The organism is Arenibacter arenosicollis, from assembly GCF_014397245.1.
Lineage (GTDB): Bacteria > Bacteroidota > Bacteroidia > Flavobacteriales > Flavobacteriaceae > Arenibacter > Arenibacter arenosicollis.
Window position 1 is genome coordinate 1 of sequence record NZ_JACLHY010000009.1, and the last position, 199,582, is coordinate 199,582.

A 199,582-nucleotide genomic window follows, 5' to 3' on the forward strand; every position below is an offset into this window, starting at 1 on the left:
AATTTTCTGTTCCATAGTTGTTGTTTCTTTCCAAGGCATGATAATTTGATTTTGATCTCAAATTATAACCTAAAAAAGTGTAAACTATGTGACTTTAACTTTGTAAAGGATGTCCCTTTAACGTACCTGCTTGCAGCTAACGGTTGAGCTATGAACAGTACGGGAGCAAACTAGCGTTTGCTTTCCACCACGCACATAGCGAAATCTTTTGGTTTTGATTTGTTTTTTCTTGTCTAGAGCAAAATCCCAAAGATTTTGCGGACTTCCTAAATATACGCAAACCTTTCGATTAAGCCCGCAGCCCGTATTGTTTATAGGTTTTGTTGTAAAACGTTATTTCCCTTTGAAGAACTCAACTTGAAATTCGTGTTCGCCCCAAAATACTTTTAATACAATAGATTTTTCTCGATTTGCAAGAATTTGATATTTATACTTATCTCCAGGAGTACTCAATTCCTTTTTTAAAGGGTCATTACTTTCTTTAAATTCTAATTCAAAATTGCATTCATCTTGCCAATTTATGTTCAATAAAGAGTAAGTCCGTCCGTTATCCATCCTTTCTAGAAACATATTCTTAGAAATTGTTACATGAGTTGTGTCAGGAACGATATTTGTCTTATTAGTGAGATAATAAAAATCTCCTGATTTTAAATCATCACAAGTCAAATTGGCCTGTTTTACTATTTTCTCTTTTTCTTCTTTATCTTGATTAGAAAATATTCCAATGGCGTAATCGCAATTCTTTAACATTCTGACTCCAACCTTATTTCCAAGGTCTTCGGTATCTATATCCGAAAATGCTTCAACTTTATAGACTTCTTTTAATTCCTTCATGTTTTTTACAAGGAGCTCCTCAAAACAGGGTTCCATTCCAGAAGGGCCTTGTACTTTTTCCCTTTCTAAACATTTACATAGTTTCCGAGAAAATTTATCGTAAACATCTTGTGATGAACAAGATATAGGAGTTAAATAGATTATAACAACTATTAGGAGGTGTTTGAAAGTATGGTTCATTATAATTTTTTACAACAATTGGATAGCATCATTGATGATATAATACTTATAGCAAACTATAATTCAACAAGGCCGCATCCAGATACTTTTAAGCATACTATAAATCCTATAAATCAATTAAAATTTTCGCTGATGTAAAGTGGGGGGATTACTACATCCAATGTTTTGTTTCTAACCTTCTAAGTTAATAAATATTGGTTTTGGAATTCGCTTAATCGATGAAATACAGTATTATCTGTTGTATTACCATTATTTCTTACTCCATATATTTATGTTAAGTGTAAAATTTTTATTATTTCATGATTGGTGGTGCAAATAATCTTATAGAGTAGAAGTAGACCTATTTTAATAGATTGGAATAATCTTCGGGTAAGGCTGCATCAATATTGCGTAGATATTTGTCAAGGGCATCCATGCTAGTATGCCCGGTAATGAGCATTAACTTAGTTTTGGCATCAAAAGGGGTGGTTGCCTTGACAAACTCCCTATATAATTTGGAGATAAATGTATGTCTAAAACTATAAAGTCCGTAGTCAATACCTAGACCAAGGTGGTCCTTTACCTTTTTGAATCTTTTGGTAAAATAGTTTCTTTTGTCATTGTCAGCGACCTTCCATTCCCCTCCGAGGCCATAGGGTGTAAACAAATAATGCTCTTTATTCTTCTTTGTCAAGTCCGGTATCTGGGCAAGCATAATTTCTGGTATAATCTTGATCTTTACAGGACTATTTTTGGCTTTTACGTATATCTTCCTGTCATTAAGGTCTAAATCTCCAATTTTCAGCCTACATACCTCAATAGGGCGTAAAAGGTTATAACAGACAAACTGTACAAAGAGTAATAAAAGGGTGTCATTTTTTTCAAGGTAGTCAGTAATGTCTTTTTGTATTTGGGGTGTGTAAGATTTATTTCTTTTTGGAACGGCTTTAAGGATGTTTATTTTTTTTATGAAATTATTTTCTATCAATTCATTGTCCTCCAACGCTTGAAAAAATGAACTTAAGTCAGTTCTAACATTGTTTCGGTTTCTTGCACTGGTCCTTGTCAAGGTTTCATTTAAATAACCTATAACGTCCTTTTTGGTAATACTGGTGATTGAATCATTTTCAGAATACAATTCAGACATGGCCTTTTTAAAAGCATTGATCCTACTACGGTATTTGGAAAAGGAGTTTTGGTTAAGAACCTGTTTTTTGGTTTCTAATGCAATGCCAAAGGCTTCTTTAATGCTAACCATATTATTTTGAACCGACTCCTTTTCTTTCGGTGCCTTCGATTTTTCAGTTATTAAATGAGCCTTTTCAACTGTTTTTGTATTGCTTGTTGATCGCTTACCATTTAATAATCTGCCGTTCAAGAAATCCTCTTCTAGGTCGGAATTATCTTTGTAAGGGTTAAAACCCGCTTCGAGCAGTATCAAAAGATTTCTTTGGATTATTTTTAGAAAGGTTAATCGCTCCTTTTTTGTCTTTAGCCTATTGGCACCTCCTTTTATCTGTGGTCGTTTTTTGAGCCTGCCCGTTTTTGGGTCTCTAAAGGAAAAATAAACGAACCAATCTTTGTCCAGGGCTTGTTGTTGCTCCTTTTTGGTTAGGGAAGACCACCTATTTACATCAACACCTCCGGTGTATATTTTGGGTTCGGAATAGTTCAATTTCATTCTAAAAACGTTTGCGTTTTCGTTTACGGTAGACAAAAGTACTGAAATAGAAGGCATAAAAAAACGGATTGGCAGTAACCAATCCGTTGATTTGTATAAACTTAAGTTTTGTAGCGAGAACGAGAGTTGAACTCGTGACCTCCGGGTTATGAATCCGACGCTCTAACCAACTGAGCTACCTCGCCGTGCCGTTTTAAACGGGTGCAAATATAAAGTTAATTTTTGGTCCTTTCCAAATTAGATCGCTAAAAATATTATCTCGGTTTTATTTTTTTATCATTTATAAATATATATATTGTCCACCATAAACACTATTAAGAATGAGCGATAAAATTAAATATGAAGTTGAATTTGTAATTCAATCTTCGCCACAACTACTATATCAATATATATCTACCCCCTCAGGGCTTTCGGAATGGTTCGCGGACAACGTAAATTCCAGAGGTGAAATGTTCAATTTTATTTGGGACGGCTCCGAAGAGCAAGCAAAATTATTAAAACGCAAGAGCGATGAATTTGTAAAATTTACCTGGGTAGCGGAAGAAGATGATAGTTTTTTTGAAATGCGTATCATCGTAGATGAAATAACCAAAGATGTGTCCCTGTTTATTACAGATTTTGCGGATGAGGATGAAGTGGACGAATCTAAAATGCTATGGGAGAACCAAGTATCCAGTTTAAAACAAGTTTTGGGTTCTGCTTAAGGCATTAAGGGAATAAAACGTACCTTTGGCCTTGATTTTTTCAAGGCTTTTTTTATGGTTAATTTTAACGGAAACCTACTTTCTAAGAATACATTTTACCTTAATCACGAAAATAGGGGGCTCCGTTATGGTGATGCCCTTTTTGAGTCCATTAGGGTAGTTAATGGTAAAATTTTCTTTTGGGAAGATCATTACCTCCGCCTTATGGCGTCCATGCGGATTTTAAGAATGGAGATTCCTATGAATTTTACCATGGAATTTTTGGAGGAACAGATAATGGCAGCCGTAAAAGCCAATGCACTATTGGAAAAACCGGCCAGAGTCCGATTCACCGTTTTTAGAAATAATGGTGGACTATATCTGCCCCAAACCAATGACGTATCCTACATAATAGAGACCAGTGTATTGGACTCCCCGTTCTATACCCTAAATAATGAAACCTACGAAGTAGAGCTTTTTAAAGATTTTTATGTAAATCCGGATATGCTTTCCACCTTAAAGACCAACAATAAGGCTATCAATGTGGTAGGGAGCATTTATGCTGCCGAAAATGGTTATCAGAATTGTCTGTTGCTCAACAATGAAAAAAAGGTGGTAGAGGCTTTAAATGGAAATCTATTTTTGGTAAAGGACCAGCTTATCAAGACCCCTTCATTAAAGGATGGTTGTTTAAACGGAATTGTGCGAAAGAAATTGATCGGAATTTTAGGTGCGTTGGATAACTATAATTTTGAGGAAGCCTTTATTTCGCCCTTCGAGTTGCAAAAAGCGGACGAATTGTTCATTACCAACGCCATTAGAGGTATTCAACCCATTACGAAATATAGGAAAAAGGAGTACGGCAATAAAGTGGCTTCCGATCTTTTGGGCAAGCTTAATGCGGCCGCAAGGCTCAATTGAACATTCTTAGTTTAGACTGGGGTTTTCCGGGGCATTGGACCAAATAACATAATTTCCGCCCAATTCCATCATTTTTTCCTTCCAAAAAGCATTGGACGATTTTTGTATGATATCACTTTCATAGACATTCTTGACTACCACCCACGACTTGGAAGTTAATTCCTCATCCAATTGAAGTGAGGACCAACCTGAATATCCCAGAAAGAATCTTATATCATTTTCAGAAATAATTTTATTATTGATAAGATCTACAATAGACCCAAAATCTCCGCCCCAGTATATACCGTCGGAAATTTCAATACTATTTACGATTAATTCTGGTACCTTATGGATAAAATAAAGATTGTCCTGTTCCACCGGACCACCATTGTAAACTTGAAAAGGAATATCTATTTCGGTAACCAGGTCGTTTATATTGTAATCCAAAGGTTTGTTCAGGATAAAACCAACAGATCCCTCCTCGTTATGTTCCGCCAACAAGACAATAGACCTGTTAAAGGAAACATCACCAGATAGGGTAGGCTCAGCAATAAGTAGTTTGCCTTTTCTTGGCTTTTCAGCAACCATATAATTTGTTCTTGTATCTCTAAAATATAACAAATCTGTTAATCTGAAAAGCGTTTGTACAAAAAAAGCACTTCCCGATAGAGAAGTGCTTTCAATGTATAATAAATTATGACTAGTTTACTGCACCGCTCAAATCAGCACCTGCCTTAAACTTCACTACATTTTTAGCTGCAATTTGGATAGTTTTCCCAGTTGATGGGTTTCTACCTTCTCTTGCATTTCTTTTAGATACAGACCAAGATCCGAAACCTACTAGAGATACTCTACCACCTTTTTTTAGAGAACCTTCAACGTTTCCTAGGAAAGATTCCAATGCCTTTTTAGCTGCGGCTTTAGTAATGCCAGCATCAGCTGCCATTGCATCGATTAATTCTGTTTTGTTCATAATTTCGATAAATTAAGTGTTATTAATTATAATTAAATACTTCAACAAATTTATACGGATTTGCCATTAACGCAAGTAAAATAAGGGGAAATCCGCATTTTTGTTGATAACTTGAAACGTTTGTTGATAAAGTAGGACGTTTTTTACGTTTCACCGTACCCCCAATGAACATGGGGGTTTACCCAACATAGGCGTTTTCTGTTAATTTTAGTCCATTTAGCACCTCTTTGGTGGCCATTTTTCTTTTACCTGGCAATTGAATTTCCAGTAAATTAATGTAGCCTCCCATTACGGCTACCTTTAGTTCTTTTTTTGTGGCTACAACGCTCCCAACCTTTAATTGATGTGGTTCCAAATCCATTTTGGTAAAATATATCTTTAGGAACAATTCTTCTTCCCCATTGTACAAGGTAGTCCAGGCAGTAGGATAGGGGCTAAGCCCTCTAATAAAATTGAAAATTGTGGAGATATTCTGTTGCCAATCTATTTCACAGGTCTCCTTATGAAGTTTGTGTGCCTCCTTTAATGGGGCATCTTCCTGCTGTTTGTAGGGTACTATTTCCTTACGTTCTATTTTATTTATGGTTTCCAAAACCAGATCGGCCCCTAGATACATTAACTTGTCGTGTAAGCTGCCTGCCGTTTCGGTATCGGAAATGGATGTTTTCTTTTGAAGCAAAATTTCTCCAGTATCGATCTTGTCATCAATAAAGAAGGTGGTCACTCCAGTTTCCTTCTCTCCATTTATAATGGCCCAATTAATTGGGGCCGCCCCACGGTATTGGGGCAGGAGGGAAGCATGAAGATTAAAAGTCCCAAGACGAGGCATATCCCATACTACTTTGGGCAACATCCTAAAAGCTACCACAATCTGTAGGTCTGGCTGCAATCCTTCCAATTCCTTAATAAAATCGGGGTCCTTTAAGTTGGTAGGTTGTAAGACGTTAAGATGGTGTTCCTTGGCATAGGCCTTAACGGCAGATTCATGCAGTTTTCTTCCCCGGCCAGCAGGTTTGTCCGGGGCTGTAATAACGCCAGCAATATTACAGTCACTCTTTACGAGTTTGTCCAAAATGGCCACGGCAAAATCCGGGGTACCCATAAACACTATTCGTGATTTGTTCATCTTTCGATTATTTCGTACTGATTTATCGTATTTACTTTTATTCTCCTATCTTCCAATAGTCTTTGTATTGCCAAAATAACAGAACTTTCCTTATAGGTCAATAATTTTATCAATCCTCTGGAATTTACTTTTTTTACCATTAAGATTTGTAATATATCCTGTTCTATGATTCTTATAATATCATTGCCCACGGGATTTTTTTTGATGCAGACATCGCATTTTCCACAGTTCTCTTCGTTGGTTTCACCAAAATAATTTAATAGTTGCCTATTTCTACATAGGGTATTGTTCTTAATGTAGCCTAAAATACTTTCTACATTGTCTTTTTTTACTTGCTGAATTTGTTTGATTTTCTTTGCGAAGATATTGATAGTCCGTTCATCCTCCCTAGGAACCAAAAAGGTAATTTCCAGATCGCTGTGCTGGGCGTGATATTCAATTATTTCATCTTTTTCCAATTGTTCCAAGACCTCGATCACCTCATTTTCAGTTTTATTGGCTTTTCGCCCGATCAATAGGGGATTGATTTTTGTATCAAAATCAAAAATTCCGCCATAGGTTCTCAGTATAGTTTGAATGGTGGGTGCGGATTTCTCATTTTTTTCCAGGTAAGCAAATATATTGTGCTTTGAAGCTATCATACGGATAGTCGTCTTTTGTGAGAATGCTTCGGTTAGGGTTATGACCGAATTTTGGTCTAACAACCTTAATCCATTATACGTTAATGTAGTATTAAGTTTATAGGTGTCACAAAAGGTATTAAATGGCAATTGAAAGGTTTCACCACTTCCTTCCCCGAAAGGTATCTGAAAATAGTTGGCGAGTTTTCGGTATAATAGTTTTAGAAAGTCAACATCTGGCAACACCCCTAAAAATTGCTTTCGCACCTGTGTTTCATCGGTTTGGTTGGTAATTAGTACAGCATTCGCCGGATTCCCATCCCTACCGGCCCTTCCAGCTTCCTGGAAATAATTTTCCATACTATCGGGAATTTGATAATGTACCACTAGGCCAACATCTGGCTTGTCTATGCCCATTCCAAAGGCGTTGGTGGCCACCATAATCTTCACTTTGTTTTCCAACCACTGATTTAACCTAATATCCTTGTCCTTTTTGGAAATGCCGCCATGAAAAAAAGTGGCCGTATGTCCTTGTTGGGTTAGGTAATAGGCCAATTCCATCGTCATTTTTCTGCTCCGAACATATACTATGGCACTTCCATTGGTTTGGGCGCATAATTCTTTAAGACGGTATTTTTTGTCCTCCTCCCAACATACGCTAAAGGTAATATTGTTTCTGGAAAAGGAATCTTTTACCACTAAGGGCTGTTCCAGGTTTAAATTTAGGCATATGTCCTTTACTACCATTCCTGTTGCCGTGGCCGTTAAGGCGATCATAGATGCGCTGGGTGCCAATTCTTTAAGGATGTGGCACTCCAAATAGGCAGGTCTAAAATCGTTTCCCCATTGGGAGATACAATGGGCCTCGTCAATGGCGATCAGGTTTACGTTCATCTGCCGAATGCGCTCCTGGATCAATTCTTGTTGCAGTCTTTCCGGTGAGAGGTAAAGGAATTTATAGTTGCCGTACAGGCAGTTGTCCAATAAGTTGTTTACTTCATCAAACGAAATGCCTCCGGTAAGGGCAATGGCCTTTATTCCCAGTTTCTTAAGGGTCTCTACTTGGTTCCTTATCAAAGCGATTAAAGGGGACACTACAATGCAAATACCTTCACGGGCCAATGCGGGTATCTGATAGCACAAAGATTTTCCGCCTCCAGTAGGAAGCAAGGCAAGAACATCCTGCCCATTCAATACGGCGCTTATAATTTCTTCCTGTGAATTTTTAAAATCCGGAAAGCCCCAATATTTCTGTAATATATCCTTAGGGTGCTGCTGCACTATAGATTTTTTATTTTATTGAGTATAAAGGTAACCCTTCCTTCCACGGTTTCCTTGGGAACATTTATAATTTTGTAGCCATAATCTGTATAGGCTTTTTCCAAGAAAGTGTGGATACGCAGGGCTTCTTCGAAGTTTTCATAACGTTCATTGTCAGACTCGTGTATTTCTTTCCAAGGTGGTAATAAAAATACGTGGTCATACCTATAATTCTTACAGCTTTCCACAAAATGGTCGCCATAAGCTTGTCCAAAACAATCCATATATGCCACCACATCAGGAATGCCACGATCAAAAAACACCAAGGGATTACTTACCTCCTCGGCTGCTTTGAACTGTTTTATCCTGCCCTCAATAATTCGCTCACTAAAAAGCAATGGGTCTGAAATAAATAGCTGGGGAATACCTTGTTGCCTTGCTTTCAGTGTAATTTCCCGTGATATCTCATTAAAACATAAAAAGCCTTCCTTTTCAATTTTTTCTATGATGGAGGTCTTTCCGGTACTGGGCCCACCCGTGATAACAATTTTTTCGATATTCAAATAATGTCCTTTAAGGTTGTGCAATAACTTGCATAAAATGGTGGTGCAAAGTAATGAAATACCCCTAAGATTAAAAAATTGCCAATGATACTTTATATATTTGCAAAAACATTGGTATGAATCAAGATAAATCAGATGACTTTTATACTAGATTAAAGGAACAGTTGGCTGAAACCAGTAAATGGCCTTCCAATTATTTGTACAAATTTATTGTGCCTACCGACGCTGAAAAGATTAAGCAGATCCAGGATATTTTTGATAATACAGGAGCCGTAATCGAATCCAAACAATCCAAAAATGCCAAATATACCAGCTTGTCCATTACGGTGAATCTTAAAAATCCGGACGAAGTAATTCGTAAATACAAGGAAGTAGGGGAGGTAAAAGGGGTTATATCGCTCTAAAATAGTATTTCTAGCATAATTTTGTTAATTTGCAGACGTTATAAGAATACTTCCTTATCATAAATCAATAGCAATAAATATTTCAAATTGAATTTAGTAGAAAACTTAGAATACAATACTGAGCGATCAAAGCTCATTATACCAGAATATGGCCGTCATTTCCAAAAAATGGTGGATCATGCAATTTCCATTGAGGACGATGCGGAACGTAACCGTGTGGCACAGGCCATAATTAGTGTTATGGGCAATATTCAACCACATTTGAGGGATGTGCCCGATTTTCAACATAAATTATGGGACCAATTGTTTATCATGTCCGATTTTAAATTGAACGTGGACTCACCATTCCCGATCACTTCTCAGGAAACCTTGCAAAAGCGTCCTGATCCTTTGGAATATCCCCAAAACTTTCCAAAATATAGATTTTATGGTAACAACATTAAACGTATGATCGATGTGGCCGTTAAATGGGAAAAGGGAGATATGCGGGATGGATTGGAATATGCAATTGCCAATCATATGAAAAAGTGTTACCTAAATTGGAATAAGGACACCGTTGACGACAAAGCTATATTCAAGCATCTATATGAGTTGAGCGATGGACAAATAGACCTTGCCAAGGAGGGTGAAAACCTGACCGAAAGTGGGCAGTTCCTTAAGAATCGTGTCGCAAAAACTCCAAGGACCAATACTGGTAAAAAAACGCAAAGAAATCAAAACCGCGGTAAAAAACGGTACTAATCTTCTCAAACTTTAATGGGAACATTTAAAATAGAAGGCGGTCATCAATTACATGGTGAAATAACACCGCAAGGGGCAAAGAATGAAGCATTACAAATACTCTGTGCCGTACTACTTACTTCAGAAAAAGTGTCTATTACCAATATCCCGGATATTGTAGACGTAAACAAACTAATATCCTTGTTGGAGGATTTGGGGGTTAAAATTCAAAAGAAAGCTCAAGGGTCATATACTTTTATGGCGGATGACATTAATTTGGAATACCTGCAGTCCACACAATTTAAAGAGGATGGTAGAGGCTTAAGAGGCTCTATTATGCTCGTGGGGCCATTATTGGCACGTTTTGGTAAAGGATACATTCCTAAACCTGGGGGCGATAAAATTGGGCGTAGACGTTTGGATACCCATTTTGAAGGTTTTATAAAATTGGGGGCCAAATTCCGATACAATAAGGAGGAGCACTTTTATGGGGTCGAAGCCAAAAAGCTCAAGGGTACCTATATGCTACTGGATGAAGCTTCGGTTACCGGAACGGCCAACATAGTTATGGCAGCTGTTTTAGCGGATGGAAAGACTACCGTTTACAATGCGGCTTGTGAACCTTATTTACAGCAACTATGTAAGATGCTGAATAGAATGGGAGCTAAAATTACCGGTATAGGATCCAATTTATTGGAAATTGAGGGTGTTGATAGCCTTGGAGGTACAGAGCACAGGATGTTGCCGGACATGATCGAGATTGGTAGTTGGATCGGATTGGCGGCTATGACCAGAAGTCATTTAACGATCAAGGATGTTAGTTGGGACGACTTGGGGCAGATTCCCACAGTTTTTAGAAAACTGGGTATACAATTGGAACGCAAGGGAGACGATATCGTTATTCCGGAACATAAGGATGGCTACGAGATTCAAAATTATATAGACGGTTCCATTTTAACGGTGGCCGATGCTCCATGGCCTGGACTTACTCCGGATTTATTGAGTATTATCCTTGTGATGGCGACCCAGGCGAAAGGTGAAGTATTAATTCATCAAAAAATGTTCGAAAGTCGTTTGTTCTTTGTAGATAAATTAATTGATATGGGTGCTAAGATTATTCTTTGCGACCCCCATAGGGCTACGGTTATAGGACATAACTTTAAATCCAGTCTAAAAGCTACTACCATGGTGTCTCCGGACATTAGGGCAGGAGTTTCTTTGCTGATAGCAGCCTTGTCTGCCAAAGGCACCTCTACTATACACAATATAGAACAGATCGATCGAGGTTACGAAAATATTGATACGCGTTTGCGTGCCATTGGAGCCAAGATTACAAGAGTTTAACCGAGGTTATAACTTTGGTTTATAAAAAAGGACCTTCTAATCGATGGTCCTTTTATTATTTTATGCCGTGGATTATTTATGTTTATTGACTTACAAACCCACTTATTTTCTCACCGATACTTAATAGGTCACTAACTTCTTCTGATGTAAAATCATAGGGAACAGGTTTGGCTATTCCCAAGGTTCCGTATAATTTTCCATTGAGTAACATGGGAACCGCAATGGAACCCTCTACTTTTGTTTCTTTGGCAGCAGGGCGAGCCACCCCGGAATCATCGGTTTGTAGGTTGCACATTTCAACCGGTTCACGACGTTCCGCTGCTATACCTGCCATTCCTTTTCCTATGGGAATCGCCGAAAGTTTGGGTACCAAAAAAGGAGGAATACCTTGGTGGGCCTGGACCTTTAATAAGGAAGTTTGCTCATCTAAAAAATGGATTGTACCCGTTGTACAATCAAAACCGGAAATTATAGTAGCAAGCACTTCTTGCCAATTAACCTTCTCTTTATTTATGAAGGCATCGATTATAGTGTTCCGTTGTGCATTTTCCTTATTCATATTCTTTTTAGGGTTTATTCATTTTTACCCAAATTTAATAAATCTTACTTAACTGTGGTTTTGTTTTATTAATAGTGTTTTGCGTTATTGATTTCTATCCAATAACCTTCTGGATCTTGTAGGTATATCTGTCGCACTCCATCCGAACGTAGCGTAACGGCACCTTTTTTACCCGGCCAATCTTCAAATTCTATGTTATTATTTTTTAAATGGTCTATAAAAGTTTCCAGGTTGGGTGTGGACAAACAAAGGTGCATGGATTTATGTTTTTTCATGACCACAGTATCTTTATGGATCAAATGAAGCTGCGAATTGCCCTGGACTAAAAACCAACGAAATCCAGGGGCTTGGTCCGGATGTGGTATTTCCTTTAATTTGAGAATATGGGCATAGAAATCTGCCGTTGTATCCAGATTGTTGACGATCAACGAAGAATGGTCTATCTGGAAATCAAAGCTTTGTGCCTGGCTTTGCAAGCTAAAAAAAGCGAGGATCAGAAATAGTGACTTATACATCTTTAATAGGTTTTAATTTTTTAGTGATGGTAATTGGTCTTTTAGATAAACAGGTTAATAGTGAAATACAAAAATTTACAGGAAAGAAAGGTACTTAAAAATGTTTCAAATAATAAATGCTATGCTATTTTAGATATAATTATTACCGTATTATCATTTTTTCCATCACCACGTAGTCGATTTTGTGTTTTATAAAAACGGTATTGGTGCTTTTAAAACCAAATTTTAAATAAAAATCTTTTTTGTCCACACGCGCATTGCACCATATTTTGTTGACTTTTTTACCTTCTGCGTAAGTAATAAGGTGGGAGAGGAGTCGGCCGCCATAACCCTTGCCCTGCTCTAAATTGGTAGTTGCAAGTTTGCGGAACTGAGCCTCCTTATTTTCTATAAATAATGAAACTACGGAAATTAGGGTGTTATTTACAAAGAGGCCAAAATGGATTCCCTGTTCATCGTTGGGTAGGATTATGTAATCGATCGGCATGTTTGGCCACATAACAGCATGCCTTAAAGGGTAGGTATCTTTCGCTGAAATAAGCCTTATAAATTCAGTCATTACTGGCCAGTAAACCTTTAACTATTAAATATTGTGCTGCGGCGTAGGTGCCCATTACCAACAGGTGGGACAAAGGTATTACAAATAGAAACTTATTGATGGCCAAAATACTGTCCGACGCAATAAAGAAAAGGGAACCAATGAAGACTAATTTAAAACTTGGGAAATTCACCTGATCTTTTCTGCTATAGGCTGTAATGGACAGAGTGAGAATACCTAGGATATAAATAATCACCGGAATTTTTAAAGCACCCAAATTTTCCTGTAAAATTAAATAAAGGGTAGTGCCATAGGCAAAGAGCAATCCAGAAACCAATCGTAATTCTTTTTTAAATAGTTTTTTGCCTTGTGTAAAGAATACCAAGGCATAACTGATATGCGCTAATAGAAAAGCCATTAGGCCAAGTATAAAATACAAAGTTGCAAGATGATCATAGAGCAATAGAATGTCTCCCAATAATGAAAAACAGAGCGCCAATAGTGTATAGCTATAAATCTTTTTGGGTAAATGGCTTCCCTTTATTCCAAAAAACAATATTAAGGAAATTAATAATAACGGTTTGGTAAACTGCCTCATCTCCTGAAAGTGCATCGATCCCGTGACTAGATCCAAGAGCACCAAAAGAATAAATATGCCTAAAAATGTATTTGGCTTTAATATCATTTAAAAAAAACGACGGGAGTTAAGTTTGGGAAGGATATATTTTCCTTTTTCTAATCACAATGAAGCAAAGGACCAATTGTATTACTACGGCAATGGCATTGGTTAGCCAAAGGGCCACGGTATTAAACCGAATTCCGTAAAAGCACCAAAATAGATAAATAAATACCCATCCAAAAATAAAGCCGTTGGAGAGGCTGCTAGGACCTTTGTAACGGAATTCCTTATATACCTGTATGGCAATTACCAGACAGGCGCTTAGACCAGCTGCAATTCCTATACTTTCAAAAATGTTTTCTGGGATACTGTGTATAATATTCATGTACTAAAAGCTTAATTCCAGTTTATTTAAGTGTTGGTTATGTCACCTTATTTAAAGGTCATTCCGTTCTATACTTGATCATAATCTCTTTGAACAATTCGCTTGTGGATGGTGGGGTATAAGAGATGGCGTTGGCACCTGCTTCAATTGTTCTCAATATATCCTCCTCATTATGACCTCCCGTAGCCAATATGGCAATATCAGGGTCTATATCCCTGATGCGCTTAACGATATCGGCAGTTTTACTGGCCCCTGAAACATTAAAAATGTCCACTCCAGCGGCAATCCGCCCTTTAATATCATCTTTTTCGGAGACAATGGTAATGGTCACGGGAATATCAATTTTTGCTTTGAGTCGCGCTATTAGTTCATTGGGCGTGGGCTTGTTCAGAACAACCCCCAGTGCGCCTTGAAATTCGGCATGTAATGCCAGTTCCACCGATCTTTTACCCGTGGTAATTCCACCACCAACGCCACAAAAGATAGGTTTGTCAGCGGCCAAAATTAATGAATGGGAAATTAAGGGCTGAGGGGTGAAAGGATACACGGCTATGATGGCATTGGCATTGGTGTTTCTAATAATGGCAACATCCGTACTAAACAAAAAGGATTTCAACAATTGGCCAAAAACCCTTATGCCAGAACAATTGTTGATTATGTCCGGTACCTCCACAATATTCTTTCTAAGCTTACTACCAAAAGAGGGCACCTTTATCATAACTCATCAATGAATTAGGTTCAACAGAAATAGCAAGAAAGATGGTAAATATTCCTTTATCTTGACCAGATTAAAGATAGTCTTTTTTTTAATCGGTTAGGAGGGGAGAAGCAACCCACATGTAATTTAGTTCATGCCACCCGGCACTATAATTTTATTCCTCTTGTGGTGAATGAAATTCCTTGTTGTCCTGTAGTGGAAATCATAACGGCTTCAAAAATAGGTTCGTGATTATCGGCTTTTACGGCCCAATCAAAAACAAAGTTCGCTCCCGTACCACCATATTTATCATCTTGATCGATAACAATTTCTATGGTTTCCAAAGGCTTTAGAAATATAGGTTTGTTAAAATAGGTGCGTATAAGATCTCCTTTAGTATTATAATATTCAGCTTTAAGTATATAGATAGTATCCGTATTGCTTACATTCCTCATACTTGCCGTTGCCGTTAAATGATGTAAGGTTTTTTCGGTGCCATCATATATGGAAGAATATATTGAAAGATACGAACTACCCTTAATAAGGCTATCGTTGGCAGGAAGTGCCATGGATTTCCTTTCCCAATTAATGGGGTCTAAATGACTTAATTTTTTTTCCTCAGTACAACTAAGTACCATAACAAGGGCGCATAAAGCAATGCCTATTTTATTTCCTGTAAAATGTAGACTGTTGTAAAATATATTAATCATTCTTTTACGCTTCTTTTTGCACATTACTGTATTAAATATGGTACAATTACCCATTGATATTCATAGAAACTTCCATAACTGCGCATAAATATACTCTATAAATAGCTAATCATACATTTTATAGAAGCTACTAACTATAACTTCTTTAACTCTCGTTGTTCATATAAAACGATAGAGCTCCAGACGGACATTTTAAAATCTGGGATTTCAATTCTTCAGTAGAGGCGTTTTCTGGCTTTATCCATGGTTTCCCTTTGGGATCATAAACTTGCGGCAAGGTTTTGACACATATTCCGGAGTGTATGCATTTTGAAGGTTTCCAGACTACCGTAATTTCACCATTGGTATATTCCTTAAAATTATCTTTTTGTTCCATAGTTATGCAATATTAATTCCTTTTAAGACTAATTTTTTCCATTCGGGGTGCCGTTTAATGTAAGCAGCGACAAACGGACACATAGGGACTAGGGTTAGCCCCTTCGTTTCTATATCCTCTAAGACCTGTTTAACCAAGGAAGAGGCCACCCCTTTACCTTCCAATTCCTTGGGAACCTCCGTATGGGTAAGATAAATTTTATCTTTTGCCTTTATGTATTCAATTTTTGCAATAACACCATCAATATGATATTCATATTGCTTGGCCTCCGTATTATCTATCAATTTGTAGTCCATAAGTATCTTGATTTAGCGTTATAAATAATGTAATAATCCTACTTCCAATATAAACATTACTCTTCCAAATAGCCAAATTTGCCCAAGTTGTAATCTTTTATGGCCTGTGCTATTTCTTCACGCGTATTCATAACAAATGGCCCTTGAGCGGCAATGGGTTCGTTTAGGGGTTCTCCACTTAGAATCAGTACCGTTGATTTTTTTGTGGCCTCGATGCTAAAATCCTCTCCTTCATTTTCGAAGAGTACAAAATGATTTTCTGCTACGGTCTGTGATCCATTTATATTAATTTCCCCATCTACCACCAACAATGCAGTATTGTAAGTACTTGGAAAAGTAAATTCTGCTTTGGCACCTGTTTCAAGCCGGGCATTGAACATGTTTACCGGTGAAAATGTGGACGCTGCTCCTTTAATATCTTTATACTTCCCTGCAATGACCTCAATAACACCTTTGTTATCTGCCAATTGATATTTATTTATCTCCGAATTTGTAATTCCCTGATATTTTGGGACAGTCATTTTGTCCTTGGCGGGAAGATTCACCCACAATTGCGCCATTTGAAAATAGCCGCCTTCCTTGCTGAAATTTTCTTCATGGTACTCTTTATGAAGTATCCCCGAAGCGGCGGTCATCCATTGTACATCACCTACGCCAATTACTCCACTGTTGCCTGAACTATCGTGATGGGCCACCTTACCTTGGTAAGCTATTGTAACCGTTTCAAAACCCCGATGCGGATGTACACTTACGCCCCTAGGCTTATCTGTAGGAGGGAAGTAAAAAGGGGAATTGTAATCTAGAAGAATGAAGGGATCCATTCTTTGCATATCCAACCTATATCCGCTTGGGATAAAATTATGTACTCTAAATCCGTCACCAACATAGTGGGGCTCTCTTGGAGCAACCACTATTTCTATATTTTTTGTTTTCATCTTTATCTAAACATTATTTACATTACAATATTACAAGAACCTTGTTTCCTGTGCATTGATGTATGATAAGAAGGATATTAGTTTGGTCTAAAGTTTTTATGCGCCAATTCTTTGCGTACCCTACTAAGGCTTTCTGGGGTAATGCCCAAATAGGAAGCTATCATCCATTGGGGGACCCTTAGGGTTAGATCAGGGTATAATGTTATAAAATTCATATACCTGGTTTCGGCACTGGCACTTAATAAAAGATTAATCCTTTTTTGTTGATGTCGGATATGGTTCTGAAGCGCAATTTGATTAAAGTGTCTAAAGGAGGAACTTATTTCACTGGCTTCATTTATAAAATCGGAACTTATTAAAACTACATTGGTATCCTCAATGGCATCGATAAACAAATCTGAAGGCTCATTAAAAAAAGCGCTACTTCGATCAGAAACGATCCAATTTTCCGAACCAAATTGTATAATATGCTCCTTGCCGGAGTTGTCTACCGTATACGAACGCAGGAGCCCCTTTTCAACAAAAAAGGAATGGCGACAAATTTCTCCAGGACGCAGTAATGTTTCCCCTTTTTCAATATTTTTTAATTTTACTTTCTTAATTAACAGTTGAAATTCCGGTTCGGGTATGTTCGCCTTGGCTTTTAAATACTTTGTAAAATTTTGCATGTGAAGATTTATTGGGAATTTTTGTTTTTATAATACTGATATGATGACTTTATCAATTCCGATAGGACGTCCAATTCTATATTGGACAATCGTTTTATATAAAGACAGGACTTACCTGTTTTATGTGTACCCAATTGTTCCAAAAGTTGCTGTTGTTTGGAAAAACCAGTCATGATATAAATTGAGAAATTGCCCTTTCTAGGAGAAAATCCGGTCATGGGCATATCTCCCTCCCTCCCAGAATCATATTTATAGTGATAACTGCCAAAACCTATAATACTCTCGCCCCACATCACTGCGGTTTCATTGGTTATGCCTTTAAATAAGTCCAATAATATATATGCATCTTTGCGTTTTTCCTCGCTATCAATGGAGTTTAAAAACGAAATAACGGATTTGTTATTAGGCAGGGTTTTGTTTTCTGACATTTCCCGGAAATTAAAGCTTTTTAAATTTACTAAAAAAAAGGAGTACTATTGGGTTGGATGCTCTACATTATTAATTTCTTGAATTATATAATTTACTTGGGCCAATATTCGCATAGGACTTCCAGATTAGTCTTTTAATATGTAAATTAGCATATAAATAATAAACACGTATTAACATGAAAAAAATAACATTTTTAGTATTAATGATTGCTGTCTCTTTTGGAGTACAGGCACAGATCAACACACCGCAACCGAGTCCATCCTCGACACTTATTCAGAAAGTTGGATTAACCGATGTTACCGTTGAATATTCTCGGCCATCTATGCGGGGTAGAACTATATTTGGAGATTTGGTTCCTTATGATAAATTATGGAGGACAGGGGCCAATGCAAGAACCAAAATTACCTTTAGTGAAAATGTAAAAGTTGGTAATCAAGAGCTTAAAGCTGGTTCTTATGCCATTTTCACCAAACCGGGAGCTACTTCCTGGGAGGTTATCTTTTATACCGATGCCGATGGCGGAGGAACACCGGCAACTTGGGACGAAAGCAAAGTTGCTGCTAAAACAATGGCTCAAGTGCAAAATTTACCATTTCAGGTTGAAACTTTTACGATTTCTATCGACGGTCTTTCTGATAACGCCGCCACTTTAGGCATGTATTGGTCAGATGTATATGTAGGGGTAAAGTTTGATGTCCCTACGGATAAAGCCGTTACAAGTGCCATAGAGAAGGTAATGAAAGGTCCGGATGCCAATGATTATTATGCAGCTGCTGTATATTATATGAATTCTGGTAAGGATATCAATAAAGCCAAGGAATGGATGGATAAAGCCATGAGCATGACTGAGAAACCTGCTTTTTGGCAATTAAGGCAACAATCGCTTATTTACGCCAAGGCCGGTGACAAAAAACAAGCTATTGAAACTGCTAAAAAATCCTTGGCTGCGGCCGAAGCTGCAGGTAACGCAGATTATGTAAAAATGAACAAAGACTCCCTAAAAGAGTGGGGGGCTAAGTAGTATTCAAATTCAATATTAAAAAAGCTCACTGAAAAGTGAGCTTTTTTTGTTTCATTCCGTAGGTTAATTTCTATGGTTTTCTGATGTAGGATTCCAATGACCATAGGACTGTCTATTAAACTTTGTATAGACAATCAATATTTGCTCGCTGCTTCCATAATTTTCCATAAGGAATTATTCAAACCCTTTTGGTCCTTGATTTCTAGTAGTGAAGCTGAATCATTGCGGTATAATGCTAAAATCAACTTGGCAATTTGACTATTGCCTGCATTTGTATTTGAAATTTGACTAACCAACGATTCCAATTCTGCCTCTTTCCCCAATTTTTTAAGGGATAAGAGTTCAAATAGGTCATTTGGTGATACAGTACTTTTTTTACTTGTATTCGCATGGGAAATAACATGGGTTAAATACTCTTTACTGCGGTCCGGACCATTGAGGGAGGCATAACTATAGGCCAGTAAATAATCCTGTATTCTTTCATCAGGATTATAAGGTTTTCCCACTCCAAGATTTTCGGGCCATTCTTTTGAAGATTCCACAAGTGATATCGCCTTTTTATAATTCTTGCTTTTAATATTTTCCAGTGCCAATAGGATGTGGGCCTGATTATAAATGTGTTTGCTTTCTGAGGCATGCTCAAAGGGTAATATATTTATGTCTTTTAAGACTTCTATTGTTTTTCCATAATGGCCGGTCAACAAGGAAGCCTTTGCATAAATTAAACCGAGATTGGCATTTTTTGGAAATTTGGAAAATGATTTTTTGGCCAATTTAAATGCGAGTTCATTTTTATCGTTATTTAAGTAAAATTGAACCAATTCCTCCCTTAGTTTCCAATCGGAGTCATTTATTTGTAGGGCCCTTAAGTAATCTTTTTCGTTATTGGTATAATCGTCATTTTCGAACATTCTTGCCCTAAAGCGATAAAATATGTCCGAACTTGGTTCGGTTCCACAATTTTTCAAAAGCTGTAATCCCAATTCTTTTTGACCGACGGCAATGTAATTCTGGGCCAAGTAATATTTTAATTTCCAATTCCCGCTTTTAGACATTGCCCACTGCAATACGGGGATAGTTTCAGGTCTGTATGGAAAAACAAAATCGATAGGTGATTCTATACTTTTGGTCAAATACTTATTACTTAAATCATTATCGAGGTCCCTATTTAGGTATGCTGTCCATAGACCGCTTTTTACATTGTTTTTGGATAGTTTTAATACCTCCCTTGCTTCCAGGTCCAATCCTATACTGTTATAATATATGGCCAGTTCCAATAAAGATTCGTCAGGGAATTCATTATTAATTTGGGCGGGCTTTTCAATAGGAAGGTTACCAATTGCAAACTGAGATTCAACCAAGGCAAAATGATTTAATGGATCTATTTTCAATAACTCAGCATTCTCTTTTTCAAACTCACTGATCTTTTTATTTTTCCGTTGAACCAGCAATTTAATTTTCCGAGCATTTAGGTTATAGGTGTTAAAGTCCAATGCTTTATTGGCATATTGCTCCGCTTTATCCAAGTTCTGAAGCAAGAAATATATCTCGGACATTTGAGCATAGGAAACTGATTTATATTTCATGCTTCTTGCTGCCCATCCAAAAGATTCCAAAGCATTTATAAAATCCTTTTTGGAACGATATATAATTCCTGCCAAGTAATTGGCTTCAACCTCATAGGTATCTTGCGTTAATACTCTATTAGCATATTTCAATGCATTGTCATAGTTGGTATTACGGTAATCCAATTCCGCTAATTTCAGCAATCCATCCTGATGGGAGGGTTCTAGCTCTACCAACTCATTTAATTTTTTAGCTGCAAGATTGTAGTCCCTGAACTTTAGGGCCTCCCAACCTTCCTGATATAATTTTTGACTAGCAGAAACCTCCTGCTTTTCATCATCAACAAAAGGCCTTTTTATTAAGGTGCCTTCACCATTGGAGGTGTAATAAAGCTTCTTATCTCCTAAATTAACCGTTATTTCCCCTGATTCGGATACCGGAATTTCCACGGAAAAAAGTTCCATGGGCCTTAAACTAAGATCTTGTGAAAAAATCTCTTTACCATTGATTGATACTTGTAATTTATCTTTCAGGAATTGCAGTGCATTAATTCCTAAGTAAATGCTGTTTTCCAATTCCTTAACATTGAGCACTCCGTGCTCATTGCCATCGACCATTCCTCCAATTTCCTTAAAGGGGAACCAGATTTCTCGCCAACGGTCCATGACATATGGCTCAAAATTGGCTTGGGAAATAGGATTGGTTTCCCCTGGGGAATACTGATTGAAAAGACGTCCTGCCTGAAATTCCATGTACTGCCCATCGGTATCTGTAAGTAGATCCTCCCAAATGCCCCCAGACCTTGCCATTGACCATAACCAGAGTTTTTGTCCGGGCATTTCTTCGTAGGGTGCCCAATGTCCAAAACCAAATTTGCTTTTGTGATAATACCCTCCAAAAAAGTCTTTATAATCGCCTACTACATGTTCGGAGATATCCTTATCGAAATTATTGTTTCTATATAATGATAGATCGCGGCCCTTATCATCTATTGGCCATGGTTTGGCAGCCCCACCGTGTTCCAAAAATTGATTACCTGGATATATGAATTCCAAGTCGTCCGTGACCACAGCCGCAGCCGTCATCCAATTGTAATAAGCTTGATTAATTGGGGAACCATTATACCATGAAGCATTGGTCTCAAAATATGCCTTGTCTTTCTCGAGTCTAATTTCTACCCTCCAATCGGTACGAGAGGGTAAATCCGAGCTACCTACCACACAGCTAACACTGCCATCCTCATTGGTCTGTACAGTATAATCCACTGGGGTAGCCGTAGATGGATGATGACCAATGATGCCGAAATTGAATTCAATTCCGCCGGAGGTCCAAGGTCCCCGCATTGAAATATTCCGGAACTTGACCACTTCATTTTTATAAAGAAATTCTTCGCCAGTACTTTTCTCTATAGCTCCCCAAACTTTTCCACCTATTTCGGGTAGTACAAAGACTTTTATAAATTCATTCTCAAGAGTTACTACTTTCCAGTCTTTCTTCTTAGAAACATGTTCATAACTTTCAAATTTGAAATAGGGAAAAATTTTGGTATTATCCGTAAGGATGGGCACTGGATTTGGATTACTGAAGTTATACGTATCCAAGGACATTATTTCTTCCTTTATGGTAACGGACCCCGATTGGGCCCACATACCGAGACATAATCCCAGTGCAATTATTAGGTTGATACTCCTTGCTTTCACTTTTCTATTATTTAGTTGATTTAATTTTATACATTGCAATGCCTTCGTTATTTCTTACGAACAAAACTACTTCGGTTTTATCTGCCAAGCTTATTTTGGTGATATCCCTTATTTCTCCGTCTATATTTAAACCGCTTTCCATTACGCCGGCCGGTTTAAAACTTCCTTTGCCATCTCCAAAAAAGACTATACCCTTGTTGGCATCATACCTTCCAAATTTGACCCTTGTTCCAAAGAAATTGCCTCCCACAATTATATCTTCATTTCCATCATTATTAATGTCATCTGTTAGAATCCCATAAATGGGTGAAAATTGTGTTTGAACGGGCAGTGGAACTAGTTTAAATTTACCATTCCCTAGGTTTTCCATATAGCTGGTGTCAAAGTTTTTGGCGCTCAAAACCATTGCATCCTTTAATTTCTCTGCACTAAAAACATCCGTAATTTTTGCTGAGGCATAATCGGAATAATTTAAATATTTACCTTTCAGCCCACTTAATTGACCTACCATATCATCTTTTGAAAAAACAGGGAATTCTTCCCCCATATTGTAAGAACTCATTATGGGGTCTAGGGAACCATTGCTATCAAAATCTTTGGTATATAATCTAACCGGTTCGGCTATTGAGGTTTTTAATTGAGAATTTCTACCGAAGTTTCCAATAATATAATCCATATCACCGTCCTTGTCAAAATCCCCTTGTTCAATACTGTTCCACCATCCTTCAGAATCTTTTAAACCGTTATTGTCTAAAAGTTCCACCAATTTGCCTTCTACGTTTTTGAAGGTTCTAATGCCTATCCATTCACCAACTATAATAAGGTCATTAATTTTATCGTTGTCAAAATCGGTCCATAAGGCATCTGTAACCATTCCAGGATATTCAAGGTCCTTATTAACTGTAGTGGTGATGTCCTTGAACATTCCCTTTCCATTATTCTCCAAAATATAACTTCTCGGCGAAGTTGGATATTTACCAGGCACCAATCTACCTCCCACAAAAAGATCTAAATCCCCGTCCCCGTCAATATCGGAAGCCTTTACAGTAGAACTGCTTGTAAGCATTTTCGGTAATGCCGCGGTTTTTTTGGAAAAGTTGCCCCTGCCATCATTAATGTATAGTCTATCCTGCAATTCTATAGAGTCTTCGTTGAAGTCATTGCCTCCACTTACCACATATAGGTCCATATCATTGTCGTTATCCGCATCAAAAAAGAGGCATCCAATGTCTTCTGAATCTTTATCAGTTTTAAATAATTTTTCATTTACAGACAAAAACTTCCCTGATCCTGTTTGTACAAACATTTTTCCTTCACTCCCTTTTGCCCCGCCAACAAATATATCTTCCAAGCCATCATTATTTATGTCGGCTTTGGTAATTTTTGGTCCTTGGGTGGATAGTTTATGGGGTAGCAACTGTTCCCTCTTAAAATCGTTAAAATCATTTTCCAAATGAAGGTAGGGGATAATGCTGTCCACGGTTATATTGGAAAAATAGGTTTTTCCAACTATTGCTTCGGAATTATTCTCTACCAAAGCGGCATCCTTCTGATTTAGTGTAATTGTTTGATCGGCTTTTACATCGGTCATAACCTGAACCTTACCATTCGGCCAAATAATTTTCACCTTATCAACTGTCTCAACAGCCCCTAGTCCAAAAATCAAATTAAAATCTACGGAAGATTGAAATCCTCTAGTTGGCATCAATTCTTGCATAAGTATTTCATTTCCAATATTCAATATAACTTTTGAGCCAATCCCAAATGTATTTTTTCCTTCGCCTGTAAAATTGAATTTTAGGTGGTGGTTGGTGTTATGCAAATTACTATTGTTTCTGTAAACGAATGGATACTCGTCTACATTATTGACCACAAGGTCTAGATCACCGTCGTTATCAAGATCAGCGTAAACAGCACCATTGGAGAGCGATTTCTGATTAAGGCCCCATTGCTCGTTAACTTTGGAAAAAGTAAGGTCGCCGTTATTGTGATAAGTATAATTTTCTTCAATGGTAGCTGGCATGTTTTCCAATAAATCGGTAATGGCCGTCTCAACCCCTGTTTTATTTTGATTAATTCTGTCCTGTACGGCATAATTCAAAAAATCCATATTGGTGTAATCCCGTTTTACCCCGTTGGTTATAAATAGATCCTTATAGCCGTCATTGTCCAAATCTGTAAAAAGGGAAGCCCAACTCCAGTCGGTGTTGGAAACCCCGGCGAATTGACCAATTTCTGAAAATGATTGGCCTTGATTGTTCAAATGCATCATATTTCTCATGGTCTGATAGTAAAATCCAGATTTTTCCAAGAAACTATTTTTGTCATAATTGTCTGGACCCGAGACCATTTTTAATCGGTAGTTATTCTCTGGAAGCATGTCCAAAGTCATAATTTCCGGATACCCATCATTATTGATATCGGCTACATCGGATCCCATAGAGAAATGGGAGGTGTGCCCAATATATTTTTCCAGACTTTCGGTAAAAGTGCCGTCATGGTTATTGATGTATAAATAATCCTGTTCCTTAAAATCATTTGAAATATAAATATCTGGCCAGTTGTCATTATTTACATCCGATACCGCAATACCGAGACCAAATCCTAAAACATTGGAAACAAGCCCGGCATCATCGCTTACGTTAACAAACTTTCCATTATCGTTCCTATAAAGTCGGTCTTCATAGGCCGGGTTTCTTTGGCGCTTAAGGTTATTTGATATTTGTCTAAAACTGGAATATTCCTGTGAGGAATGATTAACCACATATAAATCAAGATCTCCGTCCTTGTCATAATCAAAAAAAGCACCTTGCGTGGAATAACCAGCATCGTTAATGCCGTATTCTGCTGCCTTCTCGGTAAAGGTTAAATCACCGTTATTTATAAAAAGTAAATTCTTTCTTTTAAAATCGTCTTTGGCTGCTGATCTACACACATAAATATCCAAATATCCATCTCCATTAACATCAGCCATGGTAGTTCCTGTGTTCCATAAACCTTCGGCGAAAACCCCAGCCTTTTCCGCAATCTCTTCAAATTCAAAATTTCCTTTATTTATGTATAGCCTACTGCCCACCATGCTTGCGGTAAAGTAGAGGTCGGGAAGACCATCATTATTAAGGTCGCCTACAGAAACGCCTCCGCCATTATAGATATAACCATAGGTTAATATATTAAATTCTTCGGTTTCCTTTAAAATAGGTTTAAAAGTGATTCCCGTTTTATTGCTGGGCATCAGGGAGAACATTTTGCTTTCATCTACCTGCTGACAAGAAAAGAATACTGTTGTTGTGAGAAGCAGGCATATTTTGGTGATTGTATTACTCATATGAATTTGGAATTTAGCAACAATGGCTAGATTTCATGTGTTAGTTTTAAGAGATATAAACCTAAGGCAACAAGGCCAAATTAAAGAAGGTAAGTTAAACAATTAAGGGGACTCGTCAATATAAATGGATAGGTTTAAAATGAAAATTTAGGTCTTTATCCAAAATTTTTATGCTTGGTAAAAATCATTATGTAATAAAAAAACCTGTGATTTTAAAATCACAGGTTTTTAGTTTGTTCACTAATAAATTAGATGTTTGAATATCAAAAGTTTGGTCCGCCTGTATCCCACCATAGTCTTGTTCCTATTTCATCTGGTCCACCAAGTTTGGCTGTTGCATCTGCAACACCTGCAGCGTTACCTTCACGTTCGGAATTAACAAATGGCATTCTTTTTATAGCCTCTCCATCAGGAATTACTCCCCAATCCGCATTACTGCTATTTTGGTATACTGGAGGTAGTTTTGGATACCCAGTTCTTCTATAATCCACCCATGCTTCCATTTCATTGGTATAGGCCGCAATCCATTTTTGGGTAATAATTTTCTCCAATTTCACCTCGTTACTTGCCCCTTCATCCCAAGCAACAGTAGTGGTGATCTGATTAACGAAATCGTTAACCGCACCAGTTGCCACAGGGTCATTGTAGTCTATAGGTAGACTAGTGTTGTCCGCCAAATAGGCATCTACACCACCTGCTCCCCATAATTCAAAGGAAGCTCTAACTCCTGCCTCATAATGTGCTTGTGCAGCTCCAGGTCCACCAGCACCAGTCCAATTACGTAGTGCAGCCTCAGCCAATATAAAATGAACCTCATCAGCACTCATTACCTTACGTTTGGTAACTTTTGCCGGATCATTAAAATCAATATCAATGGTAGAGAAGCTTAAACGGTCATCCTTCGCAACCAACTCAGCACCATTACGAATACCTTTATAAGGCCAATCTGGGTGATCTGTAACTAAAGACATATCGGAAACAGGATCAAAGAATTTTTCAATTCGGCTATCTTGATATCCTATCAAAATAGATTCCATTGTAGCACTCATTCGAGTATCTCCCCATTCGAAACATATTTGGGCTGGGTGAAATTTAGAACCGTAAAGTGAAATATTAAAGTTGTCGGCATTGGTCAAAATTAAACCAGCAGAATCGGCCATAGCTTTTTCACCTTCGGCCTTGGCCATAGCTGGAGCAACTTTGGAGATACGCATGGCCAATTGTAATCTTAAGGAGTTTGCATATCTAGCCCATTTACTTACATTACCACCATAACTGGCATCAAAATTATTTAGTCCAACATAATCCGAATTAGCTTTAAATTCAGCTATTATCCTGTCCAAATCACTGAAGAAAGCAGTATACAAAGTTTCCTCGCTATCATATAAGGCACTTCCAGTTGATCCGTAGTTGGTATACAAAATTGGGCCATAGTAGGTAGTAACCCTTGACATAGAAACAATTCTAATTAAATTGGCCCATTCCACAAAGACGCTATAGCCATCTGCTTCGGCTATATCGATTACTTGTTTCGCAGGAGCCATAACATTGTTGTATTCCCTTGCCCAATATCCATTCCAACGTATATAGTAGGTCGTGTTGTTAACACCACCAACAAATGGAGTAGGAGTGGCCAAATGCTGAGCGAAGGTAACATTGGTTAAATTATGATCAACCTGGTTACCAAATATTTGGCTCAACATGGAAGAATAGAACGCACCAACGTGGTTGAAATCCTGCTTTAATGATTCGCCGGAAATTTGATACGGGTCAGTGTTCGTTTCTTCAAAATCGTTGGTACATGCACTAAAGGCAATAACCATTGTAATTAGATATATTAACTTTTTCATCTTTTATAAATTAGAATGTTACTTTTAGATTAAATCCATAAGTTCCTGTAGAAGGAAGATTAAAGTTATCCAATCCCTGAGCATTTTGATTGGTACTCATTGCTAATTCTGGATCAAACGGTGCATCCTTGCTGATAAAGAATAAGTTGTTCCCAATAAAGGATAATGAGGCCGCTGATATGGGCAGTCCTAATTTGGACACATCAATATTATAACCCAAAGAAAGTTGGCTCAATCTAATATTGGTACGGTCATAAACATATGCCTCACCAACTCCGTTTCTATCACCAATAGCTCTAAACCAAGTTTCCGCAGCGACCGTAGTAATTGCAGCTCCAGAAGTCTGGTCAACACCGTTAACAGTCACACCACCAGCATCCCTGGCATCTGCAGTTCTTTGTGAAACCCCAGCACCATCTAACATGGATTCTGTTTGGCTAAATACTTTACCACCAAATTTACCATTTATTTGCATACCAAGTGTAAATCTCTTGTAACTAAAATTGTTGTTCCAACCTAAAGTCCAATCAGGATCCAAATTACCTACAAGCTCCGTTGTAGGAGTTCTCAATGGTTTTCCTGCATCGAAAAGGATTCGCCCTTGGTCGTCCCTTAAAAATTTAAGAACATAAAGATCATTGAAGGCTCCACCTTCAACAAGCTTGGATTGGTAACCTTCAGAAGAACCTAAGTTAATTACCTTGTCATCATCTGGTCCTATATCTACAATTTCGTTGGTGTTTTTGGTAAAGTTGAAAGCTGTTACCCACTGTAGATCCTCTGTTTTAACTGGTGTTGCACTAAGCGTAATTTCCACACCTTTATTAGTGATTTCACCTGCATTGATAAATTTAGTGGTAAAACCTCCTTCAGATTCAGACTGCAATAATGGCACTTGAATAAACTGATCTGTACTGGTCAAACTATAATATGTAAAGTCTAAACCTAAACGATTTTGAAAAAATCTCCAATCAAAACCAAATTCCAAACTGGTGATGATTTCAGGTTTTGCATCCAAAAATGGCTTTACCGTATTTCTGTTAACTCCACCGTTACTACTAACCGTATTTTGTGGATTAATTCTGTTAAAGGGTACTTCGTTACCTACTTGGGTATAAGAAGCCCTTAATTTTCCAAAACTTATTGCTTCAGGCATAGTAAACATTTCACTAACTAAAGCAGTTACACCTACTGATGGGTAAAAGTAGGAGTCATTTCCGGTAAGTGCCAAAGTTGAGGCCCAGTCATTTCTTCCAGAAAGATCAAGGAACAACATTTCTTTATAACCAAATTGAAGGTTGGCAAAAGCACCTTGTTTAATTACAGAACCGTCGAATGTAGAATTTACCTGTACATTGGTGGGTAAGTTTTGAAAATTAAACTCATTTGGATAAAGTAAACCTATCGTACCGGTATTTACACTTACACCATCGCCGTAAATTGTTTTCTGATAACTAGCTCCCAATACGCCATTTAAGCTGAAATTATCACTTAAATCGGTGTCATAGCTAAGTATAGCATCGGTATAGACCAATTGATCATCATATTTTCTGTAATCCCAAGCACCTTTAGGGTGTACGTTAGTGGAATTGGATGTTGCAGCGTGCTGCTGTTCAAACTCCTTTACAGCATAATCATAGTTACCCCTAACCTGTAATTTAAGTTTTTCGGTAATATCGTAAGCCACATTTAAACTACCAATAACCCTTTTACTTTCATCGATTCTTGGCTCCTTATTTATTATCCAAAAAGGATTGGACTGGTGGTGATCCACAACAAACCAGTTCTGTTGATATAAGTTTCTATCAGTATTGAAAGTTTCATAATTATTCTGAAAATCATAAAAATTCCTGTTTCTCGGAAACATATAAAGACCAGTTAGTGGATTTAAGTAATATCCTGCTGGTAGTCTATTTTCAGTCTCCTCAAGAGCCAAAATAACGTTTGAAGTAACAGTAACTTTATCATTGAACATCTTGGTAGATTGTTTAAATGTAAAGTTGTTTTTCTGATACTTGTTTTTTGGTGTAATTCCTGAAGCCGAAATATTGGCATAAGAGAAATAGGCAGTTGTCTTGTCGGTACCACCACTTATTGTCACCGAATTGTTAAAGTTATGTCCTGTTTGGAAAAATTCCTCGACATATTCACTAGCATAATCGCCAGGAGTTGTAGACCAACTTTCTTTGGCATTACCGTTTGCACCATATTTAAATTGCAAATCTGGTAATTCCTGAAAATGCTCAAAGGTATAACCAGAGTTTAGGCTTACCGTAGTTTTTCCTGAAGAACCTTGCTTGGTTGTAATTACTACAACCCCATTGGCACCTTGACTACCGTAAAGTACAGCAGCATTGGAACCTTTTAAGATACTGATACTCTCAATATCATCAGGGTTAATAGCAGATAGACCGTCACCGGCATCAACTCCACCCCACATACCTGGTTGGCCTCCTTTGTTGTTCGCCATAGGAATACCATCAATTACGAATAATGGTGAGCTATCACCACTTAGGGATTTGTTACCCCTTAGTACAATCTTGGTAGAACCACCTGCACCAGAGCTACTCTTTTTAATTTCAACCCCTGCGGCTTTACCTGAAATACTGTTCATAAAGTTAGGGTCTCTTGTTGCTGTCAACTCATCTGCCTTTACTGTTTGCTGGGCATAGGTCAACGTTTTTTCCTCCCTTTTAATACCTAACGCTGTTACAACAACTTCACCAAGTTGTTCAGCATCTTCTTGCATGGATACATTTATTGTATTTGATGCACCTACTGTAACCGATTGCGTCTTCATTCCAAGAAATGAAAATACCAATACATTACCGCTTGCCGCTTCAATGGAATAATTTCCATCAAAATCCGTCTGAGAGCCCGTAGTAGTCCCTTGTACCAAAACGTTTACACCTGGTAAAGGGGAACCGTCCGAAGCATCGGTGACCGTTCCTGTCACCGTTTTAGTTTGTGCCAATAAAGGGTAAGTCCCCAATACCAGTACAAAAAATAATAGCAATTTTTTGATCATAATAAAGTTGTTTGAGTTAATAAATTAGTTGTTTGTTAAAAATTAGTTATTGTTTGTTAATAATAAGTTAAGAGTGAAATTAACCTTTTTTTTTAAACTAACAAATAGTATTCGTGTTAATGTGTTCGAACACATTAAATAAAACCTTAATTTTTTTAAGGTTTATGTGATGATTATCCTACTTAAATGTAGTACTGCGCGTTTTCAGAAGTAACAATATCGATAGGTAGGAATTCCTGGGTAGGCAAGCCCTTGCCAAAAAGAAAATGTTCGGCCATGTAGCTAACGCCCAGAAAAGCTTGTCGATGTGGTTTTTGATGAATTAAAAAATTGATAGCACCTTCTTTTAGGTACTTCATGTTCGGTTTTAATAGATCGTACCCGATTACAATCCTTTCCCTTTTTTCAAGCTCTTGAAAAGCTTCGATTAATATGTATGCCTTGGAATTGGTAACAAAGAATGCATTAATGGATTTATTACTTTTAAGGAAGTCAGATACATCCTGATTAAAACGCCGCTTTTCTGCAGAATTGAATTCTTTGGAAAGTACAAGGTGCTTACTGCCTGATTTTTCCTTAAAGAATTCTTTGAACCCATTTTCTTTTTGTTGCATATGAGGCTCTTTGTTGATATGGATAATTGCAATTTCATCATTTTCCCCAATAACTTTATCCATTAGACTTGCTGCTACCCTTCCACTTTGTTTTAGGTCCTGACCTATAAAGATTTGTTCTTTGAAGCTATTTATGTGGTTATTGAACAATACCACTGAAATTTTATTTTCGCAACACTGTTTTAAAACCTCATGTGATTCATTGTCAAAAATAGGTGCCATTAGGAGTACATCTGGCTGTGAAATGATGGCTTGCCGTGACTCTTCCAAAAAAGAAGATCTATCATTTGGGTCATAAAAATATTTCTTGACCATTACGCCAAAAGGCATAAATTGATTGGAGGCTTCTATAATACCCTCATTGGCAGGAATCCAATAAGGATCCTTACGTGGGTCCGGAAGTAGGACATGTATATTATAGGTTTTATTTATTTTTAGGTTTCTTGCTATGGGATTGGGTCTATAATCAATCTCCTTGAGGACTTTGTCTACTTTCTCAAAAGCTTTTTTGGAAACCTTGCCCCGTTTATGTAATACCCTATCCACTGTTCCCTTGGAAACGCCTGCCATATGGGCAATGTCCTTTATCGTATATTTTTCTTTGAGTGTCATAATAGATGAAAGGGGGGAAGGATATTTAACATTACAAGTGAACTTTAACTATTTGTTAACATTAAATATAGAAATAATCTCACTAATCTACCTAAAAATTTTTGGCACTTACTTAAATTTCGGTTTAAGGTTACTTTATTTGAATCAATTCGAAAATAAAATCAAGTATAACTGTGATACCGATTTCTTGTAGCGGGATATTACGTGGCGAACTAATTTAATTGGTATTATTAAGCTTCTATAGGTGGATTCTTTAGAAGACGATCAAATCCTTCCAATATCGTTGCCAAAACTATAATTAGGCAACATCCGAAGGCATTTAACCATAAATATGACATCCAATCGTAGCTCCAACCAATAATTACAATGCATTGGGTAATTAAGGCGGCTACAAAAACAGCATTACCTTTTATAAATTTGAAAAAGAAGGCTATTAAAAAGATACCAAGAACGTTCCCATAGAATATGGAACCTATAATGTTTACCAATTGGATTAGATTATCAAAAAGGTTCGCCACACAGGCTATGGAAATAGCAATTACTCCCCACAACAAGGTAAACAACTTAGAAACTTTGACATAATGCGCCTGGGTAAATTCTCCTTTTTTGTTTCTTTTATATAGATCCAAGGAAGTAACGGTTCCTAGGGCATTTAATTCCGACGCGGTAGAGGACATTGCCGCCGATAGAATTACAGCCAATAAAAGTCCAATTAGCCCTTTTGGTAAAAAATTTAATATAAAATGGATAAACACATAATCTTTGTCATTGGTCTCCACACTGTCATTAGCCATAGAAATTAAAGCCTGTGCAGCCTTTCTGTTTTCTTTGTCCTTATTGTTAATACTTACAATGTTTTGCTTTGCATCTTCAATGGCATCGTACTCCTTGAGGTCTAGTGCACCTGAAAATTTGTTTTGGGCCATTCTTTTTTCGCCTTCCAATAACAAGTGTTCTTCTTCCAATATCTTGTAATCCTCTGCATACGAAGATTCCATTATGGCATTGGTAGCAGCCGGATTGAAGTTTAATGGCGCATGGTTGAACTGAAAAAATATAAATACCATTACACCTACCAATAAAATAAAGAATTGCATAGGTATTTTCAGTAACCCATTGAAAATTAGTCCTAATTGACTTTCCCTCACCGTTTTACCTGAAAGATATCTTTGTACCTGACTTTGGTCCGTTCCAAAATAGGCCAGAGCAAGAAATAGTCCTCCAGTAATTCCGCTCCAAAAGGTATAGCGGCTTGTGGTGTTGACACTAAAGTCCAAAATATTCAATTTATCGCTGGCGCCTGCAATTTTAAGGGCTTTGCTGAAAGTAATGTCTTCAGGCAAATAACCAAGAATAAAGAAGAATGCGATGAACATCCCTGTCATTATAATAAACATTTGTTGCTTATGGGTAACACTCACAGCTTTGGTTCCACCGGAAACGGTATAAATTATTACTAGAATACCTATTAAGATATTTAGGGTTCTTAAGTCCCACCCCAAAACGGCAGAGAGAATAATAGAAGGTGCGAAAATGGTAATCCCGGCGGCAAGTCCACGTTGGGTCAAAAATAATAAGGCTGCCAGAGTTCTGGTTTTTAAATCGAATCGGTTTTCTAAGAACTCATATGCCGTGTAAACATTAAGCCTGTGATAAATAGGTACAAATACTATACATATAATTATCATGGCCAAGGGTAGGCCAAAATAAAATTGCACAAAGCCCATTCCATCATGGAAAGCCTGACCAGGCGTAGATAAGAATGTAATGGCACTGGCCTGTGTGGCCATTACGGAGAGACCTATGGTCCACCATTTGGCATCGTGACCACCAAGGACATAATCTTTAACATCTTTACTGCCCTTAGTTTTCCACACACCGTAGCCAACAATAAATAAAAGGGTTCCGCTAAGTATGATCCAGTCTATTGTAGCCATATTAACGGTTTCCGGTCATTATTAAATAAAAAACAATAATGTAGATAATATTAAGAGCTAATACTACTGTATATTCCTTTTTCCAATCAAATTTTTCGAACATAAATATTCTTGTTATTTGTTGTTATTTCTGGCTTTCCTGTTTCAAGGATAGTAAATTGGCAAAAAGCCTATATGCACCCGTTACTCCGGCAGGTAACTCCCTAAAAAAACTTAATCCCGTATAAATATAGTTTCCCTTACCGTACGGTGCAACTAAAAGACTGCCATTTAATGCCGATTCTCCCTCATCGCTCATAGAAAGTATAGGCGTGAATTCTTTGGACCATTGATCTGGGAAATAAAGACCGCGTTCCTGAACCCACCCATTAAAATCGTTTTGGGTTATTTTATTGGGGTAATTGACAACAGCATGGCTATTGGCGAGGATTTTAACGTTGGAGGTTTCATCGGTCACCCTATCACGGGAAAGGGAGATTGGGTAGGGGGCAAGGTTGTCCATGTCCAACCCATTTCTTCCTGCAGTATTATACTGAATAATTAAATTACCGCCTTCCTTTACATAATCCAATAAATAGCGTTGCTTAAACTTCAATTCCTCCACTACGTTGTAAGCTCTTATACCAACCACAATAGCATCAAATTTATTCAAGGAACCGGCCTGTATGGAAATAGGATCAATTTTCACTACTTTATAACCTATTTGTTCCAAACTCTCTGGAATTTCATCTCCGGCACCTACTATATAACCAATATTTTCTCCGGTCTTGTTAATATTAAGTCTTACCACCTTGGTTTCTGATGGCAATAACACAGATTGTTTTGGAATATGGTCGTAGCTAATTTCGATCAGCTCTTTGGAGATTTCCTTACCGTTTATTTTAATAATTGGTGAAATGAAATTTTCATCTTCATATGACGGAGGAGTTACTAGAAAATGCAACGTTTGTTGATCTCCGTTTTTCTCTATTTCAAAGGACTTAATTTCTTGATCCACCTTCCAGCCTTTACCAAAACACAATTGCAACTCCCCTTTTACATTGTCCTTTAAGGCCTTTATAGTTACCGGAATTTCTTTGGGTTCGGAAGTTGCAAAAATGACGACTTTGTCTTTAAAATTGGCTGTCGCCTCAGGCAAAATCTCAAAAGGCTGATATATCTCTCCTTTTTCCGGTTTGGAATATTTGTATACTACAGACTTTTTAATTTTAATGGGAAATCCGTTGAATTCAATTTCAATGGTAACTTCAAAGGCATTGGGAGTCTCAGGTTTGCCAATTAAATTTTGGTCCGTTACTTTATACATACCCATCGTTCCTTTATTATTTAACCAATAAGGACTAGTGTAGCTTGTATTGGCCGGAACTTCCAGGTCAATTTTTATCAATTCCTTTTTATTTTCCTTTAGAATTATGTTCTTGACTAACTGATTATCATTCGTAAGGGAAACAGTTTTAAGGTTGATGTTGGCCGAGCTTCTGTTTAAAGCCTCAATATTTACGCTTATATGGCTTCCTGGGTAAGTATGTGATTCTGTTGTGGTAGCTTCCAAATAAAGACCACAAACGGATTGGATAATGTCTTCCAGCTCCTTTTTCTTGATGGTCTTCCAATGTTCGTCATTTATCTTCAATAAGGCCTTATATGCTTCAATAAGCTTGGATAAATGTTTTGAGGGTTGGGTAAAATCAAAATTCTGCTCTATCTCAAGTAAAATTTTACCAACGGCTTCACCTCCCTCAACTCTGGACCAAGTGGTATTTATTCCGTCGAAAATATTGGATTTGTCCTTGGGAAGGTCGCCTTTTAATAACTCTATATACTCATTTTCACTCCCACGAGTGGTCAGCCTACCAAAGCCTTGGCACAAGTGCTGACTGCTAGCTAGTGATGCAATTTCGTTATTGGAAACACCCCTCAAAGGATAATACACCCCAACATCCAGACCTATCATCTTGGATTTGTCCGCTTTTTGAAATTTATCCTCACTGCCATAAAACCACCAAGATGTATTAAAAAAAAGTCTTTTAGGTTGCCAAACATCAGTGGTCGTTAGTTGTTCCGGAAAAATATTAGGATTGTTGGCCAAATCGAAAGCCTCATAACTCAGCATGGCAGAGGAGGTGTGATGGCCATGGGTAGAACCTGGAGATCTATGGTCGAATCTATTAATAATGACGTCTGGTTTATAATTACGTATAATCCATATAACATCGCTCAATACAGCCTCCTTGTTCCAGATTTTAAGGGTTTCCTTAGGGTGCTTGGAGTACCCAAAATCATTTGCCCTTGAAAAAAATTGTTCACCGCCATCAATACGCCTAGCTGCCAATAATTCCTGTGTACGTAAAACACCCAGCAATTCACGTAATTCGGATCCTATTAAGTTTTGTCCGCCGTCTCCACGTGTTAATGATAAATAAGCAGTTTTAGCCTTTACCTCATTCGAAAGATATGATATGAGTCTGGTATTTTCATCATCAGGATGCGCGGCAATGTAAAGGGCAGTACCTAAGAAATTTAATTTTTGAATGTCATGATAAATATCCGAAGAAGTATTTTTTCTAGGTGCTTGTGCGAAAATAGGATTACAAGAAAGCAGTATTCCTAAAAAGAATACCCAATGAAGGCGCATATAGTTTTGTTTTAGTTGGTCCTCAAATATAGAAATATATAATCCGAGATGATAATATTTACAACTTCTTTAACAACTTATAGGGCATCACTATTTTCCAACGAATCTTCGTAGGTTTCCGCTAGGACAATTGCCTTCTGAAGCATCATGTTGTTAGGGTAGGTCAATAATTCGCCATTGGCCTTTCTGAGATGGACATGAAATGCCCTGATATCCTCTATATAATAAACCTCTTCAGGCAATTCAATCTCTTTGTCCATTATTTTTATTTTATCCCCAATCCTAAAAGGAAAAGAAAAAAACAGGATAACCCCTGCTGTAATATTGCTCAATATAGACCACTGTGCGAAAAGGGCGACACCGATTACCGCAAAGGCCGAGGAAAAAACTAGACCAATATCCTTCATCTCTACTCCCCAAATCAAGATTAAGGCAACTATTCCAAAGGAAGTTAGGCCTACTGTGGAATACTTTATTATCAAACGCGTACGGACCTTGTTTATATCACTAATTTTTCCAACTTTCCTTATAGCTTTTGCACCTAGATACTTTAATATCAGAAAGACCAACAAACATATGCCCGTGCCCACCAGTTCATCTTGGTAATCTAAAAAAAATGTTTCCATAAATATTATAATCCTAAACTGTCGCGCAAAAATACATCACTATTTCTGTTTTCCTGCCAATAAGCCCTTTTTAATGTTTTTATTTTAGTTGCCGTGGTAGTAAGTGTTTGGGAATCGGGACCAAATCCACTTTTGTAAGTTTCGGACCAATTTTCTATAGTATAGGGGAAGGATTTTTCAAATGTTATGGCCAATATCCTGTCCAATTCCGGATAGGTAATTTTATAGGTATGGAGATTGCCTTCGGTACTTAATTCCGCATTGGCAGTATAGGACTTTAATTCTTTGTGCGCAAGGCGTAAATATTCCAATGAAGGTATAATTGTTATGTTGCCTTGAGGTAGATTGTTGGGATTTATCCTTATTTTATTCCAAATTTCGTTCTCTAAATCGGTTTTATCCACGGTTAAGGTTTGGTCTCCCTCGCTCTCAAAATAAGAAAAGGAGTTTACCTCAAATTTGTCCCTATTGTTCAGCTGGGTAAATACCTGGCCACACCATTCCTGTACCGAAGAGGTGAGTTTAATGGCATGTTGGTTATCCGATACCGGATAAAAACTACTATTCATAATAGAGTAGGGGTAGATACCGGTTAAGAATTTTTTGGTGCTATTCAACTTAAGGACAGATACATTATCAGGATGTGATTTATCGGCCTTTACTTGCTTGCCCGCCAAAAATGGTTCTGTTACGTATATTAAAACGGCATTCCCGTCCCTAAGTTCACCATAGCGGGCCTGTTCCAATTTAAAGGAAGTGATTTCCGCTTTTCCGGCATACCAGTAACTTTTAAATTCTTCCGATAACTGATTTTTTATCGGTTTGGCATTGGACATTTTTACGTCGTTGGCTATAAGCGAAATGTTTTCGTTATTTTTTGAATTTTCCTTGCAAGCACTAAAAATTAATAAAAGAAACAGGACAGATAAAAAATGGAATTTTAAAGGACGTTGCATAATACTTAAATTTTTATAAAATTATTCAAAATAACCTAGCCGACCATGGCCATTAACGTTTTGTAAACCAATTGAGTGGGCAAACCTACCACATTGGTATAGGAGCCCTGAATTTCTTCAATTCCTATAAGCCCTATCCAATCTTGAATGCCATAACCGCCAGCCTTATCAAAAGGATTATTGTTCTTTATATAGTACCAAATTTCTTCCTCGGTCAATTCCCCAAACTTTACAAGGGTGCAATGGTTTACGGTTCTTTGCTGGTCATTAGTGGTAAAGCAAACCGAGGTAATTACTTTATGCCAATCATTGGAAAGTGTTTTTAACATGCTAAAGGCTTCATCTTCGTCTGCTGGTTTTGCCAAGGATTTATTGTTATGCCATACCACGGTATCCGAAGTTATGAGTATATCCTTGTTTCCCAACTTATTTTTATACCCGCTAGCCTTCAATTCTGCCAGATAATCTGAAATTGCGGCTCCCTCTAAATGGTTGGGATAAGTTTCCTCAATATCAATTATATGTACTCTAAAATCTATTCCCATTTCCCTCAAGAACTCTTGTCTTCGAGGAGAAGCCGAGGCTAATATTACCTGGTATTCTTTTAGTCTGGTTTGAGGCATAGCGTTAATCGTTTACGGCGCTGAAATTTTCGGCCCAATGCCCCCTAACTTTCAGTACCTGTTCAATAACATCCCTAACACAACCATCACCACCGTGTTTATGGGAGATGTATTTGGCCATTGCCTTTACCTCCGGAACGGCATTTTGCGGACAACAGGGTATGCCAGCCAGTCTCATTGGGGGAATATCAGGGATGTCATCACCCATGTACAGTACATGCTGTGGATTTATATTGTAGATATCCAAATATTCATCAAAAGGGTCTATTTTATGGTGGGCGCCCATATGGATATCGGTAACTCCCAACCCTCTTAAACGCAATCTAACCCCTTCATTGGTTCCGCCCGAAATAATACATACATTATAGCCCTGTTGTATGGCCACCTTGACGGCGTAACCATCCTGTACGTTCATAGTTCTCAGCATTTCCCCATCAGTCGTAATAATTATTTTGCCATCTGTGAATACACCGTCTACGTCAAATACAAAGGTGGTAATGTCTTGTAACAGTTCCTTATAACTTCTGTCCATATTTTTCTTTTATAGATTTGCTTAACAAGCTGTAAATATCCTGATAATTTTTATTTTTAAGCTGATTTAAATGGGATTCCATGGTCTTTACATCATTTCTTTTGGCCGGTCCGGTTTGAGCTTCAATCGGTGGCAAATAGTCCAGTTTTTCTACAGTTTCTTTTATCAAAGGGGCTAAAATGCTAAACGGTAAATCATTGTCAGCACATATTTCACCGGCAATGGCAAATAGATGATTGGTGAAATTATTGGCAAAAACAGCCGCTAAATGAATGGATTTTCTTTGATTTGATGATATTTCATGAACTTGAAAAGAGACCAGTTGAGCCAACTCTTGCAATGATTTTAAGTCCACTTTATTTTCGGCTTCAATACAGATGGGAACCTTTTTAAAATCTATTGGTTTTCCCTCACTAAAACTTTGAAGTGGATAGAATACCCCTCTTCTTGATTTATGGCCAAGAGCAGCAATAGGTACGTTTCCAGAAGTATGTGCCACTACACCCTTTTTACCGGTCAGAAATTGTGCTACTTCGGCTACCGCGTCATCACTTACCGCTATGAGTAATATATCGGCATCTACAATTTTTGAAAAATCCGTACTCGTGGCGACCTTATCTTTAAAATAGGAAAGTTTATGCTTATTCCGACCAAGGACCTGTAGCACATTTATTTCATTAATATCCCGAAAGACATCGAATAAATGCTTGGCAACATTGCCAGTTCCCAATATTACAATTGATATCATAGTCAAAAGTAAATATTATATCAAAATTTTAGGGATTTGGACCATAAGTTTTTTGAAGGATATACTTTTTAAAAATCCAATTGAGGTTCTCAAAGGCAATTAATTTGCTGAGATCATCAAAATTTTTAGGTTTAGTTCAAATTCATTGGGTTAAGGCTTTACATTCCAAATTAGGTTTATAATGTTTACCTTTTATAATGTTTACCTATAGTTCCTTTTGATAATGAAATCAGTGGATATAATTTGTAACACAATTACCAACAATACATCATATATTAAATTGAAGGTGTTTTTGACTACTTTGATCAATATATTTTATCCAAATAATAGGTAAAAGTGTAATGTTGTTTCCTATTTGCCCAATGTTAAAATGCCCTAGGGAAAACAAGCTTTAAAGTAAAACTGAATTTTCTTCAATTTTTATAAATGCAAATACTCAATTAACAAAAGATTTAATATTTAAACCCTTATAAAAATGTATTTTTGCATGTTTAAATCAAACCTTTCTTGCCAAAATGATTGAATTTCTTAAAAAGATATTTTTTTCCACACGTTTAACCGCCGTCTTATTTATTGTTTTTGCCACTGCCATGGCCTTCGGTACTTTTATTGAAAGCTGGTATAGCACCGAAACCGCAAGAATCTGGATATATAATGCCACCTGGTTCGAGGCAATTATGGTATTTTTTGTCATCAACTTTGTTGGTAATATTTCACGATATAACTTATTAAGAAAGGAAAAATGGGCGGTTTTAATGCTACATCTCTCATGGATTTTGATCATCCTAGGTGCCTTTGTCACAAGATATATAAGTTTTGAAGGCATGATGCCTATTCGTGAAGGCAGCACGGAAAACGTTTTTTATTCGGACAAAACTTACCTGACCGTTTTTGTGGACGGGGAAATAAACAACGAGCCCAAACGCAAAATTTTGGAAGATGATATTTTGGTAACCTCGGAAGCCATAAAATCCAATTTACCATGGAATTCCGATTTTAACGGACAGCCCTTTAGCATATCCTATGTGGGATTTATAGAAGGAGCCAAAGAGGGATTGATCGAAGATGGGAGCGGAAAGGAATATCTTAAAATTGTTGAAGCTGGGGATGGGCAGCGCCATGACCATTATTTGGAAAGTGGGGAAGTAACCAGTATTCATAATGTGCTATTTTCCTTGAATAAGATGACGGAGGGGGCAATAAATATTATTGAATCGGATGGTGATTATCATATAAAATCCCCTTTCGAAGGACAATACATGAGAATGGCCGATCAGTTTCAAGGCACTTTGGTTAAGGATAGCCTTCAACCATTTCAATTAAGATCTTTATATACCACTGCTGGGATGCAATTCGTAGTTCCGGAACCAATTATCAAAGGTTCCTATGGTGTAATTGAAATTCCGGAAAACGAAAAAACCCAAAATGATCAAGATGCTTTAATAGTGGATATTACGGCTAACGGGGAAACAGTACGTAAAAAATTATTGGGAGCTAAGGGCATATCCAATTTTTCAGGAGAGTTTAATGTGGGAGGGCTAGACTTCAATCTATCCTACGGCTCCAAGGTGTATACATTACCTTTTGGTATTAAACTAAATGATTTTATAGCAGAAAAGCATCCAGGAACGGAAAATAGCTACGCTTCCTTTATGAGTAAGGTTACCATAGAGGACGACCGGCCTTTTGATTATGACATATACATGAACCATATTTTGGACCACAAGGGGTATCGTTTTTTTCAGGCTAGTTTTCATCCGGATGAAAAAGGTACCGTATTGTCCGTAAACCATGATTTTTGGGGTACATGGATAACTTATATTGGCTATTTCTTATTATATGCCGGGCTTATGGGCATTATGTTTTTTGGCAAGACTAGATTTAAGGATTTGGGTGCTACTCTAGAAAAGCTAAAGAACAAAAGAACTAAGTTGGCTATGCTATTTGTTCTAGGTGCTAGTTTAAATATGATGGCACAGGAAAATGTGGAGGCAGATAGTCATGCACACGATAATACCCCCACTGCCAAACAGGTAGATTCTTTATTGCACGCTATCACCCCTTCCAAGGAGCATGCTGCAAAGTTTGGCAAGTTGGTGATTCAGGATGCCGGAGGGCGTATGAAACCCATAAATACATTTTCCTCCGAACTGTTAAGAAAACTTAGTCTAAAGGAGAAGTATACGGATTTTAATTCTGACCAAGTATTTCTATCTATGATGTTGAATCCAACGGCCTGGTATTATGCTGAATTCATAGCCTTGGACAAGAAAGGGCAAAATGACAGTATTCGTAAGATCATAGGCCTGGAACATGGTAGAAAATTTGCAAAGGCTACAGATTTCTTTGATGAAAAAGGTCAGTACAAATTAGCCGAGTATCTTCAAGAGGCTTATGCTACCAACACCCCAAATCAATTTCAAAAGGATTTTAAAAGTCTGGACGAACGTTTGGTACTATTGAATAGGGCATTGGCAGGTGAAATAGTTAAAATTTTCCCATTGCTTAATGATGACAATAACAAATGGATCTCTGCAGTGGAATATAGGGGAGGGCAATTCCAGGTTTCCGATTCCCTATATGCCAATTTCATAAAAAATGCAGTTCCCTTCTACTTAATGAGCTTGGAGAAAGCAGTAAAAACGGGCGACTATTCAGAAGCCGATAAATTGTTGGCCGCGTTTAAAAAGAATCAAGAAAATCACGGTAGTGAAGTGTTGCCTTCGGAAAACAAAATTAAAGCGGAAGTTTTCTACAATAAGGCAGATATATACAATAAACTTTACAAGTATTACGCCCTAGTAGGTTTATTGATGTTTGTTCTCCTTGTATTTCAGATTATTAAGGACAGGAAAGCGCTTAGATTTAGTATAGCTGGCATAAAGACCTTAATTTATGTGTTTTTTATTCTACATACCCTTGGATTGGTAATGCGATGGTACATTTCGGGACATGCGCCATGGAGCGATGCCTATGAAAGTATCCTGTACGTTTCCTGGGCCACTCTTGGCATGGGACTCCTTTTCAGTAAGAAGAGCGATATGACCGTGGCGGCAGCTACTTTTGTGACCGCTATGTTGTTATGGATTGCCCATCAGAGTTGGGTAGACCCTTCTATCGCCAATCTTGTGCCGGTGCTGGATAGTTATTGGTTGATGATACATGTGGCGGTAATCGTTGGTAGTTATGGTCCCCTTACTGTGGGGATGATCTTGGGAGTGGTGAGTCTACTCCTGATAATTATGACCACCGAAAAGAATAAGAAAAGAATGGAACATAACATTAAGGAGCTCACCATAATTAATGAGTTATCCTTAACTGTAGGTTTGGTAATGCTGACCATTGGTAACTTCTTGGGCGGGCAATGGGCCAATGAGAGTTGGGGCCGTTATTGGGGATGGGATCCAAAGGAAACTTGGGCCTTGATTTCCATAATGATCTATGCTTTTGTGATCCATACAAGATTGATTCCTGGTTTACGCGGTAAATGGTTGTTCAATTTGTTGAGTGTCGTTGCTTTCGGTAGTATAATGATGACCTATTTTGGAGTTAATTTCTATCTGGTTGGTCTGCATAGTTATGCCAGTGGGGCTCAGGTTATAACCCCGACCTTTATTTATTATACGGTATTGGGTGTAATGGTTTTGGGAGCTGTAAGTTATTGGCGAAACAAAAAATATTATACCAAGTAAACTAAATGATTTCCACTTAAATTTTTCAATTTTAGGAATAAAGCCAAAACCAAATAGTAGAAAATGAAAGAGGTTGACCTATATAGTGACGGATATTATAGTGCCTGATCGAGGCAATTCATGTATAACCTATTTTTGTAACTTTATGCACCATTATTCATTATCAATATAAATCGATAGAATGAAAGAGCAAAAAAAGGGACTTAATACCATCTGCACGCATGTTGGTCAGTTAGAGGACAAGGAATTTAAAGGGGCCATTTCCCCATTGTATATGGGTACGGCATATGCTTTTGAAGATATAGACGTTAAACGTTATCCAAGATATTTCAACACACCCAATCAAGTGGCCTTGGCTAAAAAGATAGCTGCTTTGGAACATGCAGAGGCGGCTTTGATTTTTGGTAGTGGTATGGCCGCTATAAGCACCTCGTTAATGGCATTTCTAAAGGCTGGGGATCATATAGTGCTGCAAAAGATTATTTATGGTGGCACATATAATCTCGTGGTAGAGGAATTTGAAAAATTTGGGATATCGTACTCTTTTACCGATGGTTTTAAGGCTGAGGACTTTGAGGCAAAAATTCAGGAAAACACTAAGGTAATTTATATCGAGACCCCATCCAACCCATTATTGAATATTACAGATTTGAAGGCAGTGGCCGACCTTTCAAAAAAACATGGTATTGTTTCCATGATCGATAATACTTTTGCCAGCCCTGTGAATCAAAATCCTATAGATTTTGGTATAGATATAGTAATCCATAGTGCTACAAAATATATGGGTGGACATTCAGATATATGTGCGGGAGCTGTTGCTTCAACGGAAGAGTATATGCAACGCATCTTTCACTTAGCTAAAAATCTAGGTGGTAGTCTGAGCGATTACACGGTTTGGTTACTGGAAAGAAGTATAAAAACTATGGGGATAAGGGTCAAGGCCCAAAACGGGAATGCACAACGTATGGCAGATTACCTATACAATCATAAAGACATTGCGGCGGTATACTATCCAGGCTTGCCCTCACATCCTGACCACGACATTGCCAAGAAGCAGATGAAGGGCTTTGGAGGCATGCTGTCATTTGAGTTAAATACTGATTTCAATTCCTCTAAATTTCAAAAGTCCTTAAAATTAATAAAACCAGCCATGAGTTTGGCCGGGGTAGAAAGTACTGTGCTTTCCCCAACCTTAACTTCACATTCCCTTTTGAGCGCTGAAGAGCGAAAACGACAAGGAATTGCCGATGGTTTAATACGTTTTTCCGTTGGCATTGAAGAAGCAGAGGATTTAATTGCAGATATTGAGCAGGCTTTGGAAATGGTAAGGAAGGAAAAAGAATTGGCCGTTTAGATTCACAATCAGCTTTATATTCAGAGGTAACATACATTTGATAAAAGAGAAGCTTTCTGGGAGATAATTTGAAAGCTTTCAAGAACAAAGTAGACATACATTAAATGAAATTAGACATATTAGTATTTGGTGCGCATCCTGACGATGCTGAATTGGGGGCAGGGGCAACTATAGCCAAGGAAGTAGCCAACGGCAAAAAAGTGGGTATAGTAGATTTGACCCGGGGTGAATTGGGCACACGCGGTTCTGCCGAAATTAGGGATAAGGAAGCCGCAATGGCTGCTGATATTTTAGGAGTATTGGTCCGTGAAAATTTGGAATTTGCTGACGGATTTTTCACCAACGACAAAAAGCATCAGTTGGAAATAATAAAAATAATTAGGAAGTATAGGCCCGAAACGGTATTGTGCAATGCCATTGATGACAGGCATATTGATCATGCCAAAGGTAGCAAACTGGTAAGTGATGCATGTTTTTTGAGCGGACTAATTAAAATAGATACTAAGATTGATGGAGAGGAACTATGGCAAGAAGCTTGGAGACCAAAACTCGTACATCATTATATACAATGGAAAAATCTTGAACCTGATTTTGTGGTAGATGTGTCGGAATTTATTGATACAAAGGTTAAGGCCATTATGGCCTATAGTTCTCAATTCTACGACCCGAAAAGCAAGGAGCCGGAAACACCTATCAGCAGCAAGAACTTTATAGATAGTGTTGTTTATAGATCACGGGACCTGGGAAGGATGGTAGGGATAGCTTATGCGGAAGGTTTTACTACAGAGCGATTTGTAGCCATTAAAGACCTTGACAGTCTAATTTAGGCCGATTTTTGAAAGTGTTTTTTGCCCTTGGGAACGGTAAAATAAAACGTTGAGCCTACATTAAGTTCACTCTTTATCCAAAGGTTACCCCCGTTTTTGATTACCATTTCACTGCAAAGGGATAAGCCTAGACCTGTTCCTTTTTCATTATTGGTACCGTAAGTGGTAATATTGCTGTTTTTTGAAAGTATTTGATCCTGAACAGTTTCGTCTATGCCAATACCTGTATCCTTGACAAAAACCTCTAAAAATTCATGCCTGTCTACATAACCAATTGTAATGTGTCCGTTGTTAGGCGTAAATTTTAGGGCATTGCTTAAAAGATTTCTAATAACTATATCAATTTGATTTTCATCGGACCAAATTATGGCCTTATTGACTATTAAATTGTCCATTGTAATCATTTTGGTAAACGCCAATTCACTGAGCAGATTAATATTGTTCTCAACAAGGGAGTTTAGGTCTACATTGGTAGGGTCTGTAGTAGCTTCCCGCATCTGCGATTGTCCCCAGGTAAGAAGATTGTTCAAGGTAAAGGAAATACTGTTTACATCGTTCTTTAATTTGGGAATAAACTCCTTGAATTCATATTCTTTTATATCACCACTGTTAAGTAATTTCAATAAGCCCTCTAGAGCTCCAATAGGACCACGAAGATCATGTGCAATTATGGAAAAAAGTTTGTTTTTGGTATTATTGGTTTCCCATAACTCGGACTCTCTTTGTTCTAGATCCAGTTTTTGTATTTCGAGTTCCTTGTTCAGTTTTTTTAAGATTTTTTGTCCCCTAATAACTAAAAAGGCTATTGCGCTCATAATTATAACAAATAGAATTGCAATATAAATGTAAAGGCGCTGTTTGGCCAAAGCTTTTTCATTTTTAATCATCAATGCTTCCTGCTGATTCTTATGGCTGATTTCTGTTTTCAACATCGTCATACTCATCTTGTTCTCATCCCTAGATAAGGTATCGGATATATGTCTAAAAATTTCATGATATTTTAGGGCCGCCGCGTAATTCTCCTGGTTCTTATATACTTTATAAAGTGTGTTGGAACATTTTTTAATACCCTCCATCGATTTTATAGTGGAGGAGATTTCAAAGGCCATTAATGCATACTTGTGTGAAATACTGTCCTTTTCCAGTCCAAAATGGGCTTCTGCCATACCATTGTACAGGTCAATTATTCCACGGTCGTCCTGAAGATTTTCATGTAGTAAACTACTTTTATCATACCAGTACAAAGCCCTCGTAAATTGCTTCTGTTTTAAATACACTTTACCCTTTACTTCATAGGCGAAAGCTAGCCAATCCCAAGCTTCATTTTTTTCGAAAATATTAATACTTCGATTAAGCTTAAACAAGGCATTTTGATAGTCTCCTGTTTCGGCATAAATGGAAGCTACATTGCTCATGGTGTGGGCAGAGTTTATATCATTTCCAATTAGATTATTTATTTTTTCTACCTTATTGTAAAAATAAAGAGCTTGTTCATAATCCTTTTGAGTAGCATACAAATCGGCTACATTTTCATAAAGAATCGACTCCATTTTTCTATTGTCATGGGCTTGTGCAAGTTTTATATTCTCCAAATAGCCCAACAAAGCGGTTGAATAATTACCACTATAGACGTTTTCATTGGCCAATTCATTGCCAATTCTTAAGGTTAAATTATAATTATTATCCTTTTTGGCATTAACCAAGGCCATTTCATAATTATCTATTGCAATGGTGTGTTCACCAATATCCGAATAGTAGGTTCCCAAGTTGAATAAGGCCCCACTTACTCCTTTAAAGTATTCTATATTACTACTTAATTTTTGCGCTTCGCTGGAAAGCAATAAGAGACTATCAGGATTTAAGAATCTTAGCTTCGCACCAAGATCGATGAGTAGTCCAATGTAAATGGTATCTTTATTAACCTGTTTCTTCTGACTACGTAAAGTTGTTATTTTTTGTCTCAATTCCCTAGTGGAGGTTTCCTGGGCAGAGTTGACTCCACAAAGGAAAAGGAGAATCCAGAACACGGTTAATTTTACTTTAATCTCCCGTGAACTTATATTTAATGCTTTAAAAGACATTTATCCTAGTTTAACTGGTGCTAAAAATATCTTTCAAATAAAAAATAAGCTAATAAATGTTGTGAAAACCCCAATTTTTGTGTGTTTTATCCCATATAACGTGTATTTTATCGATAAAAGTGGGGTGGTTTATAGGTATAATTCTAAAGTTGAGCATTTTACATTTTGTTATAAAATAAGCTGAAATTTATTTTGTACGATAGAACTAAAGATTTATCTTTGCCACCGTTTACAAATGGTGGTTGTAGCTCAGCTGGTTAGAGCATCGGTTTGTGGTACCGAGGGTCGCCGGTTCGAACCCGGTCTTCCACCCAAAAACAATACCCTGTCAGAAATGACAGGGTTTTTTTGTGCTTTTAATCCAATGTAGTGTGGTATTAAGTGGTTTAGTGGAATATCTAGTTTTTTGGAATCAATATCAAAAGTTGGACCTTAAATATATCGGTTTCCAAAACACTCGGATTTATTATATTTACGAAATATAGATTTATAATTAATTGTTGTAAATGATTGGTTATAGGTAATTGGAAATTTTTTATGTCATATAGATTAGTGTTACTTTTTTTAGTTCTGACCACTTGGTTATACTCACAGGAGAACAGGATCGATTGGGCGCCTGGTCACACATTTAATATTGAAGATTTTCAGGGATCAAAAACGGCAATTAGTGAGGATATTGATAAAGTGTTTGTTCAATCTGGTGTTATGCTGGATTTTGCCTTTCAAATGTCCAATATAGAATTCATGTTCACGAAGAACTTCAACTCCAAAGTGAGTTGTACCTTTCAAAAGGATGCAGCAGTAATAATGGCAGCAGACAGTTTGGAGGCGGAAAGATTGATAGCTCTTGTTGAATTTGACTTTGATCTCTCAGAGCTTTACGCTAGAGAAATTAGAAAGGAATTATTTGAAAACAAAAAAACCTTTTCCGATGCAACATTTTTCCAGCCTTATTTTGACAAAATGGTTGCTGAACGAAATAAAATTAGTTCTAGGGTCTATTTAGAAACGGATTTTGGAAATAAAGCTACAGAATTAAATAATGAACATGAAGTTGTAAAAAGTGAACTTCTGGCACTTTCTGATTTCTGCAAGGAGTGCAAGCCTCCGAAAAACCGTAATAAATCCAATTAACCAAGCACGACAGCAGCTCTTAACTTATATAATTCCAAATATTTTTATATTTCACCAATTGTGTATAGGCATGAAGTATTATAGGGTGCTTTTGTAAACTAATATCTTCCTTTAAAATTTTAAGGGCATGGTATCTTGCCGTTTTTAGAATATCATTATCCTTAATAATATCCGCAATCTTTAGGTTTAGAACGCCACTTTGTTGGGTTCCCATTAAATCCCCGGGTCCCCTAAGCTTTAAATCCACCTCGGCAATTTGAAATCCATCATTGGTACCCACCATGGTTTCCAATCTAGTTTTAGAATCGGAAGAGAGTTTGTGTCCGGTCATTAAAATGCAAAAACTCTGATCGGCTCCACGACCAACGCGGCCCCTTAATTGGTGGAGCTGCGATAACCCAAATCGCTCTGCGCTTTCAATGATCATAACGGAGGCGTTGGGAACATTAACACCTACCTCTATTACCGTTGTGGCTACCATAATATGGGTTTCTCCCTTAACAAATCGCTCCATTTCATAGTCTTTGTCAGCAGGTTTCATTTTACCATGTACAATGGAAATTTGAAAATCGGGCATGGGGAAATCCCTTGCTATGCTCTCGTAACCGTCCATTAGGTCCTTATAGTCCAAAGCTTCCGATTCTTGGATTAAAGGATAGACCACATAGACTTGCCTTCCCTTTTTTATCTCATCCCTTATAAACTGAAATACTTTTAAGCGGTTGGAATCGAATCGATGGACTGTTTTAATGGGTTTTCTGCCTGGGGGCAGTTCATCAATGGTGGAAATATCCAAATCTCCGTATAGACTCATGGCCAAAGTCCTTGGAATAGGGGTGGCGGTCATAACCAAAATATGGGGAGGAATATCGTTCTTATGCCATAGCTTGGCGCGTTGGGCTACACCAAATCTATGCTGCTCATCCACAATGGCCAAGCCTAAATTCTTATACGCCACCTTATCTTCCAACAGGGCATGGGTGCCAATTAAAATGTTGAGCTCTCCATTTTCCAATTGCTCATGGATTATTTTGCGGGCCGATTTTTTTACAGACCCTGTAAGTAGAGCTATGTTAACGCCGATACTTCCAAGTAGGTCCTTTATACCCATAAAATGTTGGTTGGCCAGTATTTCCGTTGGGGCCATTAGACAGGCCTGGTAACCATTGTCTATAGCCAACAGCATTGTCATTAGTGCCACAATAGTTTTGCCAGACCCCACATCTCCCTGTAGTAATCTGTTCATTTGTGCATTACTCCCTAAATCGGCCCTGATCTCTTTTATTACCCTTTTCTGGGCATTGGTAAGTTCAAAGGGCAGGTGGTGTTCATAAAATGTTTTGAAAAGGGTTCCAACTTGATCAAAATTATACCCTTTTATTTTTTGCTTATGTAACAAATTCTTGGATATGAGCTGCAATTGTATGTAAAACAATTCCTCAAACTTAAGTCGAAACTGTGCCTTGGCCAATAGCTCTTGATTTCTTGGAAAATGAATATTAAAAAGTGCTTCACTTTTAGAGACGAGCTTTAATTCACTTATCAGGCTAGGGGATAAGGATTCAGCAAACCTGCCCTTGGTCTCCATGAATAATTGCTGAATAAGTTTGTTGGTTACTCTATTGGTAATACCCTTGTTGGCCAGTTTTTCAGTTGAAGGGTAAACAGGTTGCATACTTATTTTTAGTCCTTTTTCATGTTCTACCAGTAGTTCCATTTCTGGATGGGGCATGGAATAGGTACCACTGAACCAATTAACCTTTCCGAAAATGACATAGGGAGTATTTAATTTCAGATTTTCCCTGATCCATTTTTGGCCACGAAACCAAACAAGTTCCATTTCGCCAGTATCATCCATGAATTTGGCTACCAACCGCTTTCCTCTTTTTTGTTCAACCGTTTTAATGTTTACAATCTTGCCGATGATCTGTACATCGGAACTGGTTCTTTGCAGCTGGTTAATTTTATAATACTGTGTTTTATCTATATAGCGATTGGGGAATAGATTTATTAAGTCCTGGTAAGTTTGTATACCTAGCTCCGACTGTAAGGTTTCTGCACGGTTGGGACCAACGCCTTTTAGGTATGCAATAGGCGTCTGTAGTACATTGGAATTCATCGGGATACACTTAATTATTATTAGTAATCCTATAGTTAACTCCTGTCGGTTAACCTTTGACGACTAAAATTTGATGATGTTTTTTTTTCAATAGACTAAAATAGGGGTTCCTTAATACAACTGCAATAATCTAAAATGCTAAATTTGAAAAAGAGATTTCATAACTTCAAAACAAGGCTCCAATCTGAATTAGAATAATTGTTATATCCTATCCATTGAATGGTTCCCTAAATCAATCACAATTAAACTTTGAAAATATATATCTTTAAACGGATGAAATATATCTTACTTCTATTACTAATATACTTCTATATTCCAATCAATGCCCAGCATCAGGACAAGGTAGATTTTATCCGCGGAAATGTTGATATAAGTATAGATCCGAAACAAGAAACCATTACCGGAACTGTGACCTATCAATTAACGGCCCTTCAAAAAGTAGATTCGGTTTTTCTGGACGCCCAAAATATACAATTAATTGAGACTCGGCTCAACAACAAAAAGGTTAAGATTACCAATAGCGGTAAGAATATTATCGTTCATAAAACATTTAAAGCCAATAAATCTTATACCCTGAAAATAAAATACGTTGCCATCCCCAAACAAACCGTTTATTTTTTGGGTTGGTCCGATGATATACTGGGCAATGAGCAGGTCTGGACCCAAGGCCAGGGCAAATATACAAGTCACTGGCTTCCCAGTTTTGATGATATGACCGAAAAGGTAGAATTTGATTTGGACATTACCTTTGATAAGAACTATGTGGTAATTGCCAATGGGGACTTATTAGGGACCAAAGACTTGGACGGATTAAAAAAATGGAGGTTTAATATGGAAAAGCCTATGAGTAGTTATTTACTGGCGTTTTCAATAGGTGACTACCATAAAAAACAGATTTTATCCAATAGGGGAGTACCCATAGACCTATATCATTACCCCAGTGACAGCTCTTTGGTAGAACCAACTTATAGATTTACCAAAGATATATTTGACTTCTTGGAAAAGGAAATTGGGGTTGACTATCCTTGGCAAAATTACAAGGAGATTCCTGTCCGTGATTTTCTTTACGCGGGTATGGAAAATACTGGAACAACCATTTTTTCAGATACCTATGTAATGGATTCCATTGCCTTTAAGGATAGAAATTATGTGAATGTAAATGCCCATGAAATGGCACACCAGTGGTTTGGTGATTTGGTTACCGAAGTTGATGGCTCTAGTCATTGGCTCCATGAAGGTTTTGCCACCTATTATGCGCTGTTGGCCGAGAGAGAGCTCTTTGGTAAAGAATATTATTATTGGAAATTATACGAATCGGCAATCCAATTACAGGAGTTGACCAATAAGGATGGGGGAGAAACCCTTATTGATCCAAAGGCCAGTAGCCTTACTTTTTATGAAAAGGGAGCATGGGCATTACATATGTTGAGGGAACAATTGGGGGAAGAAAATTTTAGAAAAGGAATCCAACAATATTTAAAAACGTTCGAATTTAGAAATGCAACTGTGGATGACTTTATTAAGGAAATGGAGTTGGTTAGTGATACTGATTTAGGTGTGTTCCGGAATCGATGGTTAGAGGATAAGGAATTTCCTTTTAGCGAGGCCAAAACAAGCTTGGTTCGTGAATCGGAGGATTTAAGGAATTTCTTTAGCCTGCAAAGGGAAGTAATGACAAGTAGTACAGACAATGAATCCATTATAAAAAGGTATTGGGGAAGCACAAAATCCGACCAATTAAAATCCCAAATAATCAAAATCTATTTTAAATCCATGTCCGAAAATTTTTTAAGTGAGGTACTAGGGAGCAATAATGTTATGGTCCGTCAAGCCATAGCAATTTCAGTGGGTCAAATCCCCTTGGGGCTAAAATCTGAATTTGAATCCCTTTTGGAAGATGAAAGTTATGTAACCAAAGAGGCGATGCTGTACAAGCTATGGATAAATTATCCGAGCGATAGGGCCAATTATTTGGACAAGACCAAAAACGTTATAGGTTTTTCCAATAGAAACATTCGATTATTGTGGCTTACCTTGGCTTTGCTCACCAAAGATTATGAACCCAATAACACCAATGACTATTACGTGGAACTAAGTGGATACACCTCCCCAATGTACACCTATGAAGTACGCCAGGTGGCTTTTCAGTTTTTGGAGGAATTGATTGGTTTTTCAGATGAGAATTTGTTGGATTTAATAAATGGAACCCAACACCATACATGGCAATTTAGGAAGTATTCACGCACATTATTGGACCAACTTTTGGAAAAAAAGGAATACAGAGAACGAATTGACAGGTTGAAAGTAAAATTAAATGAGGTGGAATTGCGTTATATTAGCAACAAACTGATTTCGGAATGAGAGCTTTGGTTATTTCTGGTGGTGGTAGTAAAGGCGCATTTGCCGGTGGTGTGGCCCAATACTTGATGCAAGAAATGAACCACAAGTACGATTTATTTTTAGGTACTTCCACAGGAAGTCTTTTAATATCCCATCTTGCGCTTCAAAAAATCGAAAAAATTAGAGAGGTATATACTTCCGTAAGTCAAGATGATATTTTTAGTAATTGCCCCTTTGTGATAAAAAAGAAATATGGTATAGAGACCATTGGTATCCATCATATAAATGTGATGAAAAATTTTTTTAGGGGGAGTAAGACTTTTGGGGAAAGTAATAATCTATTGGAATTAATCAAAAATACCATTTCCATAGAGGAATTTGAACATTTGAAAAAGGGACCGTTGGATATTGCGGTAACCGTTTCCAATTTATCTTTAAACCAGGTTGAATATAAATCTATAAACAATTGTACCTATGAGGAGTTTTGTGAATGGATTTGGATTTCCTGTAATTACACCCCATTTATGACCTTGGTTAAGAAAAACGGATGTGAATATGCTGATGGGGGACTTGGCAGCATGGTTCCCATAGAAGAGGCCATACGAAGAGGAGCTAAAGTTGTAGATGCTATAATATTGCAAACCGAGGTTACACAATTAAACAGAATGCCTTCCAAAAATGTGTTTTCATTACTTACAAGTATGTTCGCTTTTATGTTGGATAGAATAGAACAACAAAATATCAGGATCGGTAAGTATGTGGCCAACCATAATAACGCTATCATTAACTTCTATTACACACCAACCGTACTCACTACCAACTCTCTCATATTTGAAAAGGAGAAAATGACCGTATGGTGGGAAAGTGGATATAATTTTGCCAAACATAAAAATTCAGAAACCAACCAAATAGAGACCGCAATTCTATGAAAGCACTCGTAATAAGTGGGGGAGGTAGTAAGGGAGCCTTTGCTGGTGGAGTAGCCCAATACCTTATGGAGGTTGAAAAAAGGGAATATGATATACTGGTGGGTACTTCTACAGGCAGTCTTTTAATTCCACAACTGGCCTTAAATAAAATTGGTAAGCTATATGATATTTATACCAATGTAAATCAGCGCTCCATTTTTAGTCTTAATCCCTTTGTAGTTCGAAAAAAGGGCGATCGCGAATATGTGTCCATAAATTTCTTGAACACTTTTCTCCAATTTATGAAGAGCAAGCGTACTTTTGGAGAAAGCAAGGCTTTAAGGCGGACGATAAGAAAGAATTTTACGGTAAAGGAATTCCAGGAGTTAAAAAATGGCCGGAAAGATATTGTTGTGACCGTTTCCAACCTATCTAAAAACAGGGTAGAATATAAATCCATTAAGGATTTTTCTTATGATGAATTCTGTGATTGGATTTGGATTTCTTGTAACTATATCCCCTTTATGTCCTTGGTTAAAAAGGACGGATTTGAATATGGTGATGGGGGCTTGGGCTGTGTAGTTCCTATTAGGGAGGCAATAAGAAGGGGAGCAACGGAGATTGATGCCATTATTTTGGAATCTGAAAATATGGACCATAATAGGGTCCTTGGTAAAAATCCATTTTCCTTAATGTTGAGTATTTACGGGTTTGTCTTGGACCAGATCGAATACCATGATATTTCGGAAGGAGTATTGGCCGCAAAACATAAAGGAGTGCAATTAAACTTATATTACACTCCAACTAAACTTACGGAAAACTCCTTGATTTTTAATAAAAAACTTATGTCCCAATGGTGGCAACAAGGTTATAAATATGCACAGGAAAAGTTTTCCAGTGTTTCCTAATTAATTTATTTTACCAAAGTTCCCCAATTTCTTTTTTAACATAGGCCAAAGCTGTGGCGGAAGGCGATTGCTTCTCCATGGTTTCATTTAAAATGTCTTCACGTAGTTTATCCGCTGTATCGGACTCGCTCATACCTGCTTTCCTTATCATTTGGATGGTAGCGCTTTTTGCGGCCTTAATTATATTCCAACATTCATCGGTCATATAGATCTGTTGGGATAAATTATGCTCAAATTCATTTTCAATACTCTTGATCAATAAATTTTCGTAATCATTTTTGTTGCTGCTTTTTGGCCCTACACGTACCACCAAACTTGGAATGGCAATTCGTTCCAAAAACAAGGCCAATCTTTCATAGGCCTGAAGTCTAATGGGCAAGGTATTTTTTTGAGTGTCTTTGTGCAATAGGTACCGCCTTCTACCTTCTTCGTTTCTTGTGTGCAATCTAAAAAAATAAAAGGCAACCATTCCGGTTACTATTGCAGGTAATAAATAGGCAAAAAGTTGAAAAATTTCCTCTCCAGTCATTTTGTATTGGTGTTTTTTGGTTTGTAGAATGTTAAACGGCTTATTCCTTCAAAAATTATGGATGGTTATAAATTTTTCCGAGATACATTTATTTATTGGACAGTTGGGGAACAAGCAAAAAAAAAGCGCTTGGTAGCGCTTTTCAAATTGATAAATCTATTTCATATTCTCCTTGACCATTTTATAGAACTCATAAAATTTTGGTTGCACTATAATCTCTGTGGCCGTTTCAATGCTGTATAACCCTAATTCCGATTTACCGGTGGCAACGATTCGTTTGGGCTCTATTTGATATTTACTTTCCAAGATCCTGGCTATAGCAGCAGCCTGCTGTGTACCAATTTCCCAGTTGTTCGACTTATTATCCTTGGATTCCACTAAATTACTGTTACTAACAATTTGAATATCCATCGTTGGATTGGCTTTTAAAACGCTTCCAATTTTTGCGATAATTGCTTCCGCCTTGTCCTGTACTTTATAATTCTTGGTGTTTTCCCCAAATATATAACTGTTGTCCATCACCACTGCAATGGCGCCATTGCTCACTGTTATCTTGGGATCACTACCTAAAGTTTGCTTAAATTGAGTAAATACAGCTAGGGTAATTGAATCACGGCGGCTCAATTCATCATTGATCACTCTTAATTGCGCCTCCTTTTTAACTAAACTTTCTAGCGTGCTGTTAATATGATCGGATCTCTTGTTGGATGCTTCAGTAAAGCTATTCAAGTTCTTCAATAAGTTGCCATTGGTTTCCTTAAGTTCATTTACCTGTGCTTCGTATGATTCTACTTTAGCCGACGCAATCCTTTCCTCCCGCCTACATTCCGATAGTGCCGTTTCAGCTTCCCTTACTTGAGTCCTAAGATTATCCACTTCCAGAATTAGGTCTTTTTTGCTTTGTGCTTGGGTAATGGTAATGTACATTAATAAAATTAGGGTCGTAAAAATTTTTCTTCTCATGGATAAAATTTATTTATTTGAATGTTTGGTATTTTTGAATTAATTGATTTTCTGCAAGATTATGAAATTTACTTTCGCGGGCAAATTTAAGATTTAAATTAATTGGGTACCCTCTTATTTTCCATATAATCTTTTCCTCCCAAATAAGGAAAGTTATAATAATCTTGAAGGTTCGTAAATGGTACCAGCTCCTTATTATACCCGGATGTAGAAGATAAGTATTTGTTTAAGTCATTGTCATCAACATTCACCTAGATATCCTCCATGGTAAACAGACAGGGATGTTATTCTGATCTTCTTCAAGTTTTTACTGGTTCAAAAAGTCCAAACTCATTTCTGTGAGGGCCTTAACCCCAAGTATCATTCCATTTTCATCTATAGTGAAGTCCGGTGTATGATGAGGAAAGGATTTAGTGCTTCCAGGGGTCATTCCGCCTAAAAAAAAGAAGAATCCGGGCACTTCATTCTGAAAATATGAGAAATCTTCACCTCCAGTGACCGCTTTTTGTAATTGTACATTGTCCTTACCAGCAACCCTATTGAGGGTAGGAAGCATTTTAACTACCAAGTTGGGGTCATTGTAGGTTATGTCCGTATTACTTTTTATATCAATCGTGGCCGAACCCCCGTACACTTTAGCAATTGCCGGTACCATTTCCTTCATTCGCTCTGTAATAAGTTTTTGCATGTCATAGTCCAAAGTTCTAATAGTTCCAATCATTTCTGCACTTTCAGGAATTATATTAAAACGTACCCCACTCGTAATCTTGCCAACACTAATTACCGCTGCTTCATTGGTAAGGTCAACTTCCCTGCTAATTATAGTCTGAAGCCCATCTATAATTTTGGCACTGATTAGAATGGGATCTATGCCCTTCCAGGGTTGGGACCCATGGGTTTGTTTTCCCTCAACCTGAATAACGAATCGCTGTACGGCAGCCATTAATCCCTCAGATTTATAGCGAATAACGCCTACGGGGGTGGCCGAGTTGATATGCAGTCCAAAAATGGCATCTACGTCGGGGTTTTTAAGTACCCCTTCCTTAACCATCAATAAGGCTCCACCCTCCTCACCAGGTGGAGGGCCTTCTTCTGCAGGTTGAAAAATGAACTTGACCGTTCCTTTGATTTTATCTTTGTTTTTAGCGAGTATTTCTGCCACACCCATAAGGATAGCAGTATGGGTATCATGCCCACAGGCATGCATAACACCTGTTTCTTGCCCAAGAAATTCAGAGGTCACTGTAGATTTAAACGGAAGATCGTTTCTTTCTGTTACAGGCAAGGCATCAATATCCGCCCTCAAAGCAATTACCTTACCCTTTTTATTTCCTTTTAGGATACCTACCACCCCAGTTTTGGCAACTCCAGTTTGAACCTCTGTTCCCAAAGATTTTAAATGTGTTGCTATTTTTTCAGCTGTTTTAAACTCCCTGTTCGATAATTCTGGATTTTGATGAAAATCCCTCCTCCAATCAATTACCTTTTGTTCAATGCCCTTGAATTCCTTTTCAAGATTATATTTTTGGGCTGTGGAATTTACACACCATAAAAATAAGGAGAGGATCAAATAATATTTCATAGTACTAAATGGGATTTAAAATTTTATCAGCCAAAGGTTGTTCATCATAGCCATTAATCAATGTATTCAATAATTTTGTGGTTATGGTGGCTTTTAGGAATTATTACATAAAAAACTTCTTTTCTTTAAATGTGGATTTAAGGATAAATATATTCAAAATAGAACTATTTGGAGGATCCATTCATCATAAATATTAAAGTTGATTTTTTGATAAGGCTAATTATGGCTAAATTCACCGATTGTAAGGACCTTAATATCAATACACATTTTGGAGAAGTATATCAATGAATTAAATGAGGCTCAGAAGGCTCCTGTTTTACACAAGGACGGCCCTCTAATGGTGATTGCAGGGGCAGGTTCAGGTAAAACAAGGGTATTGACCTATCGTATCGCCTATTTGATGAGCCTTGGAGTGGATTCCTTTAATATTTTGGCTTTGACTTTTACCAATAAGGCAGCTAGGGAAATGAAGAAGCGTATTGCCGATATTGTTGGTACTTCCGAAGCCAAAAACTTGTGGATGGGGACTTTTCATTCCGTTTTTGCCAAGCTTTTAAGGTTTGATGGTGATAAGTTGGGTTACCCTGCCAATTTTACTATTTATGACACCCAAGATTCACAACGTCTTATTTCCGCCATTATAAAGGAGATGGGATTGGATAAGGATATTTACAAGTATAAGCAGGTACAAAATAGAATTTCCTCCTATAAGAACAGTCTAATCACCGTTAAGGCCTATTATAACAATTCCGATTTGGTAGAGGCAGATGCCATGGCCAAGCGTCCAAGGATGGGCGAAATTTATCAGAACTATGTAGATAGGTGTTTTAAGGCCGGGGCAATGGATTTTGATGATTTACTGTTAAGGACCAATGAGTTGTTGACACGTTTTCCAGAAGTTTTGGCCAAATATCAGGACAGGTTTAGATATATCCTTGTGGATGAGTACCAAGATACCAACCATTCCCAATATTTGATAGTAAAAGCACTATCGGACAGATTTCAGAATATCTGTGTAGTAGGGGACGATGCCCAGAGTATATATTCATTTAGAGGGGCAAACATTAGTAATATCCTTAACTTCCAAAAGGATTATGACAATGTAGGGATGTACCGCTTGGAACAGAATTATAGGTCCACCAGGAATATTGTGAATGCCGCAAACTCCATTATTGCCAAGAATACCAATCAATTGGAAAAGGTCGTATGGACTTCCAATGACGAAGGACCTTTGATCAAGGTGCACCGGAGTCCAACGGATGCCGAAGAAGGCCGGTTTGTTTCTGGGACTATTTTCGAAGAAAAAATGCAAAACCAGATGCCCAATGGTAATTTCGCGGTATTGTATAGGACCAATTCCCAATCGAGGGCTATTGAGGATGCCCTAAGGAAACGTGATATACCATATCGAATTTATGGGGGACTTTCCTTTTATCAGCGGAAGGAAATAAAAGACGTTCTGTCTTATTTGAGATTGGTCATTAATCCAAAAGATGAAGAGGCGCTTAAGCGTATTATAAATTTTCCTGCACGTGGTATAGGGCAGAGCACTATGGATAAGCTTACCGTTGCCGCAAATCACTACAACCGTTCTATTTTTGAGGTTATGGACAACCTGGACAGAATAGATCTAAAGATTAATTCTGGAACTAAAAGAAAATTGGGCGACTTTGTAGCCATGATAAAGAGCTTTCAGATTATGAATGAAAGTGCCGATGCCTTTACTTTGGCAGAACACGTAGCCAAAAAATCGGGAGTATTGTTGGAATTCAAAAAGGATGGCACTCCGGAGGGAATTGGGAAGATGGAGAATATTGAGGAGCTGTTGAACGGTATTAAGGATTTTGTTGAAGGGCAAAAGGAATTGGCAGATGCCAAAGGGGACATTGGCGAATTTTTGGAAGATGTGGCCTTGGCAACGGACCTTGACAAGGATACTGGGGATGATGACCGAGTGGCTTTAATGACGATTCACTTGGCGAAAGGGTTGGAATTTCCATATGTATTCATCGTAGGGATGGAGGAAGATCTTTTCCCCTCTGCCATGAGTATGAATACCAGAAGTGAATTGGAAGAGGAAAGGCGATTGTTTTATGTTGCATTGACACGGGCGGAAAAACAAGCATATTTAACTTATACCCAGAACAGATATCGTTGGGGCAAGCTCGTAGATGCAGAGCCCAGTAGATTTATTGAGGAAATTGATGAAAAATATGTCGAAAATCTTACTCCAGTGGTGAGATCCAGATATACACCATTGATCGATGTTGATATTTTTGGCGATGTTGATAAAAGTAAATTAAGGCAGAACAAACCTACACATGGTACTCCACCAAGTGGAATAAAACCCAATGAAAATCAATTACGGAAGTTACGTAAACTAAAACCGGAACTTAGTACCCCTGTTGGAAATACCAACTCGGTGGATCCCAATTTAACGGAGGGTTCGCTAGTAAACCATACCAGATTTGGTAGGGGACAAGTGATTAAGATTGAAGGGGTCGGCAATGATAAAAAAGCGGAAATTAAATTTGACAAGGGAGACATAAAGAAACTTTTGCTCAGGTTTGCCAAGTTGGAAGTGCTCTAAACAATAGTTAAACAGAGAGTTTTTTATTAAGAAGGTCGACTACAAGTTCTCTTGAATAAAAGCTTTTAATTTTATGGATGTATCCAAAAGATCCAACCCTACCCAACCATGACCGCCATTGGGGTATAGGGTAAACTGGTGTGTTACGTTATATTCCTCCAATCTATCCCTTAATCCAATGCCTTGGGAATTGGGAATTAACGGGTCCTGAGCGCCATAAAACAATATGGTCGCGGGTGAAGTGGAGGTTACTTGGTATAAAGGACTTACCTCCTCCAAAACATCTGGGTCATTCCGAAATTGATCTAAAAGAATCCTTAATTCTTGGTTCGTGCTATTTATATATGCCTCGTCCAAAAGATTAGTAGGCCCTACAATACTACATACCATCTTTACCTGCTTTTTGGTGTCATGCGAGTAGCTCCATAAGAGGGAAAGATGCGCACCGGCACTAGCACCAATAAATCCTATCTCGGTAGATATTTTAAATTCCTGAGCCCTATTACGTAATTCGCTTACTACAAGGTCTATGTCATTAATTTGCATGGGATAAGGAGGATTATCGGCGTCTGCTAACCTATAGTTCATGTTAATCACTGCTATTTCCGGTAATTGCTCTCTGATAAAATCCTTAAAAGCGTCCATTTCAGATTTATCACCAGCGTTCCATCCACCACCATGTATCAAAATCAGCACTTTAGTGTCCATGGACCTGTTTTGTGGAAGATAAATGTCATATTTTTGACGCGATTCGGAACCGTATTCCAAATTGATTATATTTTTTGCTTCCAAGGATGTAATATCCGGTGTCATTGTATCTTCCGTACAAGAGCTGGTAATAATAAAGAGGAAGCTAAGAAGTAGGATAGACGCTAACTTGTGCATATAATATTATTTCTTAAATTGATAACGTTTATTTTGATCCTTTAATATGGCAGAATTAATAAAAATATATCCTGAAAATCCAAATCCCAAGGAAATTAAGAGGGTAGTGGATGTATTGAGGAAAGGTGGCTTAATCATTTACCCTACGGATACCGTCTACGGATTGGGTTGCGATATTACCAATACCAGGGCGTTGGAAAAAATTGCACGGATCAAGGGAGTAAAATTGGCCAAGGCCAATTGGTCCTTCATTTGTGCCGATCTAAGTAATCTTTCCGATTATGTTAGACAAATTGATACTTCTACCTTTAAAATACTTAAGCGGGCCTTACCTGGACCTTATACTTTTATTCTTCCAGGCAATAATAATCTGCCCAAAGAATTTAAAAAGAAAAAAACCGTTGGGATACGTATCCCTGATAATTCCATAGCTAGGACATTGGTTGAAGCCTTGGGTAATCCAATAGTTTCTACCTCCATTCGCGATGAGGATGAGCTGTTGGAATATACTACCGACCCTGAATTGATCTTTGAGAAATGGGAAAACCTTGTAGATATTGTTATAGATGGTGGATATGGTGATAATGTTGCTTCTACGGTAATAGACCTTTCAGAGGACGAGCCCATAATTGTTAGGGAAGGTAAGGGAAGTATAGATATATTTTAGTATTAAGTACTGTTTCTCAATCACGATTTATTCCATAAAAAAAGCGACCAAATTGGTCGCTTTTAATATTATATATGAAATGGTCCTTAGTTTATTTTAGGATCTTTCATTCCTTCTTCGATCATGCTGTAGAATTGATCGATTTTTGGAAGAACAACAATACGGGTTCTTCTGTTTTTAGCTTTATCTGTTGGAGATAAAGGAATATATTCTCCTCTACCTGCAGCAGTCATACGCTTAGGATCAACACCGTAATCTTTTTGTAAGATACGAACAACAGAAGTAGCACGTTTAACACTTAAATCCCAGTTGTCATATAAAACTCCACTGTTGTAAGGATCAGTATCGGTATGACCTTCTACCATAAATTCGAAATCTGGTTTGTTATTAACAACTTGTGCAACCTTGCCCAAAACTTCTTTGGCTCTATTGGTTACGTTGAAGCTACCACTTCTAAACAAAAGTTTGTCAGAAATAGAAACGAATACAACACCTTTTTCTACACTGATTTCGATATCCTCATCATCCAAGTTTCCAAGAACACCTTTTAAACTTTGAACTAAAGATAAGTTTACAGAATCCCTTCTTGTAATAGCATCATTTAGCTTTCTTATAGTAAGATCTTTTTCTTTTAAGCTTTCCAAGGATTTCTCCAAGTTATCGGCACCTTTACTTGTAAGAGTAGTAAGGTTGCCCATATTGTTGATTAAGTCCTGATTATTTGCTTTTAGGAAGGCATTCTGATCTTCCAATGTTTGCATTTTCGAAGTAGCAGCAGCTTTATCTTCCAAACAGGTGTTTAATTTAACTGTCGCGGAATTTAATAAATCTTGTGCTTCTTTCGCTTTGTTTTCCATATCCGCATATTTTTTCTGCGATACACATGAAGACAACAAAAGGGTAATACCTAAACAGCCTAAAATGATTTTTCTCATAGTTATGATAATAGAATTAATAATTTAAAAGTTTCGAATTATTTAATGTAGGCAAAATTATATAAAACGCAATATTTTGCGAGACCAATTTAGTTAATCTTTTACTAAAATGTTAAATTTTTTTACATGATTTATATAATAAGACCAAACAATGGATTTTGTTGCGTAGTAATTCTTTGTAAAACAGGCCTTTTCACGCTTTTTAAAAATGTTTATGAAATTTTTATAAAAACTGAAATGGGCCCTTAATACTGCCCAGCAATGCTTATATCTCCCCTGAAATATAAAATTGATTCCTGCTAAACCATCCAAAACCAATCGCAAGAGTATTATTGGAAATGCTTTTTTTGAAGGAAGATTTTTTACTATGGAATAAAGTGAGTTTCTAAAGTTAAGAAAAGTCTTTTTTGGATTCATGCTACTTAGTGTCGAGCCACCCAAATGATACACCTCCGAACCGCCAACGTAAAATACTCCGTGTCCCTTGTTCTTTGCCCTCCAGCATAAATCTATTTCCTCTTGATGGGCAAAATAATCTTCGTCAAAACCTTTTAGTTCCTCAAATACTTCTCTCTTTATAAATAAACATGCCCCGGTGGCCCAAAATATTTCCTTTACATCATTGTATTGACCATTATCCGCTTCCAATTCATTAAAAATTCGTCCCCTACAAAAAGGATAGCCATACTTATCTATAAATCCTCCCGCTGCCCCAGCGTATTCAAAAAAGGTCTTATTCTTATAATCCAATATTTTTGGTTGGATTATAGCAGCTGAGGGGTTCCCTTTAAATTCTTTTATTATGGGTAACAACCAATCTTTGGTAACTTCCACATCAGAATTCAACAAGCAATATATATCGGCATTAACTTTGGGCAAAGCATCATTGTACCCTTTGGCGTAACCTCCATTGCTTAAATTCTGGATTATGTTTATCTGGGGGTAGTTCTTTTTCAAAAAGGCAATTGAACCATCCGTGGAGGCATTATCGACAACATAGAGCTCTGCCTCTTGGGAGAACGCGGCTACAGATGGAAGAAACTTTTCCAAAAGCCCTTCACCGTTCCAATTAAGTATAACAACTGCTATTTTCAACATTTCTATATTGCCCAATTAAACAAGGCAATTATTCTAATTAGATAGTAATGGATTAAGTTGGCAATTTAAAGAAATATTCGATAAATGACTATGAATATATGGATAACTGCAAGCCACTCCCTTTTATTTTTAAGATGTTCCTATGAGCTTTTTAAGGCGTCACCTTAGGACTGATAGGATGGAATATCCTTAAGAAAACTATATTGTTCATTTTCGAAATCCATTTTGCAAAAAAAATGATTCATCCCATTGGTGACCATTAAATATTTCGCTTTGAGCTGGAGGTTATACCTAGCAATTTGGTCAAAAACTTGCTGTGTTATTTTAATATCGGGAGATTTGCATTCCACAAGAATTTCGATACTCCCGTTAGGATTAAAGACAACCACATCGTACCTTTTTTTTAAATTATTAATAAGTAGTTGCTTTTCAACGTTGATATGGGCCTGTGGATAGTTTTTGTCTGAAATTAGATTGTGCACCACGTGTTGGCGTACCCATTCTTCGGGCTGAAGAACCACAAATTTTTTGCGTATGACATCAAAAATATAGATTTTATTTTCCCTATTTTTGAATCGAAAGGGATATGAGGGATAGTTTAAAGGTTGCATTGTGCAAAGTTGATGAATTTTTTTAGATGGAAGAGGTAAAACAAATTGTAAGCAGTATAAAAAATGGAAATATTGCACCTATATATTTTCTAACAGGGGAGGAACCTTACTATATTGATAAGATTGCGGAGTATATTGAAAAAAATGTGCTTACGGAGGAAGAGCGTGGATTTAATCAGGTGATACTATACGGCAAGGAAATTTCCATTGAGGACATCGTTGGCAATGCAAAGAGGTACCCCATGATGGCAGAGCGCCAAGTAGTCATTGTAAAGGAGGCGCAACATTTATCCCGTTCCATAGAAAATTTAGTTTCCTATTCCGATCAACCACAACCTTCTACGGTATTGGTGTTATGTTATAAATATAATAAGCTGGATAAGCGTAAAAAATTATATAAATCCATCAAAAAATCCGGGATTATATTTGAAAGTAAAAAGCTTTATGAAAATCAGGTTGCGGATTGGATTAAAAAATCCTTGCATTCCAGGGGGTACGGAATAACTTTCAAGGCGGCCAATTTATTGGTTGAATTTCTAGGGACCGATTTAGGTAAGATAGACAAAGAACTGGAGAAATTGTCGTTGGTGGTCCCTAAAGGAATTGAAATTACACCTGAAGCTATTGAGGCCAATATTGGTATAAGCAAGGACTACAATAATTTTGAGCTTAAAAAAGCCATAGTGGAACGCGATGTTCTAAAAGCCACTAGAATTGTCAGTTATTTTGCCCAAAATCCTAAGGACAATCCTTTTGTTTTGACCATTACCCTTTTGTATTCTTTTTTTATCCAAGTGCTCACCTATCATGGCCTAAAAGATCATTCTCCCAAAAGTGTTTCCAGTGCCTTGGGCATTAGGCCTTATTTCGTTACTGAAATCCAGGCCGCAGCCAAGAACTATCCCATGAGGCGGGTCAGTGAAATTATTTCCAATCTAAGGGAATTGGATGTCAAGGGAAAAGGGGTTGGATCTAATATGGCCCAAGAGGATCTCCTTAAAGAATTATTGTTCAAAATTTTCTAAATTAATTCAATACTGCTAGAAACAATAGTTGTTAATGGAAATAAGTCAAATAAGCCATCGAACTTTATTGATTCCAAGGCATACGCACTTATCCAAGTCAATGTTTGGGAAACCAAACGTGGCAGGGATTGTTATAAACCTCATTTAAAGTTCTGAATAGTAGACCGATTTATTTTTTATCCAAACTATATTTTCCAGGACCAAGTAATAGGATAGAGGTAAAGGTTATTAAAAATAGAATAGCTTTTTCCTTTACATTAAATGGATCGGATCCGTGTACGATAAATGTCGCTACCAACATGGTGATTATAGTGGGTACAGTAGCCCAACGTGTTTTAAATCCTATAATAACCAAAATAGGGAATACAAATTCACCTAAAACGGCGAGAAATAGGGAAGGTGCAGCACCTATGCCAATGGGATCGCCAAATTCAAAATTACCTCCAATGAGTTTTTGAAATTTTGGGAGTCCATGGGTAATCATTAAAACTGCGGAGGAAACGCGTAGAAGTAGTAGGCCTAGGTCTTTCATTCGGGGGTGTATAAATAAATTAATAGATTTAGAGCGGGTTAAAAGTAAACATTAGTTTTTTAAAATTTTAATAAATTAAAAAAAGAATTGCGTTATAGAGCAGGTAAAAAACATTGTCACCCATAGCTAATACTATCTAAGCTTGGGAAAATCCATAGGGTTGGATTCGTGCATTATAGAATATACTTTCTCAAAGATATCCTCCAAATTTGGTTTGGAAAAATAGTCTCCATCTGTAGCATAAGCCGGTCTATGAGGCTTTGCCGTAAGTGTTTGGGGAGCACTGTCCAAATATTTGTAAGCTCCTTGTTTTTCAATAATTTCATGTATTAAATAGGCGGAGCAGCCACCAGGTACATCTTCGTCTATAACCAACAACCTACTTGTTTTTTTAACGCTCTTGCATAAATCCTTGCGTAGGTCAAAAGGCAACAAACTTTGGGCATCCACTACTTCCGCATCTATACCTACTTCTTTGAGTTCATTAGCTGCTTGCATTACAATTCTAAGGGTAGAGCCATAGGATAACAAGGTAATATCCTCTCCTGGTCTTACCACTTCAACCACTCCAATTGGGGTACACAGTTCACCTAGGTTATTTGGCATGGGTTCCTTTAGACGATAACCGTTTAAACTTTCGATCAATAGGGCAGGTTCGTTTCCTTTCATAAGGGTATTGTAAAACCCAGCGGCCTTGGTCATATTTCTGGGCACCAAAATATACATCCCGCGCAACAGATGAATTAATCCACCCATTTGCGACCCTGAATGCCATATTCCTTCCAATCTGTGACCACGGGTCCTCACAATCAAAGGAGCTCTCTGTTTACCAACTGTCCTGTATAAAAGTGTAGCCAAATCATCGGTCAAGGTAAATAGGGCATAAAAAATATAATCCAAATATTGAATTTCAGCAATGGGTCGCAAACCTCTCATTGCCATTCCTATTCCTTGCCCAATTATACTAGCCTCCCTAATTCCCACATCGGCAACCCGAAGTTCTCCATATTTCTTTTGCAGTCCTTCCAATCCCTGATTTACGTCTCCAATAGCCCCACTGTCCTCTCCAAAAATTAGGGCTTGGGAGTACCTTTCAAAAAGCAAATCAAAATTATCCCTTAGAATTACCCTGCCATCTACTTCTTCGGGTTCTGTATTATATGAAGGTCTCACTTCTGGAACACTCAAAGCATTGTTGCTCTGTTCGTTGTAAAGGTAGGTGCTGAACTTGGCTTGGGATTCCTCTAAAAAATTATTGGTCCAAGCTGCCAAAAGATCTTTCTCTTTACTGCTTTCCCCCAATAAATAACGCAGCGCTTTTCTAGCCTTGGAAGCCATATCCTTTTTTATGGGTTCTTCGATGGCTATTAAATCGTTTTTGATTTTAGTAATAAAATTTTTATTGATACTGGAGTTGGCAGCATTGTCCAATAAGTTCACCAATATTTTTTTCTGCTGTTTATGGGGAGCCAAAAACTCTTCCCATGCTTCCTTACGCGCACTGCGTACATGTCTTTTTATATTCTTTTCAAGAGTTTTTAAATCCTCTTCGGTAGCGATCCTATTCTCCAGTATCCATTCCCTATAACGCTTATTGCAATCATTATCCTTTTCCCATTGCAAACGTTCCTCACTTTTGTAACGTTCATGTGAACCTGAGGTGGAATGACCCTGAGGCTGTGTGAGTTCGGTAATATGGATAATTACAGGTACATGTTCATCCCTCGCAATGTCCGAGGCATTTTCATAAGCGTGGATCAGGGCGGTATAATCCCAGCCCTTTACTTTCAAAATTTCATAGCCCGCATTCTTTTGGTCACGCTGAAAACCAGCTAAAATCTTGGATATATCTTCTTTGGTAGTCTGATGTTTGGCATGAACGGAGATACCGTAATTATCATCCCAAATGCTAATTACCATGGGTACTTGTAATACCCCGGCAGCATTTATGGTTTCGAAAAAAACCCCTTCACTGGTACTGGCATTGCCTATGGTTCCCCATGCCACTTCATTGCCGTTATCCGAAAATTTTGAACTATTTTGTACTTTAACGTTTCTATAGATTTTAGAGGCTTGTGCCAAGCCTAATAATCTTGGCATTTGTCCGGCCGTACAAGAGATATCGGCACTACTGTTCTTTTGTTTGGTGAGGTCTCGCCAGCTTCCGTCTTCATTTAAACTAAAAGTAGTAAAATGTCCTCCCATTTGCCTACCCGCACTCATGGTTTCTTTAGTTATATCGGTGGTAGCGTATAAACCATGGAAAAATTCCTTTGGTGAAAGTAAATCCAGGGCCATCATAAAAGTTTGATCTCTATAATAACCACTTCTGAAATCCCCATCCCTGAAAGATCTGGCCATAGCCAATTGAGGGAGTTCCTTACCATCGCCAAAAATTCCGAATTTCGCTTTTCCCGTCAGAACTTCCCGTCTTCCCAGTAGGCTACATTCCCTGCTTGTGACAGCAATTTCATAGTCTTTCAATATCTGTAATTGAAAATCGTCAAATGAAATATCGTTGCTTGCTTCGGAATCTATATTCATTTCGGAGTTTATGGTTTCTCGCAAAAATATCAAATCATTATGGTTTTTGCAACCAATGGAGGAGGATAATAATTAATAATTCTTTAAAGAAAACAGAAGTGAGTTTTTAAATATTATGAATATCATAATAATTTAACTTTGTTATAAGAATTTATCAATATTTTAAAACCATTTTCTAGTAAATAGTCCGGTTAAGGTCCGAGGACTAAAGGTTATAACAAATCTAATTTTTTGATCATATTGAGGTTGTGATATCTCCCAACCATTGTTGGAGTACAAAGGAAGATAAAGTTCAAAATAATCCGTTAACAGATTTAGTCGTATCCCAGAGTCGTAAACCACTCTTTCTTTCGTTCCTTTATTTTTAACCACACCTAAATCCCCGTATAGTTCTATCCAACGCCAAATATTTACACTGGTATTAACGGTTGCCATCCAATCATTGGCAAAAGGGTTTTCCAATTTGGATTTAAAACCACCTTCAGCAACAATAATTTGCTGACTGTAGATTCCGGATCCTTCCGATCTACCTAAGTAATCATAATCAAAAAGGTAATCCGTAGGTCGGTCAAGGGCAAAACTAAAAAAATCCGTGTTCCCCGCGGTTTCATTTCTTATAAACTTACCAGCGAAAAAACGTAAGTTAAATTGCCTATTGTTTTCAAAAAGTTTACGGTATTCCAATTCGTAGGCAAGCTTGGTAAATTTATTGGAATACTGTGCATCCACAGACCAGGATAGGTAATTAATTATGTTGTTCGTGGTGTTGTAATATTTTGCGTTGAGAACATTATAGTCCGGATCTGTTTCCAGGCCCAAAGTTTGTAGATTTGGATCAATGTCCCTAAAGACACTTATGGATCTAAGAATTAATGCTTCTCTTTTATTCAGTAAAAGGTTACTGGGTTTCCAACCAAAACCTATAGACGGACTTAAGGTGCTGTAACGCGAATTTTCCTGAAAATGGGAGGTAGATCCCCTAAGTGAATAATTGGTAACATATAAACCACTAGTTCCGTGATAATGCCGAAAATTAAATTTACCATATCCAACGAATGTCTTTTCGTTAGGTGCATATGTGGGCGCTATATCAAAAACAAAAGGCCTTTCCAATAAGGTTTTGTTGTGCAACCTCATACCTGGTGAGAGTCCATCGTATTTGTTGAACCCCAACACCGGAACATAAAAAACTTGGTTGTAATACGGATCTTCGGCATCCTTAAAAAATTGAAATTTCAATTTTTTGTTACTGGAAAAGAAACCGTTCAGTGATTTCCAATTATCCCGCTGGTTGAATTCTGGTATGGTCTGATCATAATTCAACACCAAACGGTCCTCACCGCTCTTTGGAATGGTGAAAGTCTGTTCTTCGGCAATATTTCTGAACCAATAACTAGAAACAACTGTGTCATTTTTTATCCCGAATAGGGAAATAGGGACATTAGTGCCTTCTTTATTTTTTAAAGTAACAACTAACGAATCCTCCAGTTTTTGTACTTTTTTTATTTTGAAATCAATTTTACTGGTAGTAGACACATATTCATCAAAAAACCAATTAATATCCTTATCGGAGTTTTCCACGACAATAAATTTAAAATCTGCCGCAGTAGATGGTTTTAATCTGTAGTTTATGTAGAACTCCTTCACACTACGATCTACATGTTCTTTACCTGTATAATCCGCCAAATAGGCCAGACCCAATCCGGCCTTGTACCTGTTAGCAATTTTTTGATTGAACTTTATTAGCGAATCGTTGGGTGTGGTCAAGGATTGATCAACATTTCTTCTAGCCGATAGCATATGAAGCAAAGGATACTGTTCGTTAAAATTCATTTTGGCCAAATGAAAACTACGTATACCCCAAATGCTGGATAATTTGCCCAACAATTTTTGATCTGGATAGTATTCTTCAACAAAACCAATCATTAGATAGTTCAAAATGGCATCGGTAACCCATTTTTCATTTCTTGTATCAAGAAACATGGTTTCCTTAATAAAACTATTGAGAGCGGTTTTTAGAAATTTCATTTCAAATTGAAACTGCTCCTCATAAGGTCGTATAAACCTAGGAAGTTGATTTATGCCATATAAGGGGTCCTTATTATAGTCCAACTCACTTACCAATAAATGCTTATGTGGAAAGTCGCCCAAGTTTTCGTAGATATACTTAGATACTCTGTTAATTGAAATCCCTGAAGAAATTTCATCGTATCTAGGAGACCTTAGGTCGGTCAAAATTGTAAGTTCGGGAGTTACATGTTTTACAAAATTTTTGGTTGGACTTATTATTATTTCACCACTTTTTTGTTGCGTTCCCTGAAAATAAATATGTTGAAGATTGCCTGCAATGTTTTTACTTAATTCATGAAAATTTGAAACTGCATTTAAATTTTCCGGAATAACGAGTTCTATGGACGTGTTGGCCATATCCGTATAAAGATCTTCCAAATTCTTGTTGGAGTACAAATGCCAACTCCCATCATATACTGCCGGTGTAAGATACCAGTCCTTAAGATAATAGCCACCTCTATTATTATATCCGTAGGTAGTAAATTTGTCGGAAGGTAATTTTACTTTATAAGTAATAAATATTTTTGTCGATGCATGGGGTAGCAGGGGACGGTTAAGGATAATTTTAATAATATCCTTACCAGGAGCATACCCCCAATCCAATCCTCGATAGTCGTCATCAACGGTACTTACTATTTTAGTATTACCCCTCTCTTCATCTTTTGCAAGATGAAGGCCTTTTTTAAATTCTTCAGCAAATCTTTTGGCCAATGCCGTATTTTTATTGGCATAGGCATTTGCCCAATCATTAAGATAAATAAGATTTAAGGTATCCTGGGATTTATTTACATACTCAATTTCTTGTTGAATAGTAAATTCATTAATTTCCTTATTTAATGTTGCTATAACTTTATTGGTATGTTGTGCTATACAAAGACCATTGATAAACAAAATTATCAAGAAAAAAATAGGTTTCGTAATATATACCAACTGCTTCAAATCTTTAAATTTAAAAATTTGGACTTAATATATTGCCTTTGTAAAAGGCATCGATTATGTCTACAACTTCTTGTTCCGTGTCAACAATCTGGATCAAATCCAAATCTTTTGGACTGATGTTTCCGACTGTGAGCATTGAATTTTTCACCCAATCCATCAATCCACCCCAAAACTCGGTACCTACCAAAATGATAGGGAACTGTTCTATTTTGTTTGTCTGTATAAGGGTTATGGCTTCAAAAAGTTCATCCAACGTGCCAAAACCGCCCGGCATTACCACAAAACCTTGGGAATATTTTACGAACATAACTTTGCGCACAAAGAAATAATCAAAATCCAAACTTTTATCACCGTCTATATAAGGATTGTCATGTTGCTCAAAGGGAAGATCAATATTCAATCCAACAGAGGTGCCACCTGCTAAATGTGCCCCTCGATTACCGGCTTCCATAATTCCAGGGCCACCACCGGTAATAATTCCATAACCGGCCTCGGAAATGCTTTTGGCAACGCTTACCGCCAATTCATAGAATTTGTCTCCTGGTTTTGTACGTGCCGACCCAAAGATGGAAACACATGGGCCAATAGCGCTCATTTTTTCAAATCCATTCACAAATTCGCCCATAATCTTAAATAGGGCCCAGGAATCATTGGTTTTTATCTCATTCCATCCTTTATGATGTTGTTCTTTTCTCATGTTATAATTTTACCCATAATCAATTTTAGACTATTACCTACATTGCATATAAAATGCTATTTTGAAGAAAATAGTATACTAAATGGACTATTAATTTCACAAACCTAATTCTTTTCTTAGAAATATTGAGGTATAACTCTTTTTATCCAGGGCCACTTCTTCAGGAGTACCTTTCGCAACTACCATACCACCATTTCGCCCACCTTCGTAACCAATGTCTATAATATGGTCCATCATTTTAATAACGTCGATATTGTGTTCGATTACGAGAACCGTATTACCTTTATTTACAAGTTTATTAAGCACGATCATTAATACCCTGATATCCTCAAAATGCAGGCCAGTAGTTGGTTCGTCCAAAATATAAAAGGTATTTCCGGTGTCTCTTTTAGATAGTTCGGTAGCCAATTTTATTCGTTGTGCCTCTCCTCCTGAAAGGGTGGTAGACTGTTGACCCAAGGAAATATATCCAAGGCCTACATCTTGTATAGTCTTTAATTTGCGATAAATTTTAGGGATATTCTCAAAGAACGCTACAGATTCATTTATAGTCATTTCCAGTACATCTGCAATGGATTTGCCCTTATATCTAATCTCTAGTGTTTCCCTATTAAAACGTTTCCCGTTGCAGGTCTCACAGTCGACATATACATCGGGCAAAAAATTCATCTCAATAACCCTTAGACCCCCACCTTGGCAGGTTTCACAACGGCCACCAGTTACATTGAAGCTAAAACGGCCGGGTTTATACCCTCTAATTGCCGCTTCCTGTGTCTTGGCAAAAAGCGACCTGATTTCGCTAAAAACACCGGTGTAGGTTGCCGGATTTGACCTTGGTGTTCTTCCAATAGGAGATTGATTAATGTCTATTACCTTGTCTATATTCTCCAGTCCCTTAATTTTTTTGTAGGGCATTGGTTTTTTAACACCATTAAAATAAAAGGCATTTAATATAGGATATAGGGTCTCATTGATCAAGGTAGATTTTCCGCTGCCGGAAACCCCGGTGACCCCAATCATTTTTCCCAAAGGAAAACTTACTGAGACATTCTTTAAATTATTACCGGTACAACCAGTTAATTCAAGGGTTTTCCCATTCCCTTCCCTGCGTTTTTTGGGAACCTCAATTTTCAATTTCCCTGAAATATAATCGGCAGTCAGGGTATGATGGTTTTTCAGGGCATCCGGTGTTCCTTCCGATATAATTTCCCCTCCGTGTTTCCCCGCTTTAGGTCCAATGTCTATGACATGGTCTGCACGCTCTATCATGTCACGGTCATGTTCCACAACAATTACCGAATTTCCGAGGTCCCTAAGCGATTCCAAGGATTTTATTAAACGTTCATTATCCCGTTGGTGCAAACCTATACTAGGTTCATCCAGGATATATAGAACACCTACCAGTTGGGATCCAATTTGTGTGGCCAACCTTATGCGCTGTGCTTCTCCTCCCGAAAGGGATTTACTATTTCTATTTAAGGACAGATAATCCAAGCCTACATCCAATAAAAATTGAATCCTTGTTTTTATCTCCTTTATAATTTCCTCGGCAATTTTTAATTGGTTGCCTTCCAATTTTTTTTCCAGACCGCTAAAGAAATCGGCCAAATCCGTAATATCCAGATTAGAGAGGTCGGCAATATTTTTATTGGCGATCTTAAAGTATAGGGACTCTTGTTTTAATCTGGTTCCATCGCAGGTTGGACATTCAATTTTGTCCATATATTCCTTTGCCCATCGTTTGATTGAAGTAGAATTGGCCTCGTGGAATTGACTCTTTATAAAGTTGGATATTCCTTCGTAATCTATTTTATACAGACGTTTTACCCCTAAGGTTTTGGAGTCAACCTCAAAACTTTCCTTACCGCCGTATAATAAAATCTGAATAGCTTCATCAGGAATTTGGGAAACAGGGGAAGTAATTTCAAAATTATACCGTTGGGCTATAGTTTCAATCTGTTTAAAGGCCCAAGAATTTTTATATTCTCCCAAGGGGGCAATGCCTCCTCCCTTGATAGATAACTTTTTGTTCGGAAAAATTTTATTCTCATTAACCTCATAGACATGCCCCAGCCCGTTACAATCCGGACACATGCCTTTGGGTGAATTAAAGGAAAAAGTATTGGGTTCCGGGGAAGGATATGAAATTCCGGTTGTGGGACACATCAAATCCCTACTAAAATAGCGGGGAACCTCGGTTCCTTCTTCCAAAATCATCAATACATTTTCGCCACTGTACATTGCCGTATTAATAGTTTCAGAAATACGTTTGTCCAATTCGGAACTCTCCTCAATTTTAAGTCGGTCTATAACAATCTCGATATCATGGGTCTTGTAACGGTCGACTTTCATACCTTTTACAATATCCTTTATTTCCCCATCTATCCTTACCTTAACAAATCCTTGTTTGGCAATCTGCTCAAAAAGTTCCCTGTAGTGTCCTTTTCTGGATTTGATAATCGGCGCCAGTACATTGATCTTTTTACCTTTGTAAGAGGATATGATCAATTCCTTTATTTGAGCATCATCATAACTAACCATCTTTTCCCCAGTATTGTAACTGTAGGCATCACTTGCCCTTGCAAATAAAAGTCTAAGGAAATCGTAAATTTCGGTAATAGTTCCAACTGTTGACCGGGGCGATTTTGAAGTGGTTTTTTGCTCAATGGCAATTACTGGCGATAGTCCGTCAATTTTGTCAACATCGGGTCGCTCCAATCCACCCAAAAACTGTCGGGCATATGCCGAGAAAGTTTCAATATATCTCCTTTGCCCTTCTGCATAAATAGTATCAAAGGCCAGGGATGATTTTCCGCTTCCAGACAATCCGGTAATAACAACCAGCTTTTCGCGTGGTATGGTAACATCTATATTTTTTAGGTTGTGCACACGAGCGCCTCTAACCTCTATATTCTCTTCGTACTTAATCATTTTCATTAGCAATGTGCGAAGTTACGACTTTGAAGCCTAAAAATGAAGTTGGTGCTATTTAGTTTTTTGTAGATTAAAACCTTAGCTATAAATTAGCGTTTTTAACTTTAAATTATTTTTAAATGCAACTTTTAGGAATAGGTTCACGAATCGACCACAGCGAATTTGGAAAAGGAGTGGTTACCAATGTTACCTCCAAACATTATTGAGTTACTTTTATGGATAATGGACTGGAAACTATTGATTTGGGTTCTGATTTTGAGGTCATAGAGGCAGTTGAGGATGAAGTGGATACCATAAGTTTTTCCGAGGTAGAACAATCGCTGATCTCAATATTAAAAAGATGGAGTGATGCCAGTGCCATAACCCCAATTGCGGATAAGTGGAAGGGTGGGAGTTTGGTTCTAAAACCTGGGGATACCAATTTGACGGACAAAGAAATTCCAATGGATACTTTTTTTCACAAAATTGTTATGGTCAGAGATCGAATAAGAGTGATGGAACAGAAAATAAACAGTAGTAATAATTTGGACGATCAGGAAAAGGTAGATTTACAACAATACATTACTCGTATTTATGGAAGCTTAACCACATTCAATGTGCTTTTTAAAAGTCAGAGCGATAATTTTGTGGGCGAAAAAACCAAGTAAACCAGCTTGGGAATAGGTTCTTAAATTTAATTAAGCCCATTTCCTATACAAAAGATTAAATTTTAAAATACGGAAAACAGATTTATAATTTCAATTAGCAGAAAACCTAGTCAGATAAATATTTATACTGCAGCCCTTTCATTTATATACCCCATCTGCGGTTTATTGGTATATTGTGAATGTAATTTATTGTTTATAAGATATTTTAAGGTAGTCTGGGATATTACTTCTTTGTTATGATATGCCGATAGCTCCAAGGAGATAATTTCAACAGTGTACAGGTTATAGTATATGGCATATTTTCTTTTTCGGTCATAAATGATAAATTCTTGACCCTTGAATTTGGTGCGAAAGTGTTTTGAAATTAAAGGCAGTACATCAAAACCGGGAGATACATCGGAAAAAAGGATTTGGTCTTTTGATATTGTAAAATTTGCAATGGCCTCAATTCTATGTTTTTCCCTCGCCACCATTCTTGATTGTTGTTGAATTTTTAATATAATTTCCGCAATATCGTCTATGCGTTCCTCATCAGGATTGGCATACATGGAACGTATATATTGGTATAGAAGTAGTTCAACACCCTTGGATTCACTTAAAAAGGCGAAGTATATTGACTTTATAGCTGCATTGCTTTTGTTTTGTATACTATTCCAAACACGCCTTGCCTTATCCATTTGAGTGAAAACGGTTATAGCCTCGGAAAACAAACCTTTTTGGTTTTCTGTGTTCCTTTGAATATTGGTTACTTCAATTTTCTCCTCAAAAACTTTGAAAACTGTGGTTAAGAACCCGTTGAAGCTACCATCGTAAATTAAAATTTTAGGATTTTCCATAATTAATCGAATAAACTGAGTTGCACACTAAATTCCTTTGTTAATCGTCTTCTTTCCTTTTTTACGGAATGACTTCTGATAGCGTTATGAACCTTATAGGATGGATTGTTGGAATAGTGATTATCCTCCATCCCGGAATGGGCCAGTATGTTTAATTTTTGATGTATGTCTTCCAGAGTCATTTCTTTGTATTTGTAATTATTCCAAATATATGGATTATTTCCTAATTATGGAAATAGTCCAATAAATATTTTGGATATATTCCAAATTCCGTATATTTGAGCCTATAGGAAGTTAAATGTTCAACATATTTGAATATGCCTATTGTAATTTTATCAATTTAAAACCTGGAGAATGAACGAGGATATGGAAATTGTAACAAAGCGTTTTACAGATCTACGCAGGGAGTTGGGATATACCCAATCCGATTTTGCCAACCTGCTTGGCATTTCAAATACCACTGCGGATATAGAAAGAGGGCGTACAAAATTGTCTGGAAAAGTAGTGGTGGAACTGCTTAAGCAATTTAAGATCAATCCACTTTGGTTATTTGGAGAAAGTAACCAAAAGCACCTATCGGTTACTAATATTAGTGTTATACCAAAGGTAGTTACCGTAAATTCATCCGATAACGAAAACATGGTATTGGTGAATGCAAAAGCGGCAGCCGGTTATCCACAAAATATACAGGATACCAGTTGGTACAGACAACTACCGGCATTTGATATTCCATTGCCAGAGTTTAGAAACGCAACTTATCGCGGTTTTCAGATTGAAGGGGACAGTATGTTGCCCAATTTAAAGCCAGGTGAGTGGGTATTGGCCAAGGCAGTGGAAGGTCTACAGGAAATTAGTCCCAATAAGATTTACGTAGTGGTCCTACAGGACGCAGTGTTGGTGAAAAAAATAGAAAAATCTCCAAATCCTTCCGTTATTTCATTAATTTCTTTAAATGAAAACTACCCTCCATATTCTGTAAATACGGAGGACATACAAGAGCTTTGGCAGGTTAGTAGTAAAATAACTTTTGGTGTTGATGCCACCTCTGAGAAAGGATTACTAAGACAACTTCAAGAATCTATGGAGGAGCTGAAAAATCAATTAAAAAAGGTCAACGATTAAGAGGGGGGTCCTGGAATGAAATTATTTAGAATTATATAGAATATTGTATGTAGTCTAAATAGGATTTAGATCTTGGAATTGTAAGGCTTTACTTATTTTAATTTTATCCGATGAAATGTTCAATATATCCGATGAAATACACGATTTTCTGCAATTTATTACTTTCACAACAACATATAGGTATTACACAACAAAATTCTAAAAATTCCAATGTTACAACATATTTTTGATCTGATCAAGAGTCCCAAATCTTATCATTACATATATAAAAAGGCTGTGCAATTATATTGTATCGCCTTTTTTATTTTTGAATCCCACATATTGCAGGCAAAAACAGGAGAGCTGAAATATTGGTTAACTTGCCCACTTAAACCTAGAATTGGGTAGTGTTGGTGATAGGGCCGCAAATATGATGGTTTATGAGACTATTCGGGGAACAACAATAAGCCCGATTTAACGTTTGTAATATTGTGTACCATTATACCAAAGGCCATAAATAATAATAAAAATACTAAAGACTAATTAGAGAATTTTAGACAACAATTGAACAATGGCGAAGTCTTTTAAAAAAATATTTGTTTCATTATTGATTTGTTCAGTGAGTTTTTGGTATCTACCAGCCCAAGATTCAGTTGCCAAGCCCAATCATTTTCAAGAGTTTCAAAATAAACAGGGCGTGCAGGAGAGATTCGATTATTTCTTTGGTACCACAAATCGCTATTCGGAAAATTCAGCCTATGACTGGCAGGCAACTGTAAATGTTTATCACAACAATGCACAAAAAGTCCAGGATACATTAAGCATAAGGAAATATGAGCTTATGCAATCCCAGCTTTATTATGATATAGGGGACTTTAGCAAAAGTGTGGCCATTGCAAACCAATTATACAAGAAAATTGAAAATTTGGATATGGAATCCAAAAAGATTCTATTGGATCTAATAGACAACAACTATGCTAAATTGGGACTATATGATCGCCAATTTGAAATTAGAAATGAAAAAAAGAACTTAGGTCTTACGGACAAGGTTATTTTTTATGATATCTACTCCAACCTTGGACTTCATAGAAAGGCTATGGATGACTATATCAAGGATAAGTTAAAAACTATTCGCGAGGACGACTATTATGGCCAGGCCCAATATCAGAGCAACGTTGGAAACTATCTACTATTGGATATGTCCATACCTACTGCCTTAACTTATTATAAGAAGGCCAAAGGCTTTATTGATGTTTATCTAAATGACATAAGCAGGGAGAAAACCGAACAGGAAATAAGTAATGGCAATTTATTAAAGGGAATCATTGAGGGAAATATTGGTAAATGTCATGCCCTCCTAAAGGAATATGATATTGCCATTCCATATTTGGAAAATTCCGTAACCTTGATCAACGAGTTCAACAAAGGCAAATTCTCTTCAGAAATGGTAGAGAATACCTTGGAATTGGCAGATTGCTATCTACAGAAAGAAGATTACGAAAAAGCTAAGGAGTATCTTTTGAATGGATTAGATCCCGTAAAAATTGAAAATATTCTTAGAAAGAATAGATTATTGGCTTCATACTATGACCGAATAGGGGATTTTAAAAATTCTGTTGAATATTTAAAGAGAAACGTAAGGATTAGAGATTCATTAAATAGGAATGAATCCTCTATGAAAAAGCAACAGTTGGCGGCTGTTGCAGGGCAGGAAATAGAATACTCCAAAAAGATGATGGAGCAGCAGAAGAAGGATTTGGAGCAATCCCGTAGCGACTTACAGGCCAAAGAGGAAAGAATCAACATTGTTTTTATTTCCTTGATTTTTACCCTTCTGGGATTTGCAGGCCTTGTATTTGCTTATTTAAAAAGTATTAAGAACCAGCGATTGATAGCCGAGCAAAAGAGGATTATTGAGGCATCCTTGGTGGAAAAGGATTCACTTTTAAAAGAAATACACCATAGGGTAAAAAATAACCTACAGATGGTTTCCAGCTTACTTAGTTTACAAACAAAAAATACCCGAAGCAAGGCCGCCATAGAGGCCCTTGAAGAAGGGAAGAGTAGGGTAAAGGCCATGGCGTTGATCCATCAAAAATTGTATCAGAATGATGATCTCTCGGTCATAGAAATGCAAGGTTATATAGAAAGCCTTATCAACAGTGTACAATCGGTTTACAAAAAAGGTGGCCATAATATAAATATTGCCATAGATGCCGAAGGCGTGGAATTGGATATTGACAGGGCCATTCCTTTTGGGCTTATTTTAAACGAATTGGTTTCCAATTCATTTAAGTATGCCTTCCCGGACGATGATGAAAATGGAAAAATTTATATCCATTTAAGGAAAACTGGGACTCAAGAAGGGTATTTTGAGTATACCGATAATGGCATAGGATTACCGGAAGATACAGACGACAGGGCCAATTCCTCTATGGGAATCAGGCTAATGAATCGTCTGGTAAATCAACTTCAATCTACATTAAATATTGATAAAACTTCAGAAGGAGTTCGTTTTTGGTTCAATTTTAAATAAATTTGAATTAAAACAGTTCAACTTATGCAAATTACTTTTCTAGGTCACGCTTCCCTGCTAATTACAACTGCAGGCAAAAGAATATTGGTAGACCCCTTTATTACCGGGAATGAAAAAGCTTCTGGGAAAATTGATATAAAAAATTTAAAACCCGATTATATCCTGGTTACCCATGCCCATCAAGATCATATTTTGGATGTAGAGGAAATTGGGAAAATGAATAATGCCACGGTAGTGAGCAATTTTGAAATTGCAACCTATTATGAAAATAAAGGACTCAAAGCCCATCCCATGAATCATGGAGGCAGTTGGAAATTTGATTTTGGGACCCTGAAATATGTAAATGCCATTCATACCTCTTCCTTTCCTGATGGATCTTACGGGGGTCAACCTGGCGGATTTGTTTTATCTTCTGAAGGTAAACATGTCTATATTGCGGGAGATACGGCATTGACTATGGATATGAAGCTTATCCCAATGTCTTTTAAATTAGACCTCGCAATATTACCAGTTGGGGATAATTTTACCATGGGGGTGGACGATGCCATTAAAGCCTCCGATTTTGTTGAGTGCTCTAAGGTTTTGGGCTACCATTACGATACCTTCGGGTATATAGTAATAGATCATAAAGAATCCATTCAAAAATTTTCCAAGCTTGGGAAGGATTTAATATTGTTGGAAATAGGGGAGTCTTTAGAAGTTTAACTATCTCACTTTATTTCGTAGTACCACCTTGTGTAGCAGTATAGGGAAAAATCTTTTTAAATAGATACCCATCACTTCCTTCCGACCAATGTAAACTTCGAATTTTTCGTTTTCAATAGCCTTCACCATCTTTTTGGCAAAGACCTGGGGAGATAACCCATTTCTTGTGGCAGTATCATTGTCTACTTGGGGAGTGCCATCTGCAGTAAGGGCATTTATCGCTACATTGGTATTTACAAAACCGGGACACACTAAGGTAACCTTTAGGTTGTCCTTTTCGTGTTCCATACGTAGGACATCGAAAAAACCATGAAGAGCGTGTTTCGCCCCGCAATATCCTGAACGATAAGGAGATCCAAACTTTCCCATTAAACTGGTTACAGTAACAAAGTGGCCGTTTTTTTGGGACACAAAATGAGGAAGGATTGCTTTGGTAAGGGCGATGGTGCCCATATAATTTACGTCCATTAATTTCTTATATACTTCCAAATCCGTTTCCATAATTAAGGAACGTTGGCTAATACCTGCATTATTTATCAATATGTCTATTCGTCCATAGAAAGACAAAGCTTCATTTACCATTTCAGACATTTTATCCAGAGCTGCCAGATCTAGTGGGAGTATGGAGATATAATCCTTGTTTGGGCAACGATTCTTTACTAGTTGTAGATCTTTTAATTTTCTGGAAGAAATAACCAGTTTATAGCCCTTCATTTAAGTTCATAGGTCAGTGCTTCACCAATGCCAGAGGAAGCTCCCGTTATCCAAACCATTTTGTTGACTTTTGTCGTCATTTTTTTCAGTTTAAGAAAAAAAGATAACTAAATTTGATTTTATATTTCATGAAAGCGACCTACAAAAAATACATTTTAGAATTTAAACGTCCCAGCGGTACTTCCAGGGGTATAATGACCCATAAAGAAACCTTCTTTATTATTTTGGAAAAGGATCAAAAATTCGGAATTGGGGAATGCGGTATTTTAAGGGGGCTAAGTGTTGATGATGTCCCAGACTATGAAGAAAGGCTAAAATGGACCTGCCATAATATCCATTTGGGGAAAGAAAGACTATGGAACGCTTTAATGGATTACCCGAGTATTCAGTTTGGGGTGGAGCAAGCTTTTTTATCCCTAAATTCCAAAGATCCATTTTTACTTTATCCTTCAGAATTCACGGAAAACAATCGGCCCATAGCAATCAACGGACTGATTTGGATGGGAGATGAACATTTTATGCATCAACAAATCCAACAAAAGTTGGAGGAAGGCTTCAAATGCTTAAAATTAAAAATTGGAGCAATAGATTTTGAGAAAGAAACAGCCCTTTTAGAATCCATTCGAAATAAATACAGCGAAAAGGAAATTGAACTAAGGGTCGATGCCAATGGCGCTTTTCTTGCCTCGGAGGCCATGGATAAACTGGAACGCCTTTCTCAATTTGATCTACACTCCATAGAGCAGCCTATAAAGGCTGGGAAGCCCGATGAAATGAGAAAATTGTGCTCAAATACGCCCATTCCAATTGCTTTGGACGAGGAGCTTATTGGAGTAACACATGTAACGGAAAAGGAGAATCTGCTACAAACTATAAAACCAGAATATATAATCCTAAAACCAAGTTTAATCGGTGGATTCAAGGGAAGCTTGGAGTGGATTGAAATAGCAGAAGAACGCAATATAAAATGGTGGGTTACCAGTGCATTGGAAAGTAATATTGGTCTTAACGCCATTGCCCAGTGGACCTATACATTAAATAATAACTTACCTCAGGGACTGGGTACCGGAGGTTTGTACAACAATAATTTTGACAGTCCGTTAACCGTGGAGAATGGCACTTTAAAGTACGCAAATAACAAGGTTTGGGAAACTAATTTAATACAGAGCATATATGTATATTGAACAAGGATATAAAGGAAATCACGAATCTTGGAGGTATTTGGTAGGAATTGTGATCATATTTATTGGATGGCAACTTTTAGGTTCAATTCCATTGCTTGGGGTCATCATTGTGAAGTCTCTTGGAGGAGAAACCTTTCCTACGGATGTCACTGGGATGTCCAAAATGGTAGGAAGCAACCTATTTCTATTTTTAATGTTGATTTCTTTTGTTTTTGGTCTTTTGGCAACCTTTCTTACCGTTAAATTTGTACATCGCCAAACCATAGTTTCCCTTACCACCAGCAGAAATAGGATAGATTGGAAAAGAGTTTTCTTTGCTTTCGGGCTTTGGGGATTGATTACTATTTTAATAACTGGAGTGGACATTTATATGTCCCCTGAGGATTATGTTTTCAATTTTAATGCGAAACCCTTTATTATTTTGTGCCTTATCTCAGTGTTTTTGATTCCACTCCAAACAAGTTTTGAAGAATATTTTATGCGCGGATATCTCATGCAGGGCATAGGGTTAATGGCAGGTAAAAGATGGGTGCCATTGGTAATCACCTCAATGATTTTTGGATTGTTGCATCTTTTTAATCCTGAGGTTGAAAAATTGGGGTACGGAATAATGGTCTATTATATTGGTACTGGATTTTTTCTTGGAATATTAACGCTAATGGACGAAGGATTGGAATTGGCCATAGGTTTCCATGCGGCCAATAATTTATTGACGGCCCTCTTAGTAACCGCAGATTGGACTGCCTTTCAGACCGAATCCCTTTATCGGGATATATCGGAACCTAAGTTGGGCTGGGATGTTTTTTTACCAGTTTTGGTAATATATCCCATTTTATTGATTGTATTTTCCAAAAAATATGGCTGGACCGATTGGAAGGAGCGGCTTGCTGGTGATGTGCAAAGTATTGAAACGGTACAACTAGTTGAAGAAAGTGAGTCCAATCTATAAAAATATCCATCCTAAATCCAAATTCAACGGAATCCATTACGATTTTGTGGATTTAAAGGAATTGGCATACAGCCTGGTTAAGGAAGGACAGGAGTATGAAGTTGCAGTAGGCAATTTTCTTATGGACTGGCTGGATGATTCAGATTCCGTTCAAGTTAAAACTTCAGGCTCTACTGGCGTTCCGAAAATAATTTCCTTGAAAAAGGAGCATATGGTCAACTCCGCACTTGCCACAGGAACATTTTTTAATTTGGGACCTGGGGCAAAAGCCCTTAACTGTTTGTCCTCATATTTTATTGCTGGTAAAATGATGTTGGTCCGGGGCATGGTTCTAGGGTGGGAAATGGACTTTGTTGAACCTTCCACCCATCCACTGGAATTGAACTCCCAGCATTATGATTTTGTGGCCATGGTACCTATGCAGGTCCAAAATTCAATATCTTATTTAGACCAAATCGGTACTTTAATAATAGGAGGTGCACCCATTTCATCTGAACTTAAAATAAGTTTAAGTAATGTAAACACCAGGGTTTTCGAAACTTATGGAATGACCGAAACCATTACTCATATAGCGGTAAAGGAGTTTGCCAATGATTCTAATACCAACAATTTTAAAGCATTGCCAAATGTTGTTTTCACAAAAGATGAAAGGGATTGTCTAGTAATTGAAGCTCCTAAAGTTTCGGACGATATTATAGTTACCAATGATGTGGTAAACCTTATGTCTTCTTCAGAATTCCAGTGGCTGGGCAGGTATGACAACGTCATTAATTCCGGGGGGATAAAAATAATTCCAGAGCAGTTGGAATTAAAGTTGTCGTCGTTAATAAATACAAGGTTTTTTGTCTCTGGACTCCCTGACGCCCAATTGGGCCAGAAAATGGTTTTGGTCGTCGAAGGAAATGTTGATGAGGAGCAATTACATGTGAATATCAAATCCCTAAACTCAATTTCTAAATTTGAAATTCCTAAAGAAATATTTAACGTACCAAAGTTCTTGGAGACGGGCAATGGAAAGGTAAATAGAACCGAAACTTTATTCAAATATAAGATATAGAGGATCAGGGTTTTAAATTAAAATAATTACCTAAATTCAAGAATTGAATATTACTTTCAATTTAAAAAGATTACCAGATGGTCAGGGTTTTAATCGCTATCATATTTTTTGGAGTTTTCTTTATAGGCACCTCTCAGGAAACTAAGATTACCATCAGCGGTAAGGTCACACATTTGGGCCAACCTTTGCCCAATGCCAATGTGGTCATCAAAGGTACCGCGAGTGGAACAAAAACGGATGCCAAAGGAAAATACAGTATCGAAGTGTATTCTGGAAATATACTGGCATTTTCCTATTTGGGAATGCAAACTATTGAAGTAACTGTTGATGATTATAACAATGTATTGGATATAAAGCTATCACAACATATAGAGGAATTGGATGAAGTTGTAGTAAAAAAGAGAAAGCGTAAAAGTCAATAAGAACTACTGGTAGATTACCCCACCAACACTAACTTAATTAAGTCCTCATGGGGAATTATGGACAAGGACCGGACTTCATATTCGATGCGGGTCATTGATGGTAAAAATCTAATGCCAGCAGGGACAGATTTTTTGGATGCCCTACTTGTATGGGTTCCTAACATGGTAATTGACAGGGTAACTAACCCCTTGGACCCTCGTGTTTATCTGCCGCAATATGCAAGTACAAAAGGCTCAGTCATTTTTGATGTTGACGGCTTTGTATATGAACAGGCCCCGACATTTATTTCAGTTCATGATATTGAACGTGTTGCGGTACTTACCCGTAACGGTGCATTTTCTAGATATGGTCCTAGAGGTGCTGGCGGAGTCATTATTATAAATACCAAGGAGCAGACCCGCATAGATGAACTAGGGGTAGAGAAAATCTACAATAATTCTGGATTAAGGGATAGTATTTATGATCAGTTGGCAGTAAAACGGGCATATTCTCCAGAAATTCCTGAGTATATTTTAGAATATTCGTTGGCCGATTCGGAAGAAAAAGCCTATCGATTATTTAAAAATCAAAAAACAAGGTTTAGCAACTCTCCCTATTATTTACTCGACATTTCCGAATATTTCAGGACCACTTGGGGCAATACCAAAAAATGCTTAGCAATTCTGGATACTATGGCACATCAATTTGCCCATGATGCCATGGCGCTAAAGGCATTGGCCTACAGGTATGAAAAATTAAGATTTTCGGAAAATGCCTTACAGCAATACTTGAAAGTGTTGAAGCTTAGGCCTAGGGATGCCCAGTCGCACAGGGATGTGGCTAATGCCTATGAAGATATAGGGAATTACCAAAAGGCATTACATATTTATACCCGTTATGAGCTTGCTGTTAACGACTTAGACTCTGTTCCCTTTGACAGATGCAGTACGGATGAGCTTATGAACACAGAACGGATGAATATAATAAACTTGTATAGGGAGAAGTTTATATTGGAAAGTGAGGTGGTGAAGGACAATTCTGAAAATCCAAAGACCAGGGTAGTTATAGAATGGAACAATAATGCAGCCGAATTTGAATTACAATTTATTGATCCTGAAAAGTATTATGATAGTTGGGAATATACTATTGAATCTAAGGAAGCCCAATTGTCCGCAGAAATTTTAAAAGGATACTCTAGTAAACAATTCTTTTTGGACGACGAACTAAAAGGGGAATGGGTGGTTAATATTTCTTACTTCGGAAACGGAACGCAAGACCCAACATACCTAAAAGTAACTACATTTTTTGATTATGGCACTTCGGCCCAAAGAAAGTCGATGAAAGTTTTTAAACTTACCCATACTAATGATGATGTATACCTGTTTACCATCAATACGGAGTTAAAATTATTTATTGAATAAGAATAAAAGGTACTAGGTTAGCCATAAAACAAAACATTGTCACATTAATTAATTGGTAAATTCAAACCATTCCTAAACCTGAATCACCCCCAAATTAAAAGGCTTTTTAATAGGAGCATGGTTGGCTGCCGCTATGCCCATGGAAATATATTTCCGAGTGTCCAAAGGATCTATTACAGCGTCCGTCCATAAACGGGAGGCAGCATAATAGGGCGATATTTGGTTGTCATATCGCTGTTTTATTTTATTAAAAAGTTCGTTTTCTTGAGCCTCCGTTATCTTTTCTCCTTTTTTCTTTAGCGAAGCTGTTTCTATCTGAAGTAATACTTTGGCGGCAGAATTACCGCTCATTACTGCTAATTCGGCACTGGGCCAAGCCACAATCAATCTTGGGTCATACGCTTTTCCGCACATGGCATAATTTCCAGCCCCATAACTATTGCCTATAATAATGGTGAATTTAGGAACAACCGAATTACTCACTGCATTGACCATTTTTGCACCGTCCTTTATAATTCCCCCATGCTCACTTTTACTACCCACCATAAATCCGGTAACGTCCTGTAAAAATACCAGAGGGATTTTCTTTTGGTTGCAATTGGCAATAAATCGGGTGGCCTTATCCGCAGAATCGGAATATATGACACCACCAAATTGCATTTCCCCATTTTTGGTTTTTACCACCTTGCGTTGATTTGCTACAATGCCCACAGCCCAACCGTCTATACGGGCGTATCCTGTAAGTATTGTTTTTCCATAGCCTTCCTTGTATTGTTCAAATTCGGAATTATCAACCAATCGCTTTATAATTTCCAACATATCGTATTGCTCCGTTCTTGATTTTGGGAGAATGCCATAGATGTCATCTTCCTTTTCCTTAGGTTTAATTGGAGTTATTCTATTGTACCCTGCCTTGTCATAGTCTCCTATTTTATCAACAATTTTCTTTATAGTATCCAAAGCATCTTTATCGTCTTTCGCCTTATAATCCGTAACCCCACTAATTTCACAATGAGTTGTTGCTCCCCCTAAGGTTTCATTGTCGATTAACTCCCCAATGGCAGCTTTTACCAGATAGCTACCAGCTAAAAAAATGCTTCCTGTCTTGTCCACTATCAATGCCTCATCGCTCATGATAGGGAGATAGGCCCCACCTGCAACACAACTGCCCATAACAGCGGAAATTTGAGTAATCCCCATGCTGCTCATAATGGCGTTGTTTCTAAATATTCTTCCAAAGTGTTCCTTGTCCGGGAAAATTTCGTCCTGCATGGGAAGGTATACCCCGGCACTATCTACCAGGTATATTATGGGCAAGCGGTTTTCCATGGCAATTTCCTGTGCCCTTAGGTTTTTTTTTGCAGTAATCGGAAACCAGGCACCAGCCTTAACGGTAGCATCATTGGCCACAACGATACATTGTTTGCCCTTTACATAGCCAATTTTTATAACCACGCCTCCAGACGGACATCCACCATGGGCTTCATACATTCCATCACCTACAAATGCCCCAATTTCTATAGCATCCCTTCCCTTGTCCAATAGATAATCAATACGCTCACGGGCACTTAATTTGCCTTGGGCATGTTGTTTTTCAATTCGACTTTTTCCACCACCAAGTTTTACCTTGGCAAGTCTATTTTTTAAATCTGATAGTAGTAATTTATTGTGGTCTTCGTTTTTGTTGAAGTTGATGTCCATGTTACGCTGGCTTTCTTTTGCGCAATAAAGATAAGGAGTTATATTTATTAACTTTAATTAAATCATATTCAAAATGGGACAAAAAGTGAGATGGGGAATTATTGGCTTGGGCAATATTGCCCGTAATTTTGTTAAGGACCTTGCCTTGGTAAATGAAGCTCAAATATATGCCGTCGCCTCTAGAGATATGGGCAAGGCCCAAGCATTTTCTAAGGAATACCAAGTGCCCAATGCTTTTGGGAGCTATAAAGAACTTTTCGATTGCAAGGAAGTTGATGTAGTCTATATTGCCACACCACACACCTTGCACTCAGAACTTACTATTATGGCCATGGATAACGGTAAACACGTGTTATGTGAAAAACCCATGGGTGTAAATAGGGTAGAGGTCCAAAAAATGATAGCGGCTGCGCAACGCAACAAAGTATTTTTAATGGAGGCCTTATGGAGTAGATTTAATCCTGCCATTAAAAAGGTAAAGGAGACGGTAGACTCTGGTGAAATAGGTTCATTGGCCTATTTACATGCAGATTTTGCCTTTTATGCCCTGGATAGGGATTTTGAAGGAAGGGTGTTGAATCCGAAACTTGCTGGAGGATCTTTATTGGACATCGGAATTTATCCTATTTTTTTAAGCTATTTGCTTCTTGGTAACCCGGATCAAATTTTATCTACTTCCAATTTTCACGCCAATGGTGCCGAAATACAGACTTCAATAATCTTTAAATACCCCAAGGCCCAGGCCATTTTATATTCTGGCTTTACCAGTAGATCCGAAATGAAAGCAGAAATTTCCGGGGAAAAAGGCACCATATATATTCCTGGCAGATGGCATGAGGCCCAAGGATTTACCATTGACAGAAATAATGAAAACGAAGAGATTAAGCTACCAACCACTGGAAGGGGGTATTACTATGAAATTAATGAGGTGCATGCCTGTCTTAGCCAAGGTAAATTAGAAAGTGATCTTTGGAGCCATCAAAACAGTTTGGATTTAATAACCATAATGGACACGGTGAGAAAGCAAAATGGAATAGTATTTCCTTTCGAGGAATAAAAGGTATTAAACCCCAAGGGAAAATCTGAACCCCTATTAGGAAACAATCCATGGGTAGTGGTATTAAACTAGAAACCCCGCTAAACAGGCGGGATTCGTTCGACTATCGCATTTCAATGAGCCTGCGGCTTCTGAAATACGTGTTTCACGAATAAAGTTTTTTGTATGATGATAAATTCTTGTAAAATTTACGATATTTGAGGCTCTACAAACCAAACCGATTAAAACATGGGAATGAATAAGAATACAGTGCTTGCTTGGGCAACCTTTATAATGATAATTGTAGGTCTTTCGCTAATTGCGTTGGGCGCTTTTAGATATGATGATGTAGCCGGATGGGGATTTGCCTCAGTTGGAATAGGTTTCTTCGCAATTGCTTGGGTTTTTAATGCATTAAAAGGAAGGGTATAGGGTACTATAATGGGTTAAGGTTAATCTTAAGAATAGAACAGAATACTGAAAACCCATATTGACTGACCCAACACTTCAAAATAAAATAATCAAAATTAATAATACATATATAATATGTCGGACGATAAGAAAGTGATTTTCTCCATGTCCGGGGTTACCAAAACGTACAAAACTGCCAATACCCCGGTATTAAAGAATATTTATTTAAGCTTCTTTTATGGAGCAAAGATCGGAATTCTAGGTCTTAATGGTTCCGGTAAATCTACCTTGCTAAAAATAATAGCCGGTGTGGATAAGAACTTCCAGGGAGATGTAGTTTTTTCTCCAGGGTATAAGGTTGGATATCTGGAGCAGGAACCACAATTGGATGAAAATAAAACAGTGCTGGAAGTAGTCAAGGAAGGAGTTGCCGAAACCGTTGCCATTTTGGATGAGTACAATAAGATAAATGATATGTTCGGGCTTCCCGAAGTATATGAGGATGCAGATAAGATGCAAAAACTCATGGACAAGCAAGCGGAACTACAAGACAAAATAGACGCCAGCAATGCTTGGGAGCTGGACACCAAATTGGAAATAGCAATGGATGCCTTACGCACACCAGACCCCGATAAAAAAATTGGAATACTTTCCGGCGGTGAAAGGAGACGTGTTGCGCTTTGCCGATTATTGTTGCAAGAACCTGAAATTCTTTTGTTGGATGAGCCAACGAACCATTTGGATGCAGAATCCGTTCATTGGTTGGAGCATCATCTAGCGGAGTATAAAGGAACCGTTATTGCCGTAACCCACGATAGATATTTCTTGGATAATGTGGCCGGATGGATATTGGAATTGGACAGGGGAGAAGGTATTCCGTGGAAAGGGAACTACTCTAGCTGGTTAGATCAAAAATCCAAGCGTATGGCCCAAGAAAGCAAAACAGCCTCCAAAAGACAAAAAATATTGGAGCGAGAGTTGGATTGGGTTAGACAAGGGGCAAAGGGCAGACAGACCAAACAAAAGGCCCGTTTGCAGAACTACGATAAATTAATGAGCCAGGACCAAAAACAACTGGATGAGAAACTGGAGATCTATATCCCAAACGGACCTCGATTGGGAACCAATGTTATTGAAGCCAATGGAGTAAGTAAGGCCTACGGGGATAAATTACTTTATGAAGATTTGAACTTTAAATTGCCACAAGCGGGCATAGTAGGTATAATTGGCCCCAACGGGGCAGGTAAAACCACCATTTTCCGTATGATAATGGGCGAGGAAAAACCGGACAAGGGCGAATTTGTGGTTGGAGACACAGCAAAAATTGCCTATGTAGATCAGAGTCATTCCAATATAGACCCTGAAAAAACTATCTGGCAGAATTTTAGTGATGAGCAGGAATTGATCATGATGGGAGGCAGACAGGTAAATTCCAGAGCCTATTTAAGTAGATTCAATTTTTCTGGTAGTGAGCAGAACAAGAAAGTGGATATGCTTTCCGGTGGTGAGCGTAACCGTTTGCATTTGGCCATGACCTTAAAAGAGGAAGGTAACGTACTACTTTTAGATGAGCCAACAAACGATTTGGATGTAAATACCTTAAGGGCCTTGGAAGAAGGTCTCGAAAATTTTGCCGGATGTGCGGTAGTTATTTCCCACGACAGATGGTTCCTGGATAGGGTTTGCACCCATATTTTATCGTTTGAAGGGGATTCCCAAGTATACTTCTTTGAAGGTTCTTTCTCTGAATACGAAGAAAATAAAAAGAAACGTTTAGGGGGCGATTTAATACCTAAGCGACTAAAATACAAGAAGTTAATACGTTAGTTCAGAGGATTACTAATAAAAACGCTGTTTCTATAATCGAGATGATTAAGAAACAGCGTTTTATGTTTTAAAAGGTTCTGGATTTTATGTTAACCAATATGGTTTTTCAGAACATCCATTAATAATCTTCCTTAGGATACCAATCCAATTGTACTACTTCAATATTGGAATCCTTTTCATTTACCAATTTTTTAAACTTAACAACGTCTCCAACATCTGGCTTACCCCTATAATGATAAGGATATACTTGTTTTGGCTTAAACTCAGCTACGGCATCCGCTGCACTTTCAACGGTCATTGTATAAGGAAGGTTCATACAGACAAAGGCCTTATCTATATTTTGTAGAGCGCGCATTTCAGGAATATCCTCGGTATCGCCGGAAAAATATATACGTTGATCATTTTTACTGAGCACATACCCATTGCCTCTTCCCTTGGTATGAAAATCTTTAGCTTCTTCACGTAGATTGTACATGGGTATCGCTTCGATATTAATTCCATAACGTTCTTTTGAGTCCCCATTATTCAGAATGTCCAGTTGTGGAGTAAATTCGGCTGGAATCTTATCGGCTACTGCTTGTGGTACAATTATTTTGGCCTTACCGGTATTTAAAGCCTGCAGTGTTTCCAAGCTAAAATGGTCACCATGAATGTCGGTAATCAATATAAGGTCTGGCTCCTCGACATTGGCAAAGGCATCCTTGCCTCCAACAGGATCAACGTAAATGATTGTACCATCCCAATCCAAAACTGCCGTGGCGTGTTCTATTGGTGTAATATTAAGACCTGAAGCCGTGTTTTCGGCCACAAGATTAACAACTTCCTCCATTACTGGAGCTGACTTGGATTTTTCCTTGCATCCCAGTGACAAAAAACCTGTTAGGGAAACCAAGGCAATAATATAATTTGAATACCGCATGATTAGAATATTTTAATTTATTAATAGTTCCATTTTAATGTCACTCCTGGCGTAGGGTAGATTTTTTTCAATTTCAACCTCTATAAAGCCATGTTTCTTATAAATATAGAGGGCATTTTCCAACTTGGTATTGGAGTACAAAATTAATTTCTTCCATCTCTTTTGTTTCGCAAGGTCAATAGCAAAACCTAGAAGTGTCTGACCAATTTTTAACCCCTGATAATTTGGATCTACCGCCATTTTACCCAATTCATATTCATTGGGGCCCATTTTTAGCAATGCAAAACAACCCACTAAATCATCATTGTACTGGGCAAAATAAATATATCCGCCCTTATCTATTATGTTGGCCTCACAATTTTCCAAAAGAATGGCGTCTTTTGGTTCAACATAAAAATATTTTTCCAACCATGCTACATTAAGTTCCTTAAACCTTTTGGCATAGCTGGATTTAAAGGGGACTATTTTTAAATCCATATCAGCAAAATCACCAAATTCCTAAGGTTAAGGTAAGAATTTTGGATTCTTTGTGATAAAATTTATTTTTTTTTAACTAAAAAAATCTAAAATCCAAACTTGATCGTATATAGAGTGTTACAAACAAATAATTTTAAGGCTAAAAAAAATTAAATAATTAATAATTACAATTATGACTGAAACAAAAAGTAATAATGGATTGAAGGTTATAGCAGGTTTATTAGGTGTTATTTTACTTGGTGTAATCATTTACACAGTAAGTTTATATCAAGATAAACAAAAGAACACTGCATTACTTACAAAAGAAAAAGAATTGGTTGTTGAAGACCTGACCAGTTTAAAATCAGAATACGACAAAGCTATCTTGGAAAGTAATGCTACCAACGAAGAATTGGTTTCTGCTAGAGATAACATTGCAAAATACATTGATTCTGTTAAGACTATGAAATCTGATATTGCAAGTCTTTATCGTTACAGAAAGCAAGTAGGTATTTTAACAAAAGAAAGAGAGCAATTAATAAGAAAAGTAGATTCTTTAACCAGATCTAATACTTTCTTGGCAATGCAAAGGGACAGTACTTATGTTGAATTGGAAAAACAAACAGTTTTCAACGATTCATTGGTAGTACAGAACACTCAGTTGGCAGATGTAGTTTCAAAAGGGTCAGCTTTAAATCTATCTAAATTTTCTGTTGACGCGGTTAAAGAAAGAACTAGTGGTAAACTGGTATCTACTTCTAGAGCTAAGGCTACTGACAAATTAAAAGTTTGTTTTACTGTAGCTGATAACGTAATTGCACAAGCTGGTGACAGACAATTCTTTATTGAAGTTTTAGATCCACAAGGAAATGTACTTGGAGAAAGTTTCTCTAAAACAAGTGATTCTGGAGCTTCTGTAACTTACAGTAAAGGAACCGATTTCTACTATGAGAACCGTTCTTTGGATGTATGTGATTTCATTGACAAGCCAGCTGGAGAATTCCAAAAAGGGAATTATATGGTAAATGTCTATGACAATGGTTTAAAATTATTGGGAACTTCCAAGTTTCAATTGAAATAATAGTAACACTACCCATTTAACTAAAAGGCCAATCCGTATGGATTGGCCTTTTTTATTCTAGAGGGGTGAATACCCCGAGACTTGTCTCGTTAGTAAGTGGCTAAAGTTTGAAAACGTGTTCCTTTAAAATGCTCCGTGGGCTTGCCCCGGAGAAATTTACTCGTGAGACCCGTATTTCAAAAGCCCCAAATTGGAATGCGATAGTCGAACTAACCCCGCCGATAAGGCGGGGTTTCTTGTTTAATTACCCCAATCCTTGGATCGGGACCTTAAATGGGGAGCAGTGATTGGCTTGGGATTTAATTCCCTTTATCAATTAACTAATCCAGCTAAAACAGCGGGATATATAGGTCTGATACCAGGCAACTCGCTTCGAGGATTTTTACTTATTTACTTCTGGCATTAATCCAAGGTACCTACCATATCTTCAGGTTTTACCCACTCATCGTATTCCTCTGCGCTAACATATCCCAAATTTATAGCCTCCTCCTTTAAAGTAGTCCCATTTTTATGGGCAGTATTCGCTATTTCCGCAGCCTTATAATAACCAATCTTTGTGTTTAATGCAGTAACTAACATTAAGGAGTTATTTAGAAGTTGCTTTATTACATCGTGGTTTGGTTCTATACCAACGGCACAATTCTCGTCGAAACTAACACAGGCATCGCCAATCAATTGTGCAGACTGTAAAATATTCGCCGCCATCATGGGTTTAAAAACATTCAGTTCATAATGGCCCTGTGTTCCACCTACACTTATGGCAACGTCGTTCCCCATTACTTGTGCACACACCATGGTCAAGGCTTCACATTGGGTAGGATTTACTTTTCCTGGCATAATGGAACTACCTGGTTCGTTCGCCGGAATAATAATTTCTCCAATGCCTGATCTTGGACCTGATGCCATCATTCTAATGTCATTGGCTATTTTATTAAGTGCTACAGCCAACTGTTTTAAAGCACCGTGGCTTTCTACAATGGCATCATGGGCCGCCAAGGCCTCGAATTTGTTCTCGGCTGTTTTAAAAGGTAGCCCGGTAAATCTGGCTATATATTGTGAAACCAACACATCATAGCCCTTAGGAGCATTCAAGCCAGTTCCTACCGCCGTACCGCCAAGTGCCAACTCACTTAAGTGATCTAAAGTGTTGTTCAAAGCTTTCAATCCATGGTCCAATTGGGAAACATAACCCGAAATTTCCTGTCCCAAGGTTAGGGGAGTGGCATCCATTAAATGCGTACGTCCAATTTTTACAACCTTGGCAAATTCTTTTGCCTTTTTATCCAAGGTGTTTCTTAGTTGTGTAACGCCCGGAATAGTAACTTCAATAATTTTTTTATAGGCAGCAATATGCATCCCAGTGGGGAAGGTATCATTGGACGACTGGGATTTGTTCACATCGTCATTGGGCTGAATGGTTTTTTCACCTTCACCGATTTTCTTTCCGGCAAGCTCATGGGCTCTATTGGCAATAACCTCATTTACGTTCATATTACTTTGTGTTCCCGAACCGGTCTGCCAAATCACCAAAGGAAATTGGTCATCGTGGTTTCCTTCTAAAATCTCATCACAAACCTGAGCAATACGGTCTCTTTTTTCTTCGGAAAGTACGCCTAATTCATGGTTGGCGTAGGCCGCCGCTTTTTTTAAATAGGCAAATCCATAAACTATATCCAATGGCATTGAAGCCGCTGGACCAATTTTGAAATTATTTCTTGAGCGTTCGGTCTGCGCTCCCCAGTATTTGTTGGACGGCACTTTAACCTCGCCCATGGTATCCTTTTCTATACGGTATTCCATAATTTAAATTGAGTTTATTGATAATTACAAATTTACGTTTATCTACTTAAGTAATAAAATATCCAAATTAGTTTATCGAGTGTACGCTACTTCTTCAGGACAATATGCAGCCATTAAATATCTGCACAGTCCTTAAATAATACAGGGCAGTGACGTACTATTTTTGATCCAAAAATTTTGACTTTAATTCAGCAGTGGGAATCATGCACGCTTCTTTTTTGCCATACCAGTGATATCTGTTTCTAGCCACATAGTCATATACCCAATTCCTAATCTTTTCCGGAATCCATTCCAATACGCTAGTCAATCCCCAAGCACCCCCAAAAGATTGCGCAATTTTTAGTGCAGCTGTAGATTTGGTATAGTAGGCCACTCCTGGTTCTATAAGAATAATTGAATCAACCACAGAAGTGTCTATTCCACGTTCTTGGGCTAATTTTTGCCCAATTTCGCTTTGTAAGGCAGCAAACTTAAAATCGTTACGGGTATCGTGTTTAATTACGTATTGCACGGACCTATTGCAGAGGTTACAAACCCCGTCAAATAGAATTATTTTTTTGTTTTCAATCATTTCAGTAGAGGTGCGACCCCTTTTTTTATTTTTTTCTTTCTACCAATTCCAGTTGGTCTACTCCCACATTGGTGGTAAAAATGCCATAGTTGACAATGGCCTTGTTCTTTTCCAAACTATCTATACTGCCTACAGCCTTTCCGTCTATTAAACGAACACGATCGCCCACTGTAAATATGGGGCGTGGTTTGTTTTTCTCCTTTACTTCGGCCTTCTTCTTTTCTACTTTTTTCTTTTCGCGGATTACCTCTACCTTTTTAATGACCTCTTGCTCAACTTTGGCTTTTCTTGCCTTTTGAACCTTAACTTCCTTTACAGTTTGTTTTTTGCGCTTACTGTTTTCTGTTTCAACAATACGTATTAATTCGGAAACCAAAATACGCTTCTTATTATCCTGAAAATATTTTTCTGCAGCCGTATTTACCTTGTTCCCCAAATAGATCATCCTTTGGTTGTGGTCATATAGTTCCTGATAATTTTCCAATTTGGATTTGATCTTGGAATTTAGGTCTTCCAGTTTTTGGGCTTCGGTTCTAGCCTTGGATTCTTCCTCCTGTAGCCTGGAACCGGTTTTCTCCATTTTACTGCGTTCCTTTTGAAGCTTCGCAATAGTGGCATCAAAACGGACCTTACCGCGTTCTATTTTCTTTTTAGCCTTGTTTATGAGGCTATAGGGAATACCATTCTTCTGTGCCACTTCAAAGGTAAAGGAACTACCGGCCTGTCCCAAGACCAATTGATACGTAGGTTCCAACGATTTTCCATCGAATAGCATATTGGCATTGGTAACATGCGGCAATTCGTTGGCCAAGAGTTTAAGATTGGCATAATGGGTAGTTATTACACCATAGGCACCTCGTTCGTAAAAGACCTCCAAAAAAGTCTCGGCCAGGGCACCACCCAATTCTGGGTCACTCCCGGTTCCAAATTCGTCGATTAGAAATAGGGTCTTATCGTTGCACTTCCGCAAGAAATAATTCATGTTCTTTAACCGGTAACTATAGGTACTGAGATGGTTCTCTATAGATTGGTTGTCACCGATATCGGTAAGTACATTGTCGAACAAACAAACCTTGGATCGCTCATGAACCGGAATTAATAAACCGCTTTGGAACATTACCTGTAATAGGCCTATGGTTTTTAAAGTAATACTCTTACCTCCTGCATTAGGTCCTGATATGACGATAATTCTGTTTTCTGGATGGAGGCCTATGGTTTGTGGATACGTTTTCTCCTTTTTGTATTTATTGCTCAAATACAGCAAAGGGTGGTAGGCATCTCTAAGGTAAAGCTCTCTGTTATCACTTATTTCGGGCAGTAGCGCATCCATTTCCAAGGCATATTTAGCCTTAGAAGCGGTTATATCCATATGTACCAGAAAATCCTGGTAGGAGTACAGGTCAGGGCTAAAAGGCCGTATCCTATTTGTTAAATCGTTCAGTATTTTTTGAATCTCTTCCCTTTCCTCGAATTCCAGGTTACTTAGTTCCCTACTGTACCTAAGAGTGGCTTCTGGTTCAATGTAAACAATACTACCGGTTTTGGAGGTTCCCATCACGGCCCCTTTGACCTTTTTCCTATACATGCTCTTAACGGCAAGTACCCGTCTATTGTCTACCACCGACTCCCTAATTTCATCCAACAGTTCGGAAGCGTGATAGGTGTTGAGGGCGCTGGCAAAGCTTTGATTTATCTTACCCTTGACTACTCCCATTTGAGAGCGAATGTTTTGTAGGTTGGATGAGGCATTGTCCTTTATTTCTCCAAACTTATCCAAAACGCCCTCTATATGCCGAGGAATTTCTGTGTTGAGGGAAATAGATTCCGTAACCTCAAAAAGTAAGGGATAGTATTCCTTGAATTTTATAAAAAACTTTATGTGTGTTGCAACTGTTGTACAAAGGGCACCAATTTTCTTAAAACCACCTACTTCCAAGGTGGTATTCTCAATTTTCAGGAGCTTTAGTTCAGAGTTTATGGCATCAAAATTATGGTTGGGTATCCTATTGTCATTGGAGTAGGAGGCCAGATACTCTGAAGTTTGCCCCAAAACCTTCAAAAGTTCAGTTTTAGACGCTATTGGCTCCAAACTTAGGACCTGTTCCTTTCCGAGTTCTGTGGTACAACGCCCAGCCAATTGCTGGAGTACGGTGTTGAATTCTAAATCTTGAAGCGTTTTTGAACCTATATTATTCATCTATTGTGATTTCCTTACCATAACATTTTATAACCTTCAAAGGTAAGGAATAGGAGTAATATGGGAGGTCAGTAGAACCATGTATTTACACGTAAAGTCTACCTTTTTTAGGGTAATTAGTTGTGCTGACCACGTAAAAAGTTGATGAATGTTGGTCCATGGAACAATATTTTTGGCACAGTATGTGTTTTATAGCTAGACTATTTCAATAGTTTTTAATAAAAACCATAAAAGACCTACCTATGAAAAACCTTAAATTAATCTTCGGATATATTGGTATTGGCATTTTATTGATGTCATGTAGTGCCACCAATAATTTAACCATGGGAGCTACTGAACCAGCTATTGTTCATATTCCAAATGATATTCAGAGAATTGGTATTATCAATAGAAGTTTACCTTCCGAGGGAAATAAACAACTTGATAAAATAGATCAAATATTGTCCGCCGAAGGCCTTAATTTGGATAAAAAAGGGGCAGAGGCAGCTATTACCGCCCTATCTGATGAATTAATAAGATCTGGAAGGTTTGAAGAAATATTAATTTTGGATAACGAAACAGAAATCCGAAAAGGACTGGATGTCTTTCCGGCTAGCCTGTCATGGGATGCTATAGAAGAAATTTGCGAAGCCAACGGTGTTGACGCCATCTTTTCGCTTGCATTTTACGATACCGATACCCAAGTATCCTATAAACCCTCTATGATGCAACTTCCCAACAGTTTGGGAATAAAAGTGGCGGTGCCAGCGCATGAAGTCACTTTAAACACTTTCATAAAAAATGGGTGGCGAATCTATAACCCCCAGACTAGGGAAATTGTGGACGAATTCATGTACACAGATCATCTTGTCTCAACGGGAAAGGGGATTAATCCTATCAAGGCAATAGAGGCCGTAGCCCGTAGAAATGAAACTGTTGAAGAATTCAGTAAAAATATTGGTTATGCCTATGGATCTAGGATATCCCCATACAAACATAGGATCAGCAGGGATTACTTTGTACGTGGTACCGACAATTTCGTTGTGGCCAAAAGAAGGGCACAAACTGGAGACTGGCAAGGTGCTGCCCAGCTGTGGGAAAAAGAGTTGGATAATAGAAAAGCCAAAATTGCCGGCAGGGCCTGTTATAATATGGCCATAATAAATGAAATTAATGGCGACTTGAACGCTGCAATGGATTGGGCTTCAAAATCCTATGCTGATTATGATAATAAGGATGCCCTTAGGTATTTGAATATCCTAAAGTATAGGCTCTCCCAGAATGAAGTCTTGGAGCAACAAGCGTCTAGATAAGCACATCTACCTTAGAATAGGTGTACATTTTGTTGGAATAATCCAACAAAAGAGTCCAGTATCCAGAAAATGGGAACTGGACTCTTTTTGCTTTTGGACAATGCTATCAACTACTTTATAGAATTGACGGCCTTGTTTGGAAGAGTACTAAACGCATTGCATAAATGGAGGTATTTATCCAGTTTAAAGATTAAATAGCCCCTAAATACAATGTTTTTGGGGCTATTGGACAATATTTTGCCTATAAAATGAGTTTTAGGAAGGTTATGTTAATACGCTTAATCCTTTTATCAATTCAACTTCATTTAAATAGCATGAGCAAGTTTTCTATTAGGTTTTTTGCCTCAGGCCTACTAATGATAATTATAAGTTGTAGCCCAACCAAGCAAATCGTTCTTCAGACGATTGAGCCCTCACCTGTAAATATTTCAAAAAAAATTAAGAAGATAGGCATCATCAATAGGAGCATTCTGCCAGATGTAGAAGAGGATGAAACTGGTCTTAACAGAATGGTGTCAGCTGAGGAACAATGGCTTGCCGAGCAGGGCAGGGATGCCGCTCTTACAGGGTTATTCAACGAACTTTTAAAGGATAACCGATTCCAATCTATTAAAATGCTCGATTCCGTGCAGGAAGGGCTATTGAATTTTGACACTGGAAATGATTCCATCTCCTGGGCTTCCATTGAACAAATTTGCCAGGCCCACAATGTGGATGCCATATTTTCCATGTCCTATTTTGATGCGGAGACCACAGTTTCGGTAAAGAAAACATCCATGATGCAACCTAACCTTATGAGAGTTAAGGTAAAGGTACCGGCTCAGGAGATTACCTTGGAAACACTTATAGAAAATGGCTGGAAAATTTATTATCCAAATAAGAATGAAATCATTGATGAATTTGTTTTTAATGGCCAGGTGGTCTCCAAGGGCAAAGGCACCAACCGTATAGAGGCTTATAGAGCCATAGAGGGGCGAAAGGACACCTTGGTTGAGCAGAGTAAGTCAACGGGCAGCAATTACGGCCAACGATTATTACCCTATGAAAACAATGTAGAGAGATCGTATTTTACACGAGGTAACGATAACCTGGACCTAGCTGGCAAGCTAATAGAAAATGGAGATTTAGAGGGAGCATCAGTATTGTGGGAAAAGGATGTAGAGAATTCCAATCCCCGAATTGCAGGAAGGGCCTGTTATAACATGGCAGTCATTAACGAGATCAATGGCGACTTAAAATCGGCCATGGAATGGGCAACAAAATCACATACGGATTATGACAATAAGGAAGCCCTCGAATATTTGGACGTACTTAAGAATAGGTTGACCCAAAACCAAATCTTGGAACAACAGGTTTCAAGATAACGGTATTTTTCAAGTTGCCTAACTGGTCAATCTAAAATCCAGTGGTTATAAATAGGTAAGGGATTGTTTACCTCGCTTAGAAAGATTGCATGGTAACCAACTTATTATAAACTCCATCTTTGGCCAAGAGCTGAGCATGAGATCCCTGTTCCACAATCTCTCCCTTCTGTAAAACCACTATAGTATCGGCATTTTGTATGGTGGAAAGCCTATGGGCAATTACTATTGAAGTTCTATTCTGCATCATTTTCTCCAAGGCATCCTGAACCAATCTTTCACTCTCGGTATCCAAAGCGGAAGTGGCCTCATCCAAAATCATTATAGGCGGATTTTTAAGAACGGCCCTGGCAATGGACAAGCGTTGTTTTTGTCCTCCGCTCAATTTATTCCCGCTATCACCTATGTTGGTGTCGTAACCAAGGGGCAGCTCTGAAATAAAATCGTGGGCATTGGCTATTTTGGCCGCAGCAATTATTTCTTCCTCTGTTGCATTCTCCTTGCCCAAACCAATATTGTTTTTAACGGTATCATTAAAAAGAATGGAATCCTGCGTAACCAGCCCCATTAGGCTGCGTAGCGATTTTTTGCTAAAATCCCTTATATCTATACCATCTATTGCGATATCACCTTCATTTACATCATAAAAGCGGGTCATTAAATTAGCTATTGTGCTTTTCCCACTTCCAGATTGTCCAACAAGGGCTACGGTCTTACCTTTAGGAACCTTTAAATTAAAATTTTTTAAGACGTACTCATCCTCATACTTAAAGGAAACGTTTTTAATTTCTATTCCTTGATCAAATGTAGATTTTGAAATGGCATCCTTCTTTTCTACGATAGGATTATCCGTTTCCAAAATTTCCAGTACTCGTTCGGCTGCTGAATTACCCTTTTTTACCCCAAAGGAAGCCTTACTAATGGCTTTGGCCGGGGTAAGGATGTTGTATGCCAGCCCCATGTATGCAATAAATGAGGATGCATCCAAAGTCTTATCTATCAGAACCATTTTTCCTCCGAACCAAAGTAAGACGCCAATGACCAATATCCCTAAAAATTCGCCAGTTGGTGAAGCAAGATTTTGTCTGTTCAACAACTTGTTGGAAAAGTGGAAAAACCTATTGGTGGAATTTGAAAAAGTTTTATAAAATCTAGATTCGGAATTGAAGGCCTTTATAACCCTTAAACCGCCCAGGGTTTCTTCCACAATGGATAAAAACTCCCCCTGTTCCCTTTGTACGCGATCCGATTTCTTTTTCAGGGATTTTCCAATTCTGGAAATAATCATTCCTGCTATCGGAATAAAAATAAACACGAAGAGGGTAAGCTTTGTACTTATCCCAAACATGATCAAAATAGTAAACAGGATGGTAAGGGGTTCTCTAACTATCAGTTCCAAAATGGATAGGAATGAATGTTGGATTTCCAATACATCGGAGGTAATACGGGCAATAACATCGCCCTTTCTCTTTTCAGAATAATAGGAAATAGGCAAGTCCACTATTTTGGCATACATCTTATTTCTAATGTCCTTTAATACCCCATTTCTTAAAAAGGTAATGAAATACATGGCCAGGTAATTAAAGAAATTCTTTAAAAGAAAAAGAATCAATACTAGGCCAATCACCAAGACCAAACCTCGCATTTCATCATCGCCGGAATATAGGTTGACACGATAATTGATATAATCCTGCAGATAATCCTTAAGTTCCCCAAAGCCTTCATAGACCGGTTCTACCAAAATCTTTTTTTCCGGTTTAAAAAGCACATCCAACATGGGAATTAAAGCGGCAAAAGAAAGGGCACTGAAAAGGGCGTATAGAATATTAAAAAAAATGTTTAAAAATCCGTATTTACGGTATGGTTTCGCAAAGCGAAGAATTTTCTTAAAATACTCCATTAACCTATATTCAACTCTTTAAGGATTCTTTCAATTTTAGCATCGAGTTCAGCATCTACTTTTTTATAATCGGATGCCTTCTTCAATTGGGTATTGATACTAAAGTAAAATTTAATTTTGGGTTCCGTACCACTGGGTCTGGCTGCCATTTTGGTACCATCTTCGGTAATGTATATCAATACATTGGATTTTGGGATATCTATTGGGGATACTTTACCTGTAATTACATTTTTAGAAGTTGCCGTATTGTAATCCTCTACAACAACCACTTTTGAGCCATCAATGGTTTCAACGGGATTATCCTTGAAATCGATCATCATCTGTTTAATTTCCTCAGCGCCCGACATTCCTTTCTTGGTCAAGGAAATTAATTTTTCCTTAAAGAACCCGTAATCCACATAGCAATCTATTAAATCTTTGTAGAAAGAACTGCCATTAGCCTTGGCGTTGGCCCCAATCTCACATGCCAATAGGGTAGCGGTAACCGCATCCTTGTCGCGCACAAAATCACCTACCATAAAACCAAAACTTTCCTCACCCCCTCCAATAAAAGGCTGGTTTGGAAAATCCTTGATCATTTTAGCAATCCACTTAAATCCTGTTAGGGCAGTTTTACATTCCACTCCATAGGCCTTGGCCAGCGAGTCCATCATTGGTGTAGAAACTATGGTGGAGGCAATAAACTCCTTCCCTGAAATACCTTTTTTCTTTCTTTGCTCCAATAAGAACTTGGTCATCATGATCATGGATTGGTTACCATTTAGAATTTCCATTTCTCCTTCCAAATTGCGGACGGCCACTCCTAGTCGGTCACTATCAGGATCGGTACCAATAACCATGTCCGCTCCAATTTCCTCGGCTTTTTTAATAGCCATGGATAGGGCTTCCGGTTCTTCGGGGTTAGGGGAGACTACAGTTGGAAAATTACCATCGGGTTTGGCTTGCTCCTCAATTATGGTAACATTTTTATACCCTGCCCGTTTCAATACTTCGGGGATTACAGTAATGGATGTGCCGTGTAAGGAGGTAAATACAATTTTAAAGTTGTCCTTGCCCTTGGCATTGAAGTTTCCATTTTTAACGGATGCTTCAATAAATGCTTCGTCAACCTCCTTGTCTATTAATTCTATTAAACTTTCATCTGCATTGAATTTTATATCTTCAAATGAAAGGCTATTTATTTCGCTTACAATAGCGCCGTCCTCAGGTGGTACTATTTGTCCACCGTCCGTCCAATATACTTTATAGCCATTGTATTCCGGCGGATTATGTGAAGCTGTTAAAACAATACCGGCGTGGCAATTAAGGTATTTTACGGCAAAGGATAGTTCAGGGGTGGTCCTCAATTCTGAAAAAAGGAACACCTTTATACCATTGGCAGCAAAAACTTGGGCAACTGTCCTGGCCAAAGTGTCACTATTATGCCTGCAATCATAGGCGATGACCACTTTAACCTGTTCATCCTTATAAACCTGGTTAAGGTAGTTACTAAGGCCTTGGGTACTTTTCCCCAAGGTATATTTATTGATCCTATTGGTACCGGCACCCATAATTCCGCGCATACCTCCCGTCCCAAATTCAAGGTTCTTATAAAAGCGGTCTTTTAACTCTTCGGTATTGTTGTCAATTAACTTTTGAATCTCGTTTTTGGTCTTGTCGTCGAAAAAATCGGTCAACCAGCTTTTGGCATTTTTTAGTATGGCTTCCATAGTCGTTTGGTATTATATGTTCTTAAAAATACAAAGAATATTTGTTTATTTTTCGGTAAGATTTATCTCTTCTGTGATATTGTAGCGGGTTTCATTATTTCTGGACCGTACCATAATTTCTCCTAAAAAGCCGGCAAGGAAAAGTTGTGTTCCTATTACCATGGCTATCAGTGATATATAAAATTGAGGTCGTTCGGTTATTAGCCTTCCGAAGGGGTTGATAAAAACTTTATCGATACCCAAATAAAGTGCAAATCCAAATCCAATGGTAAACATCAATACTCCCAAAGCACCAAAAAGATGCATGGGACGTTTGCCAAACTTGGAAACGAACCAGATGGTAATTAAATCCAAAAAACCATTAATGAAGCGGTCCATACCAAATTTGGTTTTTCCATATTTCCTGGCTTGATGTTGAACTATCTTTTCGTCAATTTTGTGAAATCCGGCACTTTTGGCCAATACTGGAATATAGCGGTGCATTTCCCCGGAAACTTCAATGGTCTTTATAACCTCTTTTTTATAGGCTTTTAGGCCACAATTAAAATCGTGCAGCCGTACCCCTGAAGTTTTACGGGCGGCCCAATTAAATAGTTTGGAGGGGAGATTTTTGGAAATGATGGAGTCATATCTTTTTTTCTTCCAACCGGAGATAAGATCAAAGCCTTCATTAGCGATCATTTGGTATAATTCCGGGATTTCCTCTGGATTGTCCTGAAGGTCTGCATCCATAGTTATGACCACATCGCCTTGAGCGGCCTTAAAACCGGCATGTAAGGCTTGGGATTTCCCAAAATTCTTTAAGAAGCGTATTCCTTTTACATTAGGATTGGTCTTGCCCAAATTAGTGATAATGTCCCAAGAAGAATCTGTACTTCCATCATCGATAAAAAGTATTTCATATAAAAAATGATTGGATTGCATTACGCGTACAATCCAATCATGCAGTTCTGTTAACGATTCTTCTTCGTTGAGTAAAGGAATTATTATAGATATATTCATTCGGTACTAATGGAAAATCTTTTCAAAAGTACAAATTACTGAATAGTTTCTTGCTTTTTTAAAATTAATGCGGGAATAAGTGATAATAAAAGACTTGCCACTACGCTATAAATTAGTCCGAATACTATTTGCATTGAGGGCGTTGTGAATTTTTTACCCATTTCCATTTGAGCATCAATTTGTTCAGGAGTCATTTTAGTAGTTTCCATAAGCATCCCTTTTTGATACTCCATGGCCTTGTTCATCATTTCTGGATCAATAACTCCGGCCAAGATCTGATTGAAGATAATGCCAATGATACCGGCAACTAGGCCAATACCGATACCAATTTTCAAGCCTTCACCAAAGGACATAAAACCGCTGTTGTCTTTTTTGAACTGCATCATACCTATAACGATTACGGCAATGGTTATAAGAAGGCTTACACCCATGACCAATGGGCCACCTTGGTAATGCATATCCAACGAGTATAACATCAATATAAATACAACACTAATGGCACCGAGGATAAGTCCATAAGTTAAAGCGTATTTACCTGTTTTTGGTTTGGTTTCTTCCATGTTGATTAAAGTTTTAATGATTTTTTCAGATTAGTTGTGAAGTTGTTAAATTTGTTACATTTAAAGTTAGATAATTTTTATTTTTCTTTTTTAAGATTTTAAGTTGTTGTTTTCAGAAAAATATTTAAATTTGCACCTCGAAATTAAGCAGGAACAAACGTTTTTACAATGAAAAAAGATATACATCCAGAGAATTATAGATTGGTAGCCTTTAAGGACATGTCCAATGAAGAGGTTTTCCTTACTAAATCCACAGCTGATACCAAAGAAACTTTAGATGTTGATGGAGTTGAATACCCATTAGTAAAATTGGAGATTTCAAGAACTTCACATCCATTCTATACCGGTAAGGCCAAATTTTTGGATACTGCAGGTCGTATCGATAAATTTAAGAGCAAGTACGAGAAGTTTAAAAAATAATATTTTCTTTACAAAAGAGTTATTAAGTCACGCAACTGCGTGACTTTTTTTGTTTTAATTTAGTTGTATGAATTATATTCTTTTTGATGGTACGGTAAGAAAGGCCTTATTGCCTTTTACCTTTACCAGGCCGGTTGCAGATATTAGGATCGGGATTTTGACCATTAGGGAAAAATGGGAAAAATACCTTGGTAATACTATCACCACTATAACGGAGGATTATCTTTCTGAAAGATTTCCAATGGTGGAGATGGAGGAGAACGTTCTTATTAATGCTTCCTTTTTGCCCAATGCCGAATTGGTAGATCTGGTAGCAAATTTAAGATCCAAGGAAGCTGTATTTTATGGAGAGGAGGTTATCGCCTTTTATTCCGAAGAGACTCAAGAGGAGGTAGATTTTTCCACCTATACCCATATAGAATTTAAAGGACCCATATTGCGGATTCAAAATACTTGGGATATTTTCTCTAAAAATGGTGAAGCCCTACAGGCAGATTTTGACCTCTTGACCGAAGGCAGGAAAAGCGCCTCCATTTCCCAGACCAATAGTTTGGTAAACCCCGAAAATATATTTTTGGAGGAAGGGGCAAGCGTGGAGTACAGTATTCTAAACGCTTCCGAAGGACCTATATATCTTGGTAAGAATTCCGAGGTATGGGAAGGTAACCTAATTAGGGGAGGTTTTGCACTTTGCGAAAAAGCCGTCGTAAAAATGGGTGCCAGAATTTATGGCCCAACTACTGTTGGCCCCTATAGCAAGGTCTGTGGAGAAATCTCTAATTCGGTTCTTATAGGATACTCCAGTAAAGGCCATGAAGGTTACCTTGGCAATTCGGTACTTGGAGAATGGTGCAACATTGGCGCTGACTCCAATAATTCAAATTTAAAGAACAATTATGCCAAAGTTCGCCTGTGGAATTACGATACAGAGAAATTTGAACAGACTGGATTACAATTCTGCGGCCTAATGATGGGAGACCACAGCAAGACGGCCATAAACACCATGTTTAATACTGGAACGGTAATAGGTGTAAACTGCAATATTTATGTGCCCGGCTTCCCTAGGAATTTTGTCCCCAGTTTTAGTTGGGGTGGTGCCACGGGATTCACTACCTATCAGCCCAACAAGGCTTTTGAGGCCGCTAAAGTAATGATGGCGCGTAGGGGAGTGGAATTCAATGAAATGGACGCTAAGATCCTTAACCACGTTTTTGAGGAAACCAAGCGCTGGCGTAAAGAATAACCATATCCCATTAAATTTTCCAAACCATTTGTATTGACTAAATGGCTGCCTAATTATTTGGTATATTTGCAGTCATTATAGATTAGGTGTAATAGAAACTGAATTTTATTCAGAGAAAGAAAGATAATGATGAAAAAAAAGGTCGCTTTCTATACTTTGGGCTGCAAGCTCAATTTTTCGGAAACTTCAACTATAGCGCGGGATTTGGTAGAAGAAGGTTTTGAACGTGTAGATTTTTCTGAAAATGCGGATATGTATGTCATCAACACTTGTTCCGTTACTGAAAATGCCGACAAGCGATTTAAGTCGATCGTTAAGCAAGCACAAAAAAGCAATCCAAACGCTTTTGTAGCCGCAATTGGCTGCTATGCACAACTTAAACCCGAAGAACTGGCAGCGGTAGACGGCGTTGATCTTGTTTTGGGAGCAACCGAGAAATTCAAAATCGCAGATTATGTCAATGACCTTTCCAAGAACGATTTTGGACAAGTGCATTCCTGTGAAATTGAAGAGGCCGACTTTTATGTAGGTAGTTATGCGATTGGGGATCGCACCAGGGCGTTTTTAAAAGTACAGGATGGTTGCGATTACAAATGTACCTATTGCACTATTCCTTTGGCCAGGGGAATTTCCAGGAGCGATACCCTGCTGAACGTCTTAACGAATGCCGCGGAAATCTCCGCAAAGGGCATCAAAGAAATTGTACTTACAGGAGTTAATATTGGCGATTATGGAAAAGGGGAATTTGGCAACAAAAAACATGAACATACTTTTTTAGATCTGGTAAAAGCATTGGATAAGGTAGAGGGAATTCACCGTTTACGGATTTCATCCATAGAACCAAATTTATTAAAAAATGAAACCATAGATTTTGTGGCGCAGAGCAATTCTTTTGTACCCCATTTTCATATTCCACTTCAGAGCGGTAGTGATGCCATTCTAAAATTAATGAGCAGAAGATATTTGACCCAATTATACGTTGATAGGGTAAAAAGAATTAAAGAGGTTATGCCACACGCCTGTATAGGTGTGGATGTAATAGTTGGATTTCCAGGAGAAACGGAGGAACATTTTTTGCAGACCTATAACTTTTTAAATGAGTTGGATATTTCCTATCTGCACGTATTTACCTATTCCGAAAGGGATAATACCAAGGCAGTGGAACTAAATGGTGTAGTGCCCAAAAAAGTCAGAAATAAGAGAAGTAAGATGTTACGGGGGCTTTCAGTGAAAAAAAGAAGGGCTTTTTATGAGGGACAACTGGGTTCCAGAAGAACGGTATTGTACGAAGCTGAAAACAAGGAAGGTTACATACACGGTTTTACTGAAAATTATGTAAAAATAAAGGCACCTTGGAATCCTGGCTTGGTAAATACATTGCAAGAGGTGAATCTTACAGAAATTGATGATGACGGATTGGTAAGATGTACTGAAGTGGAAAGTATGGCATCGGTCTAGCCAAACCTTTCATACATGTTTATTATTTTTGATAAGACTTAAAATCCACAAGAATAAAAATAAAAAACCTCTCGATTGTGAGAGGTTTTTTAATGACGGTTATATTCTTATCCCAACGGGAAGCATTTCCTTATATTGTCGATTTTTTCTCAAGAAACCTGCTATTTGAGGGCTAGTAGGTACGACTCTTAAATTTTGTTCTTGGATATGGCTCAAAACACTTTTAATAAAATCTTCTTTAAAACCTTCCTTTGTTATTTCCTCAGGTATAACAAGTTTGGTTAAAAAAACTTTACGCTCTTGGGAAGAATACTCAATTTTGGCCAAGTGGCCGTCAACCCTGGCTTCAAATTGTCTCAAGAAGCCATTGTCCTTAATTTCTACTTCATTCATATAGTTTGATTTTAAATAATGACTAATTTTGGATCATAACGTTCTCAAATTATAATCTAGGCTTGTAAATTAAGCAAATACTAAGTGGGGACAAAAAAGCCAAGAAAACAAAGTTAGCTAAAAAAAAGCAAATATCCTATTTAAATAGCATGCTCAAAAACCAAATGGTCCAAAATAAAAAACACGTATATTTCATGCCCGGCATGGCAGCCAATCCTTCCATTTTTGATAAAATAGAATTGCCGTCCGGGACCTTTGAAAAGCATTGTTTGGATTGGGTAATTCCCGACAAGAATATATCCTTGGAAGATTACGCGTTAAAAATGTGCAGTTATATAAAACATGAAAATGCTATTCTAATAGGAGTGTCCTTTGGTGGAATTCTAGTTCAGGAAATGGCAAAACATATTAAAGTAGAGAAAGTCATCATTATTTCGAGTGTTAAAAGTAAATCGGAACTACCCAAGAGAATGATTTTTGCCAAGTACACCAAAGTGCATAAACTGTTGCCTACCGGACTAGTAAATAATATGGAATTATTGGCAAAATATGCCTTTGGAGAAACCGTACCCAAGCGCTTGGCGCTTTATGAACAGTATTTATCTATCCGCGATAAATATTACCTGGACTGGTCTATAGATACTATCGTGAATTGGAAACAAACCCAGTACCAGGAGAATATTGTACATATTCACGGTGAGAAGGATCCCGTCTTCCCCATTGGTCACATCAAAGATTGTATCACGGTTAAAAATGGGACTCATACGATGATAATTCACCGATCAAAATGGTTTAATGAACACTTACCAACAATTATTTTGCAATAAGGCAGTTCTATTTAATATCTTTGAGGTAGAACTGGGTACGGGGTATGGATTACCAAAGTGGCAGAATGGCCTTACCCAATGTAGTACGACTTAAAAAAATAGTAATAAATTATAAAATTTAAAAAATGAAAATTATAAAGAATATTTTAATGATTTTGGGAGTTTTTTTCGTGGGAAGTACCTTAATATTTGCTGTACAAAACCAGTATAAGGAAACCGCCATGGTGATAGAAAATCCCAAACCTGAGAATAATGACGGAGGGGATGTGGGCTACCGCATTACAGCAATTGAGATACCTGAGGATTTAAATTTCGCCGGTGAAGCGGTACCTTTTGAGGATCCAGAGATTATGGAACGTGTTGATCGCGAGTTTTTGGTGAATACCTATTGGCAATCCAATGCCCTATTGTTAATGAAGAGAGCCAATAAGTTCTTCCCCATTATAGAACCTATATTGGTTAAGAATGGCATTCCGGACGATTTTAAATATTTGGCCTTGGCAGAAAGTGGACTTCAAAATGTAGTTTCTCCTGCGGGCGCAACAGGTTTTTGGCAGATAATGAGCGCTACCGGTAAAGAATACGGTTTGGAAATTAACGGCAACGTGGATGAAAGATATCACATTGAAAAATCGACAGAGGTAGCTTGTAGGTATTTAAAAAGATCAAAAGATAAATTTGGTAGTTGGACCTTGGCCGCTGCAGCATACAACGCCGGAGCAGGGGGAATTCAAAAGTATATGGGTATTCAGAAAGCGGATGGCTACTACGATCTTCTTTTAGGGGAAGAAACAGGTCGTTATGTATTTCGAATTTTGGCAATTAAAGAAATACTATCAAATCCTGAGAAATACGGATTCCATCTTGAAAAAGAGGATATGTATACCGCTGTTCCAACTTTTAATGTTGAAATTAATGAACCGGTGAGCAATTTTGCCGATTTCGCTAATCAATATGAAATAAACTACAAGATTTTAAAGAGGCACAATCCATGGTTGAGGGAGCCACATCTAAATAACTCTTCTAAAAAGAAATATACTATAGAAATTCCAAATAAAGGCTACTACAAGATTTCCAAATAATGGCAACTTATGTAAGGGATAATATTTGGTCCATTCTCATTGGAATCAATTACATTCTGGTGATTATTTTATCGGTGTTCATTGTTTTAAAAAACAGAAACCCTGTTAAAACTTTATCCTACGTATTTGCACTTATCGTCTTCCCATTTTTAGGCCTCTTGGGTTATTATTTTTTTGGCCAGGACTACAGAAAGGATAAGATATTCGACAAAAAATACATAAATGATAATAGTCGACTCAAGCGCTGGCAGAAAAAATTTAGTCTTAATAGTGCGGAGAGAGAAGATTTGGAGGAAGTTTTCGGGGAAGGGATCGCCAAGATTTACCGTTTATTAAGGAATAATGATAAGGCAGTTCTTACTTTTGATAATGAGGTAGATATCCTAATTAATGGGGAGGCAAAGTTTAAATTATTACGAGAGGATCTGAATAATGCTAAGCATCATATCCACTTGGAATATTTTGTGCTTTTTGATAATGGACTTGGGACCCAAATTATAGATATACTTTGCAAGAAGGCCGAAGAAGGGGTGATTGTAAGATTGATTTATGATGATGTAGGCAGTAATATCTCTACTAAAAATAAGAAAAAATTAACCAAGAGCGGTGTTCAACATTTTGCGTTCATGCCTGTTCTATTTTCCAATTCTACCAGCAAATTAAATTATAGGGATCATAGGAAGATTGTTGTAATCGATGGTGATATAGGTTATGTTGGAGGAATTAATCTGGATCAAAAATATGACAACAGCTTCCAAAATGATCGATATTGGAGGGATACACATCTCCGTATAACGGGAGGGGCCGTTGGAGCCTTGCAATCCTCATTCATACTAAGTTGGAATTTTGCCGCAAAAGAAGAGTTGGATATTGAGGAAATATTATTACCGAAACATAAAGCTGAGCCCAAGAAGCCTGTTGCCATACAGATCGCTGCCAGTGGTCCCGATAGTGATTGGGCAAATATTATGGAGGCGATGTTTTGTGCCATTAATACAGCCAAGAAAAGTATACTGATCACTACTCCCTATTTTATGCCCAATGCTGCTATTTTAACAGCATTGACCACAGCTGCCAGGAGTGGGGTGGAAGTTAAAGTGATTATACCTTATGAATCGGATTCCTGGGCAGCACAATATGCCTCTGACTCCTATATAGAAGAATGTCTAAATTCTGGAATAATTATTTTTAGATATTGCAAGGGTTTTATTCATGCCAAAACCTTCGTTATAGATGAGATGTTTTCCAGTATAGGTACTGCTAATTTGGATTATCGTAGTTTTTCACTAAACTTCGAGATAAATGCATTAATCTATAACAAGACGGTAAACGAACAAATGCGAAAACAATTTGAACTGGATATTGCCGATTGTGAGGAAGTTACATTAGACCGGTGGATAAACCGCGGAATTGGTCGTAAACTAAAGGAATCCTTTAGTAGGTTATGGGCTCCCTTATTATAAATTATATATATTCCCTATTCCTAAGTTCTGAACGTCTAGGCTCTTGTAACAGGAAAAATCAAAGGTAATACTACTGTTTTAAAAAAGCTCTATGGAAAAATCATGGACAAGGCCTTAGATTTTTTTCATCTGCTGTTGCATCATCTTTATCTGTTCTGCCAGCATATTTTGTTTGTCCAACTTTTTGGCCTCGTTCAATAGCATGGTCGCTTCTCTTTTTCTACGTTTCTGCATTGCAATACCGGCAAGGCTTAATTTGGCCATCGCCACATCATAATCCATATTAAGGCCAAATTTCAATGCTTTTTTAAAGTATTTTTCGGCTTGGGTAAGATTTGTCTGTGAAAAAATAATACCGTTTAAGTAATTGTAATACCCATTTTGCTTTTGGGTAAGGGCAGCATCCGGATTTTTTATTTTATCGAGCCATTTTTTGGTACCCTCCAAATCTTGCTTACGCATTCTTAAGAACGCCAATAAAATAATTTCATTCCTAAAATATAGAAATATAAAAATAGAGGAGAGGAGAATCAAGGAAATCCCATTTCCGATATTACCTTCTATAAATTGATATACTGCATAAGCTATAATCAGAGCAGCTATGACTATTTTTAAATTTTTATTGAACATATTACTATTTAATTAATTGGTATGTAATTTTAGATTTTATAGTGGTTGGAATCTTTTCTCCGCCCATTTGTGTCATTGTGGACATCCCACTCGTTAGGCTTTCTACTACCATATTTATAATAAAACCGGAATTAGTGTCGGCGGTGACCGTCGTGGTCTGTGTCCCGCTTAGTTTCATACTGGTATTGGCATCCGTTATATCCATTAATACCTTGGCCTTTCCACTAATCTTCGTCTTGTTGTCTACAATACTCTTAAGAGTCCAGGTATTGGTGGTCTTCAATTTACCATCATACGCGTTCTCCCATTTGTCATTTATATTGACTTTTTTATCAGGATAAATAAATGTCATCTGCTTGTAACTATTGGATAAAGCTTCCGATCCAAACTCATTTTCCAAGGATTTTTTCATCATATTGATAGCGAATTCATCTTCCAACCCCGAGGCCCTCGCCATTTTCGCTACCAGACTATCACCGCCCTGTACTTTCAATATATTACCATTCTTTGCCAAAACTATTTTCACTGGATTGTTCAAAATAGTATTGAATATTTTGGACTGCATGTCTTCTTCCTTGACCACTTTCGCCTTCACATTCATTAACTCGCCTTGAATACTGGAGGTCATTTTAAGGTTTAAATCCTTGAAAGTCAAAGTTACCTCATAACCATTATTGACCTCACCAAGCACTTTAAATTCCAAAATTCCATCAATATGATTCGTAATTTCATGGGCCGCGCCATCCAATTCCTGTGTGATTATTTGTTCGGCATCCTGTTTGATCTTAAAAACGTCTCCCTTTTTTAAGTGATATTGTAATGTGGTTTGTCCAAAAACACCCGTATTACAAAGGATGCAAACCATTAAAAATAAAAAGCGCTTCATGTTAAACTATCATTCTGGTTAAGCCGATGCAAAAGTAATAAAATCCTGTGGGCCTTAGGGTGGGCAATCCTAAAAAAATATTTTTTTAATTTGATTTGCCAATGAAAAAACTCTTTGTATATTTGCAGCCGGATTTTGCTGTCTATGAAGCAAAATTTAAACATTGTCAAAAGAAATTTAAGCATACTATAAAAAATACGCTACGATGAGCAAAAGAACATTTCAACCATCAAAAAGGAAGAGAAAAAACAAACATGGTTTTAGAGAACGTATGGCTACTGCCAATGGTAGAAAAGTTCTAGCTAGAAGAAGAGCTAAAGGAAGAAAGAAACTATCTGTATCCTCGGAGCTGAAGCACAAAAAATAATGATAGAATTGTTTTTTTAAAATAACAAGGTGTTACTTTTTCCGAAGTAGCACCTTTTTTTTGTCCAATTCCCTTTTTTCATATTTATAAATAACTATTAAAATGCCCAAAAGAAAAGATTTAAATTCTATTTTAATTATTGGTTCCGGCCCTATCGTTATTGGTCAAGCTTGTGAGTTCGATTATTCAGGCACACAGGCATTAAGATCATTAAGAGAAGACGGCATAGAAACCATACTTATCAACAGTAATCCAGCTACGATCATGACCGACCCAACCATGGCGGATCATGTTTATTTAAAACCTTTGACTACAAAATCTATAAGGGAGATTTTGGAAAAACATCCCAATATAGATGCGGTTTTACCTACTATGGGTGGTCAAACTGCATTAAATCTTTGTATAGAAGCGGATACTAAAGGAATTTGGGAAGATTACGGAGTAAAGATAATAGGTGTAGATATTGATGCCATAAATATAACTGAAGACAGGGAGAAATTCCGTGAGCTGATGCTTAAAATTGGCATAGGCATGGCACCCCAAGCAACTGCCACCTCCTTTCTTAAAGGGAAGGAAATTGCCCAGGAGTTTGGATTTCCATTGGTAATACGAGCTTCCTATACCCTTGGTGGTGCAGGAGCATCAATAGTCTATAAACCAGAGGATTTTGATGAACTTCTAAGTCTTGGACTTGAAATTTCCCCAATTCACGAGGTTATGATAGACAAGGCCTTAATGGGCTGGAAAGAATACGAATTGGAATTGTTAAGGGATAAGAATGACAATGTGGTCATTATTTGTACCATTGAAAATATGGACCCCATGGGAATCCATACAGGAGACTCCATCACTGTAGCACCTGCAATGACCCTATCTGATAAAACCTTTCAGAAAATGCGTGATATGGCAATTCATATGATGCGCAGTATCGGGGATTTTGCCGGTGGATGTAACGTTCAGTTTGCGGTAAGTCCAGATGAGAAAGAAGACATTATTGCTATTGAAATAAATCCTAGGGTTTCCAGATCTTCAGCTTTGGCATCCAAAGCCACTGGTTATCCTATCGCTAAGATAGCCGCTAAACTTGCTATTGGGTATAACCTAAATGAGCTGAGTAATCAAATTACAAAATCCACTTCAGCTTTATTTGAACCTACGTTGGATTATGTTATCGTAAAAATACCACGTTGGAATTTTGATAAATTTGAAGGTTCGGACAGAACTTTGGGACTTCAAATGAAATCGGTAGGAGAGGTAATGGGCATTGGACGTTCTTTTCAAGAAGCCCTGCACAAAGCTACCCAGTCTTTGGAAATAAAGAGAAACGGTCTTGGAGCAGATGGCAAAGGGTACACTAATTATGATGAAATCATTAGCAAACTTACCATCCCAAGCTGGGACCGAGTTTTTGTAATCTATGATGCCATACAATTGGGGATACCTTTGAGCAGAATCCATGAGATCACCAAAATAGATATGTGGTTCTTAAAGCAATACGAAGAGCTTTATCAACTGGAAAAAGAAATTTCCAACTATAACATAGAAACACTTTCCAAAGATCTTTTGTTGGAAGCCAAGCAAAAAGGCTTTGCCGATAGGCAAATAGCCCATATGCTGGATTGCTACGAGAGTGAAGTATACAACAAACGTGTAGCCCTAAATATTAATAGAATTTACAAGTTGGTTGATACCTGTGCGGCCGAGTTTAAGGCAATGACCCCTTATTATTACTCTACTTTTGAAGCGGAAATAGAAACTCCGGACGGAAAAAGATATGTGGAGAACGATAGTATTGTAACCGATAAGAAAAAGATTGTAGTCTTAGGTTCTGGGCCCAACCGAATTGGACAGGGTATAGAATTTGACTATTGCTGTGTACACGGTGTGTTGGCCGCTTCCGAATGCGGTTATGAGACCATCATGATCAATTGTAATCCCGAAACGGTATCCACGGATTTTGATATCTCTGACAAACTTTATTTTGAGCCGGTCTTTTGGGAACACATCTATGATATTATAAGGCATGAAAAGCCAGAGGGCGTTATTGTTCAACTTGGAGGTCAAACGGCACTTAAGTTGGCAGAAAAGCTTGATAAATACGGAATAAAAATAATCGGCACCAGTTTCAAGGCATTGGATTTGGCTGAGGACCGAGGAAGTTTCTCAAACTTATTATTGGAAAATAACATTCCTTTCCCACAGTTTGGTGTAGCCGAAACGGCTGATGAAGCATTGGCACTTTCAGATGAGCTGGACTTTCCTTTGTTGGTTAGACCTTCCTATGTACTGGGAGGACAGGGAATGAAGATTGTAATCAATAAAGAGGAGTTGGAAGCACATGTTGTAGACCTTTTAAGAAAAATACCCAACAATAAATTGTTGTTAGATCATTATCTGGATGGCGCCATAGAAGCGGAAGCTGATGCCATTTGTGACGGGGAAGATGTATACATCATCGGAATTATGGAGCATATAGAACCATGTGGAATCCACTCCGGTGATTCAAACGCTACCTTGCCGCCTTTTAATTTGGGTGAATTTGTAATGCAGCAGATAAAGGACCACACCAAGAAAATTGCCTTGGCACTTAACACGGTAGGGTTGATCAATATTCAATTTGCAATCAAAGATGATATCGTTTATATCATAGAGGCTAACCCTAGAGCATCCAGAACAGTACCTTTTATCGCGAAAGCCTACAAGGAGCCGTATGTAAATTATGCGACCAAGGTGATGCTGGGCGAGAAAAAAGTAAAAGATTTTAACTTTAATCCTCAGTTGGAAGGTTTTGCCATAAAACAACCTGTATTTTCCTTTAATAAATTCCCGAACGTAAATAAGAATTTAGGACCGGAAATGAAGAGTACCGGGGAGAGCATTTTGTTTATAGACAGTCTTAAGGACGACGAATTTTACAATTTGTACTCTAGACGTAAGATGTACTTGAGCAAGTAAACTTGGAATTTACGAATCTCAAGGAAATTATATTTCCTCTTTAATATAAAAACTCCTTTTTCCAATACTGACGGAAAAAGGAGTTTTTTTTTGGGTGATTATGATTATTGTCGCCGAGATGATATTATTATGATGTTAAATTCAAAAATTTCAAAATGAAGCCAAGTCTGCTTTAGGCTATATTTCCATTTTAGATAGCTATTCTGCAAATATATTTAGAGCTACTTCTCCACCCACAACAGGTAAGCTTATAGAAGTTTTATCCAAATCCACCGATAATTCGGTACCCGGATCAGGCCAGAGCGTGAATTCCTTGTCACTAGAGAAGACCATAAGACCAATTTGCTGGCCTTTGGGTATAATCTGGTCGTCTGGCATTAGTTCAAAGCTTAGATCGTAGAATTGCCCAGCTGCCAATGGTTCACTCTGGGTAAGGGATCTATGGTTTTGGGGGTCTGCCCAACCCCGGGTAATAATATTATCCGTTATTTTAGCATCGTGCCGGTCGTTCCAAGGCAAGGAAACCAACCATACCGATAAATTGGCGGCAGCTTTATTACTAGAAACAGAAATACTTATTTTCGGAGATCCGGAAATATGGATATCCTTTGATAAAACAGGTGTAACATATAGCAAACGATGGTTTGTGTTTTCAGCTTGGGCCAAAGTAGCTCCAGAAAACGAAAAATTATCCTCCAAGGTTTCCACACCTTGCCCTACCGTTTTTTCTGTACTTAATTCGCCTTTCTCGGGGGCACCTTTTTTCAAATATAAAGTTACGGGAGCTGCTTCAGGATTAGGATAATCCGTATATGGCGTTGGGCTTTTTTTATCATCTTTTTCACGAACGATCCACGCTTTGGCATCTTCTTCAACTCCATTTTCAACACCGTGCAAATACCGCGTAAACCATCTGTTCATCATGGTCAAAGGTGGTTCTCCTCCATGACCGTTCTGGTGATAATAGATTTGAGCGGGCAGGCCTTTGGCTTTGGCCGCTTTATAAATTCGATAACTATGTTCCGACATTACGTTCCAATCATTGAATCCGTGCGCCATTAATAAGGCAGCCTTCATGGGGCCTATATCATTTAAATAGTCCCGTCCTGCCCAAAAATCATTGTAATCACCTGTTATCCTATCCATACCATTTTTCATTTCGGTATCCCTAACAACCCTATTGCTATATGACCGTTTGGATTCATCACCACTATGGATATAATCATAGAGTACATCTATATCCTCACCCAAATACCCTCCCGGGGAACGAACAAGGCCATTGGATCTATAATAATGATAATAAGAAGTGTTAGGAGCAATAGGAATAATGGCTTCCAAACCTTTAACCCCAGTTGTGGCGGCCGCCAGGGGTATAGTTCCGTTATACGAAGTGCCGGTCATACCTACTTTACCAGTAGACCAGTAAGCCCTTACCTTTTCATTCCCATAAGGTTCCGTGTATCCTTTTGCCCTGCCACATAACCAATCTATAACCGCTTTAGGCGCCAAGGATTCATTGTCTCCACCAACAGTAGGAGAACCTTGGGACAGCCCTGTTCCTGGGGAAGAGGAATGTACCACGATATACCCGCGGGGTACCCATGTTTGGATATGGGAATTGGAAATAATAGGCCTTTCTCCAGTCCGTACTACCTCGGGGTGTAAACGCTCCCCAGCACTGGCCCCGAGTTCGTGCCTTACATTCCAGAAACTATCTTGCAAATTAGGGGCAACGCCGGAAAAATAAGGACTGCTTATATAAATTATAGGTAATTTAAGCCCTTCGGTTTCAGTTTGGTTAGGCCTGGTTACCGAAACATGCATTCTGTCCTTTTTGCCATCCCCGTCGGTATCAAATTCAGTTTCAACCCAGAGGTCATGTGTTATCCATTTTGTTTCGTCACTAAAACCGGGAATTACCTGAGCCTCACCATTCTCAAAAATAGGAACGGATTTTTTTTCCAATAAAGCTTCACTTTTCTGAGCGGTGACGAGGGAAAGAAATCCAAATAAAAATGTAAATAAAAATGTGATTTTGTTTCTTATCATAATCGATTATAAATTAATATATAGAATTGGGTTTATATTAAAAGCGAGTATTTGCCGTTGTTTCCCAACCAATTTAATCTTCACCCTAACTAAGTTCCTACTTCCAAGAACTAAATAGGAAAGTTTAATCCCAATAAGGAATAATAGGTTGGTATGTTGGGTACTTTGGACCAAAGTATTTGATAATTTTATTGGAAAGGAGTTCTGAACCCACATGTAAACTGGCAATAAACAGAAATTTTATTGGGCGAATATAACTATAAAAGGCTGGACAAGGATTGCAATAAGTTAGCCAATATGTATGATTTTATTACTTCCTATTGATTGTATAAGCGAATTGAAAATAGAATGCTATGTCATGTAAGGTCTACCTTAATCACCTTAAACTACTTCACTCATTAATAACCTTGGCAATAATGGGCCAGATATTATTGGCTACAATCTTTTGTCCCTCAGCAGTGGGATGTATGCCATCTGCCTGATTCAGTTCTGGATTTCCTGCCACATCCTCCAGAAGAAATGGGATTAGACCAATATCATACTTTTGCGCAAGTGAAGGAAATATATCCTTGAATTCTGTGGTGTATTCCTGCCCCATATTGGGAGGAATTTGCATTCCCGCTAAAATAATGGTCGTATTTGGATTTTTCTGATGCACTACATCTATAATTTCCTCTAAATTCTTGCGCGTTTCTTCCAGTGGAATACCACGAAGACCATCATTGGCGCCGAGTTCCAATACAAATATGTCTATATCCCCATTTAGCACCCAGCTAATTCTATTTTTGCCACTTGCAGTAGTTTCACCACTTAAACCGGCATTTATCACCTTAAAAGGCAACTGTAAAGAATCAATTTTTGCCTGGATCAAAGCTGGAAACGCCTCATTGGGGTCGAGCCCCATACCAGCTGTAAGGCTGTTTCCAAAAAACAATATCACCTTTTTTTCAGTTTTGGTATCAAATATGCTTTCAGAACCATTATTCTCCTTTTTTTCAGAATCGGGATTCTTGGTGCCCAAATTCCCGCAAGAGGCGCAAAAAATAAATAATAAATAAGAAAATCTTAACAAGGTTCGCATGGGATATTGGATTAAAATCAAAATCATTTCTGTATTTTGCCTACTTCAGAAAAACCACGAAATAGACATTATATGGCAAAGATATTAAACGTGAACAATTTAGGGAAAATCTATAGTAGTGGTTCCAAAAAACTTACTGTATTGCAGGAAATTACCTTTGATGTGGAAGAGAGGGATTCTTTTTCCATTGTAGGGCCTTCTGGCAGCGGAAAAACCACCTTATTAGGTCTATGTGCAGGTTTGGACCAACCGGATTCTGGCACGGTGACCTTATGCGGTACCGAGCTGGGAAGTTTAAACGAAGATGAAAGAGCCATACTTCGGAATAGACATGTCGGTTTTGTTTTTCAGGATTTCCAACTACTGCCAACACTTACTGCTTTAGAAAATGTTGCTATTCCACTGGAATTAAGGGGTGATAAAAATGCGATGAAGAACGGGATGGAACTACTGGACAAGGTAGGTTTGCAAAATCGTTTTCATCATTATCCCTCACAACTCTCTGGTGGCGAGCAACAGCGTGTTGCCTTGGCCAGGGCATTTTCCAATAATCCATCTATCCTATTTGCGGATGAACCTACTGGTAATTTAGACGCAGAAACAGGGGAAAAGGTAATACAATTACTTTTCCAGCTCAATGCAGATGCCGGCACTACCTTGGTAATTGTAACCCATGATTTGGAATTGGCGGCCAAAACCCAACACATTTTAAGGTTAAAAGGAGGTAAGATTATTGCCAACCAGAAAACAACAGCCTTGTGAAAAATAATACCAGCACTACGAAGGCCGGGTTTCAGTGGCTCCTAAAAATGGCATGGCGAGATGGAAAAGCCAGCAGGAGAAAACTACTACTTTTTATGGCCTCTATCATTATGGGGATTGCAGCAGTTGTCTCTATACAGTCCTTTGGTGATAACCTTAAAAAAAATATTTCGGAACAATCCAAATCCTTAATGGGAGCCGATTTTATAGTGGATAGTAGAAATCCTCCCAACGAAAGGGTAGAAGGAATATTGGACTCCCTTGGGGGACCTGATGCCAAAGAAATTAATTTTCCCTCCATGGCAGCTTTCCCAAAATCGGGAACTTCTAAATTGGTACAAGTTCGCGGTATTGAAGGAGGATTTCCGTTTTATGGTGTTTTGGAGACGGTACCGGTATCAGCAGCGAATAACTATCAGCAAGAGGGAGCCGCTTTGGTGGATGCCACAGTTATGCTACAATATAACCTACAGCCTGGGGATAGTATTAAAGTTGGTGAAGTAACCTTTCCTATTGCGGGTTCTTTAAGATCCATACCGGGGAGTTCCGGGCTGTTCAGTTCTATAGCTCCTCCCGTAGTAATTCCGTATAGGTTTATCCAGGAAACAGGATTGATCCAAAAGGGAAGTAGGTTGGACTATGAATTTTATTTTGTCCAGCCCGATGCAAATCTAGAAAAATTGGAAAAATATTTGGATCCGCTCTTAGATGCCGAAGGGGCAGATTTGGACACCCATACTTCTACCAGTGCCAACCTGGGACGGAGATATGGTAATTTTGGAAAATTCCTTAATCTAGTCGCTTTTATTGCCCTCCTTTTAGGCTGTATTGGGATTGCAAGTGCTATCAACATTTACATAAAGGAAAAATTACGATCGGTAGCCGTTTTAAAATGTATAGGGGCAACCAAAAGACAAACTTTTTTAATTTATTTATTACAAATTGGAGCGCTAGGGTTGATAGGTGGAATTATTGGTACCATAGTTGGCTTAATATTACAGCAGGTGTTTCCTATATTTCTAGGGGATCTACTACCTGTGGATGTGCAAATATCCCTGGCGCCAAAAGCTATAGCCATGGGTCTTTTGTTAGGTCTCTTTATGTCTATTTTGTTTGCCCTTTACCCCTTAATGAGTACCCTATATGTTTCACCGCTTCAGGCTTTAAGGGTACAGGAAGTGGACCGGTCAAGATCTAAGAGAGGACTGGCGTTGGTCTCATTGGGAATTTTGGGCTTTTTATTTCTTTTCTCCTATTGGTTATTAAAGGATTGGAGATATTCCGTGTCGTTTGTGGCTGGAATTTTGATAACCTTCGTTATACTGGCAGGTCTGTCCGCATTGGCAATGAAAACCATAAAGAAATACTTTCCAACTTCCTGGAATTTTACTGCCCGTCATAGTTTATTGAACCTTTTTAGACCCCAGAACCAAACCCTCACATTGGTGTTGGCAATTGGTATAGGAACATTTCTAATCAGCACCCTATATTTTACCAAAGATTTTTTGTTGGCCAAGACGGCTATGGGAACAGACCCCAATAGTCCAAATATGATTCTTTTGGACATCCAAACAGAACAGAAAGAGGCTGTAGCCAATACCATTCTCCGGGATGGATATCCGGTATTGACCAATATCCCGATTATTACCATGAGGGTAAATAGCATACAGGGGAAGGGGGTAAACGATATCAGAAAGGATACCACTTCTACCATAAATTCTTGGATCTTAAACCATGAGTTTAGGGTAACCTATAGGGATAGCCTAATTGCATCCGAGAAATTGGAATCTGGCGAATGGGTTTCCAAGGTAACTTCTAAGGAAAAAATACCTATTTCCATTAGCGACAACTTTGCGAGGGATGCCAAGGTAGGGGTTGGGGACGAATTGACCTTTAATGTACAAGGTGTAATCATGAATACTGTTGTTGCCAATATAAGAACGGTGGATTGGGGACGTATGCAACTAAATTTCTCCATTGTTTTTCCTTTGGGCATTTTGGAAGAGGCTCCTCAATTTACAGTTCTTACGACCAGGGTAGCCGATGAAAATGCGTCGGCATCTCTTCAGAAGGAATTGGTAAAAGAATTTCCCAATGTATCCATCCTGGATATAAGACAAATACTGGTTGTTATAGAAAACTTATTAAACAAGATTTCTTGGATCATTAATTTTATGGCCTTTTTTAGTATCCTTACGGGGATAATTGTGCTTTTGGGTGCAGTAAGGACCAGTAAATATCAGCGGATACGTGAAAGTGTACTTCTAAGGACTATTGGAGCCAAGAGCAAACAAATATTGAAAATAGTGGCCTTGGAGTATCTGTACTTAGGTATTTTAGGAGGTTTATCTGGAATTCTACTATCTTTAATAAGTAGCCAATTGTTGGCTATGTTCGTATTCGAATCCCCTTTTACACCATCCTTATTTCCATTTTTGGTGCTGTTCCCTGGAATTACCGTGCTTGTTTTGCTAATTGGTCTGGGGAATAGCATAGGCGTTATAAAAAGTCCACCTTTGGAAGTTTTACGGAAGGAGGGAAGGTAGGCCGTACAGCACTATTAATTAATTTATTTTGTTTAACGTTAAAGAATAAAGGCTAGTCCAGTAATAGGAATATTACTTACAACCCTTACGACTGCAGATAAAGGGCACGTGCCTTCTGCAGGTCCGTTTTATAATTTTGTTCAATGGTCAAAAAATATTCAAGTTGCCATTTCTGGGTTTTTTGAGCGGTTTTGTTGTCGGGTTGTGACCAAGGAGGGTAAACACGAAAACCACGTTTGCCCGACTTTTTACCGTGGGATATAATTCCTTTTTCCATCAGGAGGTTTTTTGGAAAAACAAATTGGCCTAAGTGTGATTCCTCTCGTGAGGTGATTACAATAAGGTCTATTTCTTCAGAATCTTCCAATGGTATTGTTTCCCCGTTTACATTTCTTTTCCACAGGGTAACGAATTGCCCAATTTTTTTTGGAGTGATTTTACTTCTTCTCGCTTTTATAATGAGAGCGTTCAAATTAAAAGTGGAGGCCTCATATTCTTTGCTTTCCTTGTCCAGAACCAGGTTTGATGTTTTTAAGCCACATGGAACATAGACTTCTTCAACAATAAGGGTAAAATCTGTATTTACTGTATTCTTCATTTCTACAAATCTACCCAAAAGGCAAATATCCAGGTGCTAATTTGTGAGTATTAAATAGTGTTATCGGCCAATTTAAGCCTTTCCGCTTCCCAACCGTGATCTATATATTCCCAGGAAAAATCATTACCACTTACCTTAATTTTTACAAAACCTTCTTTGGTATTATGCCTTCTCCCTTTCCATCCGTTTCCAGCAATGGAGCCACCAGTTAAAAAATGAAATCGGTCATTGACGAATCCGTATTCCTTCCAGTGAATATGCCCTTGTAGAACCAATTTCAGATTATGGTTTTCCATTATTTTAAAAACATCCGAAGCATTATTGGCCGTTCTACTTCCCTCACCTCCATTTAATTGTGAATAGGTACATATCATGGGAATGTGTGTGGTGATAACAATGGGCGTAGATTTGTCCACTTTTTCAATATCCTGCTTCAACCACTCCAATTGCTCTAGATGAAAGTAACCTTTATATCTTTTGTTGTCCGTTACGTCCAAAGAATTTAAGGTAATAAAATGCCATCCTTTATGGTCAAAAGAGTAGTAGGTCTTCCCGAAATGCCTTTCCCACATTCCATATTTATAATCGGGATGATCTTCAGATTCCGGGCTTTCTTCATAGATAGCGAACAAGTCGTGATTTCCAATACAGTTATAAACAGGCATTTTAAATCCTTTGCTCATGTCTTTGTACAACGAAAAAAGCGATTCGCTTTGTTCGTAATTCCCGCGCATGGTATCATAGACAAGATCTCCGCCTGTTATTACAAAATCAGGATTCAATTCATTCACCTTATCTATGGCCATTTGAAATCCTTTTGGCGCATTCATTTCGGGTTTTATATGGATATCCGTTAAGAAAGCAAATTCAAAAGAATCCTCATTTTCTACTTCTACTACCTTATCTTTTGACGGTTGACAGGAAATCTGGGTGAAGGGAATAGCCACCGCAGCCAACCCCGATTGAAGCAAAAATTTCCTTCTACTATCCATTTTATTCTTCTTTTCCTCCATGATTTACTCCTTTATTAATTCATTTTGGTTAATTATCCATATTTCGGATACCTGAGCTCCCCGTTCTCCCTCACCACAGGTCCATTCCAGCTCCAGAACACCATCCTGTAATGCAGCAGTTGGAATTTTAAATTCATAAATAGGTTGAACTCCGGTCGTGATAAAGTCGTGCACAAGTGTATTCTCCGCCGTCAATTTTATTTTTGAACGGAAACGACCTGTATATGCCACTTTAATGACATAGGAACCATTGGGGTCCAAATCATTATAGATCATCTTCAGTGGCTCATCATATAAGCTGGTTACTTGGTTCATCCAAGATAATGGTGTTGTATGTCCGTCAAATCCTATGGCCGTAATTTCATGTACCCATTCCTCTCCTTTTAGACCAACCCCAAAACTGACCCTTGGCGATTTCAAACCTCCTGGGTCCTCTGCATAACTTTTATTGGAGACTACCCGGTTCCAACTCCTAGGTGTTCCAAAATTGTCATAATACCCTCCAGGACCGGGATTGTTACGCTCCAATAATTGGTTTATAGCTACCAATTTTTCAGATTCGCTTCCATTTTTTTCAATGATTGCGAGTTGATCTATCAACCACATGCCATCATTCAACGGAACATCTATATTATCTATAAAATTACCACGTCCACCTGCTGCGAAATGTTTTTCTACCGTCAATTGGGCACCAATACTTTCAAACAAATCATCGGCCAAGGCAAGGCATCTATTTTTCCATTCGGACATAACGGGTTCCTTTTTTGCCTTATATAAAATATCCTTGGCATCAACTATAGCGTTGATTGGACCTATAGCTTTGGCTGTTGACAATATTTCTCGAGCGTGTTGTTCCAATTCGGTCTCATAAATCAATCTTCTATATTGGTAAGCATCAAAATAGGCTCTTATAAGTCCCATTTGAAATCGGAAATTTCCTAAGACCTCCTTGGAAGCCTGTTTTTCCATATCCTGCCACTGTTGCAAGCTTGTAATTACACCAGCGTTATTAAGTAGGGGGCCTCGTAAATTATTTTCCAAAGCCATTAATCCCTGGGATACGGTTTCGGTATATTTGGGTCCTATAAAATAACGTGCATAATCGCGCAAGGTTTCCATAACCGGGGTTTCTGGATCCCAATCCTGATCGCTCCAGATTATTTTATTGACATCATCGTTGGTTCCTTCAGAATAACTAATACTTCCCTGTGCATATTGGTCAAAGGCATTATGAATTATTTTTTGGTCTTGCGGCCGTGGGTTGATAGATTCTCGTCCCAAGGTTATGGCATAAGCCAAATCCCAGTGTGGAATTGGGTATTGACTGCTTAAATTATGGGTGATATCGGGATATCGCCTTATAGGAATACCTGGATTAATTCGATCCGTAATTTCTTTTATGGGAGTTTTTATCCATGGACCGAAGACAACCCCTCCAAGCCAAGAGTACTCTTTGTTTATATGTCCATAAAAGGCATCGAACCAGGCTTTGGTAGGTCTAAAAACCTGTGGGGAAACCCATATTTTGGCATTAGGATGATATTCATGCAACACATCTGCTTCTATCTTCAGCCAATTGAACAATTCATCCGGCTCCAAATCCCCGGGATCTCCCCCTGGAACAAATAGTGCATCCAAACGGGGAATGGCTTTAAATACTTGGCGTCGTTCCTCAATTTCCACTTTTAAGGAATCTGGATCGGTATAGTCCGAACCCATATTGGGATACCACATCCAAACATCCATGCCATAGCGATCACATATCTTTGATTGTTCCGCAATCATTTCAATGGCAGGAATTTTCATATGAACATTTGTGAAATCATCATCGGTACGTGGAGGCATTATTTCAATGCTATTGGCATCGAAAATGGCCATATCACGGATGTAGTCGTCGAATTGCTGAACAGAAAATGCATCATAAGCATTGGTTTTGGGTCTATAACCCATTTGGTGGCCCCGGATAGAAAATTTAGGGGTAGACGAAATGTTTACATCGTTAGGCAGCAAAATCTGTCCCGGATACATTTCCAATTTCCTCAAAAGTTTTCCAATTCCATATAATACTCCCCTCGAGTCATGGCCTACAACCAGGACCACGTTATCTTTGGGCAGCATTGCTATTTTATATCCTTCCTTATTAGTTACGGGCATGGTTCCCAAAAGTTGTTGATACTCAATTGGGAATTTATTTAATCCCCCTTCAAGTCCAATGACCATACGGTTTTGTGAATGTTTTGGAAATTTATTTTCCCTGCTCAATACAATTCCACTCCTTTTTTCTATTTCATCCTTTAGTACGGATATGGCGTTGATAACCAGAGGATCTTTTTTCTCGAGACAAATAATTTTAGATTTACTCATGTCTATCTTTTGCCCAAAGAAAGAAGACGGAAAAAGCCCGATAAAACAAAGTGAAAGTAAAAATTGTTTAAAGCTTATATTCATATAAAATAGATTAATTCCCTCATAATGAATTGATTTAATATTGGCGTTTATAATTGGTCATATTGCTAATTCGTTATCATCTGATAGATTCTGGGCATCTCCCACGGCACCTTTTATAGTATTCATATCCTCGGAGAGTTTTTGACTAAAAAGTCGCAGGTCGGAACTGTGCAATACAATGTTAGCCCCTTCCTTAATCCATTTAATCTGAAAATTTGGATGGGCGGGAAAATGTATTCCGGCAGCAATTCCTTTTCTCCTTGCCTTATGAATGATCTCCTTAACCGTGCTTTCAAAATCGGGATGATCATATTGTTCCGGTAAACCCATATTTATGGAAAGATCATGGGGTCCTATCACTATCCCATCCAATCCGGGAACACTAAGAAGTTCCTCCAAACGCTCCACGGCAATAGTACTTTCAATGTTTATTAAACACAAACTATCCTGGTTAAACTGCTCTAGATAGGTCTTCATTTCAACAGATAGCTCTTCCTTCCCCGCAAGTACATTTTGTAATCGCTCTCCTTTCAACGGCCTGTACTTGGTTGCTCCCACCATTTGTTGTATTTGAGATACACTCTCAATATAGGGCGCCAAGACTCCTACCGCACCAGCATCCTTTGCCATACACGCCGCATAAGGGTCAGGACTGGGAATACGGACTATTGGGGACAAACCATGAGCAGTATACACCTGACATAGAAAAGTGAGTTCCGTTCTGTCCATAGGAATATGTTCCGTATCCAAAAAAACAAAATCCAATCCGCTGCCCTTTACAACCTTGGACCAAATAGGGGAGGTCGAAATAATACAGGTCCCGTAGATATTTTGGTTATCGCGTAATTTCTGCTTAAGGTTGTTTGGCATTGGTTATAATTTAGTGTTTGCTTGAAATGAAAATATTATTATTTATTTACCACATTAACGGGCTTGCCTTTTAAAAAAGCTTCCAAATTTTCTAAAGCAGTATTTAACAATCTACTTCTAGACTCTTTTGGAGCCCAAGCGATGTGAGGTGTTATTATACAGTTTTCGGCTTTTAGCAACTCATTGTCCTTGTCGATGGGTTCTTTGGAAACCACATCTACCGCAGCGCCGGAAATCTTGCCTGAATCCAAAGCCTCTTTTAGATCTTTTTCCACTATTAATTGTCCCCTTGAGGTATTTATGAGCATGACCCCATCCTTCATTTTGGAAATGTTGCCAGCATTAATAATACCCTCGGTTTCCGGGGTAAGAGGGCAGTGTAAACTTATTACATCCGAGTTGGCAAAAAGTTCATCCATATCCACCTGTTTACAGTTACTGGTCTCCAGTTCAGGCTTCTTACTGCTTCCTGCCGTCAAAATATTCATACCAAATGCTTGGGCCAATTTGGCGGTAGCTTGCCCAATTCTCCCAAAACCAATAATTCCCATAGTTTTTCCGTCCAATTCGATGAGAGGGTAGTTCCAGAAGCAAAAGTCCTTGCTTTTAGACCATTCCCCCTGTTTTACGGCACGATTGTGTTCCCCTACATGATGACACATTTCCAAGAGTAGGGCCATTGTCATTTGTGCCACGGCTGTGGTTCCGTAGCTGGGGACGTTGGTCACTACAATGCCCAATTCTTTGGCAGTATCAACATCAACTACATTGAACCCTGTGGCCAAAACACCTATATATTTTAGGGATGGTACTTTTTTCAATATTTCTTTGGGCAGAGGCGTCTTGTTGGTAAAAACGATTTCAGCGCTGCCTATGGTTTCAATAATTTTATCATTGTCATATTCAGTTCTGTCGTACACCGTAAGTTCACCAAAGTCCTTTAATTTCTCCCAACTCAAATCTCCTGGGTTTAAAGTATATCCGTCTAGAATAACTATTTTCATATTCAATATTTTATTTTCTTTTAAATGGATTAATATAACTGCACAAAACCGAAATCAAGGTCGCTTTTAAAGATATTATATCCAATGGAATTAGTCTTGTATTTCACCAAGGAACTAAATTTATTTATTAAATTTACACATTAAATAAATGCATATAATTATCTGGTTTATCAGTAGTTACAATATTATAATTAAAAATATAATTTTATTTGAGTACAGCACTTATCCAGACAAGGAAACTATAACACCTCTACTAAAAATTAGAAATTAAAAATCAATTTCAGCTTTGTTTGCATGTCTTTTTAGTCTCATTTTTTTCCTCATTAATTCAAAAAAAACTGATTCGATCCTTATTGGAGCACAAGGTGCTTCTTACAAATATAGCTTATATCACAGGCGCTATATAACCTATATTTTACCGAATACAGATTAAATATTGACCATCAAAACATTAATATACATAATACATCCACCCCACATGCTATTACTTTAGGTGGATATTTTGCATAATCCATGAAGAAGTTTCAATTATCATTGGGAGTTAGATGAATTGAACAAAGTCAATTTTTTAATTTATTAGAAAATTCTCAAGTATATCGCAAAGTAATAGGGAGTTTAGAGGATTTGACTATTTAATTTAATCTGTTTTTATGATATTAGAGAAATATTTATAACCATATAATCAATTCAAAATCCAATTTTTCCATGAAAAAGTTACTCATTTACATGTTTTTGGCGGTTATGCCGATATACGCTTTTGGTCAGGACCCAAAGTATAAGACGTTGGATAATGTGTATTACTACGATTCCCAGACTGTTGACCAAACGGACTATATGAAACAGAAGTGTCTAGTGGATATCTATTACCCGGAAAGCAAGGCAAAGGTACCCGTAGTGATTTGGTTTCATGGAGGAGGGTTAACCGGTGGTAAAAAGGAAATTCCATCTGCCTTAAAAAATAAAGGATTCTGTGTGATAGGAGTAGGATATAGGCTTTCTCCCAAGGTAAAGGCCGAAACCTGTATTGCGGATGCTACTGCGGCAATAGCTTGGGTCTTTAAAAATATAGACCGTTATAATGGCGACCCGAATCAGATTATTGTTTCTGGCCATTCGGCAGGAGGATATTTGGCCTTGATGTCTGTCATGGACAAAAGTTGGCTAAAGAAATACAATATTGATTCGGATAAGGTAGCTGGACTGGTTCCCTTTAGTGGTCATACCATAACACATTTCACTATAAGAAAAGAACAAGGTATCCCAGGAGAGCAACCCATTATAGACAAGTGGGCACCATTATTCCATGTACGTAAAAATGCGCCACCAACTTTATTGATCACCGGGGACCGTGAAAAAGAAATGCTAGGGCGTTATGAAGAGAATGCCTATTTCTATCGGATGATGAAAGTTGTGGGACACCCAAATATTACTCAATATGAAATGGACGGCTATGGACACAATATGACCGAACCGGCCTTTCCCTTGTTGGTTGATTTTGTAAGCTTAAAATCGAAGGTGAACTAGAAGGATTTAGTAATTCCAGAATTTTGAGCAATGATTATAAAGAATACAAACTTTGTAATGGTCAATATATAATATGTATTGGGTGAAATTTAGGTTATAAAACGCTTGCTTAATACGCTATATTTGTAAAGAGCGTGACAAATGTTTATAAAACATTAAATACAAGATATAATGAATATTGTAATTGCGCCTGACTCTTTTAAGGAATGTTTATCTGCCATGGAAGTGGCGGCCAACATTGCCATAGGGGTACGAAAAGTAATGCCGGCTGCCATAATCCATGAAATCCCGATTTCCGATGGTGGCGAAGGGGTGTTGGAGGCAATTATGGCAGGTGCTGGAGGAACAAGAGTGTCAGTTTCTGTATTGGACCCCCTTAAGAGGCAAATAAAGGCCGAATACGGCATTTTAAACGATAACAAGACTGCAGTAATCGAGATGGCCAAAGCTTCTGGTTTGGAATTGCTGAAGGAAGTTGAAAAGAATCCATTGACTACATCCACCTATGGAACAGGACAATTAATTAAGGATGCACTGGAAAAAGGATGTAATAAAATTATAGTAGGCATAGGAGGTAGTGCCACCAATGATGGAGGAGCGGGTATGATAAGGGCTCTAGGGGCCAAATTTTTGAATGATAAGGGGAAAGAGATCAATGAAGGCGGAGGTAGTTTAAACGAATTACACACCATAGATTTATCCAATTTTGATAATAAAATTCAACATTGTGAGGTTGTCGTTGCTTGTGATGTTTCCAATCCATTAACTGGTATAAACGGTGCTTCCATGGTATATGGAGGGCAAAAAGGTGGAAATAAGGAAGATTTGAAATTACTAGATCGTAACCTTGCCCATTATGCCAAAATAATTAAGACTACAGTGGGATTTGATATTTCTGACACTCCAGGTGCCGGGGCAGCCGGAGGGACTGGTGCTGGGCTAATGGCTTTTTTAGGAGGTAGCCTGGTAAATGGGATAGGATTAATATTGGAAACGCTAAAAATCGAGGAATATATAAAGCAGGCCGATGTGGTGTTTACCGGCGAAGGTAAAATTGATGAACAAACCTTACATGGCAAAACGATATCCGGGATTGCGAAGATGGCAAAAAAACACAATGTACCGGTAATCGTTATTACTGGAAAAATTGGGGATAACATAGACGGGATTTACAACATTGGAGTAAGCGCTGTGTATTCCATTGTAAATCAGCCAATGGAATTAAAGGAAGCCATTCGGCAGGCCCCAAAACTTATACAGGATTGTGCCAAAAATATAATGTCTACCATAATTTGTTTCAATTAAGCTTTTAGCCATATTTAGTAGGAATAGGAATGAGTATAACACCAAATAAACAATTGTCAAAAGAAGGAAGTATTGTAATGGTGGGATGCTTCGATACCAAGGGAGAAGATTTTTGTTATCTATATACCTGCTTGGTACAGCAAGGAGCTAGTGTAATTACGATAAATACTGGCGTAATGGGCTCTACCGATTTGTTTCCAGTACATTTTGAGGCCGAAAAAGTGGCTATAAGAGGTGGAGCTTCCCTAACTAGCCTGCGTAAAATAAACGATCGTGGTAAGGCTATTGAAGTTATGGGAAATGGGTCGGCAGGTATAATTGCAGATCTTTTTTTTCAGAATAAAGTGAAAGCCATCATAGGTATGGGAGGCGGTGGCGGTACATTCATTGCTCTTAAAGCCATGCAAACTTTGCCTTTTGGTATTCCCAAATTATGTATCAGCACTTTGGCAACGAAAGACCTATCCGCACATATTGGGATTAAGGATATTACCTTAATGCCTTCAATCGTGGATGTAGCCGGACTGAATAGTATAAGTAGAGTAGTAATGCGCCAAGGGGCGGCTGCCATTGTTGGAATGATGCAGGCCTCGGTCTCAAATAACGAAAGACAAGGCCGATCCATTGCCATTAGCGTTTTTGGCAATACTACAGCATGTGTGGACAAATGTTCGGAGTTATTAAAGAATAAAGGCTATGAGGTTTTGGCATTCCATTCCGTTGGGGTCGGTGGCAAGACCATGGAAGGATTAACCTTGGATGGTCACTTTGATGCTATATTGGACATTACTACTACCGAACTGGCCGATGAACTTTGTGGGGGAATATGCAGTGCTGGACCAGACCGAATGACAGCCGCGTCAAAAATGGGATTACCACAAGTTATAGTCCCAGGGTGTTTGGATATGGTAAACTTTGGACCTTTGGATACACTTCCGAAAAAATATAAGGACCGACAATTATTCAGTTGGGCACCAGATGTAACCCTTATGCGCACAAACGAAGAAGAGAACAGAATTCTTGGAAGGACTATGGCCGAAAAACTGAATAAATCCAAGGCTCCCGTGACCGTTTTATTTCCCAAGGGAGGGTTATCCAAAATTGGAGGAATCGGAGAGGTTTTTCACAATCCTAAAATAGATCAGGAATTGTTTCATTCCCTTAAAAAGTATCTAAATGAAAATATTAAAGTTATAGAGGTTGACTCTAATATCAATACTGAGAATTTCGCGGTTGAGTCCGTAAAATGCCTGTTGGAAATAATCAAAAACTAGCATTGGTGAAAATTTCAATGAAGTGCAACAAATAAAAATTCAACAATAATCAACTAATCAAAAGAAAAATTATGCCGAATCCATGGACAGGGAAAGGAAACCCCTACACAAAACAAGAAGTTAAAGATAGGTTACAAGCAGTTGTAAATCAAAAAAAGGCAATTATTGCTGCTGGTGCAGGTACAGGAATCAGTGCTAAATTTATTGAAAAAGGAGGGGCTGATTTAATCATTATTTATAACTCGGGTAGGTTTAGAATGTCCGGTCACGGTTCAACTGCCGGTATGATGGCCTATGGCGATGCCAATGCGGTAGCTATGGAAATAGGGGAGTTTGAGGTTTTACCCGTAGTGGAGGAGGTTCCTGTAATTTGTGGAGTTCACGGTAGCGACCCAAGGAGACGAATGTGGCACTTTTTGGGAAAAGTGAAGGATATGGGATTCTCCGGTGTGAATAATTTTCCAACCCATTCCATTATAGATGGTCATTTTAGAAGGGTACTGGAAGAAACGGGAATGAGTTTTCAAAAAGAAGTAGATATGGTGGATTTAGCCACCAAAATGGACTTGTTCTCCGTGGTATATGTGGGTAAACCAGAAGAGGCTATCCAAATGGCCGATGTGGGAGCCGATGCCATAATTGCCCATGTGGGTACAACTGTCGGCGGATCTATTGGGGTTACCAATGCTTCGGCATCTATGGATGATGCCCTGGAACGCACACAACGCATTGTTGATGCCGTGAAAAAATCGAATCCAGACACCTTTCTTCTTGCCCATGGAGGGCCGATCAATACACCAGCCGACGTAAAATATGTTTTGGAACATTGTAAAGGCCTGCACGGTTTTGTGGGGGCCTCATCCTTGGAACGAATGGGTATAGAACAATCCTTGACCAATTTAACCAAGGAGTTTAAAGCATTAACCCTTTAGTTCAATGATGGAAAGGAATTGGAAATTTGTAAAGAAAAAGGATTTAATGTTCGAAAAGGCCTTAGGGCGGGTACATCATTGGCATTATCATCCCGAAATTATAAAGCAGGCCGACTCCTATATGGTAAAAGTGGTCATGCCAGAAGGAGGGGGACATAATTTTCACGTTCATCCAGAAATGCACGAAATTCTTTACGTACTTAAAGGTACGGCCGAACAATGGATAGAGGATGAGATGCAGATTTTGGAGGAGGGCGACTCTGTCTATATCGGGGCCAATGTTGCCCATGGTACTTTTAATGCCGGGAAAGGGGAATTGGAGTTTTTGGCCATCCTGTCACCCCCAGAAGGTTGGGAAGCAGGAACGGTGGACGTAAGTGAAAATGCACCCTATTCAGAATATCGTCCACGAATCTGATCGGGTAATATATTCCCATTATCAAAAAACCATCAATTTATTAATTGGCCATAGCAAGTAATTAAATTAAAACGAACAAAATGAAAAATATAACTGCTTACCTTTCCTTACTGATCTGTGGAATGGTTCTTTTATCTGGCTGCTCTGGAGAAAAATCTCCCCCACCTCCGTTGACCTATACCGGCGAGAACCCTAAGGTCCAGAACCCTCTAAGTCCCGAAGATTCCCAGAAACACATTCAACTTCCTGATGGTTTTAGCGCTAAATTATTTGCAGCGGAACCCAATATAATAAATCCCATAGCCTTTACTTGGGATGAAAGAGGGAGACTTTGGGTGGTGCAGTCCAAGGATTATCCACATGGTCTTAGCAATGATGTTGGGGGTGATAGGATCACTATCTGTGAAGACACTAATGGAGATGGCAAGGCAGATACCTTTACGGATTTCGCCACCGAGCAAAAGTTAACGACCGGAATTACACTGGTAAAGGGCGGTGCCATTGCTGCCCAAGCGCCCAATATGGTTTTTCTGGAAGATACCGATGGAGACGACAAAATGGACAAAAGCACTGTATTGTTCGAAGGTTTCGGAACATTTGACACCCATGCGGGACCATCCAATTTACGCTATGGATTGGACAATATGATTTGGGGATCTGTAGGATATTCCGGATTTGAAAATCAGTTTCAGGGAAAGCCTGTTGAATTTAAAATGGGAGTCTACAAATTTGCCAAGGACGGCTCTTATTTTGAACCCGTGGGTCAATTCAACAACAATACCTGGGGACTTGGTTTTAACGAGAATTTTGAAATATTTGGATCGACCGCCAATAATAACCATTGTTGTTATGTGGGTATACCGTTAAAACATTACGATTATTTAAATAAACTGCCTTCATGGGCAATCAATGCCGATTTTATTCAAGGACACTATGAAATTACTCCGGTAGATACTATACCACTGCAACAGGTAGATGTTCGTGGAGGATATACTGCAGCCGCGGGTGCTAATTTTTATACAGCAAGAAATTATCCAGAGGCCTATCAAAATCAAATGTATGTTTCAGAACCTACCGGACATTTGGTACACATAGCAAAAATCGTCAAGTATGGGGCAGGGTATAAGGAGGTTGATGGCAGCAATATTTTTGCCAGTACTGATGCCTGGACCGCTCCAGTTTTTGCTGAAACAGGACCAGATGGAAATATTTGGGTCGCGGATTGGTACAATCCAGTAATTCAACATAACCCGGATAAGCGTGGGATGGACAATCAAATTTGGAATGCTGATAAAGGTGAAGGGAATGCCCATAAAAATCAGTTACGTGATTATGGACATGGTAGAATATATATAATTACCCATGAAGATGGTGATGATTCAGATATCACCTCCTTAAATTCCGATGATGATAAAAAGCTTTTGAAGGCTTTGCAAAGCGATAATATGTTTTGGAGAGTTACCGCACAGCGCTTAATCGTGGAGAATAAAAAAGTTTCCCTTATTCCCGAATTGATCAAATTGGCTGGGAACAATGATAATATTGATAAAAGTGGTCTAAATGCCAGTGCATTGCATGCTTTGTGGACCTTGAACGGCTTGGGCGCACTTAACGGTACCAATGCCCTTGCCAAGGAAGTGGTTGTTAATGCGTTGACCAATAGTTCCTATGCCGTTAAACGTGCGGCATTGGCTTTGATGCCTTTAACGAAGGAAAGTAGTGAAAGTCTGGCGCAATCGGGGCTCTTAAATAGTTCCGATCCGCAGATCAAGCTAGCTGCAGTTTTAAAGGCTGGACAATTGCCAGAATCAAATGGCTTGTATGCTGAAATAGAAAAAATTTCCCAAGACGATTCCAGTACTTCGGATAAATGGATCAATGCCGCACTGAAGATTTATTATAGGGAATCCAACTTTGAGGAAGTGGAACCGTCCTCTGTAGTTATGCTCGTACCCTCCGCAGAAGAGAAAAAGTCCATTTGGAATTATACCAATGAAAAACCTTCCGAAAACTGGATGAAATTAGAATTCAATGATTCGGGCTGGAAGAAGGGAACTGCTAAATTTGGAGGGGATAATATGAAGCATGTGAACACAAAATGGAGCAGTTCCGATATCTGGATGCGACAAGAAGTGGTTATTACTGATGAAATTATTGAACCAGTGATTAAAATTGCACATGATGACGATTATGAAATTTATGTCAATGGACAACTTTTGATAGCGGAAGCGGGATCCAGTGAGTCGTATAAATACATAAAGCTGGATAGTGAAAAGGGTCAATTATTTAAAAAAGGGAAAAATCTTATTGCTGTTCACTGCGTAAATACAGGAGGTAATCAACACATTGATATGGGTATAGGCAAAGTCGGTAAAATAAAGGCCGATGTCACCTTTATGCTCAATACCGTTAACCAGGAAATGGCTTATGATAAGACAACCCTTCATGCCACGGCCGGTCAGACAGTAGAAATAGTTCTGAAAAACAAAGATCAGATGTCGCATAATTTGGTGGTAATACAACCGGGAAGTTTGGACAGTTTTGGGGCTATGGTAGATGGTTTTCTAAAAAATCCGGAAGCAGAAAAAATGGGATATGTTCCTAAATCAAGATACGTATTGGGAGCAACGGATATGTTGACACCGGGTGTTACAGGATCTGTAGTGTTTAAACTTCCAGACACTCCAGGTATTTACCCCTATGTCTGCACTTTTCCAGGACATTGGCGTATGATGCAAGGAGTAATTGTTGTAACCGCTCCTGGATCCTATATTTCTGAAAACAAGGAAGCCCAAAAAATTTCCGTTATGGGCGGCGGTAGTTCCCATGATTTTCTCAATTTTTTTGGCATTGCAGATGGTAAGATCCTTAGTGCTGGCGGTAAGAACACCGTAATATACACAGAGAATCCAATGGAATTGGGAACTCTTGTTCCAAACACGGATATACTTTTATTAAGTAACAACAAACCATTGGACAGAAATACCAGAAATGCTATTATGTCAAGGGTTAATGAGGGCAAGATGAATATGCTTATCTACCATCCGAGTATTTGGTACAATTGGAAGGATTGGCCGGAATATAACAAAACATTGGTAGGTGGAGGATCTAGGTCCCATGAGGATCTTCAAGAATTTGAAGTTAGGGTGCTAAAGCCTGATCATCCCATTATGAAAGGAGTACCTGCCAAATTTAAGATCGTTGACGAATTATACCGATTGGAAAAGGACCCAGATGCTGAAATAGAAGTATTGGCAGTAGGCAGAGGCTTAAAATCAGGGAAAGAATATCCTGCTGTTTGGATCGTAAAACATCCAACCGCAAAAATTGTTGGCAATACTTTAGGGCATGACGAAAGAGCCCACGGATTAAAGGCCTACCAGACCATATTAAAAAATAGTGCAGATTGGGTAGCCAAGAAGTAAACGAAATTTATTAAAAGACAGCGAAATTTTCAAGCTTAAAGGCATATAGAGAGTGCCTATTACATTGGAGCACAAGTAAAGTTAATTTTAAAACTAAATTTATTCATAAGAACGCTTATTTTTGAAGAAACCTATAGTAGTTTCGCAAAATGAATTTAACGATTGAAAATATACTCCTTGTCGGTTCAATTCTTCTTTTTATAAGTATAGTTGTTGGAAAGACTTCATATAAGTTTGGGGTTCCCACTTTATTGCTCTTTTTGGCCATTGGAATGCTCGCAGGTTCTGAAGGTATAGGGGGAATCCGATTCAACGACCCCAAAATTGCACAATTTATTGGAATCGTATCGCTTAATTTTATACTATTCTCAGGGGGTTTGGATACCAATTGGAGTACGGTGAAACCCATTTTACGCGAAGGACTTGTATTAAGCACATTGGGAGTCTTATTTACCGCCTTATCCATTGGTTGCTTTGTATGGTGGATCACCGATTTTACCATTTACGAAAGTATGCTGTTGGGTTCCATTGTTTCTTCGACAGATGCTGCCGCTGTTTTTTCAATCTTGCGATCAAAAAGTCTGGCCTTAAAAACTAACCTGAGACCGACTTTGGAATTGGAAAGTGGTAGTAATGACCCCATGGCCTATGTCCTGACGCTCGCTTTTTTAACCTTGGTAGTTCACCAGGATCAAAGTGTTTTCTCCATAATACCTTTGTTTTTGCAACAGATGATTTTAGGGGGAGCAGCGGGTTTTGGATTTGGAAAACTTAGTAAATATGTGATAAATAAGATTAAGCTCGACTTTGAGGGACTCTATCCAGTATTGGTTATTGCCCTCATGTTTGTAACATTTTCGGCCACTGACTTCGTTGGTGGCAATGGTTTTCTAGCCATCTATATCTGCGCCGTGTATCTAGGCAATCAAGATTTGATACATAAAAAAACCATTTTAAAAATGTTCGATGGTTTAGCCTGGTTGATGGAAATTGTTCTGTTCCTTACATTAGGATTGTTGGTGTTTCCATCTCAAATTATCCCGGTAATGGGTGTGGGTTTACTTATTTCAATATTCCTTATAATAGTAGCACGGCCAATAAGTGTATTTCTAAGTCTCATTTTTTTCAGGATGAAAATGAGAAGACGTTTTTATATTTCATGGGTTGGATTACGTGGGGCCGTCCCAATTGTGTTTGCCACTTATCCACTTTTGGCGGGAATAGACAAAGCAAACATGATTTTTAATATTGTTTTCTTTATCTCGGTAACTTCTATTTTAATTCAGGGAACCACACTCTCCGTCGTGGCTAAATGGTTAGGTGTTGCTATTCCGGAAAAGGCCAAAAAGTTATCTCCGACAGATTTGCTATTTTCAGAAGATCCAAAGACAATAATGAGAGAGATTTCCATAAGTTCGGAATGCTTTGCTACGAACAAAAAAATAGTTGAATTGGGCTTTCCCAAAAACGCAATAATTGCAATGATAAAAAGGGGTGACAAATTTATTACCCCGAGCGGCTCAACTAAAATTGAAAGTGATGACACCTTAATAGTCCTTGCGGATCGATTGGAAATAATAGACGAAGTATATAAGACGCTCAAAATAAATAATCCCAGCCAATAAAATTTGGGTTTAATCTTATTTATGAAGATTGTATAAAAACTTTAACCTGCTGCCTAATACGGGGGCATTTGATATAAAAATACTTTTACCGCGAAATTTTAAATACAAATTTCCTTTAACTGTCTACCTCATTTTTACCAGCACCCAATTGTTATTAGAAGGGCTTGATGTCTAATTTCACACACTTATGTGATTGTGGTATCCTGATATCCGTATTTACTTTGTAGAAAAATATAGGATATGAAAACATTAATATACAGGGCGAAAACAACCACCGAATCGAGAAGGAATGCAGAAGGTACACATCAGGTAAATAGCAAAAGAATCCTTTGGTCAGAATCACGGAGATATATCTCCTAAAAGAGGTTCTGCCATAGGTGCAGGCTATTGGGGGGAAACCCTTGTGTTAAAGATGTACCCCCAACATATTACGACTTCTGATTATTTTTTAAGTGATTTTAAGGAATTATTTCCTTTTGTCCATTAATGGATTGGGATAATTATCGGATTGATCTTCAATGGTCTCATCCAAACAGACAAAGTCTTTTTCCAAAAGTAAAAATAGTTCCTTACCATTTCCAAGTGAAATTGCATTCTGAAACCCAACACGATCGCTAGTTGCCCAATCTTTTTTATCCTGCTCTGGCAGGTACAGGGTAATAGTATCATTTTTAAAAATGGCATCCAGGTTGGAGATTTGATCATGACTCCGCAACTCATAGTTGAAGATTTGGTCCTTAAACTCCGTTCGCTCCGCAACATAACCTTCAATGCAAAAGGTTTCAACTTCTGTCTTGGTAAGCCTATATCGTATCGAATTTCCTTTTATCCTGATTTTCATGTTACAATTTAATTAAAAACAATTTCTGCTTTTCATCGATTCCATTTTCCTTTGGAAACTATAATTAAAAACTTCGATTCCAGAAATAATGTGGAATTGAAATCTATTTACTCCTCTTTTTTTATCAATTCCCGGCTGTCCGTTTTATAGTTGATGGTTACACGAGTTCCCTTCCCTTTTATGGAATTGATAAAAAGGCGTCCATTTATATAATTCATCCTCTCCTTCATAAAGAAAAGGCCCATTCCACCTTCACTGTTATTTTTGGGTACCTTTCCCAGGATGGAGTCGTCAAAACCCTTGCCATCATCGTCTATAACTACACTTAAAACGTCGTCATTAAAATTAAGGGTAACCAAAATATAATTAGCCTCTGCATATTTTATAGCATTGTTCACGGCTTCCTGTACCACCCTATAAATATTGGTCTCTGCCAGCGAATTGAATCTAATATTTTCCTCGGTTTTATTTTCGAACAATATGTTTTTTCCTGTGAGTTTTGAAAGTTCATGGGTCATTTTCTGAAGTGCAGGAAATATTCCATGATCACTAAGCTCAGGAGGGGTTAAATTAAAAGTAGCAGTACGTACTCCTTTGATCAAGTCGCTTGAAAGCGCCTTGATATATTCTATTTTTTCGGCCGTTTTTTCCTTATTGGCCAAATTAATAGATTCTATATTAAACTTTAAGGCCGTTAACATTTGCCCAATTCCGTCATGAATATCTTTTGCAATTCGTTTGCGCTCCTCTTCCTGTCCTTCTACAATCTGGCTAGCCTGCAACTGCTTTTGCCTCATGGTCTCCTCATAATTTTCTTTGGTCAATTGAGCCACTTTCATTTGATTCTTTTTCCTTTCGGTAATATCGGAACACAAAATTAAAATAGACTGTTGGGCAGATTGGTGCATTGGAATAATGGACATATCCAACCATAGCGACTCGCCTTTGGCTGTTTTTATCTTTATTTCCTCTGTCCTTATATTTTTCCTATTGCTTTTTAATACTTCCATTAAGTACTGTTGTTGCCCTTCATCAGTGGTCAACATTTCGTATAATAGCCTATTTGTATCCTGATCATTACGCCCAAGAAGTTCATTGAACTTTTTACTGATAAAGACAACATGTCCATCTTGCTTGGCGCTTGCGAAAAGAGCAGCATTATCGATTACAAAATTAAGCTCCTGTAATTCCTGCAAAGATTTTTCCTTTTCCTGAAAAAGTTTTTTTATTTCCTGCGCACTTTCCTCCGATTTCTTTTGGGTGATCATCAAATTTTTGATGGTATTTCTAATTTGTACGGAAAGAGGTTTAAAGATGAAAGATATCTCCAACAACAATATCAGAAGTGAAAATGCCAATAAGAGATACTCCTTGAATTTTAAATTTTGTAGATGTGTTTTGCTAAGGGCGTCATATTTATTGACAATGGTATCCATCATGGCCAAAAAGGCACTTTCGTTTTTTAGGACCGCATCAATATCCGACTGCTTTGGAATGGAATTTCCATTTTCCTTATAATCACCCAAAATATGCTCTACAGCACCAACCATAGCATTGTAGTGCGGGTTTATATTTTCAAATAGAACTTTAACCTCCTCGTTTTCTGCCTTCGAAATACCCATGGCCATATCACCAAATTGCAATGTCTCATGGGCGTTCTTCCAAACGGATAGAGTTTCACCTAATTCTGTAATGACTTGGACGCGCTGTGAAGCATCCGCGCTTTCCTTTAACAGAAGTACTTCTTTGGTCAATTTTTGACTGTAGGCCCTTTGTCTACCCGCTATGTTGATTACTTTGGAATCATCCAATTGGGAATTCAAATGATTTTGAATAAGAATTTGGGCAAATATTATGCTAAGGGCAATGGTAGCCAACGCAAATAAATACCATTTACGGACCCTTAAAAAGGTGGAGGTGTCCAATGGTGTAAGTAATTTATCGTTGTTCATTTCCCAAATTCTGTTGCTAAAATAGTTGCTATCCCTGCAGTGCTTTACCTATAAGCTGTAGGGACTCCTGAGAAAGGGGTAACTTTAATGCAGCTTCATGGCCTTTTTCGGACATTTTTCGCCATGTTTTTTGAAGGATATCCATTAGTTTTTCCTCAGGGTATTTATGGGAAAACGGTTCAAAATAGAATTCTAGGAATACAAGACAAATAACATCTTCCAAAGTCTGTGTATCGGCATTTTTTTTAAGTTGTTTCTTTTCCAATAAAAAACCTACCTGATCTATCATTTCTTGATTATACCCCACCTTCTTAAGGATTGCACCGGCCTTGTCCGCATGAAACTTTTTTAGGTCCTGTCGCCATTTTAGATATCCTGTCCTGTTCATTTCATAGGATTCCCTAGGGATCTCCCATCTTCTGATATGCTGGCACCTCGCCGTTAGTTGAAGGGCCTCGGAAGATTCCGGAGCAAATGTTTTTAGTTTATCTGTCATCCTTATGGCGTACAGCAACTCTTTTGGATATTCCTTGCCCTGCCACATCTCTGTATTGGGGTCATTTTCATTAGCTTCGTCGAACAGACGGAAGGCTTCATTAAGTTTTTCTGAGGCCATGATTTATATTGGTTTTTTCCAAAGCTATTCAGAAAAACCAATATAAACAAAGCCATCCTCTATTTTAACCGGATATGTCGCTATACGGTCTAGATCTCCATTAAGATGTTTTCCCGTTTTTAAGGAAAAAGAATTTTTATGGAGCGGGCAGGCTACCTTGGGTACGCCCTGATCTTCTCCTATCATTCCTCGGGACAGCACCATTTCCATCTTGTGTGGACATAAATTCTGGCATGCATACCAAGTGCCCTCCCTAGTAAAATTGAATACTGCAATTTGTTTATCCTTATATTTTACACAGGCGCCACCATTTATAGGGAATTTGACCACAGCAGCCGCCTTGAACCAAATACTGACATTTTCAGATTCTACAACTTCGTAAGTGCTTAAATTAGATATCATCTTTTATTATTTTAGATAGGATGCAATTGTGCTGCACCTGTTGTTCAACATATTTATTGTTGGATTGTAAATTAAATCTCCAGGATTACAACTAAACCCAGGCCTTAGGCATTTTTTGCTCCCTTAGGGAAACAAACTCAATAGTATCATCAGCTTCTTCAGCATTCACAAAATGGCTGTAACGGGCTCTAATTTCTGGATTTTCAACGGCCTCTTTCCATTCACATTTGTACGTATCCACCAAATGTTGCATTTCACTGTCCAATTGATCTGCAATACCAAGACAATCGTTTATAACAACATCTTTTACATAGTCAATACCTCCTTCAAGTTTGTCCAACCATGCTGCTGTACGGGTTAGGGGAGGAGCGGTTTGTATATAATACATTAAAAATCGGTCCACGTATTTGGTGGCAGTAATCTTATCCACCCTTTCGACCAGCAACTGTGCGTGCTGTGGATTGGCACCACCATTTCCACATATGTAAACGTTCCAACCACCTTCAACGGCTATAAAACCAAAATCCTTATTCCTTGCCTCCGCACATTCCCTGATACACCCAGAAACACCCCCTTTAATTTTATGTGGGGAACGGATTCCTTTATATCGGTTTTCTATATCAATGGCAAAAGTTACACTTTCGTCCATCCCATATCTACACCATGTTGAGCCAACACAACTTTTTACGGTGCGTAACGATTTACCATAGGCTTGACCAGTTTCAAATCTTTCTGCGATCAATTCCTCCCAAATAAGAGGCAATTCATGCAATTGGGCGCCAAACATGTCTATACGCTGACCACCCGTAATTTTGGTATACAGATCATACTTTTGGGCTATCCTACCAATAGCCAAAAGTTGTTTTGGGGTAATTTCACCTGCAGCGACCCTCGGAACCACCGAATAGGTACCATTTCTTTGAATGTTGGCCAAAAATCGATCATTTGTATCTTGTATAGTTTCTTGTCTATTTGCGGTTTCATTATAGATACTTGCAAAGATAGAGGCGACAGCAGGCTTACAAACTTCACAACCATGTCCTTTTCCAACCTCGTCCAATAAGGAATCATAGTCCTCAATTTTCTTAAGTTTTACAATATCATAAAGCTCCTGTCTGGAATATTCAAAATGCTCGCAAATTGATTCCTTAACCACTTTCCCGAGCGATTTTAGGGTTTCCTTGACCAAATCGTCTACCATAGGTTTACAGCCTCCGCAACCCGTAGTTGCTTTGGTAGCCTTGGCTATTGCTTTTAAACTTTCATTGCCATCTTCCTTTACGGAACAACATATTTGCCCCTTAGAGACCGCTTCACAGGAACATACAACGGCAGTATCCGGTAGGTCCATAGCACTGCCAAAAGAGACATCCTCACCACTTCGACTTCCTAAAATTAGGTTCTCAGGGTTTTTGGGAAGGGGCATTTCATTGAGATACATCTGCAATAACATATTGTAATCTTTGGCATCTCCTACTAGTATACCACCCAAAAGTCTTTTGCCGTCGTGGCTTACATTAATTCGTTTATATAGACTCTCAGTCTTGTTTTCGAAAATAATGGAATGACCTTTCTCCGCTGGCATAAACGGAGTTCCAAAACTGGCCACATCCACACCTATCAATTTAAGCTTGGTGGACATATCTATTTCCGCGGCCATAGTAGTTTCCTCCAAACCTATTATTTGATCCACGGCAACACCCGCCATTTCATATCCAGGGGCTACAAGACCATATATCATTTGGTTATAAAGGGCAATTTCACCAATGGCGAAAATATTAGGGTCTGAGGTCCTCATCTTATTGTCCACCACGATTCCTCCTCGGGTACCCATTTTAAGACCGCAACTTTTTCCCAATTCATCCCTAGGTCGTATTCCTGCCGAAATAACCAACATATCTACATTAAGGACATCATCCTCTCCAAATTCCATTCCTATTACATGACCATTACCCAAAATTTGATTGGTAGCTTTGCTCAAATGGATATTGATTCCCATAGATTCCAATTTTACCTGAAGCACCTTGCTACTTCTGGTGTCCAACTGTCTGGGCATTAATTTAGGGGCAAATTCTACTACATGAGGTTCAAGACCCATATCCATAACGGCTTTGGCAGCTTCCAACCCCAATAGGCCACCACCTAATATGGCAGCTTTAGGTTTTTGAACTTTCTTTTTTATTTTATCCGCATAAGCAAGAGTCTCTTCCAAATCCTCTATGGTCCTGTATACAAATACTCCATCCTTATCCACCCCATTTATCTGTGGCACAAAGGGACTAGATCCTGTTGCCAACACTAAGTAATCATAGTTGAAGGTTTTTTCGCTTAGGGTTGTTATGGTTTTCGAATTTCGATGAATGTCCGTAACTCTCTCGTTGGTAAAAAGCTCAATTTTATTCTCTTGGTACCATTCGCGAGGAGCCATTGACAAACGTTCTGCGTCCCCATTTTCAAAATATTCACTCAAATGCACCCTATCATAGGCAACTCTTGGTTCTTCTCCGAAAACAATTAGTTTAAAGGAGTCTTGATCTACTTTGGCGACAAACTTCTCACAGAATTTGTATCCAACCATTCCATTTCCAACTACAATTACGGTCTTCATACTTCTACGTTTAAATGTTACGTAGCAATATTACGTATTATTACGTAATAATAATGTGTTTTTATAAAAATAAATACGTAGTTTTGTTGCGGAATTCTTAATTGAACACCTAAAACAATAGAAATTATGAGCATATCTAAAGCCCCAAAAGTAAGTCTAGTAGGTGCAGGTCCTGGGAGTAGCGACCTTATCACCATAAGAGGATACAAAGCATTGGAAGATGCCGATGTAATCCTATACGATGCTCTTGTAAGTATGGAATTACTCAATGAATTAAATACCGATATCCCAAAATTATATGTAGGAAAAAGATGCGGACAACATTCCTATTCACAGAAGGACATTAATAAATTAATAGTAGAACATGCCTTTAATTACGGACATGTGGTACGTTTAAAGGGAGGTGATCCATTTGTTTTTGGTAGAGCCAGTGAAGAATTGGAATATGTAGAGTCCTTTGGGATACCAGTGACGGTGGTACCAGGGGTAACAAGTGCCATTGCAGTTCCGGCTAGTCAGGGAATACCGGTAACCCGACGCGGAATTAGTAGTAGTTTTTGGGTGATGACCGCCACCAAACGCGATGGTTCCTTTTCCGAAGATCTGGAACTCGCCGCTAAGTCTTCCGCTACTATGATCATTCTAATGGGAATACGTAGATTTCAGGAAATCGCCCATAAAATTTCTCAGTTTAGAAATGTATCGACCCCATTCGCCATTATACAAAATGGAACAACCAGAAATGAAAGCTGTATAACCGGAATACTTAATGATGCCGATTCCATAGTAAATCAAATAGATGCAACACAGCCTGGAATAATAGTAGTTGGGGAAGTTGTGGCGGAACACCCCTCATTCTTTGAAGAAGAAATTCAAAGGGTTCTCAACTATTAAGAACCAACTTAGAATGCCTTATTTACAATACTGTAATTAAATCAGCCAATATTCTGAAATTTCGCAAATGCAAGCTCAATATTTTTTCACCTTAATAAAAATACATCCAATTTCCATAATTACGCAACAATAATAAGTAATAATACGTAGAAATACTTACTTTTGAATTGTTGAATGAAATAACTAATCCTAAAAACAATTCAGTTATGAAAGAATTTGTCTCTGCCAAAGCTACGAAATTAGAACTTTTAAACTTAAAGAGCGTTCCTATACGTACATTTTGGATAACCTCTATAGCCTTCTTCATTTGTTTCTTTGCCTGGTTCGGTATTGTCCCTTTTATGCCGGACGTAGTTAAGGACTTGGGCTTGACCCCAACACAAAAATGGAACTCCATTATTTTAGCAGTTTCTGGAACCGTGTTTGCTCGATTGTTAATAGGTAAGTTATGTGATAAATACGGCCCTAGATTATGTTATACGTATTTATTGATACTTGGTTCCATACCAGTGATACTTCTGGGTTTTGTACAAACCCCGCTTCAATTTCTAATATGTAGGTTGTTTATTGGCTTTATAGGAGCTTCGTTCGTAATAACACAATTCCATACTTCCATAATGTTTGCTCCCAATATTGTGGGTACGGCAAATGCCACTTCTGCCGGTTGGGGTAATCTAGGAGGAGGAGCCAATCGCTTAGGCATGCCATTAATTGCTGCTGGGGTTATCAGTTTCGGTATTTCCGAAGAAATAGCTTGGCGGTATTCTATGGTAATAGCCGGAGTTATTTGCCTGTCAATGGGTATTATTTATTATTTCTTTACCAAAGATACTCCAGAAGGCAATTTTAAAGAATTAAAGGAAGAAGGAAAAATGCCCCGCTTAAAAAAAGATGAAGTGTCTTTCCTAAGTACATTAAAGGATTATAGGGTGTGGATTCTATTTTTGGTATATGCAGCCTGTTTTGGAATTGAGCTGACCGTGTATGGCACCATGGATGATTATCTTCAGAATAGATTTGGTCTTGACCGCTCAACAGCAGGTAACTTGGTGTTATCCTTTGCCCTAATGAACATTTTTGCCAGGACTTTAGGTGGATATTTTGGCGATCTTTTCGGAAAGTTTCGTGGCCTACGTGGCAGGGTTATTTTTCTTGCCTTGATATTGGCGGCCGAAGGAGTAATGCTTTCTGTCTTTTCCTTAACCACCAGTTTGGTGTTCGGAATGATATTTTTAATAGCATTTAGCCTCACAGTTCAAATGGCGGAAGGTGCCACCTTCTCGGTAGTTCCTTTCATTAACAAAAAGGCTATAGGGTCCATTTCCGGAATTGTGGGTGCAGGTGGAAATGTTGGTGCTTTTTTGGCCGCCATGTTATTGAAATCCAAATCGGCAGTGGCAGAGAGTGCAGCCATAGCGGCTAACAGCGAATTAGGCGAACAAGCTGTTAAGGCAGCTCAGACCACGGCAGCAGCTTCAGCAGTTTCCAATGGGTTCTTTATTATAGGTGGATTTATAGTGAGTGCAGCCGTATTATCCCTGGCCATTAGGTTTGCTACATCCGAAGAAAAAGCCGTCATCGATGAAACCAAAGCTGAACTTGCATTATCAGGTATGGATAAATAGGAGGGCAGCTAAATGGGATGTTTTCCCAAAATAGAACCCAATTCATTGAAATTCAAATCCAATTACGGAATCAGCAATTATTAATACCTAATTCCGTAAACCTGACCAAAATATGAAATAAGCCATAATAGTTCTTGATTTGAACTGAAATCAACGATTCACGAACACCAAAAATTAAATTAAAAATTCGTGAGTAAAAGTTTAATGGCGAATTACATCTGGCCTCTTAAAAACAAATACATAAAAACAGATGAAAAGAATATACCTATTATTTACCGTTATAGCCCTATATGGACCATTATCCAATGCCCAATTTACATTGGATGGTGAATTTAGACCTCGTACCGAATTACGTCATGGTTTTGGAAACCTAATCTCCGATGATGCCGATGCCGGTTTTGGGGTATCAACCCGTTTACGATTAAATGCTGGTTACGATATAGAGGCCTATAAGTTTTATGTAAGCCTGCAAGATGTTATGGTATGGGGAGAAAACAGACAACTTCTTCCTGATGATGAGAATAATTCCTTTGCTGTATTTGAGGCTTGGGCCGATATTAATCTGGGAAGTGGTTTTTCCACCAAATTAGGAAGACAGACCTTGGATTATGACGACCAGCGTATTTTGGGCAGTGTTGGATGGACACAACAGGGACGTAATCACGATGCCGCCATTTTCAAATATGCCAAGGAGAAATTTCAACTGGATCTTGGATTGGCCTACAGCCAGGATTACGACAACCCCAGTGGATTTCAATCGGTAAGCACTGCCTATAATACAACTGGATTCTTTTCCTATAAAACCATGCAATACCTTTATTTAAAGGAAAATTGGAAAAATTTAAGTGGGAGCCTATTGCTGTTGAACAATGGCTTCCAAAATTTTGAAACGGATGGAACCACACCGGATGGGCTAAGTAATCTGCAGACCCTAGGAACACATTTGGACTATAAAAAAGGCAGTTTCGGTGCAGCCTTGAACGCTTATCTTCAAACAGGTGAAAGACAGGGTGCTGTTGATGTGGGTGGAGCTTATTTGTTGGGACTGGATATTAACTATACCGCTTCAGCCAAAGTAAGTTTAGGGGCAGGTATGGAAATCATTAGTGCTAATGATGCCAATACAAGTGATAAAACGGAAGCGTTTTTCCCACTATATGGTACCAATCATAAATTCAACGGATTTATGGATTATTTCTACGTAGGCAATCATGCCAATTCCGTAGGCTTGTTCGATGTTCATGTGAGTGCCAATTTTAAACTTGGAGAAAAATCAAGCCTTCTACTAAAGGCGCTTAATTTTAGTGGAGAGCAAGCATTACCCAGTGGCGAAAAATCTCTGGGTACGGAAATAGATCTTGTGTTTTCACAGGCATTCAACGGCTATTCCCTACAATTGGGTTATTCCCAAATGTTTGCTGGCGATGGAATGTATGAATTAAAAGGCATCACAGAAGATGCCTCGGCCAGTAGCCAAAACTGGGCATGGGCCATGTTGGTCATCAAGCCCAAATTTTTGAATACTTCAAAATAAGAAAATTATAATCAAAGCCCCCCAATTAGTGGGGCTTTTGATTTAAGAGCGTCACTTGAAAATTATCTTCAAAAGCCCGGTTGGTCATACTTAGCCACCATATTAAAACTATAGCTCATGTGCCATTGCTAATTAGATTTATAATCAAAAATGAAGAATCTATTTTCACCGTATGAATACTTAGTTTTAATTTTATCCTATATTTGTTTGGAAAGAAAATAACAATTGTGAATAAAACTACGCGTATTGTATTGGCTGATGACCATTCCTTGGTAAGGGATGGAATTCGTGCATTATTGGAGGAAGATGAAAATTATGTGGTGATCGGAGAAGTCTCCAATGGTAAGGAGGCCGTTAAAATGGTACTGGACAAGAATCCTGATCTCTTAATAATTGATATCCGAATGCCAGAAATGAATGGCATAGAAGCTGTAGAGGAACTTAAAAAACATTCTTCTACAACGAAATGTATTATACTTTCAATGCACGATTCCGAAGAATATATCCTTAAATCGGTTAATGCCGGAGCTAGTGGTTATCTCTTAAAGGATACCGGTAAAACAGAATTTCTTAAGGCCATTTCCACAGTGGAACAAGGTGGAAAATATTTCAGTGGTGATATTTCCAATGTTTTGGTAAACAATTTATTGAGTCAAGGAAAGGCTAAGCAGGAGAATCAATTACCAACAACAAATGGAAATAACTCCTTTGGAATTACAAGTAAGGAACTACAAATCTTAGAGCTTGTACTTTCAGGGCTTACCAATAAGCAAATATCGGAAAAACTTCAAAAAAGCAAACGCACCATTGAAACCCATCGCTTTAATCTAATGCGAAAGATGGGGGTAAATAACCTTATGGACCTGGCGAAGAAAGCACAGGAATATAAGTTGGTATAACTTATACCTGATCGGTAATTATTTACCACCCTACTTAAGTCAATGGCTTATTTAGGTAAGTGTTAATTCGGTAATATCCAATATACGATCACTTTTATTGTCTTTTCATCAATATTCTGCTTAACTATTATCAATAAAATACTACGTATTTATACTTAATTTGGTAATTTTAAACCATTATTAAATGGTTTCTTTTAATACCAGGATTTTATGCAGAAAAAGAACGAACATAAAACTATTTGCTCCTATTGTGGGGTTGGATGTGGAATTTTGGTAGAACAGGACTCCAAGGGCAATATTAGTGTTGAAGGAGATCCCGATTATCCGGTGAACAAGGGCATGCTCTGTTCCAAGGGGAAAAACCTCAATTATGTAGCCCAGGATACCAGTGATCGTATTTTGTATCCTGAAATGAGATGGAGTAGAAACCACCCTTTGCAAAGAGTATCCTGGGATACGGCCTTTGATAGGGCCGCAGCCGTATTTAAGAGCATTATTGAAAAGCATGGCCCAGATAGTGTGGGCTTTTATGTTTCGGGTCAATGTCTTACAGAAGAGTATTACTTAGTAAATAAACTCACCAAAGGCTTTATTGGCACCAATAATATTGACACCAATTCCAGGCTATGCATGAGTTCTGCAGTGGTGGGCTACAAAAAAATGTTGGGTGAAGATTCCGTGCCCATTTCATATGAGGATATAGAACTTTCAGATTGCTTTCTTATTGCCGGGGCAAATCCGGCCTGGTGTCACCCCATTCTTTTTAGAAGGATAGAAAATCATAAGGAGAAAAATCCTGATGTAAAAATAATAGTCGTAGATCCCCGTAAGACGCAAACCTGCGCTGCAGCAGACCTACATTTACAGATTTTACCAGGGACAGATGTTATTCTGTTTAACGCCATGGCCCGTTGGTTGATAGAAAAGAAAAAGATAGACAGGAATTTTATTAAAAAGCACACTGTAAATTTTGATGCTGTAAAGGAAAGTGCCTTTCAACTTTCTTTAAAAAAGGCAGCCGAACTGTGTGGTGTTTCCGTGGAGGATATTAAAAAGGCCGCAATGTATATTGGCAACGCCAAGGCTTTTATAAGCATGTGGACTATGGGTCTAAACCAGAGTGTTATTGGAGTCTCTAAAAATGTTTCTTTAATGAACCTGTCCTTGCTTACCGGGCAGATCGGGAAACCAGGAGCCGGACCTTTTTCACTTACGGGACAGCCCAACGCCATGGGGGGTAGGGAAGTAGGTGGAATGGCTAGTTTATTGGCTGCCCACAGGGAATTGGGCAATCCCAAGCACCGTAAGGAGGTGACAGATTTCTGGGGAGGAAAAGAAATAAAATCAGAACCCGGATACACTGCAACCGAAATGTTCGATGCTCTGGAAAGTGGTAAAATGAAAGCAGTTTGGATCATTTGCACCAATCCCATTGTAAGTATGCCCAATGTTCACAAGGCAGAAAGGGCATTAAAAAATGCAAGTTTTGTAGTGGTTCAGGATATTTCCCATAATTCCGAGAGTACCAAATTTGCAGATCTGCTTTTACCCGCTGCCGGCTGGTTGGAAAAGGATGGAACAATGACCAATTCAGAAAGGCGTATAAGTTATCTTCCCAAAGTGATAGGTGCCCCAGGGGAAGCTTTACCGGATGCTGAAATATTATGGAAGTTCGCCCAAAAAATGGGGTATCATGGATTTGATTATAAAAATACCAGTGAAGTGTATGACGAACATTGCCTTTTAACCAAAGGCACCGAAATAGATATAACAGGCCTTTCCCATGAAAGATTAAAGCGGGAAGGTAGTTTTCAATGGCCGGTTCCACACGCCACACATATGGGTACCCCAAGATTGTTTACGGATTATCAATTCTTTACCAATGACAAGAAATCGCACTTTAACGCCCCTGCTTCACTTTACAACAAGTCTGAGATAACAACTCCTGAATATCCATTAATACTCAACACCGGAAGGGTAAGGGATCAATGGCATACCCGCACCAAAACAGGGAAGGTAAAGCGGCTATTGACGCATATTCCCGATCCGTATTTGGAAATGAACAAGGTGGACGCCTATTTGCGAAAATTAAAGGATGGGGATATAGCCGTCATAAAAAGTAGAAGGGGAACGGTTCGGGTAAAGGTAAAGGTGAATTTCGACATTCGCGAAAAGGTAGTATTCCTTCCCATGCATTGGGGGAAAGTGCTCAATAACGATTTTGGACGGGCCAATAATTTGACCAATGACCTGGTTGACCCAGTTTCCAAAGAACCCGATTTTAAATATTGTGCCGTAGAAGTGGCTAAATATGTAAAACCCAAACAGAAGATTCTCATTATCGGAGCGGGAGCTGCCGCTTATAGATTTGTTCAAACCTATAGGGAGAAAAATGAAACCGATGAGCTCCATGTATTCTCCAAGGAAAAAGATCCATTTTACAATCGAGTATTGCTCCCTGAATATGTGAGCGAGGAACTTACTTGGGAAGCCTTGGAAAAATTAAAAAAAGGCGAACTTCAAAAGTTGAATATCACCCTGCATTCTGGGATTGGAGTAACGCAAATAGACAGGACTAATAAAACCATAATGGACGACAATGGTTTAGAACATACCTATGATATCCTTATAATGGCCACAGGTAGTCGCGCTTTTGTGCCAAGTGAGGTACAAATAAATATGCCCGGTCGCTTTACTATGAGAGAACGCGGGGATGCCGATAAATTGCGTAAATATTTACAGGATACAGGGCTTCCCGCGGAGGAACAGCATGTGGTTATTGTTGGGGGTGGGCTTTTAGGCCTTGAGTTGGCAGCGGCCCTTAAGAATAGGAATGTTAATATCAGTATTATTCAACGTGCCCCTAGATTAATGGAAAGACAGTTGGATAGAATTGCAAGTCGACTTTTGGCAGAGGATGTCAATGATCGGGGAATCAAGGTTTATTATGACAATGAGGTAAGTACGGTGTTTGAGGAAAGGGATGATAAAAATTCACTCTCAATTACCTTAAAAACTGGAAGGACCGTAAAGTGCAATGCCATAGTTTACGCCATTGGCACACGCCCCAATATTGAATTGGCAAAACATACCGATCTTAAAACCGGAAGGGGAGTGGTAGTCAATGAATATTTACAGACCAGTGATCCCAATATTTTTGCCCTAGGTGAAATTGCTGAATTTAGGAATGCACTTTTTGGAATTACTTCGGCCGCCGAGCAACAGGCAGATACTGCGGCAAAATACATTTTTGGGGATTTTAGCAGTATTTATAATGGGTCCATACTCATGAATATTCTAAAGTTTGAAAATCTGGACCTATGTAGTCTGGGGATGGTGAATGCTCCCATGGACGACAGTAGCTATGAGGAAATAATTCTGATGGACGTCAGCAAAAAATATTATAAGAAATGTATAGTTAAGGATGACACCTTAAAAGGTGCCATTTTAATGGGGGATAAAAATGAGTTTGCCGAGTTTAAAAGACTAATAGAAGAGGAAATTGAATTATCGGAAAAACGGAACGAGCTACTAAGAGGGCAATCGAATTCCGTTCCCTTAAAAGGAAAATTGGTTTGCTCCTGCAGTCAAGTCGGGGAAGGCAATCTAATAGAAACTATCAACGGAGGCTGCGAGGACTTCTCTAAACTATGTTCTGAAACAGGGGCCGGATTGGGATGTGGAAGTTGCAAACCCGAGATACAGGATATCCTGCGTAAACAATTACAAACGGTTACTTCATAAAACACAATATTATGAATGATGATTTACATAGAATACTGATCAAAGGGGGGGTAACCTCTCCTGGAGAACTTAAGGATATCATTGCCATGTTGGAAGCGGGCGGGCTGAAGGAAGTATTTTTTGGATCCCGACTGGATCTATTGTTTCCTTTAAAAAATGCCAAGGAGGAACAACTGGAACAAATATCAAAATTTAATACGGATATCATTGCCGATAGAAGCTATCAAAACATAGTATGTTCCTACGTGTCCGCCGATATTTTTGAAATGACCTACTGGCTAAAAGGTTCTACATATTTGTACATTTTGGAGGGTTTTGATTATCTGCCAAAATTAAAGATCAATATTACCGATCCCAAGCAGCGCTTGGTTCCCATTTTTAGCGGTAACCTAAACTTTATAGCATCGGACAATGAGGATTATTGGTATCTTAACGTTAAACTGCCCCACTGGGCAAAGTCTGTTTACTACCCCGTACTAATTTATAGCTGGGACATTAATACTGTAGCCAAGGCCATTGAGGAAATATATACTGACATAGCGGATATAGATGAGCTGTTTTTTGTCCTCAATAAAAAATTGGATACCAACAACAGGACTATTGAGAGAGAACTGGAGATTCCCTATATTAAATTTCCATATTATGAAGGAATGAACAGGATGGGATTGGATGAATATTGGTTGGGACTTTATTGGAGAAACAATAGATACGATCTGGATTTTCTAAAAAAATTATGTGGGTTTTGCTTGGACAACAGTATTGGAAAAATATGCATTACACCATGGAAATCATTCATAATCAAGGGTGTTAAAAGTTCCAGTAGGCCCGAACTTGAACGTTTCTTGGGACAAAAAGGAATAAATATTCGTCATTCGCAATTGGAAATGAACTGGCATCTCCCAGTGGATGACATGGAGGCTTTGGAGTTAAAAAAATTCTTGGTGCTTAGTTTTGACCAGAACGATATAAGTACCTACGGTCTTACCTTTGGAATAAGTAATGAAACGGGAAAAAGAACCCATTTCTCTTCCGTTATCATTGAAAAAAACACCCAGCCCACAATAGTTAAGGATTTTGCCGTGAGGCCTACCTACAATGTGTTGCATTTCAGAAATTTTGATCCCAACACCCAAGAATATCAAGTGTACGCCCAAGACGTGGATAAGATAGAACTCCCCGGTCTTTTAATGGAACTTAGTAAAAATTATTTCGATCAGTTGGGCAGGGCAGTGGTAAAAAAAGAAGCCCCCAAGAATACAAATGATGACCAATTGAAAGAGGTGTATCAATGTACTTCCTGTTTCACCGTTTACGATGAAACTTATGGGGATGCCAAATCCCAAATTCCCGCTGGAACGGCATTTAAAGACCTTGGCGAGGATTACAGTTGTTCTGTTTGTGGCGCCTCCAAAGCCGGATTTGAGAAAATGAAATTGCAGATATTGTAGTGGGACCATATCTTGGCAAACTAATTTTAAGGTATTAAATAGTCTATATGCCTGCCTAGACAAAAACTATAAAACCAGAATAAGAAGTGGTTGGGCGAAATTGGAAATCGCTATTTATTAAATAATATTAGCCAATTCTGGTACACCTTGCGATTCTTGAAATGAGGTTCCAAGTATTTTAAACCATCCTTGAACCCCCTTTTTTTATCAATAAGTAAGTAGGTATTTGGACTATAGGAGAGTGAATCCAAACGCGAAACCATGACTTGATCATTTATGTCCCAAAGAGATTCCTTCCAATCATCATTATTTTGAAATTGTATTTCCCTATTTGTTGTGTTATGTTTTAACTTTAAGGTAATTTGATGCGCATCAGAATAGATAGGTATAGAGGAAAGGAGATAATCATACACAACAACTGTCTTATGGGTTTTGAGAGTTACATTGTTAATATATCCCATTAATTCTTTGGTCGAATTAAAGGTTGGACCATTATGAGCCATTAACGAAGTTGAAATTAAAATCAAAGCTGCGCCAAAACCTGCACCTAATATCGCTGGCTTTTCTGGTCTAAGATTATCCACAAGAAAATAAATTACAGCTAGGACTATCAGCGATATAAAGCTATTAATTAATGTTCCGGTAGAAATTTGAACGAAATCTGGTTTTATAATCCACAAAGCTAGAATACCCGTGAACAAACAACCCATCAGGGCTGCATATACCATGTTCAAAGTACTCCTGATTGCTTTTGTAGCCTTAATCAATTGTGCAGCAATTAAAATGGCCACCAACCAAAAAGACGGTAGGATATAAAGGACCATTTTATTCTTAAAGATTGAAAAAATCAAGAAAAGGCAACCCATTGAAATCAGTAATAACCTATCCTCCCTTCCCATATTCAGGATTTTCTTTCCTTTCTTTTTAAATTGATGTGGTATTATCCACCACCAAGGAAGCACTAGAGCGATGATTAAGGGTATGTAAAACCAGAATGGTTTGGAGCGGTTAAATGATTTATACGCCATTCTGGATAAAAGTTGCTTTTCTATAAAATAATCCCACAAACCGGGATTGCCCAAAACAACCATAACATACCAACTAGAGCCAAGAATAAGACAAAGCGATATTCCTAAAATATGATGAATATTAATTTTTGAACTCCGCTTAAATATTGATTTATAGACAACAATATAGATCAAAATAAATAGTAGGGCCACTGGGCCTTTGGTTAGCAACGCAATTGCCATTAAAAAATAGAATAAATAGAGTCCCAACAACTTTCCTTTTGAGGTATAATATTGCCAACAAAAAAGGCTGCCCAAGATAAAAGTGGTAAGATATGCGTCCGTAGTTAAATTACGACTGGATATTAATACAATGGGCATAGCAAAATATACCAATCCAGACATAAAAGCTATTTTCCTGTCTTTGTAGAGTAAGTTCGCCATACCGTAAACAAAGATTAATTGAAGTACTATAGCAATTTGTAGAAAGAACCTGGCGCCAAACTCGTTAATTCCAAAAATACGATAGCCGAGGGTAGTAATGTAATAGACTATGGGAGGCTTATGAAAGTGAAAAATACCTAGAAGTTTTGGATTGAGATAATCAGCGGAATTTAGCATTTCACGGCTAATCTCGGCATATCTGGCTTCACTGGTCTCCGCCAATCCGTACGAACCTAAGCCTGCCAGTAATATGGTCAGGACAATGGTCAAAAAAAATAGATAATATCCGTTAGTTGTTATTCTGGATAACATTCCCGCGATTTATTTTTCTAAATTATGAGCCTTCAATTTATTTAATCAAACTTTCTGTATTAAATTAACCAATTAATCACATAGTAACACTTTTAGACTTCATTTCTTATTGAACGATCGGTTTTTTACCCAGAAAAATTGAAAAATGAAAAGTCAAAGACCAATTGTATTATATTAATTGGTTCTTTGTAGCAACTCTAATTAAAGAGGCCGTATTTTTTACTTCAAATTTGTTTAATAGGTTTTTTCGGTGGGTATCCACTGTCGTAGTACTGATGAAAAGTTTTTGAGCAATTTCATTATTGGTCATTCCCTCCGCTATAAGGAGTAGGACTTCCTTTTCCCGTCTTGTAATTACTGGAATAACTGAATTTTCATTCTTTTGTACTGCCAATTCAGCTTCAAAACTTAAATATTTTTCACCATTAAGAACCGTTGAAATGGCATACACCAATTCCTCGCGTGTGGCATTTTTCAATATATAACCCGAAGCTCCATTGTCCAACATTTTTTGAATAAAACTATTCTGATTAAAGGTACTAAGACCTATGACATGGATGTCTGGGTATTTGGTTTTTACATCCAAGCACAGATCTATTCCGGTCTTGTCCGGAAGACTAATATCCATTAATATCACATCTGGTTCATGTTGCTCCAAGAAGGCTATACACGAAGTCGCATTCATGGCATGTCCTATCCATTCAATCCCATTTTGATTCTGAAGTAAGGACCTAATGCCTTCAATGATCATATAATGGTCGTCGACAATAAAAATTTTGGTATCCATTTAGATTTCAAATTCTATGTGAACAGAGGTTCCATTTCCTTCTTTCGAATTTACGTCGAGCTTTCCCTTCAAAAAATCCACTCGGTGTTTTATATTTATCCATCCCATTCCTTTTGATTTGTTCAATAGGCGAATATCAAAACCCTTACCATCGTCTTCAACAGTAATAGTTAATAAATTGTCAGATTTGGTAACCTGGACAATTGCATTTTTTGCGGCCGCATGTTTTAAGGTATTGCCGATCAATTCCTGAATAATACGGTATATAGTGATGGCTGTAGTTTGTTCAAATTTATGGTCTTTTAATCCAATGGACTGGTAATTTATCTGTAGGGCTCCACTTTTGTTTATGCCTTTACAATAGTCTTCCAAAGCGATATCCAAACCAAACCGCACTAACGATTCCGGCATCAGATTGTGTGCCACCCTTCTCATTTCCTGAATAGAACTGTCCAGCATATCCATACTCCTTGCAAAAGCTTTTTGATTGTCGGGCGTCATTATGAGGTCAGATTTCATGGTTTGAAAGGAATATTTTATTCCAGAGAGCATGCCCCCCAATCCATCATGTAAATCCTTGGCCAAACGCGTTCGTTCCTGTTCCTCTCCTTTAAGAACCGCTTCCGTAGCCGTTAGTTGTTTTTCTTTTTCCAGCTCATTGATGCGTTGCTGATTAAGCTTCTGTTTATGGCTATAATTTCTAAAGGCCAAAAAACTAATTACGACAACCATGACAATGGCACCAATTAATAGATAGTTCAAGGAACTCTTTTGTTGTATAGCCAGCTGGTTGATCTTTTTTTCCGTCTCCAGATTATTGATCATGGTTTCTTTCTTTTCAGAATCAAATTTGGCTTCCAATAAATTGATGTTGGTTATACTTTTCTCGCCAATAATAGAATCGTTAAGAGTTTCATACTGCTTGTAATACTCCAACGCTTTCTGGAAATCCTTGGTCTTTTCCTTTAGTCCGGAAGCCCTTAAATACAAGTCCTTCAACTCATATTTTGAACCCAATTTTTGGGCCAGGTCTATACCTTTCCAAATAAACTTTTCGGCCTCATCATAATCCTCGAGGTAAACATAGGCATCGGAAATACCCATATAGGCATACATTTCATATTCAAGTGCCAATTTTTCCTTTGAAAAGTCGATGACCTTCATATAATAATCCAACGCCTGGGGGATACTTTTTTTTGCACTAAAGACATCGGCCATACCCAGCCAACCATCCAGAATAACTTCAAAATCATTGATCTGTAAGCCAATTTTTTCTATTTCGGAATAGTTGGCCAAAGCATTATCATATTCTTTTAAATATAGTTGGGCCGTGGCAATATTTAAAGTAGATGAAGAAATTGCATATTCATTTTTTAATTCCTTCGCTATAATTAGTGATTTATTAGCGTAATCAAGTCCTTTTACATACTCCTTTAAATTAATAAAGATGGACGCCAAATTATTATTTGTAATACGTTGAAGTCTTTTATCCCCAATCTCCTCAGCCAATTTCATGGCTTTGAGATAATATTCCGCGGCCAATTGAAAATCGGACAGGTATTGCCATTCACTACCCACATTTAAATTGGCTATGGCCAAATCCTTTACGGTTCCTATTTCCTCATAAATCCGTAATGCCTCCAATGTTAGGTCCAGGGATTCCCTAAATTTCCCTTGATCGTTAAGGATTTCTATGGCATGACTGGCATAGGAGGCTTCCCCCTTTCTGTATTTAATCTCCGTGGATAGATTCCTAGCCATATTATAATAATACATTGCGGTATCTGGTAGGCTATTTTCAAAAGTACTTCCATATTCATAGTAATAGGCCACTGTAAGGCTATCTTTTCCCAAAGATTTCAATTGATCTTTATGACTATTTATTTCAGTGCTTTGAGGAAATCCCTGAATGCCCAAAAACAGAGCTATGACCCAGTGATTAAGGTGTCCTATTTTTAAAATCGGTCTTGGCATATATCGTACAAATTATATCTCCAAATTACGGATTCCCAAGATTAAAATAGCTCCTGTTTTTCCATGATTTTTAAGGAAAAATCTCCAAAATTCCCTTTATAAGGACATTGGTATAGTTTATACGTTATGAATATTTCACCCTCACATATAAACACATTTATTTACACCGAAAGTCAACCACCTTTTCTATTAAAATTACGATTATTTAGGATTGAAATTACATTAAATATTAGCTAATTGGAGTGATTGATCAATTACAAATTAACTACCCATTTCAGGATAATTTATGATGAAAATCCTTCGAATGAAACAAACATAAATTGGGCACCAAATTGCATCATTTGACTGTCATAAAAAACCAAATATTATATAGCCTCTCCAGCACTATGTACCATGTTTATTTAACATTATAATTATGCCTAAAATCGGTCTTTCACCACAGGAAAATAGGGTTTCACAACAAAACAGTAGTTGTGGTCCCTATATGAGGAAAAAAGCTGCAATATATTGAACTCCTCTCCCGTTATAAGGTCTTTCCTACAAGATGGAAATAAAAGCACTATTTAATTGCAATTATAATATAAGGGGCAACATCATGATAAAATCGACCGCAAAACTACTACTTCTAATCCTGTTGTTTAGTTTTAACGCTTGGAATAGTACAGCTCAGGTTACTACCAGTCTACAGAATACCAATTTCAATTCCTGTGGTAGTGATCTACCCCAATCCGAACTAAATCTTGGAAATCTGGTTTTGACCGAAGCCTTGGCAACGGATTTTGGTACAGGTACCTACACTTTTTTTATTCAGGCACCCTCCAATTTTACAATCAACGCCACTACCATGCTCAAATCAGGGGCCGATATTTCAAATGCCGTCGTAACCCAGGATCCAGGTAATGCCTCTAGATTACAAGTTACCCTTACTGTTAATGCCCAAACTACCAAGGATATAATTACTATTGAAAATGTTAGAATACAACTAATTCCAAGTTCCACTACGACCAATGGGAATTTGAAATATATTTTAAATGGGAATGCCAATAAAATTAATGCACTGGTAGATGCCCAAAATTTGGCTGCCATTTCTTTTACTCCATTAACGGGCGGTACGGGTGTAAATCAACAAGTATGTGCCATTAACGACGTACAGAATATTAGTATTACAGGGTCTAACATAAGCCAAACCAGAACGTTTGCATGGGAAAAGGATGTAAACGGGACCTGGACTGCCATAGCCAATTCCAATACGGAAATCCTAGTGGTAGACAAGCCATCTTTCCCTAATGGAATTAGTAGATACCGACGTTTAACCACCTTTACTCTGTATGGGGAGTCTTGTACACAGATCAGTACCCCGGCAACAATAACGGTAAATGAAATATACCCAGGAAGTATTACCGATGGAACCGGTCAAAATGTTTGTGCAACACAAATACCAGAACAATTAAGTACCTCAGGGGATGTGGCCGTAACGCCAGCAGGTACAACAAGCTATCAGTGGTATAAAAATGATTCCGGACCATGGGAACTTATCGCAGGAGCCACGGATAATTTCTATCAACCTACTGCCTTATCGGTAACCACTTCGTTTAAAAGAAGGGTCACCAACGTCTTGAACGGATTTAGCTGTTTTAAAGAAACACCTGCCGTCTCCATTATTGTAAATTCTGCAGTTTTAGGAGGTACCGCTACAAATCAGAACATATGTTCCTTAAGTGATCTACAATTATTAACTATAAATAATGGGGAAAACAATGGAACCTATCAATGGCAAAAATACAATGGAAGTAACTGGGTAAACATAAGTGGAGCTACTTTAAGCACTTATAATGCCAGTTCCAACTTAAATCCAGGTACCGAAGAATTTAGAAGGGTTACTACTGTTTCAGGAGCAAGTTGTCAGGGCATTAGTACAGTTGCCACCATAACGTATACCAATTTTGGAGTAGGAAGTATTACTGGTGCTGAAACTGTATGTTACAATGCTGCCCCAAACACGATTACATCGGACGCCAATGCTACCGGAACAGGTGCTATTTCCTATAAATGGGAACGATTTAATGGAAGTTCTTGGACTACAATTTCTGGAGCCAACAATGCGGAATATCAACCAACTGCCCTTACACAATCAACAACATATAGAAGACAGGATAATATACTCTTAAACGGTTATACCTGTTCCGACTATACCAATGAAATAGTAATTACAGTGCTCAGCCAAATTAATGGAGGTACTGCAAGTGCAGACCAAACGATTTGCGCAGGGGAAATTCCCAATTCCATATCTGTGAGCGGGGGAACAGCTGCAGGCCCCAACATCACATATCAATGGCAATCGGCCACGACGGGTAATTTCACAAATATAAGTGGAGAAACCAATGCTACATATAGTTTTGCCAGTGCCCCAGCGGTAACCACAAAATATAGAAGACAAACAATAATTACCAATAATTCCAAAATCTGTTTGGAGAATTCTACAGTGAGCAACGTTTTTGTAAACACCTTGAACACTGGAGTAATCGGAAATAATCAAGATGTTTGTGCTGGACAGGCGCCAAGTACTTTGGTGAATATATCCATCACTACAGCGGCAGGAAATATAACATATGCCTGGGAGTCGTCAACGGACAATGGTGCAAACTGGAATGTTATAGCTTCGGCAACGGGAGCTACGTATACACCAGGTGTACTTGCAGTATCTACCAAATATAGAAGATTGGATACTACTACCTTGAACGCCAAAGTTTGCTCCAACTATACCAACGTAGTGACCATAAATGTAGCAGGCGCAATCTCCGGTGGAGAAGGATCCGCTGACCAGGTGGTATGTGAAGGCGAAACACCATCCACTATTACTGTTGCCAACGGTACAGCAGCCGGGGTAGGGGTGAATTTTCAATGGTATATCTCCTTGGACAATGTAAACTACACGGTTTTAACTGGAGAAACTGGAGAGAGTCTAAGTTTTTCTTCAGGATTGGCAGCATCTACCTATTTCAGAAGAAATGTAACTTCCACCAACAATGGAAATACCTGTGAAGCTTCAAGTCTTCCTACCTTAGTTACTTTGATCTCCCTTTCGGAAGGAACAATTGCCCAAACACAAACAGTATGTGGGTCAGGAAATATTCCGCCATTAATTAGTACGGCCGATGCCACTTCCAACGGTACGATCACGTATACTTGGCAAAGTTCACTGGATGGCAATGCTTGGTCCGATATTGCAAGTTCGAATCAGTCTACATATACACCGGTCAATACCAATGAATTGGCCACCTATTTTAGAAGAAAGGCCACAGCTACCTTGCAAAGTACCACTTGCGAAGCAATAACACAACCGGTAATAGTGTATGTAAATAAATTTGACAATGCACCTAGCCATAATATTACTTTCTCCTCCGGGGGAACAGGAAGTACGGAAGTTTGTAATGCGGGAGACCCACAACCTTTCAGTACAAATTTTCAATTGATAGCCTCAGGAACTTTAACTTATCAATGGCAATCTTCCAATGACAATATCACCTTTAACGATATATCGGGCGCAACATCCGTTTCCTATGATCCACCACCGGTTACACAGGATATTTACTATAGAAGAATAAGTACTTCTACCTTAAATGGCGTTCAATGTAGTGTTACCAGTAATGTTTTGGAAATAATCAACGGAGGTAATGCCACGGGAGGAACTATAGGAACTACAAACCCAAACGGCACAAATGGAACTAACCAGGAGGTAGTTTGCGAAGGAAATGACCCTAGCTTAATTCAGGAACTGACCGCTTCAACCGGAGAAACCTTAACCTATCAGTGGTATGCCAATGGCGCATTGATTCCTGGAGCTACAGCAACCAGCTATGACCCCCCGGCCAATCAGACATTTACAAAAACTTATATTAGAACTACTAAGAGTACGGATATCTCAGGAGTAGAATGTACTGTGGATAGTAACCCTGTTGTGGTATTGGTCCCACAGGCCAGAAATTTAGGGAATTCTTTAACTATTTGTTATAATTCCATGGCCCCAACGCTAGGAAACCCCAGCGCTATAGAAGGACTTCCTTATTTAACTTTTCGATGGTACGAATCGAACGATGGAACAACCTTTACTGAAATAACCGGCGCAACCAGTGAAACCTATACGCCTGGAACCGCCTTTACCGCCGATAAATTTTACCGTAGGGATTATCTTGCCACTGTGGACGGTGTGCCATGTGGAACTTATATTCCAAGTAATGTAATTGGAATATATGTCAATGATGTTGATGGAGGTACCATCTCAGGTGATCAAAAAATATGTTATGGAGATGACCCTGCCATATTGGGCAATACTGTTAACGGTACAGCGGAAGGGGTATTAAAGTACCAGTGGTATTCATCGGAGGACAATAGTAATTGGGGCATAATAAATGGTGCAGTAAATAGTACCTATGATCCAATTGCAGGAAGCTTTCCTACCACTTATTTTAAAAGGACTACCTTCTCAACAATGAATAATGTTGTTTGTTCTGAAGACAGCAATACTGTAGTGGTGCAGGTTACAGAACCACTATTGCCAGGAACATTAACCAATGACCAAACTATATGTGAAGGGGTTGTACCAGCGGCATTGACAGTTTCGGGTGGCAGTACTTTTGTAGACCAAACCTATAATTGGTATTCATCCCCTAATGGTACAACATGGACAGATCTTGCCGTAAGTTCGGCATCCTATACGCCTCCAGTACCCACGGGAACAATGTTCTATAAGAGGTCTACGACAAGAACTTCTTTAGTAGATCAAACCTGTGTGGTGGAAACCAATACTATAAAAGTAACACTCAATACAGTATATGCCGGTAAAATAACGGACAATCAATCGGTTTGTGATGGAAGTCAGCCTTTGGCCATTGTGGAACAGGAATCCGCAACGGGTGCAGGTGTACTCACCTATCAGTGGTGGTCTTCTCCGGATAATCAAACTTATACTTCAGTAGCAGGAGCCACTCAACCAAATTATACTCCTCCAAGTACGTTGACAACTTCAACCTATTTTAAAAGAGTTGTCACAAGCACTATTAATGGAGTAGCTTGTAGTGATGAAACCTCGCCAAAAATAGTAACCGTAATACCTTATGCCATTATAAATAATGATGCCATTATTGCCAATGATATTAGCAATGTGAGCTGTAATGGCGGAAATGATGGAAGTATTGTAATACCCAACTCCAGAATCACTGGAGGTAATACGGCCCAGAAGCAAATCAATACCATTTCACTTTTTGGAACTCCAACTTTAGGCAATACCTACAGTATAATTATTGATAGTAAGGTATATGAGCATCAAGTTACCTTGAACGGAATTAATCAACCACAGGATAACAATGAAGTGGCCGCTGCGCTTGCACAAAAAATCAATGCTGCAACCGGCGCAAACTTAAGTCCGGCCGTAGCAACAAGCAATTTCAATGAAATTACCTTGACCGCCAAGGTTGCAGGAATTGGATTTACGGCATATGTCAGTACTGGATCCGACCCGAACGTGAATAGCACCAATGTAATCACCCAACCAAATTCGGTTGCCAACACCTATGTATGGTCTAAAATTGGAGATAACAGCTTTACGGCATCCACATTAAGTATTAGCAATCTAACAGCAGGAGTATACCAATTAACGGTTTACAATGAATATTGCGGTACAACATCTTCACCATTCTTGGTGTCGGAACCTGAGGTTTTGACCTTAAATATTGGAGACACCTGTAATACGGCCATTTCGGCAACTAGTACTGGAGGTATTGCACCTTTTACCTATACGCTTACGAGGCCTAATGGTACGACTTTCGAGCAGACATCCAACAATCCAAATATTACCTTTACCGATTTAACCGGTGGGGCTACCTATAATGTGAGTATTAAGGATGCCTCTTGTGCTATACCGGAATCACAATCCGTAACCTTACCTATGGGCCTACAATTTAATCAGGCATCCGTAGTTGTTGAAAACGCAACCTGTTTTGGTCAAAATGATGGAAGTATTAGTTTAAATATTGGAGCTACTACAGTAACAGGTGGGTACCCTCCATATAATTTTAGTTGGACAGGACCCAACAATGCCACCTATTCAACGCAAAACATTAGTAATTTGGCCCCTGGGGTATACGTACTTTCCGTTACCGACCAAATTGGATGTTCCACAAGTTATACGGCAAATGTAGCTTCCAAAGCAGTACTTGAAATAAGTAATGTTCAGGTGACCAACGCACAACTACAATGTGCTGGGGACGCCAATGCTGAAATAAGCATACAGATAAGCTCTGATCCAAGTAGTCAGTTGCAGATAAACTGGTACAAAAACGGAACAAGTTACTCTACCAATAATACTAGTCTTACCAATTTGGGAGGAGGAAGCTATGAAGTAGTTATAATAGATACCAACAGCGATCCAAATGCCCCATGTACTGTAAGACAGACTTTTGTGATAACTGCTCCTACCGTATTTAGTGCAACAAAGGTGGATACTGGAAATTCTAGTTGTGTTGATACCAATACCGGACGGGACTTAACTTTTAGGGTGCAGGGAGGCACATCACCTTTCCAGTATTCAGTTGATGGCGGAACTCCAGTAATCTTTAGCAGTACGCAAACTACTATAAGCGCACTTTCCAATAACAGTCATGTTATAGAAGTAACCGATGCCAACCAATGTGTTGTACAAACGTTTACCATGGAGAGTTATGAACCTATGGATTATTCCGGTTCCAAATCTTATACCATTCCACCATGTGAAGTAGGTTACTCATTTACCTTGAATACCAATTTGATTACAGGAGGAAAACCGTTTATGGACACTAGTAACAACCCATATTACCTATACGATTGGAGAGGCCCCAACAATTTTGTGGCCCAAGACATCACCAGTTTTGAAGCGGTACATGGTTCCTATTTCTTAACCATATCCGATAGCAATGACTGTTCTTCACAGGAAATTGAATTTACCTTTAATACTACCTATACTCCAATAGTGGTAAACAAGACAATAACCCCAGTAAGCTGTGGAGCAACCAATGATGGGGCTATTTCCATTGCAGTAAGTGGGGGCCTTAGACCTTACAATATTGTTTGGGAAAAAGAGGTGGCTGGTACAGCTAACAATCCAGATCCTGTGTTCACACCTTTAGGCCAAAACATAACACAATTAAGTGGCCTGGAAGAAGGAAGGTTAAGACTTACTGTTAGAAGTAATATAAGTGGATGTAACAATGGTGATAAATCCTATTATTATCAGGAAATAATAACTATCAATAAAGCTCAATCGCTTCAACTGTTAGACGGACCTTATTTGGATCAATCCCTTTGCTTGGGCAATCCAGGTAGCATTTCAGTATCAGTTTTTAATAGTCAACCTGGCGATTTAAGCTTCTACTATGAAAATGCACTTGCGCCGTCTGTAAAAACTGGCACGAATACATATTCCGTTCAAATTGCAAGTCCGTTGGACAACGCCACCCTCAATGTGGTCAATGATCAAGGTTGTGGAATTACGATGCCTATTAGTGCAGGGGTTACAGACCCCGCATTTTCCTATACATCGGACGAATACGAAATTACAGGTCTATTAATGGCCAAGGAGGAGATTCGATTCAGTATAACCAGCGAACCTGGTTATGGCAATGCTTCATGGGATTTTGGGGATGGAAGTCCAATAATTAACGTAGACCCAACATCAGACGGCATTATGACCACACATAAATTTAGTTACCCCGGTATTTTTACCACAACGCTAACTTTATTTAACGAAGAGGGTTGTAGCAAAACTGTGGAACAAAGCCTACAGGTAGGTAACGGTTATGATGTAATGTTCCCCAATGTGTTCTCAGCGAATGCTGATGGAATAAATGATTATTTCCAGGGAGAATTTACTGGAATGGCTTCCTTTACCTTTCAAATTTATGACATGTGGGGCTCCTTGATCTACAGTGTAGCATATAACTATGACGACATGCCAGTAAATTGGGGATGGAATGGTAATTACAGTTCGGGCAAACCCTATAAAAATACGTCTTTCCGATATTTATTTGTTGGAACCACCAAAGACAACAAACAAATAACCAAAACCGGCGAAGCCTCAATATTACGCTAGAGATGAAAAAACTTAATATAACAATCCTCCTACTAATTTTAATTTCATTAGGGGCCAATGCCCAGGAGAAATTTGTGCACAACCTTAGTAAGGTACCAGCATCTTTAAATCCAAGTTTTCATGCCTTTAAGGACAAAACTAGGATAGGGGTATTGGCAGAATTTGCAAGTCAAAATCAAGGTACCCAATCCCAGCACAAATACGCCTTTGGCTCAACCGCTTTTGAAGAATATAATTTTCAATTGGGCTTGGATTTGTTCAATAATAATTTAAACAACTCCGGATTTAACTATACTTCGGCTGCCTTGAGTTATATGTACAAATTGGTATTGAAGAACGATTGGATACTATATCCTGGAATAACGGCAGCTTATAGCAACTACAGGTACGACTTTAACAATCTTACCTTTCAGGATCAAATTAACATATTTACTGGACAAATCAGTGCTAATACCATTGATCCCATTACAGCTTCAGAAAATATAGGCTATTTGGATATGGGAGCTTCAGTTTTGATACATAATGATATTAATATGCTCTTTGGACTATCCCTTAAACATTTGAATCAACCCAGGATCTCATCAAAGCAGAGCGAAAATAACGTAAATTTAAATATGCTCATTTCAGGGCAGTTTGGATACGAATTGAACATCAATAAATATGGTCAGGCCAAATTACCCGAATACTCGTATCTATATTTGTTCAATGCAGTTTCCGTACAAGGTCCAAATACTAGATTGGATTTTTATCAGGATTTTACCCTGGGTAATTTTAGTATAGGTATAAATGAGCATCTCAATTATATGGAAAATGCTTCGTTCTCCGAAATAGGATTTGCGACCAGCCTTACCCTTGAGACTTTTGAATTTGGATTAAACTATAGAGTGCCCTTTGGCGGTGAGGCCAAACAGATTATTCCCAATTCATTGGAACTATTCTTAGTCTTTGATATTTCCCGATTTAAGGAGCGCAGAAGATCGGATTATAGTAAGTTTTATTAACTAAGCTATACGCCCTGCTCGAGAATGGGTTAGACCCATTTTTATTTTGATAACAAATTAAAGATTAAATAAAGACTACCAGATCATACTATTTGCCCTTGGTTGGGAGATACTATAGATAGCATTAGTTTCTGAAACAGAATGCTACAATCCACTTAAAATTAAGACATTATTGCATGTCCCAACCTCAAAATTAATTATAATCCCAAATAAGTAGGGTGCGATGCGCCCTTTATCTGCGATAATCCGATAAAGTTACTTGTAGAATTCCTTTTAGGAAGTAAATTGCACCAAGACCACCTACATCAAAAAAAAAATTAAGCAAGTAAAAAACAGACTTAGCATTAACTTTTTGCACTGTAAAAAAAGTTTCGAAATCTTGTTTTTCAAATTAAAATTTGAAATTTACCGCACACAAATCATTGTTGATCAGTTAAATATGTAAAATATTTATGCATTGACTACCTTATATCTAAAAGAGAAAGTTTGGTATATAGGCCACCAAAATAATCCCGAAGTACACCTTTTAATTGCATTCAATCTTACACTAAATTTTTAATGCAAAGGTTTGCATAAATAATATGGCAAAGCCATAGGAGGTTAGTTTTATTTTTTGTTGATTTGACTAATACCCAAATTAGATAAAGCTCATAAAAAGTTGCAATTTTTTCGCAATATTAAAAATTATTAACTATTTGTTAATACAAAAATCAAATTTTTAAGGAAAAAATCAATACATTGGGGTATAAAAAATCGGGAAATGCTGTCACATTCCCCGAAAAATTAAAAGCGATCAAAGAAATTTCTAACCACTTAAAGCAAAACAAAGATATGAAAAAACCTCAGTAACTTATTCCGTTTGCCTCAATTTGCATGCTATAATTCCATTAAAAATGCTCCAATAAACGTCAACTTGTGATTTTTGTTAGTGCTTTAGGCTCTTATAAATCTGTATAGGGCAAAATCGGAGACCAGCAATAATCGATAACTTTTTAAAAAAAACATCTATACGCTTCAGTGAATAGTGGCATCTGGTACATTGTATTATGTTCTATACCAATGTTTCTCAATACTTTTTGGCAATATTTTAATTTTTATTCATTCTGACTATAGCGAAGCATGCTGTATTGGTCATAATGTCAATAATTGCTTAAATGTTTAAACCAGACCGCCACTGAAGTTTATTAGTACAGTGGAAAATCAACTTAAAAATAATATGAAAATGAAATACAAAATGAATTTAATACAAAAGCCATGGGCCGGAAGTTTATTCCTAGTGGCATTATTGTATGCTTCGGGAATACAGATCACGTATGCCCATAAGTTGGACGTAAAAACACTTTTCGAAGTTAACATTCAGGCCACTACGGTCACAGGTGTTGTCAGTGACGACAACGGTACTCCTTTACCTGGTGCCAGTGTGGTGGTCAAGGGTACTGCCACGGGAACAGTTACCGATTTTGATGGCAATTATTCTATTGAAGTGGGTACTGGTGGAACATTGGTTTTCAGTTATATAGGGTACAAAACGGTTGAGGTTCCGGTTGGCGGAAAGACCATTGTCAATGCAATCCTCCCTATAGATGCAACTCAGCTCGATGATGTTGTAGTGGTAGGTTATGGTACCCAGAAAAAAAGTGAGGTAACATCATCCATTTCCCAAATAAACGGAAAGGATTTTCAAACATCCACAGCATCCAATGCTGCGATGGCATTACAGGGCAGGGCCTCTGGTGTTGAATTTGTTAATTCTGGAACACCCGGAAGTACCCCGAGTATAAGGATCCGGGGAATCGGAACCATAAACAACTCCCAACCGCTAATCGTTTTGGATGGGGTTCCTGTATCCTCAGATATGTTAGGGCAATTGGCTTCTTCGGAAATACAATCTGTGGAGATATTGAAAGATGCGGCATCGGGGGCCATTTATGGGACTCGTGCTGCCAACGGGGTAGTTTTAATTACCACCAATAATGCCCGGTTCAACGAGAAAACAACGGTAAGGCTTAATGCCTCCACTGGTTTTAATAGCGTCATAAAGAAATATCCGGTCACCAATGCGGAACAGCTTTACGAATTAAAACGAGAGAGATACATAATGGATGGTCTTCCCATAGACCCAAATTCCCCATGGGCCGATGAGTACTACAATCAGACTAGGACGGATTGGCAGGAGGAAATGTTCAGGGACGGTATTTTTCAAGACTATAATATGAACATAAGCGGAGGTTCGGAAAAATCTACCATCAATGCCAATATATTTTATAGGGATGAGGAAGGTACCCAGATAAATACTTATTTCAAACGCTTGGGGATTTCGTTGAGAGGTACACAGAAGATATCCGATCGCTTTAGAATTGAGGAAAACATAAGGATAACAAACAATCACACCTTGTTAACACAGGACGACGGTGGCACAGGAACTTCCCAAACCATCTATTCTTCATATAGGTTTATGCCTGCTATCCCTGTAAAATATGAAGATGGCAGTTATGGTTCCGGAAAGGCATCCACCCAATTGGGAGATATGTGGAATCCGGTTTATAAGGCTAAGGAAGAATGGAGGCATCGATATAAATTTAATACCTTGATCAGCTTGAAGGCGGATTATGATTTTACAGACGCTTTAACCCTAACGGCCAGGGCATCTTATCAAAAATCGACTTCAAAGTTCGAAGGATTTCAGAACATTACTCCAGATCAATCCAGGACGGAGAACTTGCCTATTATTAGAATTAACACGGATGAAACAACTGTTACCTTGGGAGAATTGTTTACCAGTTTCAAAAAGTCCATGGGATTGCATAATATAGGAGCGGTACTTGGAATATCCGGGCAAGTGGATAAAGGTTCTTATCTTAATATGTCAGGGGAGGGTTTTGCCTCTGTAGACGAAAACCAATTGGTAATGGATAATGCTTCTATCATAAAAGGTGGTGGCAATGATTATTTGGCTACTGGGTTGGCTTCCGCATTTGTACGTGGAACTTACGGTTACAATGACAAATATTATGTGTCGGCTATTTTTAGAGCTGATGGTTCATCAAGATTTGCAGAGGGAAATCGTTGGGGTTATTTCCCTTCAATTTCCGGAGGATGGAGAATTTCCAATGAAAGCTTTTTAAAAGATGATCCCACCATTTCCAATATGAAACTTAACCTAGGATGGGGTCAGCTTGGAAATCAAAACGTGAGGGCCTTTCAGTATCTAAATGTTTATAATAAGGATACCGAATATGTCTTGAACGATACCAATTTAACTGGAACACGATTGGCCTCTTTTGCCAATCCGGATATTACATGGGAAACTACAAGTGCGTTAAACGTCCTATTGGAGTTGGGACTGTTCAATAATAAATTCAATTTGGATGTTGCCTATTTTGATAGGTTGACTACCGATATGTTGATTCCCTTACCTGGCTTGAATACCGCAGGCCTGGTAGCTATTCCCGATTCTAATATAGGGGAAATGCACAATTCCGGTTTCGAAATAGAACCATCCTATGTGGGCCAAGTGGGGGATTTGAATTTTGAATTGGGCGTGAATGCCACTTTAATAAAAAATGAAGTTACCAAGCTTTATGGATCTAGTAAATTTATTTCCGGAGGAGAACAGACCAGAACCTATGAAGGAGAACCTATTAGTTCATTTTATGGTTGGAAAACAGATGGCATTTATCAAAATCAATCAGAAATAGACAATGATCCCAATATCTCAAGTGACGCACGTAGATCTAACATCACCCCGGGGGACGTTCGCTTTGTGGATACCAATGGGGATAATATAGTTGATGAACAAGATCGGGTACATATTGGCGATGCCAATCCAAAACTTCTTTTAGGATTTCATGCAGATCTAAAGTATAAAGGATTCGACTTTTCGGCGGTGTTCAGTGGTGCATTCGGACATGACTTGTACGATGCCATGATGATGCGTGGAATCGACCCTACCCAGAGCGCCAACATGGATGCCGTGGCCTACCAAAGATGGAGTGGCGAAGGAACTTCCAATACCTATCCAAGAATGTCTACCATTATCGCAAATAACAATTACAGAGTTTCCGAATTGGGAATTAAAAGCGGTAACTATCTTAGAATGAAAGATGTTGTTTTAGGCTATACCATTCCGGAAAACCTAACGGAACAAATAGGGGTAAGCAATATGAAATTTTATATTTCCGGACGTAACTTACTGACCTTTACTAATTTTGATGGAGTAGACCCTGAAGAAAGTGGGACCAATAACCTCACACGTGGGGTAATATATAACAACTATCCACAGTCCAAAAGTGTTGTTCTCGGAGCAAATATCACATTTTAATTAAAAAGCTAAATAACGATGAAAAACTATATAATTATATTAATTGCAATGGTCATGACAACTTCATGTGATGACATATTGGAGCAAGATTTAGTTGGAAAACGGACTGATCAGGATTATTGGACTACCGAAGCCGATATGGTGGACGCTTTGGCAGGTGCCTATGGGCAATGGGCTACAAGGGCATTGGGCATGCACGACCTATTTTTCGACAATCAAGGTGACGACCATTGGAGAGCCGGAGATCACGCCCAGGATGAGGAAATCGAAACTTTTAACACGGATCCCTCCAACTATAAACTCAGGGATACCTATAAATATAAATACGAGGTAATCAGTAGTGCCAATGGTATTTTGATCAATGGTCCAAAAGTAAAGGACTTGGGGGCTATAGGTGATGTTTCCTATAATTCCATTATGGGGCAGGCCTATTTTTTGAGAGCCTACGCGTATTACCGCCTATATCTTATTCACGGACAGGTACCAATTATTACTGAAGAGAATGTTCTGGCCAATGAATACAATATTCCAAAATGTGAGTCTCCAGAAGTATTGAGCGATTTTATATTGGCCGATCTGGAAAAGGCTATTGGCCTTCTTCCTATGAACAATGTTCCCGGCAGTGTTGGCAAAGGTGCTGCATGGGCCGTAATGACTTCCATATATATGCACAGGGCCAAGGAGTATAACAACACCGAATTTTTAAATAAGGCAATAACGACGGGTCAAAATGTTGTTGACAATTATCCTTTGGCAGATGATTATCTTTCCCTTTTCCGAGAGGGCAATCAGTATTTAGAGGAAAACCTTTTTATTATGATGAACGATATGGATTGGATCAACCAAAGCATTATGTCAAAGCATAGAGGCCCTAGACCTTGGGGAATGTACGGGTTCCAGGAGCCTTTGGATGATTTGGTAAACGAATACGAAGCCGGGGATGTCAGGAAAAGTGTAACCATCATATCCGATGGGGAATTTGCGCTTCAAGGTTCTTTGGGACTGGTGGAACACACTTCGGATTTAACCAATACAGGACATAGCTATTTTAAATATATGGACTGGACGGAATCAGGTAACTTTAATCATGGTCTAAATATTCCATTTTTAAGAGCGGCCGACACCTATTTATTGGTGGCAGAGGCGCAAATTAGACTAAATGGTCCGGGTGCTGGCGATGATCTGATTAACGCTGTGCGGGAAAGAACTGGTTTAGATCCGGTTTCGGGAGCGGATATAGATGATTTGATCCATGAAACGAGAGTAGAACTGGCCGGAGAAAATTTCCGATATCAGAATTTGCTGAGATGGGATAAGGCAGGAATATATGATTTGGAAGAATTCCTGGCAAGACCAGAAAAAATGATTTCCAGTGATGTGGGAAGGAAAGTTTGGAGCGGCCCTAAAAATTATTATCAGCCACTATATCAGACGGACATTGATAATTCGGATGGTGTACTAGAACAGAACCCCGAGTGGATCAATTAAAAGTATTTGAATAAATCAGGAGTAAAAAAAACATCAAATAATCTAAACCTATTTGTATTTGCCTATATCATAAGGATATTTACCGATTTTCATATATTTATATAGGCAATTTTCCCAAATGTTATTTCAATAAACGTATTTATATATAAAGTACGGGGATATCATTTGGGAAATTAGGTTTACAATTTCGTTCTTCATTAGGTAGAAATTATTATCGAGGCCACAATCCACATTAAAAAAGGAAGGCGAGAAAGCGAATAATATTGTTATTTGTAATAAATAGTAAAGCAATGGACTTACGCAGTAGTTTTATAAGTAGATTTTTATTTGCTATCAAGAAGTATATATGTTTAAAGGAGTTAAAGTATCTTTTATATGTCCTTTTTATTTACACCCCTTTGAACAATCTGCAAGGACAGGAATTGAAAGTAATCGCATATAATGTTGAATTTGGGAAAAACACCACTCCAAAAACAGTGTCCGCACTATTGCAATCCGAAAAGGCTGATATTATCTGTTTTAATGAAGTACCAGGACAAGGTTGGACCAAGAAAGTAGGGAAATATTTGGGACTGGCCTACAGCTACGAAGGGACTATTGCTTCTGCGAATCACGAGACTGAATTTAAAGATAAAACTAAGAATTATTACGGGAAATACAAATCAATACTAAGTAGATACCGGTTAAAAGATAAGCATGAAATTATTTTGGACGGTGACGGATGGTCACCTAGCTCTGTTGTGGCAGCGAGCCTCAAAATACCCAAAACTGATAAAAGTATCCAAATTTATAGCTTACATGTTCCATCCGGCAAGTCGCATCCAGAGACAAGTAAAGTTGAACACTTGTCCAGAATAATAGGAAATGGGACAAAAGGAATTGAAAAAATTATCTTGGCCGGAGATTTTAACGATGTCCAAGATTCCAAATCTTTGCAATATTTATATGACATTGGGTTTTCCAATTCCTGGCAATCCCTTGATTTACCACTTAACGATAAAACAACTTATATAACCAAAAAAATAGAGGAGAGAAGCGTCATAGACCACATCCTCTTTAAGGGGGTTACTATAAAGAGTGCCGCAATAATTGAAGAAGAAATAGAGCCCCAGTCCGATCACAAACCCGTTTGGTCACTATTTGTATTGTAATACCTGTCAGGCAGCATGTCTATAATGTTTCCTCCCTTAAACACTATAACCTATTTTATACCATTATTTACTACCTTTTATAAATTATAAAAAGATCACTTCAATGAAATATATGAGCCTTAAAATTATTTCCGGATTAATGATTGCTATTTGCCTTGTCATACTCTTTTCATTCCGTCATAATGCAAATCAAGAGCAGCATCCAAGCAAGAACAATCAAATCCAATTGAACGTTGCCGCCTATAACGTTGAGTTTAGTGACAAAGGTACCGCTGAAGAAATAGGCGCGTTTCTTAAGCCATATAACTTTGATGTAGTCTGTTTTTCAGAGGCTCCGGGAGGTGATTGGACTGCAAAAGTTGGGGCCATCATGGGTCTAAATCACGTTATTGTCGGTAAATACCCGACTGCCGGGCATCTAGACAAATATAAAACTATAGCCAGCCGAATGCCACTCTCAGGTTATGAAGAAGTATTAATGGCAGATACCTTACACACAGTAACTAGAGCAACCACAATTGTTAATGATAAAGTAATGGCACTGTACTCTGTCCACTTTCCTTTTGGGTGGAGAGATCAAGCACACATAGATGAAACAACAGCTAAGGTAACTGCCTTTGTTGACTACCTAAAAGCCAGACAAACAAAGGAAGTTTCAATCCTCATGGGCGATTTCAACTTTGTCCTCTCTACCCAGGATTATAGGAGTCCGTATTATGAAATGTTTGTGGACCTGGGAATGGTTGCCAGTTGGCGCGATTTAAATATAGATGTTACCCGCTTGGGGTCTATGGTAAAGTTTGAACCGGGGAAGAACAAAGCAGGTGGAGTAATAGACCATATTATTTACCCAAGAGATAAAGTCAAGGCCATTGATGGCCAAATTATAGAAATGGAAGCGCCCTTATCCGATCACAAGCCGGTCTGGGCACTTTTGGAAATAAAGTAACACCATTAAAAAATAGATAATGAAAACATGTATTACCCTGGCAATAATTTTTTTTACAGCGTTCATATTTGCCCAAGACACGGCTAAAACAAATATCATGTCCTTTAATATCAGGTATGATGAACCAGAGGATAAGGAACAGAACTGGCACCATAGAAAAGAAAATGTGGTGAGAATGCTTAAGTTTTATGATTTGGATATCATCGGTTTTCAAGAGGTGTTGCTTTCCCAATTAAACTACCTCAAAACCAATTTGAAAGAGTATGATTTTGTTGGTGTTGGAAGGGAAGATGGTGTGGACAAAGGAGAATTCGTACCAATATTTTATAGGAAAGATAGATATAAAAAAGTAGAAGAAGGTACTTTTTGGCTTAGTGAAACCCCGGAAAAAGTTAGTAAAGGTTGGGACGCCAATTTGGAAAGAATTGTGACCTGGGCAGTTTTATTGGACAAGAGAAACGATACCGAAATCCTGATTTTAAATACCCATTTTGATCATAGGGGGATAGAAGCACGAATAAAAAGTGCGCAATTATTAAAATCAAAAATTGTAGATATAGCCAAGGGAAGACCCGTTATCGTTACTGGCGATTTTAATTCCGTTCCTGAATCACAGGCAATACAAGGTTTGACGGATACAAGGGACGAAAATAGTCTTGTTAACTCACAAACGGTGGCTAATTTTACCTATGGTCCAAATTGGACCTCTCCTGGTTTTGATACCAAACCTTTTGATCAGAGAAAGGTTATTGATTATATTTTTTTAAAAAATATCCCAGCTGTAAATAGATATGCCGTTTTCACGGAGAAATTAAATGAAATCTGTCTCTCGGACCATTGCCCGGTATTTGTTCAAATTGAAATGTAAATTAATATACCCACTTGTAATATATTTTAGATGAAAATTATGCTGAAATTTGAAGATAATGGGGCTTATCTTAAATTTTTAGGATAGTTTTTATAAAGGTATTAAAATTAGAAATTGCCTTTTGGTATTTTAGGGGCAAAATGATATTGGCCGTTGATGCAGTGAAAAGTGCAACAGTCTATGTCCATGTTACTATGTTGATTAAAAGTGGGGCAAGAATCAATAAGAAATAAGAGTTGGATAGTTACGAATAGGAAAATTGCACACCTTATTAGACCCATAAGTGCCTGGAAACCCACTCTTAAAAAGCGAAAAATATAAGTATGTCCATAACATCCAAGAGTGCCATTGCTACCGGTGATGGCAAATTTATTATTGATCATGTTACCCTCAGCGATCCATTGGAAAATGAGGTTTTGGTAAAAATGAAGGCAGCAGGTCTCTGTCATACCGACTATGATTCCCTTAGTTGGGGAAAGCCGGTACTCATGGGCCATGAAGGAGCTGGATTAGTGACAAAAGTAGGCTCGAAAGTGAAAAATTTCAAGCAAGGAGACCAGGTGATCTTAAATTGGGCAACACCATGTATGAGCTGTTTCCAATGTCAGGAGGGAAATCAGCATATCTGCGAGAATAATTCACCTGTCGTAGCGGGTGGAAATGGATATACACCTGGCCATGCCCATTTGGAAGGTACCCTATGGAAAGGCAAGCCCATAGAGCGCTCGTTCAATCTGGGCACTCTTAGTGAGTACGCTTTGGTTAAGGAATCTGCACTGGTAAAAGTTGATCATGACAATCTAAATTTCTCTGCGGCAAGTATTATTAGCTGTGGGGTAATGACGGGTTATGGTTCTGTAGTAAATGCTGCAAAATTAAAGGCTGGTAGTTCGGTAGTTGTTCTGGGTTGTGGTGGAGTTGGATTGAACGTCATCAACGCTTGTGCCATTTCCGGTGCAGCAAGTATTTTAGCGGTAGACGTAAATCCTAATAAACTGGAATTGGCCAAACAATTTGGAGCTACGGATGTTATGTTGGCCGACAAATCGGACAAGGGTCTAAGCCAATTAGCCATAAAAGTTAAGCAATTATTTGATGGCCGCGGTGCCGATTACGCTTTTGAATGTACCGCAATTCCATCCTTGGGAGCAGCACCTTTGGCGATGATCAGGAACGCAGGAACAGCGGTTCAAGTGAGTGGTATTGAAGAGGAAATTACTGTTGATATGCGCCTCTTTGAATGGGACAAAATATACATCAATCCCCTTTATGGAAAATGTCGACCTGAAATAGATTTCCCAAAATTGATGCGATTATACAAAAAGGGGGATTTAAAATTGGATCAGATGATTACTCGGGAATATCAACTTGAAGATTTACAGCAGGCATTTGACGATATGCTTCAAGGAAAAAATGCCAAGGGTGTAATAGTTTTCAATTAAATTTACGGTATGAGCAATTTTAGAACCGTTGAACTTTCGGACGAAGCTTTTGAAAACGCTGGACTAAGGTTTCTAACTATCAAATCCAAAAACTTGAAGGGCAGGGGTGACATTTGTCTGTTTATACCTGAGGTGGAAGAAAAATTAACCGATCTTCCCATCTACATTCTTCTGCACGGGGTTTACGGAAGTTCTTGGGCCTGGGCCATGAAAGGTGGAGCGCATATTACGGCAAAAAGATTAATGGATAAGGGCGATATACGTCCGGCCATTATTGCCATGCCTTCAGACGGACTTTGGGGTGACGGTTCTGGTTATTTATCCCACAAGGACAAAGACTTTGCCCAATGGATCGTATCCGATGTTCCAGAGGCCATAATTGAAACTATAGCCGGAGCAACCAAAAACTCTCCATTATGTATTGGGGGCTTGTCTATGGGCGGATATGGTGCATTGATGCTTGGGGGGCAAAACCCCCATAAATTTAAGGCTATTTCGGCCCACAGTGCCATTACCAAGTTTGAGCAGATGACCAATTTTGTTGAAGAACCATTGGAGAAATATACTATTCAAAAGAAGAATATCAACGTTATTGATGTTCTTCAGGAGAACAAAAAAAACTTACCGGCAATTAGGTTCGATTGCGGAACCAAGGATAATCTCCTGGAAGCCAATAGAACTTTACACCAGGAAATGTCCGCATTGAATATTAACCACATCTACGAAGAATTTGAAGGCGGGCACGAATGGCCGTATTGGCAAAAGCATTTGGAACAAACTTTAAAGTTCTTTGATAAACAAAGGGATTAATGTATTAATGAAGTTATGTTTTGTTTTCCTTTACAGAGATTATAACACCAATGCATTTTTACAAAGATTTTGAATGCTAAAGTCCGTACATTAGATTGTGTCATTTTGATTAATCTTATGTTAATAACGCCTAATCTTATTATTTTTTGATAATTTTGCATTAGATGAAAAAAGTCTTCCATAAGGTATTGGCGGTTTCCATGGCCTTTGTAGTTATGTTTACTACAATGTCGTTTACCATGGATATGCATTATTGTGGAGCGTCATTGGTTGATCTTTCTTTCTATAGCAGTGCCGATAGCTGTGGCATGGAAAAAGAACAGCCGGTAAAGGATTGCGAAACTAAAATTACTTCAAAATCTTGTTGTACTGAACATCAATTGGTCAAGGAAGCAAATCAGGACCTTAAGATTTCGTTTGATAAACTAACTTTTGAGCAGCAGACTTTTGTTGCTACTTTCCTTTACTCGTATATTAATCTTTTTGATGGCTTTGATGAAAACATCCAATCTTTCAAGGATTATTCGCCGCCCTTTCTCAAACGGGACGTGCAGGTTTTGTACGAGTTATATTTAATTTGATTTTTAGACAGTTCCCGATAACCATCGGGATATAGCCCAACGGCATTTCCGTTATGGGCAACTTTTGTTGCGTTCAATATTCTGTACGCCCATCAATACACAAATTTATAACTGTCTAATTACCAAAATCCATGCTGAACAAAGGCATAAAATTTCTAATAGAAAACAAACTCGTTGCAGTTCTAATGCTTACTCTTTTTGTAGGCTGGGGCATTGTGAACGCACCTTTTAATTGGGATACAGGTTTTTTACCTACAGATCCTGTGGCCGTGGATGCCATTCCAGATATAGGTGAAAATCAGCAAATAGTTTTTACCAAGTGGGAAGGACGTTCCCCACAGGATATAGAGGATCAAATTACTTATCCTCTTACCTCCTCACTTTTAGGTATCCCTGGTGTAAAGACCATCAGGAGCTCATCTATGTTCGGCTTTTCAAGTATCTATATCATTTTTGAAGAAGATATTGAATTCTATTGGTCGCGTAGTCGGATCTTGGAAAAACTAAATTCCTTACCCAGCGGACTGTTGCCCGACAATGTAAATCCAGCTCTAGGTCCAGATGCTACTGGCCTGGGCCAGATCTTTTGGTATACGCTGGAAGGTCGCGATAAAGAAGGTAATGTTACAGGCGGGTGGGATCTACAGGAATTGCGAAGTATTCAGGACTATTATGTAAAGTATGCACTTTCTTCTGCTGCAGGAGTTTCAGAAGTCGCCTCCATTGGTGGATATGTTAAGGAATATCAGGTGGACGTAAATCCTGAAATAATGCGGCAATACAATATAAGCTTGAGCGATATTGTAAAAGCCGTTAAAAAATCCAATCAGGATATAGGTGCCCAGACCTTGGAGATTAATCAAGCCGAATACTTGGTGCGTGGCCTTGGCTATGTTGAGTCTATTGAGGATATAGAGAATGCAGTAGTAAGTTCTGAAAACTTCACATCCCTTCGTATTAAGGATTTGGGGAAGGTACATATGGGGCCGGCACCTCGTCGTGGAATATTGGACAAGGAAGGTGCGGAAGTAGTAGGTGGGGTAGTAGTAGCAAGGTATGGCTCAAACCCTTTGGAGGTCATTAACAATGTTAAAAAGCAAATCGAGGAACTGGCTGCCGGATTACCCTCCAAGCAATTGGAGGATGGTAGGACTTCCCAAGTGACCATTGTACCCTTCTACGATAGAACGGAATTGATACATGAAACCTTGGGGACACTTAATGAAGCTTTGACCTTGGAAATTCTCATTACTATCCTGGTCATAATTGTAATGATATTCAATTTACGGGCTTCCATTCTAATCTCCGGTTTATTGCCAGTAGCCGTATTAATGGTTTTTGTTACCATGAAGCTTTTTAATGTGGATGCCAATATTGTTGCCTTATCCGGTATTGCAATAGCAATCGGGACCATGGTGGATGTTGGGGTAATTCTCGCCGAAAATATGATAAGACATTTGGAAGATGAGAAATTGCGCCATAGCGAAGATGGAACCGACTATACGATCAACGAAATTATTTATAATGCCACTTCAGAAGTTTCCGGTGCCATTTTAACTGCTGTACTTACCACTATTATTAGTTTTATGCCCGTCTTTACCATGATAGGTGCGGAAGGGAAACTTTTCCGGCCTTTGGCATTCACAAAAACCATGGCACTTACGGCCTCATTGATCATAGCACTTTTTTTAATTCCCCCTTTTGCGGCAGTATTCTTTAAGAAAACCAACCTCAAATTAAATTCCAAATATGTTCTTAATGTTGTGCTGGTTGCACTTGGGTCCACAGCAATTTTTTACGGATATTGGCTGGGACTTATTCTTATAGCTTTTGCTGCCACTGCGTTTTTGGGTATTCAAGGGAAAATATCGCCTAAAAGGGCAAATTTGATCAATATTATTATATCGGTTGTTGCCATTGTACTCCTTCTTGCCGTTTATTGGAGACCCCTTGGCTTTGATCGAAGCATAATCATGAACCTTATTTTTGTTAGTATTATCTGCTTTGGTCTATTGGGAACATTCACGATTTTCAGAAACTACTATTCCAGAATTCTACAATGGGCCTTGGAAAATAAATTGCTCTTCTTGATAATTCCTACAACGGTTTTGACATTGGGATTTTTAATCATGAAAAATACGGGCAAGGAATTTATGCCCTCCCTGAACGAAGGCTCATTTTTATTAATGCCCACTTCATTACCCCATGCAGGAGTAGAAGAGAATAAACGTGTACTACAGCAGTTGGACATGGCCGTGGCCAGCATTCCGGAAATTGAAACGGTAGTAGGTAAATCCGGACGAACAGAATCGGCTTTGGATCCCGCACCGCTTTCCATGTATGAAAATGTAATTCAGTACAAATCGGAGTACATGCGAAATTCGGCTGGGGAGCGACAGCGTTATCAAGTAAACGAGGATGGCCTGTTTGTACTAAAAAATGGCAATTTTATTATTAATCCCAATAATGAATTGGACGAAGACATAGATTATGAAGAGTCCCAATTGCAAACAACGGCGACAAGAGATGACCTTGTTCCTGACAACAATGGCGAATATTATAGAAACTGGCGGCCAAAAATAAATTCGCCAGACGATATCTGGAATGAAATAGTTAGGGTAACAAAACTTCCAGGTGTTACTTCTGCTCCTAAATTGCAACCCATAGAAACACGTTTGGTGATGTTGCAAACGGGCATGCGTGCACCAATGGGAATCAAAGTGAAGGGTCAGGATTTACGGGAAATAGAAGCCTTTGGTCTGCAGTTGGAAAAGATTCTTAAACAGGTAGATGGTGTAAAAGAACAAGCCGTATTTGCAGACCGTATCGTTGGTAAGCCCTATTTATTAATAGATATCGATCGCGATCAACTTGCGCGATATGGCATATCTATAATGGACGTACAGGAAATTCTGCAGGTAGCAGTGGGCGGCATGCCCTTGACACAGACTGTGGAAGGCAGGGAACGCTACTCTATAAGGGTACGTTATCCACGGGAATTACGGGAAAATCCATCAGATCTTGAAAATATTCATGTCCCGGTGGAAAAGGGGAGTCCTGTGCCTTTGGGCCAATTGGTAAATATTAGATACGAACAGGGGCCACAGGTCATTAAAAGTGAAGACACCTTCCTGGTTGGCTATGTTTTGTTTGATAAACTTGATGGCTTTGCAGAAGTAAACGTTGTGGAGAATGCACAGGCCATAATCAAGGGAAAAATAGATAGTGGTGAACTAGTGGTGCCCAAGGGAATTAATTATCAATTTACAGGAACCTACGAAAACCAATTGCGAGCGGAAAAAACGCTATCAATAGTAGTTCCGTTGGCATTAATAATCATCTTTTTGATACTGTATTTTCAGTTTAGATCCGTAGCAACCTCCCTAATGGTATTTACGGGAATTACGGTTGCTTTTGCTGGCGGATTTATCATGATATGGCTTTACGGTCAAGACTGGTTTTTAAACTTTAGTTTTTTCGGAGAAAATCTAAGGGATTTGTTCAACATGAAAACCATCAATTTAAGTGTGGCTGTATGGGTAGGATTTATTGCTCTCTTTGGTATAGCTACAGATGATGGGGTAGTCATGGCCACCTACCTTACTCAAACTTTTGACCGTGAAAATCCAACAGATAAAAAGGGAATTCGATTGGCGGCATTGGAGGCGGCAGAGAAACGTATTAGACCCTGTTTAATGACGACGGTCACTACTATCCTTGCCCTCTTGCCTGTAATGACCTCTACCGGAAAAGGCAGTGATATTATGATACCAATGGCAATCCCAATTTTCGGTGGGATGGTCATAGATATCACCTCCTATTTTATTGTGCCGGTATTATATAGCTGGAAAAAGGAGTTTCAATTAAAACGAGCAAGCAAATGAAAAATATAACATTCATCATCTGTCTTTTACTGGTTTCCACTTGGGTGAAAGCCCAGGATCTGCAATCCTATATTAAGGAGGCCCAGGTAAATAATCCACAGATCCAGGCCTTTGATCTTAAATATAGCATTGCCCAAGAGAAGGTGAACGAGGTAAATACCCTTCCCAACACCACGGTGAGCGCAGGCTATTTCGTAAGTGAACCAGAAACACGCACAGGAGCACAACGCGCACGGTTTTCGGTATCACAGATGTTGCCCTGGTTTGGAACCATAACCGCGCGGCAAAATTATGCTGTGTCCATGTCCAATGTGGATTATATTGAAATAGCTATAGCCAAACGCAAATTGGCGCTTGCTGTTGCCCAATCTTATTACCAATTGTTTGCCATTGAGGCGAAGCAAAAGGTACTGGACCAGAACATACAATTACTGAAGACCTATGAGCGATTGGCATTGACTTCAGTTGAAGTAGGTAAAGCCTCGGCCGTTGATGTTTTGAAATTACAAATACGGCAAAATGAAATGCGTCAACAAAGGGCAATTTTGGATCAGGATTATTTGGCCGAAAAAACTAATTTCAACAATCTTTTAAATAGAAAAGAGACCATGTCTATTGATGTTGTTCCTGAAATGACCCTTCCCTTGGAAGACCCTATTTACTTGGGGAATGGATTGGAACTTAATCCTGAAATCCTGAAGTATGATGAAATGTTTGAATCCATAGTTCAATCAGAATTGCTCAATAAAAAGGATGGAGCTCCCAATATTGGTTTTGGACTGGATTACATTCCCATTCAGGAAAGACCGGACATGAGTTTTGACGACAATGGGAAGGATATTGTGATGCCTATGCTTACTTTCTCGATCCCTATTTTCAACAATCGTATTAAATCTTTTTCCAAACAAAACGAAATGCGCCTAAAAGAAACGGAATTGCAAAAAAACGAGCGATTCAATCTGCTTCAATCGGCATTGGCAAAGGCAGAGTCGGGTCGTAATGAGGCGCGTATTAAATATAATACCCAACGGATCAATTTAAAACAGGCCAAGAATGCAGAAGAAATCCTAATGAAAAATTATGAGACGGGTACCATTGATTTTAATGATGTACTGGACATTCAGGAATTGCAACTGAAATTCCAGATAAACGAAATAGAGGCCGTTAAAGCCTATTTTGGGCAAATGGCCGTAATAAACTATCTAACGAATCAATAAAAATCCTGTATCAATCAATTGATTATCAATTACTAAATTAATTTTAATATTGAAACTTTTAAAACCAAAAACTATGAAAAGAAATGTAAATATTACACTAACAATTGCAGCGATTTCAATAATATCCCTTTCTTCCTGTAAGGACGAAAACAAAAAAGAATCGACCGCACCAATAAGTAATGAAATAAACCAAGAGACTGCAACTGCCCAGGGTAATATAGAGAATATTGCGCAGGATGAAAAAGCAATTGCTGTGGTAAATGGATATTTATCCCTCAAGGATGCACTAGTAGCAGATGATACGGAGTCAGCTGCCCGGACAAGTAAAAAGTTGCTTGCCACATTAAACGATTTTGATACCAACACATATTCCGATACGGAGCAAGCAGAATTACAGGACATCATAGAAGAGGCTAAGGAACATTTAGAACAAATTGCAGAAAGCCCTATAGATGTTCAACGCGAGCATTTCAAAGTTTTGAGCAAGGATGTTACGGAAATGGTAGCCATCACTGGCACCAATACAAAATTGTACGAGCAGTTCTGTCCAATGTACGATAAGGGTACAGCCTGGCTGAGTAACAGTAAAGAAATAAAGAATCCATATTATGGCAGTAAAATGTTGGCCTGTGGAAAAGTACAGAAAGAGCTAAATTAAGATCAGGCGATTTAACAAAAGTAATTAATAAAAAGTTACAGATTTCGCGGTAAGATTGCCGTAGTATCTTTACCCAATGGATGACACAATTAATGAACAGACTTTAAAATGAAGGAAGCCATACATATAAAAAACATGGTTTGTAACCGTTGTATTGCTTCGGTTTTGGCCATTTTTAATGCCGAAAATTACATCGTGGAGTCTGTGGAATTAGGAAAAGTAATTGCAACCAAAGGACAAAAAAGTAATTTTGAAAGTCTAAATAGTGCACTTGCTAAAGTAGGTTTTGAAATTATTCAAAATGAAGTGGATACTTTAATAGAACTAATAAAAGTTAAGCTTATTTATAAAATTGAATTAGGAGAAACAGAGGATTTGTTTAAAATTTTAGCTGAAGATTTTGGAAAAACAGAAACAGCATTAAGTAAACTTTTTAGCAGACATGAAGGAATTACATTAGAAAAATATACCATCAATCTAAAATTGGAAAAAGTGAAGGAGCTTGTGCAATTAGGTCAATTAAATTTTTCTGAAATAGCATATAGTCTCAATTATAAAAACAGCAGTCATTTAGCCAAACAATTTAAAAGTAGTACCGGCATGTCTATGTCTGAATATAAAAGCTTACAAGATTGGGATAGAAAATCGTTGGACCAAATTGTATAAATAAGAATCAGAATTGTGAAAAAGAAACATACGACCGATGTTTAATTTTGATTAATAAAATTAAATAATTATGAAACACACCTATCACATACATGGAATGACCTGTAACGGATGTAGAGGTCACGTCGAAGAAACTCTTTCAAAAATTGAAGGGGTTTCACAAGTAACGGTCAATTTGGAAAAAGCGGAAGCTTCCATTGAAATGGAAAATCACATTCCTATTCAGAAGTTTCAAGAAGCTTTAAAAAAGGATGGCGGAACTTATTCCATTCACATGCCTGGAGACCATCATGCCCATGAAATGGCCGATAAGAAGCCAAAAGCCAGGGGGGAAGGAACAGGGACTTTTTACTGTCCAATGCACTGCGAGGGTGATAAGACCTATGACCGACCTGGCGACTGCCCAGTATGTGGAATGGACCTAGTAGAGGAACAGAAACTAACAACAAGTTCAGCAACTCAATTTACGTGTCCAATGCATCCAGAAATAATTAGTGACGAACCTGGAAGTTGCCCAATTTGTGGAATGGACTTGGTCCCTATGGAAGCTGATCTATCCGCAGAGGAAAAGTCCTATAAAAAATTGCTTAAGAAGTTCTGGATCTCATCGGCATTTTCGCTACCCATTTTCATAATTGCTATGGGGGAGATGTGGCACAATAACCCATTATACGATATTCTGGAATTGAAATATTGGAATTGGGTACAGTTCGCACTATCCATACCTGTAGTCTTCTATGCCACCTGGATGTTCTTTGAGAGGGCATATAGAAGCATTAAGACTTGGAATCTAAATATGTTTACCCTTATTGGAATAGGTGCCGGTGTAGCTTGGTTGTTCAGTGTATTCGGAATGCTGGTTCCCGACTTTTTCCCGGAACAATTTAAGACAGAGGCGGGTACGGTACATGTATATTTTGAAGCTGCTACAGTTATCCTTACCCTTGTGCTAATGGGACAAATGTTGGAAGCACGTGCCCATAGTAAGACCAATTCGGCAGTAAAGGAGCTTTTAAAACTCGCCCCCAACAAGGCCATTAAAGTAGTTGACGGGCAAGAGCAGGAAGTTTCCATAGATAAAATACAAATAGGAGACATCCTTAGGGTAAAACCCGGAGATAAAATTCCCGTAGACGGAGCAATTGCCGAGGGCCACACCTCTATTGATGAATCTATGATTACAGGGGAGCCAATTCCCGTCAATAAAGTAGTTGGTGATAAAGTTAGCAGTGGAACCATTAACGGGAATCAATCCTTTTTAATGAAAGCTGAAAAAGTGGGTTCGGATACTTTATTGGCACAAATAATACAAATGGTAAACAATGCCAGTAGAAGCCGCGCACCAATACAAAAATTGGCCGATACCGTTTCGGGGTATTTTGTACCTATTGTTGTAATTATAGCCGTTATCACTTTTGGAGTCTGGGCCGTATGGGGCCCTGAACCCGCCTATGTTTATGCTTTGGTAAATGCAATTGCCGTATTGATCATTGCATGTCCTTGTGCTTTGGGCTTGGCAACGCCAATGTCCGTAATGGTAGGTGTTGGTAAAGGTGCCCAGAACGGGGTGCTCATAAAGAATGCCGAGGCCCTGGAAAAAATGGACAAGGTAGATGTCCTTATTGTAGACAAAACAGGAACCATCACAGAAGGAAAGCCTACCGTTGAAAAAGTAGGTGCCTTTGGAGATTCGCATTCCGAGAAAGAAGTGCTTCAATACATAGTTTCTCTCAATAGTCTTAGCGAACACCCACTTGCCGAAGCCACAGTAAAGTACGGTAAGGAGCAAAAAACTGAGTTTTTAAAAGCAGATAGTTTCAATGCCATAACCGGTAAGGGTGTGGAAGGAAAGGTAAACGGCAAAAATACAGCTCTGGGCAATGCCAAAATGATGGAAAAAGCCAATGCCAAACTCTCGACTGAAATGGTAAATGAAGTGCAGACCTATCAAAAGCAGGGAAAAACAGTGTCTTATCTATCCATAAAAGGCGAAACCGTTGGTTATGTAGTAATAAGCGATAAAATTAAAGCAACAAGCGTCAAAGCCATAAAGGAATTACAGGATAGGGGTATTGCGGTTATAATGCTAACAGGGGATAACCACGATACAGCCCAGGCGGTAGCCAGCGAACTTAATTTAGCCGATTTTAAGGCTGGGATGCTGCCTGAAAATAAATTACATGAAGTAGAGAAATTACAGAAACAGGGCAAGGTGGTTGCCATGGCGGGCGACGGTATTAACGATGCACCTGCATTGGCTAAAAGTGATGTAGGCATTGCCATGGGAACAGGCACGGACGTGGCCATTGAAAGCGCGGCCATAACCTTGGTACAAGGGGATCTACACGGAATTGTAAAGGCCCGTAACCTAAGTGGTGCCGTAATGAAGAACATTAAGCAAAACTTATTCTTTGCGCTAATTTATAACACTTTGGGAATCCCTATTGCGGCAGGGGTTCTATTTCCATTCTTTGGAATTCTGCTTTCCCCTATGATAGCGGCATTGGCCATGAGCTTTAGCTCTGTTTCTGTAATTGCAAATGCGCTGCGGTTAAGGACTAAATCTATTTCATAAATAATATTAATTATTAGAAAAAAATGGAAAAGAGAATTTAATTATTAATCTTAAAACCTATAACAATGGAAAATAAAGATAGAAATAGTGATAACCAATACACAAAATTTGTTTTAATGTTGGCTGCATCATTTGTAGCCATGTACATTACAATGTATTTAAACTCCTACCAAATAGATCATGTATATTTTAGTCTTACACGTTTCTATATGAGCTGTTTGGGCATTTCTGCAATGGCGATAATTATGTTTGTTGCAATGCGTAGTATGTACAGGAATAATAAGAAAAACATTGCCATTGTACTGGGGAGTATAGTTCTTTTTACCACTGCACTGACGCTGGTAAGAGCACAAGCTCCTATTATTGGAGATGTGCTATGGATGAAAGCTATGATACCGCATCATTCCATAGCCATTTTGACCAGTGAGCGGGCCGACATTAAAGATCCAGAGGTCAAAAAGTTGGCAGAAGATATCATTAAAGCCCAAAAAAAAGAGATTGAGGAAATGAAGGCAATGATAAACAGATTGGAAAATAATAAATAATACCCTGAAAAAAATATCATGAATAAAAACATTTTATACATTGGGATAGCCGTGATTGCCGGTTTACTTGCCGGGTATCTCATTTTTGGAGGATCAACACAAACATCCAATACAGATACAGAGAATTCCAATATTTCGGATGATCACGATCACTCAGGAGAATCCATGGTCCAAATGTGGACCTGTTCTATGCACCCGCAGATTATGCAACCTGAGTCAGGGGACTGTCCTATTTGTGGTATGGATCTGATACCAGCGGAAACAAGTGCTGACGGACTTGCCATGAACGAAATAAAAATGACCAAGAATGCTATGGCCTTGGCAAACGTTCAAACGGTAAAAGTCGGTAATACTTCTTCTGATAGGGAAAATGCTGTTTCCTTATCAGGTACAATAAAATTGAACGAGGAAGCGAATGCTATTCAGGCCAGCTATTTTGATGGTAGGATAGAACGTCTCAATATAGACTATGTTGGTCAAGAGGTGAAAAAAGGTCAACTGTTGGCTACCATATATGCACCCAATCTTGTTGCAGCTCAGCAAGAATTGATTACTGCTGCATCCTTAAAGGAATCACAGCCGGAATTATATAGAGCTGTGCGCAATAAGTTGCAACTTTGGAAGCTTACGGAAAGGCAAATCAATAGCATTGAGGATACAGGAAAAGTACTGGAAAACTTCCCAATTTATGCAACCGTTTCGGGTACGGTTTCTGAGAAACTGGCTTCGGAAGGGGACTATGTTAAACAAGGGCAGCCTATCTTAAAGGTAAGTAACTTAAATTCGGTTTGGGCCGAATTCGACGTTTATGAGAATCAAATAGCACAATTTAAGGTAGGTCAAAAAATTAAAATAATTTCCAATGCCTATCCCAACAAAGTGTTTGATGCAAGTGTTTCCTTTATAGACCCTGTTCTAAATACAAGAACCAGAACGGTTGCCATTCGCGCTGTATTGCAGAATAATGACCGATTGTTCAAACCTGGAATGTTCGTGTCTGGGAAAATTGAAAGTTCTACAACCAGTCCATCTGGGCAATTAAGCATTCCTGCTACTGCCGTTATGTGGACAGGGGAACGTTCATTGGTTTATATTAAGACCAATCCCAACGAACCTGTATTTGAAATGAGGGAAATTACCCTTGGCAATAGAAATGGAGACGATTTTACTGTCGTTTCCGGGTTGGAAAATGGCGATGAAATCGTAACCAATGGAACCTATACCGTAGATGCAGCTGCGCAGTTACAAGGTAAAAAATCCATGATGAATAAGGACAGGTTAACAGCTGAGTCAGAAGCGCCTATAATGAAAATAGAATTGCCCCAAGCATTTCAAGTTAGTTTTAGAGCTGCCCTAGATCATTATATTGATATGAAGGATGCCTTTGTAGAAAGTAATTCAAAGCAGGTTTCTGTTTATGCAAAATCTACTTCCCAAAAACTAAAAACGATAAACTTGGAAGGATTAGGCAAAATGGAAAAAACTCACCTAACCAAGAGTATTAAAATGCTGGATGCCATTGGGGATAACCCAAACTTAGAAAACCAGCGTGCGCACTTCGTTATGCTAAATGAAAATTTTGTTCCCTTGGCAAAGAATATTGATGGGTTAAACGAAAGATTATACATAAAAAAATGTCCAATGGCCAATAACAATAAGGGGGCATTTTGGCTTAGCAACCAAAAGGAAATTCGCAATCCGTATTATGGAGAGCAAATGATGACCTGTGGTAGTATAATAGATTCAATTCAGTAAATAGAAAAATGCGGGAAATTCGTCAATATGATTTCCTTCTCCTGACTTAACTCACCCATAGATATTTCTTTTTATTTTGATTTACGGTACAGTACAGGACAGCCGTATATAATAATTTTTCTAAATTGTGCTTTTGTTAAAAAAATTGGGGTTGTGAAACAACGAAAAAAACTCGTGTTATAAATTGGAATAATTAGAGTAGGCAAGTTGTATGTGAATGCGCAACAACAGTTGTTACATTGATTACACAGATTCTTAAATGAACCTAATAACAAATTCACTAATATAATATTATACATGTGCGTAGAATCATTAAAAGACACCTATGATGCCATTGTTGTAGGAACTGGAATAAGCGGTGGTTGGGCCGCGAAGGAGCTTTGCGAAAAAGGTCTCAAAACACTGGTCCTGGAACGGGGAAGAATGGTAGAACATATTGTTGATTATCCCACAATGCACCTTGATCCCTGGGATATGGAAAATGGAGGGGAGACTCCTGCAGAAGTAATGGCAAAATACCCCAAACAATCCCGTTGGGGTTTTGATGAAACATCTCGCCATTTCTTTAATAAGGATGAAGATTATGATTATGACGAAGTAAAACGATTCGACTGGATCAGGGGTACTCAAGTAGGTGGCCGTTCTCTAATCTGGGGTAAACAAACCTATCGCTGGTCCGATTTGGATTTCGAAGCAAATGCAAAAGAAGGGATTGGCGTAGATTGGCCTATTCGATATAAAGATATAGAACCTTGGTACGGGTACGTAGAAAAACATGTAGGTATCAGCGGTGAAGCACTGGGACTACCCCAACTACCTGATAGCGTTTTCCTAAAGCCCATGGAACTCAATTGTGCGGAAGAGCATTTAAAAAAAGGGATATTAAACAGTTATGAGGACAGGGTTCTGACTATTGGCAGAGTAGCGCATATTACAGAAGGCACAAAGCCCGGTTCAGGAAGGGGAAATTGTCAATTTAGAAATCGATGCAAAAGAGGATGTCCTTATGGTGCATATTTCAGTTCCAATTCCTCAACTCTACCTATGGCCGAAGCCACAGGGAATATGACGATCAGACCCAATTCCATTGTTTTTGAGGTAATGTATGATAAGGATAAAAAGAAAGCCACTGGAGTTCGGATTGTGGATGCCGATACCAAGGAAGTAATAGAATACAAGGCAAAAATAATTTTCTTATGTGCCTCGTCCATGGCTTCAACGGCAATTCTAATGCAATCAAAGTCTGATGCTTTTCCAAATGGAATGGGTAATGCTAGTGGAGAATTGGGGCATAACGTCATGGATCACCAATTGGGAGGTGGAGCTACAGGGAAAATTGACGGATTTCATGATAAGTATTATACTGGTCGAAGACCTAACGGTTTTTATATACCAAGATTTAGAAACATAGATTCGAAATCCGCAAAGGTTGATTTCCTTAGGGGCTACGGATACCAAGGAGGGGCAAGCCGGAATGATTATGGAGGAATAATTGCCGAGTATGCCTATGGGGAAGAGCTTAAAAAGTCGATACTTGAACCAGGGGAATGGCGAATAAATCTCGGTGGTTTTGGAGAAGTTCTACCATATCATGAAAATCACATGTTTCTCGATTACGAAAAACTGGACAAGTATGGTTTACCTACCATAGTTTTTGATGCAGAGTTCAAGGAAAATGAAAAACTTATGAAAAAGGATTGGATCATTCAAGCCCAAGAAATGTTGGAAAGTGCAGGATTTAAGGATGTAGAGGCTAGAAATAGAAAGACCTACATTGGCGGTGGAATACATGAGATGGGAACGGCTCGAATGGGTCATGACCCAAAAACATCAGTTTTGAACAAATACAATCAACTGCATGAAGTACCAAATGTATATGTTACCGATGGTGCATGTATGACATCTTCTGCCAATCAAAACCCTTCACTGACCTATATGGCATTGACGGCAAGGGCGGCAAATCATGCAGTGGAAGAATTGAAGAAGTTAAACTTATAATTTCGAATTATGCAAAGAAGACAAGCACTTAAAAATATAGGTTTATCCATAGGTGGTATTACAATGTCCTCCACTATTGTGGGTCTTATCCAGAGTTGCGGTTCCAAAACAACAACATGGACTCCATTATTTTTTTCGGAAGATGAGGCCGAATTGGTGGCAAAGACCTTAGAGGTAATTTTACCTCCAACTCCAGATGTGCCGGGTGCAAATGATCTAAATTTAACCCAATTCTTGGATGGATATATAGATAAGATATCTACCAAAATCGAGAAGGAGGATATAAAAGAAGGGGTAGGGGTGTATTTGTCATCCACTTTGGACCTTTTGCAAAAGAGCAATGTCGGTAATCTAACCTCCGAGGATATTGATGGGCGGTTGGCTTTTTATTTAATAGCTGCCAGTACCCGCCAACGTGAGTGGGAAAAAGAAAAAAGGGCTTCCGCAACAGACAAAAACAGTACGCCTTCACAGGACGCCATATGTTTTAGCTTTCTAAAGTTATTAAGGGATAAGGGAATTTTTGCGTTTAAAATTTCCGAGCACATTGGAAAAAATGTACTTGCGTATAAGGCTATACCAGGTGAGCAAAAAGGATGTGTAAACCTAGAGGAGACTACACAAGGGAAGGCCTGGTCCATGTAACTCACTATATCCCACAATAAATAGCCCCGTAGACTTAGGTTTACGGGGCTATTTAATTGAGATAGATGAACTGTGGTCTAATTGACGAGGCTCAACCAATAATACTTGATTTCCCGAAATACTTTCAAAAACTCCTTAATCTCAAGGGGTTTGGAAATATAACAACAAGTATGCCTGTTAAAATGAGGTTGTATTTCGGATCCTGACGAAGTCATTATTATAACTGGAATATAAAAATTATTCAGTTTACTTATTTTAGATAAAATATTGACTCCGTTAATCATAATAAGTTCCTCATTGGCAATAATTAAATCCGGGATTTCGTTATTCTTATCTTGTAGCACACTTTCAATATGCACTATTGCCTCAATACCATCCTCTAAAAGATTAATATTACAAGGTCCTCCGTTTTGTTGGAGGGACTCTTTTATTAATATGGCATCAAGCATACAATTTTCGATCAATAAGACATTCTTGGTATTCATGGGGGATAAATTTCCATTATAATTTGGTGAAATACTTTAACTTCAAATATGGAGATTTATTCTAATTAACACCAATAATTTCGGGTTTTTTCGTTAAAATGTCCCTCTTGCCATCGAGGCCTATTCTCCCCCTTATCGGTTTAGCGTTCCTTTAGCAATAAACCAATTTCTAAGAAGATGATACCCATGATATTACAATCCTGATTAACATTAAATATCCAACAACAACTTATTGCAATTATGATACATTGTTTCGTGCTTTAAACTCTTCAATTTTTATCTGGAGCAGTTTTAAGCTCTTGTTAAAACTTCTTTTGGTTTTGGAAGTGTGGTCGTCTTTAAAATTTATAACAAAATTTTGGTCAAAACCATCTTTGTTTCGAATAGTAGTCCGATTTATATTTCCGTTAAATTGAAATTGTTGAATATCCTTTGAGAATTGGTTTTTTGGTTCGTTAACTGATCCGAATATGAAGAATATTGTAAATGCCGCGGTAAAACCACAAAAAAACGGAATAATCATTTCTAATGAAAAAATCATAGCTGAATAAAGGTATAGTTGACGACGTGAAAGTAAACATGGGGTTTCAATTACATTAATTCAAATGAATAAACAATTGAACGAAACGACACAACACATTACAATGACCACCTAATAACACAGTCCTAATAGCAAATACCGTTGTTAATTTTTGTTGAAAAAGGTAAAGAATAATGCGATTGTGTTAACAAGAATTTTGTGCCAATATTATTTTTATATCACAATTTTTACTGTGTTATGTAATAAATATAAAATGAAGAGATCTATACTTTTATTTGGCTTGTACCTGTTGGCAATAGGAGGGTATATAATAAATCGGGATGTACTACCGGTTGATAATAAGTTTTACAGAGTTGAGAAAATTAGCAAATATGACGATGGTGCTCTCCAAAATTTAACGGAAAATACTAAAGAAGAAATGGAAAAAGCTAAGGAGGACTTTTATAATATTTCAGAAAATAATTAACCCTTTTTTACAACAAATCACTTTTTTAGGAAATTATGGCGTAGCTATTATAACGACCTTTAGATTGAGATATAAACCAAATTAGGGTTGTCAATCAAAAATTCGCAATTTATCAATGACACAAACCTCTTCTTACACTAGCGCAATCTTCTTAAATGCGATTAACTAAAGTCAGCCTCATATTTTCGCCTTTTCCACCTAAAAATATTATAAAATAATCGAAAAAAACTATAAATAAATTGTCCTATAAAAATTTGAAATTTGATTACTCAAAATAAAATAATTGTAAACAGATTAAATATGAAAAATATGTCACCAGAAAATTTAACAGGAATTAAAAGATCCATGGGAACAATGCCCAATCAAGAAAAACCAAAATATTCTTCATATAATGACTTTAAAATAGACAAACCAAAAGGTTGTCGACATTTTCATTACAATAGGGACATTACGTGGTAATGTTCAAATTCTTAATTTAGTGAATCTCTTTTATTGTCTAGTCCTAAATAACCGTTACGGTTTATAGGATTAAAAATAGTTAATTAAGCTCAACGGCCATAGTGCCGTTGAGCTTTTGTGATTTATATGTTCTCATTGTTATCTCTTGTTGGCCGTGCATC

150 protein-coding genes, 2 tRNA genes and 1 pseudogene are annotated in these 199,582 nt (G+C 38.2%); 75 read left to right on the forward strand and 78 right to left on the reverse strand.

Annotated elements, in window-relative coordinates; all coding sequences use genetic code 11:
* Positions 1-333: 333 nt before the first annotated feature.
* From H4O18_RS10455 to H4O18_RS10465, 3 genes are all read right to left on the reverse strand, one after another.
* Positions 334-834 carry a hypothetical protein gene (locus tag H4O18_RS10455; protein WP_187584272.1) on the reverse strand — a complete coding sequence of 167 codons (501 nt, stop codon included), beginning with the start codon at positions 832-834 and terminating at the stop codon, positions 334-336.
* Positions 835-1,354: 520 nt separating this feature from the next.
* Entirely contained in the window at positions 1,355-2,731 is a 1,377-nt protein-coding gene (locus tag H4O18_RS10460; RefSeq protein WP_187584274.1) for a tyrosine-type recombinase/integrase, read from the reverse strand.
* A gap of 54 nt (positions 2,732-2,785) precedes the next feature.
* Positions 2,786-2,859: transfer RNA gene (locus H4O18_RS10465), tRNA-Met, on the reverse strand.
* A 135-nt stretch (positions 2,860-2,994) separates the two neighbouring features.
* Between H4O18_RS10465 and H4O18_RS10470 the strand changes: the two genes are divergently transcribed.
* Positions 2,995-3,378 (forward strand): START-like domain-containing protein, encoded by a 384-nt coding sequence (locus tag H4O18_RS10470; protein ID WP_111623129.1) that lies wholly within the window; start codon positions 2,995-2,997, stop codon positions 3,376-3,378.
* 54 nt (positions 3,379-3,432) lie between these two features.
* Positions 3,433-4,278, forward strand: a complete 846-nt coding sequence (locus tag H4O18_RS10475; protein ID WP_187584276.1) for an aminotransferase class IV — start codon at positions 3,433-3,435, stop codon at positions 4,276-4,278.
* A gap of 6 nt (positions 4,279-4,284) precedes the next feature.
* On the opposite strand, the gene H4O18_RS10480 is transcribed toward H4O18_RS10475, so the two are convergent.
* The 5 genes from H4O18_RS10480 to H4O18_RS10500 form a co-directional block, all read right to left on the reverse strand.
* Positions 4,285-4,845 carry a YqgE/AlgH family protein gene (locus H4O18_RS10480; protein WP_187584278.1) on the reverse strand — a complete coding sequence of 187 codons (561 nt, stop codon included), beginning with the start codon at positions 4,843-4,845 and terminating at the stop codon, positions 4,285-4,287.
* Positions 4,846-4,957: 112 nt separating this feature from the next.
* On the reverse strand, positions 4,958-5,230 hold the full coding sequence (locus tag H4O18_RS10485) for an HU family DNA-binding protein (RefSeq protein WP_031443811.1): 273 nt from the start codon (positions 5,228-5,230) through the stop codon (positions 4,958-4,960).
* Between the two features lie 178 nt (positions 5,231-5,408).
* Positions 5,409-6,356 carry a methionyl-tRNA formyltransferase gene (fmt, locus tag H4O18_RS10490; RefSeq protein WP_187584279.1) on the reverse strand — a complete coding sequence of 316 codons (948 nt, stop codon included), beginning with the start codon at positions 6,354-6,356 and terminating at the stop codon, positions 5,409-5,411.
* Complete coding sequence (locus H4O18_RS10495) at positions 6,353-8,257, reverse strand: RecQ family ATP-dependent DNA helicase (protein ID WP_187584281.1); 1,905 nt, start codon at positions 8,255-8,257, stop codon at positions 6,353-6,355. Before H4O18_RS10495 ends, fmt begins: the two co-directional genes overlap by 4 nt.
* On the reverse strand, positions 8,257-8,799 hold the full coding sequence (locus H4O18_RS10500) for an AAA family ATPase (protein WP_187584283.1): 543 nt from the start codon (positions 8,797-8,799) through the stop codon (positions 8,257-8,259). Before H4O18_RS10500 ends, H4O18_RS10495 begins: the two co-directional genes overlap by 1 nt.
* Before the next feature lie 116 nt (positions 8,800-8,915).
* On the opposite strand from H4O18_RS10500, the gene H4O18_RS10505 reads away from it, so the two are divergent.
* From H4O18_RS10505 to murA, 3 genes are all read left to right on the forward strand, one after another.
* Positions 8,916-9,203: a DUF493 family protein gene (locus H4O18_RS10505; protein WP_187584285.1), complete on the forward strand. Its 288-nt coding sequence runs from the start codon at positions 8,916-8,918 to the stop codon at positions 9,201-9,203.
* An 87-nt stretch (positions 9,204-9,290) separates the two neighbouring features.
* Positions 9,291-9,944: a DUF4290 domain-containing protein gene (locus tag H4O18_RS10510; RefSeq protein WP_187584287.1), complete on the forward strand. Its 654-nt coding sequence runs from the start codon at positions 9,291-9,293 to the stop codon at positions 9,942-9,944.
* A 15-nt stretch (positions 9,945-9,959) separates the two neighbouring features.
* Positions 9,960-11,267 (forward strand): UDP-N-acetylglucosamine 1-carboxyvinyltransferase, encoded by a 1,308-nt coding sequence (gene murA / locus H4O18_RS10515; RefSeq protein ID WP_187584289.1) that lies wholly within the window; start codon positions 9,960-9,962, stop codon positions 11,265-11,267.
* Between the two features lie 82 nt (positions 11,268-11,349).
* On the opposite strand, the gene H4O18_RS10520 is transcribed toward murA, so the two are convergent.
* The 12 genes from H4O18_RS10520 to H4O18_RS10575 all read right to left on the reverse strand — a co-directional run bounded on the left by H4O18_RS10520 (position 11,350) and on the right by H4O18_RS10575 (position 17,993).
* The gene (locus tag H4O18_RS10520) at positions 11,350-11,826 is read right to left on the reverse strand and encodes a GAF domain-containing protein (protein ID WP_187584291.1); all 477 of its coding nucleotides are present in this window, start codon (positions 11,824-11,826) and stop codon (positions 11,350-11,352) included.
* A 68-nt stretch (positions 11,827-11,894) separates the two neighbouring features.
* Positions 11,895-12,341, reverse strand: a complete 447-nt coding sequence (locus H4O18_RS10525; protein ID WP_187584293.1) for a VOC family protein — start codon at positions 12,339-12,341, stop codon at positions 11,895-11,897.
* 142 nt (positions 12,342-12,483) lie between these two features.
* Positions 12,484-12,900 carry a GNAT family N-acetyltransferase gene (locus H4O18_RS10530; protein ID WP_246474211.1) on the reverse strand — a complete coding sequence of 139 codons (417 nt, stop codon included), beginning with the start codon at positions 12,898-12,900 and terminating at the stop codon, positions 12,484-12,486.
* Positions 12,893-13,564 carry a lysoplasmalogenase gene (locus H4O18_RS10535; protein ID WP_222942394.1) on the reverse strand — a complete coding sequence of 224 codons (672 nt, stop codon included), beginning with the start codon at positions 13,562-13,564 and terminating at the stop codon, positions 12,893-12,895. The genes H4O18_RS10530 and H4O18_RS10535 overlap by 8 nt, the downstream gene beginning before the upstream one ends.
* Before the next feature lie 19 nt (positions 13,565-13,583).
* Positions 13,584-13,883 carry a hypothetical protein gene (locus H4O18_RS10540; RefSeq protein ID WP_187584297.1) on the reverse strand — a complete coding sequence of 100 codons (300 nt, stop codon included), beginning with the start codon at positions 13,881-13,883 and terminating at the stop codon, positions 13,584-13,586.
* A 58-nt stretch (positions 13,884-13,941) separates the two neighbouring features.
* Positions 13,942-14,601, reverse strand: a complete 660-nt coding sequence (locus H4O18_RS10545; RefSeq protein ID WP_187584299.1) for a hydrolase — start codon at positions 14,599-14,601, stop codon at positions 13,942-13,944.
* Between the two features lie 146 nt (positions 14,602-14,747).
* Positions 14,748-15,290, reverse strand: a complete 543-nt coding sequence (locus tag H4O18_RS10550; RefSeq protein WP_187584301.1) for a DUF3124 domain-containing protein — start codon at positions 15,288-15,290, stop codon at positions 14,748-14,750.
* 145 nt (positions 15,291-15,435) lie between these two features.
* Positions 15,436-15,666: a (4Fe-4S)-binding protein gene (locus tag H4O18_RS10555; RefSeq protein WP_187584303.1), complete on the reverse strand. Its 231-nt coding sequence runs from the start codon at positions 15,664-15,666 to the stop codon at positions 15,436-15,438.
* 2 nt (positions 15,667-15,668) lie between these two features.
* Positions 15,669-15,962, reverse strand: coding sequence for a GNAT family N-acetyltransferase (locus H4O18_RS10560; protein ID WP_222942395.1), 294 nt, complete (start codon positions 15,960-15,962; stop codon positions 15,669-15,671).
* Between the two features lie 56 nt (positions 15,963-16,018).
* Positions 16,019-16,897, reverse strand: coding sequence for a pirin family protein (locus H4O18_RS10565; RefSeq protein WP_187584305.1), 879 nt, complete (start codon positions 16,895-16,897; stop codon positions 16,019-16,021).
* 77 nt (positions 16,898-16,974) lie between these two features.
* Positions 16,975-17,565 (reverse strand): Crp/Fnr family transcriptional regulator, encoded by a 591-nt coding sequence (locus tag H4O18_RS10570; protein WP_187584307.1) that lies wholly within the window; start codon positions 17,563-17,565, stop codon positions 16,975-16,977.
* A gap of 8 nt (positions 17,566-17,573) precedes the next feature.
* Positions 17,574-17,993: a DUF1801 domain-containing protein gene (locus H4O18_RS10575; RefSeq protein WP_187584309.1), complete on the reverse strand. Its 420-nt coding sequence runs from the start codon at positions 17,991-17,993 to the stop codon at positions 17,574-17,576.
* A gap of 176 nt (positions 17,994-18,169) precedes the next feature.
* Between H4O18_RS10575 and H4O18_RS10580 the strand changes: the two genes are divergently transcribed.
* The gene (locus H4O18_RS10580; RefSeq protein ID WP_187584311.1) at positions 18,170-19,015 is read left to right on the forward strand and encodes a DUF2911 domain-containing protein; all 846 of its coding nucleotides are present in this window, start codon (positions 18,170-18,172) and stop codon (positions 19,013-19,015) included.
* 134 nt (positions 19,016-19,149) lie between these two features.
* On the opposite strand, the gene H4O18_RS10585 is transcribed toward H4O18_RS10580, so the two are convergent.
* From H4O18_RS10585 to H4O18_RS10640, 12 genes are all read right to left on the reverse strand, one after another.
* Complete coding sequence (locus H4O18_RS10585; protein ID WP_187584313.1) at positions 19,150-22,281, reverse strand: DUF5107 domain-containing protein; 3,132 nt, start codon at positions 22,279-22,281, stop codon at positions 19,150-19,152.
* Between the two features lie 7 nt (positions 22,282-22,288).
* Entirely contained in the window at positions 22,289-25,609 is a 3,321-nt protein-coding gene (locus tag H4O18_RS10590) for a VCBS repeat-containing protein (protein ID WP_187584315.1), read from the reverse strand.
* Between the two features lie 263 nt (positions 25,610-25,872).
* On the reverse strand, positions 25,873-27,459 hold the full coding sequence (locus H4O18_RS10595) for a SusD/RagB family nutrient-binding outer membrane lipoprotein (protein WP_187584316.1): 1,587 nt from the start codon (positions 27,457-27,459) through the stop codon (positions 25,873-25,875).
* A 10-nt stretch (positions 27,460-27,469) separates the two neighbouring features.
* Positions 27,470-30,487, reverse strand: coding sequence for a SusC/RagA family TonB-linked outer membrane protein (locus H4O18_RS10600; RefSeq protein WP_187584318.1), 3,018 nt, complete (start codon positions 30,485-30,487; stop codon positions 27,470-27,472).
* A gap of 182 nt (positions 30,488-30,669) precedes the next feature.
* A complete protein-coding gene (locus H4O18_RS10605) occupies positions 30,670-31,713 on the reverse strand; it encodes a LacI family DNA-binding transcriptional regulator (protein ID WP_187584320.1) in 1,044 nt (347 codons plus the stop codon).
* A gap of 230 nt (positions 31,714-31,943) precedes the next feature.
* Positions 31,944-33,650 carry a sodium:solute symporter family protein gene (locus H4O18_RS10610; protein ID WP_187584322.1) on the reverse strand — a complete coding sequence of 569 codons (1,707 nt, stop codon included), beginning with the start codon at positions 33,648-33,650 and terminating at the stop codon, positions 31,944-31,946.
* A 124-nt stretch (positions 33,651-33,774) separates the two neighbouring features.
* Entirely contained in the window at positions 33,775-36,285 is a 2,511-nt protein-coding gene (locus H4O18_RS10615) for a PIG-L family deacetylase (protein WP_187584324.1), read from the reverse strand.
* Positions 36,286-36,362: 77 nt separating this feature from the next.
* Positions 36,363-36,911, reverse strand: coding sequence for a mechanosensitive ion channel domain-containing protein (locus H4O18_RS10620; protein ID WP_187584326.1), 549 nt, complete (start codon positions 36,909-36,911; stop codon positions 36,363-36,365).
* 5 nt (positions 36,912-36,916) lie between these two features.
* A complete protein-coding gene (locus H4O18_RS10625; RefSeq protein ID WP_187584328.1) occupies positions 36,917-37,867 on the reverse strand; it encodes a septum formation inhibitor Maf in 951 nt (316 codons plus the stop codon).
* 35 nt (positions 37,868-37,902) lie between these two features.
* Positions 37,903-38,490: a Maf-like protein gene (locus H4O18_RS10630; RefSeq protein ID WP_187584330.1), complete on the reverse strand. Its 588-nt coding sequence runs from the start codon at positions 38,488-38,490 to the stop codon at positions 37,903-37,905.
* Between the two features lie 4 nt (positions 38,491-38,494).
* The gene (locus H4O18_RS10635; protein ID WP_187584332.1) at positions 38,495-39,022 is read right to left on the reverse strand and encodes a KdsC family phosphatase; all 528 of its coding nucleotides are present in this window, start codon (positions 39,020-39,022) and stop codon (positions 38,495-38,497) included.
* Positions 39,006-39,770 carry a Rossmann-like and DUF2520 domain-containing protein gene (locus H4O18_RS10640; protein ID WP_187584334.1) on the reverse strand — a complete coding sequence of 255 codons (765 nt, stop codon included), beginning with the start codon at positions 39,768-39,770 and terminating at the stop codon, positions 39,006-39,008. The genes H4O18_RS10635 and H4O18_RS10640 overlap by 17 nt, the downstream gene beginning before the upstream one ends.
* A gap of 515 nt (positions 39,771-40,285) precedes the next feature.
* On the opposite strand from H4O18_RS10640, the gene H4O18_RS10645 reads away from it, so the two are divergent.
* The 3 genes from H4O18_RS10645 to bshB1 all read left to right on the forward strand — a co-directional run bounded on the left by H4O18_RS10645 (position 40,286) and on the right by bshB1 (position 45,643).
* On the forward strand, positions 40,286-43,462 hold the full coding sequence (locus tag H4O18_RS10645) for a cytochrome c biogenesis protein CcsA (protein ID WP_187584343.1): 3,177 nt from the start codon (positions 40,286-40,288) through the stop codon (positions 43,460-43,462).
* 181 nt (positions 43,463-43,643) lie between these two features.
* Complete coding sequence (locus H4O18_RS10650; RefSeq protein ID WP_187584345.1) at positions 43,644-44,816, forward strand: trans-sulfuration enzyme family protein; 1,173 nt, start codon at positions 43,644-43,646, stop codon at positions 44,814-44,816.
* Positions 44,817-44,920: 104 nt separating this feature from the next.
* The gene (gene bshB1, locus H4O18_RS10655; protein WP_187584347.1) at positions 44,921-45,643 is read left to right on the forward strand and encodes a bacillithiol biosynthesis deacetylase BshB1; all 723 of its coding nucleotides are present in this window, start codon (positions 44,921-44,923) and stop codon (positions 45,641-45,643) included.
* On the opposite strand, the gene H4O18_RS10660 is transcribed toward bshB1, so the two are convergent.
* A complete protein-coding gene (locus H4O18_RS10660; protein WP_187584349.1) occupies positions 45,640-47,724 on the reverse strand; it encodes a tetratricopeptide repeat-containing sensor histidine kinase in 2,085 nt (694 codons plus the stop codon). The genes bshB1 and H4O18_RS10660 overlap by 4 nt on opposite strands.
* A gap of 237 nt (positions 47,725-47,961) precedes the next feature.
* On the opposite strand from H4O18_RS10660, the gene H4O18_RS10665 reads away from it, so the two are divergent.
* A tRNA-His gene (locus tag H4O18_RS10665) sits at positions 47,962-48,037 on the forward strand.
* A gap of 224 nt (positions 48,038-48,261) precedes the next feature.
* On the forward strand, positions 48,262-48,858 hold the full coding sequence (locus H4O18_RS10670) for a hypothetical protein (RefSeq protein ID WP_187584351.1): 597 nt from the start codon (positions 48,262-48,264) through the stop codon (positions 48,856-48,858).
* Between the two features lie 19 nt (positions 48,859-48,877).
* Here H4O18_RS10670 and recG read toward each other — a convergent pair whose 3' ends face one another.
* A complete protein-coding gene (recG, locus tag H4O18_RS10675) occupies positions 48,878-50,977 on the reverse strand; it encodes an ATP-dependent DNA helicase RecG (protein ID WP_187584354.1) in 2,100 nt (699 codons plus the stop codon).
* 273 nt (positions 50,978-51,250) lie between these two features.
* Between recG and H4O18_RS10680 the strand changes: the two genes are divergently transcribed.
* The 3 genes from H4O18_RS10680 to H4O18_RS10690 are packed head-to-tail and all read left to right on the forward strand — an operon-like array spanning position 51,251 to position 55,133.
* A complete protein-coding gene (locus tag H4O18_RS10680) occupies positions 51,251-53,338 on the forward strand; it encodes a M1 family metallopeptidase (protein WP_187584356.1) in 2,088 nt (695 codons plus the stop codon).
* Positions 53,335-54,246 (forward strand): patatin-like phospholipase family protein, encoded by a 912-nt coding sequence (locus tag H4O18_RS10685; RefSeq protein WP_187584358.1) that lies wholly within the window; start codon positions 53,335-53,337, stop codon positions 54,244-54,246. The genes H4O18_RS10680 and H4O18_RS10685 overlap by 4 nt, the downstream gene beginning before the upstream one ends.
* Positions 54,243-55,133 carry a patatin-like phospholipase family protein gene (locus tag H4O18_RS10690; protein WP_187584360.1) on the forward strand — a complete coding sequence of 297 codons (891 nt, stop codon included), beginning with the start codon at positions 54,243-54,245 and terminating at the stop codon, positions 55,131-55,133. Before H4O18_RS10685 ends, H4O18_RS10690 begins: the two co-directional genes overlap by 4 nt.
* A gap of 10 nt (positions 55,134-55,143) precedes the next feature.
* On the opposite strand, the gene H4O18_RS10695 is transcribed toward H4O18_RS10690, so the two are convergent.
* The 3 genes from H4O18_RS10695 to H4O18_RS10705 form a co-directional block, all read right to left on the reverse strand.
* Positions 55,144-55,662: a DUF7935 family protein gene (locus H4O18_RS10695; RefSeq protein ID WP_187584362.1), complete on the reverse strand. Its 519-nt coding sequence runs from the start codon at positions 55,660-55,662 to the stop codon at positions 55,144-55,146.
* Positions 55,663-55,818: 156 nt separating this feature from the next.
* The gene (locus H4O18_RS10700; protein ID WP_187584364.1) at positions 55,819-56,625 is read right to left on the reverse strand and encodes an OmpA family protein; all 807 of its coding nucleotides are present in this window, start codon (positions 56,623-56,625) and stop codon (positions 55,819-55,821) included.
* 307 nt (positions 56,626-56,932) lie between these two features.
* Positions 56,933-58,207 carry an amidohydrolase gene (locus tag H4O18_RS10705; RefSeq protein WP_187584366.1) on the reverse strand — a complete coding sequence of 425 codons (1,275 nt, stop codon included), beginning with the start codon at positions 58,205-58,207 and terminating at the stop codon, positions 56,933-56,935.
* Between the two features lie 268 nt (positions 58,208-58,475).
* On the opposite strand from H4O18_RS10705, the gene H4O18_RS10710 reads away from it, so the two are divergent.
* The gene (locus tag H4O18_RS10710; RefSeq protein WP_187584368.1) at positions 58,476-60,797 is read left to right on the forward strand and encodes an ATP-dependent helicase; all 2,322 of its coding nucleotides are present in this window, start codon (positions 58,476-58,478) and stop codon (positions 60,795-60,797) included.
* 39 nt (positions 60,798-60,836) lie between these two features.
* Here the strand turns inward: H4O18_RS10710 and H4O18_RS10715 are convergent, their stop codons facing one another.
* Complete coding sequence (locus tag H4O18_RS10715; RefSeq protein WP_187584370.1) at positions 60,837-61,682, reverse strand: alpha/beta hydrolase; 846 nt, start codon at positions 61,680-61,682, stop codon at positions 60,837-60,839.
* A gap of 46 nt (positions 61,683-61,728) precedes the next feature.
* Between H4O18_RS10715 and H4O18_RS10720 the strand changes: the two genes are divergently transcribed.
* A complete protein-coding gene (locus H4O18_RS10720; protein WP_187584372.1) occupies positions 61,729-62,349 on the forward strand; it encodes an L-threonylcarbamoyladenylate synthase in 621 nt (206 codons plus the stop codon).
* An 86-nt stretch (positions 62,350-62,435) separates the two neighbouring features.
* Here the strand turns inward: H4O18_RS10720 and H4O18_RS10725 are convergent, their stop codons facing one another.
* From H4O18_RS10725 to H4O18_RS10735, 3 genes are all read right to left on the reverse strand, one after another.
* Positions 62,436-63,284, reverse strand: coding sequence for an OmpA/MotB family protein (locus H4O18_RS10725; RefSeq protein ID WP_187584374.1), 849 nt, complete (start codon positions 63,282-63,284; stop codon positions 62,436-62,438).
* Between the two features lie 93 nt (positions 63,285-63,377).
* Positions 63,378-64,382 carry a glycosyltransferase family 2 protein gene (locus tag H4O18_RS10730; RefSeq protein WP_187584376.1) on the reverse strand — a complete coding sequence of 335 codons (1,005 nt, stop codon included), beginning with the start codon at positions 64,380-64,382 and terminating at the stop codon, positions 63,378-63,380.
* Positions 64,383-64,546: 164 nt separating this feature from the next.
* Positions 64,547-64,993 (reverse strand): type I restriction enzyme HsdR N-terminal domain-containing protein, encoded by a 447-nt coding sequence (locus tag H4O18_RS10735; RefSeq protein ID WP_187584378.1) that lies wholly within the window; start codon positions 64,991-64,993, stop codon positions 64,547-64,549.
* A 26-nt stretch (positions 64,994-65,019) separates the two neighbouring features.
* Here H4O18_RS10735 and holA point away from each other — a divergent pair, with 26 nt between their 5' ends.
* A complete protein-coding gene (gene holA / locus H4O18_RS10740) occupies positions 65,020-66,018 on the forward strand; it encodes a DNA polymerase III subunit delta (protein ID WP_187584380.1) in 999 nt (332 codons plus the stop codon).
* 169 nt (positions 66,019-66,187) lie between these two features.
* Here the strand turns inward: holA and H4O18_RS10745 are convergent, their stop codons facing one another.
* From H4O18_RS10745 to uvrA, 5 genes are all read right to left on the reverse strand, one after another.
* Positions 66,188-66,550, reverse strand: a complete 363-nt coding sequence (locus H4O18_RS10745; RefSeq protein WP_187584381.1) for a DoxX family protein — start codon at positions 66,548-66,550, stop codon at positions 66,188-66,190.
* 132 nt (positions 66,551-66,682) lie between these two features.
* Positions 66,683-69,094, reverse strand: a complete 2,412-nt coding sequence (locus tag H4O18_RS10750) for an alpha-ketoacid dehydrogenase subunit alpha/beta (RefSeq protein WP_187584382.1) — start codon at positions 69,092-69,094, stop codon at positions 66,683-66,685.
* A gap of 162 nt (positions 69,095-69,256) precedes the next feature.
* Positions 69,257-72,103, reverse strand: a complete 2,847-nt coding sequence (locus H4O18_RS10755; RefSeq protein WP_343065447.1) for a gluzincin family metallopeptidase — start codon at positions 72,101-72,103, stop codon at positions 69,257-69,259.
* 10 nt (positions 72,104-72,113) lie between these two features.
* The gene (locus tag H4O18_RS10760; RefSeq protein WP_187584383.1) at positions 72,114-72,800 is read right to left on the reverse strand and encodes an LOG family protein; all 687 of its coding nucleotides are present in this window, start codon (positions 72,798-72,800) and stop codon (positions 72,114-72,116) included.
* A 96-nt stretch (positions 72,801-72,896) separates the two neighbouring features.
* Entirely contained in the window at positions 72,897-75,731 is a 2,835-nt protein-coding gene (gene uvrA / locus H4O18_RS10765; RefSeq protein ID WP_187584559.1) for an excinuclease ABC subunit UvrA, read from the reverse strand.
* Between the two features lie 122 nt (positions 75,732-75,853).
* On the opposite strand from uvrA, the pseudogene H4O18_RS10770 reads away from it, so the two are divergent.
* Positions 75,854-76,381: pseudogene (locus H4O18_RS10770) on the forward strand (hypothetical protein).
* 122 nt (positions 76,382-76,503) lie between these two features.
* Here the strand turns inward: H4O18_RS10770 and H4O18_RS10775 are convergent.
* Both H4O18_RS10775 and H4O18_RS10780 read right to left on the reverse strand, forming a co-directional pair.
* Positions 76,504-77,217: a TIGR03915 family putative DNA repair protein gene (locus H4O18_RS10775; RefSeq protein ID WP_187584384.1), complete on the reverse strand. Its 714-nt coding sequence runs from the start codon at positions 77,215-77,217 to the stop codon at positions 76,504-76,506.
* A gap of 2 nt (positions 77,218-77,219) precedes the next feature.
* Positions 77,220-77,399 (reverse strand): hypothetical protein, encoded by a 180-nt coding sequence (locus tag H4O18_RS10780; RefSeq protein ID WP_187584385.1) that lies wholly within the window; start codon positions 77,397-77,399, stop codon positions 77,220-77,222.
* A gap of 172 nt (positions 77,400-77,571) precedes the next feature.
* Between H4O18_RS10780 and H4O18_RS10785 the strand changes: the two genes are divergently transcribed.
* From H4O18_RS10785 to H4O18_RS10795, 3 genes are all read left to right on the forward strand, one after another.
* Complete coding sequence (locus tag H4O18_RS10785) at positions 77,572-78,339, forward strand: XRE family transcriptional regulator (RefSeq protein WP_246474213.1); 768 nt, start codon at positions 77,572-77,574, stop codon at positions 78,337-78,339.
* Positions 78,340-79,015: 676 nt separating this feature from the next.
* A complete protein-coding gene (locus H4O18_RS10790; RefSeq protein ID WP_343065448.1) occupies positions 79,016-80,854 on the forward strand; it encodes a sensor histidine kinase in 1,839 nt (612 codons plus the stop codon).
* A gap of 24 nt (positions 80,855-80,878) precedes the next feature.
* Positions 80,879-81,559, forward strand: coding sequence for a metal-dependent hydrolase (locus H4O18_RS10795; RefSeq protein ID WP_187584388.1), 681 nt, complete (start codon positions 80,879-80,881; stop codon positions 81,557-81,559).
* Here the strand turns inward: H4O18_RS10795 and H4O18_RS10800 are convergent, their stop codons facing one another.
* On the reverse strand, positions 81,560-82,273 hold the full coding sequence (locus H4O18_RS10800; RefSeq protein WP_343065449.1) for an SDR family NAD(P)-dependent oxidoreductase: 714 nt from the start codon (positions 82,271-82,273) through the stop codon (positions 81,560-81,562).
* Between the two features lie 128 nt (positions 82,274-82,401).
* Here H4O18_RS10800 and H4O18_RS10805 point away from each other — a divergent pair, with 128 nt between their 5' ends.
* The 5 genes from H4O18_RS10805 (at position 82,402) to H4O18_RS10825 (ending at position 87,286) form a co-directional block, all read left to right on the forward strand.
* Positions 82,402-83,457, forward strand: coding sequence for an o-succinylbenzoate synthase (locus H4O18_RS10805; RefSeq protein WP_187584390.1), 1,056 nt, complete (start codon positions 82,402-82,404; stop codon positions 83,455-83,457).
* Positions 83,447-84,406: a CPBP family intramembrane glutamic endopeptidase gene (locus H4O18_RS10810; RefSeq protein ID WP_187584392.1), complete on the forward strand. Its 960-nt coding sequence runs from the start codon at positions 83,447-83,449 to the stop codon at positions 84,404-84,406. Before H4O18_RS10805 ends, H4O18_RS10810 begins: the two co-directional genes overlap by 11 nt.
* Positions 84,390-85,463, forward strand: coding sequence for an AMP-binding protein (locus tag H4O18_RS10815; RefSeq protein ID WP_187584563.1), 1,074 nt, complete (start codon positions 84,390-84,392; stop codon positions 85,461-85,463). The genes H4O18_RS10810 and H4O18_RS10815 overlap by 17 nt, the downstream gene beginning before the upstream one ends.
* Positions 85,464-85,540: 77 nt before the next feature.
* Complete coding sequence (locus tag H4O18_RS10820; protein ID WP_187584394.1) at positions 85,541-85,885, forward strand: carboxypeptidase-like regulatory domain-containing protein; 345 nt, start codon at positions 85,541-85,543, stop codon at positions 85,883-85,885.
* Positions 85,886-85,942: 57 nt separating this feature from the next.
* Entirely contained in the window at positions 85,943-87,286 is a 1,344-nt protein-coding gene (locus H4O18_RS10825) for a Plug domain-containing protein (RefSeq protein ID WP_187584395.1), read from the forward strand.
* A 72-nt stretch (positions 87,287-87,358) separates the two neighbouring features.
* Here H4O18_RS10825 and H4O18_RS10830 read toward each other — a convergent pair whose 3' ends face one another.
* Complete coding sequence (locus H4O18_RS10830) at positions 87,359-88,987, reverse strand: acyl-CoA carboxylase subunit beta (RefSeq protein ID WP_187584397.1); 1,629 nt, start codon at positions 88,985-88,987, stop codon at positions 87,359-87,361.
* Between the two features lie 73 nt (positions 88,988-89,060).
* On the opposite strand from H4O18_RS10830, the gene H4O18_RS10835 reads away from it, so the two are divergent.
* The 3 genes from H4O18_RS10835 (at position 89,061) to ettA (ending at position 92,261) form a co-directional block, all read left to right on the forward strand.
* A complete protein-coding gene (locus H4O18_RS10835) occupies positions 89,061-90,044 on the forward strand; it encodes a Gfo/Idh/MocA family protein (RefSeq protein WP_187584399.1) in 984 nt (327 codons plus the stop codon).
* 228 nt (positions 90,045-90,272) lie between these two features.
* Entirely contained in the window at positions 90,273-90,455 is a 183-nt protein-coding gene (locus H4O18_RS10840) for a CAL67264 family membrane protein (protein ID WP_031443882.1), read from the forward strand.
* A 114-nt stretch (positions 90,456-90,569) separates the two neighbouring features.
* A complete protein-coding gene (gene ettA / locus H4O18_RS10845) occupies positions 90,570-92,261 on the forward strand; it encodes an energy-dependent translational throttle protein EttA (RefSeq protein WP_187584401.1) in 1,692 nt (563 codons plus the stop codon).
* 118 nt (positions 92,262-92,379) lie between these two features.
* Here ettA and H4O18_RS10850 read toward each other — a convergent pair whose 3' ends face one another.
* Positions 92,380-93,180, reverse strand: coding sequence for an MBL fold metallo-hydrolase (locus H4O18_RS10850; RefSeq protein WP_187584403.1), 801 nt, complete (start codon positions 93,178-93,180; stop codon positions 92,380-92,382).
* A 12-nt stretch (positions 93,181-93,192) separates the two neighbouring features.
* Complete coding sequence (locus H4O18_RS10855) at positions 93,193-93,657, reverse strand: GNAT family N-acetyltransferase (RefSeq protein WP_187584405.1); 465 nt, start codon at positions 93,655-93,657, stop codon at positions 93,193-93,195.
* 172 nt (positions 93,658-93,829) lie between these two features.
* On the opposite strand from H4O18_RS10855, the gene H4O18_RS10860 reads away from it, so the two are divergent.
* Positions 93,830-94,717 carry a hypothetical protein gene (locus H4O18_RS10860; RefSeq protein ID WP_187584407.1) on the forward strand — a complete coding sequence of 296 codons (888 nt, stop codon included), beginning with the start codon at positions 93,830-93,832 and terminating at the stop codon, positions 94,715-94,717.
* A gap of 402 nt (positions 94,718-95,119) precedes the next feature.
* On the opposite strand, the gene fumC is transcribed toward H4O18_RS10860, so the two are convergent.
* From fumC to H4O18_RS10875, 3 genes are all read right to left on the reverse strand, one after another.
* Positions 95,120-96,517: a class II fumarate hydratase gene (gene fumC / locus H4O18_RS10865; RefSeq protein ID WP_187584409.1), complete on the reverse strand. Its 1,398-nt coding sequence runs from the start codon at positions 96,515-96,517 to the stop codon at positions 95,120-95,122.
* A 157-nt stretch (positions 96,518-96,674) separates the two neighbouring features.
* Positions 96,675-97,088 carry a thiol-disulfide oxidoreductase DCC family protein gene (locus H4O18_RS10870; protein ID WP_187584411.1) on the reverse strand — a complete coding sequence of 138 codons (414 nt, stop codon included), beginning with the start codon at positions 97,086-97,088 and terminating at the stop codon, positions 96,675-96,677.
* Between the two features lie 25 nt (positions 97,089-97,113).
* Positions 97,114-99,285 (reverse strand): endonuclease MutS2, encoded by a 2,172-nt coding sequence (locus H4O18_RS10875; RefSeq protein ID WP_187584413.1) that lies wholly within the window; start codon positions 99,283-99,285, stop codon positions 97,114-97,116.
* Between the two features lie 242 nt (positions 99,286-99,527).
* On the opposite strand from H4O18_RS10875, the gene H4O18_RS10880 reads away from it, so the two are divergent.
* Both H4O18_RS10880 and H4O18_RS10885 read left to right on the forward strand, forming a co-directional pair.
* The gene (locus H4O18_RS10880; protein ID WP_187584415.1) at positions 99,528-100,577 is read left to right on the forward strand and encodes a DUF6340 family protein; all 1,050 of its coding nucleotides are present in this window, start codon (positions 99,528-99,530) and stop codon (positions 100,575-100,577) included.
* Positions 100,578-100,891: 314 nt separating this feature from the next.
* A complete protein-coding gene (locus tag H4O18_RS10885) occupies positions 100,892-101,941 on the forward strand; it encodes a DUF6340 family protein (protein WP_187584417.1) in 1,050 nt (349 codons plus the stop codon).
* Positions 101,942-102,017: 76 nt separating this feature from the next.
* On the opposite strand, the gene H4O18_RS10890 is transcribed toward H4O18_RS10885, so the two are convergent.
* From H4O18_RS10890 to H4O18_RS10905, 4 genes are read right to left on the reverse strand one after another with little or no spacing between them, the layout of a single operon-like run.
* A complete protein-coding gene (locus H4O18_RS10890) occupies positions 102,018-103,838 on the reverse strand; it encodes an ABC transporter ATP-binding protein (RefSeq protein ID WP_187584419.1) in 1,821 nt (606 codons plus the stop codon).
* The gene (locus H4O18_RS10895; protein WP_187584421.1) at positions 103,838-105,547 is read right to left on the reverse strand and encodes a phospho-sugar mutase; all 1,710 of its coding nucleotides are present in this window, start codon (positions 105,545-105,547) and stop codon (positions 103,838-103,840) included. Before H4O18_RS10895 ends, H4O18_RS10890 begins: the two co-directional genes overlap by 1 nt.
* 45 nt (positions 105,548-105,592) lie before the next feature.
* Positions 105,593-106,549, reverse strand: a complete 957-nt coding sequence (locus tag H4O18_RS10900) for a glycosyltransferase family 2 protein (protein WP_187584423.1) — start codon at positions 106,547-106,549, stop codon at positions 105,593-105,595.
* Between the two features lie 35 nt (positions 106,550-106,584).
* Complete coding sequence (locus H4O18_RS10905) at positions 106,585-107,109, reverse strand: DUF4199 domain-containing protein (protein WP_187584425.1); 525 nt, start codon at positions 107,107-107,109, stop codon at positions 106,585-106,587.
* Between the two features lie 168 nt (positions 107,110-107,277).
* Between H4O18_RS10905 and H4O18_RS10910 the strand changes: the two genes are divergently transcribed.
* The 3 genes from H4O18_RS10910 (at position 107,278) to mtaB (ending at position 110,230) form a co-directional block, all read left to right on the forward strand.
* Positions 107,278-107,529 (forward strand): type B 50S ribosomal protein L31, encoded by a 252-nt coding sequence (locus tag H4O18_RS10910; RefSeq protein WP_187584427.1) that lies wholly within the window; start codon positions 107,278-107,280, stop codon positions 107,527-107,529.
* 67 nt (positions 107,530-107,596) lie between these two features.
* Complete coding sequence (locus H4O18_RS10915) at positions 107,597-108,772, forward strand: GlmU family protein (protein ID WP_187584429.1); 1,176 nt, start codon at positions 107,597-107,599, stop codon at positions 108,770-108,772.
* 129 nt (positions 108,773-108,901) lie between these two features.
* Positions 108,902-110,230: a tRNA (N(6)-L-threonylcarbamoyladenosine(37)-C(2))-methylthiotransferase MtaB gene (mtaB, locus tag H4O18_RS10920; RefSeq protein WP_187584566.1), complete on the forward strand. Its 1,329-nt coding sequence runs from the start codon at positions 108,902-108,904 to the stop codon at positions 110,228-110,230.
* 99 nt (positions 110,231-110,329) lie between these two features.
* Here the strand turns inward: mtaB and H4O18_RS10925 are convergent, their stop codons facing one another.
* Entirely contained in the window at positions 110,330-110,623 is a 294-nt protein-coding gene (locus tag H4O18_RS10925; RefSeq protein ID WP_031443900.1) for a GNAT family N-acetyltransferase, read from the reverse strand.
* A gap of 164 nt (positions 110,624-110,787) precedes the next feature.
* Here H4O18_RS10925 and H4O18_RS10930 point away from each other — a divergent pair, with 164 nt between their 5' ends.
* From H4O18_RS10930 to cls, 3 genes are all read left to right on the forward strand, one after another.
* The gene (locus H4O18_RS10930) at positions 110,788-111,450 is read left to right on the forward strand and encodes an alpha/beta fold hydrolase (protein WP_187584568.1); all 663 of its coding nucleotides are present in this window, start codon (positions 110,788-110,790) and stop codon (positions 111,448-111,450) included.
* A gap of 125 nt (positions 111,451-111,575) precedes the next feature.
* Positions 111,576-112,532: a lytic transglycosylase domain-containing protein gene (locus H4O18_RS10935; protein WP_187584431.1), complete on the forward strand. Its 957-nt coding sequence runs from the start codon at positions 111,576-111,578 to the stop codon at positions 112,530-112,532.
* Positions 112,532-113,995 carry a cardiolipin synthase gene (cls, locus tag H4O18_RS10940; RefSeq protein WP_187584433.1) on the forward strand — a complete coding sequence of 488 codons (1,464 nt, stop codon included), beginning with the start codon at positions 112,532-112,534 and terminating at the stop codon, positions 113,993-113,995. The genes H4O18_RS10935 and cls overlap by 1 nt, the downstream gene beginning before the upstream one ends.
* Before the next feature lie 114 nt (positions 113,996-114,109).
* Here the strand turns inward: cls and H4O18_RS10945 are convergent, their stop codons facing one another.
* Together H4O18_RS10945 and H4O18_RS10950 are read right to left on the reverse strand one after the other, a co-directional pair.
* Entirely contained in the window at positions 114,110-114,625 is a 516-nt protein-coding gene (locus H4O18_RS10945; RefSeq protein WP_187584435.1) for a DUF2892 domain-containing protein, read from the reverse strand.
* A 4-nt stretch (positions 114,626-114,629) separates the two neighbouring features.
* Complete coding sequence (locus tag H4O18_RS10950; protein ID WP_187584437.1) at positions 114,630-115,511, reverse strand: DUF6263 family protein; 882 nt, start codon at positions 115,509-115,511, stop codon at positions 114,630-114,632.
* 205 nt (positions 115,512-115,716) lie between these two features.
* Between H4O18_RS10950 and rpmH the strand changes: the two genes are divergently transcribed.
* Together rpmH and carB are read left to right on the forward strand one after the other, a co-directional pair.
* The gene (gene rpmH / locus H4O18_RS10955; RefSeq protein WP_026809253.1) at positions 115,717-115,878 is read left to right on the forward strand and encodes a 50S ribosomal protein L34; all 162 of its coding nucleotides are present in this window, start codon (positions 115,717-115,719) and stop codon (positions 115,876-115,878) included.
* A gap of 102 nt (positions 115,879-115,980) precedes the next feature.
* Entirely contained in the window at positions 115,981-118,833 is a 2,853-nt protein-coding gene (gene carB / locus H4O18_RS10960; protein ID WP_187584439.1) for a carbamoyl-phosphate synthase large subunit, read from the forward strand.
* 198 nt (positions 118,834-119,031) lie between these two features.
* Here carB and H4O18_RS10965 read toward each other — a convergent pair whose 3' ends face one another.
* Positions 119,032-120,882 carry a Xaa-Pro dipeptidyl-peptidase gene (locus tag H4O18_RS10965; protein ID WP_187584441.1) on the reverse strand — a complete coding sequence of 617 codons (1,851 nt, stop codon included), beginning with the start codon at positions 120,880-120,882 and terminating at the stop codon, positions 119,032-119,034.
* Positions 120,883-121,273: 391 nt separating this feature from the next.
* Positions 121,274-121,963, reverse strand: a complete 690-nt coding sequence (locus tag H4O18_RS10970) for an arylesterase (RefSeq protein WP_187584443.1) — start codon at positions 121,961-121,963, stop codon at positions 121,274-121,276.
* Positions 121,964-122,035: 72 nt separating this feature from the next.
* Here H4O18_RS10970 and H4O18_RS10975 point away from each other — a divergent pair, with 72 nt between their 5' ends.
* Together H4O18_RS10975 and H4O18_RS10980 are read left to right on the forward strand one after the other, a co-directional pair.
* Positions 122,036-122,725 (forward strand): ABC transporter ATP-binding protein, encoded by a 690-nt coding sequence (locus tag H4O18_RS10975; RefSeq protein WP_187584445.1) that lies wholly within the window; start codon positions 122,036-122,038, stop codon positions 122,723-122,725.
* Between the two features lie 47 nt (positions 122,726-122,772).
* Positions 122,773-125,271, forward strand: coding sequence for an ABC transporter permease (locus H4O18_RS10980; RefSeq protein ID WP_187584570.1), 2,499 nt, complete (start codon positions 122,773-122,775; stop codon positions 125,269-125,271).
* 85 nt (positions 125,272-125,356) lie between these two features.
* On the opposite strand, the gene H4O18_RS10985 is transcribed toward H4O18_RS10980, so the two are convergent.
* The 5 genes from H4O18_RS10985 to H4O18_RS11005 form a co-directional block, all read right to left on the reverse strand.
* Entirely contained in the window at positions 125,357-125,869 is a 513-nt protein-coding gene (locus tag H4O18_RS10985) for a MepB family protein (protein WP_187584447.1), read from the reverse strand.
* Between the two features lie 50 nt (positions 125,870-125,919).
* Positions 125,920-126,882, reverse strand: a complete 963-nt coding sequence (locus tag H4O18_RS10990; protein ID WP_187584449.1) for a metallophosphoesterase family protein — start codon at positions 126,880-126,882, stop codon at positions 125,920-125,922.
* A gap of 3 nt (positions 126,883-126,885) precedes the next feature.
* Complete coding sequence (locus tag H4O18_RS10995; protein WP_222942397.1) at positions 126,886-129,246, reverse strand: hypothetical protein; 2,361 nt, start codon at positions 129,244-129,246, stop codon at positions 126,886-126,888.
* 141 nt (positions 129,247-129,387) lie between these two features.
* Positions 129,388-130,200: an HpcH/HpaI aldolase family protein gene (locus H4O18_RS11000; RefSeq protein ID WP_187584451.1), complete on the reverse strand. Its 813-nt coding sequence runs from the start codon at positions 130,198-130,200 to the stop codon at positions 129,388-129,390.
* A 38-nt stretch (positions 130,201-130,238) separates the two neighbouring features.
* The gene (locus tag H4O18_RS11005; protein ID WP_187584453.1) at positions 130,239-131,204 is read right to left on the reverse strand and encodes a D-2-hydroxyacid dehydrogenase; all 966 of its coding nucleotides are present in this window, start codon (positions 131,202-131,204) and stop codon (positions 130,239-130,241) included.
* A gap of 705 nt (positions 131,205-131,909) precedes the next feature.
* On the opposite strand from H4O18_RS11005, the gene H4O18_RS11010 reads away from it, so the two are divergent.
* The 7 genes from H4O18_RS11010 to H4O18_RS11040 all read left to right on the forward strand — a co-directional run bounded on the left by H4O18_RS11010 (position 131,910) and on the right by H4O18_RS11040 (position 141,707).
* Positions 131,910-132,728: an alpha/beta hydrolase gene (locus H4O18_RS11010; RefSeq protein ID WP_187584455.1), complete on the forward strand. Its 819-nt coding sequence runs from the start codon at positions 131,910-131,912 to the stop codon at positions 132,726-132,728.
* Positions 132,729-132,899: 171 nt separating this feature from the next.
* Positions 132,900-134,033: a glycerate kinase gene (locus tag H4O18_RS11015; protein WP_187584457.1), complete on the forward strand. Its 1,134-nt coding sequence runs from the start codon at positions 132,900-132,902 to the stop codon at positions 134,031-134,033.
* A 29-nt stretch (positions 134,034-134,062) separates the two neighbouring features.
* A complete protein-coding gene (locus tag H4O18_RS11020; RefSeq protein ID WP_187584459.1) occupies positions 134,063-135,307 on the forward strand; it encodes a Tm-1-like ATP-binding domain-containing protein in 1,245 nt (414 codons plus the stop codon).
* A gap of 71 nt (positions 135,308-135,378) precedes the next feature.
* Positions 135,379-136,239: a phosphoenolpyruvate hydrolase family protein gene (locus H4O18_RS11025; protein WP_187584462.1), complete on the forward strand. Its 861-nt coding sequence runs from the start codon at positions 135,379-135,381 to the stop codon at positions 136,237-136,239.
* Positions 136,240-136,243: 4 nt separating this feature from the next.
* Positions 136,244-136,657 carry a cupin domain-containing protein gene (locus tag H4O18_RS11030; protein WP_187584464.1) on the forward strand — a complete coding sequence of 138 codons (414 nt, stop codon included), beginning with the start codon at positions 136,244-136,246 and terminating at the stop codon, positions 136,655-136,657.
* Positions 136,658-136,737: 80 nt separating this feature from the next.
* Positions 136,738-140,082, forward strand: coding sequence for a PVC-type heme-binding CxxCH protein (locus H4O18_RS11035; protein ID WP_187584466.1), 3,345 nt, complete (start codon positions 136,738-136,740; stop codon positions 140,080-140,082).
* Between the two features lie 149 nt (positions 140,083-140,231).
* The gene (locus H4O18_RS11040; RefSeq protein WP_187584468.1) at positions 140,232-141,707 is read left to right on the forward strand and encodes a potassium/proton antiporter; all 1,476 of its coding nucleotides are present in this window, start codon (positions 140,232-140,234) and stop codon (positions 141,705-141,707) included.
* 466 nt (positions 141,708-142,173) lie between these two features.
* Here H4O18_RS11040 and H4O18_RS11045 read toward each other — a convergent pair whose 3' ends face one another.
* The 5 genes from H4O18_RS11045 to nirB all read right to left on the reverse strand — a co-directional run bounded on the left by H4O18_RS11045 (position 142,174) and on the right by nirB (position 148,126).
* On the reverse strand, positions 142,174-142,548 hold the full coding sequence (locus tag H4O18_RS11045) for a DUF7009 family protein (RefSeq protein WP_187584470.1): 375 nt from the start codon (positions 142,546-142,548) through the stop codon (positions 142,174-142,176).
* 107 nt (positions 142,549-142,655) lie between these two features.
* Positions 142,656-144,500 carry an ATP-binding protein gene (locus H4O18_RS11050; protein WP_187584472.1) on the reverse strand — a complete coding sequence of 615 codons (1,845 nt, stop codon included), beginning with the start codon at positions 144,498-144,500 and terminating at the stop codon, positions 142,656-142,658.
* Positions 144,501-144,528: 28 nt separating this feature from the next.
* On the reverse strand, positions 144,529-145,116 hold the full coding sequence (locus H4O18_RS11055) for a DUF4202 domain-containing protein (protein WP_187584474.1): 588 nt from the start codon (positions 145,114-145,116) through the stop codon (positions 144,529-144,531).
* 24 nt (positions 145,117-145,140) lie between these two features.
* Entirely contained in the window at positions 145,141-145,518 is a 378-nt protein-coding gene (nirD, locus tag H4O18_RS11060) for a nitrite reductase small subunit NirD (protein WP_187584476.1), read from the reverse strand.
* 91 nt (positions 145,519-145,609) lie between these two features.
* Positions 145,610-148,126, reverse strand: coding sequence for a nitrite reductase large subunit NirB (gene nirB, locus H4O18_RS11065; protein ID WP_187584478.1), 2,517 nt, complete (start codon positions 148,124-148,126; stop codon positions 145,610-145,612).
* 126 nt (positions 148,127-148,252) lie between these two features.
* On the opposite strand from nirB, the gene cobA reads away from it, so the two are divergent.
* From cobA to H4O18_RS11095, 6 genes are all read left to right on the forward strand, one after another.
* Entirely contained in the window at positions 148,253-149,020 is a 768-nt protein-coding gene (gene cobA / locus H4O18_RS11070) for a uroporphyrinogen-III C-methyltransferase (RefSeq protein ID WP_187584480.1), read from the forward strand.
* A 206-nt stretch (positions 149,021-149,226) separates the two neighbouring features.
* Positions 149,227-150,645, forward strand: a complete 1,419-nt coding sequence (locus H4O18_RS11075) for an MFS transporter (RefSeq protein WP_187584482.1) — start codon at positions 149,227-149,229, stop codon at positions 150,643-150,645.
* Positions 150,646-150,895: 250 nt separating this feature from the next.
* The gene (locus tag H4O18_RS11080; RefSeq protein ID WP_187584484.1) at positions 150,896-152,179 is read left to right on the forward strand and encodes an alginate export family protein; all 1,284 of its coding nucleotides are present in this window, start codon (positions 150,896-150,898) and stop codon (positions 152,177-152,179) included.
* A 227-nt stretch (positions 152,180-152,406) separates the two neighbouring features.
* A complete protein-coding gene (locus H4O18_RS11085) occupies positions 152,407-153,078 on the forward strand; it encodes a response regulator (protein WP_187584486.1) in 672 nt (223 codons plus the stop codon).
* A gap of 210 nt (positions 153,079-153,288) precedes the next feature.
* Positions 153,289-156,822, forward strand: coding sequence for a nitrate reductase (locus tag H4O18_RS11090; protein ID WP_187584488.1), 3,534 nt, complete (start codon positions 153,289-153,291; stop codon positions 156,820-156,822).
* Positions 156,823-156,833: 11 nt separating this feature from the next.
* A complete protein-coding gene (locus H4O18_RS11095; protein ID WP_187584490.1) occupies positions 156,834-158,270 on the forward strand; it encodes a rubredoxin in 1,437 nt (478 codons plus the stop codon).
* A 110-nt stretch (positions 158,271-158,380) separates the two neighbouring features.
* On the opposite strand, the gene H4O18_RS11100 is transcribed toward H4O18_RS11095, so the two are convergent.
* The 3 genes from H4O18_RS11100 to H4O18_RS11110 all read right to left on the reverse strand — a co-directional run bounded on the left by H4O18_RS11100 (position 158,381) and on the right by H4O18_RS11110 (position 162,794).
* On the reverse strand, positions 158,381-160,033 hold the full coding sequence (locus H4O18_RS11100; protein ID WP_187584492.1) for an ArnT family glycosyltransferase: 1,653 nt from the start codon (positions 160,031-160,033) through the stop codon (positions 158,381-158,383).
* A 169-nt stretch (positions 160,034-160,202) separates the two neighbouring features.
* Entirely contained in the window at positions 160,203-160,820 is a 618-nt protein-coding gene (locus H4O18_RS11105) for a response regulator (protein ID WP_187584494.1), read from the reverse strand.
* A complete protein-coding gene (locus H4O18_RS11110; RefSeq protein WP_187584496.1) occupies positions 160,821-162,794 on the reverse strand; it encodes a tetratricopeptide repeat-containing sensor histidine kinase in 1,974 nt (657 codons plus the stop codon).
* A gap of 595 nt (positions 162,795-163,389) precedes the next feature.
* Between H4O18_RS11110 and H4O18_RS11115 the strand changes: the two genes are divergently transcribed.
* The 19 genes from H4O18_RS11115 (at position 163,390) to H4O18_RS11205 (ending at position 197,470) form a co-directional block, all read left to right on the forward strand.
* Positions 163,390-170,916: a T9SS type B sorting domain-containing protein gene (locus H4O18_RS11115; RefSeq protein ID WP_187584498.1), complete on the forward strand. Its 7,527-nt coding sequence runs from the start codon at positions 163,390-163,392 to the stop codon at positions 170,914-170,916.
* 2 nt (positions 170,917-170,918) lie between these two features.
* Positions 170,919-171,917: a PorP/SprF family type IX secretion system membrane protein gene (locus H4O18_RS11120; RefSeq protein ID WP_187584500.1), complete on the forward strand. Its 999-nt coding sequence runs from the start codon at positions 170,919-170,921 to the stop codon at positions 171,915-171,917.
* Positions 171,918-173,139: 1,222 nt separating this feature from the next.
* The gene (locus tag H4O18_RS11125) at positions 173,140-176,238 is read left to right on the forward strand and encodes a SusC/RagA family TonB-linked outer membrane protein (RefSeq protein WP_187584501.1); all 3,099 of its coding nucleotides are present in this window, start codon (positions 173,140-173,142) and stop codon (positions 176,236-176,238) included.
* A gap of 18 nt (positions 176,239-176,256) precedes the next feature.
* Positions 176,257-177,726 (forward strand): RagB/SusD family nutrient uptake outer membrane protein, encoded by a 1,470-nt coding sequence (locus H4O18_RS11130; RefSeq protein ID WP_187584503.1) that lies wholly within the window; start codon positions 176,257-176,259, stop codon positions 177,724-177,726.
* Positions 177,727-178,016: 290 nt separating this feature from the next.
* Positions 178,017-178,877 carry an endonuclease/exonuclease/phosphatase family protein gene (locus H4O18_RS11135; protein WP_187584505.1) on the forward strand — a complete coding sequence of 287 codons (861 nt, stop codon included), beginning with the start codon at positions 178,017-178,019 and terminating at the stop codon, positions 178,875-178,877.
* A 103-nt stretch (positions 178,878-178,980) separates the two neighbouring features.
* Positions 178,981-179,826, forward strand: coding sequence for an endonuclease/exonuclease/phosphatase family protein (locus H4O18_RS11140; RefSeq protein WP_187584507.1), 846 nt, complete (start codon positions 178,981-178,983; stop codon positions 179,824-179,826).
* Between the two features lie 19 nt (positions 179,827-179,845).
* Positions 179,846-180,694, forward strand: coding sequence for an endonuclease/exonuclease/phosphatase family protein (locus tag H4O18_RS11145; protein ID WP_187584509.1), 849 nt, complete (start codon positions 179,846-179,848; stop codon positions 180,692-180,694).
* A gap of 323 nt (positions 180,695-181,017) precedes the next feature.
* Positions 181,018-182,136, forward strand: a complete 1,119-nt coding sequence (locus tag H4O18_RS11150; RefSeq protein WP_187584511.1) for an alcohol dehydrogenase catalytic domain-containing protein — start codon at positions 181,018-181,020, stop codon at positions 182,134-182,136.
* Positions 182,137-182,145: 9 nt separating this feature from the next.
* Positions 182,146-182,946: an alpha/beta hydrolase gene (locus H4O18_RS11155; RefSeq protein ID WP_187584513.1), complete on the forward strand. Its 801-nt coding sequence runs from the start codon at positions 182,146-182,148 to the stop codon at positions 182,944-182,946.
* A 164-nt stretch (positions 182,947-183,110) separates the two neighbouring features.
* Positions 183,111-183,527 carry an HYC_CC_PP family protein gene (locus H4O18_RS11160; RefSeq protein ID WP_187584516.1) on the forward strand — a complete coding sequence of 139 codons (417 nt, stop codon included), beginning with the start codon at positions 183,111-183,113 and terminating at the stop codon, positions 183,525-183,527.
* 131 nt (positions 183,528-183,658) lie between these two features.
* Positions 183,659-187,411, forward strand: a complete 3,753-nt coding sequence (locus tag H4O18_RS11165) for an efflux RND transporter permease subunit (protein WP_187584518.1) — start codon at positions 183,659-183,661, stop codon at positions 187,409-187,411.
* The gene (locus H4O18_RS11170) at positions 187,408-188,628 is read left to right on the forward strand and encodes a TolC family protein (RefSeq protein WP_187584534.1); all 1,221 of its coding nucleotides are present in this window, start codon (positions 187,408-187,410) and stop codon (positions 188,626-188,628) included. The genes H4O18_RS11165 and H4O18_RS11170 overlap by 4 nt, the downstream gene beginning before the upstream one ends.
* 73 nt (positions 188,629-188,701) lie before the next feature.
* On the forward strand, positions 188,702-189,286 hold the full coding sequence (locus tag H4O18_RS11175; protein WP_187584536.1) for a DUF3347 domain-containing protein: 585 nt from the start codon (positions 188,702-188,704) through the stop codon (positions 189,284-189,286).
* 108 nt (positions 189,287-189,394) lie between these two features.
* Positions 189,395-189,952, forward strand: coding sequence for a helix-turn-helix domain-containing protein (locus tag H4O18_RS11180; protein WP_187584538.1), 558 nt, complete (start codon positions 189,395-189,397; stop codon positions 189,950-189,952).
* A gap of 70 nt (positions 189,953-190,022) precedes the next feature.
* Positions 190,023-192,527 (forward strand): heavy metal translocating P-type ATPase, encoded by a 2,505-nt coding sequence (locus tag H4O18_RS11185; RefSeq protein WP_187584540.1) that lies wholly within the window; start codon positions 190,023-190,025, stop codon positions 192,525-192,527.
* A 65-nt stretch (positions 192,528-192,592) separates the two neighbouring features.
* The gene (locus tag H4O18_RS11190) at positions 192,593-193,072 is read left to right on the forward strand and encodes a DUF305 domain-containing protein (protein ID WP_187584542.1); all 480 of its coding nucleotides are present in this window, start codon (positions 192,593-192,595) and stop codon (positions 193,070-193,072) included.
* Between the two features lie 18 nt (positions 193,073-193,090).
* Entirely contained in the window at positions 193,091-194,827 is a 1,737-nt protein-coding gene (locus H4O18_RS11195; RefSeq protein WP_187584544.1) for an efflux RND transporter periplasmic adaptor subunit, read from the forward strand.
* Positions 194,828-195,124: 297 nt separating this feature from the next.
* Positions 195,125-196,825: a GMC oxidoreductase gene (locus H4O18_RS11200; protein ID WP_187584545.1), complete on the forward strand. Its 1,701-nt coding sequence runs from the start codon at positions 195,125-195,127 to the stop codon at positions 196,823-196,825.
* Positions 196,826-196,834: 9 nt separating this feature from the next.
* Entirely contained in the window at positions 196,835-197,470 is a 636-nt protein-coding gene (locus H4O18_RS11205) for a gluconate 2-dehydrogenase subunit 3 family protein (protein ID WP_187584546.1), read from the forward strand.
* A gap of 77 nt (positions 197,471-197,547) precedes the next feature.
* Here the strand turns inward: H4O18_RS11205 and H4O18_RS11210 are convergent, their stop codons facing one another.
* Positions 197,548-197,955 carry a response regulator gene (locus H4O18_RS11210; RefSeq protein ID WP_187584548.1) on the reverse strand — a complete coding sequence of 136 codons (408 nt, stop codon included), beginning with the start codon at positions 197,953-197,955 and terminating at the stop codon, positions 197,548-197,550.
* Positions 197,956-198,749: 794 nt separating this feature from the next.
* Between H4O18_RS11210 and H4O18_RS11215 the strand changes: the two genes are divergently transcribed.
* Positions 198,750-198,962 (forward strand): hypothetical protein, encoded by a 213-nt coding sequence (locus H4O18_RS11215; protein ID WP_187584550.1) that lies wholly within the window; start codon positions 198,750-198,752, stop codon positions 198,960-198,962.
* Positions 198,963-199,582: the final 620 nt, after the last annotated feature.

Coding starts and splice junctions, on each gene's coding strand:
- H4O18_RS10605 (WP_187584320.1), bottom strand. CDS start 31,713: ATGACACTCAAAGAAAAATATACGATAAAGGACATTGCCCATATGGCA.
- H4O18_RS10600 (WP_187584318.1), bottom strand. CDS start 30,487: ATGATCAAAAAATTGCTATTATTTTTTGTACTGGTATTGGGGACTTAC.
- H4O18_RS10750 (WP_187584382.1), bottom strand. CDS start 69,094: ATGAATATAGATTCCGAAGCAAGCAACGATATTTCATTTGACGATTTT.
- H4O18_RS11020 (WP_187584459.1), top strand. CDS start 134,063: ATGAGTATAACACCAAATAAACAATTGTCAAAAGAAGGAAGTATTGTA.
- uvrA (WP_187584559.1), bottom strand. CDS start 75,731: ATGATTAAGTACGAAGAGAATATAGAGGTTAGAGGCGCTCGTGTGCAC.
- H4O18_RS11180 (WP_187584538.1), top strand. CDS start 189,395: ATGAAGGAAGCCATACATATAAAAAACATGGTTTGTAACCGTTGTATT.
- H4O18_RS10915 (WP_187584429.1), top strand. CDS start 107,597: ATGAATTATATTCTTTTTGATGGTACGGTAAGAAAGGCCTTATTGCCT.
- H4O18_RS10890 (WP_187584419.1), bottom strand. CDS start 103,838: ATGGAGTATTTTAAGAAAATTCTTCGCTTTGCGAAACCATACCGTAAA.
- H4O18_RS10945 (WP_187584435.1), bottom strand. CDS start 114,625: ATGTTCAATAAAAATTTAAAAATAGTCATAGCTGCTCTGATTATAGCT.
- H4O18_RS10535 (WP_222942394.1), bottom strand. CDS start 13,564: ATGATATTAAAGCCAAATACATTTTTAGGCATATTTATTCTTTTGGTG.
- H4O18_RS10775 (WP_187584384.1), bottom strand. CDS start 77,217: ATGGAAAATCCTAAAATTTTAATTTACGATGGTAGCTTCAACGGGTTC.
- H4O18_RS10880 (WP_187584415.1), top strand. CDS start 99,528: ATGAAAAACCTTAAATTAATCTTCGGATATATTGGTATTGGCATTTTA.
- H4O18_RS10560 (WP_222942395.1), bottom strand. CDS start 15,962: ATGGACTACAAATTGATAGATAATACGGAGGCCAAGCAATATGAATAT.
- H4O18_RS10670 (WP_187584351.1), top strand. CDS start 48,262: ATGTCATATAGATTAGTGTTACTTTTTTTAGTTCTGACCACTTGGTTA.
- H4O18_RS10830 (WP_187584397.1), bottom strand. CDS start 88,987: ATGGACATCAACTTCAACAAAAACGAAGACCACAATAAATTACTACTA.
- H4O18_RS11040 (WP_187584468.1), top strand. CDS start 140,232: ATGAATTTAACGATTGAAAATATACTCCTTGTCGGTTCAATTCTTCTT.
- H4O18_RS10645 (WP_187584343.1), top strand. CDS start 40,286: ATGATTGAATTTCTTAAAAAGATATTTTTTTCCACACGTTTAACCGCC.
- H4O18_RS10985 (WP_187584447.1), bottom strand. CDS start 125,869: ATGAAGAATACAGTAAATACAGATTTTACCCTTATTGTTGAAGAAGTC.
- H4O18_RS10835 (WP_187584399.1), top strand. CDS start 89,061: ATGGGACAAAAAGTGAGATGGGGAATTATTGGCTTGGGCAATATTGCC.
- fumC (WP_187584409.1), bottom strand. CDS start 96,517: ATGGAATACCGTATAGAAAAGGATACCATGGGCGAGGTTAAAGTGCCG.
- H4O18_RS10680 (WP_187584356.1), top strand. CDS start 51,251: ATGAAATATATCTTACTTCTATTACTAATATACTTCTATATTCCAATC.
- H4O18_RS11145 (WP_187584509.1), top strand. CDS start 179,846: ATGAAAACATGTATTACCCTGGCAATAATTTTTTTTACAGCGTTCATA.
- H4O18_RS10685 (WP_187584358.1), top strand. CDS start 53,335: ATGAGAGCTTTGGTTATTTCTGGTGGTGGTAGTAAAGGCGCATTTGCC.
- H4O18_RS10925 (WP_031443900.1), bottom strand. CDS start 110,623: ATGAATGAAGTAGAAATTAAGGACAATGGCTTCTTGAGACAATTTGAA.
- H4O18_RS11100 (WP_187584492.1), bottom strand. CDS start 160,033: ATGTTATCCAGAATAACAACTAACGGATATTATCTATTTTTTTTGACC.
- H4O18_RS10540 (WP_187584297.1), bottom strand. CDS start 13,883: ATGAATATTATACACAGTATCCCAGAAAACATTTTTGAAAGTATAGGA.
- H4O18_RS10975 (WP_187584445.1), top strand. CDS start 122,036: ATGGCAAAGATATTAAACGTGAACAATTTAGGGAAAATCTATAGTAGT.
- H4O18_RS11090 (WP_187584488.1), top strand. CDS start 153,289: ATGCAGAAAAAGAACGAACATAAAACTATTTGCTCCTATTGTGGGGTT.
- H4O18_RS10660 (WP_187584349.1), bottom strand. CDS start 47,724: ATGTCTTTTAAAGCATTAAATATAAGTTCACGGGAGATTAAAGTAAAA.
- rpmH (WP_026809253.1), top strand. CDS start 115,717: ATGAGCAAAAGAACATTTCAACCATCAAAAAGGAAGAGAAAAAACAAA.
- H4O18_RS10855 (WP_187584405.1), bottom strand. CDS start 93,657: ATGGATTTAAAAATAGTCCCCTTTAAATCCAGCTATGCCAAAAGGTTT.
- nirD (WP_187584476.1), bottom strand. CDS start 145,518: ATGATATCTAATTTAAGCACTTACGAAGTTGTAGAATCTGAAAATGTC.
- cobA (WP_187584480.1), top strand. CDS start 148,253: ATGAGCATATCTAAAGCCCCAAAAGTAAGTCTAGTAGGTGCAGGTCCT.
- H4O18_RS11055 (WP_187584474.1), bottom strand. CDS start 145,116: ATGGCCTCAGAAAAACTTAATGAAGCCTTCCGTCTGTTCGACGAAGCT.
- H4O18_RS10640 (WP_187584334.1), bottom strand. CDS start 39,770: ATGATATCAATTGTAATATTGGGAACTGGCAATGTTGCCAAGCATTTA.
- H4O18_RS10610 (WP_187584322.1), bottom strand. CDS start 33,650: ATGGCTACAATAGACTGGATCATACTTAGCGGAACCCTTTTATTTATT.
- H4O18_RS10530 (WP_246474211.1), bottom strand. CDS start 12,900: ATGACTGAATTTATAAGGCTTATTTCAGCGAAAGATACCTACCCTTTA.
- H4O18_RS10895 (WP_187584421.1), bottom strand. CDS start 105,547: ATGGAAGCCATACTAAAAAATGCCAAAAGCTGGTTGACCGATTTTTTC.
- H4O18_RS10840 (WP_031443882.1), top strand. CDS start 90,273: ATGGGAATGAATAAGAATACAGTGCTTGCTTGGGCAACCTTTATAATG.
- H4O18_RS10725 (WP_187584374.1), bottom strand. CDS start 63,284: ATGAGAAAAATCATTTTAGGCTGTTTAGGTATTACCCTTTTGTTGTCT.
- H4O18_RS10550 (WP_187584301.1), bottom strand. CDS start 15,290: ATGATTAATATATTTTACAACAGTCTACATTTTACAGGAAATAAAATA.
- H4O18_RS11015 (WP_187584457.1), top strand. CDS start 132,900: ATGAATATTGTAATTGCGCCTGACTCTTTTAAGGAATGTTTATCTGCC.
- H4O18_RS11205 (WP_187584546.1), top strand. CDS start 196,835: ATGCAAAGAAGACAAGCACTTAAAAATATAGGTTTATCCATAGGTGGT.
- H4O18_RS10930 (WP_187584568.1), top strand. CDS start 110,788: ATGGTCCAAAATAAAAAACACGTATATTTCATGCCCGGCATGGCAGCC.
- H4O18_RS10980 (WP_187584570.1), top strand. CDS start 122,773: ATGGCATGGCGAGATGGAAAAGCCAGCAGGAGAAAACTACTACTTTTT.
- H4O18_RS11210 (WP_187584548.1), bottom strand. CDS start 197,955: ATGAATACCAAGAATGTCTTATTGATCGAAAATTGTATGCTTGATGCC.
- H4O18_RS10615 (WP_187584324.1), bottom strand. CDS start 36,285: ATGCGCCTTCATTGGGTATTCTTTTTAGGAATACTGCTTTCTTGTAAT.
- H4O18_RS11125 (WP_187584501.1), top strand. CDS start 173,140: ATGAAATACAAAATGAATTTAATACAAAAGCCATGGGCCGGAAGTTTA.
- H4O18_RS10805 (WP_187584390.1), top strand. CDS start 82,402: ATGAAAGCGACCTACAAAAAATACATTTTAGAATTTAAACGTCCCAGC.
- H4O18_RS10850 (WP_187584403.1), bottom strand. CDS start 93,180: ATGCGGTATTCAAATTATATTATTGCCTTGGTTTCCCTAACAGGTTTT.
- H4O18_RS10545 (WP_187584299.1), bottom strand. CDS start 14,601: ATGATAAAGGTGCCCTCTTTTGGTAGTAAGCTTAGAAAGAATATTGTG.
- H4O18_RS10525 (WP_187584293.1), bottom strand. CDS start 12,341: ATGTATAAGTCACTATTTCTGATCCTCGCTTTTTTTAGCTTGCAAAGC.
- H4O18_RS10965 (WP_187584441.1), bottom strand. CDS start 120,882: ATGATAAGAAACAAAATCACATTTTTATTTACATTTTTATTTGGATTT.
- H4O18_RS10595 (WP_187584316.1), bottom strand. CDS start 27,459: ATGAAAAAGTTAATATATCTAATTACAATGGTTATTGCCTTTAGTGCA.
- H4O18_RS10590 (WP_187584315.1), bottom strand. CDS start 25,609: ATGAGTAATACAATCACCAAAATATGCCTGCTTCTCACAACAACAGTA.
- H4O18_RS10820 (WP_187584394.1), top strand. CDS start 85,541: ATGGTCAGGGTTTTAATCGCTATCATATTTTTTGGAGTTTTCTTTATA.
- H4O18_RS10760 (WP_187584383.1), bottom strand. CDS start 72,800: ATGAGAAAAGAACAACATCATAAAGGATGGAATGAGATAAAAACCAAT.
- H4O18_RS11050 (WP_187584472.1), bottom strand. CDS start 144,500: ATGAACAACGATAAATTACTTACACCATTGGACACCTCCACCTTTTTA.
- ettA (WP_187584401.1), top strand. CDS start 90,570: ATGTCGGACGATAAGAAAGTGATTTTCTCCATGTCCGGGGTTACCAAA.
- H4O18_RS10900 (WP_187584423.1), bottom strand. CDS start 106,549: ATGAATATATCTATAATAATTCCTTTACTCAACGAAGAAGAATCGTTA.
- H4O18_RS10580 (WP_187584311.1), top strand. CDS start 18,170: ATGAAAAAAATAACATTTTTAGTATTAATGATTGCTGTCTCTTTTGGA.
- H4O18_RS11025 (WP_187584462.1), top strand. CDS start 135,379: ATGCCGAATCCATGGACAGGGAAAGGAAACCCCTACACAAAACAAGAA.
- H4O18_RS11150 (WP_187584511.1), top strand. CDS start 181,018: ATGTCCATAACATCCAAGAGTGCCATTGCTACCGGTGATGGCAAATTT.
- H4O18_RS11120 (WP_187584500.1), top strand. CDS start 170,919: ATGAAAAAACTTAATATAACAATCCTCCTACTAATTTTAATTTCATTA.
- H4O18_RS10460 (WP_187584274.1), bottom strand. CDS start 2,731: ATGCCTTCTATTTCAGTACTTTTGTCTACCGTAAACGAAAACGCAAAC.
- recG (WP_187584354.1), bottom strand. CDS start 50,977: ATGAATTCCAATGTACTACAGACGCCTATTGCATACCTAAAAGGCGTT.
- H4O18_RS10860 (WP_187584407.1), top strand. CDS start 93,830: ATGACTGAAACAAAAAGTAATAATGGATTGAAGGTTATAGCAGGTTTA.
- H4O18_RS10715 (WP_187584370.1), bottom strand. CDS start 61,682: ATGCACAAGTTAGCGTCTATCCTACTTCTTAGCTTCCTCTTTATTATT.
- H4O18_RS10700 (WP_187584364.1), bottom strand. CDS start 56,625: ATGAGAAGAAAAATTTTTACGACCCTAATTTTATTAATGTACATTACC.
- H4O18_RS10480 (WP_187584278.1), bottom strand. CDS start 4,845: ATGGTTGCTGAAAAGCCAAGAAAAGGCAAACTACTTATTGCTGAGCCT.
- H4O18_RS10905 (WP_187584425.1), bottom strand. CDS start 107,109: ATGGAAGAAACCAAACCAAAAACAGGTAAATACGCTTTAACTTATGGA.
- H4O18_RS10795 (WP_187584388.1), top strand. CDS start 80,879: ATGCAAATTACTTTTCTAGGTCACGCTTCCCTGCTAATTACAACTGCA.
- H4O18_RS10745 (WP_187584381.1), bottom strand. CDS start 66,550: ATGAAAGACCTAGGCCTACTACTTCTACGCGTTTCCTCCGCAGTTTTA.
- H4O18_RS10690 (WP_187584360.1), top strand. CDS start 54,243: ATGAAAGCACTCGTAATAAGTGGGGGAGGTAGTAAGGGAGCCTTTGCT.
- H4O18_RS11155 (WP_187584513.1), top strand. CDS start 182,146: ATGAGCAATTTTAGAACCGTTGAACTTTCGGACGAAGCTTTTGAAAAC.
- H4O18_RS10630 (WP_187584330.1), bottom strand. CDS start 38,490: ATGCCTCAAACCAGACTAAAAGAATACCAGGTAATATTAGCCTCGGCT.
- H4O18_RS10735 (WP_187584378.1), bottom strand. CDS start 64,993: ATGCAACCTTTAAACTATCCCTCATATCCCTTTCGATTCAAAAATAGG.
- H4O18_RS11115 (WP_187584498.1), top strand. CDS start 163,390: ATGATAAAATCGACCGCAAAACTACTACTTCTAATCCTGTTGTTTAGT.
- H4O18_RS10695 (WP_187584362.1), bottom strand. CDS start 55,662: ATGACTGGAGAGGAAATTTTTCAACTTTTTGCCTATTTATTACCTGCA.
- H4O18_RS11190 (WP_187584542.1), top strand. CDS start 192,593: ATGGAAAATAAAGATAGAAATAGTGATAACCAATACACAAAATTTGTT.
- H4O18_RS10625 (WP_187584328.1), bottom strand. CDS start 37,867: ATGCAACGTCCTTTAAAATTCCATTTTTTATCTGTCCTGTTTCTTTTA.
- H4O18_RS11005 (WP_187584453.1), bottom strand. CDS start 131,204: ATGAAAATAGTTATTCTAGACGGATATACTTTAAACCCAGGAGATTTG.
- H4O18_RS11140 (WP_187584507.1), top strand. CDS start 178,981: ATGAAATATATGAGCCTTAAAATTATTTCCGGATTAATGATTGCTATT.
- H4O18_RS11165 (WP_187584518.1), top strand. CDS start 183,659: ATGCTGAACAAAGGCATAAAATTTCTAATAGAAAACAAACTCGTTGCA.
- H4O18_RS10785 (WP_246474213.1), top strand. CDS start 77,572: ATGAACGAGGATATGGAAATTGTAACAAAGCGTTTTACAGATCTACGC.
- H4O18_RS11000 (WP_187584451.1), bottom strand. CDS start 130,200: ATGCCAAACAACCTTAAGCAGAAATTACGCGATAACCAAAATATCTAC.
- H4O18_RS10780 (WP_187584385.1), bottom strand. CDS start 77,399: ATGACTCTGGAAGACATACATCAAAAATTAAACATACTGGCCCATTCC.
- H4O18_RS10875 (WP_187584413.1), bottom strand. CDS start 99,285: ATGAATAATATAGGTTCAAAAACGCTTCAAGATTTAGAATTCAACACC.
- H4O18_RS11215 (WP_187584550.1), top strand. CDS start 198,750: ATGAAGAGATCTATACTTTTATTTGGCTTGTACCTGTTGGCAATAGGA.
- holA (WP_187584380.1), top strand. CDS start 65,020: ATGGAAGAGGTAAAACAAATTGTAAGCAGTATAAAAAATGGAAATATT.
- H4O18_RS10990 (WP_187584449.1), bottom strand. CDS start 126,882: ATGGAGGAAAAGAAGAATAAAATGGATAGTAGAAGGAAATTTTTGCTT.
- H4O18_RS11175 (WP_187584536.1), top strand. CDS start 188,702: ATGAAAAGAAATGTAAATATTACACTAACAATTGCAGCGATTTCAATA.
- H4O18_RS10810 (WP_187584392.1), top strand. CDS start 83,447: ATGTATATTGAACAAGGATATAAAGGAAATCACGAATCTTGGAGGTAT.
- H4O18_RS10455 (WP_187584272.1), bottom strand. CDS start 834: ATGAAGGAATTAAAAGAAGTCTATAAAGTTGAAGCATTTTCGGATATA.
- H4O18_RS10705 (WP_187584366.1), bottom strand. CDS start 58,207: ATGAAATATTATTTGATCCTCTCCTTATTTTTATGGTGTGTAAATTCC.
- nirB (WP_187584478.1), bottom strand. CDS start 148,126: ATGAAGACCGTAATTGTAGTTGGAAATGGAATGGTTGGATACAAATTC.
- H4O18_RS10555 (WP_187584303.1), bottom strand. CDS start 15,666: ATGGAACAAAAAGATAATTTTAAGGAATATACCAATGGTGAAATTACG.
- mtaB (WP_187584566.1), top strand. CDS start 108,902: ATGAAAAAAAAGGTCGCTTTCTATACTTTGGGCTGCAAGCTCAATTTT.
- H4O18_RS11080 (WP_187584484.1), top strand. CDS start 150,896: ATGAAAAGAATATACCTATTATTTACCGTTATAGCCCTATATGGACCA.
- H4O18_RS11095 (WP_187584490.1), top strand. CDS start 156,834: ATGAATGATGATTTACATAGAATACTGATCAAAGGGGGGGTAACCTCT.
- H4O18_RS10650 (WP_187584345.1), top strand. CDS start 43,644: ATGAAAGAGCAAAAAAAGGGACTTAATACCATCTGCACGCATGTTGGT.
- H4O18_RS11110 (WP_187584496.1), bottom strand. CDS start 162,794: ATGCCAAGACCGATTTTAAAAATAGGACACCTTAATCACTGGGTCATA.
- H4O18_RS10485 (WP_031443811.1), bottom strand. CDS start 5,230: ATGAACAAAACAGAATTAATCGATGCAATGGCAGCTGATGCTGGCATT.
- fmt (WP_187584279.1), bottom strand. CDS start 6,356: ATGAACAAATCACGAATAGTGTTTATGGGTACCCCGGATTTTGCCGTG.
- H4O18_RS11135 (WP_187584505.1), top strand. CDS start 178,017: ATGGACTTACGCAGTAGTTTTATAAGTAGATTTTTATTTGCTATCAAG.
- H4O18_RS10910 (WP_187584427.1), top strand. CDS start 107,278: ATGAAAAAAGATATACATCCAGAGAATTATAGATTGGTAGCCTTTAAG.
- H4O18_RS10995 (WP_222942397.1), bottom strand. CDS start 129,246: ATGAGTAAATCTAAAATTATTTGTCTCGAGAAAAAAGATCCTCTGGTT.
- H4O18_RS11200 (WP_187584545.1), top strand. CDS start 195,125: ATGTGCGTAGAATCATTAAAAGACACCTATGATGCCATTGTTGTAGGA.
- H4O18_RS11195 (WP_187584544.1), top strand. CDS start 193,091: ATGAATAAAAACATTTTATACATTGGGATAGCCGTGATTGCCGGTTTA.
- carB (WP_187584439.1), top strand. CDS start 115,981: ATGCCCAAAAGAAAAGATTTAAATTCTATTTTAATTATTGGTTCCGGC.
- murA (WP_187584289.1), top strand. CDS start 9,960: ATGGGAACATTTAAAATAGAAGGCGGTCATCAATTACATGGTGAAATA.
- H4O18_RS11105 (WP_187584494.1), bottom strand. CDS start 160,820: ATGGATACCAAAATTTTTATTGTCGACGACCATTATATGATCATTGAA.
- H4O18_RS10620 (WP_187584326.1), bottom strand. CDS start 36,911: ATGGAAACATTTTTTTTAGATTACCAAGATGAACTGGTGGGCACGGGC.
- H4O18_RS11035 (WP_187584466.1), top strand. CDS start 136,738: ATGAAAAATATAACTGCTTACCTTTCCTTACTGATCTGTGGAATGGTT.
- H4O18_RS10575 (WP_187584309.1), bottom strand. CDS start 17,993: ATGTCAGAAAACAAAACCCTGCCTAATAACAAATCCGTTATTTCGTTT.
- H4O18_RS10720 (WP_187584372.1), top strand. CDS start 61,729: ATGGCAGAATTAATAAAAATATATCCTGAAAATCCAAATCCCAAGGAA.
- H4O18_RS10470 (WP_111623129.1), top strand. CDS start 2,995: ATGAGCGATAAAATTAAATATGAAGTTGAATTTGTAATTCAATCTTCG.
- H4O18_RS10565 (WP_187584305.1), bottom strand. CDS start 16,897: ATGAAAACAAAAAATATAGAAATAGTGGTTGCTCCAAGAGAGCCCCAC.
- H4O18_RS10635 (WP_187584332.1), bottom strand. CDS start 39,022: ATGGACAGAAGTTATAAGGAACTGTTACAAGACATTACCACCTTTGTA.
- H4O18_RS10870 (WP_187584411.1), bottom strand. CDS start 97,088: ATGATTGAAAACAAAAAAATAATTCTATTTGACGGGGTTTGTAACCTC.
- H4O18_RS10505 (WP_187584285.1), top strand. CDS start 8,916: ATGAATCAAGATAAATCAGATGACTTTTATACTAGATTAAAGGAACAG.
- H4O18_RS10475 (WP_187584276.1), top strand. CDS start 3,433: ATGGTTAATTTTAACGGAAACCTACTTTCTAAGAATACATTTTACCTT.
- H4O18_RS11170 (WP_187584534.1), top strand. CDS start 187,408: ATGAAAAATATAACATTCATCATCTGTCTTTTACTGGTTTCCACTTGG.
- H4O18_RS10825 (WP_187584395.1), top strand. CDS start 85,943: ATGGACAAGGACCGGACTTCATATTCGATGCGGGTCATTGATGGTAAA.
- H4O18_RS11130 (WP_187584503.1), top strand. CDS start 176,257: ATGAAAAACTATATAATTATATTAATTGCAATGGTCATGACAACTTCA.
- H4O18_RS11045 (WP_187584470.1), bottom strand. CDS start 142,548: ATGAAAATCAGGATAAAAGGAAATTCGATACGATATAGGCTTACCAAG.
- H4O18_RS11160 (WP_187584516.1), top strand. CDS start 183,111: ATGAAAAAAGTCTTCCATAAGGTATTGGCGGTTTCCATGGCCTTTGTA.
- H4O18_RS11010 (WP_187584455.1), top strand. CDS start 131,910: ATGAAAAAGTTACTCATTTACATGTTTTTGGCGGTTATGCCGATATAC.
- H4O18_RS10970 (WP_187584443.1), bottom strand. CDS start 121,963: ATGCGAACCTTGTTAAGATTTTCTTATTTATTATTTATTTTTTGCGCC.
- H4O18_RS11185 (WP_187584540.1), top strand. CDS start 190,023: ATGAAACACACCTATCACATACATGGAATGACCTGTAACGGATGTAGA.
- H4O18_RS10800 (WP_343065449.1), bottom strand. CDS start 82,273: ATGAAGGGCTATAAACTGGTTATTTCTTCCAGAAAATTAAAAGATCTA.
- cls (WP_187584433.1), top strand. CDS start 112,532: ATGGCAACTTATGTAAGGGATAATATTTGGTCCATTCTCATTGGAATC.
- H4O18_RS11030 (WP_187584464.1), top strand. CDS start 136,244: ATGATGGAAAGGAATTGGAAATTTGTAAAGAAAAAGGATTTAATGTTC.
- H4O18_RS10730 (WP_187584376.1), bottom strand. CDS start 64,382: ATGTTGAAAATAGCAGTTGTTATACTTAATTGGAACGGTGAAGGGCTT.
- bshB1 (WP_187584347.1), top strand. CDS start 44,921: ATGAAATTAGACATATTAGTATTTGGTGCGCATCCTGACGATGCTGAA.
- H4O18_RS10570 (WP_187584307.1), bottom strand. CDS start 17,565: ATGCAAAATTTTACAAAGTATTTAAAAGCCAAGGCGAACATACCCGAA.
- H4O18_RS10520 (WP_187584291.1), bottom strand. CDS start 11,826: ATGAATAAGGAAAATGCACAACGGAACACTATAATCGATGCCTTCATA.
- H4O18_RS10935 (WP_187584431.1), top strand. CDS start 111,576: ATGAAAATTATAAAGAATATTTTAATGATTTTGGGAGTTTTTTTCGTG.
- H4O18_RS11075 (WP_187584482.1), top strand. CDS start 149,227: ATGAAAGAATTTGTCTCTGCCAAAGCTACGAAATTAGAACTTTTAAAC.
- H4O18_RS10950 (WP_187584437.1), bottom strand. CDS start 115,511: ATGAAGCGCTTTTTATTTTTAATGGTTTGCATCCTTTGTAATACGGGT.
- H4O18_RS10885 (WP_187584417.1), top strand. CDS start 100,892: ATGAGCAAGTTTTCTATTAGGTTTTTTGCCTCAGGCCTACTAATGATA.